Here is a 230,686-nt window from a genome sequence, read left to right as displayed (position 1 = left end):
TTCTACATTGTGTACATGCCCAATGGTGAACAAATCAAGATCGATCCCATGAACAACAAGGAAGAAGGATTGGCAATTTTAAAGGAACATAAAACCTGCTATTACGGCGAGGCCCTTTTGGCAGATTAAGCCGAAATACCCATAAAAAAACCCATGGTGAAAGCCATGGGTTTTTATTTTTAAAGGGGTAGTCGAATTAATAACGATAATAGTCCGGTTTAAAGGGACCTTCCACCGATACGCCAATGTACTCGGCCTGATCTTGCTTCAGTTCAGTAAGTTCGGCGCCCAAACGCTCCAAATGCAATTGTGCCACTTTTTCATCCAAATGTTTGGGTAAGGTGTACACTTCATTCGCATATTTGTCGCTGTGGTTCCACAGTTCGATTTGCGCCAAAGTTTGGTTGGTAAACGAGTTGCTCATCACAAAACTGGGGTGGCCAGTGGCACAGCCCAAATTCACCAAGCGCCCTTCGGCAAGCACAACCACATCCTTTCCATCAATGGTATATTTGTCCACCTGTGGTTTTATTTCGTCTTTGGTATTTCCGTATGTTCGGTTCAACCAGGCCATGTCAATTTCATTGTCAAAATGCCCAATATTACAAACGATGGCCTTATCCTTCATGGCCCTGAAATGCTCCTCACGGATGATGTCCTTGTTGCCCGTTGCAGTGATTACCACATCGGCATTTCCGACCACATTTTCCAATTTTTTCACTTCATAGCCGTCCATACAGGCCTGTAGGGCGCATATGGGGTCGATCTCCGTTACGGTTACAATGGCACCAGCCCCGCGGAACGAAGCAGCAGTTCCTTTTCCAACATCACCATATCCTGCCACTACTACACGTTTTCCTGCCAACATGGTATCCGTGGCCCTGCGAATTGCATCAACCGCACTTTCGCGACAACCGTATTTGTTGTCGAACTTTGATTTGGTCACAGAATCGTTCACGTTGATGGCCGGCATGGGCAATGTGCCCTTTTTCATACGCTCGTACAAACGGTGCACACCGGTGGTGGTCTCCTCGGAAAGGCCTCTTACCCCAGAAGCCAATTCAGGATATTTGTCCAAAACCATATTGGTAAGGTCACCACCATCGTCCAAGATCATGTTCAACGGTTGTCTGTCCTCTCCAAAGAACAAGGTCTGCTCAATGCACCAATCAAATTCCTCCTCGTTCATGCCTTTCCACGCATACACAGGGATTCCAGCAGCGGCAATGGCAGCAGCGGCATGGTCTTGGGTCGAGAAAATATTACAGGAACTCCAAGTTACCTCGGCACCAAGTGCCACCAAGGTCTCAATAAGCACTGCGGTCTGGATGGTCATATGCAGACATCCGGCAATCCGCGCACCTTTCAAGGGTTGTTCCTTGCCATACTCTTCCCGCAAGGCCATCAGTCCCGGCATTTCGGCCTCGGCCAACTCAATTTCCTTCCTTCCCCAATTCGCAAGGGATATATCTTTTACCTTGTAGGGTACATATGGAATTGTCTTTGTACTCATACTTTATATTGATTAACTTTTGTAGCTTCGCTTTTATAGCGCGACAAAGATACGAAAACGCTTAACTTTTGGTTATGCCCATTTACAAAACCATAACAGTTTCCCCGACTACCAACGTATACATTTGGAAAGTGACCGAACCAGAGCCCGAACTGGGCAAGAATGTGGCATTGACCCCGCATTGCCAAGATCGGATGGATGGCATGAAATCCGAAGATCATCGCAGGGCCTTTTTAAGTATTCGGCATCTTTTGGCCCTTGCAGGCTATAGTGATTTCGATTTGGTGTACGATGATTTTGGAAAGCCCCATTTGCGGGATGGCAATTTCATTTCCATTACCCATTCACACAATTTTACCGGGGTGATCATCAGTGAAACCGATGAGGTGGGCATCGATATTGAAATGCAGCGGGACAAAATCCTAAGGATTGCCCATAAATTCACCCCAATTGAAGAGTACAGAACCCTGGCCAACACTGAAGCGATCATTCGAAAACTGACCATTGTGTGGGGTGCCAAGGAATCCCTTTATAAAATTTATGCCCAGCAGGGGCTCAGTTTTTTGCAACATATCAATGTGATTGATTTTTCCTTCGAGGAAACACGAACGGTAGCGGAAATCACATACAAAGGCAAAAAATCCCATTATGGGGTCGAATTTTTGGAATTTGAGGGATTTACCTGTGTTTATGCCCTCAAAATGATGGGTGGTTGACCGTTTCTTTTTGTTAGCTTTGCCCTACCTAACTAATGTCCATGAAAATTTCTGTTGAGCTCACCCTCACCCCCTTGCAGGATGATTTTGAAACTCCCATTATCCATTTTATCAAAAAATTAAGGGCTTCGGGCCTTACCGTTCTGGAAAATCCGTTAAGTACCCAGGTTTATGGTGATTATGATACGGTTATGAACTTGCTGCAAGCGGAAATCAAGGGTGCTTTTATGGACTTGGATCATGTGGTGTTGGGGATGAAGATCGTTAAATCTGACCGAAGCGATTATGAACCCCATTTTTGATTTTTTTCTTGGGCCGTACGAAGATCGGGAACTCTCTTTGATCATTCTGGAAGCCACCGCTTTTTTCTTCGGGATTGCCAGTGTGATCTATGCCAAAAAGGAAGATATTTTGGTCTATCCCACGGGATTGGTAGCGACGGTGATCACCACCTATATCTTTTTAATGGATCGCTTGTTCGGCGACATGATGATGAATTTCTATTATTCCATCATGAGTATTTACGGTTGGTGGAACTGGGCCAGAAGAAAGGATGACCGTCAACCAGTGGTACATATTACGAGGACCAATAAAAGGGAAAAGTGGATTGGGTTTGGGTTCTTCCTACTCACCATGTTGGTCACCTATGGCGTTTACAAAGCCTTTGGTGCAGAAATACAGACCACCAATTATGTCGACATATTTACCTCTGGTGTATTTTTTACCGCCATGTGGTATATGGCCAACAAAAAACTTGAAAACTGGACCTTGTGGATTTTGGGTGATTTGATTACCGTACCTTTGTATGCGTATAGGGGATGGGGTATGTTTTCACTGCAATACCTCATTTTTACCATATTGGCCATTCAGGGATATCTAGCATGGAAGAAAAACTTGGGCAGGAGCCTTCAAACCTCATAAAAGTGGTCCTTTTTGGACCCGAATCTACAGGAAAGACGACACTGGCGGGACAATTGGCCGATCATTACAAGACGGAATGGGTGCCCGAATATGCACGGGAGTACCTTCAAGACAAATGGGACAGGGAACAAAAAACCTGTGAGCCCAAGGATTTGGTCCCCATAGCCTACGGCCAGATGGAGTTGGAGAACCGATTGGCCAAAACGGCCCATAAAGTGTTGGTCTGCGATACCGATCTTTTGGAAACCAAGGTATATTCCGAAGCCTATTATACAGGGACCTGTGATCCTATTTTGGAAAAATATGCCATCAAAAACCAATATGAACTTTATTTCCTGACGTACATCGATACCCCTTGGGTGGCGGACGATTTAAGGGACAAACCCGATGAGCGGGAACGAATGTTTGCGTATTTCAAGGAAGCGCTGGAAAAATATAACAGGAATTTTATTATTTTAAAGGGAGATAAGGCAACACGACTTGCCACAGCAATTGAACACATTGATAAACTTCTCCAAAACATGATCGAATTTACTCCGAACGACTTGGAACAATTGAAATCCAAGGGCATCTCCAAAGAAAAAGTAATCCGTCAAATAGAAACATTCAAAGAGGGCATCCCTTTTGTTGAGTTGGTAAAAGCTGCGGTAGTGGGCAACGGTATTCTTCGGTTCTCCGAAGGGGAACAGAAGGACCTTATCCAATATTTTGAGGATAATCGCGGCAATTTGGACCTTTTAAAATTCGTTCCGGCCTCTGGAGCGGCCTCCCGTATGTTCAAGGCGATGTTCAACTTTTTGGATGCTTTTGATCACAAAAAGGAAACATTGGCAGCTTATTTGGAACGAACTGGAGACAAAGAGGCGGAAAAGTTCACGTCCCACATGGATAAGTTGCCCTTTTATGGGTTGATCATGGACCGAATTAAAGGGAAAGCCCAAAATAAGGATGAAGAGGCCTATCTTTTTGTAAAAGAGATGCTGTCTGAAGATGGCTTGAATTATGGCTTTTATCCCAAAGGTTTGCTTCCGTTTCATAAGTACGGTTCGGAAACCGCAACACCCTTCAAAGAGCATATGAAGGAAGCGGCATTGTACGCCAAAACGGATGGAAAAGCACATCTGCACTTCACCGTATCCGAACAGCACGATGAGATGTTCAATGCGGAAGAAAAAACGGTTTCACCCAAAATATCAGCTTCCACGGATACCAAATTTCATATCGGCTATTCCAACCAAAAACCTTCCACCGATACCATTGCGGTAGACATGGAGAACAAGCCGTTCAAGAATAGTGATGGGTCCATTTTGTTCCGGCCAGGTGGGCACGGTGCATTGATTGAAAACCTGAACGACCAGGATGCGGATATTATTTTCATCAAGAATATCGATAATGTGGTCATAGACAGTAATTTGGAAGCGGTCGCCAATAGCAAGAAAATGTTGGCCGGCGTTTTGAAAAAGGTACAGGACAAAGCGTTTGGTTATGCGGAAATGTTGGATGGCAACGATACACCCATCGACAAATTGGATGAGATCAAATCGTTTTTGGAAAAGGACCTCAATGTTCGAATGCCCCAAAATTATGAAGATTTGGATGTAGATACTCAGAGCGATATTTTAAAAGATAGATTGAATAGGCCCATCCGTATTTGCGGCATGGTAAAAAATGAAGGAGAACCCGGAGGAGGGCCCTTTTGGATTAAAGATTTGGAAGAAAACATTTCACTGCAGATCATTGAATCGGCACAAATAGATATGGATGACTCCGAACAGGCCGGCATCCTCAAAAATTCCACTCACTTTAACCCGGTCGATTTGGTTTGTGGCGTACGCAATTATAAAGGCGAGAAGTACGATTTGCTCAACTATGTGGATGAAAAACAAGGTTTTATAACTGGTAAAACCCAAGAGGGCAAGGAGTTAAAGGCCCTAGAGCTTCCAGGGTTATGGAACGGTGCCATGGCTTTTTGGAATACACTATTTGTGGAAGTACCCTTGGTGACCTTCAATCCGGTGAAAACGGTGAACGATTTGTTGAAGCCCACGCACCAGGCCTAAAAACCAAGTACAAGCATATTTTCTGATCCGTTGCCACACTGGCAGCGGATTTTTTTTTGAATTTTTGTGACCTAATTCAACAAGTAGTGTCCAATAGGTATACTCTAAATGGAATTATTGTAATTGAACCAATTGTTTCAATCACATAATTTAAAGAAGACAATCCTTGCGGGAAGTCTCAATTTAGGTTGGTTGATTTGGTATGAAAGCCGTACACTCTGTGCGGCTTTCTTTTAACCATTGGTGTGTAAGCTGTACAAAAAAGTTGAGTATGCTTTTTAAAGTGATTTTGTTTTTCAATATGGTCTCCTTGGCCATGGCAATATATATGTTGGTTTCGTATGTGAAACAAAAAAAGAACAGGAACGAACACAAAAAATCGGGATGATGCTATATGAACACTAACCTTGGTATTATCCATTTCTGCTGACCTTGAGCATGGTCTTATTTCCTTGTGACCATGTGTTGGCAAAATTGAAAGGCTGCTTTGGCGGCCTTTCTTTTTTTATGGATGTTGTAGGTGTCACATAAAAAATAGGAATTGAATCTATGAAATGTGATACGTACAATGTACATTTGTTTCATCTCAAAGGGGTGCTTTTGCAAAAAGGCTGAGATTATACCCAATGAACCTGGGCGGGTAATGCTGCCAAGGGAATCGCGCAAGGCGCTTCATGGAATTTCAACGTTTCTTTCGAAACAAAAATCAAGTTAAACCAGAATAATGACCCCTTTTATTCGTAACATTTTTACGAATGAAAATGCAATATTCAATTTTTCAGGTTGGAACTGCTACCTTACAAAGTAGTTCAATGCGATTACAAAACTGCAGCGGGCAACGCATTGCAATTCTACTCTCACTTTTGGCACTTTTTGGACTCTCATTCAACGCAAGTGCCCAAGAAGAACAAATTGACACTTTGGAGGGAAAAAAAGTGGTCTTGGATGAAGTATTGGTCCAGGCCATCCGGGTCACCAAAGAGTTCCCGATTACCTTTTCCAATTTGGAAAAGGAACAATTGGCACCACGGAATTTGGGCCAGGATGTGCCCATCCTTATGAATTTTATGCCGGCGGTGGTCACCACATCCGATGCTGGGGCAGGAATCGGTTACACCAGCATCCGTGTGCGGGGTAGCGATGCGACCCGGGTCAATGTGACCATCAATGGCGTACCCTACAACGATGCCGAATCGCAGGGGACTTTTTGGGTAAACATGCCCGATTTTACCTCTTCCACACAGAGCTTGCAATTGCAACGTGGTGTTGGAACCTCAACCAATGGCGCCGGTGCTTTCGGGGCCAGTTTGAATATGCTCACCGATGCGTATTCGGAAGAGGCCTATGCCAGTATTTCTTCCTCTATCGGAAGTTTCAACACGCTGCGAAACAATGTCAAGTTCAGTACGGGGTTGATCAACGATCATTTTGAATTTTCCGGACGGTTGTCCCGAATTAATTCGGATGGATACGTCGATCGTGCCAGGGCCGATCTCGACGCCTATTTTTTACAAGGTGTCTACAAAGATGAAAATACACTGGTAAAGGCGCTTCTCTTTGGTGGACATGAAATCACTTACCAAGCCTGGAACGGAATTACCGCAGAGGAGTTGGAGACCAATCGTACCTTTAATTCGGCTGGTTTGTACACCGATGAAAATGGGAACACCCAATTTTATGACAACGAGGTGGACAATTACAAGCAAGACCATTTTCAATTGCATTGGAACGAGAACCTAAGTCCATATTGGTCTACCCATTTGGCATTGCACTATACCCGAGGTCGTGGTTTTTTTGAGCAATACCGGGAGGATGAGGACTTTGGTGATTATGGATTGGACCCGATTGTTATGGGAGGAGAGACCGTGAATTCTACCGACTTGATCAGACGGCGTTGGCTGGACAATGATTTTTATGGGACTGTATTTTCAGCCACCTACACCAACGACGACCTTAAGTTGATTTTGGGTGGTGGCTACAACGAATACAAAGGAGATCATTTTGGGGAAATTATCTGGGCCCGTTATGCCAGTGACAGCGAAATCCGTGATCGATACTATGATGACAATTCCACCAAAACAGATTTTAACAGCTACGCAAAAGCCAATTATAAATTAAACCGGAAATGGTCCATTTTTGGTGATGTGCAATACCGAAGGGTAGGGTACCAAGCCAATGGGGAGGACACCGGATTGGTAGATGACACCTTCAATTTCTTCAATCCAAAAGCAGGGGTCACCTTTGATCTGAACAGGAACAACAATTTCTACTTCTCCTATGCTAGGGCCAACCGGGAACCCAATCGAAACGATTACGAGAATGGCAGCCCAAGGCCCGAAAAGTTGAACGATTTTGAACTCGGCTGGCGCTATATTTCTTCCAATTTCCAATTGAACACCAATATCTATTACATGCGCTATAAGGATCAATTGGTGCTTACCGGGGAACTAAATGATGTTGGCGCGCCTTTGCGATCCAATGTAGGGGACAGCTACCGTTTAGGACTGGAAGTGGATGCCAATGTGCGTTTGTCACCCAAATTTGTATGGCAACCCAATTTGGCCCTCAGTGACAACCGAAACATTGACTTTTATTTTCAGCGCGATGGGGAGCTTCAAAATTTGGGCAATACCCATATCGCCTATTCCCCCCAATTGGTGGCGGGCAACATTTTGGTCTTTCAGCCCAAGACCAATTTGCAATTGTCCTTGTTGTCCAAGTTTGTGGGCAAGCAGTATATGGGGAATATCGATTCCGAAGGATCCACTTTGGACAGTTACACCCAAACCGATTTCAATATCCAGTATGAGATCAATACCAATTCCTTTATTAAAAGCATTGTGCTATCGGGATTGGTAAACAATATTTTTGATGCGGATATCGTATCCAACGGGTATTTCTTTACCTACGATGATGATTTTTCCAACCCTGGAACAGTGACCACTATTGAAGGAGCTGGTTACTATCCCCAGGCAGGTATCAACTTTTTGGTAGGTGCTACCTTCAATTTTTAATGATCACCAATGAATGGGATTCTGTATTTTTAACCCAATGTCAGAATCCCATTTTCATTTTACAACTGAAAAGCCATTGCGGTGGGGCGTAATTGGTTGCGGTAGCGTAGCCGAAAAGAAAAGCGTGCCCGCCTATTTGAACACCCCCGGTTTTGAAGTGCCCATGGTCATGCGGCGAAATCTGGACAAAGCAAGGGACTATGCCGAAAGGCATGGTATTCCTTTTTGGACCGACAATGCGGATGAGGTGATTGCCCATCCTGGGATTGATGCCATTTACATTGCCACACCACCGGACTCGCACAAACAGTATGCACTAAAAGTGGCCGAAGCGGGCAAACCTTGCTGTATTGAAAAGCCCATGGCACCTACGTATCAAGACAGTTTGGAAATTTTTCAGGCCTTCAAGACCAAGAACATCCCATTGTTCATTGCCTATTACCGGCGTTCCCTACCGAGGTTCCTTAAAATAAAACAGTGGTTGGAGGAGGGATTGATCGGGACTGTGGAACACATTCATTGGAAAAAGACGAAACCGCCAAACGACATGGATGTAAGCGGTACTTACAATTGGCGAACAGATCATAACATTGCAAAAGGAGGCTATTTTGACGATTTGGCCAGTCACGGATTGGACTTGTTTGCCTTTCTTTTGGGAGATATCAAAACGGCAGAAGGTAGGGCTCAGAATAAATTGGGGTTGTATAGCGCTTACGATGCAGTAACAGCTACTTGGTTGCATGAAAGCGGGGTTATCGGTTCAGGATTATGGGATTTTGGAACAAAGGACCGGGAAGATAAGGTTGAAATTTTGGGTTCGGTTGGTAAGATCAATTTTTCGGTGTTGGACGAGGCTCCATTGGTTTTGGAAAACAATGTTGGTGTTCAAACAATTGAAATTCCAAACCCAGAATATATACAGGAATTTCATGTGGCAAACATCAAAAACCATTTACTGGGCAAAGGTTTGCACCCTTCCACAGGAAAAACCGGCCTTCATACCAGTTGGGTAATGGATAAAATTCTGGGAACCATTTGATCAGTTGGAAATTATGACCAAATTGCCACTTCGGGTGGTATTGTAGAACAACAGGTCGTAATATCTTTTTCCATCACTTGGGCGATCTAAAAATTGCCCAGAAAGGAGGCTGTAGGTATAGCCTTCGCAAGCACAGACTACATTTTGCCCATCGATGGCCATCGTGGAGCAATTGTTCGGGGCATGATTGGGACAACTGGCTTCAAAGGCATAAAAGCTATCCAATCCGGACTTAATTACAAAGGCTCCCCTCGTGCCCACACCATTGTTCCCAATATAAACCGGATTGCCAATGTTGTTGAGGTCACTGTACAATGGAAGGTTCAAGTTGATTTCATATCGAAAATTCACCTCTTGTAAATAGGGATTCCTGTTGGTACCATCTGAACTACAGGATATTAAGATAAATAGAAGGAGTAATCTCCAAAAGTGCCTCATAGTGCTCGATTCATGTCGTTACTGCTGCAAATTTGATCAAAATTTACCTATATTTGCGTTAAATCCTCGCAAAAACCATGCAGGTCATGGGTATCGTTGAGGATTTTTTGTATTTGTAAAGCAAGTGACATTGGGGAAATTATATTGATTTTCTTCAATGTTCCTTTGCATTAAAAAATTGAAGAAATGAGTAATGTATCATACTATACTCCGGAAGGATTGAAGAAATTGAGGGACGAGTTGAACCAACTCAAAGATGTGGAGCGTCCAAAAGCGTCGCAGGCCATAGCCGAGGCACGGGATAAGGGTGATCTCTCGGAAAATGCCGAATATGATGCTGCCAAAGAAGCGCAGGGACTTTTGGAAATGAAGATTTCCAAATTGGAAGAAACCTTGGCCAATGCCCGATTAATCGATGAATCCCAATTGGATACGTCGAAAATATTGGTGCTTTCCACCGTAACGCTGAAAAATCAGGGCAACGGTATGAAAATGAAATATACCTTGGTGGCCGAGAGTGAGGCGGACCTTAAGACGGGTAAAATTTCTGTGACCTCTCCAATCGGTAAGGGCCTTTTGGGAAAAACGGTGGGCGATGTGGCCGAGATCAAAGTGCCGAATGGTACCTTGAAACTGGAAATATTGGATATATCCCGATCATAACAGCAATTAAAATTCAGTATATTTAATCCCGTTGAAGAACGGGATTTTTTTATTCCCATAACCCAATCAAAATGGCCAGCATCTTTACAAAAATCATCAATGGGGACATCCCTTGCTACAAAATAGCGGAAGACGACGATCACTTCGCCTTTTTGGACATCAATCCCAATGCCAAGGGACATACATTGTGCGTTCCCAAAAAAGAGGTGGATAAAATCTTGGAAATGGACGAGGCTTCTTATATGAAACTTATGGCCTTTTCAAGAAAAGTGGGGCTTGCCCTAGAGAAAGCGGTACCGTGCAAACGGGTGGGAATGACGGTCATTGGATTGGAAGTGCCCCATGTGCACGTACACTTGATTCCCCTCCAAAATATGGCCAATGCCACCTTTCAACATAAGGAAAGCCTCACGCCCGAAGCATTTGAAAAAATAGCTGAAAAAATTAGGGCTTCGCTTACTTAAGACTTTCCAAATAGAAGTAGACCCCGGCTCCCACCAGAGCGATCATTAAGATCAAAATAATAAAGAAAAGCGTTGTAAAACGCACCGACGGTCTGTCGGAACTTACCAATTTGTTGTAATAATCAAAGACACGTTCAATGTCAGGTGTCCAATTGACCGGATAAATAACCGAGTCGCATTTTTTGCATTTGATTTCATGGGTCACCTCGTTGGTGGTTCGATGATAGAATGCGTTGTACGTGTGTTTTTGAAAAAAGGTGAGCTTCAGTTCCTGGTTATAACATTCGGGGCAGTTATTGGTAATATCAGCTTCCTTCAGTACAAGATTTTTTTCCTTTGCCATGTGTCATTGTTCATTTACTCTTAGGGAAATTTGCATGATTGTTCCTTCCTTACTTGACGAAAATACTTTAATTTTTCCTTTATGGTATTCTTCCACAATTCTTTTTACCAGTGATAGCCCCAATCCCCATCCTCTTTTTTTGGAGGTTACCCCCGGGTTGAAAATGTTCTGCCAATCACTTTTGGGAATACCATGTCCAGTGTCGGAGACCAGTATGTTCACGATGTGTCCTTTTTGCTCAATTTGAATGGCAATATGGCCCTTGCCCCTCATGGCATCGATGCCATTTTTCACCAAATTTTCAATGCTCCAGTTAAACAAGGGAGGGTTCAAGGGGACCAAGGCACTCTCCGTATTGCTGCTGAACGAGAAATGTACCAATTTGGAGCTACGTTGTTTGAGGTAATCGTATGCTTTCTTGGTTTCCGCAACGATATCGTGCGGGTGAAGCTCTGGGATGGACCCTATTTTGGAGAAGCGTTCGGTAATGGTCTGTAACCTATCGATGTCCTTGCCAATTTCCTTGGTCACTTCGGGATTAATGTCTTCTGTTTTCAACAGTTCGTTCCAGCCCAATAGCGAAGTGAGCGGTGTTCCGATCTGATGGGCCGTCTCCTTGGCCATACCTGCCCAAAGTTTGTTCTGTTCCGAGGCCTTGTTGGTCCGAAAGAAAAAGAAGATGACCGTGCCAAAAAGAAAGATGATCAACAGTAGGGCCAAGGGATAATACTTCAATTTGTTCAGCACTTCGGAGTTGCCATAATAAAGGGTTTCCAAAAGTTCATCATCCTGAATGATCAAGATCGGTTCGTTTTCATTCTTGAACTGCGCTATCTTTTTTTTGATATAGCTGCTATCGTTCACTTTTTCCTCGGGTATGTTGTGTGTTTTGTACGAACCCTCTTCGTTCACCAAGATCATGGGGGTGGAAGTGTTGTTGCCCAGGACTTTTAATGTGAGATTGCCCAGTTCCTGGTCCACCGAGGATTGCACCAGCTCCAATTGTGCGGTGGCCCATATTTCCATTTTCAACCGTTCCTCCTCCTTGAATTTTCTGAAGAAACTGTTGGTGTTCCAAAGGATCAGACTCACAATGATGAACGCCGTGATCAGCAAGATGATATTGGAAGTCTTCCGTTTAGGACTGAAGTTCATGGTTGGCCGAATTGTAATTAAAGATAGCGGAAAATGGAAAACATGTTAATACTTCGTTGAAATAACGGGTTCTAAAGGAATTCATTTTATGTACTTTTGAATTTCAATAAAAATTAACATACATGGAAGTTCAGGGAAGAATCAAAATGATAGACGAAACCAAGACGTATGGCAACAATGGTTTCAGAAAAAGAGAAATGGTAGTGACCACTGAGGAACAATATCCACAACATATTTTGGTAGAGTTTGTTCAGGATAAATGTGATTTGCTGAACAATTTCAGTGTGGGCCAAATGGTAAAGGTAAGTATCAACCTTAGGGGTCGCGAATGGGTAAATCCGCAAGGCGAAACCAAATATTTCAATTCCATTCAAGGTTGGAGGGTCGAGAGTCAACAGCCCGAAGCCAATGCCGATAATATGCCTCCGGTTCCACCCATGGAAGCCTTCGAACCTGTTGATGACCTGAACGAGGAAGATCACGACGATCTGCCATTCTAAACCGTTTTGGGCCTTACAAAGGTAATAGAGCACATTTTTAGGAGGTTTTTGCCCTCTCCGTTCACCATTGCCGTATTGCTCACTTTTTTGACCATGGTTATGGCCTTCTTTTTTATGGAGGACACTACCGGTGAAGGACATCTATTCAAAATTTTATCCTTTTGGGAAAATGGTGTTTGGAACAATGGCCTTTTGGTATTTGCCTACCAAATGATGTTGATCTTGGTTTTGGGCCACGTGTTGGTGTTGAGCAAACCAGTGGAGCTATTGATCCTGCGTATCACCAAACTTGTTTCCAATTCATCCAATGCAGCGGTGCTTGTGGCCTTGCCCACATTGTTGGTCTCATTTTTCAATTGGGGACTCGGCCTCATTTTTGGGGCCATTTTGGCTCGAAAAGTGGGAGAATATGCCAAATCCAAGGGTATTCTCATCAATTATCCATTGATAGGTGCCTGTGGGTATTCGGGGTTGATGGTCTGGCATGGGGGCATTAGTGGTTCGGCGCCCATTAAGGTATCGGAGCCTGGCCATTTGCAGGAATTGATGAAGGATGTGCCCAATTCTGGGATGATTGCACAATTGCCCGAATCGATTTCCACATCGCTAACCGTTTTCAGTTCTTGGAATTTGTTGTTGTTTGCCATCGTGGCCCTTGCGATAACCTTGCTGGTTTATTTCTTGGGAAAGAAGACAGAACCCACAACAATTGAATTGAAGGCCTATGAGTTCCAATCAGTGGACAAAAAAGGCCTGAAAGGTGCCGAAAAACTGGACTATTCCAAAGGAATGGCGAGTATATTTGGGCTACTGGTACTTATTGCTTTCATGGTACAGTATCTGCCAGCGCTAAAGTCCTTGAACATAACACCCAACATGCTCAATTTTTTTATGCTGGGGTTGGCAGTGGTACTTCATGGTAGTTTTAAGAGTTTTTTGATGGCTGTTGAAGAAGCAATCGGTGACACAGCAGGGATTTTGATCCAATTTCCCTTGTATTTTGGTATCATGGGCATTATGGTCGGTAGTGGCATGATCAATGGAATTTCTGATTTCTTTGTGTCCATCAGTACTAGTACAACATTGCCCATTTTTACCTTTTTGAGTGCAGGATTGGTGAATATTTTCGTGCCCAGTGGCGGTGGGCAATGGGCGGTACAGGGCCCGTTGGTACTGGAGTCGGCCATGCAACTGGGGGTATCTTTGCCCAAGTCGATAATGGCATTGGCCTATGGTGATCAAATCACTAATATGCTCCAACCATTTTGGGCATTGCCCCTTTTGGGGATCACCAAATTGAAAGCAAAGGAGATACTGCCCTACACCTTGCTTTTCATGGTCGTGGGCACTGTTATTTTTATTTCGGGCCTTCTCATTTTTTAGCCTATTTCTTATTTTAGTAAAAAGTGCAATTTGGATTATCGAGAAGAAGGCATACCGCTTTATTTTTTAACGGAACGGCTGGAATTTCCGCCAGTGGAGCGTGCAAACCATGAAGGATTGCTGGCCGTTGGGGGCGATCTTTCCCCTGAGCGTCTCTTACTTGCCTATAAAAATGGAATATTCCCTTGGTTCAATGATGATTCCTTGATTCTTTGGTGGAGTCCCGACCCCAGAATGGTGCTCTTTCCAGAAAAAATCAAGATTTCCAAGAGCATGCGAAAAGTTTTACGTGACGGCAATTTTAAATTGACTCAAAACACTTGTTTTGAAAAAGTATTGGATCAATGTGCCAAGGTGAATCGGCCCGGTCAGGAAGGCACTTGGATCACGCCTGAGATGAAATCCGCTTATTTGAACCTGCACGAAAAAGGATGGGCCAAATCGTATGAGGTATGGGAGAACGGAGAATTGGTCGGTGGCCTCTACGGTGTGGATCAGGGACATGTTTTTTGTGGGGAAAGCATGTTCAGTCTACAATCGAATGCGTCCAAGTTTGCCTTTATCAAAATGGCACAGGAGCTTCAGGCTAAAAAGTATAAACTTATCGATTGTCAAGTGCATACCGAGCATTTGGAAAGCTTGGGAGCGGAACTCATTCCCAGGACGGAATTTCTTCAATTGCTACAGAGATAGCTGTGCAGTGGTAAGCGCAAATAGAACATTTTGGGGAAGTCTTGCCGTAAAATCTTCCATTCTATATTCCAGGCCAAACTGAACTTTTAGGTCTTTTCCCACCTGTAACCCAAGATGGCCTGTTAATCGGGAATCGTATTGTGGCCCGATGCCTTTGGCCACACTGAGAAGATTTTCCAAGGTGCCGACAAAATAAAGCTCTCCGGGATCCAATTTTTCGCCCTGCAATGGAAAGTCCATGGCAAAACGATAGCGAAATCGATGCACAGTAATGGATTTGGTAATGCGCTGCTCGTTACGAAAACGATGACCATAGCGAAGGATATGGGGCTTTTCGGTAAAATTATATTGTTGAATCAATCGGAGTTCGTTCTCGTTGTCTGCTTCAAAGTTGTCTGCAAATCGATATAGTATGCCAAAGGCTACACTTTGGTTGTCCTTAAATCGGTAATTGGTAAAATGGACCATGTCCAATTGTCTTCCCTTAAATAAAAAAGTTTCTTTGTCGAACACGTAGTTTCTGTTCACCAATGAAATATTTTGGGAAAAATGATTCCCAACCCCATAATTGATGGAAAGCTGCGGCTGCCAATAGGCGACCAGATTTTCCTGTGTGAAGCCCATATAACCAAGGGTTAAGGCTAAAAGAGGAATAGCCCTTTTAATAAAGTACATGGTCATAAGATGAGGAAAAGGATTTACGTAGTGTTATCAAATGCCCCTCCGAATTGAACAAGGCCTCAAACATTTGGAAACTCTTCCCATTTTTGGCCATAAACACTAATTCATAGTTGATGTAGGGCAATAATAGATTTTGAAAGGCCTCACGGATGGTCTCATTGGGTTGGCCATCTTTTAACGGATATTGTTGTTGTATTTTTTTGATGCGATATTTTGAAAAATTGTGTTTCAGGTAATCATTGATGCGTTCCCAAGATTCCTCGGGTAGATCATTTTTGGCAATGGTGAACTCAATATCCTCCAGAGCTCCTTTTTCGTCAAATTCAACACTATAGTGCAGTTTCCCCTTTTTGAACTTGACTTCAAAACTTTGTTTTACACTGTCGGTTTCTTGGTAAAATCTAATCCGACGGGCATCTTGAAGATAGAGTTCGATTTGGGATAGGGCCGATTGGGGGAACCCATCCTGGTCAATTCGGGATTCCCGTTCGTATTTGGCCTGACAAAAAGCGCAGTGGGCCGTTACAAACACTATAAAGGAAAGGATGCTAGACTTCATCATATCGAAAACAATGGATTTCGTGGTCGTTTACCATTCCCGTGGCCTGCATGTGGGCATAGATCACGGTGCTGCCAACAAACTTGAACCCCCGTTTTTTTAGATCTTTGCTGATGGCATCCGACAGGGCAGTGGTGGCAGGTGCCTTCTTGTAGTGCTCAATGGCATTTTTGATCGGTTGGCCATCCACAAAGCCCCAAATGTAAGCGCTGAAGCTTCCAAACTCTTGTTGCACCTCCATAAAGGCCTTCGCATTGGAAACAGTTGCATGCACCTTGAGTTTATTTCTAATGATACCTGGGTCCTGCAGCAATTCATCCACTTTTTGTTGGTCGTATTGGGCTATGACCTTGTAATCAAACCCATCAAAAGCCTTTCTAAAGTTTTCTCGTTTTCGGAGTATGGTGATCCAGCTCAGACCTGCCTGAAAGGTTTCCAAAATCAAAAATTCGAACAGGGTTGCATCATCACGTACCGGAACGCCCCATTCCGTATCGTGGTAAGCTTCATAAAGCGGGTCGCCAAGGCACCATCCGCAGCGGTGTTTTTTCATGCCATTTAAGGTTTGCATCAAAAGTAAGAGAAATTCCACAATCGTTAATTGAAAGTTAAAGTATTGAATAACGATAGTAATACTATTATATTAGCGATAATTTATTTTAAAAGTAAGGGAATGGATATTTTGATGCAGTCCTTGAGGATAGGGATAAATGATAAATTATATATCAAGGACCCGGAATCCTCAAAACTTGGGAAAAAAATTGTTGAAGAAAGTATTTTGTTGATTGAAGAGGTTGGATTTGAAAGTTTCACGTTCAAAAAATTGGGCGTGCGTATCAAGTCCAACGAAAGCTCTATATATCGATATTTTGAGAACAAGCATAAACTCTTGTTGTATCTATCCTCTTGGTATTGGGGTTGGGTGGAATATCGCATGGTATTTGCCACCAATGGAATTTCGAACCCGAAGGAGAAGCTACAGAAAGCCATTGCGATTCTGACACAAAAAGTAGAGGAGGACAATGCCTTTACCCATATCAACGAGGTGGTGCTCCATAAGATCATCATCAACGAATATTCCAAATCCTATTTGGTAAAGGAAGTGAGCCAAGAAAACAAAGAGGGCTATTTTGTGGTTTTCAAAAGATTGGTGGGCCGGCTCAGCCAAATGATCACTGCGGTCGATGCTGACTATCCCTACCCGTTGAGCTTGGCAAGTACCTTATTGGAAGGGTCCCTGCACCAATATTTTTTGCAGGAACATTTTCCTACCCTAACCAATTGTAATACCTCTGTTAACCCAACTGAATTTTTTACGGATATGATTTTCCGAACACTTAATCTAAACCTTAATGACTAAGAACATTCTAACGGCTTGGCAGCGATTGATGGGACTGCTGACCCTCGATAAAAAAGATATTTTTCAGGTATTTTATTATGCGATCTTTGCTGGACTGGTCAACCTCTCCTTGCCATTGGGAATTCAGGCCATCATCAATCTGATCCAAGGTGCGCGTGTAAGTACATCTTGGGTGGTGCTGGTGGTTTTGGTAACACTGGGGGTGGCATTTGTGGGGACCTTGCAACTGATGCAGATCCGTATCATTGAAAATTTGCAGCAAAAAATATTTACCCGGTCCTCATTTGAGTTCGCCTATCGTTTTCCGAAGATAAAAATGAGCGAACTCCGGAATTTTTACCCTCCGGAGCTTGCGAATCGGTTTTTTGATACCCTTACGGTTCAAAAATCCCTATCCAAAATTTTGATCGATTTCCCTGCAGCCTTGTTGCAAATCGTATTTGGATTGTTGTTGCTTTCCTTTTACCACCCGTTCTTTATCATTTACGGGCTTTTGTTGATCATGTTGATTTATGTGGTGTTCAAATTTACGGCCCAACGTGGTTTGGATACCAGCCTTGATGAATCCAAAGTAAAATATAAGGTGGCCCATTGGATTCAAGAAATTGCTAGATCGATCATTAGTTTCAAACTGTCGGGAAGGACCTCGCACGCCATCAATAAAAATGATGCATTGGTGGCCGAGTACCTCGATGCCCGTGAAAGCCATTTTAGGATCTTGGTGATCCAATTCATCCAAATGATCGGGTTTAAAGTGTTGGTTACTGCTGGCTTGTTGTTGATTGGTGGACTTTTGGTCCTTGATCAGGAAATGAACATTGGACAGTTTGTGGCCGCCGAGATCATCATTTTGTTGGTGATCAACTCCGTAGAGAAAATGATCTTGGGCTTGGAAACCTTCTACGATCTGTTGACCTCCTTGGAAAAATTGGGCCAAGTAGTGGATAAAAAATTGGAGCCACAAGATGGGGAAACTCCATTTCGTGGAGATCAAGCGCTTCATATAGAACTTCAAAATATTACCTACAATGTGCCGGGCAGAGATAAGCGAATCATCAAGGATGTTTCCATGACCATCGAACCCGACAGCAAGATCTTGATTTTGGGATCCAATGGTTCGGGCAGATCGACCTTACTCCGCTTAATTGCCGGAATTTTGGAACCCGATCAGGGCAATATTTTTGTGAACAATGTATCCCTTTCGGGTATCAACCTGAAAGCATATCGTTCCCAACTGGGCCATTCCTTAACGGAGGAGTACCCGTTCGAAGGCACTATTTTGGACAACATCACCTTTGGCAATAAGGATATTTCCATGGAAGATGTGTATTGGGCCTTGGATAAAGTGGGGCTTTCCGAATTCGTAAAGGAACAGCCCAAAGGGCTTCAGACCGTTCTGTATCCTGAAGGCAAGAAAATACCGGATTACATTTCCCGAAAAATCGTCTTGGCAAGAAGCGTGGTGATCCGCCCAAAACTGATGGTGCTCAAAGATCCCTTAGATCAGTGCGACGATGAGGAAACCAAAGAAATTATGAGGTTCTTGGCCGATCCTGAAAATGGTTGGGCCTTGGTGGTGGTCAGTGAAAATCCAGAATGGAAAAAATACTGCAATAAGATCGTGAAAATGGAGAAAGGAGAAATGATCAACTTAACGTAAGAAACATGCTAAATATATCATCACATAGTAAATTAAGCGAAGAAGTAGATCTTACCGGATACAAAGCTGGTCAAAAGGTGTTTCACAAGCGGCATTACAAGCATTTCAATCGCTTTTTGGCTGCCTTTTCGATCATCTTGGTCTTCATTCTTTTTCTGCCTTGGACGCAGACTATATCCGGAAAGGGGTATTTGACCACCTTAACGCCGGATCAGCGTCCGCAGACCATTCAATCGCCGATACCGGGCCGAATTGAAAAGTGGTACGTTCGGGAAGGTGATTATGTGGAAAAGGGAGATACCATTCTCTTTATTTCCGAGGTGAAAAGCGAATACTTCGACCCCAATTTGGTAGAGCGAACCGGACAGCAAATCAGGGCCAAGTCCATGGCTGTTACCTCATATCAAGAAAAGGTGAAGGCGTTACAACAGCAGATCAACGCCTTGACCCAGGAACGTGGACTAAAGTTGGAACAGGCCAAGAACAAATTGATGCAATCCAAATTGAAGGTACAGAGCGATAGTATCGATTTTGAAGCTGCCAAGACCAACATCGCCATAGCCCAACGGCAATACGATCGGGTGGTTCAACTGCAAGGTGAAGGTTTGAAAGCGGTAACCGATGTGGAAGAAAAACGGTTGAAATTGCAGGAGACCCAGGCGAAGCTCATCAGCCAGGAAAACAAATTGTTGGCCAGCAAAAATGATGTAATCAACGCCCAGGTGGAAATCAATCGGGTACAAGCAGAGTATACCGATAAAATATCCAAGGCGCAGAGCGAACTGTTCACGGCCCAATCCAACCAATTCGATTCTGAGGCACAAGTCTCCAAATTGGAGAATGAATATACCAATTATGAGATGCGGAACAGTCTCATGTACATAAAGGCCCCTCAAAGTGGGTACATCAACAAGGCAATACAATCGGGGATTGGAGAAACTTTTAAAGAAGGTGCCGAGTTGGTGGGCATTATGCCCTCCGATTATGATATTGCCGTGGAAACCTTTGTAGACCCAATTGACCTGCCTTTGCTCCATATCGATGAGAAGGTACGGATACAGTTCGATGGGTGGCCAGCCATTGTGTTCAGTGGATGGCCCAACGTATCCTACGGAACCTTTGGCGGAAAAGTGGTGGCCATCGAGACCTTCATAAGTTCCAATGGAAAATATCGGGTACTGTTGGCTCCCGACGAGGAAGCTGAACCTTGGCCCAAAGACATTCGAGTGGGTTCTGGCGCAAGTACCTTGGCGCTTTTGGAGGATGTGCCCATTTGGTTCGAATTGTGGCGACAGCTCAATGGCTTCCCGCCGAATTATTATCAACCTGAAAATGCAAAAGCCGATGCTCAGAAAAAATAGAAGACTATTTTTTATTGGCTCACTCTTGTTCCTGTGGCACGGTCCTTTTTATGGGCAACAAGATTCATTGGTGCTTGGGTTCAAGGAGTATCTTGGGTATGTCAAAAAGTACCATCCCATAGCCAAACAGGCCCAATTGACCTTGGGTATGGGGCAGGCCAATTTAATGAAGGCCAGAGGCGGATTCGACCCCAAGGTTGAGGTGGACTATGACCGAAAAGAGTTTAAAGGCACCGAATATTGGGATCGTTTGAACACCACCTTCAAAATCCCTACTTGGTTCGGAATCGAGCTTAAAGGAAATTTCCAACAGAGCGAGGGCACCTATATCAATCCGGATGAAACCCTACCGGACGATGGTCTGTACAGTGCTGGTGTTTCCATGTCGTTGTTGCAGGGCTTTTGGGCGAATGAGCGTATGGCCACGGTGCGCAAGGCCAAGTTCTTTAGGGAGCAATCCAGGGCCGATCAGGATATTTTGGTGAACGAAGTGCTGTACAAAGCCTCATTGGCCTACTTTGATTGGTTAAGGGCCTATCGGGATGCCGAGGTCTATGGCGACTTCTTGAACAATGCCGAAATACGATTTCAAGGGATACGCCAAAGTGCCTTGGCGGGCGATATTGCCATGATCGATACCGTGGAGGCTAAAATTGCTGTTCGCAACAGGGCACTCGGATTGGAGCAGGCCAAGGTAAAACTGATGAAAAAATCGTTGGAACTGTCGAATTTTCTTTGGATTGAAGATGTTCCTGTGGAGTTGCAACCAGAGGTGCGTCCCGATTTGGATCTGGAGGTGGATATCGATACCACTTTAGAGATCGAAGGCGTTCCCTTGGACAGTTTCAATCTGGAAAACCACCCCAAATTGTTATCCTTGGAGTACAAGATTGAAGGACTTCAGGTAGATAAACGGTTGAAGGCGAACAAATTGTTGCCCAAGCTGGATGTGGAGTACAATTTCATCACGGAAACCCCGGAACTCGCCAATTCGTTCATCACAGAAAATTACAAAGGAGGCCTGTCCTTTCAACTGCCCTTGTTCCTTCGAAAGGAAAGGGGTGATTTGAAATTGGCCAAGTTTAAGTTGCGCGATGCGGAATTTGAGCGTGACAATGCGCAGATTGAGATAAGGAACAAGGTAACGGCCATCTATAACGAGTTGGATTCATACGTGCAACAAAACCGATTGATTGCCGATATTGTGACTGATTATACCACCATGTTGTCCGCAGAGGAACGAAAATTCAGCTTTGGCGAAAGTTCCCTCTTTTTGATCAATTCCAGGGAAAGCAAGTTGATCGATGCCTATCTGAAGCGAAATGAAATGCAGAACAAATATTACTACACGAAGGCCGAACTCTTTAAAAGCTTGGCCATCAACCCAAAGGCATTATAGGAAAAGTGGGGGATGTAAGGTTTGGTTTTGATAACCTACCAATGACAAAAATCAGCAAATGGGCGGTTGGCCCAATGTATTTTTGACAAAATTTTTTCATATGGAAGTATTGGAACGGGAAAAACTGCAAATCGTAAAAGAAAGTATTGCTGTGGGCATGGCCTGTCCCGACTATCGACAAATGGTAGGTAAGCTTGCTGCGGAAGGCAAGACAACAGGAGAGGAACAATCCGAGGCACGCATAAACTACACACAGCTCAACGATAGGCGGATGAAAAGATGGGACAAGACCTTTACCCTTTCCGCTGAGGTGCAAGAAAAATTGTCCAATCTGGAAACTGACCTAGTACTGTTGACCATCACCGAAAGTTGGTGTGGCGATGCTGCTGCAAGTTTGCCCGTAATCAATAAAATTGCCGAGGCCAGTCCGAAAATTGAGCATAAAGTGGTTTTGCGCGATCAGCATCCAGAGCTTATGGAAGCTTTTTTGACCAATGGTGCCCAATCCATTCCCAAAGTGATCGTTGTGGATCGAAAAAATGATGAAATATTGGGTGATTGGGGTCCTAGGCCGAGCTTGGCAACGCTAATGGTGGATACCTTCAAAAAGGAACATGGGAAACTCACCGATGCTTTTAAGCAAGACCTACAAGTGTGGTACAATAAAGATAAAGGTGAAAATATCCTGAACGATTTTCTGGAGCTACTTGGGCTGGAATAGGTAGGTAATGGTCCCGATCTGTTCGTTTTTGGTACTAGGACTAAAACGGGCCTTCAAGGCATAGGTAATGGCATTGTCCACCAAACAACCATTGCTGGTGCCCGAACTTTTATCGTTGAAATCAGCTTCGGTCACATAACCGTTGGCATCCACTTTAATATTGATGACCACCTTACCACCTTCAATACAGGTATAAATAGGAGGTGGAAGGCTATAGGCGTTACGCTCTATCAAAGAAAAGGAAATGGAGGTGCGTTTGTCCTTCAAATAATTGGTGAACTCTTCTTTTTGTGCGTCGCGTTCGCCCAATTTTTGCTTTTTCTCGTCCCTTTGGGCTTTTAGTTGCTTTAGCTGATCGGCAAATCCGGCATCATCCGCGGCTTCGCCGGTTTCACTGTTCAAGGCCCGTTCTTCTAAAAGTTCTTCGAGGGTTTTCAGCGGTTCGGGACTGCCGATGGTCGGTTTGGCTGTTTCGTTAAAAGCCATGTGACTTTTTATCGGGTCACTGTTGGCGGCCAATTCCTCCAATTTGCGTTCTTCCTCCTCTATCAATTTCTCAATATCCTCATCCGCCAAACTCATTTCAATAACATATTCGTCCTCCTTCACGCCCCCGAGGTGAATGTTGTACAGCAACAGCACCACTATGGACATGGAGAAGAATGTTATGATCAACGATAACTGACTTCTGCTAAGGTTCATGGTTTTAGTATAACCGCATTTTTGCAATATTATTTTACTTCAAGTTTCAAAAAAACGCTCCCTCCAAGAAAGGGATTTAGGCCAAACTTTCCTTGAATTCTTGGGGCGTTGTAGCATTATCTACGTTGAAATCCCCTATTTTGGTTCTTCTCAGAGCCGACAAATAGGCCCCGGAACCCAATGCTTTTCCAAAATCATTGGCCAAGGAACGAATGTAGGTGCCCTTGCTACAGACCACTCTAAAATCCACTTCAGGAAGGTTGATCCGGGTAATTTCAAACTCCAAAATTTCAATGGTACGGGGTTGTACCTCCACCTCTTTACCTTTTCGGGCAAGCTCATACAAGCGCTGGCCATCTTTTTTCAGGGCAGAAAAAACAGGAGGTACCTGTTCAATTTTACCCATAAAACGGGAAACCACTGCCTCTATGTCCTTTTCGGAGAGGTGTTCGGTGGGAAAAGTTTCGTCTACTTCGGTTTCCAGATCATAGGAAGGCGTGGTGGCCCCTAAATAGAAGGTGCCGGTGTACTCCTTAACCTGACCTTGAAATTCCGGTATTTTTTTGGTGAATTTTCCGGTACAAATGACCAAGAGGCCCGTGGCCAATGGGTCTAATGTCCCAGCGTGGCCAATTTTGATTTTCTTTAGGCTAAACTTTTTCCGAATGGCCCATTTCAAGGCATTCACCGCTTGGAAGGAAGTCCATTCCAAGGGTTTGTCGATCAATATGATCTGACCGTCCAAAAAATCGTCTTTGGTCTTCAAAAGCTTCGGGGTTTGTGGCAAAGGTAATGATCTATCCCCAAATGCTCCATGCTAGGGCAATCAGGCCTACGACCAAACAGTAAATCGCAAAATAGGTCAACTTACTTTGGCGTACCAATTTGATCATCCATGTACAAGCGGCCAATCCGGCAACAAAAGCTGCAATAAAACCAGCGCCTATGGCCACCGCCTGATCGCCATGAAAGTTAATGTCACCACCCATCAGATCTTTGGCAATTTTGCCCAGGATCAACGGCACCACCATCAAAAATGAAAAACGTGCAGACTTGGTCTTGTCCACGCCCAAGAGGACAGCAGCGGAAATGGTTGCCCCACTGCGGGAAATTCCCGGTAAAATGGCAACGGCCTGCGCCATACCGATCACAAAGGAACTTCGAAACGAAACCCCTTTGTCCGTGGTTTTGGCCAAATCAGCCAAATACAGTAAAAAAGCGGTTATGATCAGCATGATGCCCACAATCACAATGGCGCCATCAAAAAAGACTTCGATAAAATCATTCAAAAAAAGTCCAATCAAGGCTGCAGGAATCATCGAAATGACAATTTTTAACGCGAATTGGGTTTCCTCGTTCCATTTAAACTGGAACAGGCCCTTAAAAATTTCCAGAATATCCTTCCGAAACACCACAATGGTACTCAATGCAGTGGCAAAATGCAGGATCACAGTGAACAACAAGCTTTCCTCGGGAACGGCCTGTGCTCCCAAAATGGCTTTTCCCAATTCCAAATGTCCGCTGGAGGAGACCGGTAAAAACTCGGTCAATCCCTGGATGATTCCAAGGATGATGGCATCGATCAATTCCAAATTATTCCTTGTTTTTGTTAGGTTTCAACAAAATGGCATATACCTGAATGCCCAGTCCGATGAGCACCAAGGTCGGCGCCAAACGGATGCGTCTGAAGTTGTAAATATCGGGATTGAAGACGTTCGGGTCATCACTTCCCCCGCCGCTCATCAATATGAACCCCAAGGCGATGAAAACAATTCCAATAAATAGGAAAATGTAATTTTTCTTCTGGAAAATGAATTCCTTGGAAGGCTTTTGATCGTTCTTGTTTTTCTTGCTCATGCCGCAAAGTTAATAATAAAGATCATCTGTCCTGAGATTTAGGAAACGTTGAGTGGCAAAATGGGTGCTGGCCCATGAAATGATCACACCCAACCCAAAAACCCCAACAAACAAAAAGATAAGGACCATATAATCGTTGAACAGGTTTAGTTCGGGGAAGTTTTTGTTGATATAGTACAGCACCACCCCCAAAGCAACAAGAGCGATCAATGCACCGATCATGCCCAGTTTGATGTTCGTCCAAATAAAGGGGCGACGGATAAATTTTTTGGTGGCACCCACCATCTGCATGGTTTTGATAATGAACCGTTTGGAGTAAATGGACAATCGAATGGAACTATTGATCAACAGTACGGCGATGAACGTGAAAAAACCACTGGCCACCAAGATCCACAATCCTATTTTACGGGCATTGTCGTTCAATAATTCGATCAGGGGCTTATCGTAGCTTACCTCTTCCACATAGGTTTTTGTGGCAAGGTCCCCAGCAATCCGCTCCACCTGTTCCGGAGAGACATAATCGGCCTTCAGGTGTACATCAATCGAATTTTGTAGTGGATTGTACCCCAAAAACTCCACAAAATTCTCACCGATATCCTCGCTGTATTGCTCTGCGGCATCTTCCTTGGAGATGTATTCGGCGGATTTGGTGTATTCGGCCAGGGCCAGGCTTTTTTGCAGCTGTTCGATCTCCACGGGTTTGGCATTGTCCTTCAAAAACACCGAAATGGTGATCTGCTCCTTAAAATGATCGCCCAATTTTTTGGTGTTGAGTACCAAAAGGCCAAGAACGCCCAATAGAAAAAGTACCAGGGCAATGCTCAATGCGACCGAAAAATAGGAGGAGATCAGTTTTCTGCGCTGATATCGTTCAATATATTGGCTCATAGCGTGGAATCAGTACGTAAAAATAGAAAAGTAAATTGTATTTAGGGGATTAAACCTATTTTTGCAACTCGAAAAGAAGTTCAGTTCCTTGTCATTTCGAGTCCTAATAATTAGGGCGAGAAATCTCTTCCGTCGTGTTTGAGACATCTCGACTAGAGTTTACCCTGAGCGTAGTCGAAGGGCTCGATGTGACAAAATACCATAAAGTAGAATGATGAGTTATAATTTCCGTGAAATTGAAGCCAAGTGGCAGAAGTATTGGGCAGAAAATGAAACCTTTAAGGCAGTCAACGATTCTGACAAACCCAAATTTTATGCATTGTCCATGTTCCCCTATCCTTCGGGAGCAGGATTGCACGTAGGGCACCCGCTGGGGTATATTGCCACGGACATTTATTCGCGCTATAAAAGGCACAAGGGTTTCAATGTGTTGCACCCTATGGGCTACGATTCGTTTGGTTTGCCTGCGGAACAATATGCCATCCAAACAGGGCAACACCCGGCCATTACCACGGAAAACAATATCAAAAGGTATCGCGAGCAGCTCGATCAATTGGGGTTCTCTTTTGATTGGAGCCGCGAAGTGCGTACCTCCAACCCACAATATTATAAATGGACCCAGTGGATCTTCATCCAGTTGTTCAACTCGTGGTACAATAAAAAATCGGACAAGGCAGAGGATATCTCTACTTTGATTTCCGTTTTCGAAAAAGAAGGCAATGCGAATGTCATGGCTGCTTGTGATGATGATACCCCGAAGTTCAGTGCAGGCGAATGGAACCATTTTTCAGAAAAGGAAAAACAGGAAATCCTTTTAAAATACAGATTGACGTATTTGGCGGATATCGAAGTAAACTGGTGTCCGGCTTTGGGAACCGTTTTGGCCAATGATGAGATTGTGAACGGTGTCTCCGAACGTGGAGGCCATCCGGTAATCCGTAAAAAAATGACCCAATGGAGCATGCGCATCACCGCCTATGCCCAACGCTTATTGGACGGATTGGATAAAATTGATTGGCCACAACCCTTAAAGGACTCGCAGACCAATTGGATCGGTCGTTCTGAAGGGGCTTCTGTTACTTTTAATGTAATGAATGCTTCGGACGCTGAGCGCCTGCCTGCCGGACAGGCGGGTAGTCGAAGCGACAAGGAGGTGATTTCGACTCCGCTCAATCACCAATACAGAATAGAAGTCTTCACCACCCGTCCCGATACTATTTTCGGGGTCAGTTTTATGACCTTGGCACCCGAGCATGACTTGGTGGCCAAAATCACCACGCCAGAACAAAAAGCAGCGGTGGAAGCCTATGTGGAAGCAACGTCCAAACGGTCCGAACGTGATCGTATGGCCGATGTGAAAACCGTTTCAGGGGTGTTCACCGGAGCCTATGCAGAGCACCCGTTTACCAAGGAGCCCATTCCGATCTGGATCGGGGATTATGTGTTGGCCAGCTATGGAACCGGAGCCGTAATGGCCGTTCCCTGTGGTGACCAGCGTGATTACGATTTTGCCAAACATTACAACATCGATATCCCCAATATTTTTGAAGGGGTGGATATTTCCGAAGAGGCCTTTGCTGATAAGGCTACCACCATTATTGCCAATTCCGATTTTCTGAACGGATTGTCCTATAAAGACGCTACCAAAAAGGTAATCGCCGAATTGGAAAAGATCGGGCATGGAGTGGGCAAGGTGAATTATCGCCTTCGTGATGCCGTATTTAGCCGCCAACGCTATTGGGGTGAACCCTTTCCGGTATATTATGTGGATGGTATGCCACAGATGATCGATTTGGAACATTTGCCGTTGGAACTCCCCGAAGTGGAAAAATACCTGCCCACCGAAACAGGGGAACCGCCTTTGGGCAATGCCACCAATTGGGCATGGAACATTGAACAATGTACAGTGGTCAATAATCAATTGATCGATCATAAAACGGTATTTCCTTTGGAATTGAACACCATGCCGGGTTGGGCTGGAAGTTCCCAATACTTTAATAGGTATATGGATCCCAGAAATGACGAGGCCATTTTCTCTAAGGAAGCCATTGACTATTGGCAGGATGTTGATCTATACATTGGGGGTAGCGAACACGCCACCGGCCACTTGTTGTATTCCCGTTTTTGGCAGAAGTTTATGTTTGATAGGGGTTATGTGCCCAAGGACGAGTATGCCCAAAAGTTGATCAACCAAGGGATGATTACGGGAACGAGTGCTTTCATTTATAAAGATTTGGATTCCAATAAAGTCTATTCCAAAGGATTGAAGGAGGGTAAGAATGTTATTCCAATTCACGCCGATGTTTCTTTGGTCAATGCGTCCGATGAATTGGATGTGGAAGCCTTCAAAAAATGGCAACCAGAATATCAAGATGCGGAGTTCATTTTGGAAGACGGTAAATATATCGTTGGACGCGAAGTCGAAAAAATGTCCAAATCCAAATACAATGTCGTCAACCCCGATGCCATTTGTGAGGAGTATGGGGCAGATTCCCTTCGATTGTACGAAATGTTCTTGGGACCCTTGGAGCAATCCAAGCCTTGGAACACTGCGGGCATTACCGGTGTATATTCCTTCCTTAAGAAACTCTGGAAGCTTTACTCTGTATACATAGATGGGTCGCAGAGCGGAGTCGAAGCGGAACCCACGGCAGAGAATTTAAAGACGTTGCACAAAACCATCAAAAAAGTGGAAGAGGATATCGAGAACTTCTCGTTCAACACTTCCGTGTCCACCTTTATGATCTGTGTGAATGAGTTGACGGCCCAAAAATGTACCAGCAAAGCCATTTTGGAGCCCCTAGCCATTTTGGTGTCGCCCTATGCGCCCCACATTGCGGAAGAGCTATGGGAACGTTTGGGCCATACAGAATCCATTGCCGAAGCCCCTTTCCCCAAATTTGAGGAGAAATACTTGGTGGAGAGCAGTAAGGAGTATCCCATTTCCTTTAATGGTAAAGTGCGGTTCAAGTTAGAATTCCCATTGGATATGGATAAAGGTGAGATAGAGGCAGCGGTATTGGCTCATGAAAAGACAATAGATCAATTACAAGGCCGCAGTCCTAAAAGGATTATTGTGGTTCCAGGAAGGATTGTCAATATCGTTGAATAGTTTCAAAATCTATTTTGCCCTCATTCAGCACTAGTTTCGGAATCCCATCCTTGCTAGTAACGAGGTAATAAGAACCTGAATCCTGCCTCTATCGGCAAACAGGCAAGTTCAGGTTAACATAGCATACATTTTCTTATTAATCCTGTATATAGGTTAAAAATATCGCAATTACCCCCTAAAGAGCATGCCAAATGGCATGCTTTTTTAATTTATATCAATTAATACCCTAAAAAAGATAGGGGTAAAAACAATAAAACAAACAAAAATTAGATTAACCCCTATTAAAAAAGGGGTATAAAAGTTAAAAAGTATGTTTTACAGCTGTTGACCCCTACATTTTGTCGATTTTTTCTGTTCTAATCTGATTTTTTTGTTCACCTTTGGGCCATAACTATAAAAAACAGCAAAATGATTGTTGGGATACCAAAAGAAATCAAGAACAACGAAAGCCGGGTTGGGATGACACCAGCCGGGGTTTTTGAATTGGTAAAGAACAACCACACCGTGTATGTGCAATCCGGTGCGGGTGAAGGCAGTGGCTTTTTCAATCAGGATTACCAAAAGGCTGGTGCAACGATTTTGGATACCATCGGACAGGTGTACGCCATGAGCGATATGATCGTGAAGGTGAAGGAGCCTATCGCCGAAGAATACAGTTTGATCCAAAAAGGACAGATCATATTCACCTATTTTCATTTTGCTTCCAGTGAGGCATTGACCAGGGCCATGATTAAAAGCAAGGCCATTTGTATTGCTTATGAAACCGTTGAGGATGAGGATGGTTCCTTGCCCTTATTGATTCCCATGTCCGAAGTGGCCGGCAGAATGGCTATTCAGCAAGGGGCCAAGTTTTTGGAAAAACCAGTGAAAGGAAAAGGAGTGCTTCTGGGTGGTGTGCCTGGGGTATCTCCTGGCCGTGTGTTGGTCTTGGGAGCGGGTACCGTGGGGATACAAGCTGCTAAAATGGCAGCGGGTTTGGGTGCCCACGTAACCATCATGGATGTGAGTATGAAACGACTCCGTTACGTGAACGACATCATGCCAAGTCATGTGGTCACTGCTTTTTCCAATGAATACAATATTCGAAAATACATTAAAACACACGATTTGATCATTGGTGGTGTCTTGCTCAAAGGGGCAAAGGCCCCCAACCTGATCACACGCGACATGCTCAAGGAAATGCATCCCGGTACAGTAATCGTGGATGTGGCCGTGGACCAAGGCGGCTGTGTGGAAACAACGAAACCAACAACCCATGAGGACCCCATTTTTATTATCGATGATGTGGTCCATTACTGTGTAGCCAATATGCCAGGGGCAGTGCCTTATACTTCCACTGTTGCCTTGACGAATGTAACACTGCCCTATGTGCTAAACTTGGCCAATTTGGGTTGGCAGACCGCTTGCAAACGCGATAGATCTTTGGAAAAAGGTTTGAATATCGTAGAAGGTGAAGTGGTCTACAAAGAAATTGCCGAAACCTTCCTTTTGGAAGAGCCTGTTTGGGCGTAACGTACAATTTGTCAGTAAATCGACCCCGTCAAATATTGGCGGGGTTTTTGCTTTTATGTGGTATATTTAGCATTACATAAAACAGAAAAGCTATGATGACATATTATATATTGATTGGAGGAATTGCACTGGTCAGCTGGCTGGTGAGCAACCAATTGAAGAGCAAGTTCAAGAAATATTCCAAAGTGCATTTGCGCAATGGTATGAGTGGTGCCGAAATCGCCCAAAAAATGTTGGATGATCATGGTATTCGTGATGTTCAGGTCATTTCAACACCGGGCATGCTGACCGACCACTACAATCCAAAAAACAAAACCGTGAACCTAAGTGAAGCAGTGTACAGTCAACGCAATGCAGCTGCTGCAGCGGTAGCGGCCCATGAGTGTGGTCACGCCGTGCAACATGCCCAAGCCTATGAATGGTTGACCATGCGTTCCAAATTGGTGCCCGTGGTTAGTGTAACCTCTGGCATGTCCACTTGGATCGTGTTTGGGGGTATTGCCCTGATGGCTGCCCAGGGAGTGGCCGGCGGTCTAGGATTTTACATTGCCGTTGCCGGATTGGTCATGATGGGATTTGCCACCTTGTTCAGTTTTGTGACCCTGCCCGTGGAATATGATGCCAGTAAAAGGGCCTTGGTGTGGTTGAAACAAAAAAACATGGTGAGCCAAGAAGAGTACTCTGGGGCTGAAGACGCCTTAAAATGGGCTGCCCGAACCTATTTGGTGGCAGCCGTTGGTGCATTGGCTTCCCTATTGTATTGGGCACTCCAAGTTTTTGGAGGAAGGGATTGATTTAAAATTTAAAAGCATAAAAAAAGGGACCTTTTTAGGTCCCTTTTTTTGCGTTGAGGTATGTTTTATTCCATCCAATTGGCCACTTGGTTGTCGATCATTTGAAGACCAACTCCTTCAGTGCCGGTAACGGAAATCATATCGAGAATGTCCCGAATGGTGTTTTCTTCTTCCACCTGTTCCATCACAAACCAATCCAAGAAGCGTTCGGTGGCAATATCGCCCAGTTCCCGCGCTTTTTTCACAATGTTGTGGATGGATTTCGTCACTTTTACCTCATGGTCCAAGGTGCTTTCGAACACATCCACAATGGAGGCATAATCATGATTGATATTGGTGATTTCAGGGGACATGGGGCTTCCACCGGTATCCACCAAAAAATTGAAGATCTTCATCATGTGCTCCCGCTCTTCTTCAGCTTGCTTGAAGAAAAACTTGGCACTGGTAAAAAACCCATTTTGCTCACACCATGATGCCATGGCCAAATAGGAGGCAGATGCATGGGCTTCCATTTTTATCTGGGCATTGAGCATATCCATGGATTCTACCTTTATGCTCATGCTTTGTCTTGCTATATCTTTCATACAATAGGTTTTTATCTGATACTTAAAATTACAAAAAATTAATGGCTTTAAAACCTGATTTGGCTTTATTTAGAGGTTGGGCCTAGGATTTCAATAGGGTTTCAAACGAGGGCAACCTGTGCGGGTTGTGCCAACCCCAGTTTCACCAAACTGCTTTCGACCAATTCGGTAAGATCTAGGATTTCCAGCGTGTTCAAAATAAACAAGTGTTCCTTGTTGCAAAGCAATAGAATCTCAAAACCGTGTTTGTTCAAATCCCCATCAAAATGGTCTTCAATGGCAATGGTCTTTAATTTATGTCGCAGTGATAAAAGCTGGCACAGGGGCAAACGGATGGTTTTGTGACCAAAATCAATATGGAAAGCCCTATCTGCTGTGGCTTGATGAAAAGAATAATATTTGGACCTGTTGATTTCAACCATAGGTCAAAATTAATCTTTATTTAGATTGAATACAAATATTATATCTGAATTTGTCGGTCGATTTGTTGGTCGAGGGAAATAAAGGTTTCGGTGCGGGAAACCCCTTCAATTTGTTGGATATTTTTGTTCAATACCTGCATCAAATGCTCATTGTCCCTGCACAATACTTTAATAAGAATGGACCAATTTCCCGTAGTATAATGGCATTCCAATACTTCAGGTATCTTTTCCAGTTCCTTAACCGCTCTTGGATTGGCCATGGCCTTGTCCAAAAAGATACCAATGTATGCCATGGTCGTATATCCCAAGACCCTGGGATTTACAATGAATTTTGATCCCACCAAAAGCCCTGAACTTTCCAACTTTCGCAATCGCTGGTGAATGGCAGCGCCCGAAATGCCGATGTTCCGTGCAATTTCAAGGATGGGTCGGCGGGCATCTTCCATTAAAAATCTTAAGATTTTCTTGTCAATACCATCTATTTTGACCGAATTGTTATTGTTTTTCACGATTAAGGTTTACAGATGAAGGTAAAGATAACAGAAATCAATCAATTCCTAACCTGCCACCGAATCAGGATTATAGCCCAAATAGGGTACTTCAAATTCCTTGAAATTGATTCCGTGGTTCTTTAATTCAGAAAGTATAGGGGTATATACTTCCTTTCGAATCGGAATCTGAACCCCTGGAGTTGTTATTTTTCCGTTTAATATGTTCAATGTGGCAATGGCTACGGGGAGTCCTACAGTTTTTGACATGGCCGTAAACCTACGGTTTTCACCAATGACCACCATGTTGGCATCAATCTGCTTTTTCTCACCATTGATTTCATAGCCAAATTTATGGTACATTACGATCATGTCCTTTTCATCCTCTTTCAAGGTCCAGCTGTCTTCCAAAATATATTGTAGCATTTGGGCAGGTGAAGCGTTTTTAAGTGGGATTTTTTTGGTGTGATCGAATAGGTTCAACTCCAAAAGTTTCCCCCACATGATATCATCCTGATCAATTTTGAGGTAATGTCGTAGTTTCAACTCCACTGAATCGGTGGGCGAATAGGGAAGGAATAGGTTTACAAATTCGCGGTACGACATGCCCTCTGAATTTTCGATGGTATAGCTGTCGTCCGTCATACCCAGTAATACAAACATTTGCCATGCTTTGGAAAATCCTACCCTTCGCATGGTTCCACGGTACAAGGTAAGTGCATCATGTAGACCATAGGCCTCACGATAGTTTAAGGAATCCCGGTTGGCATACGCTTCAAAGGTGCCATACCCATCCACTTCCAAAAATTCGGTTCGCCGAAACAGTTTATGGTAGGGGATGTATTTATAGGTGCCTTCCTGAATGAATTTGGCTGCACCGCCCTGACCTGCCAATACTACGTTTCTTGGGTTCCAGGTGAATTTGTAATGCCACAGATTGGTATCGCTTTCAGGAGCCACGAGCCCACCGGTGAAGGATTCGAATAGCAACATTTTGCCACCGGCATCCCGAATTCGGTCAATGACTTCCATGGCACTCATGTGATCGATTCCCGGGTCGAGACCGATTTCATTCATAAAAACCAAACCATGCTTTTTGGCCTCCTCGTCCAAAGCTTTAATTTCCTTACTGATATAGGAAGCCGTGACCAGATGTTTTTTGTACGCAATACAATCCTCGGCTACCTTACTATGTAAACTGGCTGGAAGCATCGAGACCACAATGGACGCATCTGAAATGGCATTTTTGCGTTCCTCATCGTTAAAAATGTCCAGAGAGAACACTTCGCAATGGGGATGCTTCGCAAATTGTTCAGGTATATTTTCCGGATGAATATCGCCGATTCGCAGCCTAAGTTTTTCCGATTGGGATTTCTTGAGAAAGTAATCCAAAAGATAGGAGGTTGATTTACCCGCTCCAATGACCAAAATAGTTCGGACCATGTGATTTACGTACTTTTGATTTAAACGGATACTAAGGTATCAAATTGTTATATTTCTAAAAAAATCATTGCTTAAAGTTATGAACAGAACAATTTTGTTAACCGCTGTGCTATTGGGGATGTTTGCAATCATTCTTGGTGCTTTTGGCGCACATGGATTGGAAAAGTTGGTCCCTGCCGATGCTGTGGAAACTTTTGAGGTGGGTGTCCGGTATCAGATGTACCACGCCCTCTTTTTGCTTTTTTTGGGACTTTGGCCACAAGGCTCGGATAGGATCAAAAAGCTAGTACTATTGATGGTTGTCGTAGGTGTTGTACTGTTCTCATTCTCGATTTACGCATTGGCATTGAACAGTTTAACCGCATTTGACTTCAAAACTTTCGGATTTTTAACACCTATTGGAGGAGTTTTCTTGATCTTGGGCTGGGGTATATTAGGATACCACCTTTTAATCCGCAAATTGGAGTGATGTCTAAAAACACAATCTATAAGGGATATTAGAATTGGATGGTTTTAATTTCTTTGCTTTGTTGTGTTGTGGCCAAAAACCCAACCTTCTTTTCCCTTGAAGTTAATTTTATACCAACGATCGGTTTGGTTGCCAACCTTTTGCAAAGAAGAACCTTGTTCCATGATATCACAGATATCACCTTTTTTAACCTGAAATAAAATGTTGTCTTCCTCGGCCTTGGGTTCACTTCGGATATTGGCAATTTCGGTTTTAATGCCCAATTTATTGGAGGATAGGTTTTCAAAAGTGTTTAATTCTTCAATATAGAACGCTTCTCCTTCAGCTCCATTATCATACAAGGCGTTGCTTACATGATCGATCAGTTTTGATTTTTTAAAATTTGGGTTTTCTAAAATATTTTCAAGCAACTCATATTTTTTTTCTGCTGATTCTTCCATAGCTCGCCAATATAAGATGCCCAATTTAACATCTACTTCATCTTGTATGGCACTAATGTCTCCTTGAATCCATCCGTTCTTTTCTCGTTTCAGGCCTGTAATTTGGTGCCAATCCCCTTGCTCCTCATTTTTGAACTGTACCACCATGTCCATTGGTTCCAACTTTTCACCTTCAAAAGTCATGATATCAGGTCTTTTGTATAAGGCAGTCTCCTTGTTAATTATTGCCAATTCTCCACCCAATGCAAACAAGTGTTCATATACCCAACCTACACTTCCATCGGAGAGTTTTATTTTTAGGTATTCTTTTTCATCCTCTGCAACTTCCTTTTCATTTAAGAACGCTACTGTTTCACCAAAATAAATGGTTGTAAGGTACTTTGCATCCTTTCTTCCTGGTTTGTCCCTCAATCCAACTTTTGGCCATAGGCATACGGCGGTTGTGGCTTCGTCAGAAATTTCATTGCCCATAGTATTCCCTATTTCTGGGTTTTCCAATGAACTTCCTTTTTTTTCAGATTTGGAGTTGCATGCATAAATGAGTAGGAGTATAATACAAATGGGAAAAACAACCTTTGTCAATTTCATAGGATCATGATTTTAAGCAGGTAAAGTATTACGATTCTTCATAAATGAGGTGGCTCAATTGATGGATGAGAGTTTTCAATTGATAAATGGAAAGTCAAGGCGATTACTAAATAAAAAAAGCTTTACTGAGTGTTTAACAGTTGGTCTCGAACAGTTTAACCGCATTTGACTTTAAAACTTTCGGATTTTTAACACCTATTGGAGGAGTTTTCTTGATCTTGGGCTGGATTTTTTTAGGATACCACATTTTAACCCAAAAACAGCTCTTTTGACCTTTAAATGCCTTACGAAAACGTTATAATTTTCTAGTTTTGTACCATCATTAAAACAAAAGAATGAAGGATTCTGCTCAAATTTCGAAAACGATTTCGTTAATATCCTATGGTATCGACCATGAGAATGTGCATTACCAACTTTCACCGGAAGAACTGCATCAGTTGACCCTTGAAAATGACATGGGGAAGGAAGCATCATCAGGTGCCCTGGCCGTGAACACGGGCGAATTTACCGGTAGATCGCCGATGGATCGCTTTATTGTTAAGGATGCTATTACAGAAGATAAGGTGTGGTGGGGGAATATCAATATCCCTTTCGACCCAGAAAAGTTTGACAAACTTTACGATAAAGTGATTGCTTACCTGAACAACAAGGAATTGTTTGTACGGGATTCATATGCTTGTGCAGATCCAGCCTATAAATTGAACATCAGGGTAATCAATGAATATCCTTGGTCCAATATGTTTGCCTATAACATGTTTTTGAGGCCCACTGATGAAGAACTGGAAAATTTTGATCCCGAGTGGACCGTAGTGAACGCTCCTGGTTTTAAAGCAGATCCAGCTGTTGATGGAACCCGCCAGCATAACTTTGCCATCTTGAATTTTAGTCGAAAAATCGCTTTGATCGGGGGTACGGGCTATACGGGGGAAATTAAAAAGGGTATTTTTTCTGCCCTGAACTTTATTCTACCGGTGTATAAGAAAACATTGCCCATGCATTGTTCTGCCAACGTTGGGGAGAGTGGGGATACCGCCATTTTCTTTGGTCTTTCAGGAACGGGCAAAACAACGTTATCCACCGATCCCAATAGAAAATTGATCGGGGACGATGAACATGGCTGGACCCCAGAAAATACCGTATTCAATTTTGAAGGGGGATGCTATGCCAAGGTCATCGATCTATCGGAAGAAAACGAGCCTGAGATCTATGGCGCCATTAAAAAAGGGGCCATCTTGGAGAATGTGATCATGGATGAAAATGGGGTGGTCGATTTTTCGGATACGTCCATAACACAGAATACCCGAGTTAGCTATCCAATAGACCATATCGAAAATATTCAGATACCATCCATTGGTGAAAATGTAAAAAACATTTTCTTTTTAACGGCAGATGCCTTTGGTGTGTTGCCCCCCATTTCCAAATTGACCCCTGCGCAGGCTGCCTATCATTTTATATCGGGCTATACCGCCAAAGTGGCCGGTACCGAAGCAGGTGTAGTGGAGCCACAACCTTCTTTTTCTGCCTGTTTTGGTGCCCCTTTTATGCCGCTGCATCCCGCAAAATATGCCGAGATGTTGAGCAAAAAAATGCAGGAGAATGGCGTGGATGTATGGTTGGTGAACACAGGTTGGACTGGAGGTCCCTACGGTGTGGGTACCCGTATGAAACTCAAGTATACCCGTGCCATGATCAATGCGGCACTAAGTGGGGAACTGGGACTTTACAGCTATGAAAAGTACCATATCCATTCCGTGTTCGGTGTGGCGCAGCCTAGGGAATGCCCTGGAGTGCCCAAGGAGGTGCTGAGCCCAAGGACCACTTGGAACAACGATGAGGCGTATTACACCACAGCCTTTAAATTGACCAACGCCTTCCGGGAAAACTTTAAGAAGTTCGAGGCCTATGCCAGCGAGGAAATCCGAAGAGGAGGACCGCAACGCTATGCCTTTTAAAACAAGACGCCCGACCATTGGTCGGGCGTTCATTTTTTTTGCGGTAAATTTTTTACTTGTTCACACTGGTAATGTACTTCTGCAGTGCCATCGTCATGGAGGGTGTCTCCGGTGTTGGCGCTTGGATATCGATTCGAAGTCCCGCTTCGGTCGCAGCCATCACAGTACTGTTGCCAAATACGGCAATACGCGTATTGTTCTGTTCAAAATCGGGGAAATTCTTCAAAAGGGATTCGATTCCAGAAGGACTAAAGAATACCAAAATGTCGTAGTACACATCTCTAAGGTCCGATAGGTCACTAATGACCGTCTTGTAGAAAATACCTCGCTTCCAATCCACACCAAGCTCGTTCAAAGCTTCGGGCACGGAGGGTTTCAATTGGTCCGAAGATGGTAAAAGGAATTTCTCGTCCTTGTACTTTTTGATCAACGGAATCAGTTCATTGAAAGTCCTTTTGCCCACATAGATCTTTCGCTTACGGTATACCACATACTTTTGCAGGTAGTAGGCCACTGCCTCTGACTGGCAAAAATACTTCATGGTGTCCGGAACCTTAAAGCGCATCTCCTCGGCAATCCTAAAAAAGTGATCCACAGAATTTCTGCTGGTCAGGATGATTGCCGTAAAATTGTTCAAATCGATTTTTTGCTGCCTAACATTTTTGGCTTCAACCCCCTCCACATGAATAAATGGTCTAAAATCCACTTTAATCTTTTCCTTCTCAATCAATCTGGAGTACGGGGAATTTTCGACTTTGGGTTCTGGTTGGGAAACCAAAATTGTTTTTACTTTCATAAGCTTTTCAACCTTTTAGATAGCTTCCAATTAACACCAAGGGCGCAATTTCGAGTGCGCAAAGGTACAAAATAAAATATACAAAATAGGGAAAGAGCGCTTTTTGATAGTTCTTCAATAGCTTGATCGCACTGATGAAAATTATGAGGCAAATTAGGAAAATAGTGCCATAAATTATGGGTTTTGAGTCCCTTAGCACATAAATCAAAAGCACGTTGGCCACAAAAATAAGTATGCTGCTATAGTTCAGGTACGAGGTTTTGCTGAATATAAGACCGGAAATCAAATCCTGCATGTTAAACACATATCCGGTGAAACTCTGAAGGGTGAATTTGGTCAATTCGAACAATGCCACACTGCCCAAAATCAAAAAATAAGTTGAGAGTTGATCAGCTGTGTCAACATACCCAAAAGTTTCCAGGGCGAGCAAGATAAAAAGTGAGAGGTTGATCCATTGGAACAGCGTAAGCAGGGAGTGAAACCAATTGAACAATTGTCCCTTTTTATTGTACAGCAAAATGTATTTGTCGTTAAAAGGAAGTATGATAAAATTGACAAACTTGGAATAGTAAAGGTATTTTCCCAAGGTAAGCAGGATCAATGCTGAAAATAAGATCAGAGTCATCCAATCTAGGGAGAAAACCGTTTTTTCTATGGGGTTCATTCTTGAAACTTGATTGGTTTGCCATTTAGTCCTGGGGGTAATCCATTCTCCGAAATCCCTACCCTAAAATACTCTGGATTTTCCATTGTTGGCAACGGAAGTTCAAATTCATAATAAACCGTGTCCATAGCTTGTAACAGGGTCACATGCTTCCCTTTCCCTTGTACTTTTAAAGGTAACATCTGTTTCACCTGCTTATGGGCATTTGAATAAGAAATGGTATACTTTAATTGTTCCAAAGGAATATCGAACGGATAGGGGTTGAACACCTTTAATTGGTGTTTGGTGCCGGTTTTTGGCCTTTCAACAATGCATTGCAGACGACGGTACGATTGAAAGTTATCCATGAAAATGCCATGAAACACCGAACTGTCCAAAGTCATATAAGAAAAATCCCCGCTATCTCGATAGGGTGTAACGTATGCTATTTTCTTGCCCCGGACCCGTTCCTCAGAACCATCAATGGAATATTGGTTTTTTCGGTACATGTAGTTGTTCAACGATATGGCAGGTATGCCCGAATAAAATTCGTACATGGGTGCCCGTCGGTACGAATTTTCAAAAACAATGGGAACGTCCCCTGCTTTTTCTCTTAGTTCCTTGGCCCATTGTTTATTGCCATGGGTCTCATAAAATTTCGGAAAAAGAGGATAATAGATCATCCAAGCCCGTGCATACAACAACAAGACGAAACTTACCATACCGATGCGATACATCCATTTACGTGCCTTGGGATTTTCCAAAAGATGGTTAAAGGCCATAATCGCCAACGGAATGGATATCACGATGGTCCATTGGGCTTGCACCCTTCGGTTAAAACTCGATATAAAAAAGAAAATCAGCACCCCATAAACCAGGTACACCAACGCTTTGGAAAATAAATCTTTCACTTTGAACTTGAACACTGCGCCGTAGATCCAATAAAACAACAATCCAATAATGACGATCAGGTTCAAAAAGAAGCCCAGGGTAAAACTGTCAAATTTATAGGCTTGGTTGGGCCGTTCATACAAATGGAAGGTAATCGAGACAAAATCATTTTGATACAACCAAATTAAATGGGGTGTATAGCATAACAATGCCACTACTACTGCCAACCACGCTTTTTTGTCAAACAGGAGTTTTACATTGGACAAAAACACAAACAAGATTACCAAAACGGCATGGTACTTACTGTACATCAAAGCGGCCATGACCACACCCAACAACAAAGTTGTGATGGTGGATGGATTTTCCAAAAACCGTTTATACAGCCATAGGAACAATGCTGTGAAGAACAAAAGCGGCGTATCTGGCAGGGTCAAAAATCCGTAGGCATTCATCAAGGTGAACGAGAATACCAGTAAGAAAAAGTGGACCACGTAATCTTTCTTTTTTGGATTGTCGATCAAGAGCCAAAGCAATATATAAGTGCCCACTGAAAGTAGGATACTCATAAATCGCACGCCCAATTCCCCATTAAAAAAGAAACTGCTCAACTTCACCAAAAAGGCCACCATAGGCGGATGGTCAAAATACCCCCATGCCAAATTTTGTGCATAATACCAATAGTAAGCCTCATCATAGATCAATTCGGTGAAGGAGGCCTGAAACAGGTTGAGGACAAAAAGAATAGCCAGTAAAATCAGAAAAAGTTTGGGAAACTTTTGAGCCATCTATCGGATTTTAAGGGCCAAAGTTACAAATATTGACCAAGTACATGACACCGAGGGGCAGATAGGCTTGTGTGGGCTGATCGGAAAACCGTATTTTTGACATTCTAAAAGCTTGTGAATGTCAGACGGTTTGGTCATTATACCTACCTTCAATGAAATAGAAAACATAGAGGCCATTATAAAGGCGGTTTTCGACCTCAAGAAGGATTTTCATGTGCTGGTGGTGGATGATAATTCTCCGGATGGGACCGCCCAGTGTGTTAGGGAATTACAAAAGGAATTTCCGGAGCGATTATATTTGGAAGTCCGAAAGGAAAAATCCGGATTGGGCACCGCTTACATCCATGGGTTTAAGTGGGCATTGGCAAAAGGGTATGAGTATATTTTTGAGATGGATGCTGACTTTTCGCACCGTCCCGCCGACCTGTCGCGATTGCATCGTGCCTGTGTGAATGGGGCTGATGTTGCGGTGGGATCTCGCTATAAAAAAGGGGTTAATGTGGTGAACTGGCCCTTGGCCAGAATATTACTTTCCTACGGCGCTTCATTTTATGTAAAGATCATCACGGGAATGAAGGTGCACGATCCCACAGCAGGATTTGTTTGCTACAGGAGAAAAGTACTGGAGACCATTGATCTGGACAAAGTGCGCTTTATTGGATATGCGTTTCAAATAGAAATGAAATACCGCGCGTACCTGAAAAAATTCAAGATCGAGGAAGTGTCCATAATATTCACCGATCGTGTCGAGGGAAAATCCAAAATGAACTCTGCCATCATTAGAGAGGCCATTTTTGGGGTCATTGCAATGAAATTCAGAAGTATATTTTTTAAGAAGAACTTTTAGCCATGTCAAAAATACTGTTGAAGAATGCCAAGGTTGTGAATGAGAACAGGATTTTTGAATCCGATGTCCTGTTGGAAGGCAATTACATTTCACGAATCGATAGTGCTATTTCCGATGCCAATGCCAAGGTCATCGATTTGAATGGCGACCTTTTGCTGCCCGGCATCATAGACGATCAGGTACATTTTAGGGAGCCAGGCCTTACCCACAAGGGAACCATAGCTACAGAAAGCAGGGCCGCCATTGCAGGAGGGATCACTACCTATATGGAGCAGCCCAATACGAATCCACAGACCACCACAATCGAAAAATTGGAGGAAAAAATGGCCATAGCCGCCAAGGATTCCTTTGCCAACTATTCCTTTTTGTTTGGGGGTACCAACGATAATTTGGAGGAGCTGAAACGATTGGACAAAAATGCCTGTTCGGGGGTAAAACTGTTTTTGGGATCGTCCACGGGTAATATGTTGGTGGACAATGAGGAAGTGCTCGAAAAGATTTTCAGCAATACCGAGATGGTTATTTCCGCCCATTGTGAAGATGAAGGAACGATCAGGGCCAATTTGGCCAAATACAAGGAAATGTACGGTGACGACATTCCCATAGAACTCCATCCAATCATTCGAAGTGCCGAGGCGTGTTACCTTTCCTCATCCAAGGCGATTGCTTTGGCAAAGAAAACCGGTGCCCGTTTGCATGTGTTCCATTTGTCCACAGGTATTGAAACCGATCTCTTTACCAATGCCGTTCCTCTGGAAAAGAAAAAGATTACGGCGGAAGTCTGTATTCACCACCTTTGGTTTTCGGATGAGGATTATGCCGAAAAGGGCACTCTGATCAAATGGAATCCTGCAGTAAAGACCAAAACCGATAGAGAACAATTATGGAAGGCCTTGTTGGACGACCGCATTGATGTGGTAGCCACAGATCATGCCCCCCACACCCTGGAAGAAAAGGACCACCCCTATACCAGCGCACCATCAGGCGGGCCATTGGTGCAACATGCGTTGTTGGCCATGCTACAAAAAGAAAGCGAGGGGGTCATCAGCTTGGAAAAAATGGTGGAGAAAATGTGCCACAATCCCGCCAAACTTTTTGATATCAATCGTAGGGGATTTATCCGGGAAGGCTACTATGCCGATTTGGTACAAGTAAACCGGAATACTCAAAATGAAGTTAAAAAAGCCAATATTTTGTATAAATGTGGCTGGTCTCCCTTTGAAGGTGTTACTTTTGGCTCCAAAGTGGTGCGTACCTTCGTCAATGGGCTTTTGGCCTATGATAATGGAGATTTTGCCCCCACCAAAAATGCCATGAGGCTTACGTTTAATCGTTAAGTATGAAAAAAGGTTTCGTTTTTCTTATGGGGATTTTGTTTTTGTGCTCTTGCGCCGAAGAGGTTGTCGAGAAACCGGAAAATTTGATTCCAAAGGACAAAATGGCGGCTATCTTACTTGATTTGGCCATTTTGAATGCAGCAAAATCCGCAGCGAAAAACAAATTTGAAGACTCAGGACTGGAAATTATGCCATTTTTGTATCAGAAATATGGTGTGGATAGTGTCCAGTTTGTTCAGAGTGACCTCTATTATGCTTCCAATCCATTGCAGTACCAAGAAATGTACCAAGATGTTCAATCTAAATTGGATTTGGCTAAAAAGGATTTGGAAGAACGTTCCAAAAGACGAAGTGATAGCATCCGAAAAGCCAACGAAACCAGAAATGATTCGGTTATGGCAGCAAAGGCAAAAGAAAAATTAAATCCTATCGAGCCTTAAAAATGTGACAACAGTTTTTGATGGCGGAATCTACTTCCTCGAAGGAAAAGTCCAGAGCCTTTACCAATTTTTCGTTGCTATAGGTTTCTTGATGTTGAAGACTTCTGGCCATGTTTTTGGAAAGTCTTCTGCGTTTGCCCATAAAAGTGCTCCGAAACCAATCCAGTCGCCAAAAAACTTCCAAAAGCCTTTTAGTCAGTAATTTGTTCGGCGGTGCTACACCAAAGTTGGTCGCTATTTTTTCGAACAAGGTGGCATAGGTCCAATTTTCACTCACCAAGATATAGCGTTCCGATTGGATGTCCGACGACATTAGCCCGACCATGGCGTTTACCACATCATTAACAGTAACAAAGCCTGTACCACCGGGAAATAGGTACTTTTTTTCTTTGGCCACATAGGTGAAGAATGTGCCACTTCCAGACCTCCAAAATCCTGGACCAATAACAACTCCGGGGTTGATAATCACAACGGACAATCCTTCTTGGGAACCTCGCCAAACTTCGAGTTCCGAATCGTATTTGGCCAAACCGTACACCGATGCCACGGCCTCGTTCCATTCATTTTCCTCTGTTGCTATTCGTCCCTTGGTACTTGGGCCAATGGCCGCAATGGAACTCACATGGCACAGTTTTTTTATACCATATTTCAAGCAAAGGTTCACCACATTCGCCGTACCCCCCACGTTGATTTTTTCTAGAAGAGGGAAATCCTTGGGATCAAACGAAATTAAAGCGGCACAATGGTAGACCTGCTCAACATCAACAAATGCACTTTCCAGATTGGCAACATCGGTGATGTCGGCTTTGTGCCATTCAATCTGGTCCATAAGTGGAGCAGGTACTTCGGAATAAAAGCCGAATACCTTGGCAACTTTCTGAAGGGATTCCTCCGATCGATAGGTAGCCCTAACTCGCCCACCTCTGTTTACCAAGTGGTACAACAGGTGTGAACCAATCAATCCAGTGCCTCCAGTGACCAAAATCATAGGGTAAATGTACCTATTTGTTGTGGATTTATTCAGTGAAGTGCCAAGTTCATTTTATATTTGCAGCTATTCGAAAACTACAAGCATGACGAAGAATTTTGTCCAAGAACTGGAATGGAGAGGAATGATCCACGATGTAATGCCGGGAGCAGAGGAGCATCTTATGGAAAGTATGCGCGCTGCCTATGTGGGTATCGACCCCACGGCAGATTCATTGCATATCGGGCATTTGGTGGGTGTGATGATGTTGAAGCATTTCCAATTGGCGGGCCATAAACCTTTTGCCCTTGTCGGTGGTGCCACAGGAATGATCGGGGATCCATCCGGGAAATCCGCGGAACGGAACCTTTTGGACGAGAAAACGTTACGGCACAATCAAGAGGCCCTTAAGGCACAATTGAGCCGCTTTTTGGATTTTGAAAGCGATGCCCCCAACGCTGCAGTGTTGGTGAACAACTACGATTGGATGAAGAATTTCACCTTCTTGGAGTTCATTCGTGATGTGGGCAAGCATATCACGGTGAATTACATGATGGCCAAGGATTCGGTTAAGAAAAGGTTGTCTTCCGATGCCAAGGAAGGCATGTCGTTTACCGAATTTACCTATCAGTTGGTTCAGGGTTACGATTTTCTGTATTTGTTCCAGCACCATGATTGCACCCTACAAATGGGTGGGAGTGACCAATGGGGGAACATTACCACGGGAACCGAGTTGATCCGTAGGATTGGCGGGGGTAAAGGATTTGCACTTACCTGTCCTTTGATCACCAAGGCCGATGGTACCAAATTCGGAAAAACCGAAGGAGGCAACATTTGGTTGGATGCAGAAAGGACCTCACCGTATAAATTTTATCAGTACTGGTTGAATACTTCCGATGAGGATGCTGAAAAATACATCAAGATTTTCACCTTTTTGGATAGGGAAGAAATTGAGAATTTGGTGGCGACACATAAGGAAGCACCACATATGAGGGCATTGCAAAGAAGGTTGGCAGAGGAAATCACCGTTATGGTGCATTCCCAGGCCGATTTGGGCAATGCCATCAAGGCCAGTGATATCCTATTTGGAAAATCCACTTCCGAAGACTTGAAAGGATTAAACGAGAAAACGTTTTTGGATGTGTTTGAAGGCGTGCCCCAAGCACAAATAGCTCGTAATGAATTGTCGCCCGGATTGGATATGATCGGGGCCTTGGCGGCAAAGACCGGCTTTTTGGGTTCCAATGGGGAGGCCCGAAGGGAGTTGAAACAAAATGCCATCTCGGTGAACAAGGAAAAGGTGCAGGAAGACTACTTGATCACCGAAACGGATTTGATCAACAATAAGTTTGTGTTGTTGCAACGCGGTAAGAAGAATTATTTTGTTCTGGTAGTGGAATAAACAAGTGGTCCAAAAAGTGTCATTCTGAATGAAATGAAGAATCTCACGAAGCCGCTATGTGTATCAAGTTGAGAACCTGAAACGAGTTCAGGTTAACGCAATCGTCATTTTGTGCTAAAGCACCATCAAGTTACACCCCCGAATATCGGAATTATCGAACCGGCCCAACACTTCAAAAGAGCCATAGGGCAATGTTTTGCCCAAATCCTGGGTGGCAATAAAGGAGCACGAATAGAGATTGGCCAAGTCGATCACGTTGATACCACCGGTTTTTCCTTCGGTTTGAAAACTTAAGGGGTCTTCACTGTCGCGGATCAAAATCTTCATCCACGGTGGTGATTGAAAGATTCCATTGCCATGGGAATAGCCTTGTGAGAGGAGTTCCGTCATCCCATATTCCGAGTGGATTGTTTGCACGCCAAACGCTTTTTTGAGGATGAGATGCAGTTCCTCACGGATCAGTTCCTTGCGTCGGCCCTTCATACCCCCTGTTTCCATAATGATGGTATTTTTTAAGGGCATTGGGAATTGTTCTGCCAGATCCAATAGTGCAAAAGAAACCCCGATCAGCAAGGTTTTGGTTCCCTTTTGTTCCACTTCCGACAATTTTTTGTGCAGTTCTTCAAGATTATGGAGATAAAATCCACTGTCAGGATGGTTGGATCGTTTCACCAAATTATTCACCATATATACCAAGGAAGAGCCTTGGCGTTCCAAATAGGAGGGTAACAGTGCCAAAATGCAATAGTCCTCGACAGGCCCATAAAACAGGGAAAAAGCGTTTAAAAAACTTTGCTCATACAATGATAGGTCGGGAACAAAATGTTTGCTGGTCTGGGATTGCGTGGTGCCACTGCTTTCAAAGATGGCTTGGGGCTTCGTGCTTCCACAAACCACATGATGGGATTTAAAAAACTCGATGGGCAAAAATGGAACGTCGACCAATTGGGCAACTGTTCTGTCAGATTTACCCAAAAAGTCACAGAATTTACGATAGACACCATTTTGGTGATACTGATACTTGAAAATAGCCAAAGCGACCTCCTCAAACTGGGCGGTATTTCGGATGGAGAAAATGCGTTGGGTGTCTATCGGTTCCATTTGGGGATAAAAGTACCCCAAAAATAAAAAGCCCCTTGCGAAAAGGGGCTTGGATTGTTTGATTTTTATTTGACCACCAGTTTTCGGGTCATTGTTTTTTTCTGTTCGGTAACCTGTAGAACATATACTCCGGGCACCAATCTGGAAATGTCCAAGGTATTGGTTGTAATTCTGGAGGTGAGAACGATTTCACCAAAAACATCAAAAATTTTGATATCCTTGGTTCCGTTGGACTCTGTGGTGATGTACACCTCATCTCCATAGGCAGGGTTCGGATACATTTTAAAACCCTTTAGTTCCTGCACGGGCTCAGTGTTTACACTGACCAGCTCTTGACCGTAAGTAAAAATGGGTATGGCCATAAGTAGTACAAAGTAAAGTTTCTTCATAGAGGCTGATTTGGGGTATATGTGCAATGTAAAAATAGACCATCACCGGCAGAAGTGCCACAAATTGTTGTGAAAGCGGTAAATGTGTTGGGAAATGTAGAAAACTTGTGGTGTAAAATTCGGGGGTTGGCTACTATTTGATGATTAACTTTCTGGTAGCCACTTTGTTGTTCTCAAAAACACGCAGAATATAGACCCCTTTGTCCAAATTGGAAAGATTGAGTTCCTTGCCCAAAATGGTAGTCTGGAGTACTTGCGTACCGAGTACGTCAAAAACCAGGATTTTCTTTGGAGCATTTTGGGTGGTCTCGATATAGACTTTGCCCTGGGTTACTGGGTTGGGATAGAGCTTAAACCCGTCAATATCTGCATTGCCCTTGGCATTTTCCTGCGAAAATCCGAGAGCACATACAAAAAAGAAGATGACTAGGTAAAAGTGCTTCATACGTTAATGGTTGCAAACGCTATGCCACAAATATAAAAAAATTGTAACGCGAAAGTGGAACTATTTGACGAATAGGGGGTTACTTTTCGATGAAATGCAAAAAAGAAGCCCCCGTTTTGGCGGGGGCTCTTAAAATTATTTTGCTGAATGTTTAGTTGGTACCTACGGTCCAACCAGCGCCCCAAGTGGCGAAATCGGTTCCGGTACCATTTCCGATACCGGTCACCAAGTCTGCTTCTGCAACACCACCATCAATTTGGGTGTTGGCACCTACGTTTGTGAAGGTAACGTCAGTAAAGGTTAAAGTGTCATCTGTAATGTTTTGGGATGTAGGAGTACCGTTATCATCATCGTCAACAGAAATTCCTGTGGCTTTTCCGATAATCTCAACATTACTAAATGTTCCTTGTGTACCAGCACGTAGTAAGAAACCTCTGGTGCTATCTGCGGCACTTTCACTAATGATCGTAACATTGGTCACGGTTGGATTGGAGAAGGTTCCAGTGGCATTGGTATAGTCGGTGTTGAACCCATCACATTCAAAAGCCTCGTCTCCAATTCCATCGCCTTGAATCACGTAGGCATCGGTAATGGTACCGGAGTAGCCCTCGGTCCAATCGATGGAATCATCAGCAGCATTAATGACCACAACATATCTTACGTCAACAGTACCACCAAAGAATTCCACACCATCATCATCACCTTCGAATGCTTGGATGTATTCAACGATGGTTCCGTTTCCAACGCCGTAAAAAGAGAAACCATTGTTTTCAGATTGACCATCAGCTGCACCTCCAGAATACTCAACTCTTACATATCTCAAGATCCCAGAGTCATCATCGGACTGGTTACCTCCATAGGGAAGGTTGCCTATTTCTGAGGTGGAAGTGGCTGTTCCGGTTACAGAGTTCAAAGGAGCTCTACCCAAAAGGATCAAACCACCCCAATCCCCTGCAGATGGGTTGCTGGCTGCAGAAGTAAAAACGATAGGGTTGGAAGCTGTTCCATCGGCAATAATTTGAGCACCTTGAGCAATGGCCAAATAAACACTTGTACCTGCTGCCTGCGCCTTAATGGTAGTTCCGGCTGGAATGGTAAGGGTAGTTCCACTTGCCATGATAGTAGCACCGGTTAAAATGTAATCCTTACTTGCATCCAAAGTCAAATCCTCGGTATAAATACCACTCAATCTAACTTCGGTTTCTGTTGATCCACCGGTTTGGGTGGTGTTGTTCGTAACACTGTTATCGTTGATAACAATATCGGCGGTATCGTCGGCTTCACAAGCAATGAACAAAGCGGCGGCTATACCTAAAAATAAAAACTTGTTTTTCATTTGTTTAAGTTTAAAAAGGAATTAAAATTTATATTTAAGGGTTAGCCCAACGTTAACCCCAAGGTTATACTCTCTAATAATTATATCACCATTACCCGTGTTTTCCCTGGTAAGGGTTACATTCGGATTCAATAGGTTTTTGGCACTTAAATTGGCCTCAAAATGTTCCCCAAATGCGTTCTGCCAAACAAAATTTAAGGTCGGCACCCCGTTTTCCACGATATTTCCAAGTGACCCGGCTCCCAAAGCGTAAATACGGTCGGAGAAATAGGAGAAAACCATGGTTGCCTTTGGTCGGTAGTTTCCAAAAATGGGGCTATAGTTCACATCGGCATTAATGATAAAGGGCGAAGCGCCTTCCAGTTCGTCAGAGTCACGATCGAATGATGTACCAAAGGTGTTCTCTTCACCAGCCTCAATGTTTTTAAGATCTTGGGTAGTATGCGTATACGCAGCGTTCAAACCTACAGAAAGGGTGGCGTTGTCCTCTGCATCGGAAACGAGGTTTTTCCTCAACTCAAGTTCCACACCATAGGCCTCCGCCTGGTCCCCTGTCCTGAAAAAACGTTGGGTTCCGGTTGCGTCAGCCGCAATTACCTTGTTTACAGGGTCCTGAATCAATTTTCCAAAAGCGGCAAGAGAAATGATCTCTCCTCTTTCCAAGAACCACTCGTATTTAAGGTCAAAGTTGTAGATGTCCGAATAATTTACCCCGCTACCGTTTCTTCCACCGAAAAGGTCTGGGTTACCACCAACACGTTGGGTTACACCTTCATAAACAAAGGGGGCAACTTCTTTAAATTCTGGGAACGAAACAGTGTTGCTGAAAGAGAATCTAAGGTTAGAGTCTTCATTCAAGGCGTACTTGATGTTCAAACTTGGCAAGAATAGGTTTTCATAAACATTCCTAAAACCTGGATCGTTTGGAGGAAGGTTGATTACGTTATAATTGATTTTTTGACTTACTGATTCGGCCCTTAATCCAGGAACAATGTTCAAATTCTCACCGACCTTAAAATCAACAGAAACATAACCGGCATGGATGCCAAGATTCCCCTTGTAGGTGTTGTCTGGTAAACCGGGTCTGTTTATGGAGCCAATTTCGTTGTTGATCGGATTCAAGTTTCGAATCTCGTATAGTGCATTTTCACTCCCTACAAGGCTGCTGTTCTCAATTGTAAAGAACGAGTTGAGGTCATTTACATCGGCAATGGGAGTAGTTCTATCGAAGATGCGATATCCATATCGGATACTATTGAACCTACGCTCTTTTCTTCTTCCATTGTATCCGAAGTTCATGGTCACCTTTTCTGAAAGTTCATAGGAAAGGTTCATATAGCTATTGAGCTCATCATCTTCAATGCTTTGAAAGAAGCGTTGATTTTCAAATGCGGTATTGGTAAAGAATACGGGGTTTGTATTTGGGTCGTTATCAAGACTGAATTGATAGTTTTCCAAAGTGAACCTTTTTCTGTCCGGTTCGTCCGAGAACACTTTATTAAAGCCGACTCCCCAATCAAAGGATAGTTTTTCATCAAATACATGCTGACCCGTCAATTGGTTTACAAAGATCATATCTTGGTTAAACTGTGTATTCTGAATGAAGAATCCATTGTCGGAAGTAATACCGTCCCTATTGAAGCCATCGCCATCAATTCCATAATAACCAACAGCATCGGTGGAGTTGTTTACAAACAAAGAACTAAACTTCACTTTGTGTTCATTGTTAATTCGATAAGCTATGTTACCAAGAATGGTGGTAGTGGTCTTGTAGGCATATTCACGGACACTGGGAAAATCGAATTTCAGAACGTTGGTGAAATCCCTGGCTGGGCCTTCCCTAAACTCATAGCCGTTGGAAAAACTTGCTGCGCCGAAGAAACTTAAGCGAGAACGGTCATTATTGAAATCAAATGAATATCCGGCTTCAATGGCGCCAGATAGATTTATGGGGTCCCAAGCCGATTCTGGATCCACACCGTGCGAAAGAATAACAGCAAAAGGATCATTATCGTAGCGATTGTAGAAACCAAAGTCTCCAGTACCTTCGCTTTTTACGAAATCCTCACCAATGGTGTTGGTGTTTACACCCCCGCCCAATGCTACTTCTACATAGCCATCACCGGTGTATTCCTTGGAATTCACATTTACGTTACCCGCAGCAAAATCCCCATAAAACGTAGGACTGTAAGCCTTGCTAACAGATACATTCTCAATAATGCTGGAGCCAAAAAGGTCCAAGTTGATGTTCTTTTTGTTTACGTCGTTGGATGGCAACGAAAGCCCGTTCATGGTGGTGTTCTGGTAACGGTCTCCCAAACCTCTTACATATACATTGCTCGATCCCTGTTGTTTGGAAATACCTGAAATCTGGGCCACGGCCGCAGCGGCATCGTCGATACCTTTTAAGGTAAGCGCTTCGGCACTGATGGCCTCTTGCATTACCAAGGCATTTTTTTGTTGCAACAATAGGGCTACTTCAGAGTCCTTTCGGGCAGAAGTGGTCACGACCACTTCATCAAGGCCAACACTACTCGCACCCAAACCGGCGTTTATTTCGGTCACTTTTCCCGCTTCCACCACTACATTGGGCACTTCCAAAGTTTCATAACCCAAAAAGCTGAACACCAAAGTATAGGTGCCTGGCTCTACATTGGCCAATTCAAAAAGACCATCGAAATCGGAAGTGGTTCCAGTGGTGGTCCCTTTGATCAATACGTTGGCAAAGGGTAGCGGTTCATTATTTAGTTCCTTGTCCGTTAACTTACCCACAATGCTTCCATTTTCCTGGGCGGAAGCCATTAAGGTGAAAAAGGAGAAGGCTACTAATATATACGTTTTCATATGCTAAAATGTCGAATTGTAATTTTGGGGCAAAGAAACGGGGGTGCTGTAAAAGCGGTGTTAGGTGCATGTTAAGACTTTATGCCAAAAAGGTTACAATAAGGTTATCAGTTTAAATGAACGTTAAGCATTTATGCCGTTAGTGTATTATCTTTACATTTGACGGAACAACACAGAAATACCATCCCATGAAAACGAAGGACATTAAGATATTGCTCGTTGACGATGAGCCTGATATTCTGGAAATTGTGAGTTACAACCTCTCGGCCGAGGGCTATGAGGTTTTTACGGCAAAAAACGGAGTTGAAGGCGTTTCGAAAGCCAAGAAAAAACAGCCCCATTTGATCATTATGGATGTAATGATGCCAGAAATGGACGGTATTGAGGCTTGTGAGATGATACGGAACACACCCGGATTGGAAAACACCATCATTGCATTTTTAACCGCCCGCGGAGAAGATTACTCCCAAGTGGCAGGATTCGATGCCGGTGCGGATGATTACATTACCAAGCCCATAAAACCAAAAGTTCTGGTCAGTAAGGTGAAGGCCTTGTTGCGCAGGTTGAAGGAAGAGAAGAAGGAAGTGGACGAAATCGTCAAGGTGGGCAATATTGTAATCAATCGGGAAGAGTACAAGATTGTGAACAACGGGGAAGAAATCATCTTGCCACGAAAAGAGTTCGAATTGTTGTCCCTATTGACCTCCAAGCCCAACAAAGTGTTCAAGCGCGAAGTGATCCTGGACAAAGTCTGGGGCAATGAGGTTGTTGTTGGTGGCCGTACCATTGATGTGCACATTCGTAAACTGCGCGAAAAAATTGGCGATGACCACTTCAAAACCGTAAAGGGCGTTGGCTATAAGTTTGTTCTCTAATGGCCATTAAACTTAAGAAGTCATATAAGTTTGCCCTTAGGTCATCCTTTGTAATAACCTTATTGATTTCTGCTGTATTTGTGCTTTTTCATCTGGATGACGACCATTTGGATTGGCCCCATACCCTCCTCTTTACCTTGACCGTCTTTATCATCAGCTTTACTGTGATTCAAGTAAGGGTAGAGCGGTTCATTTACCGAAGGATCAAAAAAATCTATGATGATGTTTCCCTGTTGGAATCATCATCGTTCTCCTCAAAGCCGGTTACCACCGACATGAAGACCCTCACCGAAGAGATTGAAAAGTTCGCCGAAGGCAAGAAGATAGAAATCGATACCCTCAAAATTCGGGAGGAATACCGCAAGGATTTCTTGGGCAACGTTTCCCATGAACTAAAAACACCATTGTTCACGGTGCAAGGTTACATCCTAACGCTTTTGGATGGAGCCATGAAGGACAAAAAACTGCGCGAAAAATATTTGGAACGGGCCAGTAAAGGAGTGGAGCGTCTCATTTATATTGTGAAGGACCTCGATCTTATCACCAAGTTTGAAGCAGGGGAGCTCAAGGTGGAACGTTCGGATTTTGACATTATCGAACTTATCCAAAACACCTTCGATCTTTTGGAAATGAAAGCTGCCAAAAAGGAAATTGCCCTGACGTTTGATATGGAATATCCCAACCCTATTTATGTCAATGCCGATAGGGAAAAAATCCAGCAGGTGATCAGCAACTTATTGGTGAATTCCATTAAATATGGCCATCCCAATGGAACCACGGAGGTCAGTGTGGAGAACCTGATCAAAAACAAAGTGATTGTTCGCGTGACCGATAACGGTGTCGGCATTCCCAAACAACATATTCCACGATTATTTGAACGCTTTTATCGGGTGGACCAAAGTGGTAGCCGTTCCGAAGGTGGGTCCGGTCTTGGACTTTCCATTGTGAAGCACATAATCGAAGCCCATGGCGAAAAGATCTATGTGGAAAGCGAAGTGGATGTCGGTTCCGAATTTTCCTTTACTTTGGAAAAAAGTGCAAACAAATCGAAATAATCGATATCCGAAACAAACTGGGTGAGCCCATCAAAATCTTTGATTCTATCCAGTTGGTCAAGTGTAAAGTCTTCCTGCTTGCAATAGGGAACCAGTCCTTGTTTTTCTATGCGCTTGGCCAAATATTCCTGCTCATACTGCCCCGGAGTTGGGATGAAGAAGGCTTTTTTCTCCAATTTGGCAAGATCCATCACGGTGGTATAGCCTGATCGGCAAAGCACTTTTTCGCTTTGGTTCAATGCCTGTTGAAGCGCTTTGGATTGCATAAAATTGTACAGGGTAATACTTCCCTTCGGTAGAGTAATCGTTTCAGTGGTCTGTTGGGCTTCAATTTTTCCTTTTACAAAAAGGATATGGCCTTCAAATCCTTGAAGTTCAGTGAACAATTTTTCCTCCAATAAAGTGCGTTGGGGCTCCGGACCCGAAAGCAATACCATAAGGTCATATTTTTGGGGCAGGTCCATTTTTTCAAACCGACTCAAGGGGCCGAGGTACAGAATGGGCAACTTCGATTTTTTAAGATGCCCCAATTTACCGGTCAAGTTGGGTTTACCGGCCACATCGGGTACCCAGCAGGCGTCAAATTTCTTGATGATTTTTTGATGGGCCTTGGAGCTCATCCAAGTGGTATTGCCAGATAGTACGTTCAATTGGTGGGTGATAAAAACACAGGGCACCTTTTTGTAGTAGGCGCCCAATCGATTGTCGGAAATAATGCCGTCAATACCCTGTTCTTTTACCAATCGCTTCACCGCTTTTTTCTCTTTGGCCATCGCTTTCAACACCTTAGGTGAATCCCAGATCATCTTCATCTTAAAATTCTTCCCTTTTTCTGCATAGGTGATCTTATAGGAAGGCAGTTCAAAGGACGGCAATTCAGGAAATTCCTTTTGCAACAGCGATAGGGCCACCCCATCGGATGCAATAAAAGGTTGGTGCCCATGCTCCAATAAAGCTTGAATAATTGGGATGCATCGTGTGGCATGTCCCAAGCCCCAATTTAGGGGAGCGACCAATATTCGTTTAGGATTCTGCATAAGTACAAATAAACATCCCGTGTTTTGCATTTAGATTTCCTTAGTTTTGCCAAATCATTAAATTTTCAACCAATTCAATTCAGGTGGGGAGCAAGAACAAACTGAAACGGTTCAAAGAGAACGAGACCTTTGCCAATGTGGTACAGCCAACAAGGGATGAGGTTTTGGAAGGATTTAAGTACAAGGGCAATTGGGCTTCCTTTTTTGGCAACGACCATCCCATTGTATTGGAATTGGGCTGTGGTAAAGGGGAATACACCATTGGATTGGCCAAACGAAATCCGGATAAGAATTACATTGGGGTCGATATCAAAGGCGCAAGATTTTGGCGTGGTGCCAAAACAGCATTGGATCAAGATTTGAAAAACGTAGCGTTTTTGCGTTCGCAGATTGAGCTCATCGACCAGCTTTTTGGTGCAAACGAAGTGTCCGAAATATGGATCACTTTTCCCGATCCACAAATCAAGTACAAGCGCACCAAACACCGAATGACCAATCCGGATTTTCTAAAAAAATACAAACAGATTCTCAATTCGGAAGGAACCGTCAATCTGAAAACGGACAGTGAGTTCATGCACGGGTATACCTTGGGTTTGTTGCAGGGGATGGGACACGAAATTAGGTATGCCAATCACGATGTGTACAAAAATGAGGGTGCACCAAAAGAAGTGCTGGAGATACAGACATTCTATGAAAATCAGTATCTTGAGAAAGGAAAACCAATTACATATATCCAATTTAGGATCCACTGACCACTGACCGATGACCCATATTCTCATTCTATTTTTTGCCACATTTTCTGCGGCTTTCATGGCAACCGTGCCCCCCGGCCTTTTGAACATGAATGCTGCCAAGATCAGTGTGGAGAAGGGGAAATTGAATGGAATCATTTTTAGTTTAGGGGTATCTTCCACCATTATTGTTCAGGCATATATCGCTGTTTTCATCTCCAAATTTCTGTACCGGAATCCTGAAGTCATCGATGCCCTGCTCAAAATTGCCATTGCCATTTTTGCCATTTTTGCGGTTTATTTTTTCCTGATGGCCAAACGGAACAAGGGCCAAAAGATCAAAGAGGTCAATGTGAGCAAAAAGAACAGCTTTTTGAAAGGGGTGCTCTTGGCTTCGTTGAATTTATTGACCATCCCCTACTACAGTGGGTTGAATGCCATGTGGAACGAAGCTGGCTGGATCAAATTTGAAGCGAAGGACATCACTACCTTTGTCATCGCCGCCGGTGCCGGAACCTTTTCGGTGCTCTACCTGTACACCTTTTATTTTGATAAGTTGGAGACCAAGACCAATCGTTTTTCTAAAAACTCGAATTACATTTTAAGCGCCTTGATGGTTCTGCTTTTGGTCATTACCCTTATGCGCATATTATACCGCTAACATGGAGGAAGTCAGTTTTTTTGATAAGGTTTACGAAGTGGCCCAACAAATTCCATATGGGCGGGTCACGAGTTACGGCGCCATTGCCAAATATTTGGGTGCGGCCCGCAGTGCGCGCATGGTAGGCTGGGCCATGAACAATTCACATGCCAAGGATGTGCCCGCACATCGTGTGGTGAATCGGGTTGGCGTATTGACGGGCAAGCATCATTTTGGTGGCACCAACCTTATGCAACAACTACTGGAAAATGAGGGAATCAAGGTTGTCGACAATCAAATCGTTGATTTTCAGAAACACTTTTGGGATCCTTCCAAAGAGCTTTGATCAGTATCCTGGGGGGTGCAATTCATCAAAACTGCTGTTATCCTGAAAGGCTTTAGCCAATAACAAAATACTTGCTTCGTCGTATAACTTGCCCACCAAGGTTAAGCTGGTAGGATGGTTCTTTTTATCCAGACCCGTTGGCAGGGCAATTACGGGATGCCCTGTCAAGTTGGTGGCCAACAATTGATCGTTGCCAAATGATGGCGAGATCAACACATCGTAATCCTTCATCAGTTCTTGCATTTTCTGCATCAATACCTGTCGCTGCCTGTTGGCTTGAAGGTATTCCACCGCGGGGATGAAACGACTTTGTCGCAACGAATTGGCCCTGGACCGTTGGTCTTGTTCCACCATAATATCCACTTGCCCCGAACGAACCAAATCATCGAAAAATGCCCCGGCCTCCGCTCTTAAAATAATATCGAAACCACGGAAAGGCACATCTTTGGGCATTTCCACAGCTATGGGTTCCACACCCATTTCCTTGAACACTTTCAAGGCATTTCTGAGATTGTTGCCACTGTCGGTGGTATCTTTTTCAATGTCCTTTTGCAGATAGGCCACTTTGAGTTTTTTAATGTCCTTGTTCCAATTCACCCCAAAGGGCAGATCCACTGTGGTAAGGTCGTTTTTGTCTTTCCCTTGAATTACGGACAGCACAATGGCGCAATCTTCGGCATTTCTGGCCAAAGGCCCCACCTTGTCCATGGACCAGCTCAAACTCATGACCCCATGCCGGCTAACCCGGCCATAGGTGGGTCGCAACCCAGTTACCCCGTTTCGGGTACTTGGGGAGGTAATGGACCCCAAGGTTTCCGTACCCAATGCAAATGGTACCAGACCGGCAGCAGTGGCCGACCCAGATCCAGCCGACGAACCGCTGGCGCCTTGGGTCAGGTCCCATGGATTTTTTGTTTTTCCACCGAACCAAACATCCCCACGGGCAAGGGCCCCGGACACTAATTTGGCGACCAGAACGGCTCCGGCACCTTCCAGTTTTTGGATAACTGTAGCGGTTTGATCGATCACCTGATCTTTATAGGGTGCTGCACCCCAAGTAGTGGTATAACCTGGCACCGCCATCAAATCTTTGGTGCCATAGGGAATGCCATGCAAAATGCCTCGATACTGCCCATTTTGGATTTCTTCGTCGGCACGCTTGGCCTGTGCAAGGGCCAAACTATCGGTAATGCTGATGCTACATTGCAGGGTAGGTTGGTATTTTTTCAATCGGGCCAGGAAAAACTTCGTTAGCTCCGTTGAGGTAATTTTTTTGTACTTGATCAAAGAGGCCAGTTGTGGAATGGTAAAAAAGGCCAAATCGTCGAACCGTTCCGGAATTTCAACATTTGCGGGAATGGTCCAGTCGTTGCCATTTAGTTGCTCCGGCATTTCAAAACCTAGTGGGACGGGATCAAAACGGACAGCTGGGAACACATCGTTTTCCAAGGGATATTTTCGCAGGGAATCAAATCCGGAACGGTTCCGTTTTAAATACGGATACAAGGTGTCGATATCACGTTTGGAAAAGTCAAGCCCGATCAGCTTTTCCGCCTTCTTTACATCACGCTTGGTAAAAGATTGCTTGTTGGACGAACAGGAAAACAAAAAGAGGAACAGGATAGATACTACAAGTAGGGGGTTTTTGGTTTTGTGCAACATGTTGGTCGGTAATTTACTGAGCAACTAAGCTAAGGCTTTTTCACCTATTTTAAATTTCTTGCGCAACCAAATATGGAGAATCATAACGGGTTTGGAATGCCAAAAATCACTTTGTTGAAATTAAGGGGCACATCTTCTCCATATAAGTCCAGTGTCGTATCTTTGTAGTTTAGAATCAGTTTAAAAGACTGAGTAAAAAATGGAATACATGAAGTTGAAAAAAGCAGACATATTACAGGCTTTGGAAAAAATTTCGGCACCGGGTGAAGGACAGAACTTGGTGGAAAGTGGTGCTGTGACCAATGTTCAGGTGTTTGGGGATGAAGTTGAGGTGGATGTGACCATAAAAAACCCGAGTCTTCAGGCCAAGAAGAAAACAGAGGTGGAGATCTTGAAGATCATCCATTCCGAAGTGTATCAAAAGGCCAAGATCAAGGTCAACCTAAAGGTTGATGCGCCGGCCAAACCCCAAGTGAACCAAATCAAGGGCAATCCCATTCCGGGCATTCAAAATATCATAGCCGTTGCCTCGGGTAAAGGCGGTGTTGGAAAAAGTACCATTACAGCGAATTTGGCGGTGACCTTGGCCAAAATGGGCTTTAAGGTGGGCTTATTGGATACTGATATTTACGGCCCATCCATGCCGATCATGTTCGATGTGGCCAACGAAAAACCCTTGTCCATCAATGTAAATGGAAAGGCAAAGATGAAACCCATTGAAAATTATGGCGTCAAATTGCTCTCCATCGGATTCTTTACCCAGCCCAACCAAGCAGTTATTTGGAGGGGACCCATGGCTGCCAAGGCTTTGAACCAAATGATTTTCGACGCCCATTGGGGCGAATTGGATTTTCTATTATTGGATTTGCCTCCCGGAACCGGGGATATCCATTTGAGCATCATGCAATCCCTTCCGGTAACAGGAGCTGTTGTAGTGAGCACACCACAGGAGATTGCCTTGGCCGATGCCCGAAAGGGAGTGGCTATGTTCCAACAAGAGGCCATCAATGTACCGGTACTGGGCATTGTAGAAAACATGGCCTACTTTACACCGGAAGAGCTGCCAGACAACAAATACTATATCTTTGGTCAAAATGGGGCCAAAAATCTGGCGGAAGACCTCGATGTGCCATTTTTGGGCGAAATGCCATTGGTACAGAGTATCCGCGAAGCAGGTGACGTCGGAAGGCCCGCCGCATTGCAAACCGCTTCCCCCATTGAGGAAGCCTTTGAGGAACTGACCAAAAATGTGGTGCAGGAGTTGGTGCGTCGCAATACCGACCTGCCACCGACAGAAGCAATTAAGATTACAACAATGGCCGGATGTTCGGCTGTTAAAAAGAAATAAGGATGACTTCAGAAGAAATCAAGACCAACGTTGAAAAAGCATTGGACGAAATCAGACCGTTTCTCCAGAGTGATGGAGGCGATATTACGTTGATTTCAATCGACAACGACAATTCGGTAAAGGTACGGTTGGAAGGAAACTGCATTGCCTGTAGCGTTAATCAAATGACCTTGAAAAGTGGTGTGGAAATGACCATAAAAAAATATGCGCCACAGATCGAGGAAGTCATCAACGTGAGTTAACTGACAAAAATCATAATTACTTCTTGGGGTACGCCTTAGTTTCACCCCGAAAAAGCACTGTACATGATTAAAACCGATATTCTTATCATTGGCGCGGGACCTACGGGTCTCTTTGCTGTTTTTGAAGCAGGCCTATTGCAACTCAAATGCCATCTGATCGATGCCTTGCCCCAAGCTGGTGGACAATGTGCCGAAATCTATCCCAAGAAACCCATTTATGATATCCCAGGTTATCCGGAAGTATTGGCGGGCGAATTGGTGGACAACCTGATGGAGCAAATCAAACCTTTCCAACCCGGATTTACCTTGGGTGAAAGGGCAGAGACCATTGATAAATTGGAGGATGGCACATTTGTGGTAACCACCAACAAAGGCACCAAGCACCATGCTCCTGTAGTTGCCATTGCAGGTGGGCTAGGAAGTTTTGAGCCCAGAAAGCCGATATTGGAAAATTTGGACAAATACGAGGATAACGGTGTGGCGTACATGATCAAGGAGCCGGAAATTTATCGCAATAAAAAAGTATTGATTGCCGGTGGTGGGGATTCGGCCCTCGATTGGTCCATATTCTTGGCAGACATTGCAGCGGAAGTCACCTTGGTACACCGACGCAATGAATTTAGGGGAGCCTTGGATTCGGTGGAAAAAGTACAGCATTTAAAAAATGAGGGAAAAATCAATTTAATGACCCCTTCGGAAGTTGTCGCCTTGCATGGTGATACCAAACTGGAACAGGTTACGATTCGGAACACGGAAACTTCAGAAGATACCACCCTCGACATCGATAATTTTATCCCCTTGTTCGGATTATCACCGAAACTCGGACCCATCGGGGATTGGGGATTGGAAATCGAGAAGAACGCCATTAAAGTCGATAATTCCTTGGATTATCAGACCAATATTCCAGGAATTTATGCCATTGGAGACGTGAACACCTATCCCGGGAAATTAAAATTGATCCTTTGTGGCTTCCATGAGGCCACTTTAATGTGCCAAAGTGCCTACCAACGTATTTTCCCGGACAAAAAGTATGTAATGAAGTATACTACCGTTGGAGGTGTCACCGGATTCGATGGAAGTAAGAAGGAAGCCCCGAAAGCTGTTGTGAAGTCCATTGAATAGTAATTAGTAACGAGTAGTTGGTAGTTAGGTATGGCGGTTCAAAGATTTGAGGATTTGATTGTTTGGCAAAAGGCACAGGAATTGGCAGTACTGACATATTCTGAATTTGATCATTGTCGTGATTTTGGATTTAGAGATCAAATTAGAAGAGCAGCTGTATCTGTGTCCAACAATATTGCGGAAGGGTTTGAACGTAGCTCAAATGCAGATTTTTCCAAATTTTTGTTTTATTCCCTCGGTTCCAATAGTGAAGTTCGTTCAATGATTTATCTTTCCGTTAGATTAAATTTGTTAGCTAAGGAAAAAGCCGATCAAATTATTGAAATGACGAATGAAGTGTCCAAATTGCTGTACGGTCTGATCAAATCGATAAAAACTAATTCCTGACCACTAACTCCTATTTCCTTTTGAATGATGAGCGATATAAAAATCAAGATAATTGACAGGGAAGGTGTATCCCATGAAGTGGATGCCCCAACGGATATGAACATGAACCTGATGGAGGTGGTACGCTCCTATGAGTTGGCCCCAGAGGGTACCATCGGCATCTGTGGTGGTATGGCCATGTGTGCCTCCTGTCAATGCTACGTGTTGTCCGACCATCAACTTCCTGAAAAGTCGGATGATGAGGAGGCTATGCTTTCCGAAGCCTTTTTTGTAAAGGACAACAGCCGATTGGGCTGTCAAATCCACATGACCGAAGATTTGAACGGACTAGAAGTGGAATTAGCCCCGGCAGAAGATTAGATCAAAACAGCCATTCGTACATTTTCAATAGCACGCCATTGATCTTTCCTGTATCTTGTACACGTGAGAAAGATTCTGGTTTTCTGTTTTTTAATGTCACTTTCGTTGATGGGAATCGCCCAAGGGCAATATCCGCAGCTTACCGAAATTGTTACGGATCAAGCTGGTATTTTCACTCCAGATCAACTGATAGGCCTGCGCGCAAAACTTACCCGGGTTGAGACCGAAACCACTCATCAACTGGTGGTATTGACCCTACACTCCCTTGGCAACGAAACCATTGAGCAATATGCCAATGGTACATTTAACCAAAATGAACTGGGACAAGTAGGTGAGGATAATGGTATCCTTATTCTATTTTCAAAGAACGATAAGGAAGTGCGGATAGAAGTAGGTTATGGTTTGGAACCCTATATTACCGATGCCGTGGCCTCCCGAATCATCCGCAATACCATGATCCCCAAGTTTAAGGAAGAGGACTATTTTGGGGGCATTGATGAAGCGACAGATCAGATCATCGAATTTTTGAAAAACCCCGACGCCCTGGCTGAGTTCAATGAAGCCATAGAAGCTGAGGCGGAGGTACCATGGTGGGTGTATATTTTGATCACTGTGTTTTTGTCCATTTTTATGGCAGTTGGTGGTTTTGTATTCTACAAGGGTTTTGATCTTTTGGCGGAAATATTTAGGGGAATGCTTTTGGGCAAGTTGGCAGTTTTTAGAGGTATTTTTATGCTGATACCACCCTTTATGATGCTTGCGTTTGGGGCAGTATTTATTGTAATGCCCCTGTATTTCCTTAGCCTCTTTTATGGATTTATTTTCGATGTATCATATTTGGAGGAAGATTTCACTTGGGTATTTTATGCCTTTGCTGGGTTTATGGTGTTCACCATCGTGGTAGTGGCCCTAAAAATTAAAATGAAAGGGGGGGAAGATTTAAAGATATCGTTGTTCAAATCGGACAGTGAGTACATCAGCAAAACGTTTTCCTCTACGGGATCGCATTCCTTTGGTTCCAGCTCAGGGGGCAGTTCCAGTAGTTTTTCTGGGGGTGGCGGCAGTTCTGGAGGTGGCGGTGCTAGCGGAAGTTGGTAAATGATTCGGATTTCCCGTATTTTCACAGAACTAAACCAAACTTGACAATTCGATGAGAGCATTACTGGCTTTTTCTGCACTTTTAATTCTTTCCTGTACGCAAAATCAACCTACCGAAATTGAAAAATGGGAGGCCCAGGCCGAGAATATCACCATTATCCGCGATGATTTTGGAGTACCGCACATTTATGGTAAAACCGATGCTGATGCCGTTTTTGGACTTTTGTATGCCCAATGTGAGGATGATTTTAACCGTGTGGAGCAAAATTATATTTGGGCCACGGGCCGTTTGGCCGAAGTGGAAGGGGAAGAGGCCCTGTACAGTGACCTTCGGGCCAAATTGTTCATGACCGAAGAAGAGGCCAAGGCCAATTACGAGAAAAGCCCGGAATGGTTAAAGGAACTCTGCAACGCCTTTGCAGATGGCATCAACTATTACCTCCATACCCATCCTGAGGTGCAGCCCAAATTGCTTACCCGATTTGAACCGTGGATGCCCATGTATTTCAGTGAAGGGTCAATCGGCGGGGATATCGAACGGATATCGACCCGGAAAATCCAAAAATTTTATGAAAGTGGCATGGAGTTGCCCGAAATGGAGTTGCTGCAACAAAAAAAGGCAGCGGAAATGGCCGAACCCCAAGGATCCAATGGAATTGCCATTTCTGGGGATTTGACCCAATCCGGGAATGCCATGTTGTTAATCAATCCACATACCTCCTTTTACTTTAGGGGAGAGGTACATGTGGTCAGTGAGGAAGGTTTGAATGCATACGGAGCTGTTACGTGGGGGCAATTTTTTGTGTATCAGGGCTTCAATGAAAAAACAGGCTGGATGCACACCTCCACCTATACCGATGTGATGGACGAGTTCAAAGAAACCATCGTAAAAAATGATGATAAACTCTTTTATCAATATGGAGAAGAATTACGCCCGGTCGATTCCACAAGTGTTACCTTGAAGTATATAGATGGTGCTGGGTTCAAAGAAAAATCCTTCCCGATGTACCGAACCCATCACGGTCCCATCACCCATGTAGCAGATGGTCAATGGACGGCTTCCGCCATGATGTGGGAACCGGTAAAAGCCTTGGAACAATCCTATATTCGAACCAAGCAGGACGGGTATGATGGATTCCGAAAAATGATGGACATCCGAACCAATTCCTCCAACAACACCGTGTATGCCGATGCCGAAGGAAACATTGCCTATTTTCATGGGAACTTTGTACCCAAGCGCGATACGAGCTTCGATTATACCCAACCAGTGGATGGGAGTAATCCCGAGACCGATTGGCAAGGATTGCACACCGTGGATGAAAACATTTTGGTGCTGAACCCAGGTAATGGCTGGATTCAGAATTGCAACTCCACACCCTATACTTCAGCTTTGGAATTCAGTCCCAAGAAAGAGGATTATCCCAATTACATGTCCCGCGATCAAGAAAATTTTCGGGGTATCCATGCCATTAAATTATTGAAAGGCAGAAGCGGGTATACCTTGGATAGCCTGATCACATTGGCCCATGACCCCTATTTGCCTGCTTTTAAAGCGTTGATTCCCGGATTGGTGAAAGCCTATGATGCCAATCCAACATCTGAATTGAAAGATGCCATTGAGGAATTGCGCCAATGGGATTTTACCACATCCAAAGAATCCGTGGCCATGACCTTGGCCCATTATTACGGCATGCAATGCTTTGCCAAAGCCGAACGGCCCGAGGGCATGTACTCTATGCAGTGGGTGGAATATTGGGGCAGCGATTGGCCTGATGAAAACAAATTGCAACTGTTCAAAGAAATTGTTGAAAAACTGGAAGCCGATTTCGGCACGTGGAAAATGCCTTGGGGTGAGGTCAATCGCTACCAGCGGTTGAACGGGGATATCCGACAAGCATTCGATGATGCCAAGCCCAGTATTCCCATTGGTTTTGCCAGTGGTACGTGGGGTGCCTTGGCAGCTTATGGTGCCCGGTATAATAACAATACCAAAAAAATATACGGTACACGGGGCAATAGTTTTGTGGCCGTTGTGGAGTTTGGCGATAAGGTAAAGGCGAAGACCATGTTGGCCGGGGGGCAAAGTGGTGATTCCAATTCTCCCCATTTTAATGATCAGGCCCAAAGGTATGCCGATAAGGAATTCAAGGATGCAGCCTATTACAAGGAAGATGTACTCAAAAGGGCAGAAGCCACCTATCACCCAGGAGAAAAGCATTAAATCCAACCTAACAACATGACAAAAAAAACCATTTTGTTCATTGCCGTGCTGATGATTGCGGTAATAGCCTGCAAGAATCAGGAAAAAAGCGAGGCCAAGCAAACGGTCCTCACTATTGTCGATGACAATGACCCACAAGTGTCCATATCCGAAAATGGGGCAGTGAGCACGGCCCATCCCTTGGCGACCGAAGCTGGTGTAGCCATGCTGGAAAAAGGCGGCAATGCCATCGATGCTGCCGTTGCTGCTGCTTTAGCCCTTTCGGTAGTGGAGCCCAGTATGTCTGGTCTTGGTGGAAGGTTACAGGCCATTGTAATGGATGCGAATGGCAAAATTTCTGGTGTGGATGCCACCACACAAGCGGGCATTGATTATGATCCCGAAACCGCACCTAAAGGACAGTATGGCTATGCCACTATCGGAGTTCCCGGAGTAGTGAAAGGGTTGACGAAGTTGCTGACAGATCACGGTTCCCTAGACCTTCAAACGGTGATGCAGCCGGCCATCGACTTGGCGGAGAACGGCTTTTTGGTATTGGAGGGTGAAGCGCTGCGGCAGTCTATGGCCATTGATAAAATCAAGGAGTTTACCGGCACAACCAAATATTTCATGAATGGAGACACCACCTATGTGGCTGGAAGCAGGCTGGTACAAAAAGATTTGGCCAATACCTTGAAGTTGATAGCTACTGGAGGTGAAAAAGTGTTCTATGAAGGAGAAATTGCCCAAAAAATAGTGGCCGATGTACAAAAGCATGGCGGTACTTTGAGTATGGAAGCTTTGTCCGAATATCAGGCCCGTGATGCCGATTTGGTGGAGGGATCGTACCGTGGGTTTGGTTTGCACGGGTTATATATTCCTTCCTATGGTGCAATCACCATAGAAATGCTTCAGATTTTGGAACATTTTGATCTGTCCGACATGCCCGAAACCACTTGGGCGGAATTGGTCTATCAAGCCAATCAAAAAGCGTATGAGGACCGACGCAACCAAGAGGACTTGGTGGCAGGCAAAAGATTGACCTCAAAAGAACATGCGCAAAAATTGGCCGATGAAATCGCTCTTTTTCCAAAAAAAGAGGCAGCAATGCTTCTGAATAATCCTCCCTCTTGGAACGAAAATGGGCACACGACCCATTTATCGGTGACCGATAGCAAAGGGAATGTCATTGCATTGACCCAATCCTTGGGTCCAATAATGGGATCCAAAGTGGCCACGGATGGTCTTGGCTTTGTGTATGCGGCGACATTGGGCGGCTATTTGGGGGATATGGAACCCGGACAGCGCGCTCAATCGCATATCAGTCCGTTTATAATCACCAGAAAAGGGAAGCCTTATTTGGTGTTGGGGGCAGCAGGCGGCAGTCGAATTCCGACAGCGGTGGTACAGGTGGCCAGTCGGGTTCTGGACCATAAGATGCCCTTGAACAAGGCTTTGGCGGCTGCTCGGGTGCATAGCGGGGATACCATCATGTTGGTGGAAACCCACGAAGGTACATGGGCTACAGCTGCTATTGATCAGTTTAAAGCAGATGGCTATTTGTTGGAAGAAATTGACCAAAGAGGACGATTTGGCCGGGTGCATGCCGTAATGATGGATACGATTACAGGACAATGGATCGGTGCGGCAGACCCGGATTGGGAAGGAACCTCAGAAAGCCCCGAGAAGTAAAATCCTTGATTACAACCGATTAGGGTTCATCTTCTTTAACGATGATCAAACTAGCCTTGGAGCCGGTGGAAAGGTTCCATCTGTTGTTATGGATCACTTCGCCTTTTTCATTGGCCACAACAACCTGGGCCGTATTGGGTCCGGATGAACCTTGGTTGAGCGCTTCGAATTCGATGCGGTTGAACCCTTTTACCAAATCAATGTTTACCCCTTTAAAACTTCCGGTGAGCAACAGATTGTATTCGACAACTTCTCCATTCAGGTAAATTTTGATACGATCGCCATCCACATATTCGTGGTCGCGACAAACAATGCCCACAAAATTGGCCGTGGTCTTAAAATCGCCCAAGTACTGGTCGCCAAAGTGCTCGTTGGCGCCTTTCTCCTTTTTCTCCTTCACCTTGGGATCTAAATCCAGATCATGCCCGGCTTGAATCAATTCTTTATCCGGCAACATTTTAATTTCCGGCCTATCTTTTTTGGCGGCAAAATTCTCATCCAACACAGAAGGCATTCGCAACAGGGTGCCTTGGTTACTGGCCTTGATATCCAACTTGTTGTTTTCACCAATCTTCAACGGTTTGGTGGTGGGCAAGTCCGATTGCGCATGCAGGGAAAACATTCCCGAAACCAAAACCAATATGATGAACACAAGCTTTTTCATGGCAAGATTGAGCAGTTATATAAATATAAAAGTAGCAAATACCTTGCCATGAAATTGATAAATTGGCGTTAAATCGTTAACCTGCAGGGGCTTTCTTCTTCCCTTTCAACCCAAAAAGGGGATGAAGGAACGGAATTCTGAGGATGATCAGGTCATAGATCAACCAGCTGAGGCCAAATGTTCCCAAGACCAAAATGGATGCTTTTGGCACAAAACCCCAATCCAATTGCATCAGATAATAGGCTATGCCCACGGTAATGGTCTGGTGCAGAATATAGAAGGGATAAACGGCTCTATTGGCATAGGCCAATCCTTTGCTGGGTTTGTCCAAATATTTGGCCGCGTAGGCAAACAACACCAAAATCCAGCTCCAAAGGTTGACCACTTTTAACAGTGCTTCTGTAAAATGGATCACATACCCATCTTCAAAGAACAACCAGATGATTACCTGCCCCGTAAATCCGATAATTCCCAACAGTAATGCCTTCGATTTAATTTTAGCAACGGTTTCCCAAAAAACGTCACCGGTTGCAATTAGCACAAAACCATAAAAAAACAGGGTGATACTGGAACTAAAGTTGAACCAATCATGCACCAAGTCATGCGTAATTGGGAAGAAGGGCTCCACCAAAGATTCCAAAAAGTAAAGTGGGATCACGAATAGATAGATGCCCCACGTTTTTTGTAACTGCCGTTTCACCCAATCGATAAATCGGGTTTGGTGCTTTCTCAAATACACAAATAGAGGGGATAAGATCCATGAAAATACCAGGAGGTAGGGCAAAAACCAAAGGTGGTGCCAACTCAGGTTGCCCTCGGGATAAACGCCTTCGAAAGCAATGGTGGTGAAGTAATCAAAATAAGATCCCGAGAATTGTCCATTGGCCAAACGTTCAAAATAGACCTGTGGTGGCACGATCAAGATCATTCCTACAACCAGAGGAATTCCCAAGCGGAGAAATCGTTCCCAAACAAATTTGCCCAAAGTCCGTTTACCCAAGGCATAATAAGTGCCCATTCCCGAAATGACAAAAAGGATGGGAAGACGCCATTGGTTCAAAAAGAGCATGGGCCAACGAAGCCAATCATAAATTACATTGTTCTTGACATGCCAGCCCCAGGGCACAAAGAACATGCCCACGTGATAAAAAATAAGTAGTGCAAAAACGATGACCCTGAGCCAGTCCAAATCGTAACGGCGAATAGTTTTTTCCATGATTGATGAATTTTTGCCAAAGATTGAAACAAGGTTTTGGAAATGGAATTTTTAAGCAAGTTGAAACGTCCTGAATTACAATTTGGGAGAAATTAGGCCCTTTTTTCGTTGTTCTTAGCCTTCACATAGGCCGATGGAGATTGACCCACGTGTTTTTTGAAAGCAGCATAAAAAGCTGATTTTGAATTGAATCCAACCGTTTGGCCGATGGCCTCGATGGTAAGATGGGAAAAATTCGGATCTAACAGTCGAATTTTGGAGCGTTCAATCCGTTTTTGGTTGATGTAGTCGTTAAAGTTCATTCCAGTTTCCGAATTGATGAGTTTGGAAACCGTATTGGCGTTTGTGCCCAATTTGTCGGCAACTTGTTTTAGGGAAATATCTGGGTTGGTAAAGTATTCGGAATCGGCCAACATCTCTTCCACCGATTCAAATGCGACGGAATTGTTGGACAAGGTCTCATATTTATCGGCAATCCACGATTTTTCAAAAAAGCGCGACTCCGAAAGAATAAAAAAGGAAGTGATGAATATGGTCAGCGTTTCCAACATGCCCAAATAATGATCGCCTCCATCATCATCAAAATTCAAGAACACCAAGAATAGACAAACGAACAACACCAAAAAAATGATTACCGTGTTTCTTGAGAAACTATATTTATCCATTCGGATATTTCTGGTGGACATTTTACCCTTTTTGTTGGCTTTCCAAACCAGTTTTGCCGTTAGGAAGAGGTAAAAAACAAAACTGGACAGCACCAGCCATCTAAAACGATCTTTGATATGGTGATAGGAATAATCAAAATCGACAGGATCAGGGACAAAACCCAAATCACGGTGATAGGCGCCCAAATAGGCATTGAGCTTTATGGCTTCAGGGCTCAACAAATATTGGATTTGTGTGAGCAGATAAAGTGTGGGCAAAACAAAATGGGGCCAAAATTTAATGAGTGAAAAAGATTTGCGCTCGAGGAGGGTATACAGAAAGAAATAGAGGGTAGGTGCTATGAACAAAACCAAAAATTCCGTCGAATCGTTGAGATAGATCACATATTTCATCAATCCAGTATAGCAAAGGTACACATCCAAAAAAACCAAGCATTGGACCACCAACGCCCAACCAAACCAATGGATCGCCGATTTTGTCGAAGCCCGCAAAAAGATCACCAATGCCAAAAAAAAGCCCTGAACTATACCAAGGAGCATAACTTGCGAAGCCATATCGAACCGAATTGGAATTTGGTCATATATCTCTTGGTATGCATTCATATTTTGGGCTTAAATCGTATCTTGGAGACTAAGCAAAATTGAAATTACCAATCTTTTTTTAATCAACCCCTTGCCTAATGGAAAAGAGACAGTTTTTACGATATATGGGCACCGCAGCCATGGCAGCTCCTTTTTTACCCATCACCCTGGAGGCACAAAGCAGGTCTAATGTGCCTTATCCCGATAAGGACAGTGAGGCTTTTTGGGATCGGATACGCTTGGACTACAGTTTAAAACCGGAATACATCAATTTGGAAAGCGGGTATTACAATATCATTCCCATTCCCCTAATGAACAAGTTTGTGGAACATGCCAAAACTGTGAATTATGAAGGGTCGTATTATATGCGCACGGTGCAGTGGGAAAACAAAAACAAGGTTGCCGCACGGTTGGCCAAATTGGTGAACTGTTCGGAAAAGGAACTGGTAATCACGCGGAACACCACGGAATCTTTGGACACCATTATTGGCGGATATCCTTGGAAAAAAGGGGATGAAGCGATTTATGCCGTTCAGGATTATGGGGCCATGCAGGACCATTTTGAACAAATGGAAAAGCGGTATGGCATAGTTCGTAAAATAGTTTCCATTCCAAACCATCCCAAATCGGATGAGGAATTGGTGTCGTTGTACGAATCCCAGATAACTTCAAAGACCAAATTGCTAATGGTCTGCCATATGGTAAATGTTACCGGGCAGATCTTACCGATTCGAAAAATATGCGATATGGCACATGCCCATGGTGTGGAAGTGATGGTGGACGGTGCACATTGTGTGGGCCACATTAAGGTCGATCTGGCCGAACTGGATTGTGATTATTACGGGTCCAGCCTTCATAAATGGCTCTGTGCCCCTTTAGGGGCGGGGTTGCTCTATGTAGCGGAACGCAACATTCCCAAAATATGGCCCCTTTTGGCCGATCATGAAAAGGATGTGACCAAAATCCGAAGGCTGAACCATACCGGGACCCATCCGGTGCATACCGATCTTACCATTAACGATTCCCTGGATTATCTCGAAATGATCGGACTGGAACGGAAGGAAGAACGGATGCGCTATCTTCAACGCTATTGGAGCGATCAATTGCGCGATGTGGCAAATGTGGTCATCAATACACCGGTGGAACCGCATCGGAGCTGTGGTATTGCCAATGTGGGTCTCACCAATATGAAACCGGGTGATTTGGCCAAAACGTTATTGGATGAATTCAAGGTGTGGACAGTGGGTATCGATTTTGAAAATGTACACGGTTGCCGCATTACTCCCAATGTATTTACGACCACGGAAGAATTGGACCGATTTGTAGATGCCATCAAAACATTGGCCAAGCGGGTTTAAGGATTGATGTAATCCACCAATTTTTCAGGCCCTTCCAACAGTACCCTCACAATTTGGAGCGTTCCATCCGGTTTGGATTCAATGTGCCATTTGATGAGCGATATTTCCCCATTTTCGATTTCAATACCGGTAATGCTGCGGGGATGGACACAGCTACCATCGTTGAAAAATGGAATTTCGCCCGGTTCGGGAAACCGTGGCCGATGCGTATGTCCCGCAATCGTGAGCAACAGGTTTTTTCGTAGGATCCAACGTTTGATCCGTTTCTCGATCCTAATGAGTTCCTTGTAGTTTTTAGCAGGACTGGTGGGGTCTGCAATTCCGACTACCTGCAAGGGTTTCCACAACACGCGCACCAAGAACCGGCCGATTCGCCAACACACATAGTTCCACCAATCCGCTTGGTGACCATGGGTGAGAAAAATTTCCTGCCCCGTTTCGGTATGCTTCAATCGTAACGCTTCGTGATAGGTGATTCCTTTAAAAAGCGCTTTGTCGGAACCGTCAATGGGTTCAAAATAATGGGAAAGGTGTTTTTTTACGTAATCGGGGTCTTTGTAGACCATGTCGTGGTTGCCCCAAATCATATAAATGCGTTTTTCCAGATGGAAACGCCGTAACAATTGGTATACGTTCTTGTGTGCCTCAAAAATGGCATCAAAACTGATGTTTTCCCAAAGTTCATCCCCATCCCCCAATTCAAAATAATGGAACCCTTCGCGGTAATAATGGTTCAGGGCGTGGAAGTAAATATTCCGGTTATTGGCAAAATCATCCGCAAAACTGTTGTCCCCTCTATGGCAATCACTGAAAAGGATCAGCTTCGAGTTGTCATCGAAAGGGATGACCTCGGCATTGTCATAGGCATTATCCAGTCTTTTGGTGGATGACATGGGAATAATTTTGCTAAATATCCTTAAAAATGGTCATTTATCCATTACCGATCAATACCTATTCATGGCATTTTTACTTTTTGTAACTTTGTAGGCTCAATTTCGACTAATCCCTATATGGTGCAAAACTACGATTTGGAAAGCCCCTTGGTGCAATTGGTAAGTTTCAACAAATTGTTGGAACACTATGATGCACAGCTGAATAGCGACAATCCATACTTGGCCGCCCGGGCCAAATTTGTATTGGATGCACAGGCTCCCTATCCGGAGCTAAGGGAAGGATTTTCCGATCTTTCCTTGCTCGACAAGCACAAGGAGGTGATCAAGATCATTCTGGAGGACACATTTTCACCTGTCCTAACTAAGAATGAGATCAAAACCGCCTCAACTCCTTTTGAAAATATCGTGTTCAATTCTTCCGAGCGTTTTCAGAATATTTTGAAGGATGCCGGGGAGGATTTTGAACTGGAGATCACCAACCTTCCGAACGAGTTTGGCTACATCATGCGTTGTGCCGTGATCCTGAGATTTTATTATGGTTACAACCTCGATTTCAAGCGTCCTTTATTTTTCGATATTCCAGGAGCCAATGGGGTAATGCACCGCTATCGTATTCTGTACAATGCGGATTTTATGGAAATCATTCCCACAGAATTGGCCAAGGAGATTACGCAGGATGATGTGGATGAACTCTTGGAAAACTTTGAGAATCTGGAACTGTGGAAAGAGAAAATCCCTCCAAACAGTTTTATCGCCAAGGGTTTTGTTATTTCCAACATGTTTGATGTAACGGCCGAACAATCCATTTCCGAGATCAAATCCACTTTGATCGGACATAGCCAGCGCGAGAAGGAGACCTTTATGGAGAATTTTCAGGACACCTTCAGGTCCCTGTTCAAATTAAAGGACATTAAAGTGGGCTTTGCCGGATACGATGCGGCAGCCAACAATTTCTTTCGAATTTATGGGAAAGGGATGGAAAGTTATATCCTGAACGGAAAGGAAATTGAACCTTGCGATACCATGCTGTGTAACTATTCCCATGGCAAACTGTTCATGGAGAGTAAATATTTTGCCATCAGTAATGTGGAAAAGTATTTTAACCTGTCGGAGGGTAAAACACAGCCCTATAAAAACCTCATGGAACAGGGGATTAAAAGTGCTATTTTGGCGCCAATCTCCGTTAATGGAAATCTTTTGGGTGTATTGGAACTTGTTTCCTCCAATGTGAATGAACTCAATAGTGTGAATGCCAACAAACTGGACGATGTAATGCCCTATATCGTTTCGGCAGTGATGCGTACCATAGAGGAAGAGGAAAACCTGATCGATGCCGTGATACAGCACGAATGTACCTCGGTGCACCCTGCCGTGTATTGGAAATTCCAGGAAGAGGCCAAACATTTTATGATGGCCGAACTTGCCGGCCAACAGCCAGTATTTAGGGAGATTGTCTTCAAGGATGTGTTTCCGCTTTATGGGCAAATCGATATCAAGGATTCGTCGAAGGAGCGCAACCTCTCCATTCAACGCGATCTGATGATTCAACTCTCCGAGATCAACGATATTTTGGAAGTTGCCCATCAAAAGTATGGCTTGCCCATTTATGAGGAAATCATGTTCAGGGTGCAGACCTACCTCGATGAAGTCAGGGAAGCCCTTTATACCCATACCGAACAGGCAGTCTTCGATTTTGTGAAGGAAGAGGTGGACCCTGTGTTCGAACACCTCAAAAAAGAAGATGCAGCGATTGCGGGGCTAATTGCAACCTACAGTCAAAAAATAGACAAGACCACCGAATCGTACTATGATCATCGTCGTAATTACGATGAAAGCGTGATGGAAGCGAACATGCAATTGGCCGCATTATTGGATAAGCGACAAGAAGAGGCCCAAGAAATGTTTCCCCATTATTTTGAGCGATATAAGACCGATGGGGTGGAACACAATTTATACATTGGCAGCTCCATTGCAAAGGATAGAAAATTCAATCAATTGTACTTGAGCAATCTCCGTTTGTGGCAATTGCAGGTCATGTGCGAAATGGAGAACAAATACTATGAGCTGAAGTCCAAATTACCTGTAAAATTGGATGTAGCTTCTTTGGTTTTGGTGTACAGTACTTCCCTATCCATTCGGTTTAGAATGGACGAAAAAAGATTCGACGTGGACGGCACCTACAATGCCCGGTACGAAGTGATCAAAAAGAGGATCGACAAGGCCTACATCAAAGGAACCAATGAGCGGTTGACCCAAAAAGGGAAGCTTTCCATTGTGTATTCCCAGCGTAAGGATGAACGGGAATACATGCGCTACATTCGTTTTTTGAAGGCCAAAGGATATTTCACCAACAATATCGAAATTGTGGAATTGGAAGGGCTTCAAGGGGTTACTGGCTTAAAGGCCATTAGAGCAGAGATACTTTACAAAAAGGATGAACGCTCCGAACGTACCTATACTTACGACGACCTTATGGAGGAATTAAAAAAGTAGGTCTTACTAAAAAACCAATCTGTCAGGGCCAAAAAATCGGAAAGCAATTCCAAAAGCGAGTACCGAAATGATCATGCCCAACATAAAAATGTTGTAGGTAATCCGTAGAATCTTATATTTCTTATTGAGCACCAATCCCAAATAATAAAGGTCTTTGGTTAGGGAGTTGTATACATATTCCTTGTCCTTGATCAATTCCTTCAAGGCCCATTCGTATTCGGAAAGTTCCATTTGATGAAAGTTGCCAAAGAACAGAAGATTTACTTTTTTTTGCTCCACATCCTCCTTGGTAAATTTTCCTGTGGTTATATTGGGTCGTGTAGCCAATACGGAAAGGGTCATGGTTACAATACTGAACAAAATCAAAATTAAGGTTGGATAGATCAAGTAGGTATTGCTCGGATTGTCCAATTTGGTAAGCAAATTGGCCAGCACCAACGAAATAATAATGGCGTTGACCGATAACAAAATATTTGCCTTCGTATCGGCAATGTCACTTAACTTGAGGTGGTTGTTCAGCGTAACACGGTACAGGGTCTGGATGCTTCGGTCAGGACTTTCGTTTTTGTACTTCGCCTTTAAAGCTTCTTTTTTTGCTATGGTTTTTTCGGTCTTTTTTTCTTTGAGCAGTTGCCTTAGGTTTTTTTCCTTGCCTTTCTCCCAGTTTTCTTTGGCATATTCTGTATAAAATCGATGCTGGGTACGGAACATTTTAATGTTCTTGTCCCGCCATTCTTTGGAGGAATAGTCTGCAATACCCAACTTTTTCAGTTCTTCCCTTAAAAAATCGGTGGTTTCCCAATAGCTCTTTTGGGCAAAATGGGAAATGTCGGCATCCTTGATGATTTCCTCCAATAAATTGGTGGGTTCATGGCTCATTTGGGTGGCCAAGATCAAGTTACAGACTTCGGCGATGTCTTCACTGCCGTACCCCTGTTCGTTTAAATAGGCTTTGGCAATTTCACTGCTCGTTTCTTCATGCTGTTCCGTTCCCTTTATGTAGCCCACATCGTGCAGCCAAGCAGCCAATAGCAACCATTCCTCTTGCTTGTCTTTCAAATCATAGAAATTGAGCAATTCTTTAGTACTTTTAACCACGCGTTGGGTATGTCGCAAATTGTGGTATAAAAACCTCGGATCAAGCTCATTGGTCAACAAGTTAGAAACGTATTGTTCAGTTTTTTCAACAATTTCCGACATAATAGGATATTTCAATTGTCCAAATTACAAAATTTTGGACGCAACCTCATAGGATATGAAGAAACATTGGATTGGGTTTCTAGCAATTTTACTGGTCTTTGGTTGTGCTACCTATGAAGCAAAGTATACACAACCTTTTAGTGCCGAAAACAGTTCCATCGAAAAAGAAATCGAACACACGTTCTATTTGATCGGTGATGCCGGTCTATCGCCTAATAATGACCTCAACCCAACCCTGAAAAAATTCAAGAACACCTTGGCGAAAGCCAGCTCCAATAGCACTGCGTTGTTTTTGGGCGATAATATTTATCCCATTGGTTTTGTCTCCAAAAAAGAAGATAAGGAAGCGCATCAAAGAGCGAAACATTACCTCGATGCCCAATTGGCCACTTTGGAAGGATTTAAGGGGCAGGCCATTTTTATCCCCGGTAACCACGATTGGTACAGCAGGGGGCTGGATGGATTGGAGCGGGAAGAAAAATACATTCAGGAGGCTTTGGATAGCAAGGATGTATTTCAGCCCAAAAACGGGTGCCCTATTGAAGATATCGAGATTTCCGACAAAGTGATGGTCATAGCCATCGACACTGAATGGTACCTGACAGACTGGGACAAGCACCCGACGATGAACGACAAATGCGAAATCAAGAGCAGGGGTCGTTTTTTTGAGGAGCTGGAAAGTTTGATCAAGAAGAATTTGGACAAAACAGTGATCATTGCCATGCACCATCCCATGTTTACCTATGGTTCGCATGGTGGTCAATTTTCGTTCGAACAGGGCTTGTATCCCAGTGGGGGCAAAATTCCGTTACCGGTTTTGGGAAGCGTTGCCAACATGATGCGCAAGGTTTCCGGAGCAAGCATAGAAGATCTTTCCAATAAAAAATACAACGAGCTCAAACAACGGATCGTTACTCTTTCCCAATATTCCGATAAGGTTGTTTTTGTGTCGGGTCACGAACATACCTTGCAGTACATTGTAGAATCTGGCAAACCGCAAATTGTGAGCGGTGCAGGTGCCAAAACGGGAGCTACGCGGTTGTTGAATGGCAGCGAGTTTTCCACAGGAAGGAACGGTTATGCCGTTCTTAAAGTTTTCACCGATGGCTCTTCGCAGGTGGACTTTTTTGGGGCTGATGCTGAGTCCAATGAACTTTTGTTCCAGACCGAAGTATTGCCTCCAGACATCAAGGTTGAGCCAAAAGGGTTATCGGAAAACTTTCCTTCTTTTATGAAGGCATCGGTCTATACCGAGGATGAAATTGACAAAAGTGGATTTCACAAATGGTTGTGGGGCGAAAGGTACCGAAAATATTATGCTACCGAAGTAACAGTGCCAACCGTACGTTTGGATACTCTTTTTGGTGGACTTACCGTTGTTCGGAAGGGTGGTGGTAACCAATCCAACTCGTTGCGATTGCAAGACAAACAGGGTCGGGAATATGTGATGCGGGGATTGCGCAAGAGTGCTGAACGTTATTTACAGGCCATAGCATTCCAGGATCAATATATTATTGGCCAATTTAAGGACACCTACACCGAGCGTTTGCTATTGGACCTATATACAGGAGCACACCCTTATGCGCCGTTTACCACGGACGTACTTTCGGATGCCGTTGGCCTGTACCATACCAATCCCAAACTGTTCTATATTCCAAAGCAAGCGGTGTTGGGAGCCTACAATGCCGATTTTGGGGACGGACTTTATATGATTGAGGAACATGTTTCGGATGGGCACGATGATCTGGAAAGTTTTGGCAGGGCCAAGAAAATCGAAAGTACCTACGATATGATCAATAAATTACGGGAAGACGAGGAATATGTTTTGGATAAAGAGACGTACGTTAGAGCAAGGTTGTTCGATATATTGGTGGGGGATTGGGACCGCCATGTGGACCAATGGCGATGGGCCGAGATTAAAACGGAGGACGGCAAGAAACTTTTTAAGCCCATTCCCAGGGACAGGGATCAGGTTTTTTCCCGTTGGGGTGATGGACTGATCATGAATTTTGGATCTAGGTCCGTTCCGTCCTTGCGCATATTTGAAGGTTTCCACGAAAAAATAAGAAGCGTTAAAGGGTTCACCTCCTCTCCCAGAACCTTTGCCTTGGATATGGCATTATTGGCTGAAACAGATTTAGAGCAGTGGTTGGAACAGGCCCGATTGATTCAAAAAAGCATTGATGAAGAAGTCATTGATAGGGCATTTATGGCGTTTCCCGAAGAAGTTCGGGATGAAACCATCGATACTATCAAGGCAGTTTTATTGGCGCGGAAAGAACAGTTGCTGGAAACGGCAAAGGAATACTACGCTGTTTTGAACAAATTCAGTGTGGTGACCGGTACCGACAAGGACGATTATTTCAATATTGTGACCCTGCCCAATGGAAAGTTGGAAGTCAGGGCCTACCGCATCAAAGGAGGGGAAATGACAGATTTGTTTTTTCAAAAGGAATTTGATCCCCAATACACCAAGGAAGTTTGGGTATATGGTTTGGATGACGATGATGTTTTTGAGGTAAACACGGGGTCATCACCCATTAAGGTTCGAATCGTGGGTGGTCAGAACAACGATAACTATAAAATTTCGGAAGGATCAAGAAATGTCCAGGTGTACGACTTCAAGACTAAAAAGAACACTTTTGATGAGGCTTATGGCGGCAAGATCAACCAAATCAATGATTATAACACCAACACCTACGATTTTTTAAAGATCAAGGGCAGTAACAATCAATTGTTGCCAACTATTGGATTCAATCCTGATGACGGATTTCGAGTGGGCTTTACCGACACCTATACTTTTAACGGTTTCCGACAGAACCCTTTTACGCAACAACATATCTTCAATGCAGCCTATTATTTTGCCACCAACGGTTTTGATTTGGGCTATAAGGGTGAATTTGCCCATGTTTTTAACAAGGTCAACCTAGAATTGGATGCAATGTTTACCAGTCCAAATTTTACACAGAACTTTTTTGGTTTTGGAAACGAAACTGTGAACAATGATGATGAAGAACCCTTGGGACTGGACTATAACCGAGTGCGGTTGCGTACACTTCGAGTGGCACCTTCGTTGGTTTGGCGCGGATATCTGGGATCCAAGGTAAAATTGGGCGTAGCCTATGAGGATATAGAAGTGGAAGAGACCCAAGACCGATTTATCAATGAATTTTACCTGGAAAACGGGGAGGAGAACCATCAAAGTTTTTTTGGGGTGAATGCCGAATACAGTTATGCCAATACTGATAATGAAGCTTTTCCCACCATGGGCATGGTCTTTAGTATTTCAGGGGGCTATAAGACCAATGTGAAGGAATCGGGCAGGTCTTTTGGATATGTGATACCTAGTTTTTCCATAGATCATAAATTGACAGCCGATGGAAGGTTGGTATTGGGTACGATATTGAAGGGACACATTACCATTGGCGACGATTACGAGTTTTATCAAGCTGCCAGCATAGGAGGAAATAATGGATTAAGAGGCTATCGCTTTCAACGGTTTACCGGAAAATCGGCCTTTTACCAGAATACCGATCTAAGGTACAGTTTTAGGGGACAGCGAACCGGAATTTTGCCGGTTACGCCAGGACTTTATGCCGGGTTCGATTATGGTCGTGTTTGGTACCCCGGCGATGCTTCCCGACTTTGGCACAATTCGTACGGAGGAGGGTTCTTCCTGAATGGCGCAGATATTTTGACGGCCAATTTTGGATTGTTCAATAGTACGGATGGAATGCGGTTTGCCTTCGGACTCGGTTTCGGATTTTAATCCAATTGGAATTTGTAGAGTTTTCGACCCCCGAACCGATTCTGTTCGTCCGCAATTATTACCGTTTTATTATCCAAAAAACAAACGGACTCAATTTGAGTCATTTGATGCAATTCAATGGTTCGAACCTTTGCCTCGGATATATTTGATGGTGAAGCGGAATTGAGCAGAAACAGTTTGCCATAACTCAAAAGTGCTATGGTTTTTCCGTCGGGTGAAATATCCGCGCTGGTAACAGAACAATGATTTTGGTCCTCACATAAAAACAGTGCTCCCAAAAATTCAGCCACATAGCTTCCTTCCTCATCCGGAATGCGATAAACAAGTGTCTGGCCCGAGTAGGGCCTGGTCCTGTTTTTGGTAAAAATGTAGAGGTGATCTTGCCAATGGATCATTCCTTCGGTGTCAAAATACAGACTGTCCTTTTTAGGGGGAAAGTCTTTTTGTTCCGGATAGGCAAAAGCAATTTTCTTTGCGTTGGGTTCCTTTTTGGTGAGTTGAAGGCTATCCACTTTATAAATGACAAGATCTTTTCTTTCGTTAGCATTGTTGCCAAAGTCTCCGATGTATAAATTTCCAAGGGAATCGGTGGTCAATTCTTCCCAATCCACATTCTTGGCATGGTCTATTTTCAGGGAGTATAGGACTTCGGCCTTTTGGTTTACCTTGTAAATGTGGTCTTTGTTGCCGCTATCCTCGATGACCCAAAGGTTGCCATCTTGCGTAGTTTCCATGCCTGAAACCTCTTTTAAGGTGGAAGGAAACTTGCCCAGGTTTACCAATTTATTATTTGTGGTGACCGTTTGAGCACAACTGTGCGCCACCACCAATAATGGTATTAGAACAAACCTATTCATCCAATTCTTTTATTGGCAAGTAGATTTCTGCTTTCCACTTCAGCTCGTTACCCTCATCTTTTGGATCATCATGAAACACCTCAATCGGTGTGTTTTCTACGGCAATGTTATTTTTTTTTGCATAGTCCAATAAGGCGTACCAAGCCCTGTCTGAAGTAATGTAATTGCCATTGTACTCTGCCTTTAGGGCTTTTTTTCTAAAAATCCTTTTGTACTGGATGTCCGTTCCAATTGGAAGTTTTTCCGATCGGATAATTGGCCTGCCAAAATTGAAATGTATGCTGTCGTTGTCTTGGTTCCAATCCGTAATTTCAATCATGGGAAAACCATCAAACTCAACACCGTTATCCACAAGACTTCCAAAAAGATAACTGAAGTTGCGCATCATTTCATCGGCTTTTTGAAGTTGCGTACTCTTTATGGGAAGGTAAGCGATGTATTTGGTAGGAAACTCATCTTCGCCCACAATTCGAACTTTAAAATTCTTTTTATGTTCCTGGAGTTCTTCCATGAAATCCAAAACGGTTGCTCTGCTACGTTTTTCAAAATCCGTATCGACAAAAGGAACCAGAATTTTATTTTTTAAACTATGTCCTTTGTCCTTAATACCAACTATTACCCGGGAAGTGGAGTCTGTCAATGGCTCTATTTCCCATTGATAGATATGGGTGGAATCTCCAAACTTAAAAGTCTGGCTTAAATGGAACAAATCCCCTTCCTGTTGAATGTTTTCCGAATCATTGAAATTTCTGGACCAATGTTTTAGGCTTTGGTTTATTGCTCCTGGAAATAGGTTGGCCTTAAACCGAACAATATAATCGGATGGCTTTATGAATAAGTACCATAATACTACGCCTGCAACTACGGCAAGAATTACTGAAACAATCTTTCTCATAATGGGGCAAAAATAATTATTACCCGTTGGTCATATCAAGTTTATCAACAATAAATTTTCCTAAATCGCGCCCCTGTTGTACGCCCACCTCAATGGCGGCTCGGTAGTGGATACCTCCATACATTCTACTGATGGCAGCTTCATCCGCAGCCTCTTTGAACGAATTGAACGAGCGTACAGGAAGTCCATAGGGTATTTCGGTGTCGTCATCAAAAGAAAAATTATCACCAAATATATCCGTTAGGGCTGTGGAGGCAGCTCCGGAAACCACGCTGTGTCCACTCGTGTATTCGGGAAAGGGAGGGGTTTGCAGTACAGGTTCCCAGCTGTCGTCGATGTATTCGTTGATCACCGTTTCGGGACGGATGAGATTACTTCTATACTTTTCATCCCAACAGCTGATAAAGGCATCGGCAATGGCAATGGAGGTCTTGGTATAAGCGTAGACAGTTTTGGCAAAATCCGCATCGGTTTTTCTACTGGCAATTTTGGTGATGCCGATCCAGTGGGCACCTGGAGTGATTTTCTTGGTGGCGAACATCAAATGGCCTCGGGTTACGGAAACGTAAGGATTGCAATCCCAAAACTGGGCAATTGCAATTTCATCGGATTTATCGCCTTTGCCCACCATACTTTTCCTGACCTCGTAGACTTCCATGACTTCCTCATAAAATTTGGAATCTTTTTCCATGGAAAAGGCAGGTGGTGGTGCCGGTTTAAATTGTTCCGCAGAATCTATGGCAAATGGTCGAATCTTGCTCCAATGGGGCTCAATGCCGTTCATGTAAGCAGGTGGAGTAGGTTGCCATCTGGATGGGTCTTCGGAATTGACGGTGAATTTGGGCATGGTGCGCGTTTCCTTGTACATGTCCTTGTTCATCCATTCCCCAATAAAATTGGCAACTTCAAGACCATAATCTTTTGAAGCATTGAACATGGGCTCGTTCTTTTCCATCCAAATAGTGTATAGACTATCGCGGAAGCTTTCGATACGCTCCTCTGAAAAAATTAGACGTTTGCTCAGATCCATATGAGCAACCAAAGCTGCTAGTTCATAGTTTAAATTTGTGGTGTCTTTTGGGTCGGGAATGGATGTTAAATCAGTAACCTGACCCGCCAAGGATTTGTAATCGTTGTTCGATTTGGCTATGATTTCATATGCCGCGATATTTGGGTACGCAAATATCCTGCTGGCCACAGGGGGCGAAAAAATATCGTGGATCATTACCTCGATTACCTTATCCACAGAGCCGTGGTATTCTTCGGGAGAAATAATTATGGGCTCCTGTTTCTTTTGACAAGACCCCAAAACGAATAGTATTGCTAGGATTGATCCAAACTTTGTTTTCATTGTTTTTCTGTTAATTGATTCGATATACTTGTGCTTTGTCGTTGTTAAAAATGGCCAACAGATATTTTTCTCCATTAAAGTCCAAGGTCTTCAAATGGCGGAGTGATTTTTGGGTAAAATCAAGGCCCAATTCGTTGCCCAATTGTATTTCATGCTCATTGGAAAGAAGTGCGCCAGGGAAGGAGTCCATACGTCCATGGTACGGTTTAATGCCAAAATAGTTGCCCCCCATCAATACTTCGTCCTTGCCATCTCCATTAAGATCGCCCACCAAAAATGACATTATTGGTGATACTTGCAACTCATTCTTAAAGGGAACAAATTCAAATTCCCCTTTATTGTTCCTCAAATAACCCGATTCCAGCGTGTTGACCTCCAAAATCGTACTTTTTTCCAAGGCTTCCTTTCCGAAAATCTCCTCCATGGTCTGACCGGCAAACGATTTATAGTTGGTGTATTTCTTGCGCAAGTAAACTAGTTGGGATGCCAGTCCGTCCAAGTTTTCCAAAGGAAAGTAGTCACCATTTTTTTCCATGGCGGTCACTGTTTCCGTTTGGCCATTTTCATCAAAATCATTGAAGTAGAGCAACATTGGGTTTTCCCTACTGGCCTTGAATTTGGAATTGGTGCCCCAATTGCCCAACAGGTAGTCCGTATCCCCATCCCCATCAATGTCGAATGGCGCAATGGTTTGCCAGAGACCACTTAAATTAAGCGATGTGGCTTCTTCAAATTTGCCATTTACGTTTTTGAGGAATTTGGGCGACATCCATTCCCCGATCAATATCAGGTCCGTTTGCCCATCTTGGTCAAAATCGGTCCACAGGGCATCGGTAACCATGCCTTTGGCCAGTTTGTCAAAGGATTCATTTTTTTGAAATGTTCCATTTTCATTTACCAATAGATAAGAGGTTACAGGTGCTCCAAATTGGGCAGTAATGGTGTGTCCGCCAACAAAAACGTCCAAATCTCCATCTTTGTCAAAGTCGAACGATCTGACGACCGAGGCATTTTGATAGACCGATGGCAGTTCAACCGATGTAAAGACAGTATCTTTTTGGACGTAAAGCGCATCCAACAACGCCTCCGATTTGTCAAAAAAATCGCCACCACCCGATGATACAAACACATCGTTGCGTTGGTCGTTGTCAAAATCTGCTATTACAGCTGAAATGTTTTCCCGAATGGAATCTTTTTGCAGTGTCTCGATTTTTTTATTGGTAAAAAGGGAGTCGGTCTGCAGATAGATTTGTGCAGCTTCAAATTTTGAACCACCAAGGAAAATATCTTCTTTTCCATCGTTATTTAAATCGCCAATAGCCAAAGCAGGGCCACGGTCCGAAACTTGGTATGGAATCAATTTTTCCCTGTTGAAATCGGTATAATTGTCCTCTACATGGGTAAAATCCAATCCTAGGTTTCCTGCAACCGGGCTGAACATTTTTTTGGATTTTTTATGTAGGGAGTTATAATCGAAAGGCTTTGTGTCTTTGGGAGACAATGTGAGTTCTTGGTTTGTCGGAACATTTTTGATTACCTGATAGCTACGATCCGGCCAAACGATCTTTATGGAATCAATGGTTTGAACGGTGCCATATCCAAAGTGCACTATGGGTTCTGATGAAGCCTGAAAGCCACGGGTTGGGTATAGTTCCTTGTATTGCAACCCTCCATTTTGGTAGGAGAAGACTTTGGTGCCAATCCCAAACTGGTTTTGCTTCGAATATTTGAATCGTAATTTTAAATAGCTCCCTTTTTTATTGGCCTTGTTGATGTAGAGCGCAGCAGGCTGGTTAATGTTGTTCGTTATTAGATCCAAGTCTCCATCCCCATCCAAGTCTCCTATGGCTGTTGCGCCTGATATTAAGGTGTCCTTCGCAATCCAATCATCGGACATGTTCTGGAACATCAAATCTTTTTTGCCTTTGAATACATAGTTGTGCACATTTCCTGAGGGCATAAGATTCAGTGCTTTCTCGTCAACCAGTTTGGTGTTGTCCATCTTTTTCTGAATCTGTTCACTGGATACAAAATTGATGAAATCAAGATCATTGGGTCGTTTAGGAATACCATTGGAGATGAAAACATCTTGTTGGCCATCGAGGTCATAGTCGGCGAACAAAGCGCTCCAACTCCAATCTGTGGCAGCAATACCACTCATAAGCGCGGTTTCCATAAAATTACCATCAGGTTGGTTTACAAAGAGCATGTTCCTAGTAAATTGGTAATGGTAACCGAATCGGTCTATTCGCAATTTTTGGGTCTGGATGTTATCGTCACCTTCGGAAGATTTCAGGGCCACTTCATCTTCGGGCAGCATGTCCAAGGATAAAAAATCGGGTCTACCATCATTATTGATGTCAGCCACGTCGATGCCCATTGAGAACCTACTGGTGTGCCCAAAATATTTTCTAAGACTTTCCGTAAAAGTGCCATCACCATTGTTCAGATAATAATAATCATCTTCATGAAAATCATTGCCCACATAAATATCGGGGTACCCATCTTGATTGAAATCTGAAACAGCCAATCCAAGCCCATAGCCGTTAATGCCCCCATAAATACCGGCCTCTTCACTGACATCCACAAATTTGCCATTGTCATTTCGAAGCAATTTATCCCCAGTTTCGTATCGCCGTTCAAATCTAAGATCAAATTTGCCGAAGGAATTTTGGGTATGTACGGCATGATTCAGTAAGTACATATCCAAATCCCCGTCAAGATCATAGTCAAAAAACGTAGCGTTGGAGCTATACGAATCAAAATCCAAACCATATTTGGCGGCACTTTCTGTAAAGGTATTATCGCCATTATTAATAAAGAGTTCATTGTGGCCATTAAACCCGTTGATGCCCACAACAGCACAGACATAGATATCCAAATAGCCATCGCCATTTACATCGGCCATGGTAACACCGGTATTCCAGCTACTGTTCCCGGCAACATTGGCTATGTCCGTTATATCTTCAAAAGCAAGATTGCCCTTGTTCAAGTATAGTTTGTTCTTTACTTGGTTGCCACTGAGAAAAATATCGGGCAAACCATCATTATTGATATCCCCGATTGCGACCCCTCCACCGTTGTAGAAGTATAGATAATCCAAGATACTTAGGTCTTTTGTTGAAGTTAAGGTGTTGGCAAATGTGATACCGGTTTCCTTCGGGTCCGGATTATCGAACAGGCTGCCTCCCTTGTTGCACGACACCAAGAATACCAACAACAATAGTATGGAAATGGGTTTATTCATTGATCGCAAAAAGTTTTGGCATGTTGTTATTAATGGCAGCAATCATGAAGATATTACCATTTTTATCCTTTATCATTTTCAAATATTTCACCTCTTCACGGACTTTAAAACCACTGGTTTCATAATCTTGCCACTCAAATCCCAATTTGCCATCGCCCAACAATAAGTTCCCTTGACCCGCATCCAAACGGGAAAATTGGGGCTTGAAATCAAAATTGTTGCCCGCCATGATCAAATCCAGATTGCCATCGTTGTTCACATCGGTACATGTAATGTCGCAAACACAGGATAATTGTACCCTTGGTGGTAGGTTCTTAATGGTGAATTTGCCATTGCCCTCGTTTATAGCGATGACCGAGGCGGAGTTTTCCACCTTTTTCACGATGGATTTTTCCAATACTTCCTCGGGAAACAATTGCTGAATGGTTCTTTGGGCATAATCGGATGCTTTCAGGTTCTGCTTTTTTAGATTGGGCAGCTGTTCGGTAAGTTCTCGTTTTTGATGGATGGGAAAATCCTTTCCATCTTCCTGAAGGGTAAATATCTGTTCAATGGTCCCATTATTGTCATAATCATTGATCCACATTTTCATCGGTGCAAAGGAAGTGGGTTTGTAGTGCAGGTTCAACCCCTGGTTGCCGAGGATAAGGTCTTGGTCTCCATCGCCATCCAAATCTGCTGTTTCAACCGTGTTCCACCAACCGTAAAGGCTGTCCAATGAACTGTTCATTTTGGACAATCGTCTGCCGGAGTTCCTATAAATTTTTGGTGTGTCCCATTCTGCGGATAGTACGAGGTCCAATTTAGAGTCGCCATCCATGTCCACCCATTTGGCGTCTGTTACCATGCCGGCATCCTTCAGATCGTAGCCCAATCTTTCGGTTGCATCCTTAAATGTTCCATCACCCATATTTTCAAGTATTAGGTGATCGGGAGATAAGCCATATACGCCAACAACACTTCGTGATCCGATAAAAACATCCACATCTCCATCATTGTCGAAATCATTTGGTGCAATGGTTGCCACATTTTTGAAAGTAGAGGGCAGTTCGTTCGATGATTTGGAAAAATTGCCTTTCCCGTCGTTCAAATACAATCGTGTTTTATATGAACGTTGCATTTCTACATTGTTCCCTCCAGATCCGACCATAAGATCCATATCGTCATCCCCATCTGCATCAAAAAAAGCGGCAGCTACATCCTCGTACATCTTGTCCTCTTCAAATACAGCGATTTTTTTTGTTGAAATTTTTCCATTGCCAGAGTGTAGGTAAATGGTGCCTGCCTGTCCGCTGGCTCCACCAATGAAAATATCCTCATTGCCATCTCCGTTTATATCGGCAACGGCCAAGGATGGCCCTTCTTGGGACAGCTTCTGATAGATGAGCCCTTCATAATCAAAATCATTGTAGGTATCCTCTTTGTGTGCGACCAAATTGCTTGTTGGCAACTCCTTCAATAGGGGTTCCCTATCCTGTTTTTTGGGAAGGATATAGGTTTCCGTTGCATCGTCATAATTTAGGGTAAGCACCTGATTGGCTGAAACATTCTCCAGTTTTTGGGTCAATTCATCCGGCCAAATAATACGGATGGAGTCCAAAGTCTTGTTTTGGCCCAATCCTATGGTCATTTCGTATCCCATGGAGGATTGAAATCCTCTTGAAGGTATAAGTTCCTGATTAATGATGTTACCGTTGAAATAGAACTTGGCCAAGGTTCCTACTGCGAAAGGGTTGGTTTTTGGCCCTTTGAATTTTAGTTGGATGTAATTGTTGTTGAGTTGGGATTCTGCATTGTTCTTGTAAACAAATGCTGGTGTGTTTACATTATTGATCACTAAATCGAGGTCGCCATCATTGTCGAGATCTGCATAGGCAGCACCATTGGAACGTGAGGGAAGTTCAAATCCCCATTCTTTGTTCGCATTTTTAAATGTAATGTCTCCATTGTTTTTGTAGGCGTAATTGGGTTGGGGCTTCACCGGCATTTTACTGATTATGGAATCGATGGACTCTTTTTTTCCGGTAAGTGCCATTTTTTGAACAATTTCATTGGCAAAAAAGTCAACGAAGTCTAAATCTGTAAGATCATGATTGATACCATTGGTTATAAAAATATCCTTGAGTCCGTCATTGTCCATATCGAACATAAGCCCGGCCCAGCTCCAATCGGTAGCATCTATACCACTATAGTAGGCAACCTCGGAAAATGTGCCATTGCCATTGTTTAACTGTAAGGTATTCTGGATATATTGTTGGCCAAAATCTTTACTTTGTTTGAGGTTAAAGATGTTGTAGCCTTCAAACTCCATGACCGATTTTACACGACGCTCCGCTTCTGGGAGCATGTCGGTAATGAAGATGTCATTATGCCCATCGTTATTGATGTCCGCTATATCGATTCCCATTGCGGAAAGACTCAAATGTGAGGTCCAATCCTTTATTTGTTCCTTAAAGGTGCCATCTTTTTGATTGATATAGAGATAATCCCTTTCGTAGAAATCGTTCGAAACATAGATATCCGGATAGAGGTCACCATTAAAATCCGTAACCAGTACCCCAAGTCCAAAACCAATTAAACTTCCATAAATTCCTGCCGCTTCACTTACATCCACAAATTTACCATTGTCATTGCGCAAAAGCATGTCGCCTACACCTTTGAATATGTGTGGAACACCTTCCCAATCCTGGGCCCTTACTTCACGTTGTTCGGCATAGCCAAGGCTACTGACCGGAATATTGCTATTATTGAGAATGTACACATCCAGATCGCCGTCTTTGTCATAATCAAAGAAAGAGGCGTGGGTGGTGAACCCAGTTTTGGCAAGATTGTATTCTTCCGCTCTTTCAGTAAAAGTTAGGTCCCCATTGTTTATGTACAAATCGTTGTCATGGTTGTTGCCTTCCATGTTTCCAGCATTGGAAACATAGATGTCCAATAGTCCGTCATGATTGATATCTACCATAACCACCCCTGTGGACCAGGGTTTGTTTCCGAGGACACCAGCCCTCTCGGAAATGTCTTCGAATTTCATGTTGCCTTTGTTCAGATAGAGTCTATTGGGTTCCATGTTTCCGGTTAGATAAATATCTTGAAGGCCATCGTTGTTGATATCTCCTATGGCAACTCCACCTCCATTGTAAAAGTTTCGGTATTTAAAAATGTTGAAGTCTTTTTGGTTGGCAACTTTGTTGATGAAGGTAACGCCCGACTCCTCCGGTGTCAATAATGTGAACAATGTTTCTTGTTTTTGTGTATCCGGTTTGCTATCCATTTTGTTCTTACATGCGGTAAAAACCAATAGTAGAAGGGTTGGGACTAAATATTTCAACTTCATTTACCAATTATTTTGAATATTAATGGAATAGGATTGCCCATTGCTATCATCAAGCGTTATTTTCCATTAGTCGTTTTAATTTCACTTTTAATCCATCAGATTCCTAAACTAACGTTCCTATTTAGGGAACCTCGAAGTGCCAATTTTGTTCTTATTATATTGTAAAACGGCCAATCTAGCAAGATGGGTGCTTATCTCAAAATTATTGACCCTCATTAATATTTTATTAATCTTTTTTTTAGGGTTAATTGTCTTTTAAACAAAAAGAAATGCCGCCCATATTATGTGGGCGGCATTTGTCTTAAAAAACAGCTTAAACTTTGTTTTTTTAGTAACCTGGGTTTTGTACAAGATTTGGATTGGCCAAAACGTCGGCAACTGGAATTGGGAAGATCAATTTTGTAGCATCCCCTGCTTCTTTTAGGTTCCAAGCTCTAAGGTACTGTCCAAACCTGATCAGGTCTTGTCTCCTGGTCATTTCTTGGTACATTTCCCTACCTCTTTCAGCCAATAGATTTGCTTCGGTAACTGCCGCAAGTGGAGATGCTCCTCTCTTGGACCTAAGCTCATTGATCATGGCCAATGGGTCGTTGCCCATTCTGAACATGGCTTCTGCCTTCATTAAGTAGGCATCAGCAAAACGATATCTAACAACGTGCTGTCTTCTATCGCCACCTTCTTCATTGGGGTGATATTTCAACATTCTGATACCTGAGGTTTCCAGAACATCGTTATCACCGGGAGAAGTATATTCAGCTTTTTCAGTTTCCCTTGTAAATACCAATGGAATTCCTCCAACATTATCTCTTGCATTTAGGGGAGTTCCATCCTGCTCGTATTGTTGGTTTATCAAGAATCCTATGCCGATACCCAAGTTTTCTGCATTAGCTGTACTTGGGTCATGAACCACCCCTCTACGTTCCTCTTGACCGTCACCTGGATAGTTGGTATCAGCTGGTCCTTCAAAAAGGTCGTAGAACTCAGCAAGAGTAGTAAAACCATTCCATCCACCTCCATCATTGAAACCTGGGAAGTTTTGGTTGTAGTGCAGTGTATGCCAAATTCTGGCTCCGGCATCGGAAGGCACCCACCAAATGGTTTCTACATCATTACTTGGTTTAAAGATGTCAAAAAATTCCCCTGAATCCGCAAGTGTGTATCCGCTGGCAGCAATATCATCAACGGCATCGATAACTACTTGCATGTCTGCCGCTTGTGGGCTTGTGTCAAGATACACATGTTTGTTCAAATGAAGCTGAGCCATCAAATGAAGGGCAGAAGCCTTCGTAGGGCTTGATTTCAAAGCGATAGCATCTCCTGCAGTAACATCGGGCAAATCTTGAATCGCAATATTTAGGTCAGCCACAATACTGTCTATGGCAACTTGACCCGTCAATACGGCTGGAATGGCACTATTGGGTTGATCAACATCCCTGTAAGGGACTTGTCTCCACATATCCAAAATCCAAGACATGGCCCAAGCTCTATAGAACCGTGCCTCAGCTTTTTGTTGGGTAATATCCCCGCCTGCGGTATTCACACTTTTAGGGCTTATTACCCGAGTTGCGTTGATAGTAACACTGTTCAATTGTTGCCAAGGCACAACAATATCGGATAATTCGGCATTCCAGGTCTGTCTATGAATGGACAGCCATCTACCGTTATCACCCCAGTCGGTACCTCTGGTAGGCACAACATATTCATCTGTGGAAACTTCGTTCAAAGCAAAGAGTCCTTCTTGGTTGCCCAATTGTCCTCCTGAAACAATGTTTCTGAGGTTCGCAACCTCACCTTGTACGTTCGCGACCCCAGCAAAGCCATCTGTTATTAAAGAGTCTGTACCTTCAATCTCCAAATCGGTGCATGAAAACACCAAAGAGGCTGAAAGTGTAATAGTTAAATATTTAGTTATTTTCTTCATGGTGCAATTTTTTAAAATGTAACATTAACCCCAAAAGTGAAAGTTCTTGGTCTTGGGTATTGAAGATAATCAATGGAAGCTGATGGTAAACCGTTTGCAGGTACATCCGTGGTGCTAACTTCAGGATCCAAACCACTGTAATCCGTAATTAGGAACAGGTTCTGGCCATTCACACTTAGACGCATGCTTTTAAAGCTGCCATCGCCACTTAATGGAACGTTATACGAAATTGAAGCAGATTGAAGTCTTACAAAATCTCCCTTTTCCAAGAAATAAGTACTTGGGTTGGTTGCTGAGAGTGTAACACCGTTGTCCACTACACTTTTCAAGTTGTTTCTACTTCCGATCTGTGGTGCAGCAAACAAGGCATTGGCCGTGTTATTGTACACATAGTGTCCAAACTGACCTGAGAAGAACAAAGATGCATCCCAGTTCTTATATGATGCAGAGGTAGAGAAACCTGAAATAATCTTTGGAAGACCCGATTTGTCCAAAATGGTTGGGTCGGTATCCACGTTAAAGTTCTCGTCAACCAAACGAAGGTTGTAAGTGAACAAAGGTTTTCCATTTGTTAGGATTTGGGAAGTTGTCCCTGTAAGACCTTGTCCGTATAGGTTACCTGCTTGGATATTGGGTCCAGCGTAATCGGTAAGCTCGTTTTTGTTGTACGAAATGTTGAAGTTGGCATTCCAAGTGAAATCTTCAGACCTGATAATGTCATAATCCAAGCCCAATTCGATACCTTGGTTAACAATAACCCCATCTACATTTTGGAAAACGAAAGGAGAGGTGGCAGGTTGCACTGCTGGCAAATTCAAAAGAATATCACTGGTTTCTTTTCGGTACAAATCAATATTACCGGTAAAACGGTCGTTGCCAAATCCAAAATCGATACCAAAGCCATATTGGGTTGTTTCTTCCCATTTAAGATCTGGGTTCGCAAATGCAACCTCGGAGGTAGCAGGTGCAGTGATTTGCGAATTTGCTCCAATGCCCAATTGGTTCCATCTTGTTCTATTCACAAAGTTTCCGTATCCAAGACCATCTTGGTTACCTGTAATACCCCAACTCAATCTCATTTTCAATGTTGAGAAGGCTTCGCCAACAAAATCCTCTTCATTTAACTTCCATGCAAATGCAGCAGATGGGAAATAACCGTACTGATTGTTTCCACCAAACCTTGAAGAACCATCAGCTCTTACTGTAGCTGTAAACAAATACTTGTTGTAAAGAGTATAGTTGATTCGTCCGAAGAACGACTGCAACTCATCTGTGTTGTCATAGGTATCTACTGTAAAGGCATCAACAGGAATACTTGGTAGGCCAAGCGTTGTTTCGTTAACATTGGGTATTAGACCCAAAATTCTAAATTGGTTGCCGGCATCCACATCATTTTGGAATGTACCGATACCATAGCCCTGATAATTGCTTGCAAGATTTTTGGTTGCATCATAAGCACTGTTTGTAGCGGCAACTATTTTTTTAAGGTCGGAAGTACCATATCCTTGACCTAAGATGTTTTGACCTTTTCTATTGAAGTCTTGATAGGAGAAACCTACAAGTGCATCAAGATTGGAGTTTTCAAACTCTTTTCTGTAGTTCACCGTAAATTCCAATAGTTTGTTCTCGGTGTCAAGATTGCTGACAGCAGCGCGACCATTGAACTCAGCACCATTGTTTAAAGCAAGGATTTGTGGTCCGGAAACCTGACCTCTGTTCGAACTTGATGTGTCATATCCTAAATTCAATTTTGCAGAAACCTCGTCAGTAATATCGTACTCCAAAGACAGGTTTCCAAGGAATCTGTCGGTATTGGTGTTGTCATCATAATAGGCCAAAAGGTTGGCAGGGTTTCTATCGGGAGCTGCATTAAAGTTTGGATTGGCAGGCAATGTTGGATTTGCGTAATATGCCGAAGCAAGCAAATCTCCCGTACTTCCAGATGTTCTACTGATAAATGGAGCTTTGTCGTTTATTCTGGAAACTGTTGTTTGAAGATTGACCTTTAATTTATCTTTAAAGAATCGGTGCGCCGCATTTACCCTACCAGTTATTCTCTCTAAGTCAGTGTTTTCGATTACACCAAATTGTTTGGAGTAACCAAATGTAGCCCTTACGTTCCCTTGTCCATAATTTTGGGAATACGACAGGTTGTTATCGGTAGAGGCAGTTGTTCTAAAAATATAACTTTGCCAATCAGTTGCACCTCCCAAATCGGAACCTCCTCGCGCAACGAACTCATCTGCGCTCAAAAGATCATAAGTATCGGCCACTGATGAAATGCTCAAATTGGAGGAAAATGCCCATAGTCCGTTTGAACCACCGCCTTTTCCTGATTTGGTGGTGATTACCACAACACCGTTGGCACCTCTGGAACCGTATATAGCAGTAGCTGATGCATCTTTCAAGATACTCATGCTCTCAATATCATTGGGGTTTAAGAAGTTAAGTGGGTTCTTGGCACCACTGGTACCAACTCCAACGTCTGCACCACCGGCAGAAACACTTTCATTGGTAACGGGCACTCCATCAATAACAAACAGAGGACTGTTGTTAGATCTTACAGATGCAGTACCACGAATTCTTAGTGCTATTCCAGCACCAGGCTCACCACTGGACTGCGTGATCTGAACCCCAGCAGTTTTACCTTGGATAAGTTGCTCTGGAGAAGATATAACACCTTGGTTAAAATCTTCGGACGTCACCGCAGCAACAGCTCCTGTTGCATCTTTTATGGTGGTTTGACCATAACCGATGATTACTACTTCATCCAAAGCCTGTGCATCTTCCTCTAGGGTTACGTTTATGGTCGACTGGCCATTCACTGCTATTTCCACAGTTTTGAAGCCAATGTAGCTAAACACCAAAGTCGCAGAACTACCTACGTCGCTGAGGGTGTAATTACCGTCAAAATCGGTCTGCGTACCATTGGTAGTTCCTTTTACCAATACGCTCGCCCCTGGTAGCGGCCCATTTACATCGGAAACGGTACCAGATACTGTTTGAGCTTTTGCCAAACCAAAGCATAAAAATGCTCCAAGCAGCAAAAAGCTTTTAAGTAGCGTAATCTTCATAAATAATTAATTTTAAGTTTAGTTAATTTTAATTCAAGTGTTAAACATATATAAAAATAATGTTAATCGAAATTTAAGCATATCGCAATATTAAGCGAAAACGGTTTCGTGTTGATAACTTTGAATCGGTGAAGTGTTGGCAAAACTTAATACGTTGAGTTGTCTATATTACAATTTATCCATTTAGAATTATGATATCCGCAATATGCTGCTAATATAGTATTTTTATTTTTTGATTATGTTAACAAATGCTGCCAGATACTGAAAATTAAGCCCTTTTTTTGTTAAAAACCCTACTTAAATGATTGCATATTTCTGTTATTGACTAATTTTCGGCGTTTATTTGAACATTAAGAAATCAAAAGCCATTGAAAGCAAAGATTACCCTTAAGGATATTGCCAGAGAGCTTGAGGTGTCCATTTCCACCGTTTCCAAAGCATTAAAAAACAGTGAAGAAATAAGCAGGGATACCAAGGAAAAGGTACAGGCCTTTGCAAAATTGTACAATTACAAGCCAAATAATATTGCGATTAGCCTTAAAAACAAACGTACCAAGAATATCGGTGTCGTGATTCCAGATATTGTTCACCACTTTTTTACAACCGTAATCCGGGGGATTGAAAAATATGCCAATGCCAAAGGTTATAATGTTATTGTTTGCCTATCCGAAGAATCATTCGATAAGGAAGTGATCAATATGGAAATGTTGGCCAATGGCAGTATTGATGGCTTCATTATGTCCCTATCTTCTGAAACCCAACAAAAAGGGGATTATAACCACTTAAAGGAAGTAACCGAGCAAGGCATACCCGTTGTACTGTTTGATAGGATAACCAATGAGGTGGAATGCGATAAGGTCATCATCGACGATGCGTTGGGTGCCTACATGGCCACAAAAAAATTCATTGAGCAGGGGAAGACCAAAATTGCCCTGATTACTACTGATGACTATTTGAGCGTTAGCAAGGCTAGGACTTCTGGGTATAAAAAGGCATTGGAGGAAAGCGGTCTTGGCGTACAACAGTCCCGAATTTTAAAACTTCCTTCCATGGAGATGGATGAGCAACGGATTGGAACTTTCCTGGAAAGTCAAGAAATTGACGCCATTCTCTGCGTCAACGAAATCTTTGCCGTTTACAGCATGCGATTGGCGCAAAGCAAAGGGTTGAAGATTCCCGAAGACATATCATTTATAGGTTTTACCGATGGCCTTTTGTCCAAATATGCCAACCCCAGCCTTACCGTTGTTTCCCAGCATGGGGAAAAAATGGGGGAAGTTGCGGCCAAAATGCTCATAGATAAGGTGGAGAGCGAAGATGACGAAGAAACCTATCAAACCAAAATTTTGGAACCCACACTTGTCATTAGGGATTCCATATTTCACTAAGTTTGCGCCATCTTTTTAATAAGGATGACTAGTTTTGCTCATCAAGATGTAAAAATTCATGAATCAAGATTATATAACCGCAGATCCATGGGCGATAATTGAAGAAGGTTTTGACCATGAGAGGGTCAAATCTTCAGAAAGCCTTTTCAGTTTGGGAAATGGTGCCATGGGCCAACGTGCCAATTTTGAAGAACAGTTTTCTGGTGATACATTTCAGGGAAGCTATATCGCCGGCGTTTATTATCCCGATAAAACCCGTGTGGGTTGGTGGAAGAACGGATATCCGGAATACTTTGCCAAGGTGCTGAATGCACCAAATTGGATTGGTATCAACGTAACTGTGGATGCTATCCCATTGGATTTGAATACCTGTAAAAAGGTGGCGCATTTCCGAAGGGAGCTCAATATGAAAGAAGGATGGTACAAGCGGAGCTTTGTGGCCACCTTGCCCAATGATGTGGATGTAGCGGTCGATGTTGTTCGGTTTTTGAGTCTCGATTTGGATGAAACAGGGGCTATTCAATATAATCTGCAGGTGTTGAATGCAGATGCTGAAGTGATCATGGTTCCATATTTGGACGGAGGAATAAAAAACATGGATAGTAATTGGGACGATAAGTTCTGGAACATCACCAAAGTTTCTTCCGAAAACGATAGGGCCTTTATCGAGTGCCATACCATGAAGACCAATTTTTCGGTGTGCACGTTCATGCAGAGCCAACTCTTTGTCGAGGGAGCCAAAATTGATACAATCCACACAATGGATAGTTCGGACAACAGGGTGTCGCATAGTTATAAGGTTCAGTTGGGAAAAGATGAAACCCTAACGTTGGTAAAATTTGGTGGGTATACCGTCGACAGAAACCATCCAAAGGACGGGTTGTTGAAGGCTGCCAACCAGACGTTGGATAATGCCATCCAATTGGGCTTTGAAGGACTCCTACAAAAACAAAAGGATGCCTGGGGACGGATTTGGGAAATGAGCGACATTACCATTGAAGGCGATGTGAAGGCGCAGCAAGGTATTCGCTTCAATATTTTCCAGCTTAACCAGACCTATTTGGGCAAGGATTCCAGACTGAATATTGGGCCCAAAGGCTTCACTGGTGAAAAATACGGCGGAAGCACCTATTGGGATACCGAAGCCTATTGTTTGCCATTTTACATGGCCACCAAAAACCAAAAAGTGGCCTGGAACCTCCTGAAATATCGTTATAACCATTTGGAAAAGGCGATTGAGAACGCCCAAAAATTGGGCTTTACCAATGGAGCGGCCCTGTATCCCATGGTAACCATGAACGGTGAGGAGTGCCATAACGAATGGGAAATCACCTTTGAGGAAATCCACAGGAATGGAGCCATAGCCTTTGCCATTTTCAATTATTTCCGTTTTACCGGCGATTATAGCTACATCCCCGAAATGGGATTGGAGGTATTGATCGGCATTGCGCGTTTTTGGCATCAACGTGTCAACTACTCAGAGGACAAGCAAAAATATGTCGTGTTGGGCGTTACGGGTCCAAACGAGTACGAGAACAACGTGAACAACAACTGGTATACCAATTATTTGGCCAAATGGTGCATCGATTATGCAGTGGAGCAGGTCAATAAGGTTGCCGAGGAGTATCCTGCCGACCACAAAAGAATAATGGAAAAGACCAAATTGACCGAAGCCGAGATTTCAGATTGGAGCAAGGTGGCGGACAACATGTATTTCCCATTTTCTGAAAAATACCAGGTGTACTTGCAGCAAGATGGATTTTTGGACAAGCAGATGATCAAGGTGCAGGATTTGGACAAGTCACAACGACCCATCAACCAAAAGTGGAGTTGGGACCGTATTTTACGATCGCCCTATATCAAACAAGCGGATGTGCTTCAAGGCTTTTATTTCTTTGAAGATCATTTTTCCAAAGAAGAATTGGAACGCCATTTCGATTTTTATGAGCCGTTTACGGTACATGAATCCTCCCTTTCGCCTTGCGTGCATAGTATTCAGGCTGCCAAATTGGGCCGAATGGAACAGGCTTACACCTTTTATTTGAGAACTTCGCGCCTCGATTTGGATGATTATAACAAGGAGGTGGAAGAAGGGCTTCACATTACTTCGATGGCCGGTACCTGGATGAGTATTGTTGAAGGGTTCGGTGGAATGAGGATTGTCGATGGTACCCTCAGTTTTGAGCCACAGATTCCAGAACAATGGAATTCGTTTGCCTTTAAGATCAATTTTAGGGATCAGATCATAACAATGAAAGCTTCCGCCAAAACAACAACCTTCGAAATTACCGGCTCTGAGGTTTTGGATATCTTGGTGAATGGGAAATCCATCACGTTGGAACCCGGAAAAGAAGTAGCCGCATGAAAACCAGAAGCTTCATTGCACTTGTGCTGGTGATAGGTGCCCTTGCCTCATGCAAGGAAAAACCCGAGCCAAAAGAAGTTGTCTTGCCTATGAAAAAGAAAGCTGTCGTCTATCAAGTGTTTACCCGCTTGTTCGGAAACACCAACACAACAAATACCCCCTGGGGAACCATCGAAGAAAATGGGGTGGGCAAGTTTGCCGATTTTACGGATACTGCCCTTCGGGAAATCAAAGATCTTGGGGTTACCCATATTTGGTATACCGGTGTGCCCCATCATGCCGTGATCAACGACTACACAGCTTATGGTATTTCCAATGATGATCCTGATGTGGTAAAAGGCCGCGCAGGTTCGCCCTATGCTGTGAAGGACTACTACAACGTCAACCCTGACCTTGCCATAGATCCTGCTAATCGATTGGAGGAATTCAAGGCCTTGGTCCAGCGCACACACAATGCCGGCATGAAGGTCATCATCGATATTGTGCCCAATCATGTGGCACGGAATTATGAAGGTGCGACAAACCCGGAAGGTGTGGAAGATTTTGGTGCATCGGACAATACCGGTGTGGAGTACGATGTGAACAACAATTTTTATTACATTCCCGGCGAGTCATTCAAGGTCCCAGAATGGCAGGAAGGTTATTTGCCGTTGGGAGGAGATACAAACCCATTGGCAGATGGCAAGTTTGTGGAAGATCCGGCCAAATGGACCGGCAACGGTTCGCGCTTGGCACAGCCCAATTTTAACGATTGGTACGAAACGGTCAAGATCAATTATGGGGTAAGGCCTGATGGAACCAAAGATTTTGTGGAGTTGCCAAATGATTTTGATGGCAAGGATTACCAAGCACATTTCGCATTTTGGAAGGATAAGACCCTGCCCGATTCTTGGAATAAATTTAAGGATATTGCTCTCTATTGGCTCGATTTTGGAGTGGATGGTTTCCGTTTCGATATGGCCGAAATGGTGCCCGTGGAATTTTGGAGTTACCTCAATTCCAACATCAAAATGAAAAATCCAGAAGCTTTTTTGTTGGCAGAAGTATACAACCCCGGTTTATACCGCGACTATATCCACAAAGGCAAAATGGATTACCTGTACGACAAGGTCGAATTGTATGATAGCATCAAGCACATCATGAAAGGGTATGGGTGGACCGACCACATCCCGGTGGTACAAAAAGGAATGGCCGATATTGAACATCACATGCTCCATTTTTTGGAAAACCATGATGAGCAACGCATAGCAAGTCCTGAATTTGCGGGTGATGCAAATCTGGCAAAACCCGCAATGGTGGTTTCCGCCACCATCAGCACCTCTCCGACCATGATCTATTTTGGACAAGAGGTAGGGGAACCAGGAGCCGAAGATGCAGGATTTGGAAAACCGTCACGCACCTCCATTTTCGATTATATCGGGGTGCCGCATCATCAGAGGTGGGTAAACAACAAAAAGTTTGATGGAGGCCAACTCTCCCAACAAGAGAAGGAACTGCGGGATTTCTATAAACGCTTGCTCAATTTTACCATTCAGAGTGAAGCGCTTATGGGCGATTATCAAGACATCCATTTCTACAACAAGGAACATACGCAAGGCTATGATCACAGGGTACTCTCCTATGTGCGATGGTCGACCCATGAAAAATTGGTGGTAGTAACCAATTTTGATGCCCAAAAAAGCTACAGTTTTGATTTAAAGGTGCCTAGTGAGATCATTGGAGGATGGCAGCTCAAAGAGGGTGAATACCCATTAAAAGAAAAATTGTATGGCGAGGTTAATTCCAAGTTGATTGTTGCAGATGGTAAGGGAAGCATAGCGGTGGAATTGGAACCTTTGCAGAGCTATATTTTCAAAGTAATGGAATAAAAAAACGGATTGCACCGCAATCCGTTTCAAGATAAGTAATTTGTTTTTTTATTCCTTGGCTGCAGTCTTTAGGTACACAAAGGCAATTACTGCACCGATGATTCCGTAAAAAATAATATCGAGTACGGCTTCAACGATATGCCCGGTCAAATCCATCAGGTTTGCTGTACCATATTGCAATAGCCCCATTCCTATCCCAACAAAAATGCCGATCCAAGCCCCAAATTGAAATCCTTGGGCGATTGAATGATGACCCCGGGCCCATTTGCTATACAAGCAACTCAACGCAAAAACGGCAATTAGATTGGCAACGGCTATTAGGCCTAAGTTGGGTACTTCCTTCATAACATTGTTAAGGCTATGTTCATTAAAAAAATCCATGGTGGCTATACCCCAAATCAGGTATCCCAAAAAAAACATGACAACGGTGCCGACCAAGGTGGCCAGCAAATTAGATTTTGAAAACATGCTGATTTATTTAATTGGTTATTAATATGTTAAATATATCAATTAAAAAATATCAAAAACATAAAAAGAGTATTAAAAAAATAGCACACCAAAAAAATAAATATTAAATACTAATAGATTTTCAATTTTGATGGAAATTCGAATTTCACTTTCAAATTGTATTTTTAGTTTTCAAAAAACCAACATGAAGAAAAACATCCTACTTCTTGCAACTTTTATAGTTACGCTAAACAGTTGTCAAATGAAAAATTCAGAACCATTGGTCATAGGGCATCGGGGTGCCATGGGCCATGAAACGGAAAATACCTTGGCTTCCATACAAAAGGCCATGGACTTGGGCGTGGATATGATAGAGATAGACGTGTTCAAGATAAAGAGTGGTGAAATCGTTGTTTTTCATGACGAGAATGTAGAGCGGCTTTCCAACGGCGCCGGAAATATTGAGGAGTACTACATCACCGATCTTAAACTCTTGACCTTGGATGGCAATCATAAAATTCCCGATTTACAACAGGTTTTACGATTGATTGACAATAAAGTTGCACTGAACATTGAGCTGAAGGGGAATGATACAGCCGACAGGGTAAATTTCATTACCGATTTTTACATCAACAAGAGAGGTTGGTCTCCTGAAAATTTTGTGATTTCCAGCTTTAAATGGGACGAATTGAGACGCATGAGAGAATTGAACCCAACCATTAAAATTGCCGTTCTTACCGAAGAGGATCCGTTAAACGCCATTGATGTGGCGAAGGAACTCAATGCTGTGGCCATCAATCCAAACTTTAGGACGTTGACACAGGAAAATACTGAAAAGATTCAGGATGAAGGACTAAAGGTGTACACGTGGACCGTGAATGAACCTGCAGATATCCAAAAAATGAAAGAATTTGGGGTAGACGGTATTATTACCAACTACCCAGAACGGGTCCGGTAATGTTCGATGTAATCATCGTGGGGGGTGGGGCCGCTGGGTTTTATGCGGCAATCCACATTGTAGAGATCAACCCTCAACTTAACGTGGCCATCTTTGAAAGAGGAAAAACAGTTCTTTCCAAAGTGAAGGTTTCTGGGGGAGGTCGTTGCAATGTAACCCACGGTGAATTTTCGGCCAAAGACCTCACATTGAATTATCCACGAGGTGAAAAAGAACTTTTGGGCCCTTTCCATCATTATGCGCCCATGGATGTTATGGCCTTTTTTGAAGAAAGAGGCGTTCCTTTAAAAATTGAGGCAGATGGTCGAGTATTTCCCAAAAGCGATTCCAGCCAAAGTATTATCGATTGTTTGGTGGGCGAAGCGGAGCGTTTGGGGGTGAAGGTTTTAAAAAACAGTTCCGTAAAGCATTTTAGAAAAGTTGGGGAAGAATGGCAGGTAACTACCATGAACAAACATTACCATAGCAAGATATTGCTGTTGGCCACGGGTAGCAATCCCAAGGTTTGGAGCCAATTGGAAGCGTTGGGGCATACCATAATACCTCCAGTATCCTCTTTGTTCACGTTCAACATAAAAGATGAACGACTAAACGGCATACAAGGAATAAGTACCTATGCTGAAGTTGCAATCCTCCCCAAACGTATTTATGTTTCGGATGTAACCGAATTGGAACTTAAAAGTGCTGTTAAGGATGAGCCTGTGCTCCAGTCCGATGGTCCCGTATTGGTGACCCATTGGGGGCTTAGTGGCCCTGCCATTTTAAAGCTATCTGCTTGGGGTGCCAATTTGTTAAATGATTATAACTATGTTTTTCGAGTTCGTGTGAACTGGACTCCGGATTATTCCACGGGATCCATGTTGGCCTATCTCAAAAAAATAAAGGAGGCAGAGCCCAAGAAAACCATATTGCGCACCAACGCATTGGATATCCCAAAACGGCTTTGGGCAAAATTGGTGCAAGCAGCCGGAATTGGTCCCGAAGATCGTTGGGCCGAAGCCACTCGCCAGACCTTACACCAACTGACGGAACAATTGACTGCTTCCACATTTCGGGTGGAGGGGAAAAGCACTTTTAAAGAGGAATTTGTAACTGCAGGGGGAGTGGATTTAAAGGAGATTGATTTCAAGACTTTCCAAAGCAAGCTATTTCCCAATCTCTACTTTGCCGGGGAAATCATCAATGTAGATGCCATAACTGGAGGATTCAACTTTCAGAATGCATGGACGGGCGCCTATTTGGCGGCACAATCCATTGCAAATTCAACATAGTTTATTGTAAGGCCATTGCGATTACCGCAGCCAAAATGGCACCCAAAATAGGTCCAACCACAGGTATCCAAGAGTAGCCCCAACCGTTCGACCCTTTATTTTTGATAGGAACCAAAGCATGCACAATCCTTGGGCCCATGTCCCTCGCCGGATTGATGGCATAGCCCGTGGTACCCCCTAACGAAAGGCCAATACCCCAAACAATGATGGCAACGGGCAATGCTCCCAATGAACCCAGTCCAATAATGGTGTTGTCCGAGCTTAAAACGGCATCGGTAAAGTAGAGGACTGCAAAGACCAAAACAAAGGTGCCGATGATTTCGGTGGAAATGTTACGAAGGGTATTCGGTATGGCTGGTGCGTTGCAAAATACCGCCCGCTTGGTGTCACCATCGACAGTGGCATCAAAATGATCTTTGTTGATGAACCATACCACAAAAGCACCGAGCATAGCTCCAATGAACTGGGCGATGACATAACCGATAACGGATTCCCAAGGAAACTCCCCAGCAACCGCCAAGCCAATGGATACTGCTGGATTAAGGTGCGCGCCGCTGTAGGGCCCCGCCACCACAACACCGGTATAAACCGCAAAGGCCCATCCCGTGGTGATCACGATCCAACCCGAACCGTTACCGAAGGTTTTTTGAAGGGAAACATTGGCATTAACGCCACAACCCATGAGCATCAACAAAAAGGTGCCCACAATCTCTGCAACAAATGGAGTCATAAATGGTAAGTTTGATTTTTAAATTTAGAAAAGTTATGCATTCTTGGTCCAGTATTCCAAGGCATTAATGGCCCGATACCACCTTTTGATGCCCGCTTCGATGGCCTCACGGTCGTTGGTTGGATTAAACTGTACATCTTCCTGCCAAATATCTTGAATTTCGTCCGCACTTTTCCAATAACCAACGGCCAAACCGGCCAGATAGGCGGCACCCATAACGGTGGTTTCCACAATCTTTGGTCGTACGGTTACCGTGTTCAATACATCGGCCTGAAATTGCATGAGCATATCGTTGACCGTCGCCCCGCCATCAACCCGTAATTCCTTTATGGAAATCCCGGAATCGGCTTCCATGGCCTTTAAAATATCCATGGTTTGGTAAGCAATGGATTCCAAAGCCGCTCGTGCGATATGCGCATCCGTCGACCCCCTGGTCAACCCAAAAATAGTGCCCTGGGCGTGCTGATTCCAATGTGGCGCCCCCAATCCTGCAAAGGCGGGCACAAAAACAACACCATCGGAACTATCGACGGAGCCCGCCAGTTTTTCAACATCCGATGATTTTTTTATGATTTGAAGGCTGTCACGAAGCCATTGTACTACGGCTCCGGCAATAAAAATGCTGCCTTCCAGTGCATAGTGGGTTTTTCCATTGATTTTCCAGGCAACGGTGGTCAAAAGGTTGTTTTTGGAAACAATCGGGGTTTCTCCAATGTTCATCAACATAAAACAACCTGTGCCATAAGTGTTTTTTACCATCCCCTGTTTGGTGCACATTTGTCCGAATAGGGCGGCCTGCTGATCGCCCGCGATGCCTGCAATCGGTATTTTGGAAGCAAAAAAGTTGGGACAGGTGTGACCATACACTTCACTGGATTGTTTCACCTCGGGAAGCATGCTTTTGGGAATGGTCAACAGCTCCAACAATTCATCATCCCATTCCATGGTGTTGATATTAAAAAGCAAGGTTCGGGAGGCATTGGTAACATCGGTAATATGGAGGTTACCGTCCGTCATTTTCCAAATCAACCAAGAATCTATGGTGCCCATGGCCAATTCACCGGCTTCGGCCCTTTCCCTGGCACCTTCCACTTCGTCCAAAATCCATTTTACCTTGGTTCCCGAAAAATAGGAGTCGATAACCAAACCTGTTTTGTTTCGGATCATGTCCGACTTGCCCTGCTTTTTTAACGCATCGCAATAGCCAGCTGTGCGTTTATCTTGCCAAACAATGGCGTTGTAAACCGGAGTTCCGGTTTTTCGGTCCCACACCACTACCGTTTCACGCTGGTTGGTAATTCCTATTGCAGCCAACTGTTCCGCTTTCAGGCCTTTTTTGCTTACCGCTTCGGCGGCCATTCCGGCTTGGGTGGACCAAATTTCATCGGGGTCGTGTTCAACCCATCCCGGTTTGGGGAAAATTTGTGTGAATTCTTTTTGGGCCACAGAGACAATCGTACCTTTTTGGTCGAAGATTACAGCACGCGAACTTGTTGTACCTTGGTCGAGAGCAAGGATGTATTGATTCATTTTGCTAATTTAAGTGCGTTTGAATTTACTAAAATTTATTGGCCTAGCTAATCCACAAAACAGATGAACACCTATATCGCCCTTTTACGGGGTATCAATGTTGGCGGACAGAAAAAAATAAAGATGGCGGAACTACGCTCTGTTCTTGAAAATATGGATTTGAAAAATGTTCAGACCTATATCCAGAGTGGAAATATTGTTTTTGGCCATAACGATACTGATACGAAAGCACTTGAAATAAGGGTTCATGATAAAATAGAAAAGCATTTTGGGTTTGATGTGCCTGTTTTGATTCTGGAATCAAAGGATGTTGGCCGCATCTTAAACGAAAGTCCCTTTGAGGATGACGGGGATAACAAACTGTACTACGTGCTGTTAAAAAATGCTCCAAACGAAGGTTTGAAAGCAGCTTTTAATAATCTACAATTTGATCAGGAAGATTTTCATATCACCGATACCTGTGTGTATTTGTTCTGCAGGAATGGCTATGGCAATGCCAAATTGAACAATAACCTGATCGAACGAAAACTGAACGTGGAAGCTACCACCCGAAACCATAAAACGATGTTGAAACTGTTGGAACTGTCCACTTAGGGATTGAGCTCCCAAATCTTATAATTGAGTACGGAGGCGAAGGCAACCCACAATAGATAAGGCACCATCATCAGTGCGGCAGGCTTGCTGATTACCCGGAACCATTTAATGGTTAGCATGATCATGGTCAACAACGCCACAATGACGATCAAACCCAACAACGGGTTTTTCAGGCCAAAGAAAACAATGCTCCATAGCCCGTTCAACAGCAATTGGATAACAAAATGGTAGAGTGCGGTTTTCACCCAAATGTGGTGATAGCCTTTGGACCAAACAATGCCGGCCGCAACGCCCATTAAAATATACAATGCGGTCCAAACAGGGGCAAAGAGCTCGTTGGGCGGGGTAAAATCAGGCTTGTTCAAGGTAGTGTACCAATCGTTTACCGAACTTTGTGTGGCTATACTGGCCAAGAAGCCTATCAAAAGGCAGCCCAATACACTTATGGTTATGTAAACAATTCTTTTTTTCATGGTTGGTGCAACTGCAACTAAAATAAGAATTTATTTGAATCCGATTCCGAGGAAGTGAAGGGCATGTTATATTTGTCCAAACATCAGTAAAAATGACGGAAAAGGATTTTCTGCCCAACACCTATAAGAAATGGCCAAAAGAAGGCAAGGTGAGTTGGAAGGCACCCAGCAATATTGCTTTGGTGAAGTATTGGGGGAAAAAGCCCAATCAGATACCGGCCAATCCATCCATCAGTTTTACGTTGGATGCCTGTGCAACAACCACAATGGTAAGTTTTGAAGAGAAAGCAGCTATCGATTCCTTTTCGTTTGAGCTGCTTTTTGAAGAAAAGCCAAAACCGGATTTTAAACCCAAGATCCAAACGTTTTTGGAACGGATAGAAGCCTATCTGCCTTTTTTGAAAAAGTACCACTTCACCATTAAAACTTCCAACTCGTTCCCGCATAGTAGCGGCATTGCTTCTTCGGCCAGTGGTATGGCTGCCTTGGCCCTTTGTTTTATGGAAATTGAAAAACAGTTGACGCCTCAAATGATGGATGATCATTTTTATACCAAAGCCTCCTTTTTGGCTCGATTGGGTTCCGGTAGTGCCTGCAGAAGCATTAAGGGAAGCTTGGTGGAATGGGGATATCACGAGCCCATTTCCAGCAGTTCCGATTTATATGGCATCGAGTATCCGTATGAGGTGCATTCCGTTTTTCAAAAATACTGCGACACTATTTTGCTAGTCCATAAGGGTCAGAAACAGGTAAGTAGCACGGTGGGTCACCAATTGATGCATGGACACCCATATGCCGATAATCGGTTTCAACAAGCACATGCCAATTTGGACAAGTTACGTCCCATTTTGGCCAATGGTGATGTGGAGGAATTTATCAAGATAGTGGAAAGTGAGGCCCTTACGCTCCATGCCATGATGATGGCCAGTATGCCCTATTTCATATTAATGAAACCGGATACATTGGAAATCATCAATAAAATATGGGCGTATCGCGAGGCGACCAAAGTTCCTGTCAGTTTTACCCTGGATGCAGGGGCCAATGTGCACATGCTTTACCCCGAGGCCTACAAAGAAAAAGCCATCCAGTTTATTAAGGATGAATTGGCACAGCATTGTGAAAATGGGGGTTATATCCATGATCAAGTAGGGCATGGCGCCACTAAAATAAAATCCTAAAAATGAACAGTTAAGCTGTTTTTTTACGTTCTTTGCCCTGAATTTTAGAACGCAGCTTTAATTTTCATAGACCAAATCGTTTTGTTTATCGATTTTAAATAATTTTTAAACAAAAAAGTTTGTATCTTAGTACTAGTATATGAAAGGCCCACTATTCTATTCAAAGATTCTCCTATTTGGCGAGTACGGTATCATCAAAGATTCCAAAGGACTTTCCATTCCCTACAACTTTTTTAAGGGTGCCCTCAAGTGGGACAACAATCCTTCCGAAATGGCACGTAAGTCGAATCAAAGCTTAAGGGGCTTTGCCGACTACCTTAAAAATTTGGAAAAACAGGAAGATGGTTTGGTGGCCTTCGATTTGGAAGCCATGGACAGCGACATTGCCAACGGCATGTACTTTGACAGCTCCATTCCACAGGGGTATGGCATTGGGAGTAGCGGTGCTTTGGTGGCTGCGATCTATGATCGGTATGCCAAGGATAAAATCACTGTTCTGGAAAACCTGACCCGTGAAAAGTTGCTCACCTTAAAGCAAATTTTTGGAAAAATGGAGTCGTTTTTCCATGGAAAATCCTCAGGACTTGATCCTTTGAACAGCTACTTGAGCCTGCCCATTTTGATCAATTCCCAAGACAATATTGAATCTACCAGTATTCCTTCCCAAAACACCAATGGCAAGGGTGCCGTGTTCTTGTTGGACAGTGGCATAACAGGAGAAACGGCGCCAATGGTGCAGATTTTCATGGAGAACATGAAACAGGAAGGTTTCCGGAACATGATCAAGAACCAGTTCATCAAACATACTGATGCCTGTGTGGAAGACTTCTTGAACGGTAACGTAAAATCCTTGTTTGGGAACTTGAAACAATTGTCGCATGTGGTACTGGATCATTTTAAACCCATGATCCCCGCTAAATTCCACGACCTTTGGAAGCAGGGTATCGAGACCAATGACTACTACCTTAAATTGTGTGGCTCCGGCGGCGGTGGATACATTTTGGGTTTCACTGAAGATTTGGACAAAGCCAAAAGCGCACTGAAGGATTACAATTTGGAGGTGGTCTACAACTTCTAAACCAACCCACATGCTTAGTAGAAAAAACAAACTCCTGCTTTTTAAGCTATTGAGTCTGTTTTCTGTGGTGCGCGGCTACAATATTTTGGTGATCACCTTGGCCCAATACTTGGCCTCAATCTACATTCTTGCCCCGGATGTTCCATTGCGAAAGGTGGTTTTTGATCTCAATCTTTTTCTGATCGTAACAGCTTCGGCATTGACAATTGCTGGCGGATACATCATCAATAATTTTTATGATGCCGAGAAGGATCTGATCAATAAGCCCACCAAAAGTATGTTGGACCGCTTGGTGAGCCAGCGGTTTAAACTCACCACGTATTTTATTCTGAATTTTTTAGCGGTTTTTGCGGCCAGTTATATTTCGTTTCGGGCTGTGCTGTTCTTCTCGGCTTATATTTTTGGCATTTGGTACTATTCCCATAAACTAAAACGCATTCCTTTTTTGGGCAATCTGGTGTCGTCCACATTGGCCATTTCTCCCTTCTTTGTGGTGTTCGTGTACTATCGCAATTTTGAAAGCGTAATTTTTGTACACGCCCTGTTCCTGTTTTTGTTGATATTGGCGCGGGAAATGATTAAAGACCTCGAAAGTATTCCAGGTGACATGGCACAAAACCGCAACACCATACCGATAACGTACGGGCCCAGGGTGTCCAAGTTTATGATTACCTTTTTGATTGGTTTGACCCTTATTCCAGCCTTGTTGTTGATACGTTCGTTCGATGTTGGCCACATGTATCTCTATTTTATGGCGAGCATCGTTTTTTTGGTGATTTTTTTAGTCTTGCTGTGGAAGGCAGAAAGTCAAAAACATTATGTGTGGCTGCACAACATCCTGAAATTCATTATTGTAGCCGGTGTGTTCAGTATTTTGCTGATCAATATGGATTTGGTGCTGAACCGGATTTTGTAATTCTTTGTTATTGTGGTTGTTTGGAACCGAAAAAGACTACATTTGCAAAAATTTACGACTGATGACGAGATCAGACAATAACCGAAAGGGTAGACCTTCCAAAAACACCAAAGGCGGCAATCAGCAAAAGCCATTTCGCAAACATTTTTCCACCAAGGCCAAACAGGCCGATCCACAGAAAAAATCCAATCCCGACGAAATCCGGTTGAACCGTTATATCGCCAATGCCGGTATTTGTTCACGACGCGAAGCGGACACCTATATTGCTGCAGGCAATGTGACCGTGAATGGCAAACCGGTGACCGAGATGGGCTATAAGGTAAAACGTTCCGATGATGTTCGTTTTGATGGCAAGAAATTGAGTTTGGAGAAAAAGGAATACATCCTGTTGAACAAGCCCAAAAACTTTATAACCACCACCAGTGACGAAAAGGGAAGGCGTACGGTTATGGAATTGGTTTCGAGCGCCTCCAAAGCCCGTTTGATGCCTGTTGGACGGTTGGATCGCAATACCACTGGCCTGTTATTGTTCACCAACGATGGCGACCTCACCAAAAAACTGACCCACCCTAAACATGGGGTACGTAAGATTTACCATGTGCATTTGGACCAAAGTTTAAGTTTGGCCGATCTACACAAAATTGAAGCCGGATTGGAACTGGAAGACGGCCCCATCGAAGTGGATAGCATCAGCTTTATCCAAGGGGCACCCAAAAAAGAATTGGGCATCGAGATCCATAGCGGACGTAACCGTATTGTAAGACGTATTTTCGAGCATTTGGGCTATCAGGTGACCAAGTTGGACCGAGTCATCTTTGCCGGACTCACCAAAAAAGACTTGCCCAGGGGCCATTGGAGGCACCTTACGGAACAGGAGGTGATCAATTTGAAGAATATTAAGTAGTTCAATTCTTCAGTTGCCTGCCTTTACTTGATATTGGTGTATTAAGTTCTGAATTTCTTTAGGAGACAACGTCAAGTCCCTTAGATCAATGTTCATGTCCTGAACATGGTCATCTTTGTCTTTGATCTTAAGTTTTAGGTACCATTTGTGATATCTGCCGCCCACACCGCCCAATAGCACTTGAGCTGAATCGATATTTTCCCAAGGGATGAAGGTGTTATTGCTGGTTTTTATGCCATAATTGTTCAAAAGCAGATAGGGCTTTTCATTTTGCTTTGAGATTTTGCACGCATGCACAACCACAATTATCCCAATAAATAGAAGTAGGAATCCCAGCCACCGCTTATGTATTGCCAAGTATATTCCAATACCAAGAAAACAAGCCCCCACAACATAATAAATGGTAATTGAGGTTGTCGAGAAATAAATTTCAGTTACCTCGGCCAATGAGGTGTTGTCCATTTTTATGTGGGACATTTCGTATAAAGTAATTGTGCTAACGAAGGATAAAATTGTTACCAGTATCTGGATTGTATCTTGACTTTTGTGAATCAGTTTGAAATATATATGTGGTATATATCAACTAGTTCAAAGCTTTTAAATTCATCGTTTTTTATTCTTTGGGAAAGAGTCTTGTTGTCTTTAAAATAGGTTGAGGCGGCATTTCTAAACAGTTTTTCATGTGCAACTTGAATACCGGACATTTTTGCAGTAATGTAGGTTACTTCCTTTTCTTCCGGTCTTCTTAAATAATACCCAATCCCTGTGAACCCAACTTGTCCTGAACTTGAGATTTTAAAATCCCCATCATTTGTGATTTTATAGTTTTGCCCAGCCGTATAAAAGTTAAGCTTATTGTGGGCTAAATTTTTAAGCAACCATGCTTTCTTTTTTGATATTCTTGTATAGAGTTCACCATTTCTCTTTGTCATGTTCATTTTTATGGCATTTCGTTCCAGAACATAGGTTGTTCCATCGCCCAGCTTAAATGTTATAGTAAACAACTCATCACTCTTAATTTTGGTGGGAGCTCCTTCCAGATTATTTTTAAACACAATGGTTTTTGAGTTGCCATTGGGCACTTTTGCATATCCTACTTTCGAATCGCCACTGGTAAATTCAATTTCTGCATTATAGAAAGACTGACCATGCATTATGGTACAGATTAGAAAACAAAAAATCGTATAAATACCCTTCATGGTTCTTGTTTAACAAAGAGATGAAACCCTTTGAATTAGTTTGCGGACTGTTCTTCTTTTGGATCTGGCCCATATGCATTCTCACCTTTTTCGCCGTCAGTTACTGCCAAAATTATGTTGTAGATAGGGATCAACAAGAACCAGCCACTTTTACCAACATCGTGCATTCTTCTTACGCCTACCGCGATTGTCGGAATTAGGACCGCCAGTGAATATAGGCTTCCAATAATGGTTGTATCCAATAATCCATCAATAAAACCAAGAACAAGGGATATCAATGTGTTAAAAAGGAAGAAGTACCAATATTCGCTTCTCCTTGCCCTGCCATTAAAATTTGCATAGTTCTGCAATACTTTCAGATAATATTTCATGTTTTTGTTGATTAGGATTGAGGAGTGAAAAATCAACAAAATTCGTGAAGCATTGGATGGTCAATTGATGGATGGGCTGTTTGGATTGATGGTCATCCATTTTTATAGTAAACAATTTTGGCCAGAAAAAGAAGGCGGTTCGGAATTACTCTCAAACCGCCTTAAAACAATTTCTTTACATTTTAAATAAACGAAATCCCTTGTTTGGCACAGATTTCGGCCACCTTGGCAAAGTCCGGTGGACCTTCGGGCAAGGCCGCCAATTCTACAAACATATGCTCTATTCCAGCTGGGAATGCGGTGGCGATCATTTTGGCTTTTTCGGTGCCCACCACTTTCCAGGCATGGGGCACGTCCCTTGGGGCAAAAGCAATATCACCCGCTTTTAAAACAGTGGTTTTGTCGCCGACCATAATTTCGACTTCCCCTTCGATCACTCGGAAAATTTCATCTTCCTTGGTATGTATGTGTGGCGGAATCCCAACACCGGGGTCCACATGGCTTACCCATTCCGCAATTTGGTTGCCATTGTCCGCACCGGAAAATTTGTGGGTTTGTATGTCTCCCAAAACATTGAGGACCACCCCTTCGGAACCTTTCATGATTTTGGGTTGGGCAAGTTCCGGCCCCTTATTTTTTGTTGTGGAGTTTTGGCCTTGAATCAGTCCGGGTAGTAGGGCAAGGCCCAGCCCCACACCCGAGGTTTTGATAAATTTCTTTCGGTCCATAATTAAAGTTTCCGACAAATTATCGAGATAACTTTACGGTAGCAATGTGAAAATGGCAGTAAAAACTTGGATTTTGGGTAAAATCAACTATTTCTAAGCGCAGATGGGGAGATACCGGTATGGTTTTTAAAGAAATAACTGAAGTAATCAGGGGAGGTAAAGCCCAAATCATAGCTAATTTCCTTGATGGTCTTGCTCGAAAATTTAAGTGCGTGTCGGGAACGCATCAACAACTGTTCGATAATGATGCTTTTTGAAGGTACGTTCAACACCTCCTTGACGCACTCATTCAAATATTTGGGCGATATGTTGAGTAGCTCAGCGTAATGGCCAACCTCATGATACTCAAAAACATGTTTGTCCACCAGTGACTTAAAATTATAGACCACATTGGTTTTGGAACCATTGTTGGATGCTACCGATTTGATATTGCATTGCCCATCACAATACACGAAAAAGGTATTCAACAAGGATAGAATGGCATCATCTTTATGGTTGAGATGGGATCCCAAAAGTTCATCGATCATCTCCAAAATGGCCTGGGTCCTCTTTTCTATGCCCGGACTCAATTTGAACAACGGAATTTCCCCAGCATTGAAAATTCGGACTTGATTGATATGAAGGTTGCTCAATTGGGGGTGGTTCAGCACTTCGTTATCGAGATAGAGGATGTAACCGCACGAAGTTGAGCTATCCTTTTTGGTGACTTTCCAATCTTTTTCAGGGCTTAGAAAAAAGATGGAGTTGGAGACGTTTTTATAGCGAACTTGATCTATTTCAATCGCTTTTACCTCTTTTTTGATCCAGCACACCGCAAAATGATCAGCCATTTCTTTATGGGTGGTGCTATGGATAATTTGTGTGATGTGGATGGAATCTGATTTCATTCAAAGCAATGCCAACCAGGGCATTGGGGGTGGTTTTAAAGGGTTGATTACTAGAATACGACGAATCGCACCAAGTGAATATCGAAAAAAAATCGCATTTATACAATGCATATCATACCAGCAAATTCCCATCCGCATATAAATCAAGATCAATGGCAAGTTGCAGGTTTGCCAAACGGGTGATGGTAGCTTGGTCCAACTGAAACCCCCCAAGCATTCCATTTCCATTGTACCCATGCCAATGGATCTGAATATAACTATTTGCCAAAACGGACAATTTTCGGATGCCTTCCGTATCCTTTTCAAGCAGGTCAAGCAGTGTGTTGATCTTTGATTCTATCTTACCTGTAAGGTCTGGTATTGGTTCAAAATCAAATAAACTGAAGGTATGGTTGGTTTTTCCATTCGGATGCGGGTCACCTATATTCCAACTACGAGTGGGATGTATTTTTATAAAAGATGAAATTTCATTTAGGGCCATCGTATCGGAAGTAACTCTAAAAATCACCCGACTACCATCTGTAGTATTGGTCCAAACTACTTTTATTGCGGGTTCGGTTTCTAAAAAAACGGTAAAGAAAATGCATTCATCCTTTATGGGAAAGTGCACCATCGCCCTTTTGTTTTGGGCATCCAGTTCAATCTTTTCAATTTTAGGAAGGCCGTTTTCGTATACCAATTCGTTAACAGCCAAAATTTGCTGAGTAATGCCAAAATTCATTTGATCGATCTCCGAAATGGCAATTTTAGAAACTTCGTCCAACATTTATGCTTTAACTTATGTCATAAAGTACGATAAATACGAAGTTTTTATCCACTACTGATTTATGGATGCACCGTTTCAGTTGATGGATCTATGCGGGAAAGGGTTTGACCCAATTACCTATTGAACCAATAGGTCAATTTTAACGTCAAGGACCAAACCTTTCCTTCAAGTGGTGAAAGTTGTTCACTGCTGTTATATACAAGGAACAAATCCGAAGCTGGGGCGTAGCGCCATTGGAACCTGGAATTCAAACTGAAGTTTTTGCTCTGTTCGTTGTACTGGAACAAAGTGGACCAAAACAATTTGTTGGTGAAGGTAATATCGGCCTCCGAACCCACCAACCAAAAATCGGTGGTATACCATGGACTGGGCAAATCCAGATTGTTATAGCTTAAGGTGGCGGCCAAGCTCACATAGGGTTGAAATCGATATCCCAATTGGGCATTAATATTTGTACGGTAACCCCCTGAAAAATACCGACCCAATCGGCTCACCAACTGATAAGTAAAAAGACTTTTAGGCTTAGATTGGTATTGTAGGTAAGCCCCGTTCCAGTGGTGACGCGTTCCTGTGGCCAATTCTTCCTGATCGGTGTTGGTAGGGTCAAAAGGGGCCAAGAGCTGCACGTATTCATTGAACACATCCAAACTTAATGAGCTTCGGTCCAAAAAGTTGACCTCATAACCCAATACGCTCACATAATCGGTGGACTGTAAGTTGGGGTCAAAGTAATACTGTCCAAAAAATTTAGGACCGTGGCTTACCACCTTATCACTTGCCGGCAAAAAGAGGTAACCAATGGAACCATTGAAGTTGATGTAATTGTTTCGAGGCACAAATCCCACTTCGGACACAAAGTTGTCCGACACATATTCCTGTTGCACCCTCCAGTTCCATTGGCGGCTACTGTAGGTTAAGTTAGCGCCCTGGGCAATACCATTATGGGAGTCATCGGGGCCAAAAGACTTGAGCATGAAAAGTTTTCCGGTATACTTGTTGTCGCTGGAGGCCAAGTTGTATTCCAGTCCCAGATTTCGATTGAATCTGGTATACTCCGTTTTTTGTTCATCGGTGAGGGCATTGTAGTCCAACGACTCTTTGTTTACGAACATCAGCCCAATGTTGGAACGTGAAAACACTTTTTGCTGTAAGGAAAGCACGGCGAAATTTTGACTGGGCAATCCGGTTTCATCCACTTTGTCCGTTTGCATGTCCATAAGCCCCAAACGCAGGTTTTTGTTAAGGTTGCCACTTACACGCGCACCGGCTATGATGGGAACGCCCAAACCGATTCGTCGAGAAAAGAACGGACGGATGGTCTCGTACCCAAAACTGGAGAAGAGGTCCGCATTTTCCAGGAAAAACTGCCTCCGTTCCGGGAAGAAAAGTTCAAATCGGGTCAAGTTGGCCACTTGGCGATCCACATCCACTTGCGAAAAATCGGGGTTCAATGTCAAGTCCAGGTTCAAGGAAGAGGAAAGACCCAGTTTTACGTCGCCCCCAACTTTCAATTCGTCCTTGTAGGTCACATCTTCAATGGTGGAGTTGCCCACCGTGCCCAAAACATAGGGAATCAAGGAATAATTGAGTCCTTGGTTGGGCGGTGGATTGTCCCAGTCCAACGTACCTGAGAAGGCAAGGGAAGAGGTGGGAAACTGTCTGGAAATAGGGGTCCAGCTCGATTTTTCGTTGGTACTCAGATCAAGCCTCGAAAAATTGATGCCCCATTTGTCAACCCCTTTTTCATAGCGTATCGATTTAAAAGGAATGGCCATTTCCACCACCCATTTATCCTCGTATACCTGTACTTCAGATACCCATTTGCTGTCCCAGTTGAGGTCTACACTGCCTCCGTTGAACATAGTACCGTCCCATTGCGCTCCATAGGCATTGGCACCAAAAGTGAAGCCCGTGGTTTGATTGTTGAAGGGATCCATGAACAGCAGAAAGTTATCGTTTCCTCCAAACGAAAAGTCCCTGCGAAGGGATTCCACCACATAGGTGTTGCCCGGTGTTTTATAGAAAGTGGCCAACAGGTAGAGCTGCCTATCGTCGTAGGCCATTTTTACTTCCGAAGGTTGAGTGGCCTTGCGATCATCCATTGGGAGAACCATAAAAAAATCATTGGCTGGTTGGGCATATTTCCAGGTTTCTTCGTCGCCCTTGCCGTCTATGGTAATGGTCTCCGTTGTTTTTTTGATCTGAATGTTGAAAGCTGCATTTTTCTTTTGGGCGTGGATAAAAGTGCTCAAAATCAGCGCGAGTCCGAAGAGAATGGGGGTTTTCAAGGGAAGGTTTATTGTAGTTTGTTTAGTAGGGTAAAAGTAATGATTTCCTTCCTTTTTTGGGTCGCTAAAAGTGACCTCCATGATGATTAAGTGGTTATTCCAAAAGTTTCAATGGCACAGTGTCGTATGTTGGGCCACTTTCTAAAAGCGGTAACCCAATTTCAAAGACATTTCGGGATTGAGCAATCTGGGTTCAAAAATATCGTCATCCACTGCAACAGTTTTGTCCCCACCGACCCAAACGCTCAATCCGGCCCAAGGGCTTAGGTAGAACTTGTTGCCAAGATTCCATACATATCCGATACTGCCGTTTAATAGGAAATTTTGGTAGGAAGCTGTTTCCAACTGTTGATCCGATTGAATTTCCCCATCCCACAGTACCATTCCACCGCCAAACCACAAGCCTATCTGTTCTTCTTTCAAAAAATAATCACCCACAATAGCGAACGATCGGATGGTATTGTTGGTAAATCCATCTTTAACAATAAAATCGGGCATGTTCACCTTGGCATAAAGGGCCCTTGCCCTAACGTGTCCCTTTCCTACCCAAACCGCCCCAAAATAGCCGCCGGTCAAATAAGGTAGTACATCAAGTTCCACACCGGCCGATACCGTTTTTTGGGCATGCACATTTTGTGCAAAAAGAAGTAGTAGGTAGAACGCGAAAGCGGTTTTTACCATATCAGTAATCTTCAAACTAACTTTAAACATTAGATCTTTTACTAATTCTCAGAGGCAGTAAAGTACGATAAATAACATTCACCGTGATGCGGTAAAATGGGGTTTCTTCGTTGAACTTCACCCCATTTTTCAATCCAAACTACTGAATTCAACAAATTCGTATTGGGGTGATGCTTCCAACAATTGCCTTAAGATAGCGGCATGGCCGTTGCCAAAGATCACCAAGATGCGTTCGTCTGGGCTTTTGGTAATATTGATGAGCTTGGAAAAGATACGCACGTTTCGATTGTACCACCAAATGGAAAGGTGGTCGGCGCCTTGGCCATTTCCCGTGGCAATGGAACCGGTGAGGTAGAGTCCAAAATTAAAATTGTGGCCTTCACGGGTATTCATGGCCTTTATAAAATCCAACAGGTGTACATCCTTCATTTTTTTGTCACGGTAATCAAAATAAGTCTCGGCATAGTCCCAAAAAGGATCTTCTATTTCCCAATCGACCTTGTCCACCATGCTTTTGAAAAAAACGGAATCCTTTTGGTAAAGATCCTCGCGTAGCGAATTGGTATCGATGCCGTAAACGGAATCCAAACCCAGGTCATGGGCAATGCGCATGCCCAATTGGTATCTTTCGTCCCGATTGTCCCTATACTCCCCCTTTTTGTAGGCTTCAAACTTTTGCATGGTATTCCAAGAGGGTCTCGCCTCTATGGCAATCTTTGTGGGGTTGAATTTTTTGATGTAGGCTACCAGTTCCTCCAATTCTGATTTTTTGGGTTCTTTCAGCACATCTATTTTGTTCTCATCTGCGGTTTTAACCTCGTCCAATCCAGGAAAATTGAAATGGAAGGTGCCGACCACCAATACCTTGGTTTTCTGGGAGGGATAAAATTCGGAAGGGGCTTTGAGATGGGTTTGGCCAAATGCCAATGCTGAAAAAGAAAGAATGGCTACAATCGAGGAGATGAATGGTTTGGTCATGGTTTTTGTTTTAAGGATAACCAGGGTATGGGATTGTTACAGTTGAACAATTAAGGTAACGATTTATTTAAGTAATGGGAGAGGGAAATTTTTGGTTTGCACTTATCGGTTGGCAATATGCGGAGGCCAGGATTTCGAAGCTCCAAGATGTCAAATCGTTAAAATTTTATTGGATGTACAAGAGTTTAAATTACTCGTAGGCCCTGGCTTACCTATGTGTCGTTATTTCCAACCATCTTCATTTGAATATGTTTCATAACTTACTCCCGTTACATAATCGAATCTGTTTTTCAATTTTAGTTCATAAGCAGATTCTGATATTCTCAACAAAGGTTCAAATTCAATGTCTTTAGGCATCGCACTAGGATTATCAATAACTTTATCGAAGAAATCCTTGCCATTTGCAACTGCAGCACATCTTGCGTATAAAAAGAAATCATCGGAGACATAATTATTCTCAGAGTCATACGATGATTCACCAATATTACTAGCATGGGCTTTTGTGTCAAGCTGATAGAGTTTGTATGCCAATGTTTCTTCAAATTGCTTGATCTCATCAATCTTCATTTGAGATAATTCTACAATCAAAGGTTGAATAATCTCAGAGTCATTTTGATTTGTCCAATCAAGTTTTGCAATCAAGTTCCAAAACACCTCGTCTGAAAGCATTTTCTTGGGTTTACTACTACGAAGCCTTTCCATCAACTTATCATGTTCTAATCTCGATGCCTCAACTTCTGCTAGGAAATTTTCATTGTCATTCTTAAATCTCCACTCAATTAGTACTTCATATCCAATATGTTTGGGGACATTACCGCAAGATGGAAATCCACCGTTGGTTCCATCACCAATCTCAATTTTAAGTTTTCTGAGCTTTCTGGGAACTTTGATATTCCCAACATATCTTAGGGTTTTGGGAACATCGCCACAATAAATATTAATGACAGGATAATCAGTAGGATACATATATTTTTTGACCAAAATCTCAGATAATCTGGAATCGTTTATTTCTGGTGGAATTGAATCAATAAAACTAGTTACACCAATCAAGTTGAAATCTAAATCCGAAAAATCAAACCTTCCACCTGTTTTCAGAATCCAGATTGCTCCGAATCTGCCATCTTTTAGTTTTGTTTCGTATATATCTCCTTGTTTCATTTCTTTGCTGTGTCTCTTGCTTTAATGCCCGCTAACAATCAAGCTAAACATCGATTCAATGATTTTTTAGCCACAGCTTAGTGAAATTAGCCTTTTTAGGAAAAATTTCCACTACCAATGTACCGTCACCCATTTTGAATTGATGGATGTTAAGGGTTTTGTACCTTTTCGAACAATGCCCATTGGTTGGGATCCAAAACAATTGAATCAGGTCTTTCTTTGGACTTGATTTAAAAATTTCCGGCATGTTTGTTTAATTCAACGGTTTCGATGGTCATTTTACCATCTTTTACCAAACCGATTTCCAAAGGAAATTCGAACATGTGATGGTCCTGAACCTGTTCCAAATGGATAGTAACCTTACTTTTGCTAAATGCCCAATCCCATTTTAATTGAGGATGCCCCTTGGTAAATGGCCATTGTTGAAAAAGAAATAATTACGATGGTTAAAGTTTCAAGCGGTCTGGACATGGTTTTTATTTGAAAAATAAGCTATCAACTGGTTTGTTACACTGAAAAAAAAGCGGCTTAAAAGTGCCATTCTTTTAAGCCGCCATCCTTTTGTCAAAATGCAGAAAATGGATTAAAAATTTTTTTAGTCGTGGTTTTTACCATTACAACCTCCCTACTTTTTTTCTTTCATCTTGCAGGTGCTGATGCCAAATGGGGCATAGAGTGGGCAAAAACTGACCAAACTTGTCAATACAAAAACTCCGGCAAGAATCAGTAGTATGGTTCCGAGTGTTCCAGAAATGGTTCCGGTATAAAAAAGCACTCCAATAACCACAGCGATCAATATTCTGATGATTTTATCGGCTGAACCCATATTTTTTTTCATGATCAAAGATTTTAGTTGTTAGTACATTATTGTTCCACTAAGTTCCGAAACAAAATTGGGCTGTGCAGTGACCGTGGTCACAGCTCCTACAATACGGTGATTTCCCCAGAGTTTTGGGTGACTTTCCCTTCGGTTTCCAATTTTTTCATCACTCGGGACACTACTTCCCGGGCGGTACCCAATTCGTTGGCCAATTGCCCGTGGCTTATTTTGATCGTTTTGGTATGGGTCATTTCCGTTTTTCGGATTAAATGATCGTACAACCGCTTGTCCATTTTGTCCAATAGCAAATTGCTGATGGTGGTCAAGAGTTCGGAATACCTCAAATTGAATTGGTGGTAAAACAGTTCATTGAATTTGGGATATTCCTGCAACCATTTGGGCAAGTACTGCACGGGTATCAAAATGATGTTGGAATCTTCTTCGGTTACCGCGAAAACCTTGCTCGGAGTGTTGTTCAATGCTGCATAAAAGGACATTACGCAACTTTGGGCAGGTTCAATGTAATAGAGTAATAATTCCCGTTCGTCAAATCGCGAATATATTTTTACCAATCCATCCACCACAATGGGGAGTACTTTTACATATTGCTCTTCACGCAGTATTTCGGTCCCTTTGGGAAAAGCTTTGATTTCCGATTCAGCCAAAATGGTATCGACCAATTCAGGCTTTAAAAATGACAGGATGCTTTTATCGAAATCCATGGGGAGTCTTTGAAGCGGATTGCATTGCAATAGGTAAGATACGATTCGTTTTTTGACGAATCAAATCATCAATCTTGAAGCCATTTAATGATGGCCCCAAAATTAGTTTGGCCTCATGTCCTGAATCAAGATCCACTGGTTTGGATCCAAGACAATGGAATCTGGTTTTTCCTTGAACTTGATTTCGAAGCTTTCAGATCGGTTATTTATCTGAACGGTTTCAATGGTCATGTTACCATCTTTCACCAAACCGATTTCCATAGGAAATTGGAACACTTGATGCTCCTGTAGCTGTTCCACATTGATGGTGACCTTACTTTTGCTAAATGTCCAATCCCAATTTAGTTGAGGGTGACCTTTTGTGAACAGCCACTGTTGGAAAAAGGCTTCCAAATCTTGTCCGGACACTTCCTCCATAACGTGGCGAAAATCTTCTGTTAAGGCATTGCTGTTGCGGTAGGTTTCGTAGTACTTCCGAATCCCTTTCCAGAAAGTGGCATCCCCCAATTTATGCCGGAGCATATTCAACACCCAACCCCCTTTTTGGTAGGTATTCACACTCAAAACCCGCATCGGGTCGGTAATGGTTAGGTCTACAACGGGTGCAGGGTTTTTAAGGTAGTAATCGAAAATTTCCTTTTTGTCAATAGCCAGCTCTTCCTTTCGCCGCTCGTCTCCATATACACTTTCGAGATACAGAATACAGAAATAGGTGGCAAACCCTTCGCTCAACCACACATGGTTCCAACTTTTTTCGGTGGCCGAATTGCCGAACCACTGATGGGCAATTTCATGGGCAATCAATGGTTCTACGGTGTTGTTCCCAGTCACCGAGTTTTCAAAATAGGCAATGGTACCAGCGTTTTCGAGTCCTCCCCACTGGGTCTTGGCTTGCATGTTGGCCAATTTGGCATAGGAATAGGGGCCTATTTGATTGATAAAATAATCCAACACATTGCTGGCAACGGCATAATCGCCAAAGCCTTCCAAACGGTTTTGGGGATATACCCAGGCAGAAACCTCAATGTCATGGACTTCCCCTAGCAATCTAGAGGCAAACTCAGTCACCCCAATAGTCATCACTTTAGTGGCCACGGGAGCCGGTTCTTGGTAAATGGTAAGTTTGTAATCGTTTTCCAAATTGCTTTCTTCCACCTTTTTTCCGGTCGCGACCACATCATAGTGCTCGGGGGCGGTGATTTGAAACTCCACACTCGCTTTGTCATACGGATGATCCACGGAAGGCAGCCAGTGTCGCGCCAAATTGGGCCAGTTGTCCCCAAAAAAAGAGCGATTGCCATATTTTGTGGTGGAAATGACCAAACCTCTTTCGGGAATGCCGTGATATTTTATGGTAAAGGTTTGCGTTTTTGAAGCGGCGTCTTTTGGAACAATGTTTATCCTGTTTTCCGAATAGGAATAATTGGCAGCGGAACCGTTGTCGAGCACCTCGGTGATTTCCATACCAAATTCTCCCGATTTTTGGATGAGGTCCAAAGCAAAAGGAACCACTTGGTCCTTAAAGGTCACACTGATTTGGGTCTCCCCCTGAATCTCATTGTTCTCATCGTTCAGTTGAAGGGCGAAAACATAGTTTTGGACATCCACGGATTCGTTTTTGGGATATAAATCTTGGGCGTTTCCTAAAAGAGAAATCAAGGCAAAAGCCAGAAGAGAGGTCAGAATTCTTTGTTGCATAACTAAACCACTAGAGTTGATGGTTCAAGATACAATTTTGGGCAAGAGCTTTGGTAATTTTTTTGTTGAACTAAAAAGAAGGATTTTAGTAATGTCACTTATCGGTTTGCAGCTACCCGAAGGTGGCGATTTCCAAGCACTTCACTGTCAAACAAGCACAGACTTTAATAGAAGCATTGCGCCTGATTTAACCACTGAACCGCCACTTTTGGGTAGGTGCTGTTATGTGCAGTAAATTTCACCATATTTTCCACCAAGGTTTTGTTTGTTCGTCACTATTCTTCTCTTCTTGTTTCTTTGTTTCGCTTTTAGCAACTAAATTGATATCGGGTGGATTAGTTTTTGAACCTTCGATATAATGGTAAATCGCAATTCCAAATCCTTCTTCGGGCGTAATATTACTACTTTGTTGTATAATAAATGCTGTTGCAATTGCCGCAGATTGGGCCATTTGTTCGTAGCTCAATTCCCTTTTTTTCATTATGTCTAAAGCTGGGACTTGAACTTTACCAATTACGTCTACGAAATTACTTTCTGCATGTTTTTGATTTCCTTTTGACATTTTATTATTGTCAATTTGGATTCCAAAATTATGTAGTACAGCATGAGTAATATTAACTAGTTGTGGTCCTTTTATGTTCGCTTCTTCAGAAAGCATAACTGTTCCAGGTTTTGCATCATTAGTCTTGAACTCAAATGACCTGAATAAAAAACTTCCTGCCAGTCTTGCTGTGCTAGAAATTGCTTCTGTTGTATCTATTTCTCTCGATCCATTCCCTATTATATTGACCACCATTTCTACGATGTCATTAACCGCTTCATTTTGATTTTTTGTTATTTCCATTTGTTGTTCGTCTTTATTGCACATAACGTTATTAGATATGAATCGTTTTTAATGATTCATATCTACATATATCTGAATTCAAGCATAGAGGAGTGAAACTAATGTTTATTACAATTAAAATCGCACCCCAATTGTCGGATGGGTTATTTGAATTGATGAATCAGAAAAAAAATTCCCGCGAAAGCGGGAATGACAAAATTGTTTGGTATGAAAATCAATAATGAATTTTAATCAAAAACAGCATCCATTTTCTTTTTTATCTCCTCCAAACACAAATTGCCTAAACTGCCTTCGTGGGTGTGCTCAATGTCCCGTTTTGGTTTAAAGTTGCCATTTTCGATGGCTTTGCCCATGGTTTTGTATGCATCACGGAACGGCATACCGCTTTTTACCAATTCGTTCAAGGTGTCCACGCTGAACAGGTAATCGTATTTGGGGTCGTCCAAAATGTTTGGGTTCACTTTAATTTCCTTCAAACTGAAGGTCATCAGCTCCAAACAGGCCTGCATATCCTGCAACGCAGGAACAATTACTTCCTTCACCAATTGCAAGTCCCGATGATAACCACTGGGCAAATTGTTGGTGATCAAGGTAAGTTGGTTGGGCACCGCTTGGATTCTATTACACTTGGCACGAATCAACTCAAATACATCCGGATTCTTTTTATGCGGCATAATGCTGCTTCCCGTGGTGAGTTCGTTCGGAAAGGAAATAAAATCAAAATTCTGGCTCATGTACAGGCAGATGTCCATGGCCATTTTGGATAGGGTAGCAGCAACGCTTGAAATTCCAAAAGCTGCGGCTTTCTCCACCTTGCCCCGCCCCATTTGGGCGGCCACCACGTTGTATTTTAAGGTCTCAAAACCCATTTCTGAAGTGGTGAAGGTTCTGTCGATGGGGAAAGAACTACCATAACCCGCAGCACTACCCAACGGATTTTGGTCTGCGATTTTCTGGGCTGCCTGTACAAAGTACAGGTCATCAATCAAACTTTCGGCATAGGCGGAAAACCATAATCCGAAAGAGGAAGGCATGGCAATCTGTAAATGGGTATATCCTGGCAACAAAACGTATTTATGCTTTTCCGCCAGATCCAGCAACAAATTGAATAGGGCCACCACCTGTTCTTTGATTTCGGAAAGCTCAGCTTTGAGGTACAATTGCATCGCCACCAAAACCTGATCGTTCCGGGATCGCGCCGAATGGATTTTTTTACCGGTGTCGCCCAATTTTTCGGTGAGCAGGAATTCGATCTTGGAGTGCATGTCCTCAAAATCGTTCTCAATGGTAAATTTTCCCTTGTCGATATCCTTAGCTATTTGATCCAAGGCTGTTACCAATTCCGCTGCTTCCTCTTCGGTTAGCAAACCAACTTTACCCAACATTTTGGCGTGCGCTTTGGAGGCGATTACATCATATTTGGCAAGTACCAAATCGAGTTCACGATCGTTGCCCACGGTGAAATGGTCAATTTTTTTATCGGTACTGAATCCTTTGTCCCAGAGTTTCATACTATTCAATTATCAGTTAACAATTAACAATGTACAATAGCTGAATGTAAATTGGTAATTGATTATTGTTCATTGTAAAAATCCCGAAAGGATTTTGATATACAGGTCTATACCCTCTTCAATTTCGTTCACATATATAAATTCATCCGCAGAATGGGAGCGTGTACTGTCGCCAGGTCCCAGTTTCACCGATTGGCAGCTTAACGCGGCCTGATCGGATAAGGTAGGCGATCCATAAGTTTTTCTTCCTAAAGCCACCCCACTTTTCACCAAATCATGGTTAGGGTCGATGCAGGACGAGTTCAAACGCAAGGATCGAGGCGTCATTTTACAAGGCGCCTCCTTTTGAAGCATTTCCGCAATTTCTTGGTTGGTATAGCAATCGTTCACGCGAACATCCACCACCAAATCCACTTGGGCGGGTACTACATTGTGCTGTTTGCCTGCATTGATCTGGGTCACGGTCATTTTTACTTCGCCCAAGGCCTCCGAAACCTTGTCGAAAGTATAATCCTTGAACCATTGGAGCACTTCGATGGTATTGTAGATGGCGTTGTTATCGTTCGGATGTGCCGCATGCGAAGGCGTACCTTCCACCACGGCATCAAAAACCACTAACCCTTTTTCGGCGATGGCGAGATCCATCAAAGTGGGTTCGCCCACCACGGCCACATCGATATGGGGAAGGATGGGCAATAGACCCCGTAAGCTTTTTTCACCCGCATCTTCTTCTTCCGCTGTGGCCGCCATAATGAGGTTATGGCTCAAACCTTCTTTCCCATAAAAATGCACAAAAGTGGCCAATAAAGATACCAGACATCCTCCCGCATCATTACTGCCCAATCCAAAGAGCTTGCCTTCTTCAATATGTGGATGGAAAGGATCTTTGGTATAGGCACTGTTCGGTTTAACCGTGTCATGATGGGAGTTCAACAGCAAGTTGGGCTTGCTTTCATCATAGTGTTTGTTGAAGGCATAAATGTTGTTGTCCTGCCGATGGGTTTCTACGCCAAAACTGTTTAAAAAAGCCGCAATGGCATCTGCAGTCTTGTCCTCTTCCCCTGAAAATGAGGGAATGGATATCAGTTCTTGCAGCAGTTCTATGGCGTTTTGGGTCAATATGTCTTGGCTTTTGCTCATAAAGTTAGGGTCGTATATTCTGAATTGTTGGCTTCCAACATTTCACTGTTGCCTACACAAACCTTGGCAACATGGTTGCGTAAGGCATAAAAGCAATTATGCATTTTTGGAAGCATGCCATCGGAAATGATACCATAGGCCAAAAGTTCATCATAGGTTTTGGAATCGATGTGATGGATCACCGAGTTTTCATCGTCCACATCCTGTAGCACTCCTTTCTTTTCAAAGCAGTAGTACAATGTGGTTTCAAATTGGTCCGACATGGCAATGGCCAATTCTGCGGCAATCGTGTCGGCATTGGTATTGAGTAACTGTCCCCGCCCATCGTGGGTAAGGGCACAGAAAATGGGAGTGAATCCAGCCTGCAACAGTTTTAGGATGGCGTAGCTGTTCACCGTGTCCACATCGCCCACAAGGCCAAAGTCGACCTTTTTGATGGGTCTTTTGTGTGCTCGAATGGTGTTGGCATCGGCACCGCTCATTCCAATCGCATCCGTGCCCAAGGCCTGCAATTTGGCAACAATCTTTTTACTGACCAGCCCTCCATACACCATAACGGCAATATCCAGGGTTTCGGGGTCGGTAATGCGTCGACCGTTTACCATTTGGCTTTCGATGCCCAATTTATTTCCCAATTCAGTGGCTTTCTTTCCGCCACCGTGCACCAAAATTTTGTTTCCGTCCATTTTGGAAAACAGGCCCAATACATGTTCAAAGCCATGGGCATCCTCAATTACATTTCCTCCTATTTTTACTATGGAAAGTTTCTGTTTCATTTTATGTGTTTATTATTCCACCATCGATGGTGATCGTGGTTCCGGTAATCCATGAACTATCGTCTGACACCAAAAAAAGAGCAAGTTTTGCGATATCCATGGGTGTTCCCAGTCGTTTTAACAATGTTGCTTTTTCTGCATTCGCTACCGCCTGATCAGGGTAATCAAATGCCTTTGCGGATTCCCAAAGCAATGGTGTGTCCACCGGCCCTGGACACATTGCGTTCACTCGAACCTCCGGGGCACACTCCACTGCCATCTGTTTCATTAGGGCCACTGCTCCAGCTTTTGAGGCACAATAAGCGGGATGGTTGGGAAAACTCTTGAAAGCAGCAATGGATGCATTGATCAAAATATTGCCTTGTCCGCTTTTCTGCAGGTGGGGCAATGCATGTTTGCTGATATAAAAAATGGAACTCAAATTGGTGTTCAAGGTGTTATGCCAAGCCTCAATGGGCAATTCCTCCACATTTCCCAATCCAAGCACGCCTGCATTCAACGAAAGTATGTCCAATTTTCCAAAGGTGTTGATTGCAGTGTCCACCAATTGTTTATTGTAGGTTGGGTCGGTAATATCGCCAGGAACAAACACCGCATTGGAAAGCTGTTTTTCCAAACTCTGCCCTCTTTCTTCATTCCTTCCCGATAGGATTAGTTGGGCACCTTCTTTGGAGAAGGCTTCAGCAATTGCTTTGCCCATGCCACTTGTGGCTCCAGTTACTATACAAACTTTATCCTTTAATTTCATATCACTGTTCCAACAGTTTTTTCAACACCAATTGGGCTGAAAAAATTCGATTTTTTGCTTGTTCGGCCACCAACGACTGATGCCCGTCCAATACCGCATCCTCCACCACTACGTTTCTGCGTACCGGAAGGCAATGCATGAACTTTGCCCCTCCCAGTTTTTCTTGGGTCATGGTCCAGTTTACATCCTTGTTCATTACCTTACCATAATCGCGATAGCTGCTCCAGTTTTTTACATATACAAAATCCGCATTTTCCAAGGCTTTTTGCTGATTGTGTTCAATGTGGCATCCTTTTGTAATTTCCGGATTGAGCTCGTACCCTTCAGGATGGGTGATTACAAAATCGGCCTCCTGCAATTTCATCATCTGTACAAAGGAATTGGCCACGGCATGCGGCAAAGCCTTGGGATGCGGTGCCCAGGATAGCACTACCTTAGGCTTGGCCTTAGTCTTGTTTTCGGCCAAGGTAATGGCATCGGCCAATGCCTGTAATGGATGTCCTACCGAACTTTCCATGTTCACCACGGGAATGGAGGCATACTTGGCAAAACCATGGATCACTTCCTCTGCTTCGTCCTTTGCTTTGTCCACCAAACCGGCAAAAGCACGTATCGCGACGATATCGCAATATTGAGAAACTACTTGCGCAGCTTCCTTGATATGTTCCGATGTACCTTGATCCATAACGGTTCCGTCACCGTATTCCAAGGCCCAGCCCTCATTGCCAAAGTTCATGATCATGACCTCCATCCCCAGATTCAGGGCCGCTTTTTGGGTACTCAATCGGGTCCGAAGGCTATTATTGAAGAACAATAGGCATACTGTTTTTCGTTTGCCCAAATGCTGAAACTGATAAGGGTCTTTTTTGAGATTGATCGCTTCCTCCACCCAATCGGGAAGGGAATCAATATCGTTTATCGACAAAAAATGCTTCATTTCAATGCTTTTTTTAACGCCTCGAAGAACAGGTCGATGTGTTCCGAGGTAATGTTCAGCGCGGGCAAAAACCGCAATAATTTTTTATTGTTGGCACTTCCGGTGAACATATGGTGGTCATAGATCAACTTTTTTCGCAATTCAGCGACTTCAAAATCAAATTCGAGTCCGATCATCAATCCTCTGCCCTTTACTTTTTTGATTTCTGGAACATCAGCTGCTTTTTCTCGGAAATAAATCCCCAGTTCGGCAGCGTTTGTAATCAAATCCTCATTTTCCAATACTTCCAATACAGCCAAGCTGGCTGCACAGGCCAAATGGTTGCCACCAAAAGTGGTTCCCAAAAGTCCGTAAGAAGGCTTGAAGCTTTCATGGATCAAAATGCCACCTACCGGAAAACCATTGCCCATCCCTTTGGCTATGGAAATGATGTCGGGTTGAATGCCATGGTGCTGAAAACCGAAGAACTTTCCGCTACGACCGTACCCAGATTGCACCTCATCGGCAATGAGCACAACATTATTTTCCTTACATTTCTGGGCAATGAATTGATAAAATTCCGTCGTGGGTTCGTCCAAACCACCTACGCCTTGAATGGCCTCCAAGATAACCGCACAATGATCGCCCGAGGCAATGGCTTTTTCAAAAGCATCAAAGTCGTTCAAGGGTAGAAAAGTGACCTCCTGTTGCAAATTGATCGGCGCATTGATCTTAGGGTTGTCGGTAGCGGCCACAGCAGCTGAGGTTCGTCCGTGAAAACTGTTTTTAAAGGCAATTACTTTGGCCTTGCCGGTATGAAAGGAAGCCATTTTCAAGGCATTTTCATTGGCCTCAGCCCCTGAGTTGCACATGAACAGGTCATAATTTTCACAACCGGATAGTTTGCCCAATTTTTCCGCCAATTCCTTTTGTACCGGGTTCTGGACCGAATTACTGTAAAATGCAATTTTCTCCAGTTGGTCCTCGATTCGTTTTACGTAATGCGGATGGGTATGGCCAATGGAGATTACGGCATGCCCACCGTAAAAATCCCAATATTTTTCTCCCTTTTGGTCCCAAACCTCAATGCCCTTGGCGGAAACCGGGGTTACGTCATAAAGGGGATATACATCGAATAATTTCATGATTACGTTTTTCTGATGTGACTGATTTTTTCATAGGAGGATACGATTCCTTTAATCAATGAAGAGCTCAATCCCTGGTGTTCCATTTCGTTCAGCCCTTCAATGGTGCAGCCTTTTGGGGTGGTTACCCGGTCGATTTCCTCTTCGGGATGACTTCCGGATTCGATCAATAGGCTTGCGGCCCCGTTACAGGTATGCATGGCCAGTTCTTGTGCCTCTTTGGCATCGAACCCTAATTGGATGGCCCCTTGCGTTGTGGCACGGATCAAGCGCATCCAAAAAGCAATACCACTTGCACAGATCACCGTGGCGGCCTGCATTTGGTCTTCTGGAATTTCCATGGTGTGCCCCATGCGGTTGAAAATGGCCTTGGCCAAATCAACCCGTTTTTTCCCGGGTTCGTTGCTACAAATACAGGTCATGGATTTCCCAACGGAGATGGCCGTGTTGGGCATGCTCCGAATGATGAACTTATCCGCACCGATGATTTCCTCGATCCTCGAAATTTTGAATCCGGTTATCGTGCTGATGATCACGTGTTTCTCGGTCAACAAATCTTTGGCCTGTTCCAGAATGGTAGTGAACTGGCCCGGTTGCACGGCAAAAATCAGGATATCCGAGTTTGCTATGGCCTCCAAATTGTCGGAAGTCACTTTTACATTCCCGTACTTTTCAAAATCCTGGATGGATTTCGTGTTTCTTTTGGTGAGGTACATGGTGGTAGCGCCATTGGTGTGCAAAATGCCTTTTGCCATGGCCAAACCCAAGTTCCCTGCTCCTATGATGGCTATTTTCATATTTCTCGTCTTTGTCATTCCCGAGAATACGGGAATCTATTATAGTTTTCCCTTCGACTACGCTCAGGGATCAGTTATTTTAAAATACTCCTGCTTTTAACAACAGACCTTCGGTTTCGGGAAAACCGAACATCAGGTTCATGTTTTGTACGGCTTGCCCAGAAGCTCCTTTTAATAAATTGTCGATGGCTGATGTCACCAACAAAAGGTCTTCGTGCTTGTGCAAATGAATGTGACATTGGTTGGTGTTCACTACTTGTTTTAAATGGATTTCTTCTTCTGACAAATGGGTGAAAACCGCATCCTTGTAAAAATCAGTAAACAATTGTTTTGCTTCCTCCAAGGAGCCATCAAACTGGGTATAGGCTGTGGCTAAAATACCTCGGGTAAAATTGCCACGGTTGGGTAGGAATAGCAATTTCCCAACAGTATTTCCATAGGATTCCAAGCTCTCCCCAATTTCTCCCAGATGTTGATGGGTGAAAGGCTTGTACCACGACACGTTATTGTTCCGCCAACTGAAGTGTGAAGAAGGCGATAATCCAACTCCCGCACCTGTGCTGCCCGTTACGGCATTGATGTGCACCTCATTGTTCAACAAACCGGCTTTTGCCAAAGGCAACAAAGCGAGTTGGATTGCAGTGGCAAAACAACCGGGATTGGCAATGGCTTCTGCGGATTGTATTGAAGACTTGTTCAGTTCGGGCAATCCGTAAATAAAACGCTTACCGTTGAATGTGGAATCGGCCTGCAATCTGAAATCGTTGCTAAGATCAATAACCTTGGTGCTATTGGAAAAGGGATGTTCGTTCAAAAAAGCCGTTGAATTTCCATGACCCAAGCAAAGGAACACCACATCCACATTCGGATTTACTTCACCGGAAAATTTCAGATCGGTCAAACCCAACAAATCTTGATGGGCCGATGCGATGGGTTTGCCAGCTCGGGTAGTGCTGTACACAAAGTCGATTTCGGTGTTTGGGTGGTTCAACAAAATTCGTATCAATTCCCCGCCCGTGTAACCAGAACCGCCAATAATACCTGCCTTAATCATAATTTTGGTTTACGTGGTTGGCTATTTTCCCGGAGTTGGACAAAATTTTAATGAACCCTTTGGCATCGTCTGCGGTCCAACCTTTGTTCATTTCCCCATAACTTCCAAAGGAAGCGTTCATCAAATCGTGTTCGGATGAGATGCCGTTCAATTCAAATCGGTAGGGGTGTAGCGTTACAAATACATCGCCAGAAACGTGTTTTTGCGAATCGGCCAAAAAGGCTTCGATATTTCTCATTACCTCGTCCAAATAATGGCCTTCATGGAGCAACATGCCATAAAAACTGGACAATTGTTCTTTTTGGAATTGTTGCCATTTGCTCAAGGTATGTTTTTCCAAGAGGTGGTGTGCCTTAATGATGATCAACGGTGCAGCAGCCTCAAAGCCAACCCTTCCTTTTATACCGATGATGGTATCCCCCACGTGAATATCCCTTCCAATGGCATATTTGGAAGCGATGGCCGATAATTTTTCAATATTGGCCACTGGGGAACCTTCTTCCCCGTCAATGGCCACCAATTCGCCTTTGTTGAACGTGAGTTTTACTTCTTTGGGCAATTCTTTTTCCAATTGACTTGGGTAGGCACTGTCCGGCAAGGACAAATGGGAGGTCAATGTTTCTGAGCCACCCACGGAAGTACCCCAAAGTCCACGGTTGATGGAGTATTTTGCCTTCTCCCACGAATAGTCGATACCATTTTTTTGCAGGTATTCGATTTCGGCCTCCCTGGCCAGTTTTTTATCCCGGATGGGTGTAATAATCTCGATTTCGGGAGCCAAAATTTGGAAGATCATATCGAAACGCACTTGGTCGTTTCCGGCACCGGTGCTGCCGTGGGCAATGTACTGAGCCCCTATTTTTTTGGCGTGGTTCACGATCTCGATGGCCTGGATGATACGTTCGGCACTCACAGAAAGGGGGTAGGTATTGTTCCGAAGTACGTTGCCGAAAATGAGGTATTTTACCACTTTGTCATAAAAGGTGGACACCGCATCGATGGAAGTGTAGGATGCAGCACCCAAAGCGATGGCCTTTTTTTCAATTTCCTTGATCTCTTCGGTGCTGAAGCCTCCGGTGTTTACACTTACGGCATGGACTTCAAGTCCTTCGTCCTGTGAGAGTGATTTGGCACAATAGGAAGTGTCCAATCCACCGCTATAGGCTAAAACTAATTTTTTCATTTTATAATGCTTTAAATTCAGTATCGGTTCGAGAATATTCGGGAACCGGCACCTATTTTTGTTTCTTTTTTAGGAACAGGTTCTCCTTAATTCGTTTGAGGCGTTGGAAAACCTTTGAATCTATTTTTCTTGGGTCTGCTTTTTTGGCTTTTGGGTCGTACAACATCCCGGTACACAAACACATTTTTCGTTCGGTTCGGGTAAGGATATCAAAGTTTTTGCACGTCTGGCATCCTTTCCAAAATTCAGGGTCGTCTGTCAATTCCGAAAATGTGACAGGTTTGTAACCGAGTTCGTAGTTCATTTTCATTACGGCCAATCCTGTGGTGATTCCAAATATTTTGGCGTCGGGGAATTTTTTTCGGGACAGGTCAAAAACGGCCTTCTTGATTTGTTTAGCCAGTCCTTGGTTTCGGTAATCGGGATGTACGATCAAGCCAGAGTTGGCCACAAAATCCTTGTTGCCCCAGACTTCGATATAACAGAACCCTGCAAATTTATCACCATCCAAAGCAATGATGGCATTACCGTTCTGCAACCTTTTCATGATGTATTCCGGAGTACGTTTGGCAATACCGGTTCCACGTACTTTGGCCGATTCGGCGATGGTGTCGCAAATGATCTGTGCGTACTTAAAATGTGATTCGTTAGCAACTACAATGTTCATTGCAAGCGTTTAGACTAAAATAAAATACTAAAAATTGTTGATTGTTTATGCGGAAATGGACTCACCTATTTCCAAAATAAGATAGCACCCTTACGGGCGGCGACGGGGACGGAATGGACTGATTGGCGCGGGAACGCTCAACGTGTATGCTATGTATTCTTGTCCTTTCATTTCGTGGTTAAAAGTACAAATTAATTCGAATGCTCCTAGGACAAGGGGTTATTTTTTGAAGAAATATAACTTTTTTGGCGCATTTGATAGGATTTCATAAATGAAGTAGCCCATAACCAAAATGTATTCAATGGCCAAGAGCGGTAAACTTTCCTTGTAATCCGGATTGGAGTAGGCATAATAGCTCAATATGACGGCGAAGGACCAGACCAATGGGAATCGGTAATTGGTAAAAATGGAAATGCCCAATAAAAAGACCACGTACCAAGGGTGTACAGTGCTCGACATAAAATAATAAAGGGTCAACGCCAACACCATGGAGGTGATCGACGCTTGTAGGGTGTTGTTTTTTCGAAGCAAGGCCAACAGCAGGAAAATCCCAATGGCCAGTTTGGCGATCAAAGAGCCATACGATTTTATCAGTTCCCAAGGTTTGGCCTCGTAATAGGTAACGGCAATCTTTTTAACCACGTTGTAAATACTTGCATTGAATTCAAAATTGGAAAACCAAAGTCCAACGGTTTCCGAAAAATTGTCAATGAAAACGGAAGCGTAAAAGGGTAGCAGCAGTACTAGGCTAAATACACCGACCAAAATGTAAAACAGCGCACTTTTTTTAAATCCGAAATATTTCAAGAACATGGGGAGGAACAATACCGGCACTAATTTTATCATAATGGAGGCTGCATATAGCGGTGTGGCCCAAATCCATCGGTTTTTGGAAATAACGTACATAGCAGCTACAAAAAAGAACAGCATCACCCCTTCAAAATGCAGGTTTCCGGTCAGTTCGATGATCACCAATGGGTTCAAAAAATACCAAAACACCATGTGGCTGGACAGGTTGAGGTTTTGCAGCAATTTTTGGCCCCAATAAACAATGCCGATGTCGGCCAACACGATTAACAATCGCATCACCAGCATGGAACCAAATACACTGCCACCACCCATTAAGGCGGCGAATGCAAAAAATAGTTGGTTAACCGGGGGATAGTTGCTATAATGGCGGGCATTCAAATCGCTCATACCATTGCGCAATTCTTCCATATTTGCTATGATGATCTCGCCTTTTTCCAGGATTTGATCGGGGGTGAACAAGTAGGGATTAATTCCGTTTTTGATCAGTTCCCCATCCCAGATAAAACGATAAAAATCCTGTGAAAGATTGGGAACGGCAACAAGGAATAACAATCGAAACAGGATTCCCGAGACGAAAAGAAACTTAAAGTTCCATTTTTCGAATTGAATGATCTTGGTGCACAAGTAAAAAAGTGCCCCGAAAAGCATGAACAATTTGATATAATCCGTTCGGACCAAATCGTATGCGAAGGCAATGTAAAAAAGAATGCTGACGAAGGCAAAGAGTATAGGGTACCTGTGCAGTCGCCAGTAAGATTGCATGATTTTATGCCTTTGAGGTAAGCGACTTAAAGAACACAAATCCAAAACCAAGGAACAACATCAAGTGGAATGGGAACAATCCGTAGTCGTTCAAAGGAACCGCACTGTACATTCCAAAAAGGAAGTAAAGCATTAGTGCGAACTCCAAGATCATGTTCGGGGATAATTTCTTGGTCAAGTATTTATTGCCTTTCCAAGAATCCGTTAGGTTGTTGATGTTGAATTTTGGGGTCCGTACAAATTCACTTCGTTTGCCCAAATGACCTTCCAATACCGCAACGGTATTGTGCAACGAAAAGCCCAGTGCCACAGAGAAGAAGGTAAAGAACAATTTGATGTAGTCCACAAAATTATCAAAGCTGCTGCCCTGTATACTCTTATAGGTAAACCAGTAGCAGATGAACAGAATGATCGTACTGATGATGAAGAAACTGGTCACCTCAAAAACCCAACCCAAATGGCCGTAGGTATTTTTGATGTACAACATGGGGATGCTCAAAAGGGCCACGGTGAACACACAAAGGAACATGGAACTGTTCAATAGGTGCATAACACCATGGAACTTGGTCTTAAACGGAATGTTTTTGGATGTAATCACGCTCCAAACGGTCTTTCTGAAGTTTTCGGCCCCACCTTTGTTCCAACGGAATTGTTGGGAACGGGCTGCACTGATCACCACGGGCAGCTCTGCAGGGGTCTCCACATCTTCCAAATACTTGAATTTCCAGTTTTTCAATTGGGCGCGGTAGCTCAAATCCAAATCTTCGGTAAGCGTATCGCCTTCCCAGTTACCAGCATCGAGAATACATTCCTTTCTCCAGATACCAGCCGTACCGTTAAAGTTGATAAAATGTCCTTTGGAGTTTCTCCCCACTTGTTCCAAGGTAAAATGAGCGTCCAATGCGAAGGCTTGTATTCTTGTTAAAGTGGAATAATCACGGTTAATGTGTCCCCAACGGGTCTGTACCACACCGATTTCTTCATCTTTGAAATAGGGAACGGTCTTTTTCAACCAATCGCTTTCGGGAAGAAAGTCGGCATCGAAAATGGCAATAAAATCCCCTTTGGCAATGGCCAAGCCTTCTTTAAGGGCGCCTGCTTTATACCCTTTTCTGTTTTCCCTGCGAATGTGTTGGATATCCAATCCAGATTTTTGAAGTTCTTCAATCCGCTTGGCCGTATCCAAAACCGAATCATCGGTGGAGTCGTCCAACACCTGAATCTCCAACTTACTTTTTGGATATTCGATCTTGGAAATATTGTCCAACAAACGCTCCACCACATACTCCTCGTTGTAGATGGGCAATTGAATGGTGACAAATGGAATTTCCTTTGGGTCCAACAGGTTAAATTTGGGGGCTTCCTCATTTCGTCTTTTGTAGCCCAAGTAGTTGACCAAGAGATTCAACTGTGCCAGACTGTACAAGAAAATCAAAATTAAGGCTGTACTGTAAATAGCAATAATGAAGTAAGTGATAGTAAGTCCCATTTATTTTAAACTGTATTTAAAGATCCAACCCAAAATTTTTATGCCTGCAAATATAGTACCTTTTACCGTACCAGATACTTTTGATACGCCAATTCTTCGTTTGTAACGCACTGGTACTTCGATATATGACATTTTTTTTCTTAAAATTTTTAACTGCATTTCGACAGTCCACCCATAAGTTGTGTCCTGCATATGCAATTCTTTGAGATTTTCATATTTAATTGCCCTGAAAGGACCTAAATCCGTAAATTTTGAACGAAACAACAATCGCATCAAAAAAGTGGCCAATTGGTTCCCAAAAACCTGTTGAGGTGTCATCGATCCTGGTTCGCGAAGTGCTTTTTTTCGCGCTCCAACCACAAAATCCACGTCATTTTCCAAAATTGGGGCAACAACTTTGTCCAATTCTTCAGGATAATCGGAATAATCTCCGTCGATAAATACGATAATATCGGGTTGTTTGGATTGTTTGGCTACATATTCCAATCCTTTTAGGCAGGCATAGCCATATCCTTTACGCTTTTCTGTAAGCACCGTGGCCCCGGCATTCCTAGCCTTGGCAGCAGTTTCATCTTCCGAACCGTTGTCCACCACAATTATTTCGGAAACATGTGACGGAAGTTCGGAAACCACTTTACCGATGGAATCCGCTTCGTTAATTGCTGGAATAATGACCTTGATGTCCGCCATGGAACTAGCTTGTTCTAAAAGTTGCCAAAACTAACCTTTTCAGCGAATCTAGAATCATGATCCGTGTAAAATGAATGTAAAGGGATAGTGCACAGGACTTATTTTTGATTCACCAACGACATAAGGTCCACATCATTGCCCAACAGCACTTGGTTGCTATCGATGCGGCCTTCCAAGGGTCCATTTTCCAATTTGAGGACGCCCCGAGGACAAACTGCCGAGCAAATGCCGCAGCCCACACAACTGGCCCGCACAATGTTCTCCCCTTTTTGGGCATAGGAACGCACATCGATGCCCATTTCGCAATACGTGGAACAGTTACCGCACGATATGCACTGTCCGCCATTGGTGGTGATCCTAAAGCGTGAAAACAGTTTTTGCTGTACACCCATAATGGCAGCCATGGGGCAACCAAACCTACACCATACCCTGCTTCCGAAAATAGGGTAAAAACCCGTTCCGATCACCCCGGAAAAGATACTGCCGATCAAAAAGGAATAGGTTTTACGTAGGGTTTCGGATTTAAAAAGAAATACATACCCTTCACCACTGAAAAAATGGAAACCGATCAAAGCCATAATGATCACAAAATAGCCGATGGCACCGTATTGGGCATCTTTTTGCAATTGTTTTCTTTTGAAAAGCATGATCCACCCGAAAATCAGGGTGAGCAAGATGCCTACACCGATCAAAAAGGTGCTTTTGGTCAACCAATATTTGCTGGTATCGTTGCCCAAATAGGAATAGATCACAGCAGTTGTCATCAACGTAACGAATACCACCACACTGTGAACCACCCATCGTTCAATTTTCCAGGCTTTCAAGGATTTGTCGCTTAACTGTCGGAAGGAATCCCCAGCAGTTTCGGCAAGTCCACCACAACCACAAACCCATGAACAGTACCAACGTTTTCCATACTTGTAGGTCAAAATGGGCGTAATCACAAAAATGGAGACAATGCCAAATACCAAAAGTGCAAAACCGATGTTGCCGGAACTCAAAAAGGCCTTGATACGATACCCTTCAAAATTGTAGTAATTGAGGGGCCATATATTTTTGAGGTCGTAATAGGGAAGACTTCCACCGTTCAATATTTTATGGCCGTTCAGTCGGGCCATCAATTCGGGAATGAGAAACGCGAAGGCCATTTGAAAAAACATTACGCTCATGGTCCGCAACCGCTCGTACCGATTATGGCGATATTTCCAAAGGAATTTGATGCCAAAAGCCAAAATTGCAACGGTGTACAATGTACCATACACAAACCACTGACTGGCTGCATTTCCACTCAATAACTTGCTGAGGGGGTCGAAAAGGGCAATGACACCTTTATTGTCGCCATCACCCGTCAATCCCAAATATTCGGGATAGAAATACAGAACAATATAAAATCCGGTCAAGGCCAATCCTGCTACCCAGCCCCATAGACCTCTACTTGAAATGGATTTGAACCATACCCCATCATTTTTAATTCCGGGTATTTTGTTCGCATAGGCTTCCCAGGAAAACCATAGGGTTCCCAATATGATCGCTGCAAGGGAAATGGACAGCCAAAGTCCCTTGTTGGGAAAACTGACATTAAAAACGGCCAACAACAATATGCCGAGTCCGGAAATACCCAAAAGCGTTGCCAATTTTTGACCTAAGGTCAGATTTTGTGGAGGTTGCCCGGTAAGGGCCATGCTTTTATCAATCGTGTTCATGTAAAAAGGTGGTTAGGCGATATGGAATATGCGTTTAAGACTTTTCTTTTGTGTTTGGATGTTTTTTCCAAATTGCACATTGAATTTGGATACAATTTCGGACTCGAAGGTGCGGTAAAACTCGGGATCAAAGTTGGCGTCGGCCATATGGGCCATCACATGGTCAATACTTCTTTTTTCTGTTAACCAGCGGTCGAATATTTCGTGTCGCATGCGTATTCCGAACGTATTAATTCCCAAGAATATTTGGGTAGATTGGTCGAACGCAATTGTGATGCACAACTTTTTGTGCGGATGGCGCCAATGGAAATGCATTTCATTATCCATTTTAGTCTTTTCGGGGAATACCCAGCCATAGGTTTGGTATTCGATATCCAGAAACTTGGCCGAATTGAACCAATGTCCCGGTCTGTACTCAGTTGGATTGCCACATAGCGTCTGGGCCAATGTTTCGCCCATCATTCGCCCGGTATACCAAACAGCCTCGATCGGTCTTCTATTGCCGATGGCTTCATGCTGTTCAGCACAATCGCCAATAGCATAAATATCCTTGACGTTGGTTTCCAAGAACCGGTTCACTTTTACACCCCGCCCCAATTCAATGTCGGAATCTTTCAGAAAATCAATGTTTGGAGTTACCCCTGCGGTAAGGCCCACCAGATTGCAGACAATCTCTTCGCCGGTTTCTGCAATGACAACCGATTTGACCCGTCCATTTTCATCGGGTTTAATTTCTTGAAGGGAAGCATTCAAACGCAGGTCGATGTGATGCTCCATAATATGTTCGTTGATCATCTGTGATTCCCCGCTGGGCAATATACCGTTCCAAAAACTGCTTTCCCTTACCAAAAAGGTAACAGGGATATTTCGTGTACGTAACATTTCGGCCAATTCAATTCCGATAAGTCCCCCGCCAACGATCACAGCTCTTTTGCATACCTTGTTATTGGGCGCATTTTGCTCCAAAAGTTCCAGGTCTTGTTTGGAATACAGTCCTTGTACACCATCCAAATCCTGCCCTGGCCAACCAAATTTGTTGGGTTTGGAGCCGGTGGCAATAACCAGTTTATCGTAGGAAATCGAGGTGGAATCCGATAGGGTCACCACTTTTTCTTCAGGATTCACTTGGTCGACATATCCATGAACCAAATCGATGTTGTTCTTTTTCCAAAACCAATTTTCATAGGGTTGCGTATGTTCAAACTTCATGTGTCCCATGTACACGTACATCAATGCAGTCCTAGAAAAAAAGTATTCGCTCTCTGCAGAAATTAGGGTGATTTTTTTATTGGAAAGCTTTCGAATGTGTCGCGCCGTGGTTACCCCGGCAATGCCGTTCCCAATAATAACGATGTGTTCCATGCGATTGGTCTGTTAGTGGAAATTGAGTCGTACTAAATTAGCGGAACTTAACCCAACTCCATAATTTAATAACATTTTAAGAAGTTGAAAGCGCTAAAAAAGAGTATTTTAGAAAAGTATTTTTTAGAACATGAAACAATTTTTAGCACTGGGTGTATTGTTGATAGTGGCATGCAGCACACCGCAGCAAGATAAAATAAACGGGGTCAGTTTTGTGAGTTCTGGTGACGAAGTGTCCCAGATCCATGTGAATCCGGTTCTGGACATCCATGCAAACTATGCAGCCATCATGCCCTTCGGCTTTATCCAAAAACCGGATACCCCCGAATTATATTTTAACACCGAACGGCAATGGTTTGGTGAACGGCGTGAGGGGGCCAAACAATATATAGAAGCATTGCACAAAAATGGCGTACAGGTGATGTTGAAGCCCCAAATATGGATCAGTAGGGGAGAATTTACCGGGAATTTGGCCATGAAAAATGAAACCGATTGGGTGAATTTCGAATCGGGCTATAGGGATTTTATCCTGCTGTACGCTCAATTGGCGGAAGAAACCAAAACCGATATTTTTTGCATTGGGACCGAATTGGCGACCTTTATTAAAGAGCGGCCCGAATTTTGGCAAAGCCTCATACAGGATGTCAAAAAAGTGTACCATGGCAAACTTACCTATGCGGCCAACTGGGATGAATATGGCAAAACTCCTTTTTGGGACCAACTCGATTTTATTGGTGTGAATGCCTATTTTCCATTGTGCGAAAAACAAAATCCGACCATAGAGGCCTTACGTGAAGGCTGGCAACCCTGGAAAATGAAGCTAAAAACCTTGGCCGAAGATTTGGAAAAACCCATGTTGTTTACCGAATTTGGTTATAGGAGTATGGACTTCACCGGAAAAAAGCCATGGCTCGTGGATCGTAATGAGATGAACGTGAATCTCAAGGCCCAGGCCGATGCCACCCAGGTTATTTTTGAAGAGTTCTGGAATGAGGAATGGTTTGCCGGCGGTTTTGTCTGGAAATGGTTCATGCACCACGATCAGGTGGGTGGAAATGCCGACAATCGGTTTACGCCACAGAACAAACCAGCGGAATCGGTGATTCGAAGACAGTATGCGCTCGCCAACAAAACAGGCACTTGATCACTTATTTGGGCTAGAACAAATTTTTATCACGAACCACTACCAAGCTAGGTGATTTTTCACGATATTTGTTGTGCACCCTTCCCCTAACATGTTGAAAATGAAAACGTGGTTATCCCTATTTGTTTGGGCTTGGGCTTGCATTACCCTATGTGCACAAAACAACTCCTATTTTGAAGTCGTCGCTGAGCAAGGGGACGGTATTTTTTCCATCCTCAGAAAGCAAGGGTTGGACCCCGTAAAGCACTATGAAGAATTTGTAAAGCTCAACGAAGGTGCAATCAAGGATGGCAGTTTTCTGCAAATAGGCGTATCCTATAAAATTCCAATAGCCAAAGATTCTTTTAAAGAAACCGGTATTCTGGTTAAAACGATTCAGAAAACCGAGGAGCCCATATTTGATAAGGAATTGGCCCAGATGTCACTCAAAAGCGAAAAATTGAGGGATGCGGTCTATTATTTGATTTTGGAGAACAACAATAAAAATGATGATGGGTTTGTTCATGAAATTGTACAGGAGGTAACCGCGGCACTTATGGTACATGGCGCAAAGGTTTATGTGATGGGGGATGAGGTTCCCATGGATTCCACTGGGCAAAATCCGCTGACCGATACCCAACGGATGGCGCTTTACACGGATATCATCAATAAGCGCTATATACAGAATAGCGGAAAATACCAGCGTGTTCTGGTCATACAGGCCAATGATGTATCGGACAAAGAAAACCTTGATGTTGCCGTTTATCATTATAACAAAAGTGATGAAGGACAACGTTTGGCCGAGAGTATCCAAACCATATTCAGGAAGAACAGTTTGGACCGCTATTCATCGAATGTGGAGATGATATTGGAAGACAAAAAAAATCTTTATCTCGCCAGGAATATATTGCCGGCCATTAGCGTGCTTACCTTGGAAAAATATTCCAAAAATTCCAAAGAAAAAATTCCAGTTCGCCCCGATAAGGCTAAATTTGCCTCGTTGATAAGCAACGGAATATTAAATGATTATGTTGATTTGGAAATTGAAAATTAAATTAATGGGTGCGTATCGAGCCCAATTTTTCATCTTATTTTTTTTTGGCCTACTATTGGTGCCGATGCACTTGTGGGCACAAGGATCCCTACAAAAAGCGGTCGCGGAAAAAGGCGATGGCATTTATTCCCTGCTTCGCAGACACGGTGTTAGCCCTACCAAATTCTACAATGATTTTGTACAACTGAATGCTATGAATTTGGGCGAAGATGAGACCTTGATCATGGGGCATTCCTACGTATTGCCCGATACGTTATCCAATGAAACGATTGACATCAAAGATACTAGGGTAAGTTATCCCATTTTTGGAGGAGATTTTGCCAAAGTGGATTCGGTAAGCAATAAATTGGACGATACGGTGTATTATCTTATTTCCGGTCATGGTGGTCCCGACCCTGGGGCAGTGGAGAAATACAATGGGAAATTGATTGCCGAGGACGAATACGCCTATGATGTTACCCTTCGGTTGGCCCGTGAACTTTTATCCCATGGGGCAGAAGTGCACATTATTGTGCAAGACGATAATGATGGCATCCGAGATCAACGGGTACTCGAACTGGATACGGATGAAACTGTGCTTTCCGAGCAAATTCCTCTGGGGCAATTGGCCCGGTTGAAACAGCGTTCCGAAGCTGTAAACGAGCTTTACCTAAAGAATAGGGGCAAATACCAACGTTTGTTGGTAACCCATGTGGACAGCCGTAGCAAGGGCACCAATATCGACGTGTTCTTCTACCATCATGAAAAAAGTAAAAATGGCAAACGATTGGCCGAGAGTATCCATCAAACCTTTTTAAGGAAATACCAAAAATTCCAACCCAATCGGATCTATAATGGTACGTTCATGGAGCGAAGCAGTTTGTATATGGTGAAAAATACACTGCCGGCCATGGCCTATATCGAAATTGGTAACATCAAAAGCCAAAAAGACCAACGCCGTATTTTAGATCCCGATAACCGGCAGGCGTTGGCCAAATGGATTTCCGAAGGTATTCTTTTGGATTACGAATCCTCCAAAACGTTTTCTGCCAAGTAAGAAGGTTGTGATGCTTGCCCATTAACAGCACCCACCGCCATTGTAGTGCCATGTGCTTTCACTAACATGGATCTCGTCGGATTCCTTCGCCAGCGCGGCAGCGGTTTTGTCACAAACGACCAACGGTTGGTTTTGGAACAGCACATGTCCTTTTTTGTCATCAAAATACGGTTGATCGCCATAATAAATGGCTGTTTTACCAGTAAACATACAAGGACCGTCTGCCGGCATGGGATCTTTGATCGCCGCTATTTCAATGGATTCGATATGGATCAACTCGTCGGTTGGGTAGTGGTTGGGCGAAAGTACCCGGTACGAATATCTTCCCCGTATTTCGATGGTCCCGAACCCAGCATCGGTCAGTACTTTCACATAATCCTTCAAGGGTATGCTACCGCTGAGGCATTGTGCCCTAAGTCGGTCATCGTTTCGCAACGCATCGTTCATGGGTTGTTCACAAATGGGGTCGCTCATCACCAATCGGCCGTGAGGTTTTAGCACACGATACATTTCGGAAACGGCCGTTTTAAGATCCTCCATTTTAAAAATGTTGAACAGGCAATTTTGGGCGGCCACATCAATGCTCTCATCTGCCACCGGAAGGTTAAGGGCATCCCCTTTCACCAAGTTGACAAAATCACTTTGAAACCAGTCGTTTTCTTCTTCGGCGATCTTGAAATTTTTTCGCGAAGCCTCCAACATCTCATCCACGGTATCCACACCGGTAACCCCACCTGCTTGCCTTGAAAAATAGGAAAATTGGAGTAGCTCCATGCCGCCCCCGACACCTACATAAAGAATTTTTGGATTGTTTACCAGGTCTTGGGCCGATACGGTGCTTCCACAACCATAGTTCATTTCTTGCATGATTTTGGGTATGGACAATCCCGGGAATTGCCAAATGGGCGAAGTGGTGCAGCACAGTCCCACATCCGGGGTCAAAGCAGCTTCTTTATATAGATTTTGGGTCGCATCTAAATAACTCATATCATTTTGATTAGTTCTTTGAACAATTTTATCATTTTCGGTTCCGCTTTTCCGGCGATGTCCAAAATTTCCTGAATGTTCACGGGTTCCAAGTTATCCGGATCGCATTCATCGGTCAATACGGATACCGCAACAATAGGTAGTTGTAAATGATTGGCAACAATTACTTCGGGCACCGTACTCATTCCCACGGCATCGGCCCCCATCATTTTGATCATGCGATATTCGGCCTTGGTCTCCAATTGGGGACCCACCACCGAGGCATAGACCCCTTTTTGAACCGTGATGTTTTCCTTTTCTGCAATGGATAGGATTTTTTTGCGCATATCTACATCGTACGGCTCGCTCATATCCACAAAGCGATTACCAAATGAAGAGACATTACGGAAAGCCAATGGTGATCCGCCCTGTAAATTGATGTGGTCCTCAATGAGCATAATGTCCCCCTTTTTAAAGTCGAGGTTAATGGCCCCTGCTGCATTGGAAACAAAGAGTTTTTGAATGCCCAAAAGATGCATTACCCGAATGGGATAGGTGATGTCCACAAAATCGTAACCTTCGTACAAATGAAAACGGCCTTGCATCACCACCACCTTTTTTCCTTCTATGGTGCCATAGATCAATTTGCCGGAGTGGAATTCCACCGTGGCCAAGGGGAAATAGGGAATATGGTTGTAATGGGCCTCAATGGAGTCTTGGATATCGTCTACCAGTTGTCCGAGTCCCGTTCCCAGCACTATTCCTATCTCCGGCGTGTCAAATCCCCGTTTTTTTAAATAATCAACAGATTCGTTCAGTTGTTCCTGTGTCATTGTTTTATATGTTTTAAAAAAGGCGCAAAGGCCCCTATATCTTTGATGTCCTCATAATAATCTACATCGTTTCGTTCCGGTAATAGGGCTACATTTTCAGATTTGAGGTCGTTCAAGGTATCCAAAAGCACCGAATCGGTTCCCCATTTCTTGTTTTTGAACAGTTTTGGGGTCAAGGTTTTCATGCCCAACAGATAGTAGCCGCCATCTTCTGCCGGACCTATCACATAATCGTGTTTTTCCAGTTGCTCAAAAGCATCTTCCAGGTCCGATTGGGACAAATGGTACATGTCGCTACCGATGATGATGACCTGCTCAAAGCCTGCTTCAAATCCTTTTTGGAAGGCATGTAGCATGCGTTCACCCAAATCCAACCCCAATTGTAGGTGTTTGCCATAAATGGTGTTGTCCCACATGTCGTTTTGCCAAATTTCCTCGGAATAAAACACCCATTTTTCCGCCGCAAGGTTTTGGGTGAGGTTCACCGTATGTCGGAGCAAGAATGTATAAATATCCAAAGCCGCTTGGTCACCCACTGTGGCTGCCAATCGGGTTTTGCATTTGCCTAGCTCTGGGTTTCTGGTTAGGACCAGTAGTAGGTTTTTTTTCAAATGTTTCAATTTTGGTAGGAATGTCTTGTGGTTTTGGGTCGCTAATTTTTTTGGAAATTACTGTGCTGTTTCATCTTTCTGTAACAAACGGCATACTTGCATCTTTGTCCCATACCCAAAGATACTACCATAAATGTAGCGGAATCCCATTTCTTTCACAAATCCGTAATCCGAAAAAATGACAGCTATCAAGGGTATGTTTTAGGGATCAATTACCGTTTAGGATACCTTGGTGAGGTAACTGGGCAATTGTGTGCGTAGTTTGGAAAATGAAATGGGTTTGGTGAGGTAGTCGTTCATGCCCACTCCCTTGGCTTCGTCAATTGCCTCCTTGGTCACATCCGCAGAAAGTCCAATGATGCCAATCTCTTGGTTAAATTTCCTGATTTCCTTGGTAGCTTGAAAACCATCCATGCTGGGCATATGAACATCCATGAACACAAGGTCGTAGGAATAGCTCTTAATGGCTTGGACCGCTTCCAAACCGTTACAGACCGCATCGGCATTCACCCCAAGTTTTTCAAGGGTCATTTTCAAAACCTTAACGTTTACCCTATTGTCATCCACTATTAAGACTTTGCAGCCATCATATTGAAAAAGTTCTGCGTTTTGGATTCCTGTTTCCCGTTTGGTTTCAGATAAGGGGAAGGCCATGGATAGGTGAAATTCGGTACCTACATTTTCCTCACTTTCTACTGTGATTTTTCCATCAAAAAGTTCCACCAACTTATAGGTAATGTACAAACCAAGTCCACTGCCTTCGTGCCGTTTGGATTTACCTTTATCAATTTGGGTAAACCGGTCAAAAATGGTGTTCAACTTGTTTTTTGGAATACCAATCCCGGTATCTTTAATTAGAAAGTCCAATGATATTTTGTCCTGGTGTTTTTTTCCCTCGCAGTATATCTCTATACCACCTTTTTCGGTGAATTTGAGGGAATTCCTTAGAATATTGGTGAGTATTTGCCCAAATTTACCCACATCCCCGACCACTGCATGATCACATTCTTCGGATGCCTCCAAAACAATGGAAAGCCCTTTTTCTTCTGCACTTGGCCTATAAATGCTGATGATGTTTTGTAATTCTTCCTTTGGGGAGAAAATATCATTTCTGATGGTAGCCTTCCCAGATTCAATTTTGTCGATTTCAAGTATGTCGTTTACAAGAAGGAGCAATTTTTTGGATGAAATGTCCATTAGGGAAAGGTATTCCTGCAGCGATCCCTGAATGTCGGAGAGTTGTAGCACTTCTATAAATCCTATAATGGCATTTAGTGGAGTCCTGATCTCGTGGCTCATATTGGAAATGAACTCGGTTTTGGCCAATGAAGATTTTTCGGCCTTTTGGCGTTCTTTTTCCAAGGATTTGTTCAACTCTTTAAGTTTATCGTTGGCATGGATCAGGCGCCTGTTCTTTTTTCTGGAGGATTGGTAAAAGTAAATGAGCGAACTGGTCAAAATGGATACAAGGATGCCGAAAATGAAAAAGATATTGGTGCTCTTGTTCCTTTCCGCAAGAAAATCCAAGTTGGAGGGCATTAGGGACAAGGTCCACTCCCGTTGGTCGAGGGGATCGATCATAAAAGAAGTGGTGAATACAAACTCTTCGGGGACGTTGGCTTTCTCTGGGCTATTCTTGGAGTAAAATACGGCACCTTTTTCATCCATCACTTTAATGGCATACATGGCCAGGCTAGAGGTCAGTTCGTTGAAAGGATTGGTAAAATCCATCCCAGCGGTTATGGACCCTTGAAATTTACCATCAAAAAAGACAGGGACATCCACTAAAAAAGCACTTCCTCCCTGATAAAGGCTTGTCCACGAGGAAATGTTGGTGGAGGAGTCCTTCATATGCTTTCTCCATTCAATATTTCGAGGATGTTCCGATAGATCCATGTTGATGGCGGCCTCATTACCTTCCAATGGCGTAATTACCCTTATGACCATCAAACTGTCCACCCATTCCACAAATTTAAAGGAAGGATTTTGCTCCAAAATAAGACGTGCATCCTGCTCCCAATATTGAAAATGGGACCCATTGGTCATTTCGATACGTTCCTTGAGGTTTTCAAGGGATTTGATATTGTACTTAACGGATGAGAAAAATTCTTGTGCCCTTAGTTTTCCAGTTGTTCGAATTTCATTGACATAGGTTGCTTTTTGGCTCTTTAACGAACGGTTTCCCAAAATAAATATGGTGAGCACGAAAACGCTAAAAACAACAATGGGAAGTAATAACTCTCTTTGTGAAGGTTTCAACAGCATCCTAATTCTTCAGATTTGGGCAAGTTATTTACGTGCGAATTATTGATGAGTAGGCAAAAAATACGCACTGTAAGAAAATACACCACTATAAATTTAAGTAACAACAATTTTTTTAGGATAATATTGTGTGGCCATCATTCAAATATGAAATTTTTGATGTGTGGCTATTTAAAGTGTCCTTAATTGAACTGACTTGGCTTTTCCATTCTTGCCAAGTCCAATTGGGTGGCAATCGAGCAGGTGGTCATCGCAACATTCCATAAAATAAGTGGGTGATTTTCCATTTTATCAATATCTTCATCTTTATGCAAGGAAAACTAATTTTAGGGCTAATGTCCCTAATGTTGCTGGGTTGCAAAGAAAGTGATGAGCAAAAAAAGAAAGAGCAAAACATGCAGCACAGTTACACGGAACAATTTCGTCCCCAATATCATTTTTCGCCAACGGAAAAATGGATGAACGACCCCAACGGCTTGGTGTATAACGAGGGGATTTACCATTTGTTCTACCAGTATTACCCCGATGATATTGTTTGGGGACCCATGCACTGGGGACATGCGACAAGCACCGATATGGTCCATTGGACCCACAAGCCTATTGCACTATTCCCCGATGAAAATGGACTGATTTTTTCGGGCAGTGCCGTAGTCGATAAAAACAATACTTCGGGCTTTGCCAAAATAGGGGAAACACCTTTGGTGGCCATTTTTACCTACCATTCCATGGAAGGGGAAAAGGCAGGGCGAACCGATTTTCAGACCCAGGGCATTGCCTATTCCCTGGACAATGGTGATACTTGGGAAAAGTATGAAGGAAATCCGGTGATCGGGAATTCGGGGATCAAGGATTTTCGTGATCCAAAGGTGTTTTGGCACGATCCATCGCAAAGCTGGATCTTGATCTTGGTAGCGGGCGACCACGCGAAGTTGTATGCCTCCAAAAATTTAAAGGAATGGACGCATTTGAGTGATTTTGGAAAAGATCAAGGGGCCCATGGCGGGGTTTGGGAATGTCCCGACCTGTTTCCTTTGCAGGTAGAAGGTTCTTCGGAAGAAAAATGGGTGTTGTTGATCAGTATCAATCCAGGTGCTCCGAACGGTGGCAGTGGTACCCAATATTTTGTGGGTGATTTTGATGGGACACATTTTATTTCGGATCAGCAAGAACCCCAATGGTTGGATTATGGAACCGATAATTATGCTGGGGTCACCTACAACAACACACCCAACGGCGACCGCATTTTCATAGGATGGATGAGCAATTGGGACTATGCAAGGGAAACACCGACAGAAAAATGGCGCAGTGCCATGACCCTACCCAGGAAATTAAAATTGATCAAACAAGGAGATGGCTATGTTGTATCCAACTCTCCGTTGGATCAGGTCAATGCATTGGCAACCAATGTTGCATTGGAAAACTTCGAGGTAGCTCCCGAAAAGACCCAAACTTTTACCCTTGATGGGCTCCAACAATCCCGAATCAAATTGAGCACAATGGCCAAGGATTTTAGGGTGATATTCTCCAACGAAGCGGGTGATGAATTGATTCTCGAGATGGATGCCAAATCCCAGACCTTGATCGTGGATCGCAGTAATTCCGGTATGGTCGATTTCCAAAAGGAATTTGGCAACAAAAAACATGTGGCACCCATAGCTATTTTGGGGGATAGCCCCTTGGACATGGAAATTTATCTCGACCAATCGTCCATTGAAGTTTTTTTGAACGGGGGATTGGTGGCCATGACCGACCAGATATTTCCCACTGAGCCCTACACTACCTTACAACTGGAAAACCGAAATGCCAACGAGAAAGTTGCCGTTGTGGCCATCGAACACATGGCCTCTATTTGGTAATTTGGAACAACATCTGACCTTTGTCAGTTTTTTTTGATCGGTTCCTGTCGATCTTTAGGGGTAAATTTTGTCCATGCCTGTTGCCAAGGAACAACTTCAGGAAATGTCGACCCAATTGTCGGAGGTCATCCGTTTGATACAAGAACAGGAAGCCGAATTTGTATCAAAGGTGGAATCTGTATGTCCGATCTACAAACAAAGCGCAGAAAACCTATTACACTATGTGGCATTTCGGGGGTTTGATGCACGCACGCTCCAAAAACAACTCAAACAGTTGGGACTTACCCGATTGGCCAATGCAGAAGGTAATATTTTGGGGAGTTTGATGAATTTAAAATTCATGGTAGATCAATTGCTCGGCAAGCAAACCATAGCGGAAGAAAATCAATTTTTGACTATTGGCGAGGGAAAAACCACCCTGCGAAAACATACAGACCAGCTTTTTGGGGTATCGGCCAAAGCACGTCGTGTCCGAATCATGGTCACCCAACCCACCGAAGCGGCAACCCATTACGATTTGGTGTTGGGTATGGTGAAAAATGGGATGGACTGTGCCCGTGTCAATTGTGCCCATGATGGGCCTGAAGTCTGGAAAGCGATCATTGACAACGTGCGACGTGCGGCAGAGGAATGCAATACCACGGTGAAAATAGCCATGGATTTGGCAGGGCCTAAAATTCGTACAGAAAGATTACCTGAGGGACCACTTGTTAAAAAGTTTCGGACATCAAAAAAAGGACAGGAAAGCAGGGGAATGATTTTCATTACTTTGGTGCCAAAGGACAAACCAGACCTAGGACCCAACGAGCTGCCGGTGTCCAAAAAATGGATGGACAAGCTACGTGTGGGCGATGATATCCGTTTGCTGGATCACCGTGGACGATCCCGTAAGGTTAAAGTGGTGCAAAAGGAAAAGGATGCCGTTCTTTTGCTGAGCCCAAAATCGGTACATATTTCATCGGGTACACTATTAACGCCCTCTCGCAAAAAAATGAAGGCAAGCAAGGTGGGAAGCCTACCATCCACAGAACAATCCATAGTCCTTCGTGAGGGTGATTATTTGATGGTCGTGCGCAATGCGGCGGATAGTGCGTTACCGGTGTTTGATGCGAACGGGAATTTGTTGGAACCCGGCAGCATTGGTTGTCACCCCCCTGAAATCGTTGATAAAATGAAAGTGGGCACCCCCATTTTGTTTGATGATGGTAAAATTGAAGGTGTAATCACCGAAACCCATAAAGAAGGGTTCAAAGTTGAGATTAAAAGGGCGGGCGAGGGTACCGCCAAGTTGAAAGGGGAAAAAGGAATCAATGTCCCTACTTTGGATTTGGGCATTTCAGGATTGACGGAGAAGGACAAAAGCGACTTGGAGTTCGTGGCCCAACATGCCGACATAGTAAATTTTTCCTATGTAAATACCGAAGCGGATGTGGAAGGGTTGCTTCAGGAATTGGACCGGTTGGGTGTCAAAAATTCGTTGGGTGTCATCCTAAAAATAGAGACCCAAACTGCGTATAAGAATTTGATCGGTATTTTGATCTCGGCCATGCAGGCCAAACATTTGGGGGTAATGATCGCCCGTGGCGACCTCGCCCTGGAAGTGGGTTGGAAAGACATGGCCACGGTACAAGAAGGTATACTTTCCTTTTGCAGTGCGGCCCATATTCCCGTGGTGTGGGCAACCCAAGTGTTGGAAGGTCTTGCCAAAAAGGGCATGCCTTCCCGATCGGAAATCACAGACATCGCTTCATCCGTGCAAGCCGAATGTGTAATGCTCAATAAGGGACCACATATTCACAAGGCCATTTCCTTTTTGGATGAGGTGCTGGAGAATATAGAAGGTTCCCATGACAAAAAGGAGGTGCTGTTGCCCAAAATGGAATGGTAAAAAAAAAGGCGCCGAGAATGGGCGCCTTTCTAACAGAGACATTATTAACTACAGGAAATTTCTGATTGATGCTAGTGTTTAGTATAGCTTAAATCATATAATAATACAGACTGCTCAGTAGTGAATAAAGTGAGAGGGCAAGTACGAAATACCAAAAGAGATATCCGAGTTTTGCTTCAATAGTGTTCATTTTTTTGAGTGTTTGTTTACTGGGTTGAGATTGTATCTACACTTCGAAAATACAGAATACCTTGGGTCTACAATCCACAATTATATCCATGGCAGCAATATGGACATAACTGGTCGGAAATGTTATGTAAATGGAAAAAGGCATATCGGGGAAGATATGCCTTGAATATATTTTAAATGACTGTAATATAGATTGTTACGTTAATTATGGGTCAATTAACGCGGAGAATTTCAGAAAATGAATGGTATAAATGGCTCCTCAAATGGATGTAAAACAATGGGAGCAATTAAACCAAAGGCGTTCCTTTTAAACGCTTTTCAATTTTGCGTTTTTTCTCGGTAAGGCTTTTCATCACATCCATAAGTTTGGAATCCTTGGTCTTCTTATAGATCTCGTTTATGGAAAGAATCAATTTTTTGGCCTCTCGGGACGCTTCAACCCTATCACTGGTTGACATATGACTCATGGGCCTGTTCTCAAACTCCTGTGCTTGTGCAAGTAAATCGTGGGTCATTTTTGTTTAAAGTTAAACTGGATTCGTTAAATATAAGAGTTAGTTGTATATTTTCTAACTATGGAACCATTTGATTTTCATATTTATGAAAACATTAAGAAGTCCATTCCTTCACTGTTTTAAAAATGTTAAAACCAATGTCTTAAGCCGTAAATGCACTTGCACTATTGCTTTTTCGCCATTGGTTTAGGAATCAAGTCAATCTTAAAATGTATTGAGTAAAGGTGTGCCAGGGTTTGAAGCTAGTTTTACCTAGAAATTAAAACTACGATCATGGCCATTATAGGAAACATCATTAAAGGATTTATTGCAACAACGGATGTCGTCAGAAAGGACAAAGATCCAGTCGAGGAACAACGGGAAGTGCTTAAAACCCTTTTGGAGACCGCCAAGGAGACCCAATTTGGACAACATTATGGATTTGGTTCCATTTTGGAATCCGAGGATATGGTCCAACACTTTGGGGAAAAGGTTCCCTACTTCGATTACCCTAAAATTACCCAGGAATGGTGGAACAGGACCATTGATGGTGAAGCGGACGTGATCTGGCCGGGGACCCCCAATTTTTTTGCACTGAGTTCAGGTACCACTGGAAAAAAATCCAAACGGATACCAGTAACCGAGGACATGATCGACGCCATTAAAAATGCAGGGATCAAACAAGTGTTGGCCTTGAACAATTTTGACATGCCCGCCGAGTTTTTTGAAAAAGAGATCTTGATGTTGGGGAGTTCCACCAATCTAAAGGAACGGGATGGTCGCCAAGAAGGGGAGATCAGTGGCATCAGTGCCAGCAATATTCCGTTTTGGTTTCGACGGTACTACAAACCGGGCGAAGAAATCGCACAGATCGATGATTGGGACGAACGGGTCCTGTCCATTGCAAAACAGGCCAAAAATTGGGACATCGGTGCACTAAGTGGTATCCCATCTTGGATGGAATTGATGCTGAAAAAGGTAATCGAATACCACAACGTCGACCATATCCATCAAATTTGGCCAAATCTACAGGTCTATACTTCGGGAGGGGTCGCTTTTGATCCCTATGAAAAAAGCTTCAATGCCCTGTTGGGCCATCCCATCCAGATCATTGACACCTATTTGGCCTCCGAAGGGTTTTTGGCCTTTCAGAACCGACCGGACACCAGCGCCATGAAATTGATCACCGACAATGGTGTATATTTTGAGTTTGTCCCTTTTGACCCGGATTACATCAACCCGGATGGTTCCTTGACTGATGATGCCCCTGCTCTGACCTTGGACCAAGTAGAGGAGGAGACCGATTATGTGTTGCTTATTTCCACCGTGGCCGGTGCATGGCGCTATATGATCGGCGATACGATTGCATTTACCGATACCGAAAAGGCCGAAATCAAGATCACGGGCCGTACCAAGTTCTTCCTGAATACCGTAGGTTCCCAACTGTCTGTCAACAAATTGAACGATGCGGTAAAACATTTGGAAGGTGAACTGGACATCAAAATACCGGAATACACCTTATGCGCCAAACGCTTTGAGGATGGGTTCTACCATTCGTGGTATTTGGGAAGCGATACAGCTATTGATGGAAAAAAGGCCGCGGATATTTTGGACACCTATCTCAAACAGGCCAATAAAAATTATAAGGTTGCCAGAAGCAAAGCTTTGGAAGGAGTAAAGGTTGCTTTTGTGCCGCAGCAGGTATTTGCAGACTGGAGTGGGGCCAACAAGAAAAAAGGTGGGCAAGTGAAAATGGAGCGGGTAATGGGCGAAGAAAAGTTTGAAGAATGGGAAGCGTTCGTGAAGCACAATAGCTAAGATTCCTTTTGGGGCAAAGCATCCTGATTTTCTACCATCTCCATGATTTCGTCGGGAGAAAGGTAGTACTGTTTTATTCTTTTCTTGTAAGCGGGCGCTATGTTTGCGTTGTCCAGAATAAACCGCTTTGTGGTAATAATATATTCCGACATGCCCCGCGAAACGGCAAAGGAATCGGCAGCGCGCTCCGCTGATTTGATAAAATCCTTCAGAAAAACATAGCGGATGCCAAAACCCACAAGGTTGAGCCCGCTTCGTTGTTGGTAGTCCATCACATGGCCCAATTCGTGGCCGATCCAGCCGATCAACACATCGGAGGGCACATCAACGGTTTTAATTTCCGATCCTGCTATCTTGAATTTTTCACTGATCAATATTTTATATCCCCTCTCCGTCTTACCCTTAAAAATGCTGTTGAAAGCGGGCTGGGCCTGCATCACGGATTTTTTGATGTTCTTTTTGAACTTGAACTCAATGGGCACGTTCTTGAGTTCAGGGAAATGCCGAAGTGCGGTATTCACTTCTGGAGCAATGCTTTGGGGTATGGATTTTTTTGGATCGGACATAAGTACGGTGATTAATAAAAGGACTAGAAAAAAAAGGAAAAGTTGTAGTATTCTTTTTCGCAAAACGGTATAGTTAAAAAAGGGGCAAATTGATTTTTGCCCCTTGTCATGTGTTAGTGTTTATTTTTTAAAACTGGTATCGAATTCCCAGTGCGATATCGAGGTCCAGATCATCGGAATAACTGTCATTGAAACCCAATTCGGGTCGCATATCGAGGGAAATCATCAAGGGGATCTCAAAATTGTACTCGATACCCAGGTCACCGGCTACCAGGGCGAAGGTGCCATCATTGTCGCCGGCATCAAAGGAACCGATACCCCCACCGGCACCCACGTACCAGTTGAAACCGCCATCAATGGGCATCACCCATTGGTACAGTCCCACCAATTTAAAGGCATCCACATTGTTGGAATCCCTCCAACCGAGGTCGAACTCCAAACGGTTGTTTTCCTTTAGGTATCGTTGATAGGAGATTTCACCTCCAAATCCATCATTATCGCCTACTCGAATACCCAAGGCGTTTTTGGCAATGCTTTGGGCGCTTAGTGTCGTGGCTCCCAAAAAGAGGAGCATAAAAAAGATATTTCTCATGATAGTTATTGTTTGATACAAAACTAGCAAGGCACTCTTGTTGGGCTTGTCTCAAATGCATCAATCCTTGATGCGTTAGCGAAAAAAGAAGTGTTAAAGCAGCGGTTTGAAGAACCGGAACAGGCCTTCGAGGAATTTTTGGCCAAACGACCGGTTTTTAAACGTTTCCAGGGAAACTTTTTCCGCCTTTTCACAAATGTCGAGATACTCGGACTTCATATTGGAAGTGATGGTCTCGTCATACAACAGCACATTGGCTTCGTAGTTCAGTTCAAAACTCCGGATGTCGAAGTTTCCGGAACCGATGGAGACGAGATCATCGTCCACGATCAATATTTTACTATGCGAGAAATCCTTGCGCAGGTAAATGTTCGCCCCAACGCCCAGCAATTCTTCAAATTGGGAGAACATGGCATATTTGGCCGCCATGGAGTCGGACTTTTTCGGAATCAGCAGGTTGACTTCCACGCCTTCGAGGGCGACCATTTTCAGCGTTTGCAAAAAGGCCTCTCCGGGTAAAAAATACGGATTGGCGATATGGATGGAGGTTTGCGCCTGGTTCATCATGCTGATGTACTGTTGCATAATGGCCGGTTGGTCCGAATCGGGTCCGCCGGATACCACTTGGGCCACTACCTTGCCCTGTTCGGGCTGCTCGGAGAGGTAGGCTTTTACCTCGAAGGTCTCGTTCCGGCTAGCAAAGAAATAGTCTTTCAAAAAAACCAAATGGATGTCGTTCACAATGGGCCCTTCCATCTTTAGATGGGTGTCTTTCCATTTGCCCAATCCGTCGCCATATTTAATGTATTTGTCGGATACGTTCACCCCTCCCGTAAAGGCCACTTTGTTGTCGATTACCACAATTTTTCGATGGTTGCGAAAATTGAGGGAGAACAGCAGGTTGTTCAACCGGATGGGCATAATGGGATGGATGTCCACACCGATATCCTGAAACTGTTTTTTGGGACGGCCGCGCAGATGGTAACTGCCCAGGGAATCGTACAGGATACGCACTTCCACCCCTTCCTTGATCTTGCGCTCGAAGAGTTCCAACATCTTGTCTAACAGGTCGCCCTGCTCCAAAATGTAATATTGTAAATGGATAAAGCGCTCCGCCTGCTCCATGGCCTTAAAAAGCGCATTGAAGGTTTCCCCGCCATCGTGTAAAACTTCGATGTGGTTCCCCGATACCGGGTGGGTATCGCAGTTGGCCGTGATCAATTTGGCCAACCTTTTTTTGCGGATGTCCCGATCAAATTCCATTTTGGGGGACTGTTCCGCTATGCTTTGGGGACGGCCAAATCGCTTTCGCTTATCAAATTCCTTGCTGTTGAAAAACTTGAACTTTCGGCGGTTCATGCCGAAGAGGTAATACAACACTACCCCCAGAAAGGGCAACACCGCAATGATGAGCACCCACCCCAACGAGCGGGAGGGCCGCCTGCCATGGTAAATGATGGCGCCGATAGCCCAAAGGCTCAACAGGATGTGAATATAGTACAGTGCCGTTTTCAAGTGGTTCGGTTGATGTTAGTGGTTACGGGTGTGCCCCTGCAAAATACGAAGCCCTTTTGAAATAGGGCCAACAAAAAACCCCGACACAACGGTCAGGGTTATGGAATGTGGGTTGCCAAGTTTAGGAATCGCCATCGGTGGCCTCTTCAATTTTATCCTCTACATCGTCGGCGGCGTCCTCAATTTCATCTCCGGCATCTTCCACGCCGTCCTTCACATCCTCGATGGCATCTTCCGCTTTGTCCTCCTTGGTTTCTCGGCAACTTACCAAGCTGGTGGTCAAGGTCAGTGTCAGTAGTAAAAGTATCAGGTTTATCGATTTTCTCATGGTATAGTGTTTAATGTTAATGATTGTTTTTAGGGGCTCTTCTAGATTTTTTTACGTCCGGTGATCAGTGAAATGATAAACAGCACAATAAAAATGAAGAATAGGATCTTGGCAATACTGGCCGCTCCGGCAGCGATGCCGCCAAATCCGAAAATACCGGCCACAATGGCCAAAATTATAAAGGTAACGGTCCAACGTAACATAGTTTCTGTTTTTTAGTTAATGGCCTGACTAACTCTTAATCAGTACATTACAAATTTCCGGTTTTTTGGGAGCAAGGTTTGCCCCGAACCGTTTTTATCTTGACTCAAAAGCTAAACAGAAGCGTTGCCGATTCCTTCCACAGTGCCTTTTTGGCGAAGAGGCCCCTTCTTTTGAAAAAATTGGTTGGGCATGGGTGTGGCCTTTAATTGGACTTCCTTGGGGTCCATCACCATTTTTTTAATGTCCGCCATTTTGGTTTTAGGGTCCAACCAAGCTTTCGCATCGCTTTTTGGGATAATGATGGGTGCCAAATGGCTGATATCGTGGTAGTGGGCCACAAAATTGTTGGTCTTGTTGGTGATGAGGGCCGAACATTGGAAGCCATCTTCCAAAACGTTGTAGACCCCGGCAAGGTAGAACGGTTTGCCGTCGGGGCGGCACAAATAGTAGCTGGTTGTATTGCCATTTTTTAGGCGATGGGTATAAAACCCCGATACGATAATGGCGCATCTGCGGTGTCGGAGCGATTCCTTCATCCAGGCCACTTGCTCCAGATCTTGCACGGGTACGTTAAGGGTGTTGGCGTGGTTTTGGAACTGCTGCCAATCTTCCTTGAAGTTTTGCGGCATCAGGCCCCAAATGGCAAAAGTGATTTCTTTGTTGTTTTCCATGGTCACCATGGAGAGGTTGGCTTCCTCAAAGCCATTGATCAAAGGTTGGGGTCGGTATAGCTGGGGATACTTGAAACGCAGACCAAACGTTTCCTCGATCACCCGTTGGTCCGCTACATTGGAAAGTTTGTAGATCATGGTCTTCTTTTTGGAAACAAGTAAAAGGTTTGACCGATCACGGGTTGACTCAAAAGCGTTTTTTGATGCTCCTTTTGCTAAATTTTTATAAAAATGGGGACAAAAAAGTTGCTGGGGATTGTCTGCCCAAGAACAAAACCTATCTTTAGTGGCTTGCAAGCGAAGTTTAACCCATGATCACCCGTTTACCCCATGATTAAGATCCATGTGGATGCCCAGGATACTGCAGAATCGGTAAAGCAGCTCCAAAAGGTTCTTGGCGGCACCCTTACCGAAAAGTGGGGCCAGCACATCCTCAGCGTTTCCAACGAAAAAGCGGAAGGTTCCATTCGGTTCATCACCTTTGATTGGGGCGTGAGCCTGTTGGAATACGACATCACCTTTATGGATGAGGTGCTGATCGTGGTGGACACCTCCAACTACAACCCCATTAATTTTTACTACTGTTTGGAGGGCTACTGCGGGCACAAGTTCGGGTACGAGTCCGATGAGCAGATCAAGATCATGGAACAGTTCCAATCGGTGATCCTTACCAACCGCGACGGGGGCATCAGCGACCGTTATTTTCCCAAGGATGTAAAAGTGGTGGCCAGTGTGATCCAAGTGCGAAGAAAGCCCTTTTTGCGCAAGCGGTTGAACCAGGGCGAGGAACTGAACAAACAGCTGTACAACGTGTTTTTGGACGCCGACCACGAAAAGGTGTTTGCCTATTACGGCTCCTACAATCTAAAGATTGCGGATGTAATGGCCTCCCTGCAAAAGGTAAAGGCCAAGGGCATGATTTGGGTAATGCAGATCGAGGGGTTGGTGTACCAGATCTTGTCCATGCACATGATCCAGCACAACAAAGAGGTGTTGGGCACAAGACCACAGACCTCCCTGCTGAAACGGGAATTGAAAACGATCCGCAGCTTTGCCAAAAAGATAGAGAAACACATTGCCCAAGATTTTTCGTTGGAAGAGATATCGGCCGAAACCGGCCTTACCCAGGCCAAACTACAGGAAGGGTTTAAACTGCTCTACAACAAAACGGTGACCGAATTCATCCGGAATGCCCGTTTGGAGGTCGCCCGCGACCTGATCGCCAACAGTGAACTGAACATTTCGGAAGTGGTGTACTCCATCGGGTTTACGAGCCGGAGTTATTTCTCCAAGATCTTTAAGGAAAAGTTCGGGATAAGCCCCAGCGAGTTCAAGAACAGCAAACGGGAATTGGGGGTGGTGTAGGCTCCTTGCCCAAGTCTAAAAAGCACTGCTCTATTTTATAGGGTCTAATCGTACTTTTGGATTTACATTTTAATTGAAATTTGATGGTTTTGATCGAATATTTATGAAGAAAAGTACTTCAAAGGGCGTAATAGTTACAAACCATACGATCACATTGTCATTCCATACACTTGTAATAGGAATGTAAATACTTTATAATTAGATTGTTAAGGTTCTTTCCAGCCTATTGGTTGTATTCATGCCAAAGGAAGTTTGTTCCCCCCTTTAGTTTCTTTAAAAATATATTTATGGGATTTTTCAGTAGTATAGGCAATGCGGTGTCATCAGCGGCTTCAGCCGTAGGTGATGTTGTTGAAGATGTGGTCGATGCAGTGGTGGATACAGTTGAGGATGCTGTGGATACCGTCACAGATGCCGTTCAGAGTGGCATTGAATCGGCTACAGATTGGTTATGTGACAATGCCGGCAGCGTTGGTTGCTTTGTAGGGAATGTTGTTGGCGGGTTGATCGGGGGTTTTGTAAAGGGCTTTTCGGATATTATGCATGGTATATTCGATGTGGTCCGGGATCTTGGCGGTATTGTGGGTTCCATTCTACGGTTGGATTTACCTGGGCTCCTCAAAAATTTGGGTAATCTGGTGCAAAATGTATTTGATCTTGGAATTGATGGCTTACGGTTTGCTACCGGCGGTTATGCCGTTGGGGGAATTGTGGACAAGTTCAAAAGATCAGAACTTAGAAAATTCGTCGAACAACTGGTCGATGATACTTTCGGTGATAACCCGGAGCGCTTGGACAGGGTACGCAAAGCCATTGGCTTGGAGGGTAAAAGGTTTGGGTTTAGGTTGCCTTCCAAACATTTGACCTTTTATCTGGATTCTGACAATACACCCTTATGGAGAATGCACAAAGATGGGATCATCGATTTATACGCGATGGCCGGCTTGTTGAGTTTTAATTCCTTTTCCTTGGGAATTGCCCATCCCAATACGGTGGTAAAGTCGGTTTCGGCCAATGGGGAGGAAAGTGCTTGGCCTGTTAACAGGTATATAATTTCGAAGTATTTGGAAAGCGAGGGAAGGGAAAAAAGGATTCGGGTCTATTCCATTTCCAAACGTGTGGTTTCCCAAATGTTGGACACCGCAGCCCGAAAATTGGATGATGTTGGGGTGATCTTGGAATGGAACGACCGAAAAAACTTTTCTTGGTTCGGGGGCCAGACCGGTATAGAGGTCACGGAGAATGAATACGATATGAGTTCCAACCGTATTGAGTCGCTTTTGGGACAGCCTGAGTATGGCAGACAACCCAATGTAAATTGCAGTTTGATCGCTTTGGGGGCCTTTAAACTGGATAATTTTGGTCGTGTTGGAGGAAGGGATATTTTTGAATGTGAAAATTTCCCAGACGATTGCGAAACAGAAGGAAGGGATGATGATTGCTGCATAACGGTAGAGAGAGATGTGCCTTCCGGCGTAATATACAGGGATGTATACCCAACCGATACGTTTCAATACATACTAGCGCACGAAATTGGACATTTTCTCGGGCTCTGCCATTGCGGGCACGATGGTTTTCAGAATATAATGTACACCTCAAAATCCCTCAACTTTTTTGACCCCGGTATTGTTAGCCTGTATTGGGACAGTGAACCCCATTTTTCGTTAAAGGACGGCAAGAATGTTTGGCGGTTCATTGTTGATCAATTGCGGCCTTGCTTAACAGGGGAACCCGAAGAAATTGCCATAGACGATGTGGTTAGAACAAGACGGTCATCGCTTAATAGCTGTGCCGTTGTTAGGGAAGAACAAAAAAGCTATGTAGAGTAGGGTAAACCTCCCAAACATCTTACCTGTTAATAGACCTGGTTGAGCGGTATAGGGGTGTAAAGGTCCTTTGAAGACCCAATATGCCTTGGTACACCTGCGTTACCTGCACGTGTAGGGCCGGGTCTGGCGCATCTATGCGAAAGGTTAACTGTAGTTTTTCATCATCCATAGACAACAGGCCTTGATCTAAGGGGCGGGGAAGGCACAGCATTTCCAGATCATTAAACTCCGAGGAGATGGGTATGCGGAATTTAAAGGAAAAACGGAACACCAGATTGTCCACCACGGTGATTTCGGCGAGACCGTTTTGGGGCAGTTTACGGAGAAGGATGCGGCTCTGGGGCCGCTGCACCTTTTTGCACCATTGGCCGTGTTGCTGGTTATGGATCTCGAGGTGGGAAAAGGTGATTTCTAGTTGATCTTGGGAAGGGTGGTGGAGAAAGTCCTTTACGGTTTGCAATGGGCTTGAATTTGGTTCTTTTCGCATTTGAATTAAGTTAAGTTGGTATTTAAAGGTAGGATAAATTTCGACAATACCCCTATATATAGGGAAGATTTATTTCTATATATAGTGCAAATTGAGGCATGCGAAATAAATTGAGCCTTGAAGAGAAGTTGTTTATCCGAGATTTTGGAATAAATCTGAGAGCTTTGCGGGAAGAGCGAAATTTATCGCAGACCAAATTGGAGGCTATCGCTGGACTGTCAAAAAATCAAGTGTGGCGTATTGAAAACGGCGAGGTGAACACTACAATTTCCAATTTGAAATTATTGGCCAAGGCACTGGACGTAGAAATTCCCCAACTTTTTGAGTTTAGGGATTGAGTTTAGATTCCTAAACCAAGCTTTCGTATTCACATAGTTTTCTTTAATAAAATCTTTGCTTCAATTTGATGGACAAGAGCCTTGATCTGAATAGGCAAACCTTACCTCTATATAGGGGATTGGATGAGAAGAATAGGGCAAAGTTTAAGAGATTTTAGTCAATGTCCTAATTATCCTGTAAATATAAGTTTGGAGATTCGCTGAAATGGACTAAATTGAAAGTCAGAATTATCTTAATATTCCAAACCAACTAAATTCAAAATTCAAATGGATAGAAAAACTTTAAAGTTTCTAAGACTATTGATACCTGGATTGGCTTTAATATTTGTGTTCCTTCCAATTTTTAAAGAATCAGGTATTGAATATAGAATTGGGGAAGGTTGGTTTGTATATAGCTTTTTGGTTATCCCTGCCTTAATAATAGGTTCAATTTACAATATGTTAGATTTAAGATTTTTCATAACTGGATATTCGCATCGAAAAATTGACCTAAATATTACAAGCTCATTATTGAAAATATATAATAAGGATGTTACACAAGAACAACTCAATTTTTTGAAAAACAAAAGGTTGAAACATATATTTTATAATATAGTCGATAATGATGCTTCATTAACCGCGAAGAGTCAATTGGTTTATTCAAATGGTATTTTTTGGACTTCAACTGCCGATATTTTCTTGATTTCAATTTTTGCTTCTCTTATCTATATTGCCATAGGAGTCCCAATGGGAAATGTAAAATTGTGGTCTTATGGTATATTATTGGCTGGAATAGGGTTGCTTTCATTTCTTTTCCATCTTTTAACTGTTTTTAGGCATATCAATCTGTCTAACGACCAATTGGAATATATTGAAACTCATTATGTGAAGCAACTAAAGGAAAAGATAGATGAAGTTTTGCAGTAGTTGTTTAAGACCAGTACAAGAGAAAGACAGAAAGGCAATTGACATAATTAAGAAGGAATATTTGAAAGATGATTGCCCTTGGTTTTTAGGATATAGTGGAGGTAAAGATTCATCTGCATTACTGAAATTGGTTATAATTGCTTTAAATGAATTAAATAGCTATCATAAAGAAATCACGGTTATTTATTGCGATACAGGGGTTGAGAACCCCATAATCACAGAATATGTTTATGAAACAATTGAAGGATTGAAGTCTGAGTGCTTTAACTTAGGATTACCAATAAGGTATGAAATAGCAGTTCCTAAGTTAGAAGACAGGTTTTTTGTTAAAGTTATAGGTAGAGGTTACCCTACTCCTACGAATATATTTAGATGGTGTACTGATAAACTTAGAATAAACCCTGTTAAACAAATTATAGACGAACATCCTAAAGCAACTGTTTTGTTGGGTATTCGCAAGGGGGAAAGTGAGCAACGAGATAGGACAATATCAAAGCATGCTAAAACTGAGTATTATTTATCTCAGTCCGGGTCAAGTAAAAATCAAATTTTCAGCCCAATAATAAATCACAACCTAAAAGATGTTTGGTCAACTATAAAATTTAATAGTTTTCCAAATAGTTTAGATTCTCAAAAGTTAGGTGAGATATACAAAGATGCCGGATCGGAATGTCCTGTATACCGAGAAGTTCCGGGAAAATCTTGTGGCAGTAGTCGTTTTGGTTGTTGGACTTGTACAGTAGTTCGAAAAGATAAATCAATTTCTAATATGATTGAGAATGGTTATTATGAATTAAAAGAATTACATGAATTTAGAAATTGGATTTCGAAGTTTAGAGATAATCCTGAATTTAGATGTGGTCGAAGAAGAAATGGACAAAAAGGTCTTGGTCCACTTACATTGAAAGGGCGTAAAATTATCTTGGAAAAGTTATTAGAAACTGAGTTAAAATCAGATATGAAGTTGATTAATGAAGAAGAATTGATTAGAATAAAAGAATTGTGGAATGAAGACATTAATAATCCAAAATATGTTGAGAATAATTAATCTGCGTATGTTTTAATGTTGAAATTTAGAAGCAGATAAAAATAGAATTATGTTTCCATTTCATTTTAAAAATTTCATTGGTAATCTGGATATTCAATATCCTGATTATGAAGGTATTCCAAATGATAGCCCTGTAATTATTTTTTATCAAGAAGAAAGTGATTTAAGTAAACATGAAATATTAAGGAGATTTTATAAGATACTTAAAGAAAACCAGATTTCATATTTGCGCCCTGCACAAAGTATATCAGGAGAATGGATATTTAATTTACAAGAATTTAGACATTCATTTGACTGCCTGAAAGATGTAGAGTACTTGCAAGGTTCAATAACCATTGAGCCAGAATACTATAGAAAGGTTAATGATGATGAACTTAATGAAAACTTTAAGGAGGAGACATCTTTGAAGTTTTCAGTTTATAAAGAAGATTTAAAATTATTAAAAAATAGAACAAACATTGTTAGAAGTGAACTCTCATTACCATTAAAAAGATTTAGAAAAGACTATCCATTGGAGGATAAGTGTGGATTCTTAATGATGAAGTTTGAGGATACTAAAATCCAAAAGGAAATTATTAGGGTGTTGAAATCTCATTTGGCTGAAAAAGGAATAACACTTTTGAGAGCTGATGATAAATGGTATGCCGATGATTTATTCGAAAATATTTTAACATATATGCAGGGTTGTTCTTTTGGAATTGCTTTGTTCGAAAGAATTAATAAAGATGAATTTAATCCTAATGTTTCCCTTGAAATTGGATATATGATGGCATTGAATAAATCAGTTTTATTGCTTAAAGACAAGACCCTGAATTCATTACAAACTGATTTAGTGGGGAAATTATATCATGAATTTGATTTTCAATATCCCGATGAAACAATACCCTTGGTTCTTGATAAATGGTTGTCGGATAAAGAAATTTTAAAAGATTATAACCAATAAACTTATCTCATTTTCAATGTTAGGTGAAATAAAAAAAGTTCCCCCCGCTCCCGCAAGATTGCATCTTGTGGTGTTGTTGAAGTCAAAGCCAAAGCAATAGATTTATGCCTATTTTGGGTGTATATAGATGTATTTTACGTTTCTATAAACAAGTTGTAGCCAATATGCAAAAAGCTAAATCCATGAGACTAATTAGTATTCTTATATTATTAGGATTTGTAACTTCTTGTAAATCAAAATATGGACTAAAAAATAGTTATGTCTACCGCAATAAAGTGGACTTTGACACTATAAACGAAACTAATTCAAAAACTTTAGAAAATTTCTTCACCTATAAATCAATTGTTATCTTAAATGAATCTGTATTAGATTATTCAATTCATCTTGACCATATTAAAACAGGGACAACCATTAAATATAAAATGGAGAATAATTTGTTAATGGTTGATACGGTAGACATCTTTAATCGAAAGAAAATCGAAGGTGATTCGGATGGAATTTTTGGCGACAATTTTCTCTTTTCTAATGACAGTTTAGTTGATTTGAGAAATGGAAATACATACTATTTAACGAATAGAGAAAAATAAATACTGGCTAAAACAATGGCTATGGGTAATTGCTAAACTACGTAACGGCTGATAGCCGAACCGGCAACATATCTAAACCAAGTGACTAAAATTAAATTTTGAAAAACCGAACTAAAAGTATTTACCAAATAATATTAATGATGGTTTTTATCTTGATTGGACTGTCAATATTAACTGTTGTTTTGGGAATCTTATCAATGGGAGATGATGTGCATCAAAAACAAGTGGATTTTAACGGAATTATAAATAGCGTTGTCGGATTTCCAATCGGACAATTTAAAGATGGATTCCCTTTGATGCTGAGTAATACCGAATTTTGGAAAACCAATAATCTGTTATTAATCATTTTAAACACTTTTATTCAAGCATCAGGAATTGTTTTCATTGGAAAATATGTAAAAAGAAAAAGAGAAAGCAAATAAAGTAGGTTGCCCCGCTCCCGCAAGATAGCATCTTATGGTGTTGTTCAAGTCCTAGCCAATACAATAGATTTATGCCTATTTTGGCGTATGGAGATGTTTTTTATGTTTCTATAACTAAGTTGTGGCACATTTACCAAACCGACCAAATGATTGAATTAATACTTTCGACATTAGCTGAATTTGGACTTATTCGAGAAGATTTTAAACATCATAGAAAAATCTCGAAAATGGAAAAAGCTGATGGAAAGAAACGACCTTTTCAAAGGTATTTTTTACAGCCAACTTCGATAATGGTTATTTCTGTTTTGGTAATCGTAACAATAAGTGCATTTATATTTTATAGTTATCAGCGAACATCGATTTTCCCTAAAAAAACAAAAAGAGAAATAGCAGAGATAACTGAAAGAATGGAGAAATGGAAAGAAAAATTTGGAAGTTACCCAAGAGACTTAAATGAATTGATTGGAAATAATCCTTTAAGACAAAAATGGAAAATGGACTCTTGGAATCGTCCGTACCAATATGCGGTAACTGAAGATGGCAAGGGATTTTTAATTGTTTCGGCAGGTTCGGACGGGAAATTTGAAACTAAAGATGACATTAAATCGAACTAAGCGAAAATTAAAAACAATTGGGCTGTATATTCTAAGTTTAATCTGTATTTTCTGCTATTACTTAATGGACAATCATAACCTAATAAATGTACTCTTTGAAAAATCGAATAGAATTCCTCAAGATGGATTTGTTGTACTTCTTTTTACAGGGTTATTCCAATACGGATTGTTAACACTCGGAATATCCATAATCCTAATTCTGAGTTATTTCTTATTCAAAGAAAAGAAAGGACCAAAAAAGTATAAAAATAAACATGGAAATGAAATTATTGAAAGAGGACATGAATCTTATGTGATGCCTGAGGAATATCTGAAAACGGGAGCTTCATATAAAATATTTTTACGGAATAACACGGACAAAATTGTAACTATCAAAGATAAATTTACCTTGGGGCCAAATGAAGATAAAGTATTCCTGTTTGTGGATACAGACTCTATTTCTTTTGACATAGGAGCGGAAATTTATTTCGGAGAATATGGACTTGAAATCAGCGACAAAAAAAGTCAAATAGCTGGAATTGGAGGAGAATATTGGGAAAAGTACAACGTTCCAAATAATGTGGAATACGGATTTGTGATAGTACCAAAAGGTGAAGGTGATATTGCCACTAAATAAAACGTGCTACAACAACAGCTATAATTCATTCTTCCTCTCCCCCGCTACCGCAAGATTGCATCTTGTGGTGCTCTTGATAACATTACGTCTGGTAAAGACCACAAACAAAAAAAAACCAGCAATTTTGCTGGGTTTTTTGTGGTACCTCCAGGGTATTACTTCGGCAAAAAACGTTGTTTTTTGCTCAGCATAAACTTCGATTCCGTTTTGTTCCAAAACAAAAGCCCATCCAAATCGGACGGGCTTTCTGTAGTTACACTTCGTGGTACCTCCAGGAATCGAACCAGGGACACACGGATTTTCAGTCCGTTGCTCTACCAACTGAGCTAAGGTACCATGCCTTAAAGCGGCTGCAAATATAATTTCAAAATTAGGATATACAAACAAAAACACGAAAAAAGCCGTCGATTTTTTTCCATTTCCCGAACTTTGCACCATGAACTTGGTGATCGACATCGGCAATACCTTAATCAAATACGCTGTTTTTGAGAACAGACGCATGGTGTACGACCAAGTTTCCGAATCGGGGCTGTTCCTCTCCAAGATCAAGGAACTCTTTGAGCACTACCCCAAAATAAATTATGCCATCATCTCTTCGGTGGGCAAACTCGACAAAACGGAGAAAGATATTGTATCCCTGTTCTGCAAGGTACATGTGCTGTCCAGCGCCTCCAAAGTACCGTTCAAGAACAGCTATGCCACGCCCCATTCCTTGGGGGTAGATCGGTTGGCCCTTGCCACGGCGGCATTTTACCAAAACCCACGGGGCAATACCTTGGCCATCGATGCCGGTACCTGTATTACGTACGATATGGTGAACAATGCAGGCGAGTATGTCGGTGGGGCCATTTCGCCGGGCGTTCGCATGCGGTATAAGGCCATGCACAACCAAACGGCCGGGCTGCCCTTATTGGAACCCGAGGAGCTTTTGGACTTTGTAGGCAATTCCACCCAATCGTGCATGCACAGTGGCGTAATCAATGGCGTGGCCTGCGAAGTGGACGGGGTAATCGACCAATATCGTGCTCGTTATCAAGATTTAACAGTTATTTTAACAGGCGGCGACGCCCATTTTTTTGCCAAAAGGCTAAAAAACACCATATTTGCGAACTCCAAATTTCTCTTGGAGGGGCTTAATTGCCTGCTGGAATACAACAAAAGCTAGATGGTTAAAAAAATCTTGATTGCATTACTTTGTGTGATCGCCCAAGGAGCGATTGCACAAAAAGGTACCATATCCCCATATTCTTATTTTGGCATTGGTGACCAAAGGGACAATGGGACGGTTGAAAATCAAATGATGGGGGGGCTAAGTCTGTATGCCGACAGTATCCACATAAACCTCACCAACCCTGCGGCGTATTCCAAGCTTCGGCTTACGACCTATACGGCAGGAATTTCCCATAAGGAATACCGTTTAAAGGATTTTACCCAAGAGCAGAAAACCTCTGTTACCAATTTGGATTATTTGTCCATTGGTTTCCCCGTTGCGCCCAAAGTTGGGGCCGGGTTCGGGTTAATGCCCTATTCGTCGGTCGGGTATAGTTTAAACGATATTACAACCAACAGCAATGGCGCAGAAGTGACCAACATATTCACTGGCGATGGGGGAGTCAACAGAATTTATGCCTCCATCGGTTTTGAGCCTATCAAAAATTTAAGTTTAGGGGTTACGGCCAGCTACAATTTCGGGACCTTGGATTATGAAAGGATCCAGAGTGTGGAAGATGTCCAATTTGGAACCATCGACAGGAGGGAATCCAAGATCAACGGCTACGATTTCAACTATTCCCTGAACTATACGCCCACCATTAAGGAAAAGTACACCTTATTTACCTCCATTGTGGTAAATACCCAAGGAAATTTGGTGGCAAAGAATACACAGACCTTGGGTTCGTTCTCTTTGGTTTCCGGGAGAGACATCGAAGTTGTGGATGTTAACTTGGATGCGAATAACCTAAGGAACACCGAAATTAAAATTCCAACCAAAGCAACCTTGGGTCTCGGGTTTGGTGAGGACAAAAAGTGGTTTTTGGGCGCGGAGTACAGTTTTCAGAAATTCAGTGATTTCGAGAATCAGTTCTTGGGGATACAAAATGTTACCTATGACGATGCCAGTTCCTTTGCCTTTGGAGGGTATTGGGTGCCCGATTACAGGTCGCTTTCAGGCTATTTTAAGAGGATTACCTACCGGGCTGGTCTGCGTTACGATATGAGCGGTATGACCGTGAACGGTAAAGACATAAACGACTTTGGCATAACTTTTGGACTTGGTATGCCGTTGGGTAATTCCTTCAGTAATTTGAATCTCGGATTTGAGCTGGGAAGAAGGGGTACCACCGACGCGAACCTCGTAGAGGAGAGTTATTTGAAAATCAATGTAGGGTTATCCTTAAATGATAAATGGTTTCAAAAGAGAAAAATAAATTGATGGGGCCAAAAATTTAAAAAATCGTAAATAACCACCCATTGAAAGATCTTTAAGAGGATTTTTTAATGAAAATTTGTACTTTAACCACTTTAAAATTAGTAAGATGAAAAAGAGACACTACTTAACAATGATAGCGGCCGTGATGTTGACGGGATTAAGTATGGCCCAAGCACAAAACCCAGAGTGCATGACCAATCTTTCCATTTACGTGGAGCACGCTAAAGTAAAAAATTATGATGCGGCCTATGAGCCATGGAAAATGGTTTACGAAACCTGTCCAGACATCAACCGCGCCAACTTTTTGTACGGGGAACGCATCTTGGAACACAAGATTGAAAAGTCTTCCGGAGCCGAAAAAGATGGTTATATCAAGGATTTGTTGTCCCTTTACGATAACAGCCTAAAATATTTCCCAACAAAATACTCCAAAGCGGGTGTGGCCATCGATAAGGCCTTGAAAATGTACGAGGAAAAAATGGCTTCTGACGAGCAATTGTTCGATATGATGGACAAAGCTTTTAAGGAAGACCGTGCCAACTTTAAAAATCCAAGAGCCCTTTACTTGTATTTCTCCACTTTGGTGGATTTGCATGGGGCCGGAAAAAAGGATCTTCAGGATGTGTTCGATACCTATGACGATGTTACCGAAAAAATTGAGGAGGAGAACAAAGAGGTTACCGATGCTTTAGTTAAAATTTTGGAAAAGGAGGATGCAGGCACTGCACTAACGGCCAAAGAGAAAAAAGCAAAAAGTGTGTACGAGACCAATTCGGAGTCTTTCGGTAAAGTGGCAAGCAGTGTGGATGCCAAATTGGGAGCCCTTGCCGACTGTGACAACTTGATTCCATTGTACGAGAAAAACTATGACGCCAAAAAAGGCGATATCAAATGGGTGAAAAGTGCTGTAGGTAGAATGTTCTCCAAAGATTGTACCGATGATCCCATGTTCCGTAAATTGTTCGAGGCCCAGTTGGCTTTGGATCCATCTGCCGATGCTTACATGTATGGTGGTGTATTGAAACAAAAATCGGGCGACATGAACGGTGCAATAGCCGACTTCAACAAAGCGGTGGAATTGGAATCCGACAACTACAAAAAGTCGAACATCCTATACAAGATTGCCACAACGGTAAGAAGAAGCAGTAAATCACAAGCTAGAAGCTATGCCCTTAAGGCCATCGATGCCAATCCTGCAAACGGTAAAGCGTATTTGTTGATTGCCAACTTGTATGCCAGTAGCGCCAACGATTGCGGGGAATCTGCATTCGAGAAAAGAGCAATTTACTGGAAAGCTGCCGAGATGGCTAGAAAAGCTGGTAGGGTAGACCCTGCGTTGAGTGGTGATGCCAATAAGGCTGCAGCCAGTTACGATGCCAAGGCACCGACCAAAGAGATGATCTTTAGCTCAGGTATGGCCGGTCAGACCATCAGCTTTAGCTGTTGGGTTGGCGGTAGCGTTAAGGTACCTAATCTGTAATGTGAAGCAGAAATCTAAAAATATTTTAAAGTGTTTTGCCACGGTTTTTACCGTGGCAATCCTTTTTATGTCCTGTGATGACGACTATGAGCGCGTGGGCGAAGAAGCCGTAAAACCCATTTTTCCACAAGGGGTGGCGCAGAATTTTACCTTGGTCTATACGGAAACCCTTGAGCCTTTGAGTACCCAGGATTCGGCCTATTCCAAGGTCATAGCTGTTTTAAGGAGTCCCGTTTCCGAGGATTTTGATAATCAAAGCTTTAAATTCCGTACCTTCCCTAAAGGACTTGTGATGGATTTTTTTGATGAAAAGAACCAAAAAAGTGTGATCCAAGCAGACTACGGCATTGTATATTCGCAAACCAATGTGATTGATTTGCGGGGCAATGTGGTGGTTGAAAGCCATGACGGTAAAAAATTGGAAACCGATCAGTTGTACTTCGATAGAAAGAACAACTGGATATTTACCGAGGCCGCCTTCAAATACACCAATCCAGAGGACGGTACGGTAATGGACGGTCAAGGCATGGATTTCAATAGGGATTTCAGTTTTTTCAAGGCGCACAAGACCTTTGGTTTAATGACCATAAAAGAAGAAGAATAAGATGATCAAGATTTTACGTTATACCGAATACATTTATTTGGCCGTTGCGGCCATATCCATTTATAAGATTGCAACCCTTTGGTCCGTTAACCCGAAGGACACCTACATATTCATATTCTTTGCCGTGGTTTCTGTGGCCATGTTTGTGTTTAGAAGAAGGTACCGGAAACGCTTCGAACAGCGAAAGAAGGATAATCAACAATAGCATTGGACACCTCGGTCATCATCATACTGCTTTCCCTTTTGTTCTCCGCGTTCTTTTCCGGAATGGAGATCGCTTTTGTTTCCGCGAATAAGATTCACATTGAAATAGAGAAAAAGCAGGAAGGTATTTTGGCAAAAGTGCTGACATGGCTTACCGAAAAACCATCCAAGTTCATTGCCACCATGCTCATTGGCAATAATATTGCCTTGGTCGTTTATGGAATGTTCATGGGCGAATTGCTCATGAATTGGTTTCAGGGCATTTTGCCTACCCCATACGAGTTTTTGAATTCGTTGCTCACCGATTTTAGTCTGCTTTCACAAACGGTCATTTCTACCTTGATCATATTGTTGACAGCGGAATTTTTGCCCAAAGTACTTTTCCAGATTTACTCCAACACCTTGCTGAAGGTATTGGCCATTCCAGCTTATTTCTTTTACCTTTTGTTTTCCGTGATCTCTTGGTTTGTGATCAAGGTATCCGATTTTATTCTTCGGGTCTTTTTCAAAACAGAGGGCGATGAAGTGCAATTATCTTTCACCAAATTGGAATTGGGCGATTACATTACCGAACAAATGGAGACCGTGGAAGAGGAGGATGAGGTGGACTCCGAGATTCAGATTTTCCAGAATGCCCTTCAATTTTCAACTGTAAAGGCCAGGGAGGTCATGGTGCCGCGCACCGAGATTACGGCGGTTGAAATCAATGATACGCCAAAGAACCTCACCAAGTTGTTTACCGAAACCGGTTATTCCAAAATATTGGTATTTAAAGAAAATATCGACGAGATCATCGGTTACGTGCATTCCTATGAGCTGTTCAAAAAACCAAAGACCATCAAAAGTATTTTGTTGCCCGTGGAATATGTCCCCGAAACCATGCTCATCCAGGATATTTTGAATGTGCTGACCAAGAAACGTAAAAGTATGGCCGTGGTGCTGGACGAATATGGTGGCACTTCCGGAATCCTAACTGTTGAAGACATTATTGAGGAACTTTTTGGCGAAATTGAAGACGAGCACGACACCACAGACCTGCACGAAGAGCAGATCAGTGAAAATGAATACAAGTTCTCGGCTCGCTTGGAGGTGGATTACATCAACGAAAACTACAAATTGGAACTTCCAGAAGGGGAGGAATATGAAACATTGGGTGGTTTGATCGTTAACCACACCGGGGATATTCCTGAGCAGGATACCGAGGTGAACATCGAAAATTTCACCTTCAAGATCCTTGAGGTATCCAACACCAAAATCGATTTGGTAAGTATGCGCATCAATACTGAGGATTAATAATTTCCGCAGTGTTTTAAGCTTTCCTATTTGAAAAGAAAGTGGTATTTTCGCCCACTGAATTTAAAGAAAACAAGCAGTAAAATGGCAATATTAGAGAATATTAGAAAACGGACAACCGTCCTTATCCTGATCATAGGATTGGCATTGTTCGCATTTGTAATATCCGGGGTCTTCAACAGCAACGATCTTGGTTTTGGTAAAATGGGCTCCGCTGTGGCAGAAGTAAATGGGGAGAATATTTCCATTGATGAGTTTAGAGCCAATGTGGAAACTGTTTCCAGAACCTATGGACCTAGCATGAGTGCGACCCAACTGGTAAACATGGTGTACGACCAACAAATTCGTAAAACCATTTTAAACCAACAGTTTGAAGACTTGGGCATTGATGTGGAAAGTGATCAGATCATTGAATTTGTAAAAACATCCCAATATGCACAAATCCCCGATTTCCAAGATGAGAACGGTATTTTCAATGAGGAAATCTTTAAAAGTGCCATTGCCGATTGGAGGGCCAACGATCCCTTGCGTTACGATGCATGGTTGCAGGATGAAAAAGCCATTATTGAGGCTGCCAAGGAACGTTTGTACTTCAACTTGATCAAAGGCGGCGTTGATGCAACCTTGACCGAAGGTAAGTTTGATTATCAATTGGCCAATGACAAAGTGGATATTGAATTTGTACGTGTTCCCTTTACATCTATCGATGATAGCTCCATTGAGGTTTCTAAAAGCGATATTGAGGCTTATGTCAACGAGCACAAGGACAAGTTTGAACAAAACAAAGCCCGTGATCTTCGCTTTGTATATTTTGAAGAGAAGCCATCTGCTGAAGATGAAAACAACGTGAAGGATGCGATTACTGCGTTACTTGAAGATACCGTAGAGTATTCTGAAAGCAACGACACCTACGATACCATCCCAGGTTTTAGAAACACCAAGGACATGGTTGCCTTCTTGGACAGAAATTCAGATTCCAAATACGATACGTTGTTCCGTTCCAAATTGAATTTACCATCAGTAGTGGCAGATACTTTAATGGCATTGTCCGTTGGTGAAATTTTCGGACCCTACAAGGATGGTGATTTCTACAAGCTTTCCAGGATTATGGACAAAAAGGCGAATGGTTCCGTAAAAGCGAGCCATATCCTGATTTCATGGGAAGGAGCTGAAAGGGCAAATCCTGCTGTAACACGAACCAAGGAAGAAGCTGAGGCCAAAGCAGAAGAATTGTTGGTGGAAGCCAAAAAGGAAGGAGCCGTTTTCTCCACTTTGGCAAGGGATAACTCAGATGGTCCCTCTGCTCCCCGTGGCGGTGACCTAGGGTATTTTCAAGAAGGTGAAATGGCAGATGAGTTCAACGATTTTTGTTTCGGAAATCCAGTTGGAACCGTTGGATTGGTTGAAACCGCTTTTGGCTACCACATTGTTCGTGTGGATGATAAGCAAGACGTAGTAAAAGTGGCCACTCTATCCCGGGAAGTTGAGCCCTCAGAGGAAACCATCAACACCATTTTTACAAGTGCTACCAAGTTTGAAATGTCGACAACGGAGGATGAGCCAGAGAATTTTGGGGATATTGCCAAAGAAAGCAACTATACCGTTAGACCAGTAAATAAAATCAGTGAAATGGATGAAAACCTACCTGGTTTGGGCTCACAAAGAAGCATTGTGCAATGGGCTTTCAATGAAGAAACCAAAGTAGGTGATATAAGAAGGTTCAATGTGAACAATGGTTATGCTATTGTACAGTTGACCAAAAAATATAAAAAAGGAACCATGTCCGCCGAGGATGCTTCGGCTATTGCTCTTCCAGAAATCCGAAAGGAACGCAAAGCAGCGCAGATCATTGCAGCCAATAAAGGAAAGTCCATGGCGGATATTGCAACGGCCAGTGGTACAAGGGTTGAAACGGCTTCTGCACTCACAATTAAATCTCCAACATTACCCGGTGCTGGACGTGAGCCTTTGGTGGTGGGTACTGCTTTTGGTATGGAAAAGGACCAAACCTCCGATTTCATCACTGGTAATACAGGAGTTTTTGTGGTGAAGTTGATAGAGAAAACAGCTGCTCCCGATGTGGAAAATTACAGCACCTATGCCTCTGGGTTACGCACCAGTGCTGCAGCACGTGTAAATGGTTCAGTGTACAATGCCCTTAAGGACAAAGCTGAAATAGAGGATAACAGGGCAATATTTTATTAATGGCCGACTCTTTTACAATAAAAAAGCCCCATTTTGGGGCTTTTTTTATGGATTGTCGTTTTTAAAGCGGTTTCAAGAATCGTTGTTTTCGTTCCATTTCATTTTGTAGCGAATACCTGTGATTTTTCCATTTGCATCCACGGAAATTTCAAAACCCTGTTTGGTGCGGAAATAGGCATCCCGCAGGAAATACCATTTACCGTCCTTGAAAAAAAACTCACGTTTGTCGGGTTTCCAATCCTCAACGGGATAAATATGGTCCAGCATGGTCTCAAAAAGGGGGGCGGTATTTTCATTCAATAAAAAATCACTACGGATATAGCTCAGCAATTCGGGAAGTTCGGTATCGGATTTTATGCGTTCAAATGATTTAACTTGGGTGCCATTGTCGATAACGATGAACATCACCGAACGTTTCTCTTTTTCACCGTAAAGATGGTTTATGTCCTTTTTTATGTAGTACACCTTGAATTGGAGAATTTGTGAAATGGCATCGGATTGGATTTCCTCAAAGTTGGTCTCGCAGCTGGCATTCACAAATTGATCCAATCGATGGTGAACATCATTTACTTGGGCTGGCGCTGTTGAAATGCAAAATGCCCAGATGGCAATACTTCCAAGCTTAACCAAAGTGCTGTAGGTATTTTCCATGGTTTCTTTTTGTTTGGTGGTATATCAAACATAGAAGAATTGTATTGGGAAATATGGGGTCAATTGACGGATGGGGGGTTTGGGTTTATATATTAAGAAATTTTGTTCTTTTCCCAAAAGCTGCCGCTCCTAAATTGTCAGATAAGTCTATCTATTTTATATTGTTTAATAGGTGTGAAACCAATTTGATAATGTCTTCATCTTTTTTTAAATCTATTCTATTTTTTTTCATGAAGTTTTTTATTTCATCTCGCTGACCTTTAAACATTTCCATAAAAGCTTTCTTGGTTGGTATAAATGAATTGCTCATTACTTTTCCTCGATATAAATAATACTTCTGTGTTAGTTCATAGCTATCATTTTCAATAGTTCCCTTCATTACATTTGCTCTTCCTTTCTTGATATAGCAATTATAATCTCTAAGCAAGAAATCGTCATTTTTTCGATAAAGTATTTCATAAAAAGAACTGTTCGCGAGCTTACAAAATTTGCGATTTTCTATTGTTAAAGAATCGATTTTGTTTTTTTCCAAAATAAGTGAAGAATCCTTTCCTATAAGGATTACAATATCTTTATTGAGAGCATCTATGTTCAACCTATTTGCTGTGTAGGTTTTTTTGGATGTATAAATTTTCCCAGATGTGTTGGTTTTATTGAACACATAACGATTTCCCTCGATGTTGCTTTTGTTAGCCGAAATCGTGTTGACACTACTGGAAATTATTGTGTTGTAATTGTACATTTGTCCAGACCTCAGGCTAGAATCATTTTTTTGACTATGTAGGTAAGGTGTGGAGATTAAAATAAATAAAATTGGCAAAGTTTTCATGTTGTTTATTTCAATATTGGTATTGTTCGTTTAAATATGTAAGCAACTTTGGTTTAAAAAGAAAAATTCCAGAATCCTTTCTTTGATTCTGGAATTTTCTTGGAATTAATATCTCTTTAACAGTTTTGGGAAATCATATCAATTACCCTCACCCACAATATCCCAAAATACTCTTGAGCTCTTCAAGTCACCTCCCATGGCCTTGCTTGCGGCTTCATAATTTTCGCTGTTGACATCACCGTCATCATTGCCGTATAGGTATCTTCGAGGAACAGCTTCGCCAGAAATTTCTGGCCTTATAAATGTATTTGGATAGTCCAATAATCTCCAAGACGACCAAGCTTCAAAACCTCTACCATATAATGCAATGTATTTTTGTATGCCAATAGATTTTTTCCAATTCCCCCCATCATAGGCAACACTGGCTTGAGCAACATAAGCGTCTGCATCTTCTTGAGACCCCCCCCAATATATAATTGATGCAATTATCCCTTCGATATAATGGGATTCGGCATTTCCAGGAATAAGGCCTCTTTCAATAGCTTCTGCCAGCAAAAACTGAACTTCATCATAACTTAAAATAACACCTTCCAAATCAGGAGTATGCCATAGATCACCAATATGGGTAAAATCGGTATATGAGCTACCCGTTCCATAAATCCCGCCTTCGTACCCATCTTCTAAATTATCGGCCATAAAAACTTTAGCACGTGGATCATTCAAAGGATTAATGATGTCAACAAAAGTATTTGCCATTACAAAATCATTACGCCCTGATTGCACTAAACTAGTCCAAATGGGATTGGTGTTTGGGGGTGTTGACTCAAACGGAAAAGAGGCATTATCATCATTTGAGGTGAATACTCCTGAAGAAATTGCTTCTGTAGCCAATTGCTTTGCCTTGGTATTGTCCGCATCGGATATCCTAACGGCCATCTTTAGTTTCAAGGAATTTGCAAATTTCTTCCACTGGGCAGTAGATCCATTATAAATTAAATCGGCAGAGCCGAATGAATCTGAATCTGAATTGAGCATTTGTATGGCTTTATCCAAACGAATAAATAAATCATTATAGATTTCAGCATCGTCATCATAGACCGGCGTTAGGTTATCTATGCCTTGAAGGGCTTCACTATAAGGGATATTCCCATAAGTGTCTACCAAAACATGCCAAGTATAAATTTGTAAAACCTCCAACACACCTGATTGTGCTGTTTTAAGGTTTTGATCCAACAAAGTGTCCTCGTCTATAAGACGTTGAGCTTCCTTAAGGTCATTTAGTATATCGCGGTATAGATATAGAAAGAAATTGCCACCAATGTCCCTACCTCTTATATCATAATTCACTTCATCGGTATATTGGGTCTCATTCCAGTACTGTGCAAATAATTTGAATATGTTGTAGTTTACACTGGTACTTGTCATTCTTGTGAACAAGTCCTTTTCAGCACTGGTTAAAAGAAAACCTGCAGGAATTTTACTAGGGTTTTTTTCGTCAACATTCCATTCGTCGAAATCTTGACAACCGAATACTAGACCTATTACTAAGATTATATAGATTATTTTTTTCATTTCTTTTTTTTTAAAATTCTAACTTCACACTAAACCCGTAATCTTGTGTAGATGGATAGGCACCGGATTGATAACCTTGTATGTTTCCGGAACTCAATCCGGCTTCAGGGTCACTATAAGGTAGATTTTTGTGGATTATCCATAAGTTTCTACCTGTAGCTGAAAGGGTTACACCTTTAAAAAAACTATGAGCTAATAGTTTGTCGGGGATTGAATATGATAAAGCCACTTCTCTGAGTTTTATGAAACTGGCATCGTATACATGCAAAGCGTGGGGTGCTTTACCATAACCAAGAGTGTGGGCAAAGTAATCCATTCTTGCCCTAATGGTATTTGGAGTTCCGTCTTCCTGTACTCCTTCCAACAATATCCCACCACTATCGTTTCCATCTGTTAGTGGAGAACGTTTGGGGTTGCCAAGTTCATTTAAACCAGCAGTCTCTGGATATAATCCGGTTGCCATACCGTACCAAGTGTCCAGAGAAAATACTTTACCGCCTTGTTGAGCATCAATCAAGAAACTCAAAGCAAGGTTTTTATAGGTAAAGGTGTTTTTAACCCCTCCTTTCCAATCAGGTTGGAAAGTGCCTAAATTTTCATTCTGACTTTCGGTTTTCATGTAATTACCGTTCTCATCAATTACACGTTTCCCGTTCAAGTAGACAAAGTCAGAACCATAAAGTGTTCCAAAAGGTTCCCCCACTACAGCATTAATGGATAGACCAGATTGAACACTTGCCAACTGTAAAGCAGGTAATCCTTGAGGAAGCGATAAAACCTTATTTTTATTTTGCCCCCAACTTACATTTATATTCCACGCAAAATCTTTAGATTTTAAAGGAGTTGCCCAAAGCGCAACTTCAATACCTTTATTTTCCATTTCGCCGGTATTTATCCATTGTCCTGAGAATCCAATGGCTGGTGTTACTGAAATATTGTTCAGAAGATCATACGATCTTTTGTCATATAATGACAAATCAAATCCAAGCCTCTTGTCGATAAATGTCATTTCAAGACCTATCTCTTTCTCTTCTGAGCTTTCGTTTGATAGATTTGAATTGTTATTGGTCGATGGTAATGAGCCGGAACCCTGTCCTCCTACAGGTGTATTTAAATTATAGGTATTAAAAAGGGTAAGAGGTCGGGCAGAATTCCCTGTTTTGGCATAACCAATTCGAAGTTTGCCAAATGGTATAAAATTGGCTTTAATTAATTCTGAAAAAACAAAACTTCCTGATATTCCATAGTAGTCGTAACTATTATTTTCTGTTGGAAGCGTTGATGAAACATCATACCTGTAAGATCCCTCGGCGAATAAGAAACTGTCATATCCCAAAGAAGCATTTGCATAGTATCCATCAACACCCATTAAATATTCATATTGGTTAGGGGCGTTTATTGCATTTGTCGAATTGCTCAGCGCAAAAAGCCTATCCACATTCAAACCGCCATTGGTTGAAGCGAAAAGGGTAGCATATTTTTGACGCATTATGTTGGCCCCTAGGGTGCCTCTCAGATTGAGTTTTTCGCTTATATTCTTATCAAAATTTAACATTAAATCATAATTGATCTCATTAAAATTCTCATAGAATATGGTGTATTGAGCAACCGAAGTACTATGATTGTTGATGCGCTCTTCTTGGTTTCCTGAGTAATTATCCAATGATACCCTGCCAAAAATATCCAACCAATCAGTTATTTGATAGTTTAAGGAAGCATTACCATACACACGGTTTCTTACGTCAGTTTCGTAGTTCTCATAACGCATCCAATATACGTTATCGTGATATATAGGATGTAGATCTTGATTGATATATGAAGTGTTCCAAGTGATGTTGTCATGGGTTGCAAAATAGGCTTCTTTCTGTTCTTGAACATCCACGTTGGTCTGCCACCATTGTCTAGATGTCTGCATGAAATTTTGGGAATCATACCCGGTACCATACCTGCCTCTACCCCTAGTCTTGACGAAAGTGACCTTCGAAGAGGCGGTTAACTTTTCAGTCAGGTTTTGACTGCCATAAAAGTCAAAATTGTCTCTTTTAATTTTACTGTTTGGCATTATGCCTTTTTGATCTAACTTGGTATAGCCAATTTTAAACTGGCCCTTCTCACTTCCTCCATCTAAAGAAATACTATTAAATAATGTCGTGCCAGTTTCAAAAACAGATTCCGGACCATTCTCAGCGGCGACCCAAGGGGTTGCTTTACCATAGGTGTCAACAAGTTGGGGGTAAAATGAATTCCATTGATGTACCAAAAGATTTTGATCAAAAGGAACGATACCAAATGACCCATCCCAATCTGCCAGAGCATAGGCCTCATCAACACCATCATTATTTTGATCTTCAAAATAAAATCCTCCGGGGTGCCATCCATCAAAATAACCTGCCCCATATTCTTTTTGGTACTTAGCAAAAGTATCAGGATTGTACTTGTTGAACATTGTTGAGGAATTTATGGTAACCCCTATTCCTTTATTTCTTTTGCCCTTTTTAGTGGTAATAACTATTACTCCGTTAGATGCTCTAAATCCATACAATGCTGTTGCGGCACCTCCCTTAAGGACGTTTATGGATTCAATGTCCTCGGGGTTTATATCGGTAGCTGCGTTTCCATAATCGTATCCACCCCCTCCTGTGACTTGATTCGAACCATTATTGTTAATATTGCTAATCGGTACACCATCGACCACAAACAAAGCTTGATTACTATTGTTGATTGATGAATATCCTCGAATTATTACATTTGAGGACCCTCCCATAGTACCACTACTTTTAATATCAATACCAGCAACTTTTCCAGATAATGAGTTGACAAAGTTTGTTGTTTTAACCGTGCTCACTTCATCACCTTGCACTTCTTGTGTTGCATAACCCAGGGATTTTTTCTCTCGTGCGATACCCAAAGCTGTCACCACAACTTCCTCAAGAGCCTGGGCATCTTCCTCCATTCCCACATTAATGGTGTTGGTGGCCCCAATAGTGCGCTCCACCGTTTTTTGGCCGATGTAACTGAATCTTAATACTTCGCCTTGATTGGCGGTAATCGCATACTTTCCATCAAAATCGGTCTGGGTTCCATTTGTGGTTCCAACCACCAAAACGGAGACCCCTGGTAGCGGCAATCCATCTTGGTCGGTTACCGTACCCGAGACCTGTTTTTGCTGTGCCAATGCCGATGTAAAGCCATAGATGAACAGCAAAAGCACCATCCAATAATTTTTCGTTTTCATAAAAAAGATTTAAGAGTTAGTTATTGCATCCAGACAAGGCAGGGGGTAAATCTTGATTTTGTAGGCTAATTCAAAAAATTTCTTCCAAAACAATGAAAACTAAAAACTTTAGGGAAGAGTAAGATTTAGGGCCCCCACCTTGTGGATAGCGCAACAAAAAAAGGAAAAGAATATACGGATGTTGTAAAGGCTTAAGAACCTTTACAATGGTAAACGATTAAAAACGGTTAATTACTTTCTATAAAGTATTGCAGTTTAATTTTGTAGATTAATTAGAAGCCCTAAATGGTAGGATTTTAATTATTATCTTTTGTCTTCTATGTTATTGAGCCGCGCCGATGAAAGTTAAGATTTTGGAGATTTCAATTTCTTTTCATTGATTTTTTCAGGGAGGAGTCCGTATTTGTAGCTACTCATTTCAGATTCTGTGTTTTTTTCTTACCACATCACATTCGCTAATTATACCAATCGTTGGTGAGCATCATTTACTTAGGTTTCTGACATGGAAAGGTAGATTGCTTTATGACAACGCTACCAAGTTTAATGGATTTGTTATGGTATTTTTCATGAATGTTTTTTGGTGGTATATTAAACTTAGAAGAATTAGATTGGGAAATAGGGGGTCAATTGGTGGATGGGGGTTGGGTCGGTGAATACTAGTTTTATAAGCAAGTAAAAGGTTAAATATTAAAAACACACAGATTTTGACTTTTTGATTTGGATATTGTTACTTCAATTAGAAGATATAAATTAAATGCTAAAAAGGGTAAATTAAAAAGGTCGCTTTTAAGCGACCTTTTCTCTTTGTTTAATCGTTACTCTGTTAGTAAACTAAATCAATCTTTCTCCAATCGTTCGATCCCGATGCTGTTCCGGGTTCTCCAGCGGTGGCTGGGCCTCCAAAAGTGTAGATTTCATCTTGGGATATTTCTAATTCTGAGGCAGGGACTGGATACATTGTCGGCGATCCCGCTTGAAGCATATCGTGTCTTCTCATGAACCACCATTCAACACAGATTCCGGAGGCAAGATCCAACTCAATGGAAACTTCATATAGCAAGGCGTTTAAAATGTTTGGTCCTGCTACAGTAGTGTCCAGATTACCAACTGTTTTCCTGGGAGAAGCATCCAAGGCAGCGACAGCAGCGGCGAAATTACCCAATCGATAGTAACATTCAGCCCTGATGTAGTCCATTTCCGCGGCTGACATGATATTGGTTGGAATTCCGCTTTGATTTTGGTCATTGTCATTGAAGAACTTTTTGGTGCGATAGCTGGAAAAAAGGTATCGGCCTCTCGAAGCTCTTAAAAATCCAAAATTTTCTCCAACGTATTCATAGTATTCTTCAAATCTGGGGTCACCGTTACTAATCGCCGGATCCAAAATAATGGCCTCGTCTGTTGGGTAATCAGTAGGGTAGGTAGGATCAACAAGATGTGGTATTTTTTGATCGGTAGGCATGTAACCAGCACCGTCGCCAAGAGCAAAAATTGACCAATCTTGCAAATTGTTGAAAAAAACAGATTCTGTTGCAGCTGGACTAAAATTTTCAGAAATGCCATTATTGGCATAATTAAGGATTATATTGTAGTCTAGTGATTGTGCTTCACTATCTGTCCTTGGTAGCCCAATTGATAATCGAGCCAAATAGCTGTTAGCCAATTGTACGAAGTATGCTGCATCCAAAATTTGCCCACCAGGATACACTTGGTATTCAAAACTTGAAAGCTGATTAGCCAATTGAATTGCTTTTTCAATATTGATAACGGCAGCATTAAAGACTTCTTGATAAGTAGAAAACTGTAAAGCATTTGGATCGGTATCAGGATTGACAATATATGCTTTATCATATATCAGTGCTAAATAACCCTGTGCTATGCCCTTATCAAAGTATGCGGCGGCCAACTCTTGGTTGGTCAAGTCACTTTCACCAACTATAACTTGTCCTCCTTGGTTTTCTATATTGTCTATTACAATATTCGCATTGTTGATAACTGAATTAAATGCATTCCAAGGTCCAGCTGCTTGGGATGCCAGATCGTCATTGGATGTAGAGTTGATTATTTGTCTTCTTGGTTGATCACAGAAACTCCAAAAGCCACTGAAAGCATTGGTTGTTGAGAATTGATCGGCTAAACCCCGAAAAAAAACACCTTGGAATCCAATTTGATTTGAAAACAATGCAGAGTGATTGGAAATATTGAAATTTTGAAAATCGTTTGCATTGGCCAATACTCTTTTAGCGTCTGCCTGATTGGTATTGACGATATTAAATTCTTCTTGTGAGCATGATAATCCTATCAATGCAATCACCGTGATGATTATTTTTTTCATGCTTATGTTTTTAAAATGTTATCTGAATGGACATGGCGTAGGTTCTAAAGTTGGGGAATGAAAATTCATCCAATCTGAAAATTGGACTTCCACTTAATGCAACTTCTGGATCATACCCAGAGTAATCAGTCCAAGTGTATAGATTCCTGCCTGAAAGGGTAAACTGAATATTGTCAATGGGTATTTTTGGCCCAAAATTCTGTTTATCAAGCGTATAAGTCAATGAAACTTCTCGAAGCTTTGTGAAACTTGCATCTTCAACAAAATAGTCGATTGGTGCTGCACCATTATAAATTGTGGAACTTGCGTTGGCATAAGATGATTGTTGTCCGGCGGCCCCAAATACATCCAAATCCGCATGTCTGTCATTAAAATAAAGGAACTGACGGGTATAGTTATAAACATCTCCTCCCATTTGCATATCAATTAGAGTATATAACCTCAAATTTTTATAGGTGAAAGTATTCCTTATTCCCATGATGTAATCTGGATTTGTATCCCCAATTAAGTCTACTGCCAGTTGATTGGTATCAGGATCCCATTTTCTAATTGCCTGTTCACCTCCTGCATTCACAAGACCGGATTGTCCTTCATTGGCAGTAACTATGACATGTCCAAATTCATTGACGGAGAAATCAGATAAGGGTAAGTTTAAACCTTCATTGATTACCAACCCATTTTCAACAGTTAGTTCGTCCAGCGATTTGACCAACTGATTACCAAACATAGCACCATAAGGTTGACCTGGCTCTACTCTAAATACATTTACTGCAGGATCTGCATCCAACTGTGTGTCACTGCCTGAAGCTGCAAAGCCTTGGATTACCCTATTAAAAGGCGCTACATTTCCCAAACTTTCAACGGTATTCTCAACAGTTGCAAATGTTACTCCAATATCCCAGCTTACATTTGCAGTTTTGATTAGAGTTCCACTAAATGATGCTTCCCATGCATTATAAGCGGTTTCAGCAACATTTTGAACTTGAAACGCACCCGGAACGGCTCCGGATAAAGGAACGGTTAACAGTGCATCCTCGGTTTTTGAATTTGCATATGTCAAACTAAAAAGATAATTGTTTAAAAATCCAATATCTGTTCCGACTTCCAATTCACTTATTGTTGGTGACTGCAAATCTGGATTCCCAATTTGAAGTGGTGTAATTCCAGTTTGACTTACGTTAAATGTTTCGAAAATATCACCAAAACCAGGTCTAAGACCAGCTGTACCGTAGGATCCTCGAAATTTCAATTCGTCTAGCCAATCCACTTTAAGGTCTTCACCCAAACGATATGCTAACGATCCTCTCCAAAATATTTGATCCCTATTGTCCTCACCGAACAAAGAGCTTCTATCTTGTCTTACAAAGCCTCCCAAAATCAACTTTTCTTTCCAATCAAAGTCAGCTGTAAGAAAAACATTTTGGGTTTTTTCTCGAAAGGATCCCGAGCCTACCGCAATGTTTTCTGTTCCTTGTTGAAGGTTATTTACTCCTTCTGTTAAAAAATTGGAACTTTGAGCCCTTTTAAATGATGATTTAACATCTTCAAATAGGTAACGCAAAGAGCTTTTAAAATTAAAATCCCCGAAGGAGGTATTGAAATTGAGCTGTGCGTATGAATTATTTCGTACGTAATCACTATCAAGATCAAAAATGAAACCATTGTCGGTATTGGCATTAAATTGAGAACCTGACACATAACCCTTGGGAAAGAAGTTTACAAATCTATTTCTACCCCTATCAGTTGATATTTGGGTTTCAAATATAAGATTGTCCGTGATGCTATATTTTCCAGTTGCTGAAGATATCATTCTAGTGTTAATATTGTCAAATTTTTGGTTTTTAACAACATAAAGAGGGTTTTGATATTCGTTAATAAACCCGTTTCCATCGAAGAAAGGGATATATTTTCCATTCTCATCCTTTTGGTCTAGACGTATTGTGGGATCTGCAGTTAGCAAATTAAAAAATACGTTATCGCCTTGTCCTTGTTGAGTTACCTCACCACCTGTTTGTCGAACTAAATAATTGGAAAGCTCCAACTTAAACTTTTTCGTTAGATTCAAGTCCAAGTTCAATCGTGCATTCTGCCTTTTGTATGCTTTAACTCCTTTAAGGATTCCTTTGACTTCAGTTTGTTCTGCTGACACAAAGTAATTGACCTTGTCTTTATTCTGAGATACACTTATGCCAGTTTGGCTATAGGGTTGGGAGGTAATAAACTCCTCAACGTTATTTATTAATGTTCCGGGCCATGGATTGTCAAAAATTCCATCTGGATCTGCTACAATAGCACCATTTGTTAAATCAAATTCACCATCTTCAGTAAGTAATCGGTCATGATTTTTTGCCAAGGGATAATTATTCTGTGTTTCGGAAAACCCATTTTCAAATCTTATTTTAACTTGGGGCTTATCTGTTTTGCCTCTTTTTGTAATGATTTGAATAACGCCATTTCCGGCCAATGAACCATATAGAGATGATGCAGCGGCACCTTTAACAACTTCAATGGAAGCAATGTCCTGAGTGCTAATTTGATTTAAATTTCCTTGTGTTATTATTCCATCAACTATAATCAATGGATTCGTATTGCCTTCAATTGCACTCGCTCCTCTCAGTATTACTGCTGATTGTCGTAATGGATTTCCACCACCTTGCACAATTTGCGCTCCTGCAACTTTACCAATAAGAGCTGAGGCAGCATCAGGTGTTGGAACTGTTTGAACCCCTGATGGATTGATAGTCTCAACTTTAAAGGCTAACTTTTTTTGAGATGTTCCTTGTGCTACTCCAGTTAGAATAACTTCCTCAAGCGCCTGGGCATCTTCCTCCATTCCCACATTAATGGTATTGGAGGTCCCGATGGTGCGCTCCACCGTTTTTTGACCGATGTAGCTGAATCGCAGCACTTCACCCTGATTAGCGGTTATCGCATACTTTCCATCAAAATCGGTTTGGGTCCCTTGGGTTGTCCCGACCACCAATACCGAGACCCCTGGTAGCGGCAATCCATCTTGATCGGTTACGGTACCGGAGATTTGTTTTTGTTGTGCCAGTGCCGCTGTAAAGCCACAAATGAACAGCATGAGCACCATCCAATAATTTTTCGCTTTCATAAAAAAGATTTAAGAGTTAGTTAATGCATCCAGGCAAGGCAGGGGGTAAATCTTGATTTTGTAGGCTAATTCAAAAAAATTCTTCCGAAACAATGAAAACTAAAAACTTTAGGGAAGAGTAAGATTTAGGGTCCCTACCTTGTGGATCGCGCAACAAAAAAAGGAAAAGAAAATACCGACAGTGTAAGGGCTTAAGAACCTTTACATATTTGCCGACGAGAGTTAACATTTACTGTTAGTCATCATATTTGCTCTGTTAGTCAAATTGGTCTAGCGATATTTAAGTGATCTAGTGAAATGCTGGAACTAAGGACTAAACAATCAATAAACAGGTATAGTGGACCCAATCTTGGTATTCGGAAATGAACCCATGAGGATGTTGGCATTAGAGTAGATGGGATAGGGAAATATTTTTTAGGCCACTTTAAACATGTATTCCGTGGGGGTGGAACCGGTCACTTTTTTAAAGGCCTTGTAAAAGGAAACCCTATTGTTGAAACCGCATTGGTAGGCGATGTCCGAAATGGATTCCGATGAGTCCTCAAAGCCCGAGACTAATTTATTTTTTGCGGCCTCTATCCGATACGAATTAATGAAATCGTAAAAGCTTGCATTGAAATTTTCGTTGATAACCTGAGAGGCATGGTGGCGTGAAATATCCAACAAATCAGCAATATCGTCCAAGCGAAGCTCATGGTTCAGATAAAGTTTTTGGGTTTGCATCAAATATTCCAACTTTGATTTGAGTTCAGATGAGAAGGTTGGGGACAGGCCCGTTTTTTCATATTTACTTCGGTTCCTTCCCTCCGAAGCCGTATCAATCTTCTCTTTACCGGAAAAATGAGGGTACTTCAGCAACAAATAAATAATAATCCCATAAAGCGTCAATGGTACTAAAAGGGCATATACCAATAATTGATTGAAGCTGTCGGTACTACTGGACCAACTATAAAAGGTCAAAAATGCAGTGTACAAAAAGAGGAACGAGAAAAGTAACAGTAATTTTTTGCCAAAAAAATCCATCCTGTTCCTCAAGAACAATTGAGTGTTTTCCCAGAGTGACATAGCTATCAATTTTGTCTTCTGGTAGTAAAGTGCAAAAAACTATCCTTGTAAGTAACACTCAATTGACGAACACCCTATTTGGGTTTATGGATGGACTTAATTACTTTGCCAGAACAGTAGAAAGGTGCTATAGTGCCATTTTAGGATAGGATATGATTGTTGTATACCCTTTTTGTTTAAAATAATCCATTGATTTGGAATCACCGGTAACCAAAACAAAATCGCCTCCCCACGCCCCTAAACTTTTAATAACGCCCGGATAATCCGAAAATCGTAATTGCTTTATGGGGGCAACTTCCAAAATGCCAGCAAGCAGTGCCTCGTGTGCCTCCATTAATAATTCAAACTCAGCCAAAGACCGGGCTGAAATCATTTTTTTGGTCAATGTTGAGATTTCGGAGACCAATACGGATTTATCAAATGCTTTTTCTCTGTAGTTGGCGATGGCCTGTTTACTACTTTGTTTTTGGTTGAGGTGCACGAAAAATAAATTGTCCTTAAAATCTGGGCCGAAATCCACTTCCGTAACATGTGGCTCCCCATTTTTCAATTGATAGGTGATAGGCGAATTGTGTTGCGCACAAGCAATATCATACCCACTGCCCCCAAAGGCATTTGCCAACAAGTCATAAGCATCGGCCCGTGCCCATTGTGCCAAATTGTTGATCAAGGTGGAAGAAGTGCCCAATCCCCAGGATCTTGGAAAACTTAGATGGGTCTCCACGTGAAAAGCATCACCATCAGAAAGGAACAACGGATTTTGTGCTCTGGCCTCTGTTAGTAATTTGATCAAGGTATTGCAAATGACCTCATCCGATGTGGTTTTGATGCTGAAGTCTTTCATGTTGATTTCCGCCGAAAACCATTCCTTTTGGTTCTCATCAAAACTGTGCCACAGCAACAAGTTGCCATCAATGGGTTTTGCCTTTAATGATTGACCATAACTGGTCGGAATGGCCAAACCCAAAGCGCCATCCAATATGGCGTACTCCCCAGACAACAGCAATTTGCCGTTACTATAAAACTCCTTTTGCATCATTTGGCCCTGATTTTTTCCATGGCTTCCTTTACCGAGGCATTGGAAACCGTGTTGTGTTTAAAATAATCCACCATTTGTGCTTTCTCCTCTTCCGTAGCGCCCATTTGGTTGAGCATATTCAACAAATGCATCTTCATATGCCCTTTTTGGATGCCCGTGGTAACCAAACTCTTTATAGCGGCAAAGTTTTGGGCCAACCCTGCTACGGCAACAATTCGCATCAATTCCTTTGCCGATGGATGCTGTAGTATCTCCAAGGCTAATTTTACGAGTGGGTGAAGAGTGGTGAGTCCTCCCACCGTTCCCAGTGCCAAGGGAATTTCGATCCAAAATTTGAATCGATCTCCTTCAATTGCCGCATGGGTAAGGCTGGAATACTGTCCATTTTTGGCAGCATAGGCATGTATGCCTGCTTCCACGGCCCTAAAATCGTTCCCTGTGGCCAATACCACGGCATCAATGCCGTTCATAATACCTTTGTTATGGGTTACCGCACGAAACGGTTCCACATTTGCAATGTCCACGGCCCGCACAAATTTTTCCGCAAATTCCCGTGCCGCCATATCGTTGTCGCCCAATTCGGAAATGGGACAACTTACCTCTGCTTTAACCAAGCAATTGGGCACATAGTTGGAGAGTATGCTCATGACTACCTCCAGGTTTCGTTCCTCTTCGGTGAAATTTGGGTAGATGCTGGCTTCTTCCTTCAACGTGGTGGCAAACTGCTCCAAACAAGAGTTGATAAAGTTGGCCCCCATGGCATCCAAGGTCTCGAATGTGCAGTGCAACTGGAAATAGCCCTCAATTTTATCTGACCAATCCCGAAGTTCAATGGCATTTATTCCCCCACCGCGTTTTTCCATGTTTTCGGTGATCGCGGACACACTTTTAAGGAGTTCGGCATGTATCTCGTTGAAAAAGGCCGAAAGTGTTTTGGAATCCCCTTTAAAGATAAAATGGACCTGACCCACTTTTTCGGTCCCCAATATTTCCGTTTTAAAGCCCCCTCGTGTCAACCAAAATTTAGCGGCTTTGCTGGCCGCCGCTACCACCGAACTTTCTTCGATGGCCATCGGAATGGTGCGCAGTTCCCCATCAATCAAAAAATTGGGGGCCACCGCAAAGGGCAGGTAATAGTTGGACAGCGTGTTCTCAATAAATTCATCGTGCAGTTTTTGTACCGCTTCATCCGCGTTCCAATAGCGTTCCAGTAGCTGCTTGGTGGCCTTGGCATCTTTGGTGCAATTGTTTGCGATCCAATCTATTTTCTGTGCTTTGGAAAGTTTGGAAAATCCCTCAACAGGAGCGTTCATAGTGTTCGGTTAAAGATTTCAAATATACGGATATTGGTACTTTGATGCATGTTGCCCTACATCTCGAAAGCAAATAGGAGCTTTCCAGGTCCACTTATTGTTGCAAATGCAACAGTAAAATTTATTTTTCCGATAAATATTAGTAAACTTGGGAGTTTTAAATCAATTTTTGACTACATGAAAAAACAGGTTTTCCTATTCCTTTCCTTAGTAGGTTTTTTAGCAATCGGTACGGCACAGCAAAAGCAGATCACCCTCGAAGAAATATGGGGGGGAGCCTTCAGGACCGAATATATGGATGTGCTTAGATCTATGAACAATGGTAAGCAGTACACCGTTCTCAACTTCAGTCGTTCGCCCCGGTCCAGCAGCTTGGACAAGTATGATTACAAGACCTTGGAAAAAGTGGAGACCTTGGTGGCCTCAGGAGGCGATATACCTTTCTTTTCCTCTTATTCGTTCAGTGATGATGAATCCCAAATCTTGCTCGCCACCGAAGTGGAGCCCATTTTTAGAAGGTCGCGGTTGGGCATTTATTATGTGTACGATTTGGCCAGTAAGGAGCTGGTGAAAATTGCAGAGACCAAAATACAGGAACCGACCCTTTCCCCTGATGGATCTAAAGTGGCCTATGTTTTGGACAATAACATTTATGTGATGGAACTGGCGAACAGGACCACCAAACAGATCACTACCGATGGAAGCAAGGGAACCATCATTAATGGAGTAACCGATTGGGTGTACGAAGAAGAGTTTGGCTTTGTGCGGGCCTTTGAATGGAACAGCGACGGCACCAAAATTGCCTTTTTGCGGTTTGATGAAACCAATGTGCCCCATTTTTCCATGGATATGTTTGGTACGGGATTGTATCCCTATCAACACGAATTTAAATATCCTAAGGCGGGAGAGGACAATTCTTTGGTAACATTGCACTTATACGATGTGGCTTCAGGGAATACATCCAATGTTGATTTGAACAACCCCTATTATATTCCCAGGATCAAATGGATGAATAATCCGAATCATTTGAGCGTGCAGACCTTGAACCGCCATCAAAACGATTTGAAGCTTTGGTCGGTTGATGCGAGCAGCAACTCCGTATCCTTGTTGTTGGAAGAAACGGATGACGCCTATGTGGATGTGGATGACGACTTGACCTTTTTGGCGGATGACAGTTTTATCTGGACCAGCGAAGGTGATGGCTACAACCACCTCTATCTATATGGTAAGGATGGAAAATTGAAAAACCAGATTACCCAAGGACCCTGGGAAGTGACCCGGTATTATGGGTACGACAAAAAGAATAATCGGATCTACTACCAATCGGTGGAAAACGGTTCCATCAACCGCGATGTGTACAGTATTGCCACCAATGGTAAGAAAAAGAAACGGTTGACTTCCAAGGAAGGCACCAATTCGGCATCGTTTAGTACGGATTACACCTATTTCATCAATACGTTTTCCAGTGCAACCACTCCTTATGAGTTTACCTTGCATACCGCCTCGGATGGAAAATTGGTAAAAAAGATCAAGGACAATGCAGCCTTGTCCACCAAATTGGAAGGTTACGAATTTGCACCCAAGGAGTTTTCCACCATCAACATCAATGGCTATGATCTGAACATGTACATGATCAAGCCGGTAGATTTTGATCCCAATAAAAAGTACCCCTTGTTCATGTTCCAATACAGTGGACCCGGCTCACAATCGGTTTCCAACAGTTGGATGGGCAGCCGTGATTATTGGCACCAGGTTTTGGCATCCGAAGGCTACATTGTAGTTTGTGTGGATGGCCGGGGAACTGGTTTAAAGGGACGTGATTTTAAAAAACTGACACAAAAAGAATTGGGCAAGTATGAAGTGGAAGACCAGATTGCCGCCGCCAAAAAGTTGAGCGAACTGCCCTATATCGATGAGGAAAGAACTGGTATTTGGGGATGGAGCTATGGTGGATTCATGTCCACGAACTGTATTTTGAAGGGCAATGATGTGTTTGAGATGGCCATTGCCGTGGCACCGGTAACCTCATGGCGTTTTTACGATACCATTTACACGGAGCGATATATGGAAACCCCGCAAGAAAATCCAACAGGGTATGATGACAATTCACCTTTGAACTACCCAGAATTATTGAAGGGTAAGTACTTGCTGGTGCACGGTTCGGGAGATGATAACGTACATGTACAGAACACCATGCGCATGATCGAAGCTTTGGTGCAGGCCAACAAACAGTTCGATTGGGCCATTTACCCAGATAAGAACCATGGTATTTATGGGGGCAACACCAGTTTGCACCTCTTTACCAAGTTGACCAACTTCGTTAAGGAAAATCTATAACCAACTAACTCAAAAGATATGTCAGAATTATCTAAGCCAGCTAGCGAACAGCAACTATTTGGGCATCCCAAGGGATTGTTCTATCTCTTTTTCGCGGAGCTATGGGAGCGTTTCAGTTTTTATGGAATGCGAGCCCTTCTCACGCTTTATATGGTCAATGTTATTTTTGAAGCATTGCTTGAAAGGGATTATGCCACGGCAGCCGTTTACTCTTCCTATGGCTCTTTGGTCTATGCATCTACGGTGATAGGTGGTCGAATATCTGATAGTATTTTGGGCATGCGGAATTCCATTTTCTTAGGAGGTATTTTAATGTCCCTCGGGCATTTTGTGCTCGCCATAGAAAATCATATTACCTTTTTTATAGCCCTTTCCCTGATCATAGCGGGTAATGGTTTCTTTAAACCCAACATTTCCACGTTTGTGGGGTCACTTTATAAGGAAGGAGACCCGCGGAAGGATTCAGGATTCACTATTTTTTATATGGGTATCAACATTGGGGGCTGGGTAGCACCCTTGCTTTGTGGATTCTTGGCCGCCAAATATGGTTGGCACTATGGATTCGGTTTGGCCGGAATCGGAATGCTTACCGGATTGTTGTTTTTTTGGAGTGGAATTAAAAAAGGAGTTTTTGGCGATAAGGGCCTACCACCCGATAATGGGAACATCAATAAAAGTGTAGCGGGCATAAAATTGGGGACATTGGTGCCCATTTTGGCTTTTGCATCGGTACCGGTAATTGCATACTTGTTGTCTGCATACCAACCGTTGGGAGAAGATGGCAGCTTTTTTGGTGATCAAAATATTGTGAATGTCATTTTCAAATTGATTGGGGTTTCCATTCTACTATATTTGGGCTACATCATGTACCAGGCAACACTTGAGGAACGTAAAAAATTGTTCGTTGCAGTTTTGATCACATTTTTCATGACGATTTTCTGGGGTTTCCATGAACTTTCCGGAAGTGTGATCACCTTGTTTGCTGCAAGAAACGTGGACTTGGATGGAATTATGTCCGCATCACAGACCAATTCCTTGAATTCCATGTGGATCATTATTTTGGCCATCCCGATTTCCATGCTATGGCAATGGCTTTCCAAGAAGAACCTAAACCCTAGAACGCCGTATAAATTTGGAATGGGATTGTTGTTTGCGGGTATTAGCTTTTATGTTTTGGCACTTAGTGGAGCCAGTGCCAATGATAATGGTTTTGTTCCCTTCACTTACCTTTTATTGATGTACTTTTTGTTATCTGTGGGTGAATTGTTCATGTCGCCTGTCGGCTTGTCCAAAATTACCGATCTCTCTCCACAGCGCATTGTTGCGTTCATGATGGGTGTCTGGTTTTTATCATCGGCCTTTGCTTTTCAAGTGGTTGGATTCATCGGAAAGCAGTTGGCCATCGAGAGCACCGATGCCAATGTTAATGGATTTGAAACCCTTTCAGTGTACACGGATGGGTTTATGTTGATCGCCAAATATTCGTTGGGAGCAGGATTACTGGTCATATTGGCCTCTCCATTGATCAAACGATTGATGGGTAATGTCCATTAATTTTTAGAATTCAAATTAAACACATAATATCCCTTTTCACCCGTATAGTGGAAAGGGATTTCTTTTTTGGCACACGTTTTTTTCCATCGTGCAATAAAGCTTTTGAAATTGCTGCCGTCCGCCAAAACCATTTTGGGTTGAATTGAATCCAGTAACCGCTCCAAATTGATCTTTGGGGAATGGGTAAGCAGCACATAATCCGTTTGCTTTTCCAAAGGAAACAAGCCAAGGCTGTCCACAACGAACAATCGTTTTTCTCCCAGTTGATAGGAATTTTTCAGGGGCCTTTGATTAATGTTTTGAATCCGTTCCGCAACGGCATAATCAATGGCAAGATTTCCCAAATTGGTGCTATCCGAAGTGAACACGTTCAGGGTGCTTCCTGTTTGGTGCAGAAGCACCGAATTTCTGGTTTTATGGGCCAATACCAGTTGTTCCTTTTGATGGGTCCCCACATTTTTCCAGATAACCCATCCCTGAAACAGGATGATTCCAACCAAGGGCACCATCATTTTTTTCAGGGTCGGCTTACTTAGGGAGTGTACCAAGGTGATGAAGATCACATAACCCAACACCAATTGGGTCGCATCGAACGGAATATCCCGTATCAAAAACCCTTCCTGTTGAGCCACCCAACCAATTACGGAGTTCATCGTATAGATGACCGTATTGTACGCTTTCACCAATAATTGGGGAAGCAAATCAAACAATGCCAATGCGATCACCAAGATGCCCGTCCCCAATATCACGCCCAAAAAAGGGATGACCAACAAATTGGAAACAAAGAACAAGGCCGGAAACTGATGGAAATAGAACAAACTTATGGGCAAGACACCCAATTGGGCGGCCACACTCACCGACAATAATTGCCAAATTTTTCGAACCAAGAGTGGCTCAGGGTACCAAAACCGTTGCAGTTTGGGATAGATCCAAACAATGGCGATCACAGCGGCATAGCTCATTTGAAAACCCACCTGGAATAGGAACAAGGGTTTGATCAAGAGGATGAACAACATCGATAGGGCAATAATGTTAAATGAATTGGTAGGACGATTGAGGTACAGGGCATAGGCCAAAAATGAAAACATGGTCACCGCCCGAACTATGGAAGGGGATAGTCCGGCGATAAAAGCATACATCCAAAGCAGTGCAACCACAAATACAAGCTTCAACGTTTTACCCTTGCGCATCCGTTCCAACGGGGACAATAAAAACTCCAAAAGCAGTAACAAGATGCCCACATGCAGACCTGAAACGGCCAAAATATGCACGGCACCTGCATTTTGGTAATTGGTATAGGTAGTTTCGGAAATATCGTCCCGCTGGCCCAAGAGCAAGGCTTGTATAACCCCTAATTCTTCTGGGCCGAAGGGCTGCTGTTTCAATTTGGAAATGATATGTTCCCTAAAGTTGTGGGCAACTCCCACAACAGTGCGCTTGGGATTGTTTTTGCTCCATAGCCTTTTGGGAGATGTTTTGATCTGATGAGTTACTCCCAACTTCTTCAAGTAGGCCCGATAATCAAATTGATGCGGATTAAGGGGAGGGGCAATGGGTAGCGGTTTGGCAAAAACAACCACTTCGTCATCAACTTTTAAGTCTGTGAAAGTCGAATCCAAAGAAAGTTGTAGCAACAATTTGCCCGATGTGGAAACATGGTCCACGGCAAGTATCGTGGTCATGTAACTTTGCGAAAAGGAATTGGGTTTTAATACCTCCCGTACTTTCAACAAATAAACATTTTCAGTTTCTTCCTTGGAATAAGGTTCTGAAGTGGCCATGCCGACCACGAGCATTCCAACGCCAATTGATATAGCTGCGGTCGATAGCTCAAAATAGGGAAAACCGTTCCTGGGTTGCCGTTTGATCGACCCAAACAACACCAAGAGCAAAATGGGAATAAAAATGAGGGGAAGTAGCGGAGTAACCCCTAGATAAAACCCAATGACAATGCCCGTAATCACGCACAGGGTGAGTTTTACGGACACAAAATTCAGCTGGCGCACCTAAAGGATGCGCATGGCTTTTACGAAGGCATATTTCCAGTACCCTTCCCGCAATGAAGATACCAGAACGCCCCTTGAGGTTGTGGCGTGAATAAATTTAATGTCGTCCCCATCCACTTCCACCACCAACCCTACATGGTTGATGCGCTTACCGCGTTTGGAAGTCTTGAAGTAGAGCAGGTCGCCTTTTTGAACATCCTGAACATCAATTTTTTGGCCTTCGAGGGCCATTTGATAGGAAGTCCGTGGGAATAGAATGTCATTTTCCTTTAAGGAAACAAACACCAGGCCAGAGCAGTCCATGCCCTTGTTTGTGGTGCCCCCATATTTGTATCGGGTTCCGGAAAAAGTCATCGCCGTGGCAATGATGGCCTCGGCCTTTTCGTTGATGCGCTCTTCCTTTCTCGATTTTCTTGGGGATGTGTCTTCGGAGGACCCCTCAACCGTTACGGTTCGGGTCTTGCTGTAGGTGCGTCTCTTTTTGCCTGGGCCACAGCTGGTAACGGCAAAAATCAACAGTAAGATTATGGTTTTTCGAAACATCCAAGAAAAGATTTACTTTCTTGGAAGCTAAATCTACACATTTTCGACGATTAATTGGGCCGCCATTTGACTTGCACCTTTCCCGCCCAGTTTTTTTCTTAGGGTTTGATAATCCTCCAAAATGCGTTTACGGTCTGGGCCAACCACTATTTTGGCAAGCTCAGATTTCAGATTTTTTGTGGTCAATTCATTTTGAATCAGTTCTTTAACAACCTCTCGCTTCATGATGAGGTTGACCAAGGAAATAAAGTCGAGAGTAATGATGCGCTTCGCAATTTGGTACGAAATCCAATTGCCCTTGTAGCACACCACTTGAGGGATGCCAAAAAGTGCTGTTTCCAAAGTTGCGGTGCCGCTGGTGACCAATGCAGCATGCGCATGACTGAGCAGGGTGTAGGTCTTGTTGGAAACATAATTTACCTTGTCGCCCGATAGGTATGGGGCATAAAATGCATCCGGAAGACTGGGTGCACCTGCAATCACAAATTGGTACTCCGGAAAATCCTGCTGTACGGAAAGCATGACCTCCAACATTTTTTGGACTTCCTGTTTTCTACTTCCCGGCAATAGGGCAATGATGGGTTTTTCCGGATCTAGGTCATTTTCTTTTCTGAAGGTTGTGTTGTCTTCTACAGGAGTATTTTCGATGGCATCGATAAGGGGGTGGCCAACAAATTGAACGGGATACCCATGTTTTTTCTCATAAAAATCCTTTTCAAAGGGAAGGATGACATACATGGCGTCAATGTCCCTTTTGATTTTTTTGATCCTGCCTTCCCGCGATGCCCAAATTTGTGGCGAGATGTAGTATTTGGTTCGGTAACCATACTGCTTGGCCCATTTGGCAATACGGAGGTTAAAGCCTGAGAAGTCTATAAAAATAATCACATCGGGACGGAACGCTTCAATGTCTTCCTTGCAATAACGGATGTTTTTAAAAATAGTGGGAATGTTCATGATCACTTCCAGAAACCCCATGAAGGCCATGTCCTTGTAATGTTTGGCCAAAACGCCGCCGGCCTTTTCCATCAAATCGCCGCCCCAGCAACGAATGTCTGCCGATGGGTCTTCCTTTTTTAAAGCCTTGATCAGGTTGGAGCCATGTAGGTCCCCCGAAGCTTCTCCCGCTATGATGTAATATTTCATGGGATTATGCCATTACTTTGTACAATAAAATGACCAGGGCGGTTACCAAGGTGGCCAACATAACACCTCTTGCCCTTTGGTCCCGTTTGATGCGCAAAAAAGCGAAAAACGCCACCAAATTTAAAATGGCGCCCAAGGCCAACAAGCTCCCAATATGGCCTTGGCTTACGGCCGCATTGAAAGTTTCCACGATTCCCAAATCCGAAAAAAGCAGGATGTAGAGTACCGTACCAAAGGTGTTTGCAATGATTCCAACGATAAATCCGATTAAAATTTCCTTCTTATTGTTCATTTAAATTCCAATTGTTTAATTGAGGTATGGCATGGTGGGCGGTGAGGTCAAATTGGGTGGGCACAATGGAAATATACCCTTCGGAAAGGGCCCATTCATCCGTGTCCTGTCCTTTATCCAATAGCTCAAATTCTCCTGTGAGCCAATAATAATCCTTGCCCGACGGACTGGTGCGTTTGTCAAATTCTTCATTCCAATTGCCCCTGGCCTGCCTGCAGATTTTGATGCCTTTCAAGTCTTCGGTTTTTGGAATGTTCACATTGAGCACGGTTCCTTTGGGAATGCCATTTGTCAGGGCCTCCGAAACAATATTTTTAACATATTTTAGGCAGGGTTCAAAATTGGCGTTCCAGGAATAGTCGCAAAGCGAGAACCCAATGGCAGGAATTCCCTCGATTCCGGCTTCGATGGCGGCACTCATGGTGCCTGAGTAAATCACGTTTATAGAGGAATTGGACCCGTGGTTGATGCCACTGACACAAATGTCAGGTCTTCTGTCCAGAATGACCTTCAAGGCCAATTTCACACAATCTGCAGGTGTTCCACTGGTGCTATATTCGCTGGGAGCACCATCTTTCTGGTCGATGACCACCTTTTTGGAAAACAACGTACTGTCCACGGTAATGGCATGTCCCATCCCACTTTGTGGACTGTCGGGTGCCACTACCACTACATCCCCAATCTCTTTCATGGTGCGTATCAATGCCCTAAGTCCGGGTGCCGTAATGCCATCATCATTGGTAACCAATATCAGCGGTTTGTCCATGCTGTATAATTAAAGGCATAAAAATACGTTTTTCATAAGGATATGAAGCCCTGACCGTTTAACAAAAAATTAAAAGCATCTGCCAGAAGTGGCACGGTTTTTTCTGTATCTTAGGGAATTCATACAATTAAAAACGAAGATGACGAAATGAAGATTTGATCATTGTTTGTCGAATCTTCAATCAGAAAAAAATGACATTTATGAAAAAGAATTTCATCTGGGCACTGTTGGTAATGTTAGTGGCCTTTGCCTCTTGCAGTTTTACCAATAAGTCTTTTGATAACGATGACAAGGATAAACTGTTGTTGGATTTGATCACCTATGTGTTGGAAAGAGGGCACTATGAGCCCAAAGATCTGAACGATAGTTTCAGTTCCAACGTATTTGACGATTTTATCGACATCGTAGATCCTACCAAAAGGTATTTCCTTGAAAGTGACTTAAGGGAATTTGAAAAGTATCGGTTCATGATCGATGATGAGATCAAGAACACCGATATCACCTTTTTCAACATTGTGTACCAACGTTTGATGGTCCGCATGCATGAAGCAAGGGAAATCTACAAAGAAGTATTGGCCGAACCATTCGATTATACCGTGGATGAATCCATCGATATCGATTATGAAAACCAAGAATTTGCTGCCAACAAAAAGCAGCTCAAGGAACGATGGAGAAAACAGCTCAAGTACAATACGTTGAGCATTTTCGAAAACAAAGTGGAAAACAGGGTGGCCGATAGCGACCAAGCATCCAATTCCGAAACGGCTCCAATTTTGGCATTTAGCGATATTCCAAATAATGTGGATAAAGCTGCCACCGAAGAAGAGGCGAGGGAAATTACCAAAAATACCTTGGACGAGTTTTTCGATTTTGTGGACGACTTGGAGCGAAAGGATTGGTTTGTGCAATACCTGAACACCATTGTGGAGGAATTTGATCCCCATACCTTCTACTTCGCGCCAGAAGAAAAAGAGAAATTTGATATTGGTATGTCCGGTAAGTTTGAAGGTATCGGTGCCCGATTGCAGAAAAAGCCAGAAGGTGCCCGTATCGTGGAAATCATTTCCGGTGGTCCTGTGTGGAGGGATCAGACCTTGGAGGTTGGTGATGAGATTTTGAAAGTGGGCCAGAAAGGCGAGGAACCCATCGATATCGTGGGCATGCGTTTGGACGATGCCATTAAATTAATCAAAGGGCCAAAAGGAACCGTGGTCGAACTTACCGTAAGAAAGGTGGATGGAACCATCCAGAAAGTATCCATTACTCGGGATGTGGTGGAGTTGGAGGAATCCTATGCCAAATCAGCGACCATCGATACCGGTGATCAAACCTATGGATTGATCAACCTTCCCAAATTCTATGTGGACTTTGAAGACTATACAGAGCGTAATGCAGCCACCGATGTGGCCAAGGAAGTGGAGCGCTTGAAAGAGGCAGGTGCCGAAGGATTGATTTTGGACCTACGTGACAATGGCGGTGGATCGTTGAAAACCGTAGTGGAAATGGCAGGCCTTTTCATTAAGGATGGACCCATTGTACAAGTACGCTCATCCGGTCAACGCAAAGAAGTGCATGAAGACAAAGACGAGCGCATCCAATGGGATGGACCTTTGGTGATCTTGGTGAACGAGTTGTCCGCATCAGCATCTGAAATTTTGGCTGCTGCCATGCAGGATTATAAACGCGCTGTGATCATTGGCAGCAAACAAACCTTTGGCAAGGGAACCGTTCAGAATGTGATTCCGTTGGACAATATTGTGCGTTCCAATGAGCACGGTGACCTTGGTGCCATCAAATTGACAACGCAGAAATTTTACCGAATCAATGGTGGTTCCACCCAATTGGAAGGGGTAAAGAGCGATATCGTTATTCCAGATAAGTACAGTTATATCGATTTGGGAGAACGTGATCAACAAAACCCATTGGGATGGGATAAAATCACTCCTGCGGAATATAAGGTTTGGGATGGTTATATCGATTTTGAGACCGCTGTGGCCAATAGCCAAAAACGTATGGCCAATAGTCCACAGATTCAATTGATCGAGGAAAATGCCCAGTGGCTCAAAGAGCAGCAAGATGAAAATGTGATTTCCTTGAACTTCGATGCTTATGTGAAAAGAGCGGAAGAAGCCAAAAAACGTGCAGAAAAGTTCAAAAGTCTAAGGGATTACGATTCCAAGCTTTCTTTTGGTTCGTTAAAATATGAAACCGAACTCTTTACCCAAGATTCGGTTTTACGGGAAAAAAGAAACAGATGGCATAAAGATTTGGCCCGTGACATTTATGTGGAGGAAGCCGTAAATGTGCTGAAAGATCTTCACTTGAACAACATAAAAAGACAAGAGCAAAAGTTGGCCAGTGTAAAAGGCTAATCTTTAATCTTCAAAATATCAAGCCGACCCAATTGGGTCGGCTTTTTTATTTACATATTATGAAAATCGTTCTGCTCAATGAGTTTGGGAAAATCCGTTACTCCCAACAATTGCCGAATAGTGATGTCTATGGTTCTCGAAATGGAGGCCATCGGGATGTCAGTCGAGTAATTTTCAAAAGGATCTTGTATGCGAAATGTAGCCTTCTCCAAGAAAAAGAAGACCATCGAAATAATGACCAAGATCAATACTTCCAATACAATCGAAAATTGCAGGGATTCCGATGGCGCAAGAAATATCACAAATAAGTAAATGGCCATGTGAAGCCCTTGACGGCAGGTGGTCGGGAATACCGTATTTTTAATGCGTTCACATCTTCCCATGGATGCTGTTAAGCGTTCCACGATTTCCTCGGGTTGGAGCCTGGAAAACCGATCTAGATTGCCTTCATCGAACAATTGCTTAATGGAATCCACTTGTAAACCCAAAATGGCCAATGGCAAATTTTTGTGTTCATTAATGGACAAAAATTCTTCCTCCGAGATCAAACCGGTGATATTTTCATAAGAATCTTGATTCCCGGAGCGATTGTCCCAACGAATAGCACCATGCCACCTGGAGATACGCCATGGTCTTGATCGAAGGATTATTGTCCGAGTTTTGTTCTCTTGTTTTTAGAAAGAAATGTAGTATGAATATAACCATAAAATTACCAGCCATGGTTTATTTTTGAGGGTTGATGATACCCCAAATCTTAGTATTTTGACAACATGAATAGAAAAACCCTTTATACGGTTCTCATCATTTGTTGTATTGTCGGCTTTTGGCTGTTTGAGAATTTTTATACCCCAGCACCCTATTCCGATCCCAAAACCATTGGAGAAGAAAACATGGCAATTCCTGAAGCGTATTTGCCCGGTTCCACTACGGGGGAGGTGGTGAAGCACAACCATTTTATGTTGTCGTACAGTGAACCGCACGAGCAGGCCGAATGGGTGGCCTATACCCTTCAAAAAAGCCATTTGACGTATGAAGATCGACGGCGCCCCTATTTTGTTGAGGACCCAAAGGTCCGGACCAAATCAGCAGATTGGCGCAATTATCGTGGTTCAGGGTATGATCGCGGGCATCTGTGTCCGGCTGGCGATCGAAGGTTTTCAGAATATGCCTATAACGAAACCTTTTATACCAGTAACATCAGTCCACAGGATAGGGATTTCAATGCCGGAATTTGGAACCGTTTGGAGCAAAAGGTGAGGCACTGGTGCAAGCAATATGGTGATTTGATGGTAATCACAGGAGGCGTGCTGGATGAAGATTTGGACGAGATTGGTGATGAGGATGTGGATGTACCAAAAGCGTTCTATAAAATCGTCTTACGACTTGAAGGGAATACACCAAAAGTATTGGCGTTCTTGATGCCCGCCCAAGAAAGCGAGAAGCCCTTGGAGGATTTTTTGGTTCCTATAGATGTGTTGGAAGAACAGACCGGACTCGATTTTTTTGAAAATCAACCGGAAGACTGGCAATCTAAATTGGAAAGGGGAGTCTCCAAAACAGGTTGGAAATTTTAAATTCCATCTTTCAATCTGTTCGAATCCAATTTTAGGAATATGAACAGCAACATGCTAAAAAATATAAGTCCCGATCCACCGTAGCTAAAAAAGGGTAGGGGAATCCCGATGGTGGGCAATAGCCCGATCACCATACCGATATTGATAAAATAATGGAACACCAATAACGAAATAACCCCATAACCGTACATGCGGCTAAAATCGTTCTTTTGACGTTCTGCAATATGTATCAAGCGTAGAAAGAAAACCGTAAATAAAATAATTACCGTTGTTGTTCCCAAAAAGCCCCATTCCTCACCAACCGAACTGAAAATATAATCGGTGTGCTGGGCAGGTACAAAGTCGCCTTTGGTTCGGGTACCTTCCAAAAATCCCTTTCCAAAAGAACCACCAGATTCGATAGCTTTTTCCGACTGGTAGGTATTGTACCCGATGGTTTTTTTGATTTCTTCCAACTTCTTTTCGTCTTTTTCCAATCCCAGCCAAAGGGCAAATCGGTCTCGGTGGCGTTGTTCAAACACATTTTCGTACACAAAATTCACCGAAAGGGAGAATAGGGTGGCCAAAACGATTGTTCCCAAAACGGGCAATATGGGAATTTTTACCGAGGCCCGTTTAAACGTATACATCAGCAGTGCCAAAGTGATCATGCCAAGGACCACCCATACGGTTCCAAACATTAGGGTTGTGGCAAAAAGTACGACCATAAAAATCAATAGTCCCAAATAAAAGAGTGGAAATCCCTCCCTAAAAAGCACAAAGAACAACGAAAAATAAACCAGGGAACTACCAGGGTCTGGTTGAGGCAAAATAAGCAGGGCCGGCAATAAAATAATGATCACCGCATACATTTGGTGCTTGCGTGTTCGAATATCGGTCTGGATATCACTTAGAAACTTGGCCAAGGCAAGCGCTGTGGCAACTTTTGCCAATTCCGATGGTTGCAAGTTGAAGAAGCCGAGGTCATACCAAGAAGTCGCACCGGCGATCGTCTTTCCAAAAACAAAAAGTCCCAACAACAACACAATGGAAATAACATAGAAAATGGATGCAAAACGCTCAAAAAAGTTCGATTCGACAAACAATACGAAAACAATGCCCAGGAACGCCAAACCGATAAATAACATTTGCTTTCCGTACATCGTGGAAAAGTCAAAAAGTGAAGTGTCGGTATCGCTCAAAGAGGTGGAATAAATATTGATCCACCCAATAAAGACCAGCAGGACATAAAGGATAACGGTGAGCCAATCCAATCTACCTAACGGGCCTCTACCAGACATATTCGTTTATCTTGAACGGTTCACCACTATACGGTTTGGCATATTCATGCTCCAAGGTTTTCTCCAACATCCGTTTCTCCAAATCCTTTCGGGTAATTTCGCCTTTAATATATTTTTCAATGAGCAACGAGGCAATATGTCCGGCGTATCGGGCGCCATAATAACCATTTTCAATATAAACTGCCAATGCTATTTGTGGATTTTCAACCGGAGCGAAGGCTACAAAAACAGAATGGTCTGTAAGCTGCATGCGCTCCCCGTTCACTTTCACATAATTTTCAACCGTTCCTGTTTTTCCGGCAATATCTATCCCAGGGATTTTTAGCCATTTGGCAGTTCCATAATTGTATACATCGGCCATACCCTTGATCACAGGGTCAAAATGTTTGCGATCGATGGTGGTATAGTTGGGTTCGGTATATCGGGGGTCTATACTGCCCGAATTGCCCAAACTTTTAATAATATGAGGGGTGTAAAAGTATCCTCTGTTGGCAATGGCAGCGGTCATGTTGGCCAATTGTAGTGGCGTGGCCGCAATCTCACCTTGCCCTATGGAGTTGGAAATAATGGTGGATGCAGCCCATCGATTATCCCCGTACCATTTGTCGTAGTATTCCTTGTCCGGTATTCTACCAGGTGCACCAGTTGGTAAATCGGTCCCAAGATAATTACCCAAACCAAAACTCTTCATGTGTTTTTCCCAAACATCCATGCCTTCATCGGTGGTCTTGTATTTGTCATAGATTTTTCTGAAGACCCCAGCGAAATAGGCATTACAGGATTGATAGATGCCCGAGTTCATATTGCGAACACCCCCACCACAGTGACAGCCCCGTAGCGTATTACCCACGTAAAATCCGTGATAGCATCGAAATGTGGTGCTGGGATCGATCACGCCCTCTTGCAGACCGATAAGGGCGTTCAGTGTTTTAAATGGGGAGCCTGGGGAGGGCTGCGCCAAAATGGAACGGTCCCATGTCGGTTTCGAAATGGTGTCGTAATGGAGTTTGCTGTAATTTTTGGAACGTTGCCTGCCAACCAAAAGGGCAGGGTCATAGGTAGGTCCAGAAATCATGGCTAGGATTTCCCCTGTTTTGGGCTCAATGGCGACTATACCCCCACGCTTACCATGCATGAGCATTTCCCCATATTCCTGCAATTCCTTATCGAGAGTAATGTGTATTTCCTGTCCTTGCTTGGGCAGGGTGTCCAATTTCCCTTCCTTATAAGGACCAATATCCCTGTTGAAGCGGTCTTTTTGAATGTGCTTTACACCCTTTCTTCCGCGAAGGATTTCTTCATATTGTTTTTCGATACCTGTACGCCCCTTTAATTCTCCTGCAACGTAATATGGATTGTTTTTTAAGTCAGCTTCATTTACCTCACTGATGTAGCCCAGCACATTGGCGGCACTGTTGGTGTTGTAATAGCGGAGCGATCTTTTTTGGATATAAAAGCCTGTGAAATGGCGCATTTTCTCCTGTAGTTTGGCGTAATCTTCCTTGGAAAGTTGAGGAACCAATACCGAAGGTAATCGTGGTGAATAAGTGCGTGCCTTCTTCATTTTGGAAATGAAGTCTTCTTTATCGATGCCCAAAAGGGAACAAAATTCCAAGGTGTCCAAAGGTTTTACTTCCCTTGGGATCACCATAACATCATAAGCTGGCTGGTTCCCGACCAACAATTTTCCGTCACGATCATAAATGTAGCCGCGTTCCGGATAATCGTATACCTTTTTAATGGCGGGATCGTCCAAAATCTGATCTGGAGAAAACCGGAACAGTTGTAAATAGGACAACCTTGCGATAAAGGTGAATCCTATCAGCACAACAACAGAAGATAATAACAGTTTTTTCATGTCAGACCCAATTTACAAAACCTAACTTTCATAATATCAACGACGCAGTATCAAATTTATTCAGTTTTTGGACTAAATAGTGAACTGAACAGGGTACACAGCACTAAAGTTACAATACCTGTTGCAAAAACCTTTTTCAAAATTAACAGGATATGGGCGATACTTAAAATTTCAAGGGAAAAGAATATCAGATGATGGATCAAAATCATCAAACCCAATAAAGTGACCCGTTGAATGTTGGTGGTATTTTTAAAACTGAAGTTTTGAAATTCATAGTTTACGCCGAAACAAAACCGCATTAAAACAGGTCTGGCATAAGCCACAGTCAAAGATGCCAAGGTGTTCAGTGCCATGGTATCGGAAAATATATCGATGATGAAGCCCAGAAAAAATGCAATCACCATGAAGAGGGCCCTATTGGCCTTAATGGGATACCAATAGAAAAAAATCACGTACACCATTGGATTGATGAACCCCATAAAGTTCAGGTTGTTGAAAATGAGCACTTGGGCCAAAATCAATAGCAAAAACCGAAAGATGTTTATGAAGACGGTGTTATTCATTAGTGGTTATGGCTTCCAATGTTTTGATTTCGTTGCGGTCCTTGTTTTCAATAAGGTACACATTTTTTAAGTTGGCCATATCATTGAACAACTCCACATCGATATTGTAAAAACTCCTTGAGGCGTTTAGATCGTATTTTTTGATGATCCCAATGGGTATGTTTTCCGGAAAAATGCTGGACATTCCCCCAGTAACAATGGTATCGCCCACCACCAATGGGACCAGCCTGGGAATGTCGATCAATTGTGCTACCGTATAGTCGCTTCCATCCCAAATCAAAGAACCGAAATATTCGGTGTTTTTGATTTTTGCGTTAATGTTGGATTTGGTGTTGAGCACACTCTGAACCGTTGCGTAATGTTTTGAAACATTTTCCACAATTCCCAGAATGCCCATGGTGGTTATTACCCCCATATCTTGTTGCACCCCATCAAGTTTTCCCTTATCAATTGTGAGGTAGTTTCGGGGCGAGGTATAGCTGTTCTTTACCAATTTGGCACTCAGTACCTCATAATTCACAAGGGTGGAATCCAAAACGGGCAAACTGTCATCATCTCTGTTGAAGAGCAATCTTCGCAATTGTTTATTTTCTTCCAGCAACCGATTGTTTTCTTCGCGTAACCCAAAATAGGAGGAAATGTCTGCCCCTGTACCATAGATACTTCCGGAAAGCCATTTGGAGGAATTGAAAAATTTGGATTGGTGATAGGAATGCGAACGAATGGTCATCACCAACGAAATAAATGCAAGAAACCCGTATAGGAAAGCATTTCTATTACGTAAAATAAAGTTGATGATGCGTTGCATGCAATCGAATCGTTATGTAAGGTTGGACACCCTTAAGATAATGGAACTGCGTAAAAGGCAGTATTATTTGATCAAAATACTTTTGTAGCGCTCCAAATTTTTAAGTGCAATACCCGTTCCACGAACAACGGCCCTCAATGGATCTTCTGCAATGTAAACCGGCAAATCTGTTTTTTGGGATAGCCTTCTGTCCAATCCTCGAAGCATGGAGCCGCCACCAGCAAGGTAAATACCGGTATTGTAAATATCCGCAGCTAGTTCCGGAGGGGTTTGGGACAGGGTTTCCATTACCGCATCTTCAACTCGTAAGATACTCTTATCCAGTGCCTTGGCAATTTCACGGTAGGATACCTGAACCTGTTTTGGCTTTCCGGTCAACAAATCCCGACCTTGGATGCTTTTATCATCCGGTGGTGATTTAAGATCTTCCGTGGCCGAACCAATTTCAATTTTGATGGCTTCTGCAGTGGTTTCACCCACGTACAGGTTGTGCTGGGTACGCATGTAATAGATGATGTCGTTGGTGAACACATCACCTGCAATTTTTACCGATTTATCACAAACAATTCCACCCAATGCAATCACGGCGATTTCGGTGGTACCCCCTCCGATATCAACGATCATGTTGCCTTTGGGCTGCATAATGTCCAATCCGATACCAATGGCAGCTGCCATGGGCTCATGGATCAAATATACTTCCTTGCCATTCACGCGTTCGGCAGATTCACGTACCGCGCGCATTTCCACTTCCGTAATTCCTGATGGGATGCAAATGACCATGCGAAGGGCAGGTGGAAACCATTTTTTCTTTAATGCCGGAATGTTCTTGATGAACATGTTGATCATCTTTTCAGAAGCATCAAAGTCAGCAATTACCCCATCCTTCAATGGTCGTATGGTCTTGATGTTTTCATGGGTTTTCCCCTGCATCATATTGGCTTCGCGGCCCACCGCGATAATTTTTCCTGAAACACGGTCCCTGGCCACAATGGAAGGGCTGTCCACAACCACTTTGTCCAAGTGGATGATCAGGGTGTTTGCAGTACCAAGGTCAATGGCAATTTCCTCGGTCATGAAATCAAAAAATCCCATACAAAAGTGTCTTATTTCGGATTAACGGTAAAAAATATCGGCTAAAGTACTAAAATTAATGTTTAAAATGTCTAGTACCTGTCATCACCATGGACATTCCATTGGCATTGCAATAATCGATGCTCAATTGGTCCTTGATGGATCCGCCGGGTTGGATCACACTTTTGATGCCTGCCGTGTCCGCAATCTCCACACAATCAGGGAATGGGAAGAAAGCATCACTGGCCATAACGGCACCATTTAGGTCAAAATTGAAGGACTGTGCCTTTTGGATGGCCTGGTTTAAAGCATCGACCCTTGAAGTCTGTCCCGTACCACTGGCACACAGTTGCTTATTCTTGGCCAAAACAATGGTATTACTCTTGGTATGTTTGCACAATTTGGAAGCAAACAAAAGATCTTCAATTTCTTCGTGGGTTGGTTGTTTTTCAGTTGCAGGAGTCAAATCTTCCTTGGTATCGGTTTTGGAATCTTTACCCTGAACCAAAACGCCGTTCAAACAGGTCCGCACCAAAGTTTCAGGAAGAGCAACTTCGTTTTGCACCAAAATGATTCGGTTCTTTTTGCCTTTTAATATCTCCAACGCTTCATCGGAGTAACTTGGAGCGATCACCACTTCACAGAACAGTTCGTGGATTTCTTCTGCCGTGGGTTTGTCAATTTCGGTGTTGGCAATCAAAATGCCGCCGAAAGCAGAAACGGGATCCCCTGCCAAAGCATCCACATACGCTTGTTTGATGGAACTTCGTGTTGCCAATCCACAGGCATTGTTGTGTTTTAAAATGGCAAATGTCGGATCATCGTTCTTGAATTCTTGCATCAAGTTCACGGCCGCATCTACATCCAACAGGTTGTTGTAAGATAATTCCTTGCCGTGCAATTTGGTGAACATGGCATCAAAATCGCCAAAGAAATACCCTTTTTGGTGTGGGTTTTCACCGTAACGTAGTACTTGACCTTTGGTCTCGCTGATTTTCAATATGGTTTCTTCCCCATCTTGGTTAAAATAATTGAAAATGGCCGTATCGTAGTGGGATGAAACATTGAAGGCCTTGGTTGCAAATCGTTTCCTATCTGCCAAGGTGGTGGTTCCGTTCCCTTCGGTGATCACGTTCAAAAAGTCGGCGTAGTCCTCCATGGAGGATACACAAAGCACATCCTTGAAGTTTTTGGCAGCGGCACGGATCAAGGAGATGCCTCCGATGTCTATTTTTTCGATAATGTCCTGCTCCGAAGCACCACTGGCCACCGTTTTTTCAAAGGGATATAGATCCACGATCACAATATCCAATTGCGGAATGTCAAATTCCTGCATTTGGGCCACGTCACTTTCATTGTCCTGTCGGTTCAAGATTCCTCCGAAAACTTTGGGGTGCAAGGTCTTTACACGGCCACCCAAAATGGAAGGATAGCTGGTCACATCTTCAACAGGCACCACATTGATGCCCAGATCACGGATAAATTTCTCGGTCCCCCCTGTGGAATAAAGGGTTACACCAAGTTCGTCCAATTTTTTTACGATGGGTTCCAAACCATCTTTGTGAAATACTGAAATTAATGCGGCGGAGGCTTTTTTGGCAGTCATCTTCTATGTCTTACTAATCAAATTATTAAGCGCACAAAAGTACTCGTTTTCAACCTAAAAAGTCGAACGGTTTATCAACAATTTCGTTAAGTTTTACAGAATTTTAGCCACTTCCCGATTGATGAATTCCAAAAAGCGCTCATCGGCTTCCGTAAAAGGGTCGGGCGTGTTGGAATCGATGTCTATTTGTCCCACATTTTCCCCATTGACGAACAAGGGAACCACAATTTCTGCCTTAACCGTAATGCTGCAGGCGATGTAATTGTCCTGGGCAGCCACATCGGGCACTACAAAGTTTTGGTTGCTCAATGCCACCTGGCCACAAATGCCCTTGCCAAATGGAATGATGGTATGGTCGGTGGGCGCACCGGCGTAGGGACCCAATTTCAATTCTTCCTTGTCTCCGTTTTTAAAATAGAAGCCTACCCAATCGTAATGATCTACATTGCGGCGAAGCAACTCACAGATTTCACCTAATCGAGTGTCCACGGATTTGGTGTTATCCGATACAATTTCAAGCACTTTGGGTTCCAATGATGTCAACATGGCATTGTTTTTTGCAAATGTATTGATTCGTCCATTTGTACGACAAAGGAAAGGAAACTAACACCGTTTAAAAACATAATCTTCTGTTAAGCAAAGCAATAAAACAAGATAATTTGTAGTTTTGTAGTCAAATGAAGCAGTTTTTTCATCAAATCCTATCCTCCCTGATGGCCATTTTGGTCCTCGCATCCACAGTTTCTTGGACGGTGGACAAGCATATTTGTATGGGTAGGGTTATGGATATTTCCCTTTTTTCCCATGCGGATGATTGTGGAATGTCGTCCATGGATATGGAAAAATCCTGCTGTAACGATGAAACTTTTACGGTTAAAGGTCAGCACGACCTAAAAATTTCCTTTAATGATATTAGTTTAGAACAACAGCTTTTCATTGTAAGCTTTGTTCAGACCTGTTTTCATCTGATCGAAGTGGATTCTGAAGAACCCAATAACTTCAACGATTACAATCCACCTCCTTTGATACGGGACATACAGATCCTGGATCAAACCTTCCTCATTTGATTTAGCATAGATTGATTTTTCCCGACCACACGGTTGGGCTGGCACGTTTGTGCCCTTATTGTCTTGATCTAATGTTTAAATCAAATTTCCATGCTGAACAAAAGCATCAAATTTCTTATAGAAAACAAACTGGTGGCCATTTTGCTTCTCGTTCTATTTGTAGGGTGGGGAACGATAAGCACTCCTTTTAACTGGGATACAGGATTTTTACCCAACAATCCCGTAGCCGTGGATGCCATTCCCGACATCGGTGAAAACCAACAAATTGTTTTCACCAAATGGCCCGGTCGTTCTCCACAGGATATCGAAGATCAGATTACCTATCCGTTGACCACCTCACTTTTGGGCATTCCCGGGGTAAAGACGATTCGTAGTTCCTCCATGTTTGGGTTTTCCAGCATCTATATCATTTTTGAGGAAGGCGTAGAATTCTACTGGAGCCGAAGCCGTATACTGGAAAAATTGAATTCCCTCCCCAATAACCTGTTGCCCGATGGGGTAAACCCTGCTTTGGGACCCGATGCCACCGCTTTGGGACAGATTTTTTGGTACACCTTGGAAGGAAGGGACAACGATGGTAACGTGACCGGTGGATGGGACCTTCAGGAATTACGAAGTGTTCAGGATTACTATGTAAAATATGCCTTGTCCTCCGCTTCTGGAGTTTCCGAAGTAGCATCGATTGGTGGATTTGTACAGGAATACCAGATCGATGTAGATCCCGAGTTGATGAAACAGTACAACGTGGGATTAGATCAAGTGGTAAAGGCCGTAAAACAAAGCAATAGGGATATCGGTGCACAAACCTTGGAGATCAACAAGGCGGAGTATTTGGTTAGGGGATTAGGGTACATCAAATCCTTGGATGACATCAAAGATGCCGTGGTCACCTCCACCGATTATACGTCCATTCGGGTGAAAGATGTGGCCCATGTATCGTTGGGACCCGCTGTGCGAAGGGGTATCTTGGACAAGGAAGGTGCCGAGGTGGTTGGTGGTGTAGTGGTGGCCCGTTATGGGGCTAACCCGTTGGAGGTCATCAACAATGTGAAGGAGAAAATCAAGGAATTGAGTGCGGGGTTGCCCTCCAAACAACTGCAAGATGGAAGAACCTCACAATTGACCATCGTGCCTTTTTATGATCGTACCGAACTGATCCAAGAAACATTGGGCACGTTGAACGAGGCCCTGACCCTTGAAATTCTGATCACCATTTTGGTGATTGTGGTGATGGTATTTAACCTAAGAGCTTCTGTTCTGATATCGGGATTGCTGCCCGTTGCTGTGCTCATGGTCTTCATTGCCATGAAACTGTTTGGGGTCGATGCCAATATTGTGGCCCTTTCAGGAATTGCCATTGCCATTGGTACCATGGTGGATGTGGGGGTCATCCTTTCAGAAAACATCATCAGGCACATGGATGAGGACGAAGATAAATTGCCCATCAACACTTTGGTGTACAATGCCACTTCCGAAGTGTCGGGTGCCATTTTAACCGCGGTGCTCACCACCATCATCAGTTTTATACCTGTCTTCACCATGATCGGGGCCGAAGGAAAGCTTTTTCGTCCATTGGCCTTTACCAAGACCTTTGCATTAACGGCTTCCATTTTGGTCGCTTTGTTCATTATTCCCCCCTTTGCGGCCATCATCTTTAGGAAAAAGGACCAGAAGCCGATATTGAAATACATCTGGAATGGAATCCTTGTTGTTCTAGGATTGATCGCCATTGCATTTGGTTATTGGATGGGATTGGTATTGGTGGCCTTTGGCGTTTCCGGCATTTTAAAATTGAAGGAAGTCATTTCAGAAAAACAATATGGAATGCTCAATGTGGCCATCAGTATAACAACCATTGTGTTTTTATTGGCGACGTATTGGAGGCCTTTGGGATTTGATAGGAGCATTGCCATCAACCTGATTTTTGTATCACTTATCTGTGGTGTGCTTTTGGGTGTTTTTTATCTGTTCAGAACCTATTATCGTCGCATATTGACCTGGGCATTGGAGAACAAAATGCTATTCCTTTCCATCCCGACCGTGATCGTGGTCTTTGGAGTATTGATCATGCGCAACACGGGTCAAGAATTTATGCCCTCCTTGAACGAAGGTTCTTTCCTATTGATGCCCACTTCCTTGCCGCATGCCGGAGTGGAGGAAAACAAACGGGTATTGCAGCAATTGGACATGGCCGTAGCCACCATCCCGGAAATTGATTTGGTGGTCGGTAAGTCGGGTCGTACGGAATCTGCCTTGGACCCTGCACCGCTTTCCATGTACGAGAACATCATTCAATATCGGTCCGAGTATGAAAAGGGTGAAGATGGCAGTCCACAACGATTCAAAGTGAACAAGGACGGCTATTTTGAGTTGAAAAATGGAAAAGTGGCCGCCAATCCCAATCTGGAAGTGCGCAACGAAACCAATTATGTGGATTCCCATATTGCGGAACCCCTTCGGATTGATAGAAGTTTGTTGATTCCGGATAACGACGGGGAATATTTTAGAAACTGGCGCCCCGAAATCAAAAATGCGGATGATATCTGGAATGAAATCGTGGCTGCCACCAAATTGCCAGGGGTAACATCAGCACCTAAATTACAACCCATTGAAACCCGTTTGGTGATGCTCCAAACAGGGATGCGCGCACCCATGGGCATTAAAGTGAAGGGACAGGATTTGAAGGAAATCGAAAGTTTCGGTCTTCAACTGGAGCCCATTTTAAAAGAAGCCCGAGGCGTTAAGGATGAGGCGGTTTTTGCCGATCGGATCGTAGGCAAACCCTATTTGTTGATTGATATTGATCGTGAAAAATTGGTGCGCTACGGTTTGGTGATCGAAGATGTACAGCAAATATTGGAAGTGGCACTTGGGGGCATGACCTTAAGCCAAACCGTGGAAGGGCGTGAGCGCTATGGGGTGCGGGTGCGCTATCCACGCGAATTGCGCGAAAGTCCAACGGATATTGGCAACATTTATGTTCCTGTGAAAAAAGGCAGTCCCGTTCCGTTGAGCGAACTGGTGACCATACGCTACGAACAAGGGCCGCAGGCCATTAAGAGTGAGGATACCTTTTTGGTAGGTTATGTGCTTTTTGACAAACAGGACGGTTTTGCCGAAGTGGATGTGGTGGAAAATGCACAGGCCAAAATCTTGGAGAAAATTGAAAGTGGGGAATTGGTAGTTCCCAAAGGGATCAGTTACCAATTTACAGGGACCTATGAAAATCAGTTACGAGCCAAGAAAACCCTTTCGGTGGTGGTGCCCTTGGCCCTGCTGATCATTTTCTTGATCCTCTATTTTCAATTCAGGTCCGTGGCCACGTCGTTTATGGTGTTTTCGGGAATTGCTGTGGCCTTCGCCGGTGGTTTTTTGATGATTTGGCTGTATGGTCAGGATTGGTTCTTGAATTTCAGCTTCATGGGCGAAAACATCCGTGATCTTTTTCAAATGCACACGATTAATCTCAGTGTGGCAGTTTGGGTCGGATTTATCGCACTCTTTGGCATTGCCACGGATGATGGCGTGGTCATGGCAACCTACCTTACCCAAACCTTTGAAAAGAACGAACCGGAAACTGTGAAAGGTATTCGGGCTTCTGTACTGGAGGCAGGGGAAAAGCGGATCAGGCCATGTTTAATGACAACGGCAACCACTATTTTGGCATTATTGCCTGTGCTCACCAGTACGGGGAGGGGAAGCGACATCATGATACCCATGGCCATACCAAGTTTTGGCGGTATGTTGATCGCGTTGATCACACTTTTTGTGGTCCCCGTGCTTTACAGTTGGAAAAGTGAGTTACAACTTAAAATACAACAACGATGAAAAGCATAATCACTATATCGTTTTTTGTTTTGATATCCATGGTTTCGAAAGCGCAGACTTTGGAAGCCTACCTTCAGGAAGCGGAGTTGAACAGTCCTGTAATTCAAGCGATGGAACTGCGTCATACCATTGCCTCGGAAAAGGTAAACGAGGTCAATACGTTGCCCAATACCACGATTGGTGCGGGATATTTTGTGAGCGAACCCGAAACCCGAACCGGTGCACAGCGGGCCCGCTTTTCGGTTTCCCAGATGTTGCCCTGGTTTGGGACCATCACCGCAAGACAAAATTATACCGGTTCCATGGCGGATGCAGAGTACACCGAGCTGGTAATTGCCAAACGAAAATTGGCGTTGTCCGTAGCTCAATCCTATTATTCTTTGTTTGGCATACAGGCAACACAAAAAGTGTTGGATGAGAATATTGCATTGTTGAAAACGTACGAAAAGTTGGCCTTGACTTCCGTGGAAGTTGGGAAAGCTTCGGCAGTGGATGTGCTTAAACTTCAGATTCGTCAGAACGAACTCCAACAAAAGAAACAAGTCCTGGAGCAACGTTATATGGCCGAACAGGCGGTCTTCAACAATCTATTGAACCGGGACGAGCGTATTTTTGTTGAAGTCGTGGACGATATGCAAGTTCCTGCGGAAGATGTTTTGTTCAACAAAGAAGATCTGTCCTTGAACCCCGAACTTTTAAAATACGATCAACTATTTGAATCCGTGGTGCAATCCGAAGTGCTCAACCAAAAGGAAAATGCCCCAAGTTTTGGCGTTGGGTTGGATTATATTCCCGTAACCGAGCGCCCCGATATGGTGTTCAGCGACAATGGAAAGGACATCTTAATGCCCATGGTCACCCTTTCCATTCCCATTTTCAACAATAAATTCAAGTCGGTCAGCAAGCAGAACGAACTGAAACAAAAAGAAATTGAGTTTCAAAAAGAGGAGCGATTGAACGTGTTGGAGAATGCTTATGCCAAAGCGGTATCCCAGCGCAACGAAGCCAGAATTTCCTTTGAAACCCAAGCACAAAACCTAAAACAGGCCAAGGATGCTGAGGAAATCTTGATCAAGAACTATGAAACGGGCACCATCAATTTCAATGATGTGCTGGATATCCAGGAATTACAATTGAAATTTCAAACCAATCAAATACAATCCGTGCAGCTGTATTACATGCAATCTGCCATCATTAATTATTTAATCAACAAGTAAATTTAATTTTAACAAACATGAAAACAAACATCAGAACAATCATCGGAATCGCATTCGCATCTGTATTGGTACTAACGGTATCCTGCAAAGGCAAGGCGGAAGAGAACAAAGAACCCGCTGTGGAGGAAACCATGGATCACGATATGGACCACGGAAACGATCAAATGAACCACGACATGGACAGTATGGACCACAAAGACCACGATATGGGTGAAATGGGCACTGCCGATAAACAGGGGAAAGAATACACCTCCAAATATGTTTGCCCAATGCACTGTGAAGGGAGTGGTAGCGATGCTGAGGGAAAATGTCCGGTTTGTGGAATGACCTACGTATTGAACGAAGATTACCACGAAGGGCACGGCGAAAACTAAAAGACACATTTGGCTCCCTAAAACCTGAACCATGCGTATAAAGGTCAAAAATATGGTTTGCAACAGATGCAAGAGCGTTCTGAAAAGTGAATTTCAGAAAGAAGGCATCGAGGTGGTACAAATTGATCTGGGAGAAGTTCGGTTTGCAGATGGAGCCGAAGCAAAAAAAGAGCGTATTCGAGAGATTCTGATTCAAAATGGCTTTGAATTGATCGCCGATTTGAATGAAACAATCATTGTGGACATCAAAAAACATTTGATCGAAGCTGTTGAAAATGGCATTTCACAGAATCTCTCGACATACCTGTCAGAAAAGATGAACAAAGAGTACTCGATGCTGAGTAAATTGTTCAGTGCGAAAGAAGGATTGACCATTGAAAAATATTTTATCCTTCTTAAGATGGAAAAAGTAAAGGAGGAGATTCAGATGGACAACAAAACCTTTTCTGAAATCGCCTATGACCTGAATTACAAAAGCAGCAGTCATTTGGCAAAACAGTTTAAAACCGTAACGGGAATGTCGATGTCCGAATACAAAATTGTACAGGATTGGAACAGGAAATCCTTAGATCAAATTGTATAAAAGAAACCCAAAATTGTAAAAATCCTCCAAGCTGCGATCAACTAGTTTTGAAATAAAAAAACAAACAAGATGAAGCATACCTATCACATACACGGAATGAGCTGTAACGGCTGCAGAAGCCATGTTGAGAAAACCCTTTCCAACGTGGATGGAGTGCAAGCGGTTGAGGTGAACTTGGAGAAGGCCGAGGCTACGATAGAAATGGGGGAGCATATCCCCTTGGAAACATTTGAAAAGGCATTGGAGAACGATGGCGGAGGGTATTCCATACACATGCCAGGCCATCACCACCATGAGCCAAAAAAAAAGAGTAATCGGCCGGTCAAGGGAGGAACGGGCACCTTTTATTGTCCCATGCGCTGTGAAGATGACAAAACGTACGACCAACCGGGTGACTGCCCCGTATGTGGGATGGATTTGGTGGAAGAACAGAACATAACCTCGGGGTCCAAGGAAAAATGGACCTGTCCCATGCACCCCGAAGTAGTGGAGGATGGGCCGGGTTCCTGTCCGATTTGCGGGATGGATCTCGTGCCGATGAAACCCGAAGCCAGTGCAGAAGAGAAGACCTATAAAAAACTGCTGAAAAAGTTTTGGTTGGCCGTTGGGTTCACGCTGCCCATTTTTTTGATTGCCATGAGCGATATGATACCCAATAACCCTTTGTATCAAGCCATGTCGCCCAAATATTGGAATTGGGTGCAGTTTGCCCTGTCTTTGCCTGTGGTATTTTATGCCACATGGATGTTTTTTGAGAGGGCCTACCGGAGTATCAAAACGTGGAACCTGAACATGTTCACCCTCATCGGAATTGGAGCAGGAGTAGCTTTTGTGTTCAGTATATTGGGACTGTTGTTTCCCGATTTTTTCCCAGATCAATTCAAAGACGAATCCGGTGCTGTGCATGTGTATTTTGAGGCCACCACCGTAATCCTCACCTTGGTGTTGTTGGGTCAATTGTTGGAGGCAAGGGCCCATAGTAAAACCAATAATGCGGTAAAGGAACTATTGAAATTGGCTCCCAATAAGGCCACCAAAGTGGTGGATGGAGAAGAAGTTGAGGTGAGCATTGATGATATTGAATTGGGGGACATTTTACGAGTGAAACCCGGCGAAAAAATTCCGGTGGACGGAGTCATTACGGAAGGAGAAACGTCTGTTGACGAATCCATGATCACCGGCGAACCCATTCCTGTTGAAAAGACTGTGGAAGACAAGGTGAGCAGTGGAACCATTAATGGTAACCAAACCTTTTTGATGAAAGCGGAGAAAGTGGGCAGCGATACCCTACTTTCCCAAATTATCAAAATGGTCAACGATGCAAGTCGAAGCCGGGCACCCATTCAGAATTTGGCAGACAGGGTATCTGCCTATTTTGTGCCAACAGTGGTTATCATTTCAGTCATCACTTTTGCGGTATGGGCCATTTGGGGACCCCAGCCCCCCTATGTGTATGCCTTGATCAATGCCATTGCCGTGTTGATCATTGCCTGTCCCTGTGCTTTGGGTTTGGCGACACCCATGTCCGTAATGGTCGGTGTGGGCAAAGGGGCCCAAAACGGTGTGTTGATCAAGAATGCTGAGGCCCTGGAAAAAATGGCCAAAGTGAATACGTTGATCGTGGATAAAACGGGAACCATAACAGAGGGAAAACCAACATTTGATCATTTTGGAAATTTTGGGGACGACTTTTCAAATGAGGAATTGCTCCAATACCTGATTTCGGTCAATGCCAATAGTGAACATCCCTTGGCGCAGGCAACCGTCAAATTTGGAAAAGAAAATAATATTGAAATTTTAAAGTCTAAGGATTTTAATGCAGTAACCGGCATGGGGGTCGAAGGTGTTGTGGACGGCAAAAAAGTGCTGCTGGGCAATGCCAAACTGATGGACAAAAACGGAATTGAGATTACCCAAAAAATGAAGGATGAGGTTGCCAAATCCCAAGAGCAAGGGAAAACAATATCCTATCTTGCTGTGGATGGCAAATGTCGAGGCTATGTAGCCATTGGGGATAAGGTGAAGGAGACCAGTGCCAAAGCGATCAAAGCGATTCAGGACAAGGGCATTTCCGTGATCATGCTTACTGGTGACAACAAAAATACAGCGGCTGCCGTGGCGAAGGAACTCAACTTGGATGAATTTAAGGCAGAGACCTTGCCCGAGGACAAAATGAAGGAAGTAGAACGTCTACAATCCGAAGGAAAGATTGTGGCCATGGCCGGTGACGGCATCAACGATGCCCCAGCGTTGGCAAAAAGCGATTTGGGGATTGCCATGGGCACCGGTACCGACGTGGCCATTGAAAGTGCCATGATCACTTTGGTAAAAGGCGACCTTCACGGTATTGTAAAAGCAAGAAACCTCAGTGAGGCCGTAATGAAGAACATCAAGCAGAACCTGTTTTTTGCCTTGATCTATAATACGATAGGTGTGCCAGTGGCAGCAGGGGTGCTCTATCCATTTTTTGGAATCCTGTTGTCACCAATGATAGCCGCACTGGCCATGAGTTTCAGCTCGGTATCGGTGATCGGCAATGCATTACGGTTACGAACAAAATCAATTGATTAAATATGGTAAAAAGAACCACAGCGGTAAAAATTCGAAAGGCCCACCGGTATTTGGGACTGTTTTTGGGCATTCAGTTCATTATGTGGACGGCCAGCGGCCTCTATTTCAGTTGGACCGATATTGACGAGATCCATGGCGATCATTTTAGGAACATGGAATATGAGCCCATGGCTTTCAATGATCTGATCGGCCTTTCCCAGATCGATGTTACAGACAATATCAGTGCAATAAGTTTAAAGGAAATCGCGGGTAAGCCCTATTACTGGATCAACCACAAGTTTTTGGTGGATGCCAGAACGGGCAGACTGAAAAAGGGTATTACGGAGGAGGAAGCCCTGCAAGTGGCCCAAAACCAAATGTCCCCAGACCTTAAGGTTAAAGGTGTTGAAGTGCTTTCGGAAACTGACAAACACCATGAATACCGTGAGAAGAAATTACCTGCCTACGTTATTTCGTATGATTCGCCCGAAGACATCAAGGCCTATGTTTCCGTAGAAGATGGTTCTTTTCAAACCGTACGACACCGCAATTGGCGATGGTTCGATTTTTTATGGATGACACATACCATGGATTATGAAGGCAGGGACGATTTTAACACCACGGTGCTTCGTGCCTTTTCATTAATGGGCCTGATCACAGTGTTGAGCGGATTCTTGCTGTGGTTTACCTCGTCGCCGAGTGTTCGAAAGTTGATACAACGAAAAAAATAACAGAGATGAAAAAGGAAAATATTGTTTACATCGGAATTGCGGTCATTGTTGGGCTGCTTGTGGGGTATTTCATTTTTGGTGGTAAAGCTGAAACTGCTTCAATGGATGCACATAACCATGATGCAGAGATTGCTGCCGGAGAAATGTGGACTTGCTCCATGCACCCCCAAATTATGCAGCCGGAGCCAGGTAGTTGCCCCATTTGCGGCATGGATTTGATACCTGCGGATACCAATGGTGAAGGCTTGGCGGCCAATCAAATCAAAATGACGGAAAATGCCATGGTATTGGCCGGGGTGGAAACCGTTGTTGTGGGATCTGATATGGAAGGAGGGCATCAAATCAAGCTTTCAGGGAAAGTGGCCATCAACCAAAATTCGGATGCTGTGCAATCGGCCTATTTTGATGGTCGTATTGAAAGCTTGTCCATCAATTTTGAAGGTGAAGAAGTCCGGAAAGGCCAAAAGTTGGCCACCATTTATGCGCCCGCATTGGTGTCGGCACAGCAAGAATTGTTGACCGCTGCAGGGTTGAAATCAAGTCAACCACAATTGTACAATGCGGTACGAAGCAAGTTGAAACTTTGGAAGCTTTCCGATGCCCAGATCGATCAAATTGAAAGTTCGGGCAAGGTGGTGGAGAATTTCCCGGTTTATGCCAATGTAAGTGGCGTGGTATCTGCTATCATGGTGGAAGAAGGGGATTACATCAAAACAGGTTCACCATTGGTGAAAGTGGCCAATCTTAATTCCGTTTGGGCCGTTTTTGATGCTTATGAAAACCAATTAAGCCAGTTTAAAACGGGACAGGGTATGGAAGTGACCACCACATCCTATCCGAATGAAAAATTTAAGGCTAAAATTTCCTTCATAGACCCGATTTTGAATACCCAAACCAGAACGCTGGAAGTACGGGCAGAACTCGATAATAAAAAGGGTATGCTAAAACCAGGGATGTTCGTTCAGGGCGAGGTGGAAGTTTCCAAAATGGAAGATAACGAAGTGTTGACCGTTCCGGAAAGTGCCGTGCTATGGACCGGTAAAAGATCTGTGGTCTATGTGCAACCCGATGCAAATTTTTCCATTTTTGAAATGCGTGAAGTGGAACTGGGTAACCTAATGAATGGCGTGTATGTGGTCAATTCTGGATTGAAATCAGGAGATCGTGTGGTCGCCAAGGGCACATTTACCGTGGATGCGGCTGCACAATTACAGGGTAAGAAATCCATGATGAACCAAGATGGTGGCAAAACCATGACGGGCCATGAGGGCCACATGGGTATGTCTTCCGCAATGAACATGGATTTTTCCGATGAAGCCGAAAGCAAGTTTGAACAATTGTTGGGCAGTTATATGAAACTAAAGGATGGTTTGGTTGCTTCCGATGCCACACATGTGCAGCACCTTGCAAAGGAAGGAGTAGTGGTTGCAAAGCAAATGAGCACAACCGATATGAATGATATGGCCAAGCAACACCTCGCTATTATCAGTGAAAAATTAACTTCAATTTCCAAAGCCAGCTCCCTCGAAAAACAACGTGAAGATTTTATTATGTTGTCTGAAAATATGATTATGGTGGGCAACCAAATGAAGGGCTTGAACGAAAAAGTGTTCGTACAACATTGCCCAATGGCCGACAATAACAAAGGGGCCAATTGGTTGAGTCTGGATGAGGAAATCCGAAATCCCTATTATGGCGATGCCATGCTCACCTGTGGTAGTGTAGTTCATACAATCGAATAGCAAAAAGCCCCGAAACTAGGGGCTTTTTTATGGGTCGTTTTATACAGTTGTTGTTATTTGATGGAATTTTAAGAGCTTGTAGAGACTTGATTGTCATTATTTTCCATAAGTTTAAAGATGATTCCATTAACTAAAACACGTATAAAATGAAGAAAAATTTCTTAAAGCAGTTTTTACTTTTACTGCTGGTGGCCAGTACTGTGGCCGTCAATGCCCAAATGAAAAAAGTGGCCACGGTGGAGGGCATCACCGAGTACCAGTTGGACAATGGTTTAAAAGTATTGTTGTTTCCCGACAATTCTTCCCAGACCATAACCGTGAATATTACCTATTTGGTCGGTTCCCGTCATGAAGGGTATGGGGAAAAAGGTATGGCCCACTTGTTGGAGCACATGGTTTTCAAGGGGACACCCAATCACCCCGACATTCCAAAAGAATTGTCAGCCCACGGGGCCAGGCCCAATGGAACCACTTGGTACGATCGTACCAATTATTTCGAGACCTTCAATGCCACGGAAGAAAACTTGGACTGGGCATTGGATTTGGAGGCCGATCGTATGATGAACTCCTACATCGCCAAAAAAGATTTGGAGTCGGAATTCAGTGTGGTTCGCAACGAGTTTGAAAGTGGGGAGAACAACCCATCGCGCGTGTTGATGCAGAAAGTGATCAATGCGGCCTTCGAATGGCACAATTACGGAAGCAGCACCATCGGTAACCGTTCCGATATTGAGCGGGTACCCATTGAAAATTTGCAGGCCTTCTATAAAAAATTCTATCGGCCCGACAATGCCGTGCTCATGATCACCGGTAAGTTTGATGAAGCCGAGGTACTCAAGAAGGTACAGGACAAGTTCGGAAAGCTTAAGGCTCCGGCAATTCCTATTCGGGATTCGTACACCGAAGAACCTGAGCAGGATGGCGAACGTTATGTAAAAGTGTCCAGAGTGGGCGACCTTCAAATTGTATCCATGATGTACCACACCCCAGCTGGGGCCGATGAGGACCATGCAGCTATGGCCCTCGTGGAAAATGTACTTACCGATACCCCTTCAGGTCGGTTGTATAAAAAATTGATCGAGACCCAAAAGGCTTCTTCACTATGGTCGTTTATTCCCTTTACCAAAGAACCGGGGTTTTTCTATTTGAATGTGGATGTACCTTCGGACAAAAGTGCCGACGAGGTTGAAAAGATCATTCGGGAAACCATGGATGGTCTGGAGCCCATCACCCAAGAAGAATTGGATCGGGCCAAGGCCAATATCCTTAAGGATATTGATGAGGTCAACCGAAATTCCGGTTATCTGGGTACTTATATGAGCGAATTCATTGGTGCCGGGGATTGGCGACTTTCCTTCATTTATAGGGATAGGGTGGAAGCCATGACCTTGGATCAAGTGAATGCTGCCATGAAAAAATACCTGATACCTACCAACAGGACCATGGGACGTTTTGTGCCCACCAAAGATCCTATTCGCGTGGCCATCCCGCATCCGGAAAATGTCGATGCTTTGGTTTCCGATTACAAAGGCAAGGAGGGCAAGGGTACTGGCGAGGCCTTTGATGTTTCCTTCGACAACATCCAAAACCGATTGGATTCGGGCAAACTGTTCGATAAAATTGAATACGGGTTCATTGAAAAGGACAATCGTGGCAAAACGGTTATCCTAAGTTTCAATATGCGGAACGGGGATGTCAATAGCCTAATGAACCAAGGTATGGTGCCTTCTTTCACCGCTTCCATGTTGGACAAGGGAACCACTTCGAAAACCAGGCAGGAAATAGAGGATGAACTGAGCAAATTGAAATCGTCCTTGAGCTTTTATGCACGAGACGGCAATATCTATACTTCCATAGAATCCACTGAGGAGAATTTGATGGGAACGTTGGAGTTGTTGATGGAGATCATCAAGAACCCATCCTTTAAGGAAGAAGAGCTTACCAAACTGAAGACCCAGCGTTTGGCCAATATCGAAAGGAACCGTACCGAACCGGGATATTTGGCTTCCAAACGGGTTTCCGAAATCAACAACCATTATCCCAAAGGACATCCGTTGTACAGTATGTCCACCGAAGAGGAGATAGCCGCCATCAATGCCGTAACACGTCAGGATTTGGTTGATTTCTACAATAAATTTTATGGGTTGGGTAGAAGCACCTTGGTAGTCATTGGAAATTTTGATTCCGATGCGTTGAAATCATTTATGGAAGAAAACTTCAAAGGATTTGAAAGTGAAGTTTCCTATGCCGAAATAAAAGATCCGTTTGTGATGAACAAAGCGGTGAATGAAAACATTATCACCCCAGATAAAAAGAATGCGGTTACGTATGGACTTTTGGGTGTGGAAATGAGCCAATACGATGATGACTATCCAGCTATGATCGTGGCATCGTCCATTTTGGGCGGCGGATTCTTAAATTCACGATTTGCGGATAGGTTGCGCCAAAAAGATGGAGTCAGCTATGGGGTTGGCGCCAATTTTTCCGGTGATGGTGATAAGGAGGATAAAAATTCATCCATCTTCCTGTACGCCATCTATAACCCCGATAATTTGGAAAAAGTACAATTAGGCTTCAAGGAAGAATTGGATCGTTTCATCGCCGATGGCATTACCGACGAAGAATTCACCAATGCCGTGAACGGTTGGATCCAAGGGCAAACGGTTTCCAGGGCCAAGGACAATGAACTTTCCTCTTTGGTGAACAATAACATTTACTACGAGAGGACCATGGATTTCCAAAAGAATCTGGAGGCAAAAATGAAGTCTTTGACCAAGGAAGATGTGGAAAAGGCCATTAAAAAGTACATCAAACCCTTTTCGGAATGGACCATTGTAAACGGAGGTGATTTTAAGTAAAACACTGTAAAACAATTATATAGCACCCCATTTTATGGGGTGTTTTTTTATGTGATTGGAAATGAGAAAAAATTTTAGTTAATATTTAGCCAACAAAAATTTTCGGATTCCAAACTGCAATACATTTACTATAGTTTTTAATTAATTGACTTATGAAAAACGCAAAGTCAACTGGAAAGTCATCTCCTGCAAAAGCTGTAAAGCCTGCTGCAAAGAAGACCACCCAAGCTACTGGTAAGAAGAAGTAACTTGGTGCTTTTGGCCTTACGTGGGCCATTTACTGGATACAAAAAGAAAACGCCCCGATCATTGGTCGGGGCGTTCCTATTTTAGTGGTTTCCTGAACGGAAATTACATCATTCCTGGCATGCCACCTCCCATTGGAGGTCCAGCAGGCGTATCTTCCTTAATATCGGTCAATGCACACTCAGTGGTCAAGATCATACCTGCCACAGAAGCTGCATTTTCCAAAGCGATACGGGTCACTTTCTTGGGATCGATAATTCCCGCTTGAAGCATGTCCACATATTTGTCGGATTTGGCATCGTAACCGAAATCCTTTTTGCCTTCCAATACTTTGGAGATCACTACGGAACCTTCACCACCAGCATTCTCAACGATGGTACGCAAAGGAGCTTCGATGGCCTTGGCCACGATTTGAACCCCGGTTGTCTCGTCCAAAGAATCGGTTGTCAATTTTTCAAGAACCTTTTTGGCGCGTACCAAAGCTACACCACCACCGGCAACAATACCTTCTTCAACAGCGGCACGGGTTGCGTGCAAGGCATCGTCCACACGGTCTTTTTTCTCTTTCATCTCAACCTCGGAAGCGGCACCCACGTAAAGTACGGCAACACCACCGGCCAACTTGGCCAAACGCTCTTGCAATTTTTCCTTATCGTAGTCGGAAGTGGTTGTTTCGATTTGGGCCTTGATCTGGTTTACACGGGCCTTGATATCGGAAGCTTTTCCTGAACCGTTCACGATGGTGGTATTGTCCTTATCGATGGTCACGGTCTCAGCAGTACCCAACATGTCCAAAGAAGCGTTCTCCAATGAGAATCCTCTTTCTTCAGAAATTACAGTACCACCGGCCAAGATAGCGATGTCTTCCAACATGGCTTTTCTTCTGTCACCAAATCCAGGAGCTTTAACAGCGGCAATCTTAAGACCACCTCTCAATTTGTTCACTACCAAAGTGGCCAAAGCTTGTCCTTCAACATCTTCGGCGATGATCAACAATGGTCTTCCGGATTGTGCAACAGGCTCAAGAATCGGTAGGATTTCCTGTAGGTTGGAGATTTTCTTATCAAAAAGAAGGATATATGGATTGTCCAAATCGGCAATCATTTTATCCGTATCGGTTACAAAGTAAGGAGAAAGGTAACCTCTATCGAACTGCATACCTTCCACAACGTCCACGTAGGTATCGGTTCCTTTGGCCTCCTCAACGGTAATTACACCTTCTTTGCCCACTTTTGCGAAAGCAGTGGCGATCAAATCACCAATGGTTTCGTCATTGTTGGAAGAAATGGAGGCAACCTGCTTGATCTTATCAGAATCGTTGCCCACTTTTTTGGCCTGTTTTTCCAAATCGGCCACCAAAGCTTCAACAGCCTTGTCGATACCACGTTTCAAATCCATTGGATTAGCACCGGCAGCAACGTTCTTAAGTCCTTCCTTAACGATGGCTTGTGCCAAAACCGTTGCGGTAGTGGTACCGTCACCGGCTTGGTCGTTGGTCTTGGAAGCAACTTCCTTTACCATTTGTGCGCCCATATCCTCAAGGGCATCCTCCAATTCAATTTCTTTGGCTACGGACACACCATCTTTGGTAACTTGTGGAGCACCAAAAGATTTGCTGATGATCACGTTTCTACCTTTTGGTCCCAAGGTTACCTTTACGGCCTCGGCCAATTTGTCAACGCCTCTTTTCAGTCCGTCACGTGCGTCTATATCGAACTTAATATCTTTTGCCATTTTTCTTTAGTTGATTTTTTAATTAAACAATTGCCAAAATATCACTCTCACGCATCATCAAATAGTCGGTACCGTCCAATTTGAGTTCGGTTCCGGCATATTTTCCATAAAGCACGGTATCGCCAACCTTAACGGTCATTTTTTCATCCTTGGTGCCAGGACCTACGGCAACAACAGTCCCCTTTTGTGGTTTTTCCTTAGCATTGTCCGGAATGATGATACCGGAGGCAGTCTTGGTCTCGGCCTGTAGTGGCTCGATCAGTACCCTGTCTGCCAATGGTTTGATTGTAACTTTAGCCATATTTTAAATTTTTAAGTATTTGTTTTTAGAAATTCTCCCTTCTATTGGGCAGAAATTGTGCCAATGCACAAAAACTGACATTCTGGAAAACAAAAATGCCAGCTTGTCATTTAAGCTGGCATTTTGTTGTTTTTTGTCACATTGATTAACCACCAATAGTGTCCGATGGACTTGTGGTGTTTGCTGGTGGCAATTGCTCAGGAACCGATTCTGGAACAGTTTCAGGAACCGTTTCTTCGATGTCATCGCCCTGGAGCAGTTTTGAATCCGCACCCGCGTAACTTCCTTTTAGGGAAACATTGGAAACCAGGATCAATACAATCAAAATTGTGGCCAAGGTCCAGGTGCTTTTGTCCAAAAAGTCACCGGTCTTTTTTACACCTCCCACAACTTGGGTGCCGCCACCACCGAACGATGATGACAACCCACCTCCTTTAGGATTTTGGACCATGATGACCAAAATCAACAAAAGGCACACGATAATGATAAGTATCAAAAAAATTGTAAACGTGCTCATGTCTTTTTATTATTCTTTTTCTTTCTGCAGCTTCTTCACCGCCTGAATTTGGTCTGCAAAGAAACCACTTTTTTCTGGATATTTCAAACTCAATATTTTAAAGGCTTGAATGGCCTTTTTATACTTTTTTTGCTCGAGATATACCTTGGCCAAAGTCTCCGTCATCAATTCGTTTTTATCAAATTTTGTGGAGTCCTTTATATCGAGTTTTAAGTTGGGGGTCTCCTTTGGGACAATTTTGGGGTTGTTCTCGATAAATCGGTCCAAGAGCTCGAATTTTTTCTTTCGCTCCAGTTCCTCCATCACATTTTCTTCCGACTCTTCCGCTTCAGGTTCATCGGTAGTCGAGGTAAGTTGCAGCCATTCGGTGAACGAATGTTTTTCCTTTTTGGTGAAGGGGATGGGTTTGCCCAATTTCAAATCGGTTTCAGGTTCCGAAGGTTGCTCTTTTTGGATGTGTGGTTCTGGTTTTTCTTCGGATGACTTGGATTCAAAAAGTTCTGGATTCAGAATCTGTTCGGCATCCTTTAGGTTCTGGGGCAATGCCGGCTCATCGGATACGGCAAGCATGCTTTCCGCATTTGGATTTGGTTCCACCGCTTCCGAAACAGCATTTTGTTCTTCCAATTTGGAACCACGCCCAGCTATGGCATCCGCAATATTGTTCTGTACAAATTCCTGCGAGGTGATGTAATCGAAAAGCACATCCCGATCAGTGGTATGTGCAGCCGTCACTTTCAGGGCATTGTTGTACTTGTAACTGTCCAGATTTTTCAATCCCTTCAAATGCAGGGCGCGTGCCGCCTGAAAATAGGGATATTCCTCAATAATATCCTCCAGTTCCCGTGTTTGTTTTGGGGACAGGATGGTATTCGAGTTTTGAAGAATATGTATAAAATCCGAAACGTTCATAAATTACCAATTACCCAAGGAAGCATTAAATATATCCTGTGTCAACCGTTCAAAAATCTCTTCATGGGCCGCTGCTTGAATCGAGGTCAACGAAGCAGCCGCATCAAAATCGTAAAAGAAGGAAAAACGGCGTTCAAAGTCCGCGTCCTCCTTGGTGGTGTTAAAGAACCGAACGTTAACGCTCATGGTCAATCGGTTCTGCGCGGTCCGTTGGTCGGCCGTGGCCGTCATCGGAATTACCTTGTATTCCACAATTTCACCTTCGTACACCAAATCGCCATTGTTTCCAGTTAGCGAAAGGCTGGTCAAGTTGTTGATCAAATCTTGCAAAGCCAATGTAAAATCCCGGTCCAATCCCGGGACAATGGTAGAACCTGGGGTTTGGTCGGCATAGTTTTGGAAAAAATTGACTTGGAAAGTGGTCGCCGTACCAATGTCAGCCCCGGAAAAATTATAGGCCCCGCAACTATAGAGTGACAGGAGCAAACCCATAATTCCAATCTTAATGCTATTTCTTCGCTTCATAATCAATTCAAACATAACAATAATTGGATTACAGGTCGTATTGTTTGATTTTTCGATATAATGTACGTTCCGAAATGCCCAGTTCGGCTGCGGCGGCTTTTCGTTTACCGTTGTTGCGTTCCAAGGATTTTTTGATCAGCTCAATTTCCTTTTCCTGTAAAGATAAGGTTTCTTCCTCCTCAATTTCCTCTGCAAAATGGTAACGATCTTCCTGGGGTATCGGAGCGGGTGCTTGCACAGGAGCTTCCATTACCGGCTCGGGCAATCGGAGCACTTCTGTGGTTGCATCTTCTTCCAGGTCGATTTCTTCTTCGTCCTGACCATTTCCATAAATTTTACGGATCAAGTTCTCATTTTCTTTCTGCACTTTGGAAGAATCGTTGTGTTTCAACAACTCCAACGTCAGTTTCTTCAGGTCGTTTAGGTCACCTTTCATATCAAAAAGCACCTTGTACAAAATTTCACGCTCGTTGCTGAAATCGCCTTCCTTTTTGGTCTGGCCCACCACTGCCGGAAGATTGGAACCTTGGGATTCGGGGAAATAACTTTGTAGGGTTGCGGCCGAAATATTCCGGTTTTCCTCCAATACGGAAATCTGTTCCGCAATGTTCCGCAATTGTCGAATGTTGCCTGGCCAGCGGTATTTCAACAATAATTGAACGGCATCATCTTCCAACCGAATGGTAGGCATTTTGTATTTCTGTCCAAAATCGGAAGCAAACTTTCGAAACAACAGATGTATGTCCTCACGGCGGTCCCGAAGCGGGGGCAAATGAATTTCCACGGTGCTCAAACGGTAATACAGGTCTTCACGGAACTTCTCCTTTTCTATGGCCTCGAACATATTGATGTTGGTGGCCGCTACGATCCGTACATCGGTTTTTTGCACTTGGGAGGATCCCACTTTAAGGAATTCCCCGTTTTCCAATACCCGAAGCAAACGGACTTGGGTGGTGAGGGGCAGTTCCCCGACCTCGTCCAAGAAAATGGTTCCGCCATCGGCCACCTCAAAATAACCGCTGCGGGTTTGGGTGGCCCCGGTAAAGGCTCCTTTTTCGTGCCCGAACAGTTCACTGTCGATGGTCCCTTCTGGAATGGCACCACAGTTTACGGCGATGTATTTGGCGTGTTTGCGGTGCGAAAGGGAATGGATGATCTTGGGGATGGCC

General features: G+C 43.1%; 201 protein-coding genes and 1 tRNA gene (2 of these 202 running past the window's edge). 88 read left to right on the top strand and 114 right to left on the bottom strand.

Annotation, left to right across the window (positions count from 1 at the left end):
- Window positions 1–129, top strand: partial view of a DUF3332 domain-containing protein gene (locus EO131_RS02465; protein ID WP_127018756.1) — the final stretch only. Its footprint begins 450 nt before the window's first position; the window shows 129 of its 579 coding nt (coding positions 451–579); the start codon falls outside the window, past its left edge; it ends in the stop codon at window positions 127–129.
- A gap of 67 nt (window positions 130–196) precedes the next feature.
- Here EO131_RS02465 and ahcY read toward each other — a convergent pair whose 3' ends face one another.
- Window positions 197–1,513 (bottom strand): adenosylhomocysteinase, encoded by a 1,317-nt coding sequence (gene ahcY, locus EO131_RS02460; RefSeq protein WP_127018755.1) that lies wholly within the window; start codon window positions 1,511–1,513, stop codon window positions 197–199.
- Between the two features lie 74 nt (window positions 1,514–1,587).
- Here ahcY and EO131_RS02455 point away from each other — a divergent pair, with 74 nt between their 5' ends.
- The 6 genes from EO131_RS02455 (at window position 1,588) to EO131_RS02430 (ending at window position 9,263) form a co-directional block, all read left to right on the top strand.
- The gene (locus EO131_RS02455; RefSeq protein WP_127018754.1) at window positions 1,588–2,229 is read left to right on the top strand and encodes a 4'-phosphopantetheinyl transferase family protein; all 642 of its coding nucleotides are present in this window, start codon (window positions 1,588–1,590) and stop codon (window positions 2,227–2,229) included.
- Between the two features lie 41 nt (window positions 2,230–2,270).
- Window positions 2,271–2,531: a YkoF family thiamine/hydroxymethylpyrimidine-binding protein gene (locus EO131_RS02450; protein WP_127018753.1), complete on the top strand. Its 261-nt coding sequence runs from the start codon at window positions 2,271–2,273 to the stop codon at window positions 2,529–2,531.
- Window positions 2,515–3,150 carry a nicotinamide riboside transporter PnuC gene (gene pnuC, locus EO131_RS02445; RefSeq protein ID WP_127018752.1) on the top strand — a complete coding sequence of 212 codons (636 nt, stop codon included), beginning with the start codon at window positions 2,515–2,517 and terminating at the stop codon, window positions 3,148–3,150. The genes EO131_RS02450 and pnuC overlap by 17 nt, the downstream gene beginning before the upstream one ends.
- Window positions 3,111–5,210, top strand: a complete 2,100-nt coding sequence (locus EO131_RS02440) for a DUF4301 family protein (protein WP_127018751.1) — start codon at window positions 3,111–3,113, stop codon at window positions 5,208–5,210. The genes pnuC and EO131_RS02440 overlap by 40 nt, the downstream gene beginning before the upstream one ends.
- Window positions 5,211–6,022: 812 nt before the next feature.
- Complete coding sequence (locus EO131_RS02435) at window positions 6,023–8,224, top strand: TonB-dependent receptor (RefSeq protein ID WP_241243777.1); 2,202 nt, start codon at window positions 6,023–6,025, stop codon at window positions 8,222–8,224.
- 37 nt (window positions 8,225–8,261) lie between these two features.
- A complete protein-coding gene (locus tag EO131_RS02430) occupies window positions 8,262–9,263 on the top strand; it encodes a Gfo/Idh/MocA family protein (RefSeq protein ID WP_127018750.1) in 1,002 nt (333 codons plus the stop codon).
- Here EO131_RS02430 and EO131_RS02425 read toward each other — a convergent pair whose 3' ends face one another.
- Window positions 9,264–9,614, bottom strand: coding sequence for a Rieske (2Fe-2S) protein (locus tag EO131_RS02425; protein ID WP_313790021.1), 351 nt, complete (start codon window positions 9,612–9,614; stop codon window positions 9,264–9,266).
- Between the two features lie 273 nt (window positions 9,615–9,887).
- Here EO131_RS02425 and greA point away from each other — a divergent pair, with 273 nt between their 5' ends.
- The gene (greA, locus tag EO131_RS02420) at window positions 9,888–10,364 is read left to right on the top strand and encodes a transcription elongation factor GreA (protein ID WP_127018748.1); all 477 of its coding nucleotides are present in this window, start codon (window positions 9,888–9,890) and stop codon (window positions 10,362–10,364) included.
- Between the two features lie 71 nt (window positions 10,365–10,435).
- Entirely contained in the window at window positions 10,436–10,828 is a 393-nt protein-coding gene (locus EO131_RS02415; protein WP_127018747.1) for an HIT family protein, read from the top strand.
- On the opposite strand, the gene EO131_RS02410 is transcribed toward EO131_RS02415, so the two are convergent.
- Window positions 10,821–11,171, bottom strand: coding sequence for a hypothetical protein (locus EO131_RS02410; protein ID WP_127018746.1), 351 nt, complete (start codon window positions 11,169–11,171; stop codon window positions 10,821–10,823). The two genes, EO131_RS02415 and EO131_RS02410, sit on opposite strands and share 8 nt — an antisense overlap.
- A 3-nt stretch (window positions 11,172–11,174) precedes the next feature.
- Window positions 11,175–12,326: a sensor histidine kinase gene (locus tag EO131_RS02405; RefSeq protein WP_127018745.1), complete on the bottom strand. Its 1,152-nt coding sequence runs from the start codon at window positions 12,324–12,326 to the stop codon at window positions 11,175–11,177.
- 122 nt (window positions 12,327–12,448) lie between these two features.
- On the opposite strand from EO131_RS02405, the gene EO131_RS02400 reads away from it, so the two are divergent.
- Genes EO131_RS02400 through aat form a run of 3 tightly spaced genes read left to right on the top strand, consistent with a single transcriptional unit; the run spans window position 12,449 to window position 14,902 of the window.
- Entirely contained in the window at window positions 12,449–12,826 is a 378-nt protein-coding gene (locus EO131_RS02400; protein ID WP_127018744.1) for a DUF3127 domain-containing protein, read from the top strand.
- A gap of 6 nt (window positions 12,827–12,832) precedes the next feature.
- Window positions 12,833–14,209, top strand: a complete 1,377-nt coding sequence (locus tag EO131_RS02395; protein WP_127018743.1) for a short-chain fatty acid transporter — start codon at window positions 12,833–12,835, stop codon at window positions 14,207–14,209.
- A 30-nt stretch (window positions 14,210–14,239) separates the two neighbouring features.
- Entirely contained in the window at window positions 14,240–14,902 is a 663-nt protein-coding gene (gene aat / locus EO131_RS02390) for a leucyl/phenylalanyl-tRNA--protein transferase (RefSeq protein ID WP_241243776.1), read from the top strand.
- Here aat and EO131_RS02385 read toward each other — a convergent pair.
- Genes EO131_RS02385 through EO131_RS02375 form a run of 3 tightly spaced genes read right to left on the bottom strand, consistent with a single transcriptional unit; the run spans window position 14,891 to window position 16,695 of the window.
- Window positions 14,891–15,526 (bottom strand): DUF2490 domain-containing protein, encoded by a 636-nt coding sequence (locus tag EO131_RS02385; RefSeq protein WP_241243775.1) that lies wholly within the window; start codon window positions 15,524–15,526, stop codon window positions 14,891–14,893. The genes aat and EO131_RS02385 overlap by 12 nt on opposite strands.
- 37 nt (window positions 15,527–15,563) lie before the next feature.
- Entirely contained in the window at window positions 15,564–16,145 is a 582-nt protein-coding gene (locus EO131_RS02380) for a hypothetical protein (RefSeq protein WP_241243774.1), read from the bottom strand.
- Window positions 16,132–16,695: a DNA-3-methyladenine glycosylase I gene (locus EO131_RS02375; protein WP_127018741.1), complete on the bottom strand. Its 564-nt coding sequence runs from the start codon at window positions 16,693–16,695 to the stop codon at window positions 16,132–16,134. Before EO131_RS02375 ends, EO131_RS02380 begins: the two co-directional genes overlap by 14 nt.
- A gap of 120 nt (window positions 16,696–16,815) precedes the next feature.
- Here EO131_RS02375 and EO131_RS02370 point away from each other — a divergent pair, with 120 nt between their 5' ends.
- The 5 genes from EO131_RS02370 to EO131_RS02350 all read left to right on the top strand — a co-directional run bounded on the left by EO131_RS02370 (window position 16,816) and on the right by EO131_RS02350 (window position 22,643).
- Window positions 16,816–17,502, top strand: a complete 687-nt coding sequence (locus tag EO131_RS02370; RefSeq protein ID WP_127018740.1) for a TetR/AcrR family transcriptional regulator — start codon at window positions 16,816–16,818, stop codon at window positions 17,500–17,502.
- Window positions 17,495–19,162, top strand: coding sequence for a peptidase domain-containing ABC transporter (locus EO131_RS02365; RefSeq protein WP_127018739.1), 1,668 nt, complete (start codon window positions 17,495–17,497; stop codon window positions 19,160–19,162). Before EO131_RS02370 ends, EO131_RS02365 begins: the two co-directional genes overlap by 8 nt.
- A 5-nt stretch (window positions 19,163–19,167) precedes the next feature.
- Window positions 19,168–20,523 (top strand): HlyD family secretion protein, encoded by a 1,356-nt coding sequence (locus tag EO131_RS02360; RefSeq protein ID WP_127018738.1) that lies wholly within the window; start codon window positions 19,168–19,170, stop codon window positions 20,521–20,523.
- Window positions 20,507–21,922: a TolC family protein gene (locus tag EO131_RS02355; protein WP_127018737.1), complete on the top strand. Its 1,416-nt coding sequence runs from the start codon at window positions 20,507–20,509 to the stop codon at window positions 21,920–21,922. The genes EO131_RS02360 and EO131_RS02355 overlap by 17 nt, the downstream gene beginning before the upstream one ends.
- A gap of 100 nt (window positions 21,923–22,022) precedes the next feature.
- On the top strand, window positions 22,023–22,643 hold the full coding sequence (locus EO131_RS02350) for a thioredoxin family protein (protein ID WP_127018736.1): 621 nt from the start codon (window positions 22,023–22,025) through the stop codon (window positions 22,641–22,643).
- Here EO131_RS02350 and EO131_RS02345 read toward each other — a convergent pair.
- From EO131_RS02345 to EO131_RS02325, 5 genes are all read right to left on the bottom strand, one after another.
- The gene (locus tag EO131_RS02345) at window positions 22,626–23,345 is read right to left on the bottom strand and encodes an energy transducer TonB family protein (protein WP_127018735.1); all 720 of its coding nucleotides are present in this window, start codon (window positions 23,343–23,345) and stop codon (window positions 22,626–22,628) included. The two genes, EO131_RS02350 and EO131_RS02345, sit on opposite strands and share 18 nt — an antisense overlap.
- Window positions 23,346–23,421: 76 nt before the next feature.
- Window positions 23,422–24,111, bottom strand: a complete 690-nt coding sequence (gene truB / locus EO131_RS02340) for a tRNA pseudouridine(55) synthase TruB (protein WP_127018734.1) — start codon at window positions 24,109–24,111, stop codon at window positions 23,422–23,424.
- 31 nt (window positions 24,112–24,142) lie between these two features.
- A complete protein-coding gene (locus tag EO131_RS02335; protein WP_127018733.1) occupies window positions 24,143–24,937 on the bottom strand; it encodes an undecaprenyl-diphosphate phosphatase in 795 nt (264 codons plus the stop codon).
- 1 nt (window position 24,938) lies between these two features.
- Entirely contained in the window at window positions 24,939–25,202 is a 264-nt protein-coding gene (locus EO131_RS02330) for a DUF3098 domain-containing protein (RefSeq protein ID WP_127018732.1), read from the bottom strand.
- A gap of 9 nt (window positions 25,203–25,211) precedes the next feature.
- A complete protein-coding gene (locus EO131_RS02325) occupies window positions 25,212–26,090 on the bottom strand; it encodes a cell division protein FtsX (RefSeq protein WP_127018731.1) in 879 nt (292 codons plus the stop codon).
- A gap of 214 nt (window positions 26,091–26,304) precedes the next feature.
- Here EO131_RS02325 and leuS point away from each other — a divergent pair, with 214 nt between their 5' ends.
- The 3 genes from leuS to EO131_RS02310 all read left to right on the top strand — a co-directional run bounded on the left by leuS (window position 26,305) and on the right by EO131_RS02310 (window position 31,508).
- Window positions 26,305–29,202 (top strand): leucine--tRNA ligase, encoded by a 2,898-nt coding sequence (gene leuS, locus EO131_RS02320; RefSeq protein WP_127018986.1) that lies wholly within the window; start codon window positions 26,305–26,307, stop codon window positions 29,200–29,202.
- Window positions 29,203–29,610: 408 nt separating this feature from the next.
- Window positions 29,611–30,714 (top strand): alanine dehydrogenase, encoded by a 1,104-nt coding sequence (gene ald / locus EO131_RS02315; RefSeq protein ID WP_127018730.1) that lies wholly within the window; start codon window positions 29,611–29,613, stop codon window positions 30,712–30,714.
- A 92-nt stretch (window positions 30,715–30,806) separates the two neighbouring features.
- Window positions 30,807–31,508 carry a zinc metallopeptidase gene (locus tag EO131_RS02310; RefSeq protein WP_127018729.1) on the top strand — a complete coding sequence of 234 codons (702 nt, stop codon included), beginning with the start codon at window positions 30,807–30,809 and terminating at the stop codon, window positions 31,506–31,508.
- A 65-nt stretch (window positions 31,509–31,573) separates the two neighbouring features.
- Here EO131_RS02310 and EO131_RS02305 read toward each other — a convergent pair whose 3' ends face one another.
- The 4 genes from EO131_RS02305 to EO131_RS02290 form a co-directional block, all read right to left on the bottom strand.
- Window positions 31,574–32,092: a ferritin gene (locus tag EO131_RS02305; RefSeq protein WP_127018728.1), complete on the bottom strand. Its 519-nt coding sequence runs from the start codon at window positions 32,090–32,092 to the stop codon at window positions 31,574–31,576.
- Window positions 32,093–32,193: 101 nt separating this feature from the next.
- The gene (locus EO131_RS02300) at window positions 32,194–32,514 is read right to left on the bottom strand and encodes a hypothetical protein (protein WP_127018727.1); all 321 of its coding nucleotides are present in this window, start codon (window positions 32,512–32,514) and stop codon (window positions 32,194–32,196) included.
- Window positions 32,515–32,552: 38 nt separating this feature from the next.
- Complete coding sequence (locus EO131_RS02295) at window positions 32,553–33,023, bottom strand: Lrp/AsnC ligand binding domain-containing protein (protein ID WP_127018726.1); 471 nt, start codon at window positions 33,021–33,023, stop codon at window positions 32,553–32,555.
- Window positions 33,024–33,071: 48 nt separating this feature from the next.
- Window positions 33,072–34,445 (bottom strand): saccharopine dehydrogenase family protein, encoded by a 1,374-nt coding sequence (locus EO131_RS02290; RefSeq protein ID WP_127018725.1) that lies wholly within the window; start codon window positions 34,443–34,445, stop codon window positions 33,072–33,074.
- A gap of 79 nt (window positions 34,446–34,524) precedes the next feature.
- On the opposite strand from EO131_RS02290, the gene EO131_RS02285 reads away from it, so the two are divergent.
- Window positions 34,525–34,914 carry a DUF423 domain-containing protein gene (locus EO131_RS02285; protein WP_127018724.1) on the top strand — a complete coding sequence of 130 codons (390 nt, stop codon included), beginning with the start codon at window positions 34,525–34,527 and terminating at the stop codon, window positions 34,912–34,914.
- Window positions 34,915–34,958: 44 nt separating this feature from the next.
- On the opposite strand, the gene EO131_RS02280 is transcribed toward EO131_RS02285, so the two are convergent.
- Window positions 34,959–35,942, bottom strand: a complete 984-nt coding sequence (locus EO131_RS02280) for an SH3 domain-containing protein (protein WP_127018723.1) — start codon at window positions 35,940–35,942, stop codon at window positions 34,959–34,961.
- Between the two features lie 335 nt (window positions 35,943–36,277).
- Between EO131_RS02280 and pckA the strand changes: the two genes are divergently transcribed.
- Window positions 36,278–37,894 (top strand): phosphoenolpyruvate carboxykinase (ATP), encoded by a 1,617-nt coding sequence (gene pckA / locus EO131_RS02270; protein WP_127018722.1) that lies wholly within the window; start codon window positions 36,278–36,280, stop codon window positions 37,892–37,894.
- A gap of 52 nt (window positions 37,895–37,946) precedes the next feature.
- Here the strand turns inward: pckA and EO131_RS02265 are convergent, their stop codons facing one another.
- Genes EO131_RS02265 through EO131_RS02255 form a run of 3 tightly spaced genes read right to left on the bottom strand, consistent with a single transcriptional unit; the run spans window position 37,947 to window position 41,009 of the window.
- Complete coding sequence (locus EO131_RS02265) at window positions 37,947–38,690, bottom strand: uroporphyrinogen-III synthase (protein ID WP_127018721.1); 744 nt, start codon at window positions 38,688–38,690, stop codon at window positions 37,947–37,949.
- A gap of 7 nt (window positions 38,691–38,697) precedes the next feature.
- Window positions 38,698–39,354: a DUF4271 domain-containing protein gene (locus tag EO131_RS02260; RefSeq protein WP_127018720.1), complete on the bottom strand. Its 657-nt coding sequence runs from the start codon at window positions 39,352–39,354 to the stop codon at window positions 38,698–38,700.
- A complete protein-coding gene (locus tag EO131_RS02255) occupies window positions 39,351–41,009 on the bottom strand; it encodes an ArnT family glycosyltransferase (RefSeq protein ID WP_127018719.1) in 1,659 nt (552 codons plus the stop codon). The genes EO131_RS02260 and EO131_RS02255 overlap by 4 nt, the downstream gene beginning before the upstream one ends.
- A 118-nt stretch (window positions 41,010–41,127) precedes the next feature.
- On the opposite strand from EO131_RS02255, the gene EO131_RS02250 reads away from it, so the two are divergent.
- From EO131_RS02250 to EO131_RS02240, 3 genes are read left to right on the top strand one after another with little or no spacing between them, the layout of a single operon-like run.
- Window positions 41,128–41,856, top strand: a complete 729-nt coding sequence (locus tag EO131_RS02250; protein ID WP_127018718.1) for a polyprenol monophosphomannose synthase — start codon at window positions 41,128–41,130, stop codon at window positions 41,854–41,856.
- 2 nt (window positions 41,857–41,858) lie between these two features.
- The gene (locus EO131_RS02245; RefSeq protein WP_127018717.1) at window positions 41,859–43,193 is read left to right on the top strand and encodes a dihydroorotase; all 1,335 of its coding nucleotides are present in this window, start codon (window positions 41,859–41,861) and stop codon (window positions 43,191–43,193) included.
- A 2-nt stretch (window positions 43,194–43,195) separates the two neighbouring features.
- Entirely contained in the window at window positions 43,196–43,633 is a 438-nt protein-coding gene (locus EO131_RS02240) for a DUF4296 domain-containing protein (RefSeq protein WP_127018716.1), read from the top strand.
- Here the strand turns inward: EO131_RS02240 and EO131_RS02235 are convergent.
- On the bottom strand, window positions 43,620–44,621 hold the full coding sequence (locus tag EO131_RS02235) for an NAD-dependent epimerase/dehydratase family protein (RefSeq protein WP_127018715.1): 1,002 nt from the start codon (window positions 44,619–44,621) through the stop codon (window positions 43,620–43,622). The two genes, EO131_RS02240 and EO131_RS02235, sit on opposite strands and share 14 nt — an antisense overlap.
- An 85-nt stretch (window positions 44,622–44,706) precedes the next feature.
- On the opposite strand from EO131_RS02235, the gene tyrS reads away from it, so the two are divergent.
- A complete protein-coding gene (gene tyrS, locus EO131_RS02230) occupies window positions 44,707–46,002 on the top strand; it encodes a tyrosine--tRNA ligase (protein WP_127018714.1) in 1,296 nt (431 codons plus the stop codon).
- A gap of 114 nt (window positions 46,003–46,116) precedes the next feature.
- Here the strand turns inward: tyrS and EO131_RS02225 are convergent, their stop codons facing one another.
- The 5 genes from EO131_RS02225 to EO131_RS02205 form a co-directional block, all read right to left on the bottom strand.
- Complete coding sequence (locus tag EO131_RS02225; RefSeq protein WP_127018713.1) at window positions 46,117–47,103, bottom strand: long-chain-fatty-acid--protein ligase; 987 nt, start codon at window positions 47,101–47,103, stop codon at window positions 46,117–46,119.
- Between the two features lie 65 nt (window positions 47,104–47,168).
- Window positions 47,169–47,492: a T9SS type A sorting domain-containing protein gene (locus tag EO131_RS02220; RefSeq protein WP_127018712.1), complete on the bottom strand. Its 324-nt coding sequence runs from the start codon at window positions 47,490–47,492 to the stop codon at window positions 47,169–47,171.
- A gap of 133 nt (window positions 47,493–47,625) precedes the next feature.
- Window positions 47,626–47,937 (bottom strand): T9SS type A sorting domain-containing protein, encoded by a 312-nt coding sequence (locus tag EO131_RS02215; protein WP_127018711.1) that lies wholly within the window; start codon window positions 47,935–47,937, stop codon window positions 47,626–47,628.
- A 151-nt stretch (window positions 47,938–48,088) separates the two neighbouring features.
- Window positions 48,089–49,273 carry a multidrug transporter gene (locus EO131_RS02210; RefSeq protein WP_127018710.1) on the bottom strand — a complete coding sequence of 395 codons (1,185 nt, stop codon included), beginning with the start codon at window positions 49,271–49,273 and terminating at the stop codon, window positions 48,089–48,091.
- A gap of 21 nt (window positions 49,274–49,294) precedes the next feature.
- Window positions 49,295–52,117: a TonB-dependent receptor gene (locus EO131_RS02205; protein ID WP_241243773.1), complete on the bottom strand. Its 2,823-nt coding sequence runs from the start codon at window positions 52,115–52,117 to the stop codon at window positions 49,295–49,297.
- A 188-nt stretch (window positions 52,118–52,305) separates the two neighbouring features.
- On the opposite strand from EO131_RS02205, the gene EO131_RS02200 reads away from it, so the two are divergent.
- Together EO131_RS02200 and EO131_RS02195 are read left to right on the top strand one after the other, a co-directional pair.
- A complete protein-coding gene (locus EO131_RS02200) occupies window positions 52,306–52,992 on the top strand; it encodes a response regulator transcription factor (RefSeq protein ID WP_127018709.1) in 687 nt (228 codons plus the stop codon).
- A complete protein-coding gene (locus tag EO131_RS02195) occupies window positions 52,992–54,047 on the top strand; it encodes a sensor histidine kinase (RefSeq protein ID WP_127018708.1) in 1,056 nt (351 codons plus the stop codon). The genes EO131_RS02200 and EO131_RS02195 overlap by 1 nt, the downstream gene beginning before the upstream one ends.
- Here EO131_RS02195 and EO131_RS02190 read toward each other — a convergent pair.
- On the bottom strand, window positions 53,972–55,084 hold the full coding sequence (locus EO131_RS02190; RefSeq protein WP_127018707.1) for a glycosyltransferase: 1,113 nt from the start codon (window positions 55,082–55,084) through the stop codon (window positions 53,972–53,974). The genes EO131_RS02195 and EO131_RS02190 overlap by 76 nt on opposite strands.
- A gap of 83 nt (window positions 55,085–55,167) precedes the next feature.
- Here EO131_RS02190 and trmB point away from each other — a divergent pair, with 83 nt between their 5' ends.
- Genes trmB through EO131_RS02175 form a run of 3 tightly spaced genes read left to right on the top strand, consistent with a single transcriptional unit; the run spans window position 55,168 to window position 56,801 of the window.
- Window positions 55,168–55,836, top strand: coding sequence for a tRNA (guanosine(46)-N7)-methyltransferase TrmB (gene trmB / locus EO131_RS02185; protein WP_127018706.1), 669 nt, complete (start codon window positions 55,168–55,170; stop codon window positions 55,834–55,836).
- Window positions 55,837–55,846: 10 nt separating this feature from the next.
- The gene (locus EO131_RS02180) at window positions 55,847–56,476 is read left to right on the top strand and encodes a LysE family transporter (protein ID WP_127018705.1); all 630 of its coding nucleotides are present in this window, start codon (window positions 55,847–55,849) and stop codon (window positions 56,474–56,476) included.
- 1 nt (window position 56,477) lies between these two features.
- Window positions 56,478–56,801: an MGMT family protein gene (locus EO131_RS02175; RefSeq protein WP_127018704.1), complete on the top strand. Its 324-nt coding sequence runs from the start codon at window positions 56,478–56,480 to the stop codon at window positions 56,799–56,801.
- Here EO131_RS02175 and EO131_RS02170 read toward each other — a convergent pair whose 3' ends face one another.
- Window positions 56,802–58,463, bottom strand: a complete 1,662-nt coding sequence (locus EO131_RS02170) for an amidase (RefSeq protein WP_127018703.1) — start codon at window positions 58,461–58,463, stop codon at window positions 56,802–56,804.
- Window positions 58,464–58,671: 208 nt separating this feature from the next.
- Here EO131_RS02170 and EO131_RS02165 point away from each other — a divergent pair, with 208 nt between their 5' ends.
- The 8 genes from EO131_RS02165 (at window position 58,672) to EO131_RS02130 (ending at window position 66,912) form a co-directional block, all read left to right on the top strand.
- A complete protein-coding gene (locus EO131_RS02165; protein WP_127018702.1) occupies window positions 58,672–59,811 on the top strand; it encodes an Mrp/NBP35 family ATP-binding protein in 1,140 nt (379 codons plus the stop codon).
- Window positions 59,812–59,813: 2 nt separating this feature from the next.
- Window positions 59,814–60,053: a NifU family protein gene (locus EO131_RS02160; RefSeq protein WP_127018701.1), complete on the top strand. Its 240-nt coding sequence runs from the start codon at window positions 59,814–59,816 to the stop codon at window positions 60,051–60,053.
- 63 nt (window positions 60,054–60,116) lie between these two features.
- Window positions 60,117–61,175 carry an NAD(P)/FAD-dependent oxidoreductase gene (locus EO131_RS02155; RefSeq protein ID WP_127018700.1) on the top strand — a complete coding sequence of 353 codons (1,059 nt, stop codon included), beginning with the start codon at window positions 60,117–60,119 and terminating at the stop codon, window positions 61,173–61,175.
- Between the two features lie 30 nt (window positions 61,176–61,205).
- A complete protein-coding gene (locus EO131_RS02150; RefSeq protein ID WP_127018699.1) occupies window positions 61,206–61,562 on the top strand; it encodes a four helix bundle protein in 357 nt (118 codons plus the stop codon).
- Window positions 61,563–61,589: 27 nt separating this feature from the next.
- On the top strand, window positions 61,590–61,922 hold the full coding sequence (locus EO131_RS02145) for a 2Fe-2S iron-sulfur cluster-binding family protein (protein WP_127018984.1): 333 nt from the start codon (window positions 61,590–61,592) through the stop codon (window positions 61,920–61,922).
- 63 nt (window positions 61,923–61,985) lie between these two features.
- Window positions 61,986–63,020, top strand: a complete 1,035-nt coding sequence (locus EO131_RS02140) for a TPM domain-containing protein (RefSeq protein WP_241243772.1) — start codon at window positions 61,986–61,988, stop codon at window positions 63,018–63,020.
- A gap of 52 nt (window positions 63,021–63,072) precedes the next feature.
- A complete protein-coding gene (locus EO131_RS02135; protein WP_127018698.1) occupies window positions 63,073–65,241 on the top strand; it encodes an acylase in 2,169 nt (722 codons plus the stop codon).
- Window positions 65,242–65,256: 15 nt separating this feature from the next.
- On the top strand, window positions 65,257–66,912 hold the full coding sequence (locus tag EO131_RS02130; RefSeq protein WP_127018697.1) for a gamma-glutamyltransferase family protein: 1,656 nt from the start codon (window positions 65,257–65,259) through the stop codon (window positions 66,910–66,912).
- 19 nt (window positions 66,913–66,931) lie between these two features.
- On the opposite strand, the gene EO131_RS02125 is transcribed toward EO131_RS02130, so the two are convergent.
- The 3 genes from EO131_RS02125 to EO131_RS02115 form a co-directional block, all read right to left on the bottom strand.
- Window positions 66,932–67,576 (bottom strand): hypothetical protein, encoded by a 645-nt coding sequence (locus tag EO131_RS02125; protein WP_127018696.1) that lies wholly within the window; start codon window positions 67,574–67,576, stop codon window positions 66,932–66,934.
- Between the two features lie 76 nt (window positions 67,577–67,652).
- A complete protein-coding gene (locus EO131_RS02120) occupies window positions 67,653–68,792 on the bottom strand; it encodes an acyltransferase family protein (RefSeq protein WP_206512836.1) in 1,140 nt (379 codons plus the stop codon).
- Window positions 68,793–68,884: 92 nt separating this feature from the next.
- Window positions 68,885–70,012, bottom strand: coding sequence for a helix-turn-helix domain-containing protein (locus EO131_RS02115; RefSeq protein ID WP_164731590.1), 1,128 nt, complete (start codon window positions 70,010–70,012; stop codon window positions 68,885–68,887).
- A gap of 125 nt (window positions 70,013–70,137) precedes the next feature.
- Here EO131_RS02115 and EO131_RS02110 point away from each other — a divergent pair, with 125 nt between their 5' ends.
- Complete coding sequence (locus EO131_RS02110) at window positions 70,138–71,397, top strand: aminotransferase class V-fold PLP-dependent enzyme (protein WP_127018694.1); 1,260 nt, start codon at window positions 70,138–70,140, stop codon at window positions 71,395–71,397.
- Here EO131_RS02110 and EO131_RS02105 read toward each other — a convergent pair.
- A complete protein-coding gene (locus tag EO131_RS02105) occupies window positions 71,394–72,290 on the bottom strand; it encodes a metallophosphoesterase (RefSeq protein WP_127018693.1) in 897 nt (298 codons plus the stop codon). The genes EO131_RS02110 and EO131_RS02105 overlap by 4 nt on opposite strands.
- A 117-nt stretch (window positions 72,291–72,407) precedes the next feature.
- On the opposite strand from EO131_RS02105, the gene EO131_RS02100 reads away from it, so the two are divergent.
- The gene (locus EO131_RS02100; protein WP_127018692.1) at window positions 72,408–74,783 is read left to right on the top strand and encodes a GAF domain-containing protein; all 2,376 of its coding nucleotides are present in this window, start codon (window positions 72,408–72,410) and stop codon (window positions 74,781–74,783) included.
- Between the two features lie 6 nt (window positions 74,784–74,789).
- Here EO131_RS02100 and EO131_RS02095 read toward each other — a convergent pair whose 3' ends face one another.
- Entirely contained in the window at window positions 74,790–75,983 is a 1,194-nt protein-coding gene (locus EO131_RS02095; protein WP_127018691.1) for a Pycsar system effector family protein, read from the bottom strand.
- 55 nt (window positions 75,984–76,038) lie between these two features.
- Here EO131_RS02095 and EO131_RS02090 point away from each other — a divergent pair, with 55 nt between their 5' ends.
- Window positions 76,039–79,752: a metallophosphoesterase gene (locus tag EO131_RS02090; protein WP_127018690.1), complete on the top strand. Its 3,714-nt coding sequence runs from the start codon at window positions 76,039–76,041 to the stop codon at window positions 79,750–79,752.
- Here the strand turns inward: EO131_RS02090 and EO131_RS02085 are convergent.
- From EO131_RS02085 to EO131_RS02055, 7 genes are all read right to left on the bottom strand, one after another.
- Entirely contained in the window at window positions 79,749–80,609 is an 861-nt protein-coding gene (locus EO131_RS02085) for an NHL repeat-containing protein (protein WP_127018689.1), read from the bottom strand. The two genes, EO131_RS02090 and EO131_RS02085, sit on opposite strands and share 4 nt — an antisense overlap.
- Entirely contained in the window at window positions 80,602–81,504 is a 903-nt protein-coding gene (locus EO131_RS02080) for a GyrI-like domain-containing protein (RefSeq protein WP_127018688.1), read from the bottom strand. Before EO131_RS02080 ends, EO131_RS02085 begins: the two co-directional genes overlap by 8 nt.
- A 19-nt stretch (window positions 81,505–81,523) precedes the next feature.
- Entirely contained in the window at window positions 81,524–82,855 is a 1,332-nt protein-coding gene (locus tag EO131_RS02075; RefSeq protein WP_127018687.1) for a vanadium-dependent haloperoxidase, read from the bottom strand.
- A gap of 10 nt (window positions 82,856–82,865) precedes the next feature.
- Entirely contained in the window at window positions 82,866–86,102 is a 3,237-nt protein-coding gene (locus EO131_RS02070; RefSeq protein ID WP_127018686.1) for a VCBS repeat-containing protein, read from the bottom strand.
- A complete protein-coding gene (locus EO131_RS02065; RefSeq protein ID WP_127018685.1) occupies window positions 86,095–89,439 on the bottom strand; it encodes a CRTAC1 family protein in 3,345 nt (1,114 codons plus the stop codon). Before EO131_RS02065 ends, EO131_RS02070 begins: the two co-directional genes overlap by 8 nt.
- Before the next feature lie 328 nt (window positions 89,440–89,767).
- Window positions 89,768–91,360: a RagB/SusD family nutrient uptake outer membrane protein gene (locus EO131_RS02060; RefSeq protein WP_127018684.1), complete on the bottom strand. Its 1,593-nt coding sequence runs from the start codon at window positions 91,358–91,360 to the stop codon at window positions 89,768–89,770.
- 11 nt (window positions 91,361–91,371) lie between these two features.
- On the bottom strand, window positions 91,372–94,434 hold the full coding sequence (locus EO131_RS02055; RefSeq protein ID WP_127018683.1) for a SusC/RagA family TonB-linked outer membrane protein: 3,063 nt from the start codon (window positions 94,432–94,434) through the stop codon (window positions 91,372–91,374).
- A gap of 368 nt (window positions 94,435–94,802) precedes the next feature.
- Here EO131_RS02055 and EO131_RS02050 point away from each other — a divergent pair, with 368 nt between their 5' ends.
- The 3 genes from EO131_RS02050 to EO131_RS02040 are packed head-to-tail and all read left to right on the top strand — an operon-like array spanning window position 94,803 to window position 100,055.
- A complete protein-coding gene (locus EO131_RS02050) occupies window positions 94,803–95,822 on the top strand; it encodes a LacI family DNA-binding transcriptional regulator (RefSeq protein WP_127018682.1) in 1,020 nt (339 codons plus the stop codon).
- Between the two features lie 58 nt (window positions 95,823–95,880).
- Window positions 95,881–98,187: a glycoside hydrolase family 65 protein gene (locus EO131_RS02045; RefSeq protein ID WP_127018681.1), complete on the top strand. Its 2,307-nt coding sequence runs from the start codon at window positions 95,881–95,883 to the stop codon at window positions 98,185–98,187.
- On the top strand, window positions 98,184–100,055 hold the full coding sequence (locus EO131_RS02040) for an alpha-amylase family glycosyl hydrolase (RefSeq protein WP_127018680.1): 1,872 nt from the start codon (window positions 98,184–98,186) through the stop codon (window positions 100,053–100,055). The genes EO131_RS02045 and EO131_RS02040 overlap by 4 nt, the downstream gene beginning before the upstream one ends.
- A 48-nt stretch (window positions 100,056–100,103) precedes the next feature.
- Here the strand turns inward: EO131_RS02040 and EO131_RS02035 are convergent, their stop codons facing one another.
- Entirely contained in the window at window positions 100,104–100,523 is a 420-nt protein-coding gene (locus EO131_RS02035) for a hypothetical protein (protein WP_127018679.1), read from the bottom strand.
- 241 nt (window positions 100,524–100,764) lie between these two features.
- Here EO131_RS02035 and EO131_RS02030 point away from each other — a divergent pair, with 241 nt between their 5' ends.
- Window positions 100,765–101,460, top strand: a complete 696-nt coding sequence (locus EO131_RS02030) for a glycerophosphodiester phosphodiesterase (protein WP_127018678.1) — start codon at window positions 100,765–100,767, stop codon at window positions 101,458–101,460.
- Window positions 101,460–102,731: a BaiN/RdsA family NAD(P)/FAD-dependent oxidoreductase gene (locus EO131_RS02025; RefSeq protein WP_127018677.1), complete on the top strand. Its 1,272-nt coding sequence runs from the start codon at window positions 101,460–101,462 to the stop codon at window positions 102,729–102,731. The genes EO131_RS02030 and EO131_RS02025 overlap by 1 nt, the downstream gene beginning before the upstream one ends.
- 1 nt (window position 102,732) lies before the next feature.
- Here EO131_RS02025 and EO131_RS02020 read toward each other — a convergent pair whose 3' ends face one another.
- Window positions 102,733–103,461, bottom strand: a complete 729-nt coding sequence (locus EO131_RS02020; RefSeq protein ID WP_127018676.1) for an MIP/aquaporin family protein — start codon at window positions 103,459–103,461, stop codon at window positions 102,733–102,735.
- Window positions 103,462–103,494: 33 nt separating this feature from the next.
- Window positions 103,495–104,991, bottom strand: a complete 1,497-nt coding sequence (gene glpK, locus EO131_RS02015) for a glycerol kinase GlpK (RefSeq protein WP_127018675.1) — start codon at window positions 104,989–104,991, stop codon at window positions 103,495–103,497.
- Window positions 104,992–105,054: 63 nt separating this feature from the next.
- On the opposite strand from glpK, the gene EO131_RS02010 reads away from it, so the two are divergent.
- A complete protein-coding gene (locus EO131_RS02010; protein ID WP_127018674.1) occupies window positions 105,055–105,585 on the top strand; it encodes a DUF1697 domain-containing protein in 531 nt (176 codons plus the stop codon).
- Here the strand turns inward: EO131_RS02010 and EO131_RS02005 are convergent.
- Entirely contained in the window at window positions 105,582–106,058 is a 477-nt protein-coding gene (locus EO131_RS02005; protein ID WP_127018673.1) for a TspO/MBR family protein, read from the bottom strand. The two genes, EO131_RS02010 and EO131_RS02005, sit on opposite strands and share 4 nt — an antisense overlap.
- Before the next feature lie 92 nt (window positions 106,059–106,150).
- Between EO131_RS02005 and EO131_RS02000 the strand changes: the two genes are divergently transcribed.
- The 4 genes from EO131_RS02000 to EO131_RS01985 all read left to right on the top strand — a co-directional run bounded on the left by EO131_RS02000 (window position 106,151) and on the right by EO131_RS01985 (window position 110,134).
- Window positions 106,151–107,236, top strand: coding sequence for a diphosphomevalonate decarboxylase (locus EO131_RS02000; RefSeq protein WP_127018672.1), 1,086 nt, complete (start codon window positions 106,151–106,153; stop codon window positions 107,234–107,236).
- 139 nt (window positions 107,237–107,375) lie between these two features.
- On the top strand, window positions 107,376–108,314 hold the full coding sequence (locus EO131_RS01995) for a mevalonate kinase family protein (protein WP_127018671.1): 939 nt from the start codon (window positions 107,376–107,378) through the stop codon (window positions 108,312–108,314).
- A 10-nt stretch (window positions 108,315–108,324) separates the two neighbouring features.
- Window positions 108,325–109,230, top strand: coding sequence for a geranylgeranylglycerol-phosphate geranylgeranyltransferase (locus EO131_RS01990; RefSeq protein ID WP_127018670.1), 906 nt, complete (start codon window positions 108,325–108,327; stop codon window positions 109,228–109,230).
- A 61-nt stretch (window positions 109,231–109,291) separates the two neighbouring features.
- Window positions 109,292–110,134 (top strand): pseudouridine synthase, encoded by an 843-nt coding sequence (locus EO131_RS01985; RefSeq protein ID WP_127018669.1) that lies wholly within the window; start codon window positions 109,292–109,294, stop codon window positions 110,132–110,134.
- A 9-nt stretch (window positions 110,135–110,143) separates the two neighbouring features.
- On the opposite strand, the gene EO131_RS01980 is transcribed toward EO131_RS01985, so the two are convergent.
- The 29 genes from EO131_RS01980 to EO131_RS01840 form a co-directional block, all read right to left on the bottom strand.
- Window positions 110,144–110,611, bottom strand: coding sequence for a hypothetical protein (locus EO131_RS01980; protein ID WP_127018668.1), 468 nt, complete (start codon window positions 110,609–110,611; stop codon window positions 110,144–110,146).
- A gap of 74 nt (window positions 110,612–110,685) precedes the next feature.
- On the bottom strand, window positions 110,686–111,333 hold the full coding sequence (locus EO131_RS01975) for a hypothetical protein (RefSeq protein ID WP_127018667.1): 648 nt from the start codon (window positions 111,331–111,333) through the stop codon (window positions 110,686–110,688).
- Window positions 111,334–111,368: 35 nt separating this feature from the next.
- On the bottom strand, window positions 111,369–111,704 hold the full coding sequence (locus EO131_RS01970; protein ID WP_127018666.1) for a DUF805 domain-containing protein: 336 nt from the start codon (window positions 111,702–111,704) through the stop codon (window positions 111,369–111,371).
- Between the two features lie 182 nt (window positions 111,705–111,886).
- A complete protein-coding gene (locus EO131_RS01965; protein ID WP_127018665.1) occupies window positions 111,887–112,432 on the bottom strand; it encodes a cupin domain-containing protein in 546 nt (181 codons plus the stop codon).
- A gap of 83 nt (window positions 112,433–112,515) precedes the next feature.
- Window positions 112,516–113,319 carry a helix-turn-helix domain-containing protein gene (locus EO131_RS01960; RefSeq protein ID WP_127018664.1) on the bottom strand — a complete coding sequence of 268 codons (804 nt, stop codon included), beginning with the start codon at window positions 113,317–113,319 and terminating at the stop codon, window positions 112,516–112,518.
- Between the two features lie 112 nt (window positions 113,320–113,431).
- Window positions 113,432–114,085 carry a DUF4279 domain-containing protein gene (locus EO131_RS01955; protein WP_127018663.1) on the bottom strand — a complete coding sequence of 218 codons (654 nt, stop codon included), beginning with the start codon at window positions 114,083–114,085 and terminating at the stop codon, window positions 113,432–113,434.
- 113 nt (window positions 114,086–114,198) lie between these two features.
- Window positions 114,199–116,373 (bottom strand): DUF5916 domain-containing protein, encoded by a 2,175-nt coding sequence (locus tag EO131_RS01950; RefSeq protein ID WP_241243771.1) that lies wholly within the window; start codon window positions 116,371–116,373, stop codon window positions 114,199–114,201.
- Window positions 116,374–116,514: 141 nt separating this feature from the next.
- Window positions 116,515–117,084, bottom strand: a complete 570-nt coding sequence (locus EO131_RS01945) for a hypothetical protein (RefSeq protein ID WP_127018661.1) — start codon at window positions 117,082–117,084, stop codon at window positions 116,515–116,517.
- A gap of 99 nt (window positions 117,085–117,183) precedes the next feature.
- Entirely contained in the window at window positions 117,184–118,032 is an 849-nt protein-coding gene (locus tag EO131_RS01940) for a DUF5694 domain-containing protein (protein WP_241243770.1), read from the bottom strand.
- Between the two features lie 222 nt (window positions 118,033–118,254).
- Window positions 118,255–119,190, bottom strand: coding sequence for a DUF4240 domain-containing protein (locus tag EO131_RS01935; protein WP_127018660.1), 936 nt, complete (start codon window positions 119,188–119,190; stop codon window positions 118,255–118,257).
- Window positions 119,191–119,815: 625 nt separating this feature from the next.
- Window positions 119,816–120,028, bottom strand: coding sequence for a YgaP family membrane protein (locus EO131_RS01930; protein WP_127018659.1), 213 nt, complete (start codon window positions 120,026–120,028; stop codon window positions 119,816–119,818).
- Window positions 120,029–120,114: 86 nt separating this feature from the next.
- Complete coding sequence (locus EO131_RS01925) at window positions 120,115–120,732, bottom strand: Crp/Fnr family transcriptional regulator (RefSeq protein WP_127018658.1); 618 nt, start codon at window positions 120,730–120,732, stop codon at window positions 120,115–120,117.
- Between the two features lie 102 nt (window positions 120,733–120,834).
- A complete protein-coding gene (locus tag EO131_RS01920; RefSeq protein ID WP_127018657.1) occupies window positions 120,835–122,430 on the bottom strand; it encodes a M1 family metallopeptidase in 1,596 nt (531 codons plus the stop codon).
- 238 nt (window positions 122,431–122,668) lie between these two features.
- Window positions 122,669–123,298: a hypothetical protein gene (locus EO131_RS01915; protein ID WP_127018656.1), complete on the bottom strand. Its 630-nt coding sequence runs from the start codon at window positions 123,296–123,298 to the stop codon at window positions 122,669–122,671.
- A gap of 203 nt (window positions 123,299–123,501) precedes the next feature.
- On the bottom strand, window positions 123,502–124,785 hold the full coding sequence (gene argH / locus EO131_RS01910) for an argininosuccinate lyase (protein ID WP_127018655.1): 1,284 nt from the start codon (window positions 124,783–124,785) through the stop codon (window positions 123,502–123,504).
- Window positions 124,786–124,854: 69 nt separating this feature from the next.
- Window positions 124,855–125,925 (bottom strand): M20 family metallo-hydrolase, encoded by a 1,071-nt coding sequence (locus EO131_RS01905; RefSeq protein ID WP_127018654.1) that lies wholly within the window; start codon window positions 125,923–125,925, stop codon window positions 124,855–124,857.
- On the bottom strand, window positions 125,922–126,701 hold the full coding sequence (gene argB, locus EO131_RS01900; RefSeq protein WP_127018653.1) for an acetylglutamate kinase: 780 nt from the start codon (window positions 126,699–126,701) through the stop codon (window positions 125,922–125,924). Before argB ends, EO131_RS01905 begins: the two co-directional genes overlap by 4 nt.
- A gap of 1 nt (window position 126,702) precedes the next feature.
- Window positions 126,703–127,449 carry an SDR family NAD(P)-dependent oxidoreductase gene (locus tag EO131_RS01895; RefSeq protein ID WP_127018652.1) on the bottom strand — a complete coding sequence of 249 codons (747 nt, stop codon included), beginning with the start codon at window positions 127,447–127,449 and terminating at the stop codon, window positions 126,703–126,705.
- A 1-nt stretch (window position 127,450) separates the two neighbouring features.
- The gene (locus tag EO131_RS01890; protein WP_127018651.1) at window positions 127,451–128,386 is read right to left on the bottom strand and encodes a Rossmann-fold NAD(P)-binding domain-containing protein; all 936 of its coding nucleotides are present in this window, start codon (window positions 128,384–128,386) and stop codon (window positions 127,451–127,453) included.
- A complete protein-coding gene (locus EO131_RS01885; RefSeq protein WP_127018650.1) occupies window positions 128,383–129,510 on the bottom strand; it encodes an aspartate aminotransferase family protein in 1,128 nt (375 codons plus the stop codon). The genes EO131_RS01890 and EO131_RS01885 overlap by 4 nt, the downstream gene beginning before the upstream one ends.
- A gap of 2 nt (window positions 129,511–129,512) precedes the next feature.
- Window positions 129,513–130,307 carry a pyrroline-5-carboxylate reductase gene (proC, locus tag EO131_RS01880; protein WP_127018649.1) on the bottom strand — a complete coding sequence of 265 codons (795 nt, stop codon included), beginning with the start codon at window positions 130,305–130,307 and terminating at the stop codon, window positions 129,513–129,515.
- 79 nt (window positions 130,308–130,386) lie between these two features.
- Window positions 130,387–131,361: an N-acetyl-gamma-glutamyl-phosphate reductase gene (gene argC / locus EO131_RS01875; RefSeq protein WP_127018648.1), complete on the bottom strand. Its 975-nt coding sequence runs from the start codon at window positions 131,359–131,361 to the stop codon at window positions 130,387–130,389.
- The gene (locus EO131_RS01870) at window positions 131,354–132,544 is read right to left on the bottom strand and encodes an argininosuccinate synthase (protein WP_127018647.1); all 1,191 of its coding nucleotides are present in this window, start codon (window positions 132,542–132,544) and stop codon (window positions 131,354–131,356) included. Before EO131_RS01870 ends, argC begins: the two co-directional genes overlap by 8 nt.
- A 52-nt stretch (window positions 132,545–132,596) precedes the next feature.
- Window positions 132,597–133,211 (bottom strand): GNAT family N-acetyltransferase, encoded by a 615-nt coding sequence (locus EO131_RS01865; protein ID WP_127018646.1) that lies wholly within the window; start codon window positions 133,209–133,211, stop codon window positions 132,597–132,599.
- Between the two features lie 219 nt (window positions 133,212–133,430).
- Complete coding sequence (gene mptB, locus EO131_RS01860) at window positions 133,431–134,783, bottom strand: polyprenol phosphomannose-dependent alpha 1,6 mannosyltransferase MptB (RefSeq protein WP_127018645.1); 1,353 nt, start codon at window positions 134,781–134,783, stop codon at window positions 133,431–133,433.
- A gap of 4 nt (window positions 134,784–134,787) precedes the next feature.
- The gene (locus EO131_RS01855) at window positions 134,788–136,272 is read right to left on the bottom strand and encodes a cellulose synthase family protein (protein WP_127018644.1); all 1,485 of its coding nucleotides are present in this window, start codon (window positions 136,270–136,272) and stop codon (window positions 134,788–134,790) included.
- Window positions 136,273–136,962 carry a glycosyltransferase family 2 protein gene (locus EO131_RS01850; protein ID WP_127018643.1) on the bottom strand — a complete coding sequence of 230 codons (690 nt, stop codon included), beginning with the start codon at window positions 136,960–136,962 and terminating at the stop codon, window positions 136,273–136,275.
- A 98-nt stretch (window positions 136,963–137,060) separates the two neighbouring features.
- Window positions 137,061–138,665: a 4Fe-4S binding protein gene (locus EO131_RS01845; protein ID WP_127018642.1), complete on the bottom strand. Its 1,605-nt coding sequence runs from the start codon at window positions 138,663–138,665 to the stop codon at window positions 137,061–137,063.
- Window positions 138,666–138,677: 12 nt separating this feature from the next.
- Window positions 138,678–140,027, bottom strand: a complete 1,350-nt coding sequence (locus tag EO131_RS01840) for an NAD(P)/FAD-dependent oxidoreductase (RefSeq protein ID WP_127018641.1) — start codon at window positions 140,025–140,027, stop codon at window positions 138,678–138,680.
- A gap of 130 nt (window positions 140,028–140,157) precedes the next feature.
- Here EO131_RS01840 and EO131_RS01835 point away from each other — a divergent pair, with 130 nt between their 5' ends.
- The 3 genes from EO131_RS01835 (at window position 140,158) to EO131_RS01825 (ending at window position 143,240) form a co-directional block, all read left to right on the top strand.
- Window positions 140,158–141,171, top strand: coding sequence for a glycoside hydrolase family 113 (locus EO131_RS01835; RefSeq protein ID WP_127018640.1), 1,014 nt, complete (start codon window positions 140,158–140,160; stop codon window positions 141,169–141,171).
- A gap of 100 nt (window positions 141,172–141,271) precedes the next feature.
- Window positions 141,272–142,204, top strand: a complete 933-nt coding sequence (locus EO131_RS01830) for an N-acetylmuramoyl-L-alanine amidase (protein WP_164731588.1) — start codon at window positions 141,272–141,274, stop codon at window positions 142,202–142,204.
- A 4-nt stretch (window positions 142,205–142,208) separates the two neighbouring features.
- On the top strand, window positions 142,209–143,240 hold the full coding sequence (locus EO131_RS01825; RefSeq protein ID WP_241243769.1) for an N-acetylmuramoyl-L-alanine amidase family protein: 1,032 nt from the start codon (window positions 142,209–142,211) through the stop codon (window positions 143,238–143,240).
- A 21-nt stretch (window positions 143,241–143,261) separates the two neighbouring features.
- Here the strand turns inward: EO131_RS01825 and arsM are convergent, their stop codons facing one another.
- From arsM to EO131_RS01805, 4 genes are all read right to left on the bottom strand, one after another.
- Entirely contained in the window at window positions 143,262–144,227 is a 966-nt protein-coding gene (arsM, locus tag EO131_RS01820) for an arsenosugar biosynthesis arsenite methyltransferase ArsM (protein ID WP_127018637.1), read from the bottom strand.
- Window positions 144,224–145,039 carry a purine-nucleoside phosphorylase gene (locus tag EO131_RS01815; RefSeq protein WP_127018636.1) on the bottom strand — a complete coding sequence of 272 codons (816 nt, stop codon included), beginning with the start codon at window positions 145,037–145,039 and terminating at the stop codon, window positions 144,224–144,226. The genes arsM and EO131_RS01815 overlap by 4 nt, the downstream gene beginning before the upstream one ends.
- Window positions 145,036–145,650 carry a TIGR04282 family arsenosugar biosynthesis glycosyltransferase gene (locus tag EO131_RS01810; protein WP_127018635.1) on the bottom strand — a complete coding sequence of 205 codons (615 nt, stop codon included), beginning with the start codon at window positions 145,648–145,650 and terminating at the stop codon, window positions 145,036–145,038. Before EO131_RS01810 ends, EO131_RS01815 begins: the two co-directional genes overlap by 4 nt.
- A 219-nt stretch (window positions 145,651–145,869) precedes the next feature.
- Window positions 145,870–147,915, bottom strand: a complete 2,046-nt coding sequence (locus EO131_RS01805; protein ID WP_127018634.1) for a response regulator — start codon at window positions 147,913–147,915, stop codon at window positions 145,870–145,872.
- A gap of 332 nt (window positions 147,916–148,247) precedes the next feature.
- Here EO131_RS01805 and EO131_RS01800 point away from each other — a divergent pair, with 332 nt between their 5' ends.
- Both EO131_RS01800 and EO131_RS01795 read left to right on the top strand, forming a co-directional pair.
- On the top strand, window positions 148,248–149,768 hold the full coding sequence (locus tag EO131_RS01800; RefSeq protein WP_241243768.1) for a glycoside hydrolase family 32 protein: 1,521 nt from the start codon (window positions 148,248–148,250) through the stop codon (window positions 149,766–149,768).
- Window positions 149,769–149,841: 73 nt separating this feature from the next.
- Entirely contained in the window at window positions 149,842–151,656 is a 1,815-nt protein-coding gene (locus tag EO131_RS01795) for a pyruvate kinase (protein ID WP_127018632.1), read from the top strand.
- Between the two features lie 476 nt (window positions 151,657–152,132).
- On the opposite strand, the gene EO131_RS01790 is transcribed toward EO131_RS01795, so the two are convergent.
- Window positions 152,133–152,360 (bottom strand): hypothetical protein, encoded by a 228-nt coding sequence (locus EO131_RS01790; protein WP_127018631.1) that lies wholly within the window; start codon window positions 152,358–152,360, stop codon window positions 152,133–152,135.
- Window positions 152,361–152,633: 273 nt separating this feature from the next.
- On the opposite strand from EO131_RS01790, the gene EO131_RS01785 reads away from it, so the two are divergent.
- Window positions 152,634–154,157, top strand: coding sequence for a GH3 family acyl-acid amido synthetase (locus EO131_RS01785; protein ID WP_127018630.1), 1,524 nt, complete (start codon window positions 152,634–152,636; stop codon window positions 154,155–154,157).
- On the opposite strand, the gene EO131_RS01780 is transcribed toward EO131_RS01785, so the two are convergent.
- The 6 genes from EO131_RS01780 to EO131_RS01755 form a co-directional block, all read right to left on the bottom strand.
- Window positions 154,154–154,723 (bottom strand): hypothetical protein, encoded by a 570-nt coding sequence (locus EO131_RS01780; RefSeq protein WP_241243767.1) that lies wholly within the window; start codon window positions 154,721–154,723, stop codon window positions 154,154–154,156. The genes EO131_RS01785 and EO131_RS01780 overlap by 4 nt on opposite strands.
- A 127-nt stretch (window positions 154,724–154,850) precedes the next feature.
- The gene (locus EO131_RS01775) at window positions 154,851–155,315 is read right to left on the bottom strand and encodes a hypothetical protein (RefSeq protein WP_127018628.1); all 465 of its coding nucleotides are present in this window, start codon (window positions 155,313–155,315) and stop codon (window positions 154,851–154,853) included.
- Window positions 155,316–155,408: 93 nt separating this feature from the next.
- The gene (gene cls, locus EO131_RS01770) at window positions 155,409–156,830 is read right to left on the bottom strand and encodes a cardiolipin synthase (RefSeq protein ID WP_127018627.1); all 1,422 of its coding nucleotides are present in this window, start codon (window positions 156,828–156,830) and stop codon (window positions 155,409–155,411) included.
- Between the two features lie 121 nt (window positions 156,831–156,951).
- Complete coding sequence (locus EO131_RS01765; protein ID WP_127018626.1) at window positions 156,952–157,158, bottom strand: hypothetical protein; 207 nt, start codon at window positions 157,156–157,158, stop codon at window positions 156,952–156,954.
- Between the two features lie 41 nt (window positions 157,159–157,199).
- On the bottom strand, window positions 157,200–157,361 hold the full coding sequence (locus tag EO131_RS01760) for a DUF1328 family protein (protein WP_119640177.1): 162 nt from the start codon (window positions 157,359–157,361) through the stop codon (window positions 157,200–157,202).
- Window positions 157,362–157,472: 111 nt separating this feature from the next.
- On the bottom strand, window positions 157,473–158,171 hold the full coding sequence (locus EO131_RS01755; protein WP_127018625.1) for an SOS response-associated peptidase: 699 nt from the start codon (window positions 158,169–158,171) through the stop codon (window positions 157,473–157,475).
- A 192-nt stretch (window positions 158,172–158,363) separates the two neighbouring features.
- Between EO131_RS01755 and EO131_RS01750 the strand changes: the two genes are divergently transcribed.
- Window positions 158,364–159,398 carry a helix-turn-helix domain-containing protein gene (locus tag EO131_RS01750; protein WP_127018624.1) on the top strand — a complete coding sequence of 345 codons (1,035 nt, stop codon included), beginning with the start codon at window positions 158,364–158,366 and terminating at the stop codon, window positions 159,396–159,398.
- A gap of 287 nt (window positions 159,399–159,685) precedes the next feature.
- Window positions 159,686–161,227, top strand: coding sequence for a hypothetical protein (locus tag EO131_RS01745; RefSeq protein WP_127018623.1), 1,542 nt, complete (start codon window positions 159,686–159,688; stop codon window positions 161,225–161,227).
- 19 nt (window positions 161,228–161,246) lie between these two features.
- On the opposite strand, the gene EO131_RS01740 is transcribed toward EO131_RS01745, so the two are convergent.
- Entirely contained in the window at window positions 161,247–161,714 is a 468-nt protein-coding gene (locus tag EO131_RS01740) for a hypothetical protein (protein WP_127018622.1), read from the bottom strand.
- A gap of 98 nt (window positions 161,715–161,812) precedes the next feature.
- Here EO131_RS01740 and EO131_RS01735 point away from each other — a divergent pair, with 98 nt between their 5' ends.
- The 8 genes from EO131_RS01735 (at window position 161,813) to EO131_RS17245 (ending at window position 167,188) form a co-directional block, all read left to right on the top strand.
- Entirely contained in the window at window positions 161,813–162,052 is a 240-nt protein-coding gene (locus EO131_RS01735) for a helix-turn-helix domain-containing protein (RefSeq protein WP_127018621.1), read from the top strand.
- Between the two features lie 267 nt (window positions 162,053–162,319).
- Complete coding sequence (locus EO131_RS01730; RefSeq protein WP_127018620.1) at window positions 162,320–162,958, top strand: hypothetical protein; 639 nt, start codon at window positions 162,320–162,322, stop codon at window positions 162,956–162,958.
- Window positions 162,942–164,006: a phosphoadenosine phosphosulfate reductase domain-containing protein gene (locus EO131_RS01725; RefSeq protein WP_127018619.1), complete on the top strand. Its 1,065-nt coding sequence runs from the start codon at window positions 162,942–162,944 to the stop codon at window positions 164,004–164,006. The genes EO131_RS01730 and EO131_RS01725 overlap by 17 nt, the downstream gene beginning before the upstream one ends.
- Window positions 164,007–164,055: 49 nt before the next feature.
- The gene (locus EO131_RS01720) at window positions 164,056–164,949 is read left to right on the top strand and encodes a hypothetical protein (protein WP_127018618.1); all 894 of its coding nucleotides are present in this window, start codon (window positions 164,056–164,058) and stop codon (window positions 164,947–164,949) included.
- A gap of 182 nt (window positions 164,950–165,131) precedes the next feature.
- The gene (locus EO131_RS01715; protein ID WP_127018617.1) at window positions 165,132–165,536 is read left to right on the top strand and encodes a hypothetical protein; all 405 of its coding nucleotides are present in this window, start codon (window positions 165,132–165,134) and stop codon (window positions 165,534–165,536) included.
- A 137-nt stretch (window positions 165,537–165,673) separates the two neighbouring features.
- On the top strand, window positions 165,674–165,958 hold the full coding sequence (locus EO131_RS01710) for a hypothetical protein (protein WP_127018616.1): 285 nt from the start codon (window positions 165,674–165,676) through the stop codon (window positions 165,956–165,958).
- A gap of 146 nt (window positions 165,959–166,104) precedes the next feature.
- Entirely contained in the window at window positions 166,105–166,572 is a 468-nt protein-coding gene (locus EO131_RS01705) for a type II secretion system protein GspG (RefSeq protein WP_164731586.1), read from the top strand.
- A gap of 64 nt (window positions 166,573–166,636) precedes the next feature.
- Window positions 166,637–167,188: a hypothetical protein gene (locus tag EO131_RS17245; protein ID WP_206512835.1), complete on the top strand. Its 552-nt coding sequence runs from the start codon at window positions 166,637–166,639 to the stop codon at window positions 167,186–167,188.
- A 263-nt stretch (window positions 167,189–167,451) separates the two neighbouring features.
- Here EO131_RS17245 and EO131_RS01695 read toward each other — a convergent pair.
- A tRNA-Phe gene (locus EO131_RS01695) sits at window positions 167,452–167,524 on the bottom strand.
- 100 nt (window positions 167,525–167,624) lie between these two features.
- On the opposite strand from EO131_RS01695, the gene EO131_RS01690 reads away from it, so the two are divergent.
- The 7 genes from EO131_RS01690 (at window position 167,625) to EO131_RS01660 (ending at window position 175,402) form a co-directional block, all read left to right on the top strand.
- Window positions 167,625–168,353, top strand: a complete 729-nt coding sequence (locus EO131_RS01690; RefSeq protein ID WP_127018614.1) for a type III pantothenate kinase — start codon at window positions 167,625–167,627, stop codon at window positions 168,351–168,353.
- On the top strand, window positions 168,354–169,619 hold the full coding sequence (locus tag EO131_RS01685; RefSeq protein WP_127018613.1) for a BamG family beta-barrel-assembly machinery protein: 1,266 nt from the start codon (window positions 168,354–168,356) through the stop codon (window positions 169,617–169,619).
- 103 nt (window positions 169,620–169,722) lie between these two features.
- Window positions 169,723–171,096: a hypothetical protein gene (locus tag EO131_RS01680; protein WP_127018612.1), complete on the top strand. Its 1,374-nt coding sequence runs from the start codon at window positions 169,723–169,725 to the stop codon at window positions 171,094–171,096.
- A gap of 1 nt (window position 171,097) precedes the next feature.
- Window positions 171,098–171,700: an LPS export ABC transporter periplasmic protein LptC gene (gene lptC, locus EO131_RS01675; RefSeq protein ID WP_127018611.1), complete on the top strand. Its 603-nt coding sequence runs from the start codon at window positions 171,098–171,100 to the stop codon at window positions 171,698–171,700.
- Between the two features lies 1 nt (window position 171,701).
- Window positions 171,702–171,905: a hypothetical protein gene (locus EO131_RS01670; protein ID WP_127018610.1), complete on the top strand. Its 204-nt coding sequence runs from the start codon at window positions 171,702–171,704 to the stop codon at window positions 171,903–171,905.
- Window positions 171,906–171,907: 2 nt separating this feature from the next.
- Window positions 171,908–173,197 carry a hemolysin family protein gene (locus EO131_RS01665; RefSeq protein WP_127018609.1) on the top strand — a complete coding sequence of 430 codons (1,290 nt, stop codon included), beginning with the start codon at window positions 171,908–171,910 and terminating at the stop codon, window positions 173,195–173,197.
- Window positions 173,198–173,281: 84 nt separating this feature from the next.
- Window positions 173,282–175,402 (top strand): peptidylprolyl isomerase, encoded by a 2,121-nt coding sequence (locus EO131_RS01660; protein ID WP_127018608.1) that lies wholly within the window; start codon window positions 173,282–173,284, stop codon window positions 175,400–175,402.
- 72 nt (window positions 175,403–175,474) lie between these two features.
- Here the strand turns inward: EO131_RS01660 and EO131_RS01655 are convergent, their stop codons facing one another.
- From EO131_RS01655 to EO131_RS01615, 9 genes are all read right to left on the bottom strand, one after another.
- Window positions 175,475–176,053: a hypothetical protein gene (locus EO131_RS01655; protein WP_127018607.1), complete on the bottom strand. Its 579-nt coding sequence runs from the start codon at window positions 176,051–176,053 to the stop codon at window positions 175,475–175,477.
- Between the two features lie 151 nt (window positions 176,054–176,204).
- Window positions 176,205–176,882 carry a hypothetical protein gene (locus EO131_RS01650; protein ID WP_127018606.1) on the bottom strand — a complete coding sequence of 226 codons (678 nt, stop codon included), beginning with the start codon at window positions 176,880–176,882 and terminating at the stop codon, window positions 176,205–176,207.
- Between the two features lie 138 nt (window positions 176,883–177,020).
- Complete coding sequence (locus tag EO131_RS01645; protein ID WP_127018605.1) at window positions 177,021–178,454, bottom strand: SusD/RagB family nutrient-binding outer membrane lipoprotein; 1,434 nt, start codon at window positions 178,452–178,454, stop codon at window positions 177,021–177,023.
- 10 nt (window positions 178,455–178,464) lie between these two features.
- Window positions 178,465–181,689 (bottom strand): SusC/RagA family TonB-linked outer membrane protein, encoded by a 3,225-nt coding sequence (locus tag EO131_RS01640; protein WP_127018604.1) that lies wholly within the window; start codon window positions 181,687–181,689, stop codon window positions 178,465–178,467.
- Between the two features lie 823 nt (window positions 181,690–182,512).
- Complete coding sequence (locus EO131_RS01635; RefSeq protein ID WP_127018603.1) at window positions 182,513–184,024, bottom strand: RagB/SusD family nutrient uptake outer membrane protein; 1,512 nt, start codon at window positions 184,022–184,024, stop codon at window positions 182,513–182,515.
- Between the two features lie 10 nt (window positions 184,025–184,034).
- Window positions 184,035–187,139: a SusC/RagA family TonB-linked outer membrane protein gene (locus EO131_RS01630; protein ID WP_127018602.1), complete on the bottom strand. Its 3,105-nt coding sequence runs from the start codon at window positions 187,137–187,139 to the stop codon at window positions 184,035–184,037.
- A 414-nt stretch (window positions 187,140–187,553) separates the two neighbouring features.
- A complete protein-coding gene (locus EO131_RS01625; RefSeq protein WP_127018601.1) occupies window positions 187,554–188,204 on the bottom strand; it encodes a helix-turn-helix domain-containing protein in 651 nt (216 codons plus the stop codon).
- A gap of 127 nt (window positions 188,205–188,331) precedes the next feature.
- Window positions 188,332–189,243: a GYDIA family GHMP kinase gene (locus EO131_RS01620; protein WP_313790020.1), complete on the bottom strand. Its 912-nt coding sequence runs from the start codon at window positions 189,241–189,243 to the stop codon at window positions 188,332–188,334.
- On the bottom strand, window positions 189,240–190,556 hold the full coding sequence (locus EO131_RS01615; protein WP_127018600.1) for a hydroxymethylglutaryl-CoA reductase, degradative: 1,317 nt from the start codon (window positions 190,554–190,556) through the stop codon (window positions 189,240–189,242). Before EO131_RS01615 ends, EO131_RS01620 begins: the two co-directional genes overlap by 4 nt.
- Before the next feature lie 177 nt (window positions 190,557–190,733).
- On the opposite strand from EO131_RS01615, the gene EO131_RS01610 reads away from it, so the two are divergent.
- Together EO131_RS01610 and EO131_RS01605 are read left to right on the top strand one after the other, a co-directional pair.
- Window positions 190,734–192,893, top strand: coding sequence for a S9 family peptidase (locus tag EO131_RS01610; protein WP_127018599.1), 2,160 nt, complete (start codon window positions 190,734–190,736; stop codon window positions 192,891–192,893).
- 18 nt (window positions 192,894–192,911) lie between these two features.
- Entirely contained in the window at window positions 192,912–194,447 is a 1,536-nt protein-coding gene (locus EO131_RS01605) for a peptide MFS transporter (protein ID WP_127018598.1), read from the top strand.
- Here EO131_RS01605 and EO131_RS01600 read toward each other — a convergent pair.
- From EO131_RS01600 to surE, 5 genes are read right to left on the bottom strand one after another with little or no spacing between them, the layout of a single operon-like run.
- Window positions 194,444–196,435 carry a ComEC/Rec2 family competence protein gene (locus EO131_RS01600; RefSeq protein ID WP_127018597.1) on the bottom strand — a complete coding sequence of 664 codons (1,992 nt, stop codon included), beginning with the start codon at window positions 196,433–196,435 and terminating at the stop codon, window positions 194,444–194,446. The genes EO131_RS01605 and EO131_RS01600 overlap by 4 nt on opposite strands.
- 18 nt (window positions 196,436–196,453) lie before the next feature.
- Window positions 196,454–196,996 (bottom strand): C40 family peptidase, encoded by a 543-nt coding sequence (locus EO131_RS01595; protein ID WP_127018596.1) that lies wholly within the window; start codon window positions 196,994–196,996, stop codon window positions 196,454–196,456.
- A gap of 33 nt (window positions 196,997–197,029) precedes the next feature.
- The gene (lpxB, locus tag EO131_RS01590; protein WP_127018595.1) at window positions 197,030–198,142 is read right to left on the bottom strand and encodes a lipid-A-disaccharide synthase; all 1,113 of its coding nucleotides are present in this window, start codon (window positions 198,140–198,142) and stop codon (window positions 197,030–197,032) included.
- Window positions 198,143–198,146: 4 nt separating this feature from the next.
- Window positions 198,147–198,434, bottom strand: coding sequence for a hypothetical protein (locus EO131_RS01585; protein WP_127018594.1), 288 nt, complete (start codon window positions 198,432–198,434; stop codon window positions 198,147–198,149).
- A complete protein-coding gene (gene surE / locus EO131_RS01580) occupies window positions 198,424–199,200 on the bottom strand; it encodes a 5'/3'-nucleotidase SurE (protein WP_127018593.1) in 777 nt (258 codons plus the stop codon). Before surE ends, EO131_RS01585 begins: the two co-directional genes overlap by 11 nt.
- A gap of 200 nt (window positions 199,201–199,400) precedes the next feature.
- Between surE and EO131_RS01575 the strand changes: the two genes are divergently transcribed.
- Complete coding sequence (locus EO131_RS01575) at window positions 199,401–201,572, top strand: carboxy terminal-processing peptidase (RefSeq protein ID WP_127018592.1); 2,172 nt, start codon at window positions 199,401–199,403, stop codon at window positions 201,570–201,572.
- Window positions 201,573–201,622: 50 nt separating this feature from the next.
- Here EO131_RS01575 and EO131_RS01570 read toward each other — a convergent pair whose 3' ends face one another.
- The gene (locus EO131_RS01570) at window positions 201,623–202,174 is read right to left on the bottom strand and encodes a bestrophin family protein (protein WP_470295063.1); all 552 of its coding nucleotides are present in this window, start codon (window positions 202,172–202,174) and stop codon (window positions 201,623–201,625) included.
- Window positions 202,175–202,342: 168 nt separating this feature from the next.
- Between EO131_RS01570 and EO131_RS01565 the strand changes: the two genes are divergently transcribed.
- Window positions 202,343–203,146 carry a DNA/RNA non-specific endonuclease gene (locus EO131_RS01565; RefSeq protein ID WP_127018590.1) on the top strand — a complete coding sequence of 268 codons (804 nt, stop codon included), beginning with the start codon at window positions 202,343–202,345 and terminating at the stop codon, window positions 203,144–203,146.
- Here the strand turns inward: EO131_RS01565 and rodA are convergent.
- The 7 genes from rodA to EO131_RS01530 form a co-directional block, all read right to left on the bottom strand.
- Window positions 203,143–204,426 carry a rod shape-determining protein RodA gene (rodA, locus tag EO131_RS01560; protein ID WP_127018589.1) on the bottom strand — a complete coding sequence of 428 codons (1,284 nt, stop codon included), beginning with the start codon at window positions 204,424–204,426 and terminating at the stop codon, window positions 203,143–203,145. The two genes, EO131_RS01565 and rodA, sit on opposite strands and share 4 nt — an antisense overlap.
- A complete protein-coding gene (gene mrdA / locus EO131_RS01555; RefSeq protein ID WP_127018588.1) occupies window positions 204,416–206,284 on the bottom strand; it encodes a penicillin-binding protein 2 in 1,869 nt (622 codons plus the stop codon). The genes rodA and mrdA overlap by 11 nt, the downstream gene beginning before the upstream one ends.
- 56 nt (window positions 206,285–206,340) lie before the next feature.
- On the bottom strand, window positions 206,341–206,847 hold the full coding sequence (locus tag EO131_RS01550; protein WP_127018587.1) for a rod shape-determining protein MreD: 507 nt from the start codon (window positions 206,845–206,847) through the stop codon (window positions 206,341–206,343).
- Window positions 206,840–207,655 (bottom strand): rod shape-determining protein MreC, encoded by an 816-nt coding sequence (mreC, locus tag EO131_RS01545; protein ID WP_127018586.1) that lies wholly within the window; start codon window positions 207,653–207,655, stop codon window positions 206,840–206,842. Before mreC ends, EO131_RS01550 begins: the two co-directional genes overlap by 8 nt.
- Window positions 207,656–207,718: 63 nt before the next feature.
- Window positions 207,719–208,747 carry a rod shape-determining protein gene (locus tag EO131_RS01540; RefSeq protein ID WP_090291622.1) on the bottom strand — a complete coding sequence of 343 codons (1,029 nt, stop codon included), beginning with the start codon at window positions 208,745–208,747 and terminating at the stop codon, window positions 207,719–207,721.
- Between the two features lie 55 nt (window positions 208,748–208,802).
- Entirely contained in the window at window positions 208,803–210,332 is a 1,530-nt protein-coding gene (gene purH, locus EO131_RS01535; RefSeq protein ID WP_127018585.1) for a bifunctional phosphoribosylaminoimidazolecarboxamide formyltransferase/IMP cyclohydrolase, read from the bottom strand.
- Window positions 210,333–210,425: 93 nt separating this feature from the next.
- On the bottom strand, window positions 210,426–210,878 hold the full coding sequence (locus EO131_RS01530) for a GAF domain-containing protein (RefSeq protein ID WP_127018584.1): 453 nt from the start codon (window positions 210,876–210,878) through the stop codon (window positions 210,426–210,428).
- Window positions 210,879–211,009: 131 nt separating this feature from the next.
- Here EO131_RS01530 and EO131_RS01525 point away from each other — a divergent pair, with 131 nt between their 5' ends.
- From EO131_RS01525 to EO131_RS01485, 9 genes are all read left to right on the top strand, one after another.
- The gene (locus tag EO131_RS01525) at window positions 211,010–211,399 is read left to right on the top strand and encodes an HYC_CC_PP family protein (RefSeq protein ID WP_241243766.1); all 390 of its coding nucleotides are present in this window, start codon (window positions 211,010–211,012) and stop codon (window positions 211,397–211,399) included.
- A 90-nt stretch (window positions 211,400–211,489) separates the two neighbouring features.
- Window positions 211,490–215,227: an efflux RND transporter permease subunit gene (locus EO131_RS01520; protein WP_127018583.1), complete on the top strand. Its 3,738-nt coding sequence runs from the start codon at window positions 211,490–211,492 to the stop codon at window positions 215,225–215,227.
- Complete coding sequence (locus EO131_RS01515; protein WP_127018582.1) at window positions 215,224–216,444, top strand: TolC family protein; 1,221 nt, start codon at window positions 215,224–215,226, stop codon at window positions 216,442–216,444. The genes EO131_RS01520 and EO131_RS01515 overlap by 4 nt, the downstream gene beginning before the upstream one ends.
- Before the next feature lie 17 nt (window positions 216,445–216,461).
- Window positions 216,462–216,818 (top strand): heavy metal-binding domain-containing protein, encoded by a 357-nt coding sequence (locus tag EO131_RS01510; RefSeq protein WP_127018581.1) that lies wholly within the window; start codon window positions 216,462–216,464, stop codon window positions 216,816–216,818.
- 31 nt (window positions 216,819–216,849) lie between these two features.
- Window positions 216,850–217,401, top strand: coding sequence for a helix-turn-helix domain-containing protein (locus tag EO131_RS01505; RefSeq protein WP_127018580.1), 552 nt, complete (start codon window positions 216,850–216,852; stop codon window positions 217,399–217,401).
- A gap of 69 nt (window positions 217,402–217,470) precedes the next feature.
- Complete coding sequence (locus EO131_RS01500; protein WP_127018579.1) at window positions 217,471–219,972, top strand: heavy metal translocating P-type ATPase; 2,502 nt, start codon at window positions 217,471–217,473, stop codon at window positions 219,970–219,972.
- 2 nt (window positions 219,973–219,974) lie between these two features.
- Window positions 219,975–220,682 carry a PepSY domain-containing protein gene (locus EO131_RS01495; protein WP_127018578.1) on the top strand — a complete coding sequence of 236 codons (708 nt, stop codon included), beginning with the start codon at window positions 219,975–219,977 and terminating at the stop codon, window positions 220,680–220,682.
- Window positions 220,683–220,687: 5 nt separating this feature from the next.
- A complete protein-coding gene (locus EO131_RS01490; RefSeq protein WP_127018577.1) occupies window positions 220,688–222,424 on the top strand; it encodes an efflux RND transporter periplasmic adaptor subunit in 1,737 nt (578 codons plus the stop codon).
- Between the two features lie 146 nt (window positions 222,425–222,570).
- On the top strand, window positions 222,571–225,282 hold the full coding sequence (locus EO131_RS01485; protein WP_127018576.1) for a M16 family metallopeptidase: 2,712 nt from the start codon (window positions 222,571–222,573) through the stop codon (window positions 225,280–225,282).
- A 351-nt stretch (window positions 225,283–225,633) separates the two neighbouring features.
- Here the strand turns inward: EO131_RS01485 and groL are convergent, their stop codons facing one another.
- From groL to EO131_RS01455, 6 genes are all read right to left on the bottom strand, one after another.
- The gene (groL, locus tag EO131_RS01480; RefSeq protein WP_127018575.1) at window positions 225,634–227,262 is read right to left on the bottom strand and encodes a chaperonin GroEL; all 1,629 of its coding nucleotides are present in this window, start codon (window positions 227,260–227,262) and stop codon (window positions 225,634–225,636) included.
- 22 nt (window positions 227,263–227,284) lie between these two features.
- Complete coding sequence (locus EO131_RS01475) at window positions 227,285–227,563, bottom strand: co-chaperone GroES (protein WP_127018574.1); 279 nt, start codon at window positions 227,561–227,563, stop codon at window positions 227,285–227,287.
- A gap of 145 nt (window positions 227,564–227,708) precedes the next feature.
- Window positions 227,709–228,080, bottom strand: a complete 372-nt coding sequence (gene secG / locus EO131_RS01470; protein ID WP_127018573.1) for a preprotein translocase subunit SecG — start codon at window positions 228,078–228,080, stop codon at window positions 227,709–227,711.
- 9 nt (window positions 228,081–228,089) lie between these two features.
- Entirely contained in the window at window positions 228,090–228,992 is a 903-nt protein-coding gene (locus EO131_RS01465) for a hypothetical protein (RefSeq protein WP_127018572.1), read from the bottom strand.
- 3 nt (window positions 228,993–228,995) lie between these two features.
- Window positions 228,996–229,517 carry an LptE family protein gene (locus EO131_RS01460; RefSeq protein WP_127018978.1) on the bottom strand — a complete coding sequence of 174 codons (522 nt, stop codon included), beginning with the start codon at window positions 229,515–229,517 and terminating at the stop codon, window positions 228,996–228,998.
- Window positions 229,518–229,545: 28 nt separating this feature from the next.
- Window positions 229,546–230,686: the 3' portion of a sigma-54 interaction domain-containing protein gene (locus tag EO131_RS01455; RefSeq protein WP_127018571.1), read on the bottom strand. 143 nt of this gene lie beyond the right edge of the window; the window shows 1,141 of its 1,284 coding nt (coding positions 144–1,284); the start codon falls outside the window, past its right edge; the stop codon is at window positions 229,546–229,548.

Origin of the sequence: Flagellimonas beolgyonensis (genome assembly GCF_003992615.1) — a bacterium.
Taxonomy (GTDB): Bacteria; Bacteroidota; Bacteroidia; order Flavobacteriales; family Flavobacteriaceae; genus Flagellimonas; species Flagellimonas beolgyonensis.
This window is presented reverse-complemented; position numbering and strand designations above follow the sequence as displayed.

Coding starts and splice junctions, on each gene's coding strand:
- ahcY (WP_127018755.1), bottom strand. CDS start 1,513: ATGAGTACAAAGACAATTCCATATGTACCCTACAAGGTAAAAGATATA.
- EO131_RS02455 (WP_127018754.1), top strand. CDS start 1,588: ATGCCCATTTACAAAACCATAACAGTTTCCCCGACTACCAACGTATAC.
- EO131_RS02450 (WP_127018753.1), top strand. CDS start 2,271: ATGAAAATTTCTGTTGAGCTCACCCTCACCCCCTTGCAGGATGATTTT.
- pnuC (WP_127018752.1), top strand. CDS start 2,515: ATGAACCCCATTTTTGATTTTTTTCTTGGGCCGTACGAAGATCGGGAA.
- EO131_RS02440 (WP_127018751.1), top strand. CDS start 3,111: ATGGAAGAAAAACTTGGGCAGGAGCCTTCAAACCTCATAAAAGTGGTC.
- EO131_RS02435 (WP_241243777.1), top strand. CDS start 6,023: ATGCGATTACAAAACTGCAGCGGGCAACGCATTGCAATTCTACTCTCA.
- EO131_RS02430 (WP_127018750.1), top strand. CDS start 8,262: ATGTCAGAATCCCATTTTCATTTTACAACTGAAAAGCCATTGCGGTGG.
- greA (WP_127018748.1), top strand. CDS start 9,888: ATGAGTAATGTATCATACTATACTCCGGAAGGATTGAAGAAATTGAGG.
- EO131_RS02415 (WP_127018747.1), top strand. CDS start 10,436: ATGGCCAGCATCTTTACAAAAATCATCAATGGGGACATCCCTTGCTAC.
- EO131_RS02410 (WP_127018746.1), bottom strand. CDS start 11,171: ATGGCAAAGGAAAAAAATCTTGTACTGAAGGAAGCTGATATTACCAAT.
- EO131_RS02405 (WP_127018745.1), bottom strand. CDS start 12,326: ATGAACTTCAGTCCTAAACGGAAGACTTCCAATATCATCTTGCTGATC.
- EO131_RS02400 (WP_127018744.1), top strand. CDS start 12,449: ATGGAAGTTCAGGGAAGAATCAAAATGATAGACGAAACCAAGACGTAT.
- EO131_RS02385 (WP_241243775.1), bottom strand. CDS start 15,526: ATGGGCTTCACACAGGAAAATCTGGTCGCCTATTGGCAGCCGCAGCTT.
- EO131_RS02380 (WP_241243774.1), bottom strand. CDS start 16,145: ATGATGAAGTCTAGCATCCTTTCCTTTATAGTGTTTGTAACGGCCCAC.
- EO131_RS02375 (WP_127018741.1), bottom strand. CDS start 16,695: ATGAAAAAACACCGCTGCGGATGGTGCCTTGGCGACCCGCTTTATGAA.
- EO131_RS02370 (WP_127018740.1), top strand. CDS start 16,816: ATGGATATTTTGATGCAGTCCTTGAGGATAGGGATAAATGATAAATTA.
- EO131_RS02365 (WP_127018739.1), top strand. CDS start 17,495: ATGACTAAGAACATTCTAACGGCTTGGCAGCGATTGATGGGACTGCTG.
- EO131_RS02360 (WP_127018738.1), top strand. CDS start 19,168: ATGCTAAATATATCATCACATAGTAAATTAAGCGAAGAAGTAGATCTT.
- EO131_RS02355 (WP_127018737.1), top strand. CDS start 20,507: ATGCTCAGAAAAAATAGAAGACTATTTTTTATTGGCTCACTCTTGTTC.
- EO131_RS02350 (WP_127018736.1), top strand. CDS start 22,023: ATGGAAGTATTGGAACGGGAAAAACTGCAAATCGTAAAAGAAAGTATT.
- EO131_RS02345 (WP_127018735.1), bottom strand. CDS start 23,345: ATGAACCTTAGCAGAAGTCAGTTATCGTTGATCATAACATTCTTCTCC.
- EO131_RS02330 (WP_127018732.1), bottom strand. CDS start 25,202: ATGAGCAAGAAAAACAAGAACGATCAAAAGCCTTCCAAGGAATTCATT.
- EO131_RS02325 (WP_127018731.1), bottom strand. CDS start 26,090: ATGAGCCAATATATTGAACGATATCAGCGCAGAAAACTGATCTCCTCC.
- leuS (WP_127018986.1), top strand. CDS start 26,305: ATGAGTTATAATTTCCGTGAAATTGAAGCCAAGTGGCAGAAGTATTGG.
- ald (WP_127018730.1), top strand. CDS start 29,611: ATGATTGTTGGGATACCAAAAGAAATCAAGAACAACGAAAGCCGGGTT.
- EO131_RS02310 (WP_127018729.1), top strand. CDS start 30,807: ATGATGACATATTATATATTGATTGGAGGAATTGCACTGGTCAGCTGG.
- EO131_RS02305 (WP_127018728.1), bottom strand. CDS start 32,092: ATGAAAGATATAGCAAGACAAAGCATGAGCATAAAGGTAGAATCCATG.
- EO131_RS02300 (WP_127018727.1), bottom strand. CDS start 32,514: ATGGTTGAAATCAACAGGTCCAAATATTATTCTTTTCATCAAGCCACA.
- EO131_RS02290 (WP_127018725.1), bottom strand. CDS start 34,445: ATGGTCCGAACTATTTTGGTCATTGGAGCGGGTAAATCAACCTCCTAT.
- EO131_RS02285 (WP_127018724.1), top strand. CDS start 34,525: ATGAACAGAACAATTTTGTTAACCGCTGTGCTATTGGGGATGTTTGCA.
- EO131_RS02280 (WP_127018723.1), bottom strand. CDS start 35,942: ATGAAATTGACAAAGGTTGTTTTTCCCATTTGTATTATACTCCTACTC.
- pckA (WP_127018722.1), top strand. CDS start 36,278: ATGAAGGATTCTGCTCAAATTTCGAAAACGATTTCGTTAATATCCTAT.
- EO131_RS02265 (WP_127018721.1), bottom strand. CDS start 38,690: ATGAAAGTAAAAACAATTTTGGTTTCCCAACCAGAACCCAAAGTCGAA.
- EO131_RS02260 (WP_127018720.1), bottom strand. CDS start 39,354: ATGAACCCCATAGAAAAAACGGTTTTCTCCCTAGATTGGATGACTCTG.
- EO131_RS02255 (WP_127018719.1), bottom strand. CDS start 41,009: ATGGCTCAAAAGTTTCCCAAACTTTTTCTGATTTTACTGGCTATTCTT.
- EO131_RS02250 (WP_127018718.1), top strand. CDS start 41,128: ATGTCAGACGGTTTGGTCATTATACCTACCTTCAATGAAATAGAAAAC.
- EO131_RS02245 (WP_127018717.1), top strand. CDS start 41,859: ATGTCAAAAATACTGTTGAAGAATGCCAAGGTTGTGAATGAGAACAGG.
- EO131_RS02240 (WP_127018716.1), top strand. CDS start 43,196: ATGAAAAAAGGTTTCGTTTTTCTTATGGGGATTTTGTTTTTGTGCTCT.
- EO131_RS02235 (WP_127018715.1), bottom strand. CDS start 44,621: ATGATTTTGGTCACTGGAGGCACTGGATTGATTGGTTCACACCTGTTG.
- tyrS (WP_127018714.1), top strand. CDS start 44,707: ATGACGAAGAATTTTGTCCAAGAACTGGAATGGAGAGGAATGATCCAC.
- EO131_RS02225 (WP_127018713.1), bottom strand. CDS start 47,103: ATGGAACCGATAGACACCCAACGCATTTTCTCCATCCGAAATACCGCC.
- EO131_RS02220 (WP_127018712.1), bottom strand. CDS start 47,492: ATGAAGAAACTTTACTTTGTACTACTTATGGCCATACCCATTTTTACT.
- EO131_RS02215 (WP_127018711.1), bottom strand. CDS start 47,937: ATGAAGCACTTTTACCTAGTCATCTTCTTTTTTGTATGTGCTCTCGGA.
- EO131_RS02210 (WP_127018710.1), bottom strand. CDS start 49,273: ATGAAAAACAAGTTTTTATTTTTAGGTATAGCCGCCGCTTTGTTCATT.
- EO131_RS02205 (WP_241243773.1), bottom strand. CDS start 52,117: ATGAAAACGTATATATTAGTAGCCTTCTCCTTTTTCACCTTAATGGCT.
- EO131_RS02200 (WP_127018709.1), top strand. CDS start 52,306: ATGAAAACGAAGGACATTAAGATATTGCTCGTTGACGATGAGCCTGAT.
- EO131_RS02195 (WP_127018708.1), top strand. CDS start 52,992: ATGGCCATTAAACTTAAGAAGTCATATAAGTTTGCCCTTAGGTCATCC.
- EO131_RS02190 (WP_127018707.1), bottom strand. CDS start 55,084: ATGCAGAATCCTAAACGAATATTGGTCGCTCCCCTAAATTGGGGCTTG.
- EO131_RS02180 (WP_127018705.1), top strand. CDS start 55,847: ATGACCCATATTCTCATTCTATTTTTTGCCACATTTTCTGCGGCTTTC.
- EO131_RS02175 (WP_127018704.1), top strand. CDS start 56,478: ATGGAGGAAGTCAGTTTTTTTGATAAGGTTTACGAAGTGGCCCAACAA.
- EO131_RS02170 (WP_127018703.1), bottom strand. CDS start 58,463: ATGTTGCACAAAACCAAAAACCCCCTACTTGTAGTATCTATCCTGTTC.
- EO131_RS02165 (WP_127018702.1), top strand. CDS start 58,672: ATGAAGTTGAAAAAAGCAGACATATTACAGGCTTTGGAAAAAATTTCG.
- EO131_RS02160 (WP_127018701.1), top strand. CDS start 59,814: ATGACTTCAGAAGAAATCAAGACCAACGTTGAAAAAGCATTGGACGAA.
- EO131_RS02155 (WP_127018700.1), top strand. CDS start 60,117: ATGATTAAAACCGATATTCTTATCATTGGCGCGGGACCTACGGGTCTC.
- EO131_RS02150 (WP_127018699.1), top strand. CDS start 61,206: ATGGCGGTTCAAAGATTTGAGGATTTGATTGTTTGGCAAAAGGCACAG.
- EO131_RS02145 (WP_127018984.1), top strand. CDS start 61,590: ATGAGCGATATAAAAATCAAGATAATTGACAGGGAAGGTGTATCCCAT.
- EO131_RS02135 (WP_127018698.1), top strand. CDS start 63,073: ATGAGAGCATTACTGGCTTTTTCTGCACTTTTAATTCTTTCCTGTACG.
- EO131_RS02130 (WP_127018697.1), top strand. CDS start 65,257: ATGACAAAAAAAACCATTTTGTTCATTGCCGTGCTGATGATTGCGGTA.
- EO131_RS02125 (WP_127018696.1), bottom strand. CDS start 67,576: ATGAAAAAGCTTGTGTTCATCATATTGGTTTTGGTTTCGGGAATGTTT.
- EO131_RS02120 (WP_206512836.1), bottom strand. CDS start 68,792: ATGGAAAAAACTATTCGCCGTTACGATTTGGACTGGCTCAGGGTCATC.
- EO131_RS02115 (WP_164731590.1), bottom strand. CDS start 70,012: ATGGCTTCGCAAGTTATGCTCCTTGGTATAGTTCAGGGCTTTTTTTTG.
- EO131_RS02110 (WP_127018694.1), top strand. CDS start 70,138: ATGGAAAAGAGACAGTTTTTACGATATATGGGCACCGCAGCCATGGCA.
- EO131_RS02105 (WP_127018693.1), bottom strand. CDS start 72,290: ATGTCATCCACCAAAAGACTGGATAATGCCTATGACAATGCCGAGGTC.
- EO131_RS02100 (WP_127018692.1), top strand. CDS start 72,408: ATGGTGCAAAACTACGATTTGGAAAGCCCCTTGGTGCAATTGGTAAGT.
- EO131_RS02095 (WP_127018691.1), bottom strand. CDS start 75,983: ATGTCGGAAATTGTTGAAAAAACTGAACAATACGTTTCTAACTTGTTG.
- EO131_RS02090 (WP_127018690.1), top strand. CDS start 76,039: ATGAAGAAACATTGGATTGGGTTTCTAGCAATTTTACTGGTCTTTGGT.
- EO131_RS02085 (WP_127018689.1), bottom strand. CDS start 80,609: ATGAATAGGTTTGTTCTAATACCATTATTGGTGGTGGCGCACAGTTGT.
- EO131_RS02080 (WP_127018688.1), bottom strand. CDS start 81,504: ATGAGAAAGATTGTTTCAGTAATTCTTGCCGTAGTTGCAGGCGTAGTA.
- EO131_RS02075 (WP_127018687.1), bottom strand. CDS start 82,855: ATGAAAACAAAGTTTGGATCAATCCTAGCAATACTATTCGTTTTGGGG.
- EO131_RS02070 (WP_127018686.1), bottom strand. CDS start 86,102: ATGAATAAACCCATTTCCATACTATTGTTGTTGGTATTCTTGGTGTCG.
- EO131_RS02065 (WP_127018685.1), bottom strand. CDS start 89,439: ATGAAGTTGAAATATTTAGTCCCAACCCTTCTACTATTGGTTTTTACC.
- EO131_RS02060 (WP_127018684.1), bottom strand. CDS start 91,360: ATGAAGAAAATAACTAAATATTTAACTATTACACTTTCAGCCTCTTTG.
- EO131_RS02055 (WP_127018683.1), bottom strand. CDS start 94,434: ATGAAGATTACGCTACTTAAAAGCTTTTTGCTGCTTGGAGCATTTTTA.
- EO131_RS02045 (WP_127018681.1), top strand. CDS start 95,881: ATGAATCAAGATTATATAACCGCAGATCCATGGGCGATAATTGAAGAA.
- EO131_RS02040 (WP_127018680.1), top strand. CDS start 98,184: ATGAAAACCAGAAGCTTCATTGCACTTGTGCTGGTGATAGGTGCCCTT.
- EO131_RS02035 (WP_127018679.1), bottom strand. CDS start 100,523: ATGTTTTCAAAATCTAATTTGCTGGCCACCTTGGTCGGCACCGTTGTC.
- EO131_RS02030 (WP_127018678.1), top strand. CDS start 100,765: ATGAAAAATTCAGAACCATTGGTCATAGGGCATCGGGGTGCCATGGGC.
- EO131_RS02025 (WP_127018677.1), top strand. CDS start 101,460: ATGTTCGATGTAATCATCGTGGGGGGTGGGGCCGCTGGGTTTTATGCG.
- EO131_RS02020 (WP_127018676.1), bottom strand. CDS start 103,461: ATGACTCCATTTGTTGCAGAGATTGTGGGCACCTTTTTGTTGATGCTC.
- glpK (WP_127018675.1), bottom strand. CDS start 104,991: ATGAATCAATACATCCTTGCTCTCGACCAAGGTACAACAAGTTCGCGT.
- EO131_RS02010 (WP_127018674.1), top strand. CDS start 105,055: ATGAACACCTATATCGCCCTTTTACGGGGTATCAATGTTGGCGGACAG.
- EO131_RS02005 (WP_127018673.1), bottom strand. CDS start 106,058: ATGAAAAAAAGAATTGTTTACATAACCATAAGTGTATTGGGCTGCCTT.
- EO131_RS02000 (WP_127018672.1), top strand. CDS start 106,151: ATGACGGAAAAGGATTTTCTGCCCAACACCTATAAGAAATGGCCAAAA.
- EO131_RS01995 (WP_127018671.1), top strand. CDS start 107,376: ATGAAAGGCCCACTATTCTATTCAAAGATTCTCCTATTTGGCGAGTAC.
- EO131_RS01990 (WP_127018670.1), top strand. CDS start 108,325: ATGCTTAGTAGAAAAAACAAACTCCTGCTTTTTAAGCTATTGAGTCTG.
- EO131_RS01985 (WP_127018669.1), top strand. CDS start 109,292: ATGACGAGATCAGACAATAACCGAAAGGGTAGACCTTCCAAAAACACC.
- EO131_RS01980 (WP_127018668.1), bottom strand. CDS start 110,611: ATGTCCCACATAAAAATGGACAACACCTCATTGGCCGAGGTAACTGAA.
- EO131_RS01975 (WP_127018667.1), bottom strand. CDS start 111,333: ATGAAGGGTATTTATACGATTTTTTGTTTTCTAATCTGTACCATAATG.
- EO131_RS01970 (WP_127018666.1), bottom strand. CDS start 111,704: ATGAAATATTATCTGAAAGTATTGCAGAACTATGCAAATTTTAATGGC.
- EO131_RS01965 (WP_127018665.1), bottom strand. CDS start 112,432: ATGGACCGAAAGAAATTTATCAAAACCTCGGGTGTGGGGCTGGGCCTT.
- EO131_RS01960 (WP_127018664.1), bottom strand. CDS start 113,319: ATGAAATCAGATTCCATCCACATCACACAAATTATCCATAGCACCACC.
- EO131_RS01955 (WP_127018663.1), bottom strand. CDS start 114,085: ATGTTGGACGAAGTTTCTAAAATTGCCATTTCGGAGATCGATCAAATG.
- EO131_RS01945 (WP_127018661.1), bottom strand. CDS start 117,084: ATGTTTAAAGTTAGTTTGAAGATTACTGATATGGTAAAAACCGCTTTC.
- EO131_RS01940 (WP_241243770.1), bottom strand. CDS start 118,032: ATGACCAAACCATTCATCTCCTCGATTGTAGCCATTCTTTCTTTTTCA.
- EO131_RS01935 (WP_127018660.1), bottom strand. CDS start 119,190: ATGAAACAAGGAGATATATACGAAACAAAACTAAAAGATGGCAGATTC.
- EO131_RS01930 (WP_127018659.1), bottom strand. CDS start 120,028: ATGAAAAAAAATATGGGTTCAGCCGATAAAATCATCAGAATATTGATC.
- EO131_RS01925 (WP_127018658.1), bottom strand. CDS start 120,732: ATGGATTTCGATAAAAGCATCCTGTCATTTTTAAAGCCTGAATTGGTC.
- EO131_RS01920 (WP_127018657.1), bottom strand. CDS start 122,430: ATGCAACAAAGAATTCTGACCTCTCTTCTGGCTTTTGCCTTGATTTCT.
- EO131_RS01915 (WP_127018656.1), bottom strand. CDS start 123,298: ATGTGCAATAAAGACGAACAACAAATGGAAATAACAAAAAATCAAAAT.
- argH (WP_127018655.1), bottom strand. CDS start 124,785: ATGAAACTCTGGGACAAAGGATTCAGTACCGATAAAAAAATTGACCAT.
- EO131_RS01905 (WP_127018654.1), bottom strand. CDS start 125,925: ATGAGCAAAAGCCAAGACATATTGACCCAAAACGCCATAGAACTGCTG.
- argB (WP_127018653.1), bottom strand. CDS start 126,701: ATGAAACAGAAACTTTCCATAGTAAAAATAGGAGGAAATGTAATTGAG.
- EO131_RS01895 (WP_127018652.1), bottom strand. CDS start 127,449: ATGAAATTAAAGGATAAAGTTTGTATAGTAACTGGAGCCACAAGTGGC.
- EO131_RS01890 (WP_127018651.1), bottom strand. CDS start 128,386: ATGAAGCATTTTTTGTCGATAAACGATATTGATTCCCTTCCCGATTGG.
- EO131_RS01885 (WP_127018650.1), bottom strand. CDS start 129,510: ATGAAATTATTCGATGTATATCCCCTTTATGACGTAACCCCGGTTTCC.
- proC (WP_127018649.1), bottom strand. CDS start 130,307: ATGAAAATAGCCATCATAGGAGCAGGGAACTTGGGTTTGGCCATGGCA.
- argC (WP_127018648.1), bottom strand. CDS start 131,361: ATGATTAAGGCAGGTATTATTGGCGGTTCTGGTTACACGGGCGGGGAA.
- EO131_RS01870 (WP_127018647.1), bottom strand. CDS start 132,544: ATGAAAAAATTAGTTTTAGCCTATAGCGGTGGATTGGACACTTCCTAT.
- EO131_RS01865 (WP_127018646.1), bottom strand. CDS start 133,211: ATGAACATTGTAGTTGCTAACGAATCACATTTTAAGTACGCACAGATC.
- mptB (WP_127018645.1), bottom strand. CDS start 134,783: ATGCAATCTTACTGGCGACTGCACAGGTACCCTATACTCTTTGCCTTC.
- EO131_RS01855 (WP_127018644.1), bottom strand. CDS start 136,272: ATGGGACTTACTATCACTTACTTCATTATTGCTATTTACAGTACAGCC.
- EO131_RS01850 (WP_127018643.1), bottom strand. CDS start 136,962: ATGGCGGACATCAAGGTCATTATTCCAGCAATTAACGAAGCGGATTCC.
- EO131_RS01845 (WP_127018642.1), bottom strand. CDS start 138,665: ATGAACACGATTGATAAAAGCATGGCCCTTACCGGGCAACCTCCACAA.
- EO131_RS01840 (WP_127018641.1), bottom strand. CDS start 140,027: ATGGAACACATCGTTATTATTGGGAACGGCATTGCCGGGGTAACCACG.
- EO131_RS01835 (WP_127018640.1), top strand. CDS start 140,158: ATGAAACAATTTTTAGCACTGGGTGTATTGTTGATAGTGGCATGCAGC.
- EO131_RS01830 (WP_164731588.1), top strand. CDS start 141,272: ATGAAAACGTGGTTATCCCTATTTGTTTGGGCTTGGGCTTGCATTACC.
- EO131_RS01825 (WP_241243769.1), top strand. CDS start 142,209: ATGGGTGCGTATCGAGCCCAATTTTTCATCTTATTTTTTTTTGGCCTA.
- arsM (WP_127018637.1), bottom strand. CDS start 144,227: ATGAGTTATTTAGATGCGACCCAAAATCTATATAAAGAAGCTGCTTTG.
- EO131_RS01815 (WP_127018636.1), bottom strand. CDS start 145,039: ATGACACAGGAACAACTGAACGAATCTGTTGATTATTTAAAAAAACGG.
- EO131_RS01805 (WP_127018634.1), bottom strand. CDS start 147,915: ATGCTGTTGAAACCTTCACAAAGAGAGTTATTACTTCCCATTGTTGTT.
- EO131_RS01800 (WP_241243768.1), top strand. CDS start 148,248: ATGTCCCTAATGTTGCTGGGTTGCAAAGAAAGTGATGAGCAAAAAAAG.
- EO131_RS01795 (WP_127018632.1), top strand. CDS start 149,842: ATGCCTGTTGCCAAGGAACAACTTCAGGAAATGTCGACCCAATTGTCG.
- EO131_RS01790 (WP_127018631.1), bottom strand. CDS start 152,360: ATGACCCACGATTTACTTGCACAAGCACAGGAGTTTGAGAACAGGCCC.
- EO131_RS01785 (WP_127018630.1), top strand. CDS start 152,634: ATGGCCATTATAGGAAACATCATTAAAGGATTTATTGCAACAACGGAT.
- EO131_RS01780 (WP_241243767.1), bottom strand. CDS start 154,723: ATGTCCGATCCAAAAAAATCCATACCCCAAAGCATTGCTCCAGAAGTG.
- EO131_RS01775 (WP_127018628.1), bottom strand. CDS start 155,315: ATGAGAAATATCTTTTTTATGCTCCTCTTTTTGGGAGCCACGACACTA.
- EO131_RS01765 (WP_127018626.1), bottom strand. CDS start 157,158: ATGAGAAAATCGATAAACCTGATACTTTTACTACTGACACTGACCTTG.
- EO131_RS01760 (WP_119640177.1), bottom strand. CDS start 157,361: ATGTTACGTTGGACCGTTACCTTTATAATTTTGGCCATTGTGGCCGGT.
- EO131_RS01755 (WP_127018625.1), bottom strand. CDS start 158,171: ATGATCTACAAACTTTCCAATGTAGCGGACCAACGGGTGATCGAGGAA.
- EO131_RS01750 (WP_127018624.1), top strand. CDS start 158,364: ATGATTAAGATCCATGTGGATGCCCAGGATACTGCAGAATCGGTAAAG.
- EO131_RS01745 (WP_127018623.1), top strand. CDS start 159,686: ATGGGATTTTTCAGTAGTATAGGCAATGCGGTGTCATCAGCGGCTTCA.
- EO131_RS01740 (WP_127018622.1), bottom strand. CDS start 161,714: ATGCGAAAAGAACCAAATTCAAGCCCATTGCAAACCGTAAAGGACTTT.
- EO131_RS01735 (WP_127018621.1), top strand. CDS start 161,813: ATGCGAAATAAATTGAGCCTTGAAGAGAAGTTGTTTATCCGAGATTTT.
- EO131_RS01730 (WP_127018620.1), top strand. CDS start 162,320: ATGGATAGAAAAACTTTAAAGTTTCTAAGACTATTGATACCTGGATTG.
- EO131_RS01725 (WP_127018619.1), top strand. CDS start 162,942: ATGAAGTTTTGCAGTAGTTGTTTAAGACCAGTACAAGAGAAAGACAGA.
- EO131_RS01720 (WP_127018618.1), top strand. CDS start 164,056: ATGTTTCCATTTCATTTTAAAAATTTCATTGGTAATCTGGATATTCAA.
- EO131_RS01715 (WP_127018617.1), top strand. CDS start 165,132: ATGAGACTAATTAGTATTCTTATATTATTAGGATTTGTAACTTCTTGT.
- EO131_RS01710 (WP_127018616.1), top strand. CDS start 165,674: ATGATGGTTTTTATCTTGATTGGACTGTCAATATTAACTGTTGTTTTG.
- EO131_RS01705 (WP_164731586.1), top strand. CDS start 166,105: ATGATTGAATTAATACTTTCGACATTAGCTGAATTTGGACTTATTCGA.
- EO131_RS17245 (WP_206512835.1), top strand. CDS start 166,637: ATGGACAATCATAACCTAATAAATGTACTCTTTGAAAAATCGAATAGA.
- EO131_RS01690 (WP_127018614.1), top strand. CDS start 167,625: ATGAACTTGGTGATCGACATCGGCAATACCTTAATCAAATACGCTGTT.
- EO131_RS01685 (WP_127018613.1), top strand. CDS start 168,354: ATGGTTAAAAAAATCTTGATTGCATTACTTTGTGTGATCGCCCAAGGA.
- EO131_RS01680 (WP_127018612.1), top strand. CDS start 169,723: ATGAAAAAGAGACACTACTTAACAATGATAGCGGCCGTGATGTTGACG.
- EO131_RS01670 (WP_127018610.1), top strand. CDS start 171,702: ATGATCAAGATTTTACGTTATACCGAATACATTTATTTGGCCGTTGCG.
- EO131_RS01660 (WP_127018608.1), top strand. CDS start 173,282: ATGGCAATATTAGAGAATATTAGAAAACGGACAACCGTCCTTATCCTG.
- EO131_RS01655 (WP_127018607.1), bottom strand. CDS start 176,053: ATGGAAAATACCTACAGCACTTTGGTTAAGCTTGGAAGTATTGCCATC.
- EO131_RS01650 (WP_127018606.1), bottom strand. CDS start 176,882: ATGAAAACTTTGCCAATTTTATTTATTTTAATCTCCACACCTTACCTA.
- EO131_RS01645 (WP_127018605.1), bottom strand. CDS start 178,454: ATGAAAAAAATAATCTATATAATCTTAGTAATAGGTCTAGTATTCGGT.
- EO131_RS01640 (WP_127018604.1), bottom strand. CDS start 181,689: ATGAAAACGAAAAATTATTGGATGGTGCTTTTGCTGTTCATCTATGGC.
- EO131_RS01635 (WP_127018603.1), bottom strand. CDS start 184,024: ATGAAAAAAATAATCATCACGGTGATTGCATTGATAGGATTATCATGC.
- EO131_RS01630 (WP_127018602.1), bottom strand. CDS start 187,139: ATGAAAGCGAAAAATTATTGGATGGTGCTCATGCTGTTCATTTGTGGC.
- EO131_RS01625 (WP_127018601.1), bottom strand. CDS start 188,204: ATGTCACTCTGGGAAAACACTCAATTGTTCTTGAGGAACAGGATGGAT.
- EO131_RS01620 (WP_313790020.1), bottom strand. CDS start 189,243: ATGATGCAAAAGGAGTTTTATAGTAACGGCAAATTGCTGTTGTCTGGG.
- EO131_RS01615 (WP_127018600.1), bottom strand. CDS start 190,556: ATGAACGCTCCTGTTGAGGGATTTTCCAAACTTTCCAAAGCACAGAAA.
- EO131_RS01610 (WP_127018599.1), top strand. CDS start 190,734: ATGAAAAAACAGGTTTTCCTATTCCTTTCCTTAGTAGGTTTTTTAGCA.
- EO131_RS01605 (WP_127018598.1), top strand. CDS start 192,912: ATGTCAGAATTATCTAAGCCAGCTAGCGAACAGCAACTATTTGGGCAT.
- EO131_RS01595 (WP_127018596.1), bottom strand. CDS start 196,996: ATGTTTCGAAAAACCATAATCTTACTGTTGATTTTTGCCGTTACCAGC.
- lpxB (WP_127018595.1), bottom strand. CDS start 198,142: ATGAAATATTACATCATAGCGGGAGAAGCTTCGGGGGACCTACATGGC.
- EO131_RS01585 (WP_127018594.1), bottom strand. CDS start 198,434: ATGAACAATAAGAAGGAAATTTTAATCGGATTTATCGTTGGAATCATT.
- surE (WP_127018593.1), bottom strand. CDS start 199,200: ATGGACAAACCGCTGATATTGGTTACCAATGATGATGGCATTACGGCA.
- EO131_RS01575 (WP_127018592.1), top strand. CDS start 199,401: ATGAAAAAGAATTTCATCTGGGCACTGTTGGTAATGTTAGTGGCCTTT.
- EO131_RS01565 (WP_127018590.1), top strand. CDS start 202,343: ATGAATAGAAAAACCCTTTATACGGTTCTCATCATTTGTTGTATTGTC.
- rodA (WP_127018589.1), bottom strand. CDS start 204,426: ATGTCTGGTAGAGGCCCGTTAGGTAGATTGGATTGGCTCACCGTTATC.
- mrdA (WP_127018588.1), bottom strand. CDS start 206,284: ATGAAAAAACTGTTATTATCTTCTGTTGTTGTGCTGATAGGATTCACC.
- EO131_RS01550 (WP_127018587.1), bottom strand. CDS start 206,847: ATGAATAACACCGTCTTCATAAACATCTTTCGGTTTTTGCTATTGATT.
- mreC (WP_127018586.1), bottom strand. CDS start 207,655: ATGCAACGCATCATCAACTTTATTTTACGTAATAGAAATGCTTTCCTA.
- EO131_RS01540 (WP_090291622.1), bottom strand. CDS start 208,747: ATGGGATTTTTTGATTTCATGACCGAGGAAATTGCCATTGACCTTGGT.
- purH (WP_127018585.1), bottom strand. CDS start 210,332: ATGACTGCCAAAAAAGCCTCCGCCGCATTAATTTCAGTATTTCACAAA.
- EO131_RS01530 (WP_127018584.1), bottom strand. CDS start 210,878: ATGTTGACATCATTGGAACCCAAAGTGCTTGAAATTGTATCGGATAAC.
- EO131_RS01525 (WP_241243766.1), top strand. CDS start 211,010: ATGAAGCAGTTTTTTCATCAAATCCTATCCTCCCTGATGGCCATTTTG.
- EO131_RS01520 (WP_127018583.1), top strand. CDS start 211,490: ATGCTGAACAAAAGCATCAAATTTCTTATAGAAAACAAACTGGTGGCC.
- EO131_RS01515 (WP_127018582.1), top strand. CDS start 215,224: ATGAAAAGCATAATCACTATATCGTTTTTTGTTTTGATATCCATGGTT.
- EO131_RS01510 (WP_127018581.1), top strand. CDS start 216,462: ATGAAAACAAACATCAGAACAATCATCGGAATCGCATTCGCATCTGTA.
- EO131_RS01505 (WP_127018580.1), top strand. CDS start 216,850: ATGCGTATAAAGGTCAAAAATATGGTTTGCAACAGATGCAAGAGCGTT.
- EO131_RS01500 (WP_127018579.1), top strand. CDS start 217,471: ATGAAGCATACCTATCACATACACGGAATGAGCTGTAACGGCTGCAGA.
- EO131_RS01495 (WP_127018578.1), top strand. CDS start 219,975: ATGGTAAAAAGAACCACAGCGGTAAAAATTCGAAAGGCCCACCGGTAT.
- EO131_RS01490 (WP_127018577.1), top strand. CDS start 220,688: ATGAAAAAGGAAAATATTGTTTACATCGGAATTGCGGTCATTGTTGGG.
- EO131_RS01485 (WP_127018576.1), top strand. CDS start 222,571: ATGAAGAAAAATTTCTTAAAGCAGTTTTTACTTTTACTGCTGGTGGCC.
- groL (WP_127018575.1), bottom strand. CDS start 227,262: ATGGCAAAAGATATTAAGTTCGATATAGACGCACGTGACGGACTGAAA.
- EO131_RS01475 (WP_127018574.1), bottom strand. CDS start 227,563: ATGGCTAAAGTTACAATCAAACCATTGGCAGACAGGGTACTGATCGAG.
- secG (WP_127018573.1), bottom strand. CDS start 228,080: ATGAGCACGTTTACAATTTTTTTGATACTTATCATTATCGTGTGCCTT.
- EO131_RS01465 (WP_127018572.1), bottom strand. CDS start 228,992: ATGAACGTTTCGGATTTTATACATATTCTTCAAAACTCGAATACCATC.
- EO131_RS01460 (WP_127018978.1), bottom strand. CDS start 229,517: ATGAAGCGAAGAAATAGCATTAAGATTGGAATTATGGGTTTGCTCCTG.